Source organism: Streptomyces sp. NPDC107498 (genome assembly GCF_055582805.1).
Genome location: NZ_JBVJPE010000005.1, coordinates 167,374 through 387,794, shown reverse-complemented (window position 1 = coordinate 387,794; position 220,421 = coordinate 167,374). Strand labels below are relative to the sequence as shown.

Sequence of the window (220,421 nt, the reverse complement as noted above, 5' to 3'; positions counted from 1 at the left end):
CACGGCTCGAACCGGTCCGTACGCGGGTTTCCGCGGGCGGTTCGGAGCGGGCGGGTCGTCCGCGATGCGGGCCACTTGGAGCGGGCAGGTGGGCGGAGGCCCGCGAACGGGGTAGCGTGCGTAGCGCGTCACCGGCGGAAGCTCTCGGCCGCGCGCCTCTTCGGCATCCCGCAGAATGGATGACGTTAGGTGTGCCCGAGACGCGCGAGACAAGTCGGGTGCGGACGTCGATGCGGCCCTCTGGTCCGCTCCGCCCGCCGCCCGTGGCTTCGCTCCCGCCCCTCGGCCGGCGCACCCGTGACGGCGTAGGAGAGAAGCGAGACCTGTGAGTGCTGCGACGACGCGAAGCGGTACCCCGCGTACCCCGCGAGCCACGCGTACCCCCGACCGCCTGTGCGCGGAGGCCGTAGACCTCGCGCGGGAGGCCGCCGAGGAGGCGGCCGCGCCAGGGATCGTGGGCGCGCACGTCGAGGTCGTCGCGGAGGGCGACCGGGTCGTCACGCACTTCTTCGAGTCCAAGGAGCCCGGTTACCGGGGCTGGCGCTGGGCGGTGACCGTCACCCGCGCCTCCCGCGCCAAGAACGTCACGCTCGACGAAACCGTCCTGCTGCCCGGCGCCGACGCGCTCCTCGCCCCGGAGTGGGTGCCGTGGAGCGAGCGGCTGCGGCCCGGCGACATGGGCCCCGGCGACCTCCTGCCCACGGAGCAGGACGACCTGCGCCTGGAGCCCGGCTACTCCGGCGAGGACGCGCCGCCGCCGAACTCCGCCGTCTCGGAGGAGATGGAGGAGCACCTCGACGAGGAGGACGCGGAGCTGACGTCGCGGACCCCGTCGCGCGGGGCGATCGCCGCGGTCGCCGAGGAACTCGGGATGCGGCGGGCGCGGGTCCTCTCCCGCTACGGCCTGCACGTGGCGGCGGACCGCTGGGACGAGGCGTTCGGCGCGAAGACGCCGATGGCCCAGGCGGCGCCCGCCTCGTGCGAGTCCTGCGCGTTCCTGGTGCCGCTGGCCGGCTCCCTGAAGCAGGCCTTCGGCGTCTGCGCGAACGAGTTCTCCCCGGCGGACGGCCGGGTCGTGTCCCTCGCGTACGGCTGCGGGGGGCACTCGGAGGCCGCCGTCATGCCGAAGCCCCCGCGCCCGGCCCTGCCGGTCCTGGACTCCATGGCCGCGGACGAGTTCCCCCTCCGCCCGGCGAAGGACTCCGGCTCCACGACGGAACCGGACGCGGCGTCGGAAGACCTCGGCCACTCGTAGGCTCCCGCCCCGGGGCCCGCGCCCGCTGGACCGGCCCCCACCGCACGGACCCGCACCCGGCGGGGCGGCGCCTCCGCCCACCCGCCGTGTGGCCCGCGCCCCCCGCCCGTGTGGGCAATCGTCCCGCTGGGGCGAGGGGGTCCCCCCTGCTCGAGCAGAGCCGAGAGCTTGGGGGAGGGCGGGCACACGGGACGGCGCTCAGCGGCGCCTCCGCGTTCCGCGCCTGGACCCGCACCACGAAGTGCGGCACACAACGGGGGCCCGGCGGGCGCAGCCCGCGACGGGGTGGACGGGGGTGCCACCCTGGCGAGGGGCGCCGTCCCGCGGGCGCGTGGTCCGCGAACCGGCCACCGGGAGCGCGGCCCGTAACCCGGCGCGGGCGGCGCGCGGTACCTTCGGGCCCCGGACAATGGTCCGGGACCGACCGCCCCGCAGAACCGCAGAGTGGAGTCAGACGTGAGCGTCAGCGTCCGGACGACGACCGACGGAACCGACCCCTTCGGCACCGCACGGCTGCGGCGGGGCGTGCTCGACGCCTGGGGCGCCAGTCCCGCCCGGTTCCGGGAGGACGCCAACGCCGAGGAGGACCTCGCCCTCGGCGGCTACCGCGACCGCCTCGTCGTCGAGCTGGCCCAGAACGCCGCCGACGCCGCCCACCGCGCCGGCGTCACCGGCCGCCTCCGGCTGACCCTGCACCCCGCGGACCACGAGGGCCCCGCCGTCCTCGCCGCGGCGAACACCGGCGCCCCGCTGGACGCCACCGGCGTCGAGTCGCTGTCCACCCTCCGCGCCTCGGCGAAGCGCGAGCAGGGCCACGGCGCCGTCGGCCGCTTCGGCGTCGGCTTCGCCGCCGTCCTCGCCGTCACCGACGAGCCCGCCGTGCTCGGCCGGCACGGCGGCGTCCGCTGGTCCCTCGTCGAGGCGCGGGAACTGGCCGCCGATGCCGCCCGCCACAGCCCGGGCCTCGGCGACGAACTGCGCCGTCGCGACGGCCACGTACCGCTGCTGCGACTGCCGCTGCCCGCCGAGGGCTCCGCCCCCGAGGGCTACGACACCGTCGTCGTCCTCCCGATGCGCGACACCGCCGCCGAGGACCTGGCCGAGCGCCTCCTCGCCTCCGTCGACGACGCACTGCTCCTCACCCTTCCGGGTCTCGCGGAGATCGTCGTGGAGACGTCCGAAGGGGTACGGACCCTCCGCCGCTCCGAGGACGACGGCTACGTCCGCGTCGACGACTCCGCGACCGGCGGGCACCGCTGGCGGACCGTCACCCACGGCGGCCCGATCGAGCCCGAGCTCCTCAAGGACCGCCCGGTCGAGGAGCGCCTGCGCCCGCACTGGTCCGTCACCTGGGCCGTACCGGTGGACGCCGAGGGAGCCCCCCGCTATCCCCGTACGACCCCGGTCGTGCACGCCCCCACCCCCACCGACGAGCCGCTCGGCATCCCGGCCCTCCTCATCGCGTCCCTCCCGCTGGACACCGCCCGGCGACACCCGGCGCCGGGGCCGCTCACCGACTTCCTGGTGCAGCGCGCGGCCGACGCGTACGCCGAACTGCTCTCCGACTGGAGTCCGGTGACGACCGCGGCCCTCGACCTCGTGCCCGGGCCGCTCGGCAAGGGACCGCTCGACGGGGCGCTGCGCGAGGCGATCCTGGACCGGCTGCCGAGGGTGGCGTTCCTGGCGCCCGCCGTGCCGTCCGAGGAACTGCCCGCGCTCCGCCCGATCGAGGCGGAGGTCGTGGAGGGCGCGGGCGCGGAGACCGTCGAGGTCCTCGCCGAGGTGTTCCCGACGCTCCTCCCGGCCGGCCTGGAGCGCCGCCCCGAGCTCCGCACCCTCGGCATCGGCCGCGTACCGCTCACGGAGGCGATCGACCGCCTGGCGGGGGTGGACAGGGCGCCGACGTGGTGGTGGCGGCTGTACGACTCGCTCGCCGGCGTCGACCCGGACCGTCTGACGGGTCTCCCGGTGCCGCTGGCGGAGACCGCCGAGGGGGCCAGGATCCGTACGACGATCGGCCCCCGCCAGGTCCTCCTCCCGCAGGACCGCACCCCCGCCGAGCTGACCCGGCTCGGCCTGAAGGTGGCGCACCCGGAGGCGGCGCACCCGCTCCTGGAGAAGCTGGGCGCCCTGCCCGCCACGCCCCGCGCGGTCCTGACGACCCCGCAGGTGCGGGCGGCGGTCGCGGCCTCCCTGGACGCGGGGGAGATCTGGGACGAGGACGCGGACGCCCTGGACGCGGAGGAGCTGGCGGACACCGTCCTCGCCCTGGTCCGCGACGCGGAACTCGACCCGGGCGACGAACCCTGGCTCGGCGCGCTCGCCCTCCCCGACGAGGACGGCGAGCTGTCCCCGGCGGGCGAGCTCGTCCTGCCGGGCTCGCCCTTCGCGGCCGTGATGCGCGAGGACGAACTCGCCTTCGTCGACGGCGACCTGGCCGCCCGCTGGGGCGAGCAGCCACTCGCCGCGTGCGGGGTGCTCGCGAACTTCGCCCTGATCCGCGCGACCGACCTGGTCCTCGACCCGGACGAGGTCGAGCCGCGCGAGGGCGACTATCCGGAGCCGGACGACGCGGGTCTCCTCGACGCGGTCGACGTCTGGTGCGAGGACGTCCTGGACCGCCTCCCGATGACCCCCGTGCCCCCCGTGGCGACGGAGATCGTGGCCGTGCGGGACCTGGACCTGGTCGACGACGACTGCTGGCCCGCGGCGCTCGCGCTCCTCGCGCGGCCCCCGCTGCGGGACGCCCTCACCCAGCCCGTACGGGTCCTCCTCCCGGACGGCACGACCGAGACCGTCCGCTCGTACACCGCCTGGTGGCTGCGCGACCACCCGGTCCTGGACGGCCGCCACCCGGCGGGCCTCCGCGCGGCGGGCTCGGACCCCCTCCTCGCAGGCCTGTACGACTCCGCCGACGCGACCGGCTTCGAGGACGAGCAGGTCCTCCGCGCCCTGGGCGTCCGCACCTCGGTCGCGGCCCTCCTCGACGAACCGGGCGGCGCGGCGGAACTCCTGACCCGTCTGGCGGACCCGTCGCGGGAGGTGACGGCGGTCCAGCTGCACGCCCTCTACACGGCGCTGGCGGACCTGGACCCCGAGCAGGTGACGCTCCCCGACGACCTGCGGGCGGTCGTGGACGGCACCCTGGTCGTGGTCGACGCGTCGGAGGCCCTGGTGGCGGACGCCCCCGACCTCCTCCCGCTGACCGGCGGCCTCCCCCTCCTGCCGGTCTCCCCGTCCCGCGCGGCGGACCTGGCCGACCTCTTCCAGGTCCGGCGTCTGAGCGAGGCCGTCGAGGCCGAGGTGACGACGGTCGGCGAGGAGCACGAGGTCCCGCCCTCGGTCCACGCCCTCCTGGGCCCGGCCACCCCCGCCTCGTACATCGAGCACGAGGAACTCCACGCGGGCGGCACCGAACTCGACTGGCGCCGCACCCCCGACGGCGTCGTCCACGCCGCCACCCTGGAAGGCGTGGCCGCCGGCCTCGCCTGGGCCGCCGGCCAATGGCCCCGCCGCTTCGAGGTGGCGGCCCTCCTGGAGGACCCGTCGAGGACGACGGAACTGGCGCGGGACAGGTGGTTCGACTAGGACCGTGACCGGGCGGGGCCAGGCCCGTGGGGGCGCGCCGCGCCGACGGCCCGGACCGTGGGGGCGCGCCGCGCCGACGGCCCCGGCCGTCTCGGCCGCGGACTGCGTCGACGTGCGCTGACGCGGCCCTACGTCGGGAACCTCCGGTCCACCCACCGCCACGCCAGTTCCAGCAGGGCGCAGCCCGTCGCCGCGATCGCCACGGCCGTCCACGGCATCGTCACGCCCACCAGTTTCAGGGCGAAGAAGTCCTGGAGCCAGGGGACGGCGAGGACCAGGAGGAAGGCCGCGCCCATGGCGGCGACCAGGGCGAGGCGCCACCAGGTGTAGGGGCGGGCGATGATCGCGAGGACCCACAGGGAGACCAGGAAGAGCGTGAGGGTGGCCGCGCTGGTCTCGGCGCCCAGGGCGTCCGTGCCCGTGTAGTGGTGGCGGGCCAGGAGGTACGTGGTGAAGGTGGCCGCCGCCGCGATGACGCCGCCGGGGACCGCGTACCGCATGACCCGGCGTACGAAGTTCGGCTTCGCGCGTTCCTTGTTGGGGGCCAGCGCGAGGAAGAAGGCCGGCACGCCGATCGTGAGGGTGGAGAGCAGGGTCAGGTGGCGGGGGAGGAAGGGGTACTCCACCTGGGAGCAGACCACCAGGATCGCCAGGAGGACCGAGTAGACCGTCTTGGTCAGGAAGAGGGTCGCCACGCGCGTGATGTTGCCGATGACCCGGCGGCCCTCCGCCACCACCGACGGGAGCGTCGCGAAGCTGTTGTTCAGCAGGACGATCTGGGCCACCGCCCTCGTCGCCTCCGAGCCCGAGCCCATCGAGACGCCGATGTCCGCGTCCTTCAGCGCGAGGACGTCGTTGACGCCGTCCCCCGTCATGGCGACGGTGTGCCCGCGGGACTGGAGCGCCGCCACCATGTCCCGCTTCTGCCGCGGCGTGACCCGGCCGAAGACCGCGTTCTCGTCCAGGGCCTTCGCCATGTCCTCGCGCTCGGCGGGGAGCCGCCGGGCGTCCACCGTGTGCTCCGCGCCCGGCATGTCGAGCTTCGCGGCCACCGCGCCCACGGAGACCGCGTTGTCGCCGGAGATCACCTTGGTGGCGACCCGCTGGTCGGCGAAGTAGGCGAGGGTGTCGGCGGCGTCGGGCCGCAGCCGCTGTTCCAGGACGACGAGGGCGGCGGGGCGGGCGTCGGAGGTGAGCTCGGGGGAGTCGAGCCCGTGGGGCGTACGGGCGAGGAGGAGGACCCGCAGGCCCTGTTCGTCGAGGTGGTCGACCTCGGGGAGGACGGGGTCGTCCGGGGGCAGCAGGACGTCCGGGGCGCCCAGGAGCCAGGTCGAGTCCCGGCCGCCCCCCTCGCTGAACGACGCGCCGCTGTACTTGCGGGCCGAGGAGAACGGCAGGCTCTCCGTGCAGCGCCACTCCACGGCGTCCGGGTAGGCGTCGATGACGGCCCGGAGGGAGGCGTTCGGGCGCGGGTCGGACGCGCCGAGGGCGCCCAGCACCTTCCGTACGTGTCCCTCGTCGCTGCCGTTGAGGGGGCGCAGCTCCGTCACGTCCATGCCGCCCTCGGTGAGCGTGCCCGTCTTGTCCAGGCAGACGACGTCGACCCGGGCGAGGCCCTCGATGGCGGGCAGTTCCTGGACGAGGCACTGTCTGCGGCCGAGGCGGACCACCCCGACGGCGAAGGCGACCGAGGTGAGGAGGACGAGGCCCTCCGGGATCATCGGGACGATGCCGCCGACCGTGCGGGCGACCGCCTGCTTGAAGGCGTTGTCCTTGACGACGAGCTGGCTGATGACGAGCCCGATCGCGGTCGGGACCATCATCCACGTCACGTACTTGAGGATCGTGGAGATGCCCGTGCGCAGCTCCGAGTGGACGAGGGTGAAGCGGGACGCCTCCTCGGCGAGCTGGGCGGCGTACGCCTCGCGGCCGACCCTGGTGGCGGTGAAGGCGCCGCCACCGGCGACCACGAACGAGCCGGACATCATCCGGTCGCCGGGGCCCTTCACCACCGGGTCGGCCTCGCCCGTCAGCAGCGACTCGTCGATTTCGAGGTTGTCCGCCTCCGCCAGCTCGCCGTCCACGACCACCTTGTCGCCCGGCCCCAGTTCGATGAGGTCGCCGAGGACGATCTCGGAGGTGGAGATCTCGGCGGTGACGCCGTCGCGCCGGACGGTGGGCCTCGCCTCGCCGATGACCGCGAGCCCGTCGAGGGTCTTCTTGGCGCGGAGCTCCTGGACGATGCCGATGCCGGTGTTGGCGACGATCACGAAGCCGAAGAGGCTGTCCTGGATCGGCGCGACGATCAGCATGATCACCCACAGCACGCCGATGATCGCGTTGAAGCGGGTGAGGACGTTCGCGCGGACGATGTCGGCGGTCGAGCGGGAGCCGCGCAGGGGGACGTCGTTGACCTCCCCGCGCGCGACGCGTTCGGCGACCTCGGCGGAGGTGAGTCCGGCGGCGTGGTGCACGACGGGCGCTTCCGTCGGCCTGGTGCCGGCGCCGGTCCCGGCGCCGTCCGCGTCGATCTTCGCCCGCTGAGTCATGTTTTCGACGTTACGACCGGATCCGGTCGTTCACCTGCCGAGCGGGGCGAACCGGCGTCAGGCCCCGGGGCGGGCCTCCGGGGGCCCTGCCGCCTCCGCCGCCGCGTGCCGCTTGATCGCCGCGTCCCGCTTCCGCACGTACCAGATGCCGATCAGGCCGAGGCCCGCCCCGGCCAGGCAGGTCCACACCCACGAGGCGAGGCCCCGGTCGTCGAACCAGCCGTAGAAGGGGACCTGGACGACGAAGAGGACGAACCAGAGGATCGTTCCGCCGGTGATGGTGGCGACGACGGGCCCTTCGAGGGGCTCGGGTGCCTCGTGCTTCGGTGTCCACTTCGCCATGGGCTCAGTTTAGGGCGCCCGTTTTCGTGTCTACGCGCGGAGATAGACGCCCGCTCGTTCATGTGTTCATACTGAAACGGTTTGCCTCTGGCGGGTTCCACTCGTATGAACCGCCAAAAAAGGACTTTCTGAACCTCGAAGAGGAACCCCCATGAGCTCCACGGCCACCGCCAAGGCCACGCCCCCGGAGACCCCCGGCGCCCCCGTCTCCGGTCTCGACCGCTACTTCCGGATCTCCGAGCGCGGCTCCACCGTCGCCCGCGAGGTCCGCGGCGGCTTCGCCACCTTCTTCGCGATGGCCTACATCATCGTGCTGAACCCGATCATCCTCGGCAGCGCCAAGGACATGTACGGGCACCAGCTCGACGGCGGCCAGCTCGTCACCGCCACCGTCCTCACGGCGGCGTTCACGACCCTCCTGATGGGCGTCATCGGCAACGTCCCGATCGCCCTCGCCGCCGGCCTCGGCGTCAACACGGTCGTCGCGCTCCAGCTCGCGCCCAAGATGTCCTGGCCGGACGCCATGGGCATGGTCGTCCTCGCCGGCATCGTCGTGATGCTGCTCGTCGCGACCGGCCTGCGCGAGCGCGTCATGAACGCCGTCCCGGTCGGCCTGCGCAAGGGCATCGCGATCGGCATCGGCCTCTTCATCATGCTGATCGGCCTCGTCGACTCGGGCTTCGTCTCCCGCATCCCCGACGCCGCGCACACCACCGTCCCGCTCCAGCTCGGCGGCGGCGGTCACCTCACCGGCTGGCCGGTCCTCGTCTTCATCCTGGGCACGCTCCTCACCCTCGCCCTGATCATCCGCAAGGTGCCGGGCGCGATCCTGATCTCGATCGTCGTGATGACGCTCGTGGCCATGGTGGTCAACGCGGTCGCGAAGGTCCCCTCCTGGGGCCTCACCACCCCGGAGTGGCCGGGCAACCCGGTCGCCTCGCCCGACTTCGGCCTGGTCGGTGAGGTCAGCCTCTTCGGCGGTTTCGACAGGGTCGGCGTCCTGACCGGCGTCCTCTTCGTCTTCACCGTGCTGCTGTCCTGCTTCTTCGACGCGATGGGCACGATCCTCGGCGTCGGCGACGAGGCCAAGCTGATCGACCAGGACGGCAACTTCCCCGGCATCAACAAGGTCCTCCTCGTCGACGGCCTGGCCGTCGCCTCCGGCGGCGCGACCTCCTCCTCGGCCACCACCTGCTTCGTGGAGTCCACGGCGGGCGTCGGCGAGGGCGCCCGTACGGGTCTCGCCTCGGTCGTGACCGGCGCCCTGTTCTCGGTGGCGCTGTTCCTCACGCCGCTCGCCACGATGGTCCCGTCGCAGGCGGCCACGCCCGCCCTGCTCGCGGTCGGCTTCCTGATCCTGGCCGGTTCGGTCAAGGACATCGACTGGAGCGACTTCACCATCGCGGTGCCGGCGTTCCTGGCCATGGTGATGATGCCGTTCACGTACTCGATCACGAACGGCATCGGCATCGGCTTCATCGCGTTCAGCGTGCTGCGGCTCGCGGCCGGCCGGGGCCGTGAGGTCCCGGTGGCCATGTACGTCGTGTCGGCGGTCTTCGTCTTCTACTACGCGATGCCGGCGCTCGGCCTCACGTGATCGTGGCCGTCGGTCCCGGCTCCGGGTGAGCCGTAGAACTTCTCCGTCTCGTCGACCGCGGTCTTGAACCGCTCGTCGAAGTCCTCGCGAATGAGCGTCCGGGCCACATAGTCCTGGACGCTCATTCCTCTTTTCGCGGCGTGGCTCCTGAGCCGGTCGAGCAGCTCACCGTCGATGCGCAGGCTGAGCACTGTCGATCCCATGCCGTTCAGGGTCGGGGCAGCCGGGGCCTCTTTGCGTCACTTTCTGGATTCGGCTCACTCGTTTGGGTGATACATGGATGCCGAAGCGTGATCTGGCGTGTGCTGTGCTGCCGTCTCCGGGCCCCGCGAGTGTGACGCGTGCGACGCCGGAGCGTTTCCGTTGGTATTTAGACAGAGTAATGAGTTAGCCTAATGAACATGCCTGACCTGTCCCACGGCACCGCCGACGACGCCGCGGCCGTGAACGCGCTCCGCTCCTCCGTCATGCGACTGGGCCGACGCCTCAAGCACCAGCGCGTCGACGAGTCGCTGAGCCCCACCGAGATGTCGGTGCTCGGCACCCTGTCGCTCTGCGGCTCCGCCACCCCCGGCGAGCTGGCCCGCAAGGAGCACGTCCAGCCGCCGTCGATGACCCGCATCGTCGCGCTGCTCGAAGCCAAGGGACTGGTCAGGCTCGAGCCGCACCCCGACGACCGCCGGCAGAAGGTGGTCAGCCAGACCGAGCAGGCCGAGGCCATGCTCGAGGAGTCCCGCCGCAAGCGGAACGCCTGGCTGGCCTCCCTCGCCGAGGGTCTGGACGAGGACGAGTGGGCCAAGCTGCGCGCGGCCGCCCCGGTCCTGGAGAAGCTCGCCCACCTGTAACCGAGGCGCCAAGGAGGCGACGCACTTTGAGCACGGGACCCGGAGCAGACTCCGCACCCGTCCACGAACCCACCCTCGACACCCGTGGGCGAGGAGGCACCTTCTCCTCGCTCAGGATCCGGAACTACCGGCTGTTCTTCACCGGAGCGATCGTCTCCAACACCGGTACGTGGATGGCCCGGATCACCCAGGACTGGCTGGTCCTGAGCCTCACCGGCTCGGCCGCCGCCGTCGGCATCACGACGGCCCTCCAGTTCCTGCCGATGCTGCTCTTCGGGCTGTACGGCGGTGTCATCGCCGACCGCTACCCGAAACGGCGCCTGCTCCTCGTCAGCCAGGCCGCCCTCGGGCTGTGCGGGCTCGCGCTCGCCGTCCTCACCCTCTCCGGCTCCGTCCAGGTCTGGCACGTCTACCTGATCGCCTTCCTCCTCGGCATGGTGACCGTCGTCGACAACCCGGCCCGGCAGACCTTCGTCTCCGAGATGGTCGGCCCCGGCCAGCTCCGCAACGCCGTCTCCCTGAACTCGGCGAACTTCCAGTCCGCCCGGCTCGTCGGCCCCGCCGTCGCCGGTGTCCTCATCGCCGGGGTCGGCAGCGGCTGGGCCTTCCTGCTCAACGGCCTCTCCTTCCTCGCCCCCCTGGCCGGCCTCCTGCTCATGCGGACGAGCGAGCTCCACAAGGTGGAGCGCGCCCCGCGCGGCAAGGGCCAGCTGCGCGAGGGGCTGCGGTACGTGGCCGGCCGGCCGGATCTGATCTGGCCGATCGTGCTGGTGGGGTTCATCGGGACCTTCGGGTTCAACTTCCCGATCTGGCTCACCGCCTTCTCCGGCGACGTCTTCCACGTCGGCGCCGGCTCGTACGGCTTCCTCAACACCCTGATGGCGGCCGGCTCCCTCGTGGGCGCCCTCGCCGCGGCCCGTCGCGGCTCGACCCGGCTGCGGATGCTCGTCGTCGCGGCGGGCGTCTTCGGCGTCCTGGAGATCGCGGCCGCCCTGTCGCCCGCGTTCTGGCTGTTCGCGCTGCTGCTCGTGCCGATCGGCCTGCTCGGACTCACGGTGAACATCACCGCGAACTCGGCCGTCCAGATGGCCACCGACCCCGCCATGCGGGGACGGGTCATGAGCCTGTACATGATGGTCTTCGCCGGCGGCACGCCGATCGGGGCCCCGCTGCTCGGCTGGGTCACCGACACGTACGGCGCCCGCGTCGGCTTCGCCACGGGCGGCGCGATCTCGCTCGCCGCGGCGGTCCTCGTGGGCCTGGTCCTGGCCCGGGTCGGCGGCCTCAGGGTCGCGATGGGCTGGCACCGGGGCCACCCGCAGGTGCGGTTCGTGCCGCGGGAGCGACTGGTGACGGCGGCGTAACCCTCGGGCGGGCGGCTTCGGTCCGGGCGCGGCTGCGGTCCGGGTCGGTGCGGCGCCGTTGCCGGGCGCGGCTTCGGTCCGGTCGGGCGCGGCCTCGGTCCGGTCCGGGTGCGGTGCCGTGCCCGGGGCCGGGCCTCCGCGGGGGGAGGTGGCGTCCGGACTGCGCCTCACCGCGCTCCGCGCGAGTTCAGCACGCCTCTCCGTCCGGACACCACCTCCCCCGCCCCCGCCCCGCCCCCTCCCGCCGTCGTCGTCAGAACCGCCGTTCCAGGACCTGGCCCGGCCAGTCGCCGACCCGGAACGGTTCGGTGCGGGTGAAGCCCTGGCTCTCGTAGTACTCGACCAGCCGGCCCTCGCCGCCCGCGAAGCAGTCCACCCGGAGGAGGGACACGCCCCGGCGCCGGGTCTCGTCCGCCGCGTGGGCCAGGAGCGCCGCTCCCACCCCGTGGCCGTGGAAGCCCGCGTCCGTCGCCAGGAGGCGTACGTACACCTCCGGCTCGTCGGCGGGTTCGACGTGCCGTCCGGGGTGCGGCGTCAGCGTCATCGCGCCGGCCGGTACGCCGTCGATCTCCGCGATCCACGGGTCGCCCTCGGACATCGTCCGCTCGACCTGCTCCACCGCCTCCGGCCGCCCCGAGAAGGACTCCGTGCCCCACTGCGCGGTGACCCCCCTGCCGTTGAGCCACACCACGGCGCCGTCGAGTATCCCGAGGACCGCGGGGAGGTCCTCCGACCCGCCCTTCCTGATCTTGATGTCCATGCCGGAGAGGCTAGTCGGTGACAGACTTCCGGCATGAGGCTCTTCGCTGCCGTCGTGCCCTCCCGGGAGTGCCTGGACGAACTCGGGCACGCCGTCGACCGGCTGCGTCTGCTGCCCGGCGCGGACGGGCTCCGCTGGACCTCGCGGCCCGGCTGGCACCTGACGCTCGCCTTCATGGGAGAGGTCGACGAGGAGCTGCTGCCCGAGCTCCGGGCGCGGCTCGAACGGGCCGCGCACCGGACGCCGCCGTTCTCGCTGCGGCTGCACGGCGGCGGGCACTTCGGGCGGCGCGCGCTGTGGGTCGGGGTCGCCGGGGACCTGGACACGCTGCGGCTCCTCGCCGAGCGGTCCGACGCCGCCGCGCGCCGGGCCGGGATCCCGATGGAGGAGCACCGCCGCTATCAGGCGCATCTGACCGTCGGGCGCGTGAGGGGGGAGGGGACGCGGCCGGGGCCCTTCGTGGACGAGCTCGGATCCTTCGAGGGCCGACGGTGGCCCGTGAGCGAACTCGTGCTCGTCCGGTCGAACCTGCCGGTGAGCGGGGAGCCGGGCGAGCGACCCCGGTACGAGACGGTGGACCGCTGGCCCCTGGCCGGGCGCGGGGAGGGCGCGGGTTAACCTCGACGGGTGGACCCGAAGACTCGAAACATGATCATGGCAGGCGCTCTCGTCCTGATGTTCGCGATCATCGCGGTGGCGTCGCTGGTCGGGAAGTGAACGGAGTCGAGGAGCGTCGGAACGGAAACCGGCGTCACGCCTCCGCCGGCCCCGACGGACGGCAGACGAGCGACTGACGGGCGTCGACCGCGGGACCGGGCCGAGCCGTCCCGTGGACAACACCCCCGTGTCCGCGGGATCTCGATCCGTCACCCGGGGTGACGTCCTCCGGGCCGCGCGTGGAACGGTCCCGCGGCCGGGACCGCGTCCGGGCCCGCGAGGACTTCGTGCCGGAGACCGCACGGGCCGGGGCACGGGCGGCGTAGGGTGATCGGACTGCCGCCCGGTCGACCACCCCGCGCGGGCGCGGCGCCCCCACGGCCGCCTCCCCCGGCGGTACGGACACCGGTCACCGCGGCTCGGATCGTGTGACGGAGGCGAATGTGCTGATGACTGTCGCGGACGTGGAAGCCGCGGCCGAGCGGATCACCGGGCACGTCATACGGACCCCGACGGTGCCGAGCCCCGGGCTGTCCGCGTTCCTGGGCGCACCCGTCACCGCGAAGCTGGAACTCCTCCAGCGCACCGGCTCCTTCAAGGCGCGCGGCGCGACGGCGAAGCTGCTCGCGCTCGACGAGGCCGAACGCGCCGCCGGGGTGGTGGCGGTGAGCGGCGGCAACCACGGCATCGCGGTCGCGGTCATGGCCGGCGCGCTGGGCGTCGAGGCGACCGTCGTCATGCCCCGGTCCGCCCCCGGCCGCGCCGTGGACCTCGCCGAGGCCGCCGGGGCGAGCGTCGTCCTCGCCGACACCATGGACGGCGCCTTCGCCCTCGTGGACGAACTCCGGACCAAGGGGCTCTCCCTGGTCCACCCCTTCGACGACCCCGTCGTCCTCGCCGCCCAGGGCACGGTCGGCCTGGAGCTCGCGGAGGACGCCGGGGAGCTCACCGACGTGCTCGTCAGCATCGGCGGCGGGGGCCTGGTCTCCGGGGTCGCCACCGCGCTGCACGCGCGCCGTCCCGGTGTGCGGATCTGGGGCGTGGAGACCGAGGGCGCGCGAGCCATGTCGGCGGCCCTGGCCTCCGGCGGGCCGCTGCCGGTCGAACTGTCCTCGATCGTCTCGACGCTGAGCGCCCCCAGCGCCTCGCAGCTCACCTACGAGCACGTCTCGGCACTGGTCACCGACGTGCTCACGGTCACCGACGCCGAGGCCGTGCGGGGCACCCTCGACCTGGCCGAGCACGCGAAGGTCTGGGCCGAGCCCGCCGCCGGATGCCTGCTGCCCGCGGCGCGCCGGGTGCTGGAGCGTGTCGGCGAGGACGCCAGGCTCGGCCTGGTGGTCTGCGGCGGCAACGCGACGACCGCCGACGTCACCGCCTGGGCCGAGCGCTTCGGGCTGCGCTGATCCCGCACGGCCGTGGAGGACGCCCGGCACGGCCGACGAGCCGTCCGGGCCGCCGGCCGCCACCGTCTCCCGCAGGTCCCGCGGGAGGCGGTTCCGGGCCCCGGCCCCGGACGGCGAGGCCCTTGCTTCGAGTGCGCTCGAAGCAGTTGGCTTGGTGACCATGGAGTACACGCAGCTCGGACGCACCGGACTCAAGGTCAGCCGACTCGTCCTCGGGACGATGAACTTCGGACCGCAGACGGACGAAGCCACCAGTCACGCCATCATGGACACCGCCCTCGACGCGGGGCTCAATTTCTTCGACACCGCGAACGTCTACGGGTGGGCGGAGAACAAGGGGCGGACGGAGTCGATCATCGGCTCCTGGTTCGCCAAGGGCGGCGGTCGCCGTGACCGTACGGTCCTCGCCACCAAGGTGTACGGGAACATGGGCCCCGACGGCGAGGCCTGGCCCAACCACGACAAGCTCTCGGCGCTCAACATCCGCAGGGCCGTCGACGCCAGCCTCAAGCGGCTGGGGACGGACTACATCGACGTCTATCAGTTCCACCACGTCGACCGGTCGACCCCCTTCGAGGAGATCTGGCAGGCCGTCGACGTTCTCGTCCAGCAGGGCAAGGTGCTCTACGCCGGGTCCTCGAACTTCCCCGGGTACAAGATCGCCCAGGCCAACGAGGCCGCCGCCCGGCGGGGCTCGGTCGGCCTGGTCAGCGAGCAGTGCCTGTACAACCTCTACGAGCGGCGGGCCGAGATGGAGGTGATCCCGGCCGCGCAGGAGTACGGCCTCGGGGTCATCCCCTGGTCGCCGCTGCACGGCGGTCTGCTCGGCGGCGTCCTGAAGAAGGAGACCGAGGGCAAGCGGCGCACGGAGGGGCGCGCGGCGGCCACGCTGGCCGACCCGGCGGCGCGGGCGAAGTTCCAGGCGTACGAGGACCTGCTCGACAAGCACGGCCTGGAGCCGGGCGAGGTCGGGCTGGCGTGGCTGCTGACCCGGCCCGGCGTGACCGGTCCGATCGTCGGGCCCCGCACCCCGGAGCAGCTGGCGGGCGCGCTGGCCGCTCTGGAGCTGGAGCTGAGCGAGGAGGTGCTGGCCGGGCTCGACGAGATCTTCCCCGGGCCGGGGCCTTCTCCGGAGGCCTTCGCCTGGTGATCCCTTCCTAAGGGGTTCCCAGCCAGCTCGTGGCGTCCAGGCGGAACGCCGTCTCGGCGGGGACGACGTTCCGCAGGGCCGCCTCCATGTCCCGGACGCGGTCCGCCCCGAGGGCGGCGGCCCACTCCGCCCGCAGGTCGTCGAAGATCGCGGCGGAGCGGGCGAGGGCGTCGTACCCGCGCGGGGTGAGCCGGACGAGCTTGCGGCGCGCGTCGGCGGGGTCGTCGGCGCGTTCCGCGTAGCCGGCGGCGAGCAGGCGGTCGACGGTCTTGCCGGCGGCCTGCTTGGAGACGCCCAGGCGGCGTCCGATGTCGCTGGCGGTGGCGCCGTGGGTGCCGACGGCCTGCATGGCGAAGCCGTGGGCGGGGCGCAGGTCGGGGTGGCCCTCGTCGGCGAGACGGGCGTGCAGCCGGTCGATGAGGGTGCGGAAGCCGCCGAAGAGGAGCAGGGGCAGTTCGTACCCGGGGGTGTCGTGCAGGGGTGCCCCCTTGCCCTCATCGACAACCTGGTTTACGTTTTCTCCAGCGACATGGTCAACCATGTTGTCCATTCTAGTCCGTCCAGCCCGGGGAGACAGCCTTGTCCGCACCGCTCGACATGCCCGCCCGCACCGCCGCCGCCGTCGCCCTCCTCAAGGAGGCCTCCCCGGAGACCCTCGACGGCTTCCTCAAGCTCAGCGCGGTCTTCGAGTCCACCACCCTCGACCCGCACTCCCGCGAAACGGTGATCCTGACCGTCGCCGAGCGCAACCAGTGCCACCTCTGCGTCGACATGCACGAGGCGAAGACGGCCGCCCTCGGACCGGCCCCCGACGCCGAACGCCTCGCCGCCGTCCGGACGTTCACCCTCCGGGTCCTCGCCTCCTCCGGCGCGGTCGGCGACGAGGACCTCGCCGCCTTCGAGAAGGCCGGCTACACCCGCCGCAACGCCCTGGAGGTCGTCCTCGGCATCGGCACGTACACGGTGTCGACCTTCGCGAACCGCCTCACCCGCGCCGCCTGACCGTCAGGGGGCGTACGGGCCGCCCAGGCCCCACGCCTGGTGCATCGCGTCGGCGAAGGCGGCCGCCAGCTTGCGCTCGCCGCTCGGGCCGGGGTGGGTGCCGTCGTACGTGTCGGCCCCGAGGTCGTACGACTCCGGGACCGTCGCGAGCAGCAGCGGCGAGGCGGCCGTGTCCAGATCGGCGACCGCCTTCCCGAGGAGCTCGTTGAAGCGGGCGCACTCGGCGGCGAACGGGGCGTCGTACCCGGCGCGGACGTTCGGGATGACCGGCAGGAGGACGGCCCGGACGCGCGGATTCGCGGCCCGCGCCGCCGCCACGAACGCCCGTACGTTCTCCTCCGTCTGGTCGCTGTTCGTGTAGAAGCCCAGGTCGATCAGGCCCAGGGAGATCAGCAGCACGTCCGCCCCCGTCGCCGCGACCGTCCCGCCGATCACGGGCGCCATGTGCAGCCAGCCCTCGCCCCAGCCGGCCAGATGGCGCCGGGCGGCCGGGGGGAACGCGGGGTCGGGGTACGCCGCCGACGACGGGGCGTCGGCGGCGGGGTCGTACAGCCCGGAGCGCGGGCCGACGATCTCGTACCCGCCCGGGAGCGTCGCCTCCAGGTGCTCCCACATGCGGTAACGCCAGGTCCAGTCGCCGGCGCGTCCGATGGTCATGCTGTCGCCGACGAACAGAAAACGCATGGTCACATCATCGCGGACCGCGTCCTGGAGCCGCGACGTGATCCGGGACACGGGATCCGGGGACCTACCCCAGGAACCCGTCCACGGTCTCCACGACCCACCCCGCGTCGTCGTGCCACGGAAAGTGCCCCGCCCCCGCCAGGACCGCGAGCTCCGCCTTCGGGAACAGCTCCGCGTACGCGCCGGCCGTCGGCACCGGTGTGTTCGCGTCGCCCTCCCCGGCGACGACGAGCACCGGACGGTCGAACTCCGCGAACGCCGCGCGGGTGGCCTCCGGTTCGAAGGCGCCCTCGCCGGCGTAGGCCCCCGCGGCCTCACCGTTCCGCTGCCGCGCCGCGGCCGCGTTCCGTTCCCGCGCCGCCTCGTCCCAGGTCCCGTGGAAGAACGGCGCGACCGCCTGGAAGGCCTCCGCCGAACCGCGGCCCGCCGCCAGCTCCTCCAGGGCCGCGTACGCCGGACCGAACCACGGCTCCTCCTCGCGCCACGGCCGCCGCGCCGCCGCGAGCCGCTCCTCCCCGCTCGTGTCGAGCCCGACCGCCGCCGTGCCCGGGGCCAGGAGGACGAGCCGGGCCACCCGCTCCGGGTACCGGGCCGTGTACAGCGCGGCCAGGTTCGCGCCCGCCGAGTGCCCGAGGAGGTCGATCGCGTCGAGCCCGAGGTGCGCGCGCAGCGCCTCGACGTCCTCGACCTGCCGGTCGCAGCGGTACGAGGCCGGGTCCTCCGGCGCCGCGGAGGCGCCGGTGCCCCGCAGGTCGAGACGGATCAGCGCCCGACGGGCGTCGAGCCCGCCGAGGTCACCGAGGTAGGCGGAGTCCTGCATGGGGCCGCCGGGCAGACAGATCAGCGGGGCGCCGGAACCGGACGCGTGGTACGCGAGCAGGGTGCCGTCGGGAGCGGGGAAGGTAGGCATGGGCGCGACCATGACAGGGGCCCGGGACGCGGTCAATCCGGTTTCCGTCCCGTCGTGGCAGGCTTGATCCCATGCGATCTGCTCTGTGCGCCCTCGGCGCGGCCGCCGCCCTCGCGCTGCTCCCGGCCGGCCATGCCCGTGCCCAAGGGCAGGATCCCGACCGGGACTTCACGATCGAGGACGCCCGGATCACCGAGTCCAGCGGCCTCGCCGCGAGCCGGGCCCACCCCGGGATCTACTGGACGCACAACGACCAGGACGCGCCCCTGGTCTACGGCGTCGACTCCCGTACGGGAAAGACCGTCGCCACCCTCACCATGGCCGGCGTCGGCACCCCCCGCGACATGGAGGCGATCGCCGTCGGCCCGGACGGCGACATCTACGTCGGCGACATCGGCGACAACCTTGACGGCTCCTGGGACCACGTCTGGATCTACCGCTTCCCCGAGCCCAAGACCCTGGAGGACCAGACCGTCCGGGCGAAGCAGTACGTCGTGAAGTACGCCGACGGGCCGCGCAACGCCGAGGCCCTGATGGTCCATCCGAAGACCGGCCGGGTGTACATCGCGAGCAAGAACGAGGACGGCGGCGGCCTGTACGCGGGCCCCGAGCGGCTCTCCCCGTCCGGCACGAACGTCTTCCGGCGCGTCGACGAGGTCCCCTGGGTGACGGACGGCGCCTTCTCGCCGGACGGCGACCGGCTCGTCCTGCGCGGCTACTTCGCGGCCCAGGAGTACGCCTGGAAGGACGGCCGCCTCGGCGACGGGGGCACGGCGGTCGGCGCGCCCTTCCAGGGCCAGGCCGAGTCGGTGACCTACACCCCGGACGGCTCGGCCCTCATGTTCGGCTCCGAGGGCCGGGGCAGCCGGGTGGTGCGGGTCGAGCGGGACTCCGGGCGGCCCACGGGGAAGCCGACGGAGACGCCGGGCGGTGCGCCCGAGTCCCCGTCGGCCTCCGCCGCCGGGGGCGGGAAGGGCAACGTCACCGTCGGCTTCCTCGTCCTCGCCGGCGCCACCGTCCTCGTGGTCGGCGCCAAGCGCCTGCTGCGCCGGGGCTGAGCCCGGAGCGGCGGGACGGCAGGGGCTCACGTGCCCCGTCCGGCCCCCGTCCGCGCGTGCGGCACGGCGTTGGGCGACTTCCGGCGGAGGGCCGTCGATCCGGCGGGAACGCCGAAGGGCCCGGCGCCGGTGGTGTCCGGTGCCGGGCCCTTCGTACGGCCGGGGGGCAGGTCGTACGGCCGGGAGTCGGGTCGTACGACCAGGGGTCAGAGCTTCTCGATCACGTGGTCGACGCAGGCCGTCAGGGCCCGCACGTCCGCCGGGTCGACCGCCGGGAACATCGCGATCCGCAGCTGGTTGCGGCCCAGCTTGCGGTACGGCTCGGTGTCCACGATGCCGTTGGCGCGCAGCACCTTCGCGACCGCCGCCGCGTCGATCTCGTCCGCGAAGTCGATCGTGCCGATGACCTGCGAACGCTTCGCCGGGTCGGTGACGAACGGCGTCGCGTACTTCGACTCCTCGGCCCACGTGTAGAGCGCCTGCGAGGACTCCTTCGTGCGGGCCACCGCCCAGTCCAGACCGCCCTGGCCGTTGATCCACTTCAGCTGCTCGTTGAGCAGGAAGAGGGTCGAGAGGGCCGGGGTGTTGTACGTCTGGTTCTTCAGCGAGTTGTCGATCGCCGTCGGGAGGGAGAAGAACTCGGGGACGTGCCGGCCCGAGCCGTGGATCTTCCGCGCCCGCTCCAGGGCGGCCGGGGAGAAGGCCGCGAGCCACAGGCCGCCCTCGGCGGCGAAGGACTTCTGCGGGGCGAAGTAGTAGACGTCCGTCTCGGTGATGTCGACCGGGAGGCCGCCCGCGCCCGAGGTCGCGTCGACCAGGACGAGCGCGCCCTCGTCGGCGCCCGCGACCCGCTTCAGCGGGGCGGCGACACCGGTGGAGGTCTCGTTGTGGGTGTACGCGTAGACGTCGACGCCCGCCTCGGCCACCGGCTCCGGGTGGGTGCCCGGGTCGGAGGAGATCACGGTCGGCTCGGCAAGCCAGGGAGCCAGCTTGGCGGCCTTCGCGAACTTGGAGGAGAACTCGCCGAAGGTGAGGTGCTGCGACTTGTTCTCGATGAGGCCGTGGGTCGCGACGTCCCAGAAGGCGGTGGAGCCGCCGTTGCCCAGGATCACCTCGTAGCCCTCGGGCAGCGAGAAGAGGTCGGAGATGCCGGCACGTACCTCGCCGACCAGGTTCTTCACCGGAGCCTGGCGGTGGGACGTGCCGAGGAGGGAGGTGCCGGTGGCGGCCAGGGCGTCCAGCGCCTCCGTACGCACCTTGGAGGGGCCCGCGCCGAAACGGCCGTCGGCGGGCTTGATGTCAGCGGGAATCCGGATCTCAGCCACGAGGCGGAGAGTATCGGGTCGGGACGGGACCGGTCGCCGGATGTCCGCCCGATGAGACGAGGACTGAGACATCCTGGGCTTGTGGGAACACACCAGGAACACGCGTCCGAGCTGGCCTCCGACCTGCGCGCCGCCGTCGCCGGAGAGGTCGACTTCTCCGTCACCGCCAGGGCCCTGGCGACCATGGACGCCTCCAACTACCGCCGCGTTCCGGCCGGTACGGTCGCGCCGCGCGACGCGGCCGACGTCGCGGCCGTCCTGGAGGTGTGCCGGGCGCACGGCACCGTCCCGGTCGTCGCGCGGGGCGCCGGGACCTCGATCGGAGGCCAGGCGACCGGCACCGGCGTCGTGCTCGACCTCACACGGCACATGGGCGGGATCGTCTCGCTGGATCCCGAGGAGCGGACGGCCGTCGTCCGGCCCGGGCTCGTCCTCGACCGGCTGCGGGACGCGGCCCGCCCGTACGGGCTGACCTTCGGCCCCGACCCGTCCACGCACAGCCGCTGCACCCTCGGCGGCATGATCGGCAACAACGCCTGCGGGGCGCACTCGGTCGCCTGGGGGACCACGGCGGACAACGTGCGCTCGCTCGAAGTGGTGACCTACGGGGGAGCCGGGTTGACGCTGGGGCGGGACGGGCGGGGAGCGCCGCCCGGGCTCCTGGACCTCGTCGACCGTCACCTCGCCCTCCTCAGGACCGGCTACCCGACCGGTCTGCCGCGCCGGATCTCCGGCTACGCCCTCGACGCGCTGCTCCCCGAACGGGGCGTGGACGTGGCCCGCTCCTTCTGCGGCAGCGAGGGCACGCTCGGGGTGGTGACGGAGGCGACGGTGGCCCTCGTCCCGCTGCCCGCCGAGCCGGTCCTCGTCGTCCTCGGGTACGCGGACGAGAGCGCGGCGGCGGACGCGGCGGCCGGGCTGCTCCGGTACGGCCCCCTGACGGTGGAGGGCATGGCGGCCGATCTCGTACGGGGCGCCGCCGGGCTGCCGCAGGGCGGGGCGTGGCTGTTCTGCGAGGTCGACGGGGAGGCGGCGGCCCGGGCGCTGGTCCGGGCGGCGGACGCCGTCGACGCGGCCGTGGTGCGGGAGGCGGCCGGGCAGCGGGCGCTGTGGCGGATCCGGGAGGACGCGGCGGGGACGGCGACCCGGCTGCCGGGGGGCGGGGACGCCTGGCCGGGCTGGGAGGACTGCGCGGTGCCGCCGGCGCGGCTGGGTGCGTACCTCCGTGAGTTCCGTGCCCTGCTGGCGGATTTCGGCCTCCGGGGAGTTCCGTACGGGCACTTCGGGGACGGGTGCGTGCACGTGCGGATCGACTTCGACCTGTGGACGGGGAGGGGCGTACGGGACTTCCGCCGGTTCTCGGAGGCGGTCGCCGACCTCGTGGTCGCCCACGGCGGCTCGCTCTCCGGCGAGCACGGCGACGGGCAGGCGCGGGCCGAGCTGCTGCCGAGGATGTACGGCGAGGAGCTGGTCGGCCTCTTCGGCGCGGTCAAGGACGTGTGGGACCCGGACGGGGGCCTCAACCCGGGGATGCTGGTGCGGCCGAGGCCGCTGGATTCCGGACTCCGTTTCGAGGGGCTGCCGCTGGTGGGGACGGGCCGGTCCGCCGCCCGGTGCGTGGGGGTGGCCAAGTGCCGGGTGGCCGGGCCGAGCACGGGGCCGGGCGTGATGTGTCCCTCGTACCGGGCGACGGGGGAGGAGAGGCACTCCACCCGGGGCCGGGCGCGGCTCCTGCACGAGATGGCGCTCGGCGAGGTGATCACCGACGGCTGGCGCTCGGAGGAGGTCCGGGAGGCGCTCGACCTGTGCCTGTCCTGCAAGGGCTGTCGCAGCGACTGCCCGGTGGGCGTCGACATGGCGGCGTACAAGGCGGAGTTCCTCGACCGGCACTACGCGGGCCTCGGCGGCCTCCTGCGCCGGCCGCGCTCGCACTGGACGACGGGCCGTCTGCCGGGGTGGCTGGCGCACTTCGGGAGGGGGCTGAACGCGGTGCTGGGGCTGCCGTTCGCGGCGCAGCTCGCGGGGGTGACGCCGGAGCGGACGATGCCGAGGGTGGCGGAACGGTCCTTCGCCTACTGGTTCGCCCAACGCGCCTCCCACCGCCCGCCGTCGCTCACCCTGTGGCCGGACACCTTCACGAACCACCTGGCGCCGGAGGTCGGGGAGGCGGCCGTCCGCGTCCTGGAGGACGCGGGCCTGGGGGTGGAGCTGCCGCCGGGGCGGGTCTGCTGCGGGCTGACGTACGTGTCGACGGGGCAGCTGGGGGCGGCCCGCAGGGTGATGCGGCGGACGCTGGACGTGATGGGGGAGGTGGCGGGCCCGGTGGTCGTCCTCGAACCCTCCTGCGCCGCGACCCTCCGCACCGACCTGCCCGAGCTGATGGGGGACGACCCGCGTGCGGCGCGGCTCGCGGGGGCGGTCCGCACCTTCGCGGAGGCCCTGGAGCAGCTGTCCCCGGACTGGGTCCCGCCCCGTCTGGGCCGCCCGGTCACCGGCCAGACCCACTGCCACCAGCACGCCGTCCTGGGCGACGCGGCGGACCGTCGGCTCCGGGAGCGGGCGGGCCTGACGGGCGACCTCGCGGGCGGCTGCTGCGGCCTGGCGGGCAACTTCGGCTTCGAACCGGGCCACTACGAGGTCTCGGTCGCGTGCGCGGAGGACCAGCTCCTGCCGGCCCTCCGGGCCGCCGCGGGCGCGACGGTCCTGGCGGACGGCTTCTCGTGCAGGACCCAGATCGGCGACCTGACGGACCGACGGGGGCGGCACCTGGCGGAGGTGCTGGCGGAGGGGCTCGACGAGGGGCTGAACGAGGGAGCGGGGGAGGGGCCGGGGGACGGGAGGGGCGACGGGCCGGGGGACGGGGTTCCCTGACCGGGCGGGGGCGGCACGGTTGCGCGGGGCGCCGGCACGGTGCCGGTTCGCGCCCGGGCCCGTTCGCTCAGGTGAGGGCGGTGACCAGCAGGGTGAAGGCGGCGATGATGACGGCGACGCGGGCGTAGTGGAAGCGGTCCCAGCGGCCCATCTGCTCCCTCCAGTCGGCGGGCGCGTTCTCGGGGGTCCACGACTTGCTCCGGTTGTTGATCGGGACGAGCAGCAGGATCGACATGACCACGCTCAGGACCAGCAGCGAGGCGGCGACGACGACGAGGCCGGCGCCGGGGCGGTCCCATGCGGCGACGGCCCAGACCGCGCTCAGGACGAGCGAGCCGATGTACCAGAACGGCATCACGGCGCCGAGCATCCGGCCCCCGTGGGCGCGGCCGAGCAGGCCGTTGCCGCCGGGGAGCGCGTGGAGGATCCGGTTGATGACGAAGGCGACGGAGAACTCCACCCCCACCATCAGGCCGACGACCACGGTGGTGAAGACCTCGAGTGCGTTGAGCATGATGACCCCTCCTGGGATCTAGCGCCGCTAGCTGATGGGGCAACGCTAGTACTGCTGCCGCTCGATTGTCTAGCGATGCTAGGATCGAATCATGTCGGTACAGGAACGCAAGCAGCGCGAACGGGCGGACCGCGAGCGCCTCATCGTGACGGCGGCCCGCGAACTCGCCGAGGGACAGGGCTGGGACGCGGTCACCACCCGTCGGCTCGCCGAGCGCATCGAGTACAGCCAACCCGTCCTCTACAGCCACTTCCGCGGCAAGCGCGAGATCATCGGCGCCGTCGCCCTCGAAGGCGCCGCCGAGATGGCCGCGGCGCTGCGGGCCGCGGCCTCCGCCGCGGACGGCCCCCGCGCCCGGGTCGCCGCCCTCGCCCGCGCCTACCTCGACTTCGCGGAGCGCAGCCCGGCGGTCTACGACGCCATGTTCCAGCTCGACGGAGGCCTGGCGTTCGCGCACGAGGACACCCCGGAACCCCTGAAGGACGCCTTCGCCGCCCTGCTGGAAAGCCTCGGCGAGGTCGCCGGGGACGGCGTCCACCCGGGGCTGTTCACCGAGACGTTCTGGGCGGCCCTGCACGGGCTGGCCACCCTGACCCGGGCGCGACGGCTGCCGCCGGAGGACACCGGACGGAGGGTGGAGCTGCTGGTGGACCGGCTCGCCGTGGTCTGACGCGCCGACCCCGCGGGCGGGAAGGGGCGGGAGCGGGCAGGCGCGGGCAGGCGCGGGCGCGTGCCCGACCGCGGCGGCCCCCCCGCGGTCGGGGCGGTCAGCTCCCGCTGACGATCTCGCGGGCCATCGTCACCAGCGCCTCCGTCGCCGGGTGCGGGAAGGCGTCCCGCCAGGCGAGGAGCACCGGGAGCGGGGGCGCGTCGGGGAGCGGGCGGTAGGTGACGCCCGGGTGGGGGTGGAGGGCCGCCGTGGAGGCGGAGGAGACGCCGATGCCCCGGCCGGCGGCGATCGCCGTGAGCCAGTCGTCGGTGTTGGCGACGGTGAGGGCGTCCGTGGGGCGGGCGGCGGCGGGCCAGAGCGCGAGGGTGGTCGCGCCCGAGACGGTGTTGAGGACGACCGTCTCGCCCGCGAGGTCGTCGAGGGCGAGCCGGGAGCGGTCCGCGAGCGGGCTGTCGGCGGGCAGCGCGACCACCCGCTCCTCGGTCGTGAGCTCCGCCGTGACCAGGCCGGGCGCCTCCACGGCCCCGCGCAGCAGCGCCGCGTCGACCTCCCCGCGGGCGAGGCCGGCGGTGCGGTCGTCGATGCGGAGCAGTTCGAGCGGGGTCTCGGGGTGGCTGCGCTGCCAGCGCCGGAGCAGGGGAGTGGTGTACGGGCCGAAGGCCGACCAGGCGTGCCCGAGGCGCAGCGGGCGGTGGCGCAGCCGGGCCGGGTCGACGGCGGCCTCGAAGGCGGCGAGGGCGGCGGCCGCCCGGTCCTGGAACGCGCGGCCCTCGGCGGTGAGCGCGAGGTGGTGCGTGGAGCGGTCGACGAGCCGGGCGCCGAGGTGCTGCTCCAGGGCGGCGAGCGTGCGGGAGACGGCGGGCTGGGTGAGGTGGAGCCGGGCGGCCGCCCTGGTGAGGCTGGCTTCCTGGGCGATGGCGAGGAAGCAGCGGAGGTGGCGCAGCTCGATGCTCATGCGTCCGGAGCATAACCGCAGCGCAATCGGCATTTCCGGTGGGACGCGGGGGCTCGTAGCGTGGAAGGGGAATTCCGGGTGTGGCCCCGGGTGGGGGTGCATTATTCTGGACCGGGGGTCCAGTTCAATGAACTAACGCGTGTGGTGAGGAGCCGTCGGTGGACAGTCCGGTCAAGGAGGTGGCCCCGGTGGTGACGCCCGCGGCGCCCGTGGAGGGGGCGGGGACGACCCGTCCCGCGGCCGGGCGCCGGCTCGGGCCCGTCGCGCTCGTCGTCACCGGCGGGCTGTCCGTGCAGTTCGGGTCCGCCGTCGCCGTCCTGCTCATGCCCCGCGCGGGCGCGCTCGGGGTCGTCACCCTGCGGCTCGTGCTCGCCGCCGCCGTCCTGCTGATCGTCTGCCGGCCCAAGGTCCGGGGCTACGGCCGCGCCGACTGGGGGACGGTCGTCGCCTTCGGCACCGCCATGGCCGGCATGAACGTCCTCTTCTACCAGGCCGCCGACCGGATCCCCCTGGGCGCCGCCGTGACCCTGGAGGTCCTCGGCCCGCTGATCCTCTCCGTGGTCGCCTCGCGCCGGCTGGTGAACCTCCTGTGGGCGGGGCTCGCCCTCGGCGGCGTCGTCCTCCTCGGGGGCGGCGGCTTCGACCGCATCGATCCGCTCGGCGCGGCCTTCGCGCTCGCGGCGGGCGCCATGTGGGCCGCGTACATCGTCTTCAGCGCCCGCACGGGCCGCCGCTTCCCGCAGGCCGACGGGCTCGCGCTCGCCATGGCCTTCGGCGCCGTCCTCAGCCTGCCGCTCGGCGTCGCGGAAGCCGGCGACAAGCTCCTCGTGCCCTCGACGATCGGCCTGGGCCTCGCCGTCGCGCTGATGTCCTCGGTCCTCCCGTACACCCTCGAACTCCTCGCCCTGCGGCGCCTGCCCGCGCCCACCTTCGCGATCCTGATGAGCCTGGAACCGGCCATCGCGGCCACGGCGGGCTTCCTCGTCCTCCACCAGGCCCTGTCCGCCGTCGACGCCCTCGCGATCGCCCTCGTCATCGCGGCGAGCATGGGCGCGGTCCGTACGCAGTCCCGCCGGGCCCGGCGGGAGACCCGCTAGCGGGACCGCCTCCGGGCGGACGGGCCCCGGGAGGAGCGGGATCCGGGGTCTGGGTCCCGGGAGGGTCGGGTTCCGGGCGCGAGGCCGGGGCCTGTGATCCGCGCATGATCGCCGAGCTGCAGTGCGTCGTCCTGGACCGTTCCGCACCCCGGGAGCTCGCCGCTCCCTACCGGGCGTTGCTCGGCGGGGACGTCGACCGGCCCGACCCCCGCCGGTCCCTCGACGCGTCCTGGTCCATCCTGCACACCCCCGGCGGGCCCGTCCTCTGCTCCCAGGGCGTGCCCGCCCGCCGCCCGCCGACCTGGCCGGATCCGGAGCGCCCCCAGCAGTCCCACCTCGACTTCGGCGTCGCCGACCCGGGCGCGGCCCAGGAGCAGGTCCTCGCGGCCGGTGCGACGCTGCTCGACGACGGCGCGGGCACGCGCGGCCGGCGCGTCTGTGCGGACCCGGCGGGTCACCCGTTCTGCCTGGTCGGACACTGATCCGTCGGGGCCGTCCGGCTGACCCGATCCCATCGGTCTTCGGCCGGCCGCCTGTTGAGGGGGCCGGGGCGGCCGTCGATCATGGAGGGGTTCTCAGTCGTACGAGGAGGGGGAGCCGATCGTGGCCCTGGAGATGCGTGACCGGTGCGAGCGCTGTGAGACCGAGGCCCTGGCGCCGGACGGACCCGCGCGGATCTGTTCGTTCGAGTGCAGCTTCTGCGTCTCCTGCGCCGATGCCATGGACGGCGTCTGCCCCAACTGCGGCGGCGAGCTCGTCCCGCGCCCGCGGCGCGTCCGTGGTTAGGGGGCGGGGCGTGCGGAGGGGAAGCCGGGTGCTGGCCGCGGTGGTCGTCGCGGTCCTGCTGGGCGGCTGCTCGTCGTCCGATGACGACGACGAGGTGAGGGCGTACTGGCAGGACTACTGCACCAGGCTGGGCACCTGGCAGGAGGCGCGGAACTCCGTGGACGCCTTCCCGAAGAAGCCCGGTGCCGCGGACGGCGGCGCCGGGGCGCTCGCCCCGGGCGTGATCTCCGCCGCCGAGGTGCTCGACCGGAAGGGGCACGACGAGGACAGCGCCCGCGTCCTCGACGACACCGTCGCCGCCGTCACGGGCACGGACCCGGTGGCCGAGGGGCGCATCGTGTCCTCCTGCGACCGGGCGGGCTTCGAGGCCCTCGTGAAGTAGGCGGAGCCGGGGAGGGCGCCGGGATCCGCATCGGCGGGGTCCCGGCGCCTCCCTGCTGTCGGGGCGGGTCGGGGCGTGGCGGGTCGGAGCGCGGGCCCGTGAGGGGACACATCTAAAGCAAGCACGCTTGATTGTTTCTGGTCCCGCTGGCATGCTCCTCCGCGAAGGCCCGTGACCGCCCGTCCCCCGAGGGGAGCGCACCGTGTCCGACCCCGTCGTCGTCCTCGACGACCTGCGCGACGAGAGCGAAGAACTCGACCGTCTCGTCGGAGAGTTGAGCGAGGAGCGGTGGGGCACGCCGACCCCCGCCCCCGGCTGGACGATCGCCCACCAGATCGCCCACCTCGCCTGGACCGACCGGGCCGCCCTCCTCGCCGCCACCGACGCCGACGCCTTCGCCGCCGAGACCGGAAAGGCCCTCGCCGCCCCCGACCGCTTCGTCGACGAGGGCGCGGAGGAGGGCGCGAAGCTGCCGCCCGCCGAACTCCTCGCCCGCTGGCGCACCGGCCGCGAGCGGCTCCAGGAGGCCCTGCGCGCGGTCCCGCCCGGGGCCAGGTTCCCCTGGTACGGGCCGCCGATGAGCGCCCCCGCCATGGCCACCGCCCGGCTGATGGAGACCTGGGCGCACGGCCAGGACGTCGCCGACGCCCTCGGCGCGGTCCGGACGCCCACGGCCCGGCTCCGGCACGTCGCCTGGATCGGCCACCGGGCCCGCGACTACGCCTTCCTGGTACGGGGCGCCCCGGCGCCCGCCGAGCCGTTCCGGGTCGAACTGGAAGCGCCCGACGGCACGTCGTGGACGTACGGCCCCGAGGATGCCGCCCAGCGGGTCACCGGGCCCGCCCTCGACTTCTGCCTGCTCGTCACCCAGCGCCTCCACCGCGACGACACCGCCCTGGTCGCCGTCGGCGAGGACGCCGAGCGGTGGCTCGGCATCGCCCAGGCCTTCGCGGGCCCGGCGGGCGGCGGCCGCGCCGCCAAGGGGGACACGTGACGGACGCCCCCCGCACACCGGACGCCCCCCACGCACCGGACGCCCCCCGCACGAGGGACGTCCTTCGCGTCGGGAACGCCTCCGGTTTCTACGGCGACCGCTTCGACGCCGTCCGGGACATGCTCACGGGCGGCGAACTCGACGTCCTCACCGGCGACTACCTCGCCGAACTGACCATGCTCATCCTCGGCCGCGACCAGCTCAAGGACCCCTCCGCCGGCTACGCGAAGACCTTCCTGCGCCAGATGGAGGAGGGCCTCGGCCTCGCCCACGAGCGCGGGGTCCGGATCGTCGCCAACGCGGGCGGCCTCAACCCGGCCGGGCTCGCCGACGCCCTGCGCGCCCTCGCCGCGAAGCTCGGCCTGCCCACCCGGGTCGCCCACGTCGAGGGCGACCTGCTGCCGCCGCGACAGGGCGCGCTGACCGCCAACGCCTACCTCGGCGGCGCCGGCATCGCCGCCTGCCTGGCCGCCGGCGCCGACGTCGTCGTCACCGGCCGGGTCACCGACGCGGCCCTCGTCACCGGGCCCGCGCAGTGGCACTTCGGCTGGGGCCCGGAGGCGTACGACGAACTGGCGGGCGCGGTCGTCGCCGGGCACGTCCTGGAGTGCGGCACCCAGGCCACCGGCGGCAACTACGCCTTCTTCCGCGACCACGACCCGGCCGTCCTGCGCCGCCCCGGCTTCCCGGTCGCCGAACTCCACGCCGACGGCAGCGCGGTCGTCACCAAGCACCCCGGCACCGGCGGCCTCGTCGACGTCGGCACGGTCACCGCCCAGCTCCTCTACGAGACGGCCGGCGCCCGCTACCCCGGCCCCGACGTGACGGCCCGGCTCGACACCGCCCGGATCGCCCAGGAGGGCCCCGACCGGGTCCGGATCTCGGGCGTACGGGGCGAGGCCCCGCCCCCGACGCTCAAGGTGGGGCTCAGCAGGCTCGGCGGCTTCCGCAACGAGGTCGTCTTCGTCCTCACCGGCCTCGACGTCGAGGCCAAGGCCGCCCTCCTGCGGGAGCAGGTCCACGACGCCCTGGCGAAGGACCCGCCCGCCGAGGTCCGCTGGGAACTGGCCCGCACGGACCGCCCCGACGCCCCCACCGAGGAGACCGCGAGCGCCCTGCTCCGCCTCGTCGTCCGCGACCGGGACCCCGACAGGGTCGGCCGCACCGTCACCGGCGCCGCCGTCGAACTGGCCCTCGCGAGCTATCCCGGCTTCCACGTCACCGCCCCACCCGGCAAGGCCGCCCCCTACGGGGTCTTCGGGACCGCGTACGTGCCGGCCGCCGAGGTCCCGCACACGGCCGTGCTCCCCGACGGGACCCGCCGGGAGGTCCCCGTGCCCCCGAGGAACCGCGACCTGGAACCCGTACCCGACCCGGAGCTTCCGCCGCCCCTCCCCGAGGGGCCCGCCCGGAGGGCGCCCCTCGGCCTGATCGCGGGGGCCCGCAGCGGCGACAAGGGCGGCGACGCCAACGTCGGCGTCTGGGTCCGCACGGACGAGGAGTGGCGCTGGCTCGCCCACGCCCTGACCGTGGAGAAGGTCCGCGAACTCCTCCCGGAGACCGCCGGCCTGACCGTCACCCGGCACCTCCTCCCGAACCTCCGCGCCCTCAACTTCACCGTCGCCGGGATCCTCGGCGAGGGCGTCGCCTCCCGGGCCCGCTTCGACCCGCAGGCCAAGGCCCTCGGCGAATGGCTCCGTTCCCGCCACGTGGACATCCCGGCCGCGCTCCTGCCCGCCGCCTCGCCCGACATCCCGGCCGCGCTCCTGCCCGACGTCCCGGAGGAACTCCAATGACCGTCCTCGCCTCCGCCCTCGACACCGGCGGACCGGACTACGCGGCCCACCGCGCCGCCATGCTCGACAAGCTCGCCGCCCTCGACGCCGAGCACGCCAAGGCCCTCGCCGGGGGCGGCGAGAAGTACACCGCCCGCCACAAGAAGCGCGGCAAGCTCCTCGCCCGCGAGCGGATCGAGCTGCTCGTCGACCCCGACAGCCCCTTCCTGGAGCTGTCGCCGCTCGCCGCCTGGGGCAGCGACTACACCGTGGGGGCCTCCCTGGTGACCGGCATCGGGGTCGTCGAGGGCGTGGAGTGCCTGATCACCGCCAACGACCCGACCGTGCGCGGCGGCGCCTCCAACCCGTGGACGCTGAAGAAGGCCCTGCGGGCCAACGAGATCGCGTACGCCAACCGGCTGCCCGTCGTCTCGCTCGTCGAGTCCGGCGGCGCCGACCTGCCCTCCCAGAAGGAGATCTTCATCCCGGGCGGGGCGCTCTTCCGCGACCTCACCCGCCTCTCCGCCGCCGGCATCCCGACCGTCGCCGTCGTCTTCGGGAACTCGACGGCGGGCGGCGCGTACGTCCCCGGCATGTCCGACCACGCCGTGATGATCGGGGAGCGGTCGAAGGTGTTCCTCGGCGGGCCGCCGCTGGTGAAGATGGCGACGGGCGAGGAGAGCGACGACGAGTCCCTCGGCGGCGCCGAGATGCACGCGCGCACGAGCGGCCTGGCCGACCACTACGCCGTCGACGAGGCCGACGCGATCCGCCAGGCCCGCCGGATCGTCGCCCGCCTCAACCACCGCAAACACCACGAGGACCCCGGACCGGCCGAACCCCCGAAGTACGACCCGGAGGAGCTGCTCGGGATCGTCCCCGGAGACCTCAAGACGCCGTTCGACCCGCGCGAGGTGATCGCCAGGATCGTCGACGGCTCGGACTTCGACGAGTTCAAGCCGCTGTACGGGGCCAGCCTCGTCACCGGCTGGGCGCGGCTGCACGGCTACCCGGTGGGCCTGATCGCCAACGCGCAGGGCGTCCTCTTCTCCGCCGAGTCGCAGAAGGCCGCCCAGTTCATCCAGCTCGCCAACCAGCGCGACATCCCGCTCGTCTTCCTCCACAACACCACCGGCTACATGGTCGGCAAGGAGTACGAGCAGGGCGGCATCATCAAGCACGGCGCCATGATGATCAACGCGGTGTCGAACTCCCGCGTGCCCCATCTCTCCGTCCTCATGGGGGCGTCGTACGGCGCCGGGCACTACGGCATGTGCGGCCGGGCCTACGACCCGCGCTTCCTCTTCGCCTGGCCGAGCGCGAAGTCCGCCGTCATGGGCCCGCAGCAGCTCGCCGGCGTCCTCTCGATCGTGGCGCGGGCCTCCGCCGCCGCGAAGGGACGGCCGTACGACGACGAGGCCGACGCCGGACTGCGCGCCCTCGTCGAGGCGCAGATCGAGTCCGAGTCGCTGCCGATGTTCCTCTCCGGGCGGCTCTACGACGACGGGGTCATCGATCCCCGCGACACCCGCGCGGTCCTCGGGCTGTGTCTCTCCGCGATCCACACGGCACCGGTCGAGGGCGCGCGCGGCGGCTTCGGCGTCTTCCGAATGTGAGGCACTGATGATTCTGACCGTACTGGTCGCGAACCGGGGCGAGATTGCCTGCCGGGTCTTCCGCACCTGCCGTGACCTGGGCATCTCCACCGTCGCCGTGTACTCCGACGCGGACGCCGACGCCCTGCACGTCCGGGAGGCCGACGCGGCGGTACGGCTGCCGGGGGCCGCGCCCTCGGAGACGTACCTGCGCGGCGACCTGGTCGTGGCGGCGGCGCTCGCGGCGGGCGCCGACGCCGTCCACCCCGGCTACGGCTTCCTCTCCGAGAACGCCGACTTCGCACGAGCGGTCACCGACGCGGGCCTGGTGTGGATCGGGCCGCCGCCCGAGGCGATCGAGGCGATGGCGTCGAAGACCCGCGCGAAGGAACTCCTGGGGATCGCGCCCCTGGGCGAGGTGACGGAGGCCGACCTGCCCGTCCTGGTGAAGGCGGCGGCGGGCGGCGGCGGCCGGGGCATGCGGGTCGTACGCGAACTGGCGTCGCTGGAAGAGGAGTTGCGGGCGGCGTCGGCGGAGGCGGCGAGCGCCTTCGGGGACGGCGAGGTGTTCGTCGAGCCGTACGTGGAGAACGGCCGCCACGTCGAGGTGCAGCTCCTCTGCGACGCCCACGGCACGGTCTGGGCGCTCGGCACCCGCGACTGCTCCCTCCAGCGCCGGCACCAGAAGGTCGTCGAGGAGGCCCCGGCGCCCGGCCTGCCCGCCGCCCTGGAGGCCTCCCTCCTGGACACCGCCGTACGGGCCGCGAAGGCCGTCGGCTACGTCGGCGCGGGCACCGTCGAGTTCCTGGTCGCCGACGGCCGGGCGCACTTCCTGGAGATGAACACCCGCCTCCAGGTGGAGCACCCGGTCACCGAGGAGGTGTACGGCGTCGACCTCGTCGCCCTCCAGCTCGCCGTCGCCGAGGGCCGCGCCCTGCCCGCCGAGCCGCCGGCCCCGCGCGGCCACGCCGTCGAGGCCCGGCTCTACGCCGAGGACCCGGCGCGCGGCTGGGCCCCGCAGACCGGCGTCCTGCACCGCTTCGACGTGCCCGGGGACGGCGGCGTGCGCGTCGACACCGGCTATGTCTCCGGGGACGCGATCGGCGTCCACTACGACCCGATGCTCGCCAAGGTGATCGTCCATGCCCCGACCCGGGAGCAGGCGCTCCGGAAGCTCGCCCACGCCCTGGAACGGGCCCGCGTGCACGGCCCCGTCACCAACCGGGACCTGCTCGTGGCGTCCCTCCGCCACCCGGAGTACGCCGACCCGGCCGCCCTCGACACCGGCTTCTACGAGCGGAACCTCGACGCCCTGATCACGCCTCCGCCGGGCGAGGAGCACGCGGCCGTGGCCGCCGCCCTGGCTTCGGCGGCCTCCCGCGAGGGCCGTTTCGGCGGCGGCTGGCGCAACGTCCGCTCGCAGGACGAGACGAGGACGTACGGCGACCACGAGATCCGCTACCGGCCGGCCCGGGACGGTGGCTACGAGGTCGTGTCCCCGGAGGGCGTACGGGTGGTGTCGGCGAGCCCGGACACCGTACGGCTCGAAGTGGCGGGAGTGGCCAGGACCTTCGAGGTCACGGCCTACGAGGACGCCGTCCACGCCGGCCGCCACCGCCTCACCGCCCGCCCCCGCTTCACCGACCCGGCCGACCTGCGGGAGCCCGGCTCCCTGCTCGCCCCCATGCCCGGCACCGTCGTCCGGGTCGCGGACGGCCTCGCCGTCGGCGACCGGGTCGCCGCCGGGCAGCCCCTGCTCTGGCTGGAGGCCATGAAGATGGAGCACCGGGTCTTCGCCCCCGCCTCCGGCACGCTCACCGCGCTCCACGCCGCCCCCGGCCACCAGGTCGAGGTCGGTGCCCTGCTCGCCGTCGTACAGACCGATGCACAGGAGGAAGACCCCGTATGAGCACCGACATCGAGCCGCAGGAACACACCGCGCTCCGGGCCGCCGTCTCCGCGCTCGGACACCGCCACGGCCCCGGCTTCGACCGCGCCGCGCTCTGGGCCGAGGCGGGCAAGCTCGGCTATCTGGGCGTGAACCTGCCCGAGGAGTACGGCGGCGGGGGCGGCGGCATGGCCGAGCTGTCGATCGTCCTGGAGGAGGCGGGCGCCGCCGGCGCGCCGCTGCTGATGATGGTCGTGTCGCCCGCGATCTGCGGCACGGTCATCGCCCGCTTCGGGACGGAGGAGCAGAAGCGGGCGTGGCTGCCGGGCCTCGCGGACGGGTCGAGGACGATGGCCTTCGGCATCACCGAGCCCGACGCGGGCTCGAACTCGCACCGCATCACGACCACGGCGACGCGCACCGAGGACGGCTGGGTCCTCAACGGCCGGAAGGTCTTCGTGTCGGGCGTGGACATCGCCGACGCCACCCTGATCGTGGGCCGCACGTCCGACGCCCGCACGGGGAACCTGAAGCCCTGTCTGTTCATCGTCCCGCGCGACGCGCCCGGCTTCGGCCGCCGGCACATCGAGATGGAACTGGCTGCGGACGAGAAGCAGTTCGAGCTGAGCCTGGACGAGGTGCACCTGCCCTTCGAGGCGCTCGTCGGCGACGAGGACGCGGGTCTCCTCCAGCTCTTCGCGGGCCTCAACCCCGAGCGGATCATGACGGCGGCGTTCGCGATCGGCATGGGCCGGTACGCCCTCGCGCAGGCGGTGAAGTACGCGAAGGAGCGCCAGGTCTGGAAGGCCCCGATCGGCGCCCACCAGGCCATCGCGCACCCGCTCGCCCAGGCGCACATCGAGCTCGAACTGGCCCGGCTGATGATGCAGAAGGCGGCGCGGCTGTACGACGCGGGCGACGACATGGGCGCGGGAGAGGCCGCGAACATGGCGAAGTACGCGGCGGCCGAGGCCTGCGTGAAGGCCGTGGACACGTCCGTCCACACGCTCGGCGGCAACGGCCTCACCAAGGAGTTCGGCCTCGCCCGCCTGATCACGGCGGCCCGGGTGGCCAGGATCGCGCCGGTCAGCCGGGAGATGATCCTGAACTACGTCTCCCACCAGACGCTGGGCCTGCCCAAGTCGTACTGAGCGGGCCCCGGTCCTCGCGCTTCCGGGGCAGGAGGGGAGCGGGTGGCACCTGGGTATGACACGGAGGTTGGTTCCGGGGTGTGACGACGGGGCCGGCGAGGGGCCGCGAGGGTACGGGCATCCGCCGAACGAGCCGAGGAGCCCGTCGATGTCTGCGTCGATGACCCTGATCCGCCGAACCGTCCACACCACCGCCCGCGCGTTCCTGGCGCTGCCGGCCGGCCTCGCGGCGGTCGTGCTGACCCTGACCGGGCAGCCGGGCCGGGCCGCCCGCCTGCGGGCCCGGCTCGCCGGCGGGGACGGCTGGACCGGCGCCCGGGTGCTCGGCCGGGCCGTGCTCGGGCTGCCGTTGGACCTGGCGGCCTTCGCGCTGGTCGGGTACGCCCTGTTCAACTCGGTGCGGAACTTCGGCTATCCCCTCTGGTACCTGGACACCGACTACCACCAGGCCTGGGGCGGCCCGACGATGGCCGGTGTCTGGGCGGTGCACGGCCTCGGGTGGCTGCTCTGCCTGGCGGTGCTCCTCCACTGGCCGGTCCGCTGGCTCGCCGGGGGCCAGCGGGCCCTGGACCGGCGCCTGACGTCCCATCTCGGTTGATTCCGCCTCCGGTTGTGAAGGACGCGTGTACGATCCCTGCATTTCGCTCACGTCCGAGCGCCCTGAGCCCCGGGAGAGACGCGCGTGTACCAGAACACCCACCCGTACCAGCCCCCACCGCCGTGGACGCCTCCCCGCCGCTGGTGGCAGCATCCCGCCCTGGTCGTCACCCTGTTGGTGATCTTTCCGCCGGGCGGCATAGCCCTGGCCTGGCTGAGCCGCTGGAGCGGCCGGACCAAGATCGTGGCCACGGTCCTGTCGGCCCTGTGGTTCTTCATCGCCCTCGCCGTCGACGACCCGGAGCGCAACGGCACGGACGCCCCGAAGCCCGCCGCGACGGTGACGGCCTCCGCGACCCCGACGCCCACCGCGCCGAGCACCGCCCCGACCACCCCCGAGCCGAGCCCGACCACCGAGGCGCCCACCCCGGAGCCGACGCCCACCACCGTCGCGCCGACCCCGGAGCCGACCACCGCCCCGCCCCGGACCTCCGCCCCGAAGCCCGCCCGCACCCGCACCCGCACCCCGGCGCCGGAGCCCACCACCGAGGAGCCGGAGCCCGCCCAGAGCACGGAGGAGGCCCCCTCCGCCGTCTACTACGCCAACTGCACCGCCGTCCGCGCCGCCGGCGCCGCCCCCATCCACCGGGGAGAGCCCGGCTACGACAGCCACCTCGACCGCGACGGCGACGGAGTGGCCTGCGAACGCTGACCCACCGGCCACAAACCATGCAGGCATGCTTGATTGTTTTTCGGAGGGCTGACAAGGTCTCCCCGAGTCCCGCCCGCAGCAGCGATCCTGGCGACCACCTTTCACCTCTCCAGGGGGCCCACGCATGGTGTTCCACAGCGAGTACGAGGCCGTTCCCACCCTCTCCCTGCCCATCCACGACGCCGTCCTCGGAAACGCCGCCGCGTACGGGGACGCCCCGGCCCTCGTCGACGGGGCCGGGGAGCTGACGCTCACGTACGGGCAGGTCGACGCCTTCCACCGGCGGGTGGCCGCCGGGCTCGCGGAGGCCGGGGTGCGCAAGGGGGACGTCCTCGCCCTGCACAGCCCCAACACCGTCCTGTTCCCCCTCGCGTTCTACGCCGCCACGCGCGCGGGCGCGGCCGTCACCACCGTCCACCCGCTGGCCACGCCGGAGGAGTTCGCCAAGCAGCTGCGCGACTCCTCCGCGCGGTGGATCGTGACCGTCTCCCCGCTCCTCGCCCCCGCCCGCGCCGCCGCCGAACTCGCGGGCGGCATCGAGGAGATCCTCGTCTGCGACCGGGCGCCGGAGGGGGAGGGCGTCCGTTCGCTCCAGGAGTTCCTCGCCGCCACCGGGCCCGTCCCCGAGATCGACGTCGACCCCGACGAGGACGTCGCCGTCCTCCCGTACTCCTCGGGCACCACCGGCGTCCCCAAGGGCGTCATGCTCACCCACGCCTCCATCGCCACCAACCTGGCGCAGCTGGAGCCGCTGGTCCCCATGGGCCCCGGCGACCGCATCCTCGCCGTCCTGCCCTTCTTCCACATCTACGGGCTCACCGCCCTCATGAACGCCCCCCTCCGCCGGGGCGCCACCGTCGTCGTCCTGCCCCGCTTCGAACTCGACACCTTCCTCGGCGCCGTTCAGGAGCACCGCATCAACGGCCTGTACGTCGCCCCGCCGATCGTCCTCGCCCTCGCCAAGCACCCGGCCGTCGCCGACTACGACCTGTCCTCCCTGGAGTACGTCGTCAGCGCCGCCGCCCCCCTCGACGCCGCCCTCGCCGAGGCCTGCTCCACCCGCCTCGGCCTGCCGCCCGTCCGGCAGGCGTACGGCATGACCGAGCTGTCCCCCGGCACCCACGTCACCCCCCTCGACGCCGCCGCGCCCCCGCCCGGCACCGTCGGCCGCCTGCTGCCCTCCACCGAGATGCGGATCCTCTCCCTCGACGACCCGGCGAAGGACGCCGCACCCGGCGAGGAGGGCGAGATCGCCATCCGCGGCCCCCAGGTCATGAAGGGGTACCTCGGCCGCCCCGACGCCACCGCCGCCATGATCGACGCCGACGGCTGGGTGCACACCGGCGACGTCGGCCGCGTCGACGAGGACGGCTGGCTCTTCGTCGTCGACCGCGTCAAGGAACTCATCAAGTACAAGGGCTTCCAGGTCGCCCCCGCCGAACTCGAAGCGCTCCTCCTCACCCACGAGGGCGTCGCCGACGCCGCCGTCATCGGCGTCACCGACGCGGACGGCACCGAGATCCCCAAGGCCTTCGTCGTCCGCGGGCCCGCCGCGCCCGGCCTCACCGCCGACGAGGTCATCGCATACGTCGCCGCAAGGGTCTCCCCGTACAAGAAGGTCCGCGCCGTGGAGTTCGTCGACGCCGTCCCCCGGGCAGCGTCCGGGAAGATCCTCCGTCGAGAGCTAAGGGACCGCACGTGAACCAGATCCGCGTCACCGAGGAGCGGGGCATCACGACCCTCGCCCTGGACTCCCCGGCCACCCGCAACGCCCTCTCCGCCCCGCTCGTCACCGAGCTCGCCGACGCGCTCACCGCCTGCGGCAAGGACACGGCGGTCCGGGCGGTCGTCCTCACCCACACCGGCTCCACGTTCAGCGCGGGCGCCGACCTCAAGGCCCCGCCCAGCCCGTACGCCTTCGTGGACCTGCTCCGGCAGGTCGTCGAGCTGCCGAAACCGGTCGTCGCCCACGTCGCCCCCGGCAGCCACACCCGCGCCGGCGGACTCGGCCTGCTCGGCGCGGCCGACATCGTCCTCGCGGGGGAGGGCGCGGACTTCGCGCTCACCGAGGTGCGGATAGGGGTCGCGCCCGCCGTCGTCTCCCTCACCCTCCTGCCGAGGCTGCAACCGCGCGCGGCCGCCCGGCACTACCTGACCGGCGAGCGGTTCGGCGTCGCGGAGGCGATCGCCATGGGGCTCGTGACCGCCGGCGACCAGGAACTCCCCGGCATCCTCGACGCGCTGCGCACCGCCTCCCCGCAGGGCCTGCGGGAGTCGAAACGACTGGTCACCGCTAGAGTCCTGGAGACCTTCGAACGCGACGCGGAGGACCTGGTGCAGAGGTCGGCCACGCTCTTCGCCTCCGCCGAGGCGCGCGAGGGGATGACGGCCTTCCTCGAACGACGGGACCCCGCATGGCGGCTCTGACCGCACAGAATCAGCCCAAGCCGGACCGGAACCCCGAGCAGGACCGGCCGGAGCGGCCCGGCCGGAACCCCAAGCAGGACCGGAGCCGCGCCACCCGGCAGCGGCTCCTGGAGGCCGCCGTGTCCTGCCTGGCCGAGCACGGCTGGGCGGGCTCCACGGTCGCCGTCGTCGCCGAACGCGCCGGCGTCTCGCGGGGCGCCGCCCAGCACCACTTCCCCACCCGAGAGGACCTCTTCACGGCCGCCGTCGAGTACGTCGCCGAGGAGCGCTCGCAGGCCCTGCGCGCGGTCCGTACGGACGACCGCGAGCAGGCCGTCGCCGCCCTCGTCGGCCTCTACACCGGGCCCCTCTTCCGGGCCGCGCTCCACCTGTGGGTCGCCGCCTCCGGCGAGGAGCAGCTCCGCGAGCGGGTCACCGAGCTGGAGGCCCGCGTCGGCCGCGAGTCCCACCGCGTCGCCGTCGAGGTGCTGGGCGCCGACGAGACCCGGCCCGGCGTCCGCGAGACCGTCCAGGGCCTCCTGGACATGGCCCGCGGCCTGGGCCTCGCCACCCTCCTCACGGACGACCGCGCCCGCCGGGAACGGGTGGTGTCCCAGTGGGCGCGGCTGGTGAGCGAGGCGCTGAGCGACTAGACGCCCGGGATCGCGCGGGCGCGGAAGGCATCGCGAACCGCGGCCGCCGCCTGCGTGCCGTACATCTTCTGCGCGGTCGCGACCGTCGTCAGGGCCGCGGCCTCGAAGCTGGTGTCGGCGGCGAAGCCGAACTGCGCGTTCACGATGATCCGGTCGGCCGTGCGGGCGCCGAGCTCGTTCCGGATGTCGAAGAGCGCCCGCGACCAGATCTCGCCGTCCGCGTGGACCTCGCCCACGCGGTCCGCGTAGGTCTTGGTGCCGTCGATGCGGCGCAGGCAGTGCGGGGCCGCGCTGTAGCCGGTGGAGTCCCAGTCGGCGACGCAGGCCAGGTCGGTCCTCATCGGCCAGCCGTACTTCGCGTCCGCGTGCGAGCCGACCTCCACGGCCAGGTAGTCGCCGAAGGCCTCGCCGATCGCGCCGGCCTCCGGGGACGTGCCGAAGCCGGGCACCTGGGCGTTGTGCACGGCGTGGCCGTACTCGTGGACGATGACCTCGGCGTCCTCGGCGTCGTCCACGCCGCCCTTGCCGAAGCGGATCTCGGCCTTCTTGTCGGTGAAGAAGGAGTTGTCGGCGCCCCACTGGTTGAGGCGGACCGGCTGCACCCGGTCGTTCGCCCCGCGCAGCTCGGAGCCGAAGCCGAGGCCCTGGAGGTACTCCTGCGCCTCGTTGACCCAGAAGTACGCCATGACCTGCTCGAACTCGTCGTCGGAGCGGTCGTACGAGGCGGCGTCGGCGGCCTTCGCCGGGTTTCCGGTCTCCGAGCGGACGGCGGCCCACCTGCCGGACAGGGCGCCGCTCGCGTCGAGATTGCGGAGCGCGACGGTGGCGTACGCGGAGGCGGGGACGTCGCCCGCCGCGTCCTTGTGGTCGGTGAGGGTCTGGTCGCCCGAGGACTGGACCGGGTTCACCATGAAGACGCGGGCCTGCGGCGCGGCGGTGGCGGCGGCGGCTCCCGCCGACGGGAGCAGCGCCGCGGCGGCGGCCACGGCGACGGCGGCCGCGACGGCCGGGCCACGAGGGGTGCGGCGGGTCATGGACATCCTCCTGCGATGGGGCGCGACGACGGGAATCCTGGCGTGTACTCACCACGAATGGCGGCGATCTTCGCGCAAGCCCGCCACTTTGAACAGACTTTGAGCCGTCCCGGCACAGGACGTGACGGGGACCACAGTGGCCCGCGCGCCCCCGCAGTACGCTGACTCCATGCCTCTGCTCGTACGCCGTCGCCACGTGGACTACGTCCGCGTCACGAGCATGGCCTGTCGCCGCTCCGCCTGACCTTCCGGGGTACCACTCCACGCCCCCGCGGTCCTTCGTACAGAGCCCCAGCCGACCGGCACCCGTGGCCCCCGCCCCACCCTCGGCGGCCGCCCCGGGCACCCGTATACCCCGCGGACGCACACATGACGAACAGCTCGTACTCCTCGCAGCTCCCCATCGTGGACCTCTCGGCCGCAGACCGGGACCCACAGGCCAGGAAGCTGCTCCACGCCCAGCTCCACTCGGCCGCCCACGACGTGGGCTTCTTCCAGCTCATCGGGCACGGCGTCACCGAGGCCGAGACGCAGGCCCTCACCTCGGCCATGCACGCCTTCTTCGCCCTGCCCGAGGCCGACCGGCTCGCCCTCGACAACATCAACTCGCCGCACTTCCGCGGCTACACGCGCATCGGCGACGAGCGCACCGGCGGCGCCCGCGACTGGCGCGACCAGCTCGACATCGGCGCCGAGCGGCCCGCCCGCACCCCCGGCCCCTGGGAGGCCCCGTACTGGTGGCTCGAAGGCCCCAACCAGTGGCCCGCCGCCCTCCCCGAGCTCCGCACGGCCGCCCTGCACTGGATCGACCGCCTCAGCGGCGTCGCCGAGCGCCTCCTCCACGAGCTGCTCGCCTCCATCGGCGCGCCCGAGGACTTCTACGACGACATCTTCGGCCCGCGCGCCCACCCGCACCTCAAGCTGGTGCGCTACCCGGGCAGCAGCGGCGAGGGCGACGACCAGGGCGTCGGCGCGCACAAGGACTACGGCTTCCTCACCCTGCTGCTCCAGGACCACGTCGGCGGGCTCCAGGTGCAGCGCGAGGACGGGAGGTTCCACGACGTGCCGCCGCTGCCGGGCGCCTTCGTCGTCAACCTGGGCGAGCTCCTGGAGGTCGCCACGAACGGCTACCTGATCGCCACGAACCACCGGGTGGTCTCGCCGCCCGGGGCGACGGAACGATTCTCCGTGCCGTTCTTCTACAACCCGCGCCTCGACGCCCGGATCACGCCGCTCCGGTTCCCGTTCGCGGACCGCGCGCCCGGCGTCACGACCGACCCGGCGAACCCGCTGTTCGCCGAGTACGGACGCAACGAGCTGAAGGGCAAGCTCCGCGCCCACCCGCTGACCACGGCCCGCCACCACGCGGACCTGCTGCTCGCGCAGGAGCAGCAGGCCCAGCTGGTGTAGACGGGGTCCCGGCGGCCCGGGCGGGGTCCGGGCCGCCTGCGCGGGACCGGCCCGGACCGCCTGTGCGGGGTCGGTCCGGGCCGGTCGTGCGGGACCCGCCCGTACGGCGCCCGCTCGTGCGGGACCGCCCGTGCGGGGCCGGTGGCCCTAGCCGGCGATGTCGGCGTAGCCCTCGATCTCGCGCGGGTTCCGCTGGCCGGGGCCCGTGTAGCGGGCCGAGGGGCGCACGAGGCGGCCGGTGCGCTTCTGCTCCAGGATGTGCGCCGACCAGCCGGCCGTACGCGCGCACGTGAACATCGACGTGAACATGTGCGCCGGGACCTCGGCGAAGTCGAGCACGATCGCCGCCCAGAACTCCACGTTCGTCGCCAGGACCCGGTCGGGACGGCGGTTGTGCAGCTCCTCCAGGGCGGCCTTCTCCAGGGCCTCGGCGACCTCGAAGCGCGGCGCCGCCAGCTCCTTGGCCGTACGGCGGAGCACGCGCGCGCGGGGGTCCTCGGCGCGGTAGACGCGGTGACCGAAGCCCATGAGGCGCTCGCCCTTGTCGAGGGCCTGCTTCACGTACGCGGTGGCGTCGCCGGTCCGCTCGATCTCCTCGATCATGCCGAGGACGCGGGAGGGCGCGCCGCCGTGCAGCGGGCCGGACATGGCGCCCACGGCACCGGAGAGCGAGGCGGCCACGTCCGCGCCGGTGGAGGCGATGACGCGCGCGGTGAACGTGGAGGCGTTCATGCCGTGCTCGGCGGCGGAGGTCCAGTAGGCGTCGACGGCCTTGACGTGCTTCGGGTCGGGCTCGCCGCGCCAGCGGATCATGAAGCGCTCGACGATGGACTCCGCCTTGTCGATCTCGCTCTGCGGGACCATCGGGAGGCCCTGGCCGCGCGCGGACTGCGCGACGTACGAGAGGGCCATGACGGCCGCGCGGGCGAGGTCGTCGCGGGCCTGCTCGGCGGAGATGTCCAGGAGCGGTTTGAGGCCCCACACGGGCGCGAGCATCGCGAGCGCGGACTGCACGTCGACGCGGATGTCACCGGAGTGCACGGGGATCGGGAACGGCTCGGCGGCCGGCAGGCCCGGGTTGAACGCGCCGTCGACGAGCAGGCCCCAGACGTTCCCGAAGGAGACGTGACCGACGAGGTCCTCGATGTCGACCCCGCGGTAGCGAAGGGCGCCGCCCTCCTTGTCGGGTTCGGCGATCTCCGTCTCGAACGCGACGACTCCCTCGAGCCCGGGTACGAAGTCGGACATCAGGCGGCTCCTCTATCGATGATCGATCAACCGTGTCGGTCGATGGTGGGGAATCAACAGTCATCCAGCCGAAGAGTCTGTACGGTTCCGATGATGCGGGGAAGCGTGACATCCGGCACACTGCGCCGATCCGGCGAGAGAGGATTAACGCCCCGTCGTGCCGGGCAGACTGGGCCGCTGCGGCAGGATGGCCCTGTGACCGACGCCCTGGATCCCGCCGACATGCGCGAGCAGTACCGCACCACGGAGCTGTCCGCGGCCGACCTCGCCCCCGAACCGATCGGACAGTTCGCCCGCTGGTTCAAGGAGACCGTCGCGAATCCGGCCATCCACGAGCCGAACGCGATGATCGTCTCGACGGCGACCCCCGAAGGCCGCCCGTCGTCCCGCACGGTCCTCCTGAAGCACTACGACGAGGCCGGCTTCGTCTTCTTCACCAACTACGAGTCCCGCAAGGGCAGGGAGCTGACGGCCAACCCGTACGTCTCGCTGCTCTTCCCCTGGCACCCGCTGGCCCGCCAGGTCATCGTCACCGGCCGCGCGGCCCGCGTCGGCCGCGACGAGACGGTCGCCTACTTCCGCACCCGCCCCCACGGCTCCCAGCTCGGCGCCTGGGCCAGCCCCCAGTCCACGGTGATCCCGTCCCGCGCCGACCTCCTCGCCCGCTACGAGGAGCTGGCCGCCCGCTACCCCGAACCCGAGAAGGTCCCGGTCCCCCCGGAGTGGGGCGGCATCCGCGTCGTCCCCGAGACGGTCGAGTTCTGGCAGGGCCACGAGAACCGCCTCCACGACCGCCTGCGCTACGTCCAGGAGGCGGACGGAACCTGGCGGGTGGAGCGCCTGGCGCCCTGACGGGCCCCGGAAACGCAGACGACCCGTGAGTCTCGGCTCCGTCCGCCTAGGTTCGGACGGAAGCCGGCCGGCCGGACTTGCCGGCGACTCACGGGTCGGGTGACTGCGTTGGTGTTCGGCAGAAGGCCTGCCGAGGTGCACAGAGTGCGACTGTCAGGCCTCAGCCCGCAGCCACCTCACGAGTCCGAAAAGAAACCATTTTTTCGGATCACCTCCTTTCGCGTGTACTCACACACTACGAACGGTCCGCCCCCCGCTCAAGCGATTTATGCGGGTGATTCGAAACGAATGATTTGCACGAAGGTGATGTGCTCTGCATCACGTTCCAGTTGAATGGTCGCAGCATGGGGGGTGCCTGGATGAGCGCATTCACAGAGGCCACGAGCGACGCCGTGTCCGTCCCGGGGGCGGATCTGCTGGCCGCGCTGCTCGACGGGATGGACGCGGCGCTCTGCGCGTTCGACGCCGACGGGACGATCACGCACTGGAACCGGGAGGCCGAGCGGATCCTCGGCTGGACCGCCGCCGAGGCGGTCGGGCGGCGCGGGTTCGAGGGGTGGGCGGCGCGGAGCGCGGACGCCGAGGAGACCCTGGGCCGGCTGATGGGGGCCATGAAGGGCCCCGGGCGCCAGGTCCACGAGTTCGTGCTGCTGCGCAAGGACGGCGGGCGGGTGCTCGTGCGCAGCCAGGCCGCGGGCGTGCGCGGCGCGGACGGCAGTCCGGCGGGCGTGTACTGCGCGTTCAGCGAGGTCCACGTCCAGCTCGATCTGGAGCGGTCCGTGGCCCTCAGCGAGGCCCTGTTCGACGACGCCTCCTGGGGCGTCGTCCTCGTCGACGCCGACCTGCGCCCCGCCATGGTCAACGCCCACGCGGCCCGTGCCTTCGGGACCGGGCGCACGGCCCTGCTCGGGCGGCCCCTCGCCGACGTCGTCGCGCACGGCGCGGAGGAGCTGGAGGCCGCCCTCCAGCACGTCCTGGCCGAGGGCACGCCGCCCGCGCCCGCCGAGGTGTGGGTGACGCTGCGGACCGCCTCGGAGGAGCGGCGCCGGTGCTGGCGTAGCGGCTTCCTGCTGCTGTCCTCGCCGATGGCGGAGGAGCCGGTGCCGCTGGGGGTGGCCTGGCTGTTCCAGGACGTCACGGAGGAGCGGCTCGCGGCGCGCGAGGCCGACCGGCTGCGGTTCCGGTGGAGCCAGTTGCACCGGGCGGGCGCGGCGGCGGCGGAGTGCGAGGACCCGGCCGAGGCGGCGACGGTCCTGCTCGACTTCGCCCTGGCCGGGTTCGCCGACCACGCCCTCGTGGACCGTCCCGCGGGGGAGCGGCGCCTCACGCGGACCCTGGCCACCCCGGCGGGCGCCGCCCCCGGCCCGTCCTCGCCCGTCGTGGGCGGCGGCATCCCGCTGCGGTACGGGCCCAGGCACCCGGCGCTCCAGGCCTGGGACCGGGCGGGCACGGTGCGGGCGAGCGCGGGCCGGACCGCCGAGGTGTGGGCGGAGGCCCACCAGTGGCCCGGGGACGCGGCCCACGCCCTGTGCGTGGTCCTGCGCTCCCGGGGCCGGACCCTCGGCGTCCTGACGTTCCTGCGGGCCGCCTGCCGCGCGTCCTTCGAGCGCGAGGACGTGGTCTACGCGGAGGCGGTGGCGTCCCGGGTGGCGACCCACCTGGACCTCGGAGACGCGCCCTAGGGCCTGTCGCACACCCACTTTTTTGTGGGTACTTGTCGGGGCCGGGCGGCCGGGAGAACCTGGTGGCGGCCCGGAAGGAGAGGAAAGCGCGGGCCTCAGGAGGCGGCGGACGCCTCCTGCACCCGGTCCAGCCGGCGATGGCCCCAGTCCGACAACGGGCCGAGCAGTACGGACAGTTCGCGTCCGAACTCCGTCAGCGAGTAGACGGTCTTCGGCGGCAGCACGTCGTGCACCTCGCGGTGCACGAGACCGTCCGTCTCCATCTCCCGCAGCTGCTGGGTCAGCACCTTCTCGCTGATCGCCGGGAGCCTGCGGCGCAGTTCGCCGGGCCGGTGCGGTCCCGACTCCAGCAGCCACAGCAGCGACGTCTTCCACTTGCCGTCGATCACGGCGATCGCGGCCGTCACGCCGCAGACGTTCGTGTCCCGGGCCTTGAGCCGTGTCATCCGCGTCCTTCTCCTTCTTCGGTCGTCCTCGTGTGTCCCCGTACCTGCAAGGGAGTTCAGCCATGTCTTCTTCCCGTCAGTCCCCCTCCGTCACCGTCCTCGGCCTCGGGCCGATGGGCCGGGCCCTCGCCGGCGCGTTCCTGGACGCCGGGGTGCGGACCACCGTGTGGAACCGCACCCCGGGCAAGGAGGGCGATCTCGGTACGCGCGGCGCGGTCCCGGCGGCGAGCGCCGGGGAGGCGGTCGCCGCGAGCGCGCTCACGGTGGTCTGCCTGGTCAACTACGACGCCACGGACTCCGTCCTGCGGCAGCCCGCCGTCACGGACGCGCTCAAGGGCCGGACCGTCGTCAACCTGAGCGCCGACACCCCCGGGCGGGCCCGGGACACCGGCCGCTGGGCGGCGGAGCACGGCATCGGCTACCTGGACGGGGCGATCATGACCCCGACGCCGACCATCGGGACGCCCGCCGGGGTGTTCCTGCACAGCGGACCCGAGCCGCTGTACCGCGAGCACCGGGCGGTGCTCGACGCGCTGGGCGGTTCCCACACGCACCTCGGCGAGGACGTCGGCCGGGCCGCCGCCTACGACGTGGCGCTGCTCGACGTCTTCTGGACGGCGATGACGGGGTACGTGCACGCCCTCGCGGTGGCCCGCGCGGAGGGGATCACGGCGCGGGAGCTCGCGCCGTTCGCCCGGGGCATCGGGGCGATCCTGCCGCCGCTGTTCCAGGAGTGGGCCGAGGACGTGGACGGCGGCTCGTACTCGGGCGAGGGCAATCCGCTCACCTCGGCCGTGTCGACGATGGGCCACGTCGTGCACGTCGCCGAGGCGCACGGCATCGACGCGAGCGTCATGCGCGCGGCGGAGGCCCTGGCGCGCCGGGCGGTGGACCTGGGGCACGGCGCGGACGGCTTCACGCGCGTGACGCAGGTGATGGAGCGCGTCTGACCGGCAACGGGGCGGGCCGGACACTGCCGGGTTCCGGCATGGCGGGCAGCGGCGGAGCAGGACGACCATGGGGTTCTCCGGTCGGACCGGAAGAGGGGGGATCCCATGGTGTGGGTGGTGGGAGCGGGCATGCTCCTGGGAGTGCTGTCGGTCGTGCTGGGCGTGGTGACGTTCCGGACGGGGTGGGTGCCGCCCTGGTCGCGCCGGCACGTCATGCGGCCCCGGCTGATGGGTGCCGGGGCCGTCCTGACGGGCCTGGCCGTCTTCCTGCCGGGCCTGGTGTACTTCGGCGTCCTGCGGGAGCTCTCCTGGGAGGCCCGGTTCTTCGGGCAACTCGCGCTCATGCTCTCCGGCCTCGTCTGCATCGGCCTGAGCCAGCTGCTGGGTCCGCCGCGCGAGAGGGCCCCGCACCCGGCCGCCTAGCCCGTACGGGGCCCGGCGGCCCGGTCCGTACGGGGTTCAGCGCCGGTAGAAGATCCGGTCGCCGTACTCGCTCATCACGCGGCCGTTCCACTCGTGGCCGCCGTCGACGTTGCCGGAGCGCAGCAGCGGCGGCTCGATGCCGAGGCGTACGAGCTCCTCGGCGGCGGCGGCCATGGTGGCCTGCATGAGGGCGCAGGTGACGACGGTGGAGGCGGGGGCGAAGGGGGCCTCGATGCCCTCGTGGGCGAGCTCCGCGTCCCCGACGGCGATCCTCGAGTCGAGGACGACGTCGCAGTGGTCCTTGAGGTACGTCCCCGACACGTGGCGCGACTTCGTCTCCGTCGCGTACGCCACCGAGGTGACGCCGATGACGGTGAGGCCGAGCGCGCGGGCGTTCATGGCCATCTCCACGGGCAGTGCGTTGCGCCCGGAGAGGGAGATGACGATCAGGACGTCGCCGGCCCTGGCGGGGGACGAGTCGAGGACCGCTCCGGCGAGGCCGTCGACGCGCTCCAGGGCGGAGCCGAGGGTGGCGGGCACGACGTCGACGCCGACGGCGCCGGGGACGGCGAGCAGGTTCATCAGGGCGAGGCCGCCGGCCCGGTAGACGACGTCCTGCGCCGCGAGCGAGGAGTGTCCGGCGCCGAAGGCGAAGAGCCGGTTGCCGTTCGCGACGGCCGCGGCGATCGCGGCCCCGGCGGCGGCGACCTCGGCGGAGTCCCCGTCGCGGACCTCCTTGAGCAGGCCGATCGCGGCGTCGAAGAACTGTCCGGCCAGCTTGCTCTCGCCCATCGCGGCGGCTCCTTCTCGTCGTGGCTGCCCTCGGCCCTCGTCGCGCGCTCTCGCCGAGGTCGCGGATCACGGTGCGGTCTGGACCATTGCTCTGTCAATACCGCCTCACCCGGCGTGACCCGGTTGTCGGCCCGATGCGCAACAATTGCGGCAGGGCCAGCGCACGACTCATCGAGGGGCACGTATGTCCGGACTGATCGACACAACGGAGATGTATCTCCGCACCATCCTCGAGCTCGAGGAAGAAGGTGTGGTCCCGATGCGTGCCCGGATCGCGGAGCGGCTCGACCAGAGCGGCCCGACGGTGAGCCAGACGGTGGCCCGGATGGAGCGCGACGGCCTGGTGGCCGTGGCGAGCGATCGCCATCTGGAGCTCACGGACGAGGGCCGGCGCCTCGCCACCCGGGTGATGCGCAAGCACCGCCTGGCCGAGTGCCTGCTCGTCGACGTGATCGGCCTGGAGTGGGAGCAGGTCCACGCCGAGGCCTGCCGCTGGGAGCACGTGATGAGCGAGGCCGTGGAGCGGCGGGTCCTGGAGCTGCTGCGTCACCCGACGGAGTCGCCGTACGGGAACCCGATCCCGGGCCTGGAGGAGCTGGGCGAGAAGGCGGAGGCCGAGGCCTTCCTCGACGACTCGATGGTGTCGCTCGCCGACCTGGACGCGAGCGAGGGCAAGACGGTGATCGTCCGCCGGATCGGCGAGCCGATCCAGACGGACGCCCAGCTGATGTACACGCTGCGGCGGGCGGGCGTGCAGCCCGGCTCGGTGGTGTCGGTGTCGGAGTCGCCGGGCGGTGTCCTGGTGGGCAGCAGCGGCGAGGCCGCGGAGCTGGACGCGGAGGTCGCGGCGCACGTGTTCGTCGCGAAGCGCTGAGTCCTTCCCGTACGGAGTGAGGGGCGCCCCGCCGGCCACGGCGGGGCGCCCCTCGTCGTGCCGGTCCGGCCCCGGGGCCGAACGAACTGTCGTGCGCCCCGTTTTACGCCGGAATCGCCACGCCCGCGCCCTCGTCGTGCCACGCTGGTACGAGCGGGGCGACGAGCGGGCGCGGGGGTGGGGCCATGAGGGCGACGGACGACAGAGGGCCCCGGCGCCTTCCGGCGCCGGGGCCTGTCCTCCCCTGTGCTGACCTGGAGCCCCGAGCTCTCAAGGTCATTCCCCTCGGACCGTTTTTCCCCGAGCGGTCCGCCTCCCGTTCAAGATCTCCCCTCGGTGGTGCGCATCAACCCCTGAGCCCTGTCACTCGAACGAGGGGTGTTGTGTGGCAGGAGCGCATTTTCGAATGCGAGTTCGATAGTCTGGCGAGGTTCGACGGAAAAGAGGGGGTGCCGGATCCATGGCGCGACGACTCGACGTCACCGGGGCCGACGGCGTCCGACTGACGGCCTGGGACTACACGGCCCCGGCCCAGGCCGGTCCACCCCGTACGACCCCGGCCCATCCGGGCCCGGCCCACACGACCCCGGCCCCCACCGCCCCGGTCCACACGGCCGGGCCCGGCAGCCGCGGGATCGTCCCGCAGCCCGAACCGGACGCCACCCCCCGCCCCGGCGGCCGTCCCGTCCCCCGCCCCGCACGCGCCCCGCAGGCCCCGACGGCGCCGGAGCGGCAGGCACCGGGGGTTCCCGCGTCCGGGGTGTTACTCCTCCACGGGCTGATGGGCCACGCCGGCCACTGGGCCCCCGCCGTCCGTCGGCTCACCGGCGGCCATCGGGTCGTCGCCCTGGACCAGCGCGGCCACGGCGCGAGCGAGAAGCCCGCCGGCGGCCCCTTCACGCGTGAGGCGTACGTGGCGGACGCCGCCGCCGTCGTCGAGCGGCTCGGCCTCGGCCCGGTCACCCTCGTCGGCCACTCCATGGGCGCCCTGACCGCCTGGCAGCTGGCCGCCGAGCGCCCCGACCTCGTCCGCGCCCTCGTCATCTGCGACATGCGGGCCTCGGCCCTCGGCGCGGCCTCGCAGCGCGCCTGGCAGGACTGGTTCCGCGGCTGGCCCGCGCCCTTCCCGTCCCTGGAGGCCGTGCACCGCTGGTTCGGCGACGAGGACCCGTGGGTGGAGACCCCGAACCCGGCGCGGGGCGCCTTCTTCGCCGAGGTGATGGCCGAGCGTCCCGACGGCTGGCGCCCGGTCTTCGACCCGGAGCAGATGCTGACCTCCCGCGAGACCTGGGTCCACGACGCCCACTGGGACTCCCTCGCCCAGGTCCGCTGCCCCACCCTCGTCGTCCGCGGGCTGGACGGCGAGCTGGGCCGAGCGGAGGCCCAGGAGATGGTCCGGGTCCTGCCCCACGGGGCGTACGCGGAGATCCCCGACGCGGGCCACCTCCTCCACTACACCCACCCGGAGGCCTGGAGCGAGGCGGTGGAGCCGTTCCTGAACGGCGTGCTGACCCCCTGACGGCACCCGCCGGAACGGCGCACGGTACGGTCCTTCCCACGGCGCGTCGAGCAGCACGTCTCCGCGCCGGTGGGAGGGAACTCGATGCGCATTTCCATGCTGCGGCGCGTGGCCACGGTGGCCACGACGCTGGGGCTCACCTCGCTCGGCCTCTTCGGCGCGGGCGCGGCGCCGGCGCAGGCCGCGATCAGCGACTGTCCGTCCGGCTACTTCTGTGCCTGGAAGTCCGACAACGGCACCGGCACCATGTACAAGACGAACGTGAACCGGGCGACGCTCGGGACCTGGGACAACGCGTTCCGCTCGATCGTCAACCACACGAACAAGTACCTCTGCCTGTACGACGGGCCGAACTACGACGTCGACAGCGGCACCAACGTCTGGCGTCCGGATCCGGCGGGCACCGAATGGGGTTACCCGGGGAACACCGTCAGTTCGGTGAAGCTCGTGCCCACCGAGCGCGAGTGCGTCGGGACCGCCTATCCGAAGTGGAACGCGTACACCGCCCCCAAGGCGGCGGGCTTCGGCGACCTGAACGCCGACCGGAGGTCGGACGTCCTGGCCCGTGACGAGGCGGGCCGTCTGTGGTTCCTGCCCGGCGACGGCACGGGCAAGCTCGTGGGAGCGGGCGGCTGGGGCGCCATGAACGCCCTCTCCCGGCACGGCGACTTCACCGGCGACGGCCGCGAGGACGTCATCGCCCGCGAGGCGGCCACGGGCAGGCTGTGGCTCTACCCGGGCACCGGCACGGGAGCCCTCGGCAGCCGCAGGCTGATCGGCTCCGGCGGCTGGAACGGCATGAGCAGGATCACCGCGTACGGCGACCTGACCGGCGACGGCCGCTCCGATCTGCTCGCCGTCGAGCCGTCCACGGGCAAGCTCTGGGCCTACCCCGGCACGTCCGCCGGCACCCTGGGCGCGCGCAGGCTGATCGGCGCGGGCGGCTGGAACGCCATGAACGCGCTGGTCGCGCCGGGCGACATGAACGGCGACGGCAAGGCCGACCTGATCGCCCGCGAGGCGTCCACCGGCAAGCTCTGGTTCTACCCGGGCACGGGCACCGGCGCCTTCGGCTCCCGCGTGCTGATCGGTTCCGGCGGCTGGAACGTCATGGCCTCGTTCCTCGCGGTCGGCGACATCGGCGGGGACGGCCTCAACGACCTGGCCACCGTCACCACCAGCGCCTACGTCGGCGAGGGCTGCAGGGGCGTGGGCTGCCTGGTCCTCTACGGCGGCAAGGGCACGGGCGCGCTGAACCCGGGCCTCCCGGAGAGCTGGGAGATCGACTGGTCCCACCTGCGCGGCACGTTCTGATCCAGCCGGCAGCGAGCGAGGGCCCCCACCCGCCGGGTGGGGGCCCTCGCTCGTCACGTCGCCGGGCCGGACGCGCCCCGGGCCGCGGTCGCGGCGGGGGCCGTCGTCGCGGTGGCCGCCGCGCGTACGCTCCGAGCCGGTGGGCCATCGGAAGGGGAGGTCGTCATGAGGGACGCCGTGGACGTCGACGAGAGCCTGGTCCGGGCCCTGCTCCAGGACCAGCACCCGGACCTGGCGGAGCTGCCGATCAGCGGGGTCCCGGGCGGCTGGGACAACCGACTGTGGCGCGTAGGGGACGAGTTGGCCGTACGGATGCCCCGTACCGAACGGGCCCCCGACCTGCTGCGCAAGGAGCACCGCTGGCTGCCGGCCCTGGCGCCGCTGCTTCCGCTGCCCGTGCCCGTCCCCCTGCGCGCCGGGGAGCCGTCCGCGCGCTTCCCCCGGCTCTGGACGGTCGCCCGCTGGGTCCCGGGGGAGCCGGGCGACGCCGTGCCCGTCACGCGCGGCGACCACGCGGCCGAGGCCCTGGCGGGGTTCCTGCGGGCCCTCCACCGCGAGGCGCCCGGGGAGGCCCCCGCCAACCCGGACCGGGGCGTGCCCCTGGAGGACTTCGCGGGGCGGTTCGAGGAGGGGTTCCCGCTCCTCGCCGAACACGCCGACCCGGGGGCCGTGCGGCGGACGTGGGAGGACGCCCTCGCGGCCCCCGCCCGGCAGGGCCCTCCGCTGTGGCTGCACGGGGACCTGCACCCCGCGAACGTCGTCGTCGCGGACGGCACCCTCGCCGGGGTGCTGGACTTCGGCGAACTCTGCGCGGGGGACCCGGCGACGGACCTCTCGGCCGCGTGGCTGCTGCTGCCGGAGGGCGCGGGCCCGCGCTTCTTCGAGGCGTACGCGCGGGCGGACGGGGCCACCGTCCGCCGCGCCCGGGGCTGGGCCCTGCTCCGCGCCGCCGGCCTCATCTCCATCGGCCGCGCCGGCGATCGCGGCCTCCCGGGCGGGAAGCCGACCTGGGGCCCGGCGGGCCGCGCCGCCCTCGCCCGCGTACTGGCCTGAGCGAAGACCGGCGCCCGCCCGGGCCCGTCGGGCACCTACCCCTTGCTGACCGCCGCCAGGATCTCCGGCAGGCGCCCCGCCGTGCGCGGGGCCGCCAGTCTGAGGCCCGCGAAGACGAGGAGGGCGCCGTAGAGCGGGCCGGCCGGGAGGAGGAGCCACAGCAGGGACTGCCGGTCGGAGACGTGGAGGTAGATCGTCGCGGCGATGAGCGGGGAGCTCAGCAGCGCCGCCGTGAGCATGCCGCCGAAGATCGAGATCCAGGCGAGCCCGGCCTGCCCCGGCACCACGTTCTTGTAGCCGCTGTCCTGGGGGACCGAGTACGGGAAGCGCGCGGAGGTCACCGCGCCCGTCCCGACCATCGCGCCGAGCAGGCCGAACGCGAGGCCGAGGCCCTCGGGGAACTGCGTCCAGTCGCCGAGGACGGCGGCCGTCACCGCGGTCACGAACACCGTGTACGGCAGCGTCACCGACAGCAGGGCCAGGGCCCGCGCCTTGAGTTCGGCGTACGCGTCGGCCGGCGTCGCGATGGTCTGCGCGACCATCCAGAACGCCGAGGTGTCCTGCCCGAACTGGTTGTACATCAGCATGCCGAGCATGCCGGAGGCGAAGCAGGCGAAGTAGATCGAGCCCGCGCCCTGGAAGGCGTTGAAGATCGGCACGATCAGGCCGATGGCGAGCGAGGTCACCCATGCCGCCTTCGTCTTCGGGTCGCGCCAGACGTACCGCAGGCTGCGCTCCATGACGGTGCCGGTGCGCCCGGCCGGAAGGATACGGGCGAGCAGCCCCGAGCCGCCGGACCCGTCACGGGCGGCGGCGGTGGCCGCGCCGATCGTGGAGCCGTCCGGCTCGACCATCAGCCGCACCAGGCTCCGCCGCCACCAGTACAGGAGCGCCACCAGGGCCGCCGCCGTGAGCAGCAGTCGGGCCACCGCGACCGCGTGGTCGCCCTCGCTCGCGGAGTCGATCGCGCCGATCGCGGCGGCCGGCGGCAGCCAGCCGACGACGGCGGCCGCCGGCTCCAGGGAGTCCAGGCCCCCGGCCCGGCCGAGCCGCTGGGCGCCGAAGTTCACGAACTGCATGCCGACCGCGATGACCAGACCGCTCAGCAGGGCCAGGTCCCGGCCCCTGCGGGAGGTGAGGAGCCGGACGTTGGCGGCGGCCACGGACCGGGACAGCGCCACGCACGTCACGGTCGCGAGCGGCACCCCGAGGACGGCGACGGCGGCGCCGGCCGCTCCGTGCGCGAGGGACAGGGACGCGCCCAGGACCAGTACGAGGGTGAGGACGGGCCCGACGCCCACGAGGGAGGCCACGAGCAGCGCCCGCACCAGCGGCCGGGGCCGCAGCGGCAGCATCACGAGCCGCGAGGGGTCCAGGGTCTCGTCGCCGCTCGGGACGAACAGCGGCATGACCGTCCAGGACAGCGCGAGGACCCCGGTGACGAGGACCGCGACCGTGGCGGCGGCCTCGTGGCCCCGCAGCAGGACGAAGGCCAGCACCGTGCCGCCGGCGAAGACGGCGCCGAAGACGATCGACGTGACGTACGCGGCGGTCCGCCCGCCGGACTGCCGCAGCCCGTTCCGCAGCAGCGACAGCTTGAGCCGTACGAAGACGGACGTGAGGGACGGTGCGGAGGCGGCGGCGGTGTCGGCGCCCATCACAGGGCCCCGCCCGCGCCCGCCCCGCCACCCAGCCAGTCCAGCGAGTCCCCGGCCGCCTCGCGGCCGTTCGCGCCGACGAGCTCGAGGAAGGCCGCTTGGAGGGAGGGCGCGGAGCCCCGGACCTCGGCCAGCGGGCCCTGTGCCCGGATCTGGCCGGCCGCCATGACGGCGACCCAGTCGCAGAGGGACTCGACGAGCTCCATGACGTGGCTGGAGAAGACGACGGTCGCGCCGGAGGCGGTGTACCGCTCCAGGACGCCGCGGATGGTCTGCGCGGAGACCGGGTCGACGCCCTCGAAGGGCTCGTCGAGGAAGAGGACCTCGGGGTTGTGGAGGAGCGCGGCGGCGAGGCCGATCTTCTTCCGCATGCCGGTCGAGTAGTCGACGACCAGCTTGTTCTGCGAGCCCGTCAGGTCGAGCACGTCGAGGAGCTGGGCCGCCCGCTTGTCGACCTCGGCGCCGGGCAGGCCGCGCAGCCGGCCGCTGTAGGCGAGGAGCTCACGGCCCGAGAGGCGCTCGAAGAGCCGCAGGCCCTCCGGCAGGATCCCGATGCGGGCCTTGACCCGGGCGACCGACTCCGGGTCGGCCCACACGTCGTGCCCGGCGACGAGGATCCGCCCGTGGTCGGGCCGCAGCAGGCCGGTGATCATGGAGAGGGTGGTGGTCTTGCCGGCGCCGTTGGGCCCCACGAGCCCGATGAACCGGCCGGCGGGCAGCACGAGGTCGATCCCGTTCACCGCGATCTGCTGCCCGAAGCGCTTCCACAGCCCCTCGACGCGTACCGCGGGCACCGCACCTTCCCCCGGTGCGGTGCCCGCTTTGTCGGACGCTCCGTCAAATGCCTGGTCAGGCATGGTCTGTCAACCCTTCGGTGGTCCCCGTCATGCGTACGGGGACACCCTAAGGGCGGGGCCGACGGGGCTCCCGGGTCACTGCGCGCGGTTCCGGACCTCCGCCGCCTCCCGGCCGCACGCGTACGCGAGGGCGCTGATCAGCTCCTCCGCGTCCGGCAGCCAGCGGTTCGCCGGGGTGGGGCGCCGTGCCCACTGGACCGCGCCGAAGCCGCCGATCCGGGTGGGCGGGGCCGCCACGTAGTGGCCCTCCCCGCGGGTGGCGAGGTCGATGGAGGCCGGGGCCCAGCCGAGCTTGCGGACGAGGTCCGGGACCTTGGTGGCGGCGCCGGGGAGCACGAAGAAGTACATGCGGCGGTCCGGGGTGCAGGTCACCGGGCCAAGCGTCAGCTCCATGCGCTCCATGCGGGCGAGGGCCAGGAAGCCGGCCGACTCGGACACCTCGATCGCGTCGAAGGTGCGGCCGGTCGGCAGCAGGATCGACGCCTTCGGCGTCTTCGACCACATCCGCCGCGCCCCGACCCCGCTCCCGGTCGCCTGGGTCGACCAGTCGGGCCTGACCGCGTGGGCGCCGGGCACGGCACACGCGTCCGCGCCGCAGGAGCAGCGCTCCCCGCCCCCGACGGCTTCCAGCCAGGTCCCGGGAAACACGTCCCAGTGCCGCTCTTCCGCGTACCGCACGGCGCTGTCCAGCAGCTGCTCGCCCCGCTGCTTGGGGATCTGTGCGGCTTCCGTGACTCCCATGGTCTCTTCCACGGTGAGCACAACTTCCCACGTCACCCGGGGTTACGGGCGCGGCGGGCGGCGTGTTGACGCATCGATCCTGCACGCGGGGCGCACGGGTGCACGGGCGGGGGCGCGTGGCGACCGGGGGAGCGGGGGTGGGTACGGACAGAGGGGGGCGTCGGCGGCGGGGTGGCCTCATTCACGCGGCCGACGTGTCCGGTTTCGCGTGTTCACATCTGCATTGACCAGATATCAGCCGGGCAGTGATCCCTTCTCCGGTGATCACCGCACGGCCTCAGGGGGTTCTCATGGCAGCCAGGGCACTCGTTCCGCGTCAGCTCAACGAACGGCTCCAGGCGCTCATCCAGGAAGCCGGCTGCTCCAACGCCGGCCTCGCCCGCAGGGTCAACATGGTCGGCGCCGAACGCGGCCTCGACCTGCGCTACGACAAGACGTCGGTGGCGCGCTGGCTGCGCGGCCAGCAGCCGCGGGGCCGGGCGCCCGGGATCATCGCGGAGGCGCTGGGCCGCAAGCTGGGGCGCACGGTCACGATCGACGAGGTCGGCATGGCCAACGGCCGGAACCTCGCCGCCGGGGTGGGGCTGCAGTTCGCGCCGACCGTGCCCGGCGCGATCGAGCAGGTCTGCGAGCTGTGGCGCAGCGACGTGGGGCGCCGGGAGTTCCTGAACGGCTCGGCGGTCGCGGCCTCCGCCCTCGTCGAGCCCAGCAGGGACTGGCTGATCACGGGTCCCGACGCGCACGTGGCCCGGACGGCGGGGGCCCGCGTCGGGGTCGCGGACGTGGCGGCGGTGCGGGAGATGACGGCCGCGCTGGTCGACCTCGACCGACGCTTCGGCAGCGGCCACGTGCGGCCGGTGGTGGTGCACTACCTCAACAGCGTGGTGTCGGGGATGCTGTCGGGCTCGTACCGGGAGGCGGTCGGCCGGCAGCTCTTCGCGGCGGTCGCCCGACTGACCGAGCTCGCCGGGTACATGGCGGTGGACACCGGTGAACCGGGGCTCGCGCAGCGGTACTACATCCAGGCGCTGCGGCTCGCGCAGGCGGCGGGGGACCGGGGGTACGGCGGCTATGTGCTCGCCGCCTCGATGAGCCACCTCGCCGCGCAGCTCGGCAACCCGCGGGAGATCGCCCAGTTGGCACGGGCGGCGCAGGAGGGGGCGCGCGGGAAGGTGCCGCCGCGCGCGGAGGCGATGTTCCTGGCGGCGGAGGCGCGCGGGCACGCGCTGATGGGCGACGTGCGCGCCTTCGAGACGGCGGCGGGCCGTGCCGCGCGGGCGCTCGACCGGGCCGATCCGGAGGCGGGCGACGACCCGGCGTGGATCGCCCACTTCGACGCGGCCTACCTCGCGGACGAACTGGCGCACTGCCACCGGGACCTGGGGCAGGCGGAGGCGGCGGCGCGGGCGGCGGAGGAGTCGATCGCGGGACATCCGGAGACGCGGGCGCGGCGGCGCGCGATCGGCCTGGCGCTCCTGGCCTCGGTGCGGGTCCAGCAGCGGGAGGTGGAGCAGGCCTGCCGGACGGGCACGCAGGCGCTCGAACTGCTCGGCACGCTGCGGTCGTCGCGGGGCGCGGAGTACCTGGAGGACCTGAGGGAGCGCCTGGAGCCGTACGCGGGGGAGGCGGTGGTGCGGGAGTTCGACGCGCGGATGGAGCTGTACGCGGCGTAGCGGGTTCTCGACGTGTCCGGTTCTCGACCGTCCGGTTCTCGGTGCATCCGGTCCCCGCCGTACCCGGTCCTTGACGTACCCGGCCGTTTCGTCAACAGGTCGTGTAACCGGTCTCACACGTGTGTGCGGAGCCCTGTCGGCACCCGGTAGCGTGGGCCGACGATTCCGTAGGTTTATTGGTGGGAGTCCCGGTGACGCAGAACGGACAGAGTCCGGAGCATGGCGGCGGCCAGCCGTGGGGCGGCGCCTGGGGTCCCGCCGGCGGCCAGACGGCCGGGCAGCCGCTGCCGCCCGCCCAGCCGCTGCCCCCGGAGGCGCCGCAGGGCGCCTCCGACGTGCAGTCCACCCAGTACCTGCCGCCGATACCCCCGCAGCAGGACCCGCCGCAGCCCGGCTACGGCTACCCGGGCCCGGGCGCCCCGGCCGCCGCCGACATGCAGGCGACCCAGCACATCGCGCCGGTCCCGGGCGGGATGCCGCCGGTCCAGGCCGCGCCGCAGCCCGGCTACGGCTACCCGGGCCCCGGCGCCCCGGCCGCTCCTCCGCAGCCGGGGTACGGCTACCCGCCGCCGTCCGGCGCCTCGGACGCGACCCAGTACATCGCCCCGGTGCCGCCGCAGCAGGGCGGGGGCTCCGACACCCAGTTCCTCGGCACGGGCCCGCTCGCGCAGCAGGGGCCCGGACCGGCCGGCGCCTCGGACGCGACCCAGTACATCGCCCCCGTACCGGCGCAGACGCCCGGTGAGCGGCAGCCGCCCGCCGAGTTCGACAGCCTCTTCCGCACGGAGGCCCCGCGCCCGCCCCAGCAGCCGCACGCGCCGCAGGGCTACCAGCAGCCGGGCCCGGCCCCGTACCGGCAGCAGCCCCAGCACCACCACCAGCCGCCGCAGCCCCCGCAGCAGTACGCCCCCCAGGACGCCTACCAGGACGCCTACTACGACGACGAGCCCGAGCCGCGCCGCAGGTCGCCGCTCGCGCTGATCGCCGCCGTCGTCGTCGGCTGCGCGGTCGTCGGCCTCGGCGCCGGGATGCTGCTCAGCGGCGGGGACGAGGAGAAGGCCCCCAAGACCCCCGGCCAGAACGCGGCGGCGAGCTCCGCCGCGCCCTCCACCGGGGCGCCCGCGCCCGCGGAGAAGCCGGCCGACCCGGCGGAGCCGCAGGCGCAGGAGCTCAGCAAGCTGCTCGCGACCAGCAGCAGCAGCCGCGAGACGGTGATCAGCTCGGTCGCGTCCATCAACCAGTGCAAGAACCTCGACGAGGCCGCGAGCGACCTGCGGGACGCCGCCGAGCAGCGCCGCGGGCTGATCACCAAGCTCCAGTCGCTGTCGGTCGACAAGATCCCGGACAGCGCGGCGCTGACGGCGGCGCTCACCAAGGCCTGGCAGGCCTCGGCCGCCGCCGACGACCACTACGCGGCCTGGGCCGGCCAGATGAAGGCCAAGAAGGCCTGCAAGGGCGGCCACGCCCGGACGACCAGCCAGAGGACCGCGGGGGACGGGAAGAGCGGCGAGGCCACCGCCGCCAAGAAGACGGCGGCCGAGCTGTGGAACCCGACCGCCGCGAAGTACGGCCTGGAGAAGCGGAGCTGGACCCAGCTCTGAGCAGGCCTACGGGGCGCTGAGGACGGTCTCGCCGACGTCGACGAAACCGGGCTTCTGCGCCACGAGCCGCCCCTGGCGGACCACCTGGAAGGTCACCTCGCGGTTGACGATCCGGGTGAAGCCGGGGGCGCCGAGCATGTCCTCGTACTTCCAGCGCAGGCTCGGGGTGAGGCCGCCGGTGTCGATCCGCTCGCCCTGGTCGAGGGCGTGGCTGATCTGCTCGGCCGTGATCCTGTCCTGCCGGAGCGACTCGACGACCTCCCTGAGGACCGTGTAGGCGATCCAGGTGGTCTGGACGCCCGTGTCGGCAGGGTCGACCCGGTTGTCGACGAAGGCGTGCTCCTGGATGACCTTGCGCATCGGCGCCCAGCTCCTGTCGCCCGCGTCCGGGTACCAGCCGGTGACGAAGGCGCCCTCGAAGGGGCTGTGGGGACCGCCGGTGCGGTCGATGACGGGCTGGTCGACGCTGCCGAGGACCGAGGAGATCCGGACGGCGTCCTCGTCCCGCTCCCCCTCCTGCTGCCCGGGGAGGCGGCGGAAGGAGTCGAAGAAGGTCTGGGTGCGCTCGCCGAGGACGGCGGTCACGCAGCCCTTCTCGCCGCCCGCCCGGGCGCGGGCCCGGTCCGCCTGCTCGGTGTACTCGGCGGCGTCCTCCAGGGCCGGGATGTCGACGGCGCCCCGGTGGCTCGCCTTGTGCAGGCCGGAGTCGAGGAGCTCGGGGAGCCTGTCCCCGGCGGTGGTGTCGGGGCGGACGAGGGAGACCCGGTCGCAGGAGCCGGCGAGCTGCATGCCGTGCCCGGCGACGAGGGAGGCCACTCCGCCGTTGACGGGGTAGGAGAGCGGGCTGGTGAACTCGTCCTCCGCGATGCCGTAGCCGCCGATGTACGGGATGCCCGCGGCTTCCAGCGGGGCCATGAAGGCGCGGCCGTTCTGGCTGTACGAGCCGACGACGGCCACCGCCTTCTCGCGCACGGCCCGGCGGGCGCAGGCGGCGGCGCCCGCGGTGGTGTTCTGCTCGTTGCAGGTCAGGACGCGCAGTTCGTGTCCGTCGATGCCGCCCCGGGAGTTGACCCAGCGGGCGTAGGTCTGCGCCATGGCGGGCATTCCGGGCATGTTGGTCGCCCGGGTCTGGTCGGGAGCCCAGGTCATCACCGTGACGGGCTCCCTGGAGCCCCCCGTGGCCCCAGGGAGCACGCCACAACCGGTGAGCAGCGACGCTCCGGTCGCCGCGGTCGTGACGTACGCGAGGAGTGAGGTCAGTCGCCTACCGGTCATGGGCATGCACATTTCCGCCTCATGGGTAACGCGGGAGTGAGCGCGGTTCAACGGTGGGTGACGTGAAGGTGAATTGCGGGGGCGGGTGACCGGAGGGGGGAGGGGGCGAGTCCGCTTACCGGACAAGGGAACGTACGATCGAAACGTGTCCAGTCCAGTCCCCGGTCCGGTTCCCGGTTCGGTTAACTCTTCCCGTCGCGGCCGTCGCTCCTCCACCATGGGCGGCATGCCGCTCAACGACATGCCGTGGTGGCGCTGGCGCAGCAACGTGCGCTCGGCGCTGCACATGCTCTCCGACCCCGTGTTCCACGAGACGACCTGGCTGGCCGGCCAGGAGGGGTACGGCGACGTCACCGACGCCGTCTACCGCCTCGTCGAGGACACCTGGCTCGACAACTGGTCCGCCGAGAAGTACGTCGGCTCGATCTTCCGGGACTCCGGCGAGGCCGCCCTCGTCGACGTCGCCGTCCTCCGGGTGCTGCGGATCATGCACCAGGTCGGACCGGACGCCCCCGTCACCGCGTACGCCGCCCACCCCGGCTGGCCGGAAGCCGTGCGCGCCGCCCGCGAGGCACACGTACGGATGGCGACGGCCGACGGCGAGGACCCCGACGCGCCCCCGCGCTCCCTCGACGTGCTCCGTATCATGACCCGGTCCTGAGGCGTTCCGCCTGACGGACGGACGCCTCCCGGCGGGGCGTCGTGTGGCAGGCTGACGGGATGACCGACCAGTACGTCCTCACCCTCTCGTGCCCCGACAAGCAGGGCATCGTGCACGCCGTGTCGAGCTACCTCTTCATCACCGGGTGCAACATCGAGGACAGCCAGCAGTTCGGAGACCGTGACACGGGTCTCTTCTTCATGCGGGTCCACTTCTCCGCCGAGGCGCCGGTGACGGTCGACAAGCTCCGGGCGAGCTTCGCCGCCGTCGGCGACTCCTTCGCCATGGACTGGCAGATCAACCGCGCCGACCAGCCCATGCGGGTCGTGCTCATGGTCTCGAAGTTCGGCCACTGCCTGAACGACCTGCTCTTCCGGTCGCGGATCGGGGCGCTGCCGGTGGAGATCGTCGCGGTCGTCTCCAACCACACGGACTTCGAGGAGCTGGTGGGCTCGTACGGGATCCCGTTCCGGCACATCCCGGTGACGAAGGAGAACAAGCCGGAGGCCGAGGCGGAACTCCTGGAGCTCGTCCGCTCCGAGAACGTCGAGCTGGTCGTCCTCGCCCGCTACATGCAGGTCCTCTCCGACGACCTGTGCAAGCAGCTCTCCGGGCGGATCATCAACATCCACCACTCCTTCCTCCCCAGCTTCAAGGGCGCCAAGCCCTACCACCAGGCGCACGCCCGCGGCGTGAAGCTCATCGGCGCGACCGCCCACTACGTGACGGCCGACCTCGACGAGGGCCCGATCATCGAGCAGGAGGTCGAGCGCGTCGGCCACGAGGTGACGCCGGACCAGCTGGTGGCGATCGGGCGGGACGTGGAGTGCCAGGCGCTGGCGCGGGCGGTCAAGTGGCACGCGGAACGCCGGATCCTCCTGAACGGCCGCCGCACGGTCGTCTTCGGCTGATCCGGACCTCCGGGGCCGCGCGGCGCCCCCGCACGGGGCGCGGCGCGCCTACAGGCGACTCAGGGACGCCGTGGCCGAGAGGACGTCCCTGATGGCCTCGCGGTCGCCGTCCTGACCCGCCGCCGCCTCCTCCGGCGTGATGTGCCCCGCCACCAGCCGGCAGAACTCGACCCCGTCCATCGCCACCTGCGCCACCGCCCGCTCCGGCGAGCCGAGCGCCGCCGGGGAGTCCAGGGAGATGTACCAGTGGCCGCCGCCCGCGCCCTCCACCTCCAGGTGGAGCGAGCGGCCCGGCGCGCCCGCGGCGACGAGCTCCTTGGCGGGGCCGGCCAGGCCCGCGCGCCGGCGGTTGGCGAGGGCCCCGGGGAGCAGCCGGGCCGCGAGGTCGATCATGCCGTGGAGGTGCGGCCCGCTGGGCGGCGCGTACGGGTACGCCACCGCGGTCGCGATGTCGTCCGCGTGCAGCCAGCACTCGAAGGCCCGCTCCAGGAGCGAGTCCCGCAGCGGGAGGGCGAAGTCCTTGTAGGTGACGGTCAGGTCCGCCACCCCCTTCCCCGCGAACGCCACCGTCCGGATCAGCGTGTGCGACTGGTCCCGCCAAGGGCCCCGGAGCGACCGGTTCGGCGGCCGGTCCAGGGCCGACCAGAGCGCTTCCGTCCGCTCCGTCGGCGACAGCTCCGGCACGCCCGCGCCCAGCGGATCGTCCAGGCCCAGCGCCGCCGTCACCAGGCCGTCCACCGCCAGGAGGTGGCCGATGACCGCCGCGACGGTGGCCTTGCGGCGCACGACGCGGTCCTCCTCGTACCACTTGAGCCGCACCGGCGCGTGCCACTCGGACTCGCCGATGTCCCTCAGGAGCGCGTCGAGCCGGGCGGTCTCCGCGTCGTACGGGGTGACCCAGTCCGGGACGGGGATGCGGGCGGGGCGACGGCCCAGGCAGCCCTCCAGGACCCGGGAGCGGAGCAGCGGGTCGAGGTCCAGGTCGCGGTCCTCGTGGAGGAGCGAGACGGCGTCACGGAGCCGGAGGGCCTCGTCGGCGCAGGGGGCGCACGCGGTGAGGTGGTTCTCGACGGCCCTGGTCTCGCCGGCGGAGCACGCCGAAAGGGCCCAGGCCCCGAGGAGGGACTTGAGCACGTTGTGGCTGAGGTCCGGTACGTCCGGCTCCTCCGGTTCCCCCATGTCCGCTTCTTCCGCCCCCGCCCGCGTCTCCGCTCCTGCCCGCGTCTCCGCCTCCGCCTCCGTCTCCGGAACCTCCGGCAACCGCGCCGTCAGGTCCGCGTGGTCGTCGGCCGCACGGCGCGGTCCGGGTATCCAGGGGGCGCGTGCGCCGTCGTCCGCGCCGTCGTGCGCCGCGGTCACAGCGGGCGTCCGTAGCCGGGCGGCGAGGACCCTTCGAGGGAGCGGGCGTGCGCGGAGGAGAGCAGCTGGAGGCCCAGCCGGAGGCGCCGGCGGGCCTCGTCCTCGGTGACGCCGAGGTCGGCGGCGGTCTGGCGGTAGTCGCGGCGCTGGAAGTACGCCAGTTCGAGCGCCCTCCGGAGCGGCGCCGGCATGGAGGTCACGATGTAGTCGGCGCGGGCGGCGACCGTGGCCCGGCGGACCTTCTGCTCCAGCTCCTCGACGGAGCCGACCCCCGTCTCCGCGTACGCCAGGGCCTCGGCCTGCCGCAGCCGGTGCACGGCCTGTCGCTGGGTCAGCTTGGCGACCCACGAGCGCATGTTGCCCTGCTTCGGGTCGTAGGAGTCGGGGTTCTCCCAGACGTAGCCGAAGACCTCGCGGGTGACCTGGTCGGCCGCCGCGTCGTCGTCGAGGACCCGGTGGGCGAGGCTGTGCACCAGGGCGGCGAACCGGTCGTAGAACTCGCCGAGGGCAGCGGCCTCCCCGCGCGCCAGCCGCTGCTGCATCCTGCGGTCCCAGCGCGGTGGTGTGTCCATCGCCATGCGGCCCTCCGCCCTTCCCGGCCTCCCGGTTCTCCTCCAAAGTAGTGGGCCGCTCCGACGGCGCACGCCTGTTTGCCGCAAGTGCGCCCTTGACGCGGACGCGGATGGTAAGGAAAGCGTCATCCTCGGAATCGGGGGTTTCGGCACTCCCCGAGGGGGCAGGCGGCCTGCGTGACGACGATCGAGGTCGACGAGGACGAGCACGGTTCCTGGACGGTTTTCCACGTCCGGGGCGAACTGGACCTGGTCACCTCCCCCGGGATACGCCGCCGCGTCCACGACGCCGTGGCCGGCGGTCGGCACGACCTGGTGATCGACCTGTCCTCCGTGGAGTTCTGCGATTCCAGCGGGGTCGGCGTGCTGATCGCGTCCCGCCGTCTGCTCCGCTCGTGCGGCGGCCGGCTCCGCCTGATCCTGCCGGAGCAGCGGACGGCCGGGGAGAGCCACGTCGGCCGGGTGCTCTCCGCGCTGGGCGTGCACCGCCTCTTCGACGTGTACGAGGACGTGCCGGAGGCGACGGTCACCGAGCCGGGCCGAACCGCTCCCTGAGCTTGTACTTCAGCACCTTGCGCAGGGTCTCGTTGCGGGGGAGCGCGTCCACCACCTCCAGCTGTTCCGGCAGCTTGTGGACGGAGAGCCCGGCCTCCCGCAGGAAGGCCGCGACCCGGGGAAGGTCCAGCGGGGCGGCACCGGGGGGCTGTTCGACGACGGCGCAGACGCGTTCGCCGCGCTCGGCGTCCGGGAGGCCTATGACGGCGGCGTCGCCCACGTCCGGGTGCCGGTGGAGGAGGTCCTCGATCTCCTTCGCCGAGACGTTCTCCCCCTTGCGGATGATGATGTCCTTGACCCGGCCCGTGAGCACGAGGTGGCCGTCGGCCGTGAGGTGCCCGACGTCGCCGGTGACGAGGAAGCCGTCCTCGTCGAAGGCGGCGGCCGTCTGCGCCGGGTCGAGGTAGCCCCGGCAGACGGCCTCGCCGCGGAGCCGGACCTCGCCGTCGCCGGTGATCCGGATCTCCATGCCGGCGGGCGGACGGCCCTCGGTCGTGGCGAGGTTCTCGTCGGTGTCGTCGGGGTCGCCCATCGTGATCATGGGGACCTCGGTCATGCCGTACCCGTGGGTGAGCCGGCAGCCCAGCTCCTTGCGCACCGCGTGGTAGATCTCGGGCGGCTTGGGCGCGCCGCCGCCCGCGAGCAGGCGGAGGGTGGGGATGACGGGCTTCCCGGGCCTTCTGCGCTGCTCGGCGAGGAACATCGAGTAGAAGGCGGTGGAGCCGCCGGCGACGGTCACGCCGTGCCGGTTGTACGCGTCGAGGGCCTCCGGCAGCGCGAACTGTTCGAACATCACGGCCGGGAACCCGTACAGCAGGAGCATCACCGTGTAGTCGGGCCCGGCGATGTGGGCGTACGGGAAGGCCATCGAGCCGACGTCCTCGGCCGTCAGCCGGAGGGCGTGGGCGAGGCAGGAGCCGCCGGCGAGGAGCGAACGGTCGGTGTGCAGGACGCCCTTGGGGTCCGAGGTGGTGCCGGAGGTCCAGTAGATCCAGCGGACGTCGGTGCCGGAGGCGGGCGGTGGGGGCAGGACGGCGGGGTCGCCGTCCGGCAGGTCCTCGTAGGCCTCGAAGATCCCGCGCGCGCCGAGTCGCCTCGCCATCTCCGCATGGTCGAATTCGCGCCAGATTCCGGGGACCGCGAAGAACTCGGCCTTCGACTCGCGCAGCGCGAAGCCGACCTCCTTGTCCCGGTAGAAGGGGATCACCGGGGACTGCACGGCGCCGATGCGGGCGAGCGCGAAGGAGAGCACGGCGGTCTCGATGCGGGTGGGCAGCTGCCAGGCGACGACCGTGCCGGGGCGCACGCCCATCCCGTGGAGACCGGCGGCGCAGCGCTCGGCGCGCTCGCGGAGGCCGCCGAAGGTGAGGACGCGGTCGTCCTGGAGGAGGACGGGCCGGTCGGGGGTGAGGGCGGCGCGGCGTTCGACGAGCTCCCAGAGCGTGCGGGACTCGCCCAGGGCGTGCGCGGTCTGGTCCATGACCGTACTCCTCTTGGCTGACGTTCCGTCAGATGGTGCGGCGAGCGTAGGGGTCCGGCGCTTGTCGGTCCAGGGGTGCGGGGATAGCCTGACCCCATCAGATCTGACGGGTCATCAGAAACGGGCCGGGAACGGTCCGCCGAATCCGGGAGAGGCCCCATGACGGAACTGCCCCGCATCATCAGCGTCGACGACCACGTGATCGAACCCGCCCACCTCTTCGAGACCTGGCTCCCGAAGAGGTACCGCGACCGCGGGCCCCGTCCCCTCACGGCCGGCATCGGCGAGCTCGCCTACGTCGGCGGCAGGTACCGGATCACGATGGACCCCGAGGGCCCGCCCACCGACTGGTGGATCTACGAGGACCTCACGTTCCCGTACAAGCGCAACATCGCCGCCGTCGGCTTCGACCGCGACGACATGACCCTGGAGGGCATCACCCGCGAGGAGATGCGCCGCGGCTGCTGGGATCCGAAGGCCCGCCTCGCCGACATGGACCTCAACCACGTCGAGGCCTCCCTCTGCTTCCCCACCTTCCCCCGCTTCTGCGGCCAGACCTTCGCCGAGGCCCACGACAAGGAGGTCGCCCTCGCCTGCGTCCGCGCCTACAACGACTGGATGGTCGAGGAGTGGTGCGGCGACAGCGGCGGCCGGCTCATCCCGCTCTGCATCATCCCGCTCTGGGACGTCGGCCTCGCCGTCGCCGAGATCCGGCGCAACGCCGCCCGCGGCGTCAAGGCCGTCACCTTCTCGGAGATCCCCACCCACCTCGGGCTGCCGTCGATCCACTCGGGGTACTGGGACCCGTTCTTCGCCGTCTGCCAGGAGACCGGGACGGTGGTGAACATGCACATCGGCTCCAGCAGCCAGATGCCGGCCGCCTCGCCCGACGCCCCGCCCGCCGTCCAGGCCTCCCTCAGCTTCAACAACGCGATGGCCTCGATGATGGACTTCCTCTTCAGCGGGGTCCTCGTGAAGTTCCCCCGGCTCAAGCTCGCCTACAGCGAAGGCCAGATGGGCTGGATCCCGTACGCCCTCGAACGCGCCGACGACGTCTGGGAGGAGCACCGCGCCTGGGGCGGCGTCCGCGACATCGTCCCCGAGCCGCCGTCCACGTACTACTACCGGCAGATCTTCTGCTGCTTCTTCCGCGACAAGCACGGCATCGCCTCGCTGGACGTGGTCGGCCGGGACAACGCCACCTTCGAGACCGACTACCCGCACGTCGACTCGACCTTCCCGCACACCAAGGAGGTCGCCCTCGACCACGTCCGGGGCCTCGACGACGAGACCGTCTACAAGCTGATGCGGGGCAACGCCATCCGCATGCTGGACCTCGGGATCGTCTGATGGACCTCTCCTGCACCGAAGAGGAGGAGGAGTACCGCGCCCGCCTGCGGGAATGGCTCGCCGCCACCCTGCCCGGCCTCCCCGAACGCCCCGACCCGCTCGACTGGCCCGCCCGCCGCGCCTACGACTGCGGCTGGCAACGCCGCCTGTACGACGCCGGATACGCCGACACCCACTGGGACGCCTCCCCGACCCAGCGCCTCATCTTCCTGGAGGAGACCGAACTCGCCGGCGCCCCCTACGTCGGCGCCAACTTCGTCGGCCTCCTCCACGCCGGACCCACCGTCGCCGCCGAGGGCACGGCGGCGCAGCGCGAACGGTGGCTGCCGCCGATCCTGCGCGGCGACGAGGTCTGGTGCCAGGGCTTCAGCGAACCCGACGCCGGGTCGGACCTCGCCTCCCTCCGCACCCGGGCGGTACGGGACGGGGACGCGTACGTCGTCACCGGACAGAAGATCTGGACCTCGCACGCCGAGGTCGCCGACTGGTGCGAGCTGTTGGTGCGGACGGACCCGGACGCCCCGTCCCGGCACAAGGGCATCACCTGGCTCGCCCTGCCCATGGACGCCCCCGGCATCACCGTCCGGCCGCTGCGCACCCTCGCCGGGTCCACCGAGTTCGCCGAGGTCTTCCTCGACGAGGTGCGGGTGCCCGTCGCGAACCGGGTGGGGGAGGAGAACGACGGCTGGCGGGTCACCATGGTCACGCTCTCCTTCGAACGCGGCACCGCCTTCGTCGGCGAGGTCGTCGCCTGCCGCCGCCTCCTCGGCGAACTCGCCCGCACGGCCCGGAAGGACGGCACCTGGGACGACCCCGTCCTGCGGCGCCGGCTCGGCAGGCTCTCCGCCGAGTTCCAGGCGCTGTGGCGGCTCACCCAGGCCAACGTCAGCGAGGCCCGGGCGACCGGCGGGGTCCCCGGCACGGGCGGATCCGTCTTCAAACTGCACTACTCGCACGCCCGCCAGGAGCTGTACGACGCGGCCGCCGCCGTCCTCGGGCCCGACGCGCTCGACCTCGGCCGCGACTGGAACCTCGACCGGCTGTCCTCGCTCTCGTACACGATCGCCGCCGGCACCTCCCAGATCCAGCGCAACATCGTCGCCGAGCGCGTCCTCGGCCTGCCGAAGGGGCGGTGATCCGGTGGTGGACTTCCGGCTCACGGAGGATCAGCGGGCGCTGCGCCGGGGCGTACGGGAACTGCTCGCGCGGCGCTTCGACCGGGGCGCGCTGCGGGCCGCCGTGGACTCCCCGTCGCTCGACCGGGAGCTGTGGCGGGAGCTCGGCGACGCCGGGTTCTTCGCGTTGCGGCTCCCGGAGGCGGAGGGCGGTGTGGGGCTCGGGCTCCCGGAGGCGGTGCTCGTGTTCGAGGAGGCGGGGAGGGTGCTGCTGCCGGGACCGCTGGTTTCCACGCACCTGGCCGCCGGTTCCGTGCCGGGGGCGGCGGAGGGGGGCGTCGTGGTGACCGACGCCTCGGAGGGGCTCGTCCCGTGGCTGGACGAGGCCGACGTGGTGCGGGGGGACGCGGGCGGCGCCGTGCCGGTGCGGTCGGTCGATCCGCTGACTCCCTTGCACCGGGTGCCCGGCACCGGGCGCGGTGCCCACCCGTTCCGCCCCGTGGAACGACTGCCCGCCACGGAGCTGACGGGGGCCCTGCTCACCGCCGCCGAGCAGGTCGGCAGTGCGCGGGCCACCACCGATCTCGCCGTGGCCCACGCCCGTGCGCGGACGCAGTTCGGGCAGGTCATCGGGGGCTTCCAGGCGGTGAAGCACCTGTGTGCCGGGATGCTCGTGCGGACGGAGCTCGCGCGGGCGGCCGTGTGGGCCGCCGCCGTCACCGGCGATCCCGTCGAGATCGCCGGTGCCAAGCTCCTCGGGGACGACGCGGCGACCCGCAACGCGCGGGACTGCCTCCAGGTGCACGGCGGGATGGGCTTCACCTGGGAGGCGGACGTGCACCTGCACCTGAAGCGGGCCTGGGTGCGGGCCGAGCTGCGGATGCCCGCGGCGCGGGCGGAGGAGACGGTGGCGGCGGGGCTGTAGCGCTGGGCGTCCGTCAGGTCACGGAACGTCGATACCGGGTTGTGTCCTTCGACGGGGCCGTCACGGCCCGGAGTCGGCCTCCGGCTCCGGTACGCTCCGTGGGATGCGAGTGCTCGTTGGCCCGATTCGTCCCGGTGTCGCCCCTGCGGCGGCTCCGCGGCCGGGAATGCCCGCCGCTCGCGCCCGGCGTTCGACTACCCGCAGTGTGCGTCGCACAGTATGGACCACGCGTACTCCTTCGCGCTGGAATATGCCCGAAGCGCTTGTTGCGGTGACTGTACGTCAACCATGCTGTCCCACAAGGGAATCACGTTCCGTGAAGGTGTGTTGTCCACCGGTTCGGATGGTGTGAGCGGTGCAGGTGCTTCAGGTTCAGTTGGTGGTCGGGCCGGACCCGGCAGAGGTGGGGCGAGCCCGGAGGTGGGCCCGGTCGCGGCTCGCCGGATCGGGCATAGGGGACGACGAGCCGCTCGCCGAGACGCTGGTGCTGCTCATCTCCGAACTCGTGACCAACGCCGTGGTGCACACCGGCTGTCCGGCCGTGCTGCGGATGCTGTTCGCCACGGGGGGCGGGGTGCGGGTCGAGGTGGCCGACGCGAGCGACCGGCCGCCGCGGCCCCGGCGCGCGGAGGGCGGGGACACCAACGGGCGCGGCCTGGAGCTGGTCGACGGCCTCGCGGACCGGTGGGGCTGGCAGCCGGAGGGCGCCGGCAAGAGCATCTGGTGCGAGGTGGACCGGGTCCGGGCCGTCTCCGCCGTGGCTCCCCTGTCGCCCGACAGGGTGCGCTGTTGACGATTCGTTCCGTTTTGCCCACTCTGGGGTGAGCGATTCGCGGCGAGGGGAGCCGAGGGCCGTGGCCCTCGGCGTGTGCGGGTCGCGCTCGGGTGGCGGCGGGCCCGCGCCGTGCTCGGGGCGCGTGCGAGCGCGCCGCCACCCGCAGGGTCCTCGGGCCTTCGGGCCCTCGGGCCCTAGAGGATCGCGACCGGGGCCACCGGTGTGCCCGTGCCGCCGACGAAGGGCTCGGGCATCGCGGAGAGCAGGAAGGCGTACCGCCCCTCCCGTGCACAGGCTGTGGACAGCCCCTCCAGATTCCAGTTCTGACCCTGGAGCATCCCCATCTCGACCAGGTCGAGGGCGTGCACGGGCAGCCAGAGGTCCTCGATCTCGGGCGGGAAGATCTCGAAGGTGAGCGTGTCGTCGGCGACGGCCGCGACGTCGTGGGCGTGGAACCACTCCGGCGTGCGGACCGACAGGCCCGGTGACGGGAAGGCGTACCCGTGCCGGTCCCCGGCCAGGTACAGCCGGATCTGCCCGGTCCGTACGAGGACGACGTCCCCGGCCCGTACCGTCACCCGGCCGAACTCGGCGGCCTCGTCGAGGTCTTCGGGCGTCACGGCGTGGTCCCCCGGCAGTCGGTCCACCCCCTTCGCGGCGGCCACGTCCAGGAGGACGCCCCGGCTCACCAGGTGGCGGGCGGTGTGGATGCCGCTGAACGCGGAGCGGCCGTGCGGGGTGATCGAGGCGGCGGGGCGACCGTTGTAGATGCGGCCCGAGTGGGAGACGTGCGTCAGGGCGTCCCAGTGGGTGCCGGCCTGGAGGCCGAGGGTCACGGCGTCGTCGCTGGTCGCGACCGTGCCGGGGCCGAAGAGCTCCTGGTTGACCTGGACCATGACGTGGAGCGGGTTCACCCGGCCGGGGATCATGCCGGTCTGTATGCCGTCCTGTCTGAGGTCGACGGCGAGCGGGACGCGGAGGCCGGTGCGGACGGTGGCGACGGCCTCCCGCACGACCCCGTCGGTGACGAGGTTGAGCGTGCCGATCTCGTCGTCCTGGCCCCAGCGACCCCAGTTGTTGACGCGCTCGGCGATCTCGTGGAAGGCGGCGGGGAGGGACATCGGGGCCTCCGGGGTCTTGTTTTCCGGTATCTGACGGACCGTAGAATCCTGACGACGAACAAATCTAACGGGCCGTCAGAAAGTGCGGGAAGGGGCCGGGCGTGGGGAACTTCTTGGCTGGGAAGGTCGTCGCCGTGACGGGAGCGGGGCGCGGCATCGGCCGTGCCGTCGCCCTCGCCTGCGCGGCGGAGGGCGCGAAGGTCGTCGTCAACGACTACGGGGTGTCGATCGAGGGCGGCGAGCCGACCTCGGAGGTCGCGGCGGCGGTCGTGAAGGAGATCGAGGCGGCGGGCGGCACCGCCGTCGCCGTCGCGGACGACGTCTCCACGATGGCGGGCGGGGCGCGGGTCGTCGAGACCGCCCTCACCGCGTACGGGCGCGTCGACGGGGTCGTGTGCGTCGCGGGCATCCTGCGCGAGCGGATGCTCTTCAACATGTCCGAGGAGGAGTGGGACCCGGTCGTCGCCACCCATCTGAAGGGCACCTTCACCGTCTTCCGGGCGGCGTCGGCGGTCATGCGCAAGCAGGGCGCCGGGACCCTCATCGGCTTCACCAGCGGCAACCACCAGGGGTCCGTGGCGCAGGCCAACTACTCGGCGGCGAAGGGCGGGATCATCTCGCTCGTACGGAGCGCGGCCCTCGGCCTCCACAAGTACGGGGTCACCGCGAACGCGGTCGCGCCCGTGGCCCGCACCCGGATGTCCGCGAACGTCCCCATGGAGCTCAAGGAGATCGGCACACCGGAGGACGTGGCCGCGCTCGTCGTCTACCTGCTGAGCGAACGGGCCCGGGAGGAACGGATCACCGGCCAGGTGTACACCGTCGCCGGCCCCAAGATCGCGGTCTGGGCCCAGCCCCGGGAACTGCGCGCGGGCTACGCCGAGGGCGGCGCGTGGACCCCCGAGCGCATCGCGGACTTCCTGCCGGGGACGGTGGGGACGGACCCGATGCCGATGCTGGCGCGCCTGGAGGAGATGGCGAGGGCGGCGGCGGAGGGCGCGCGGCCCAACGCCGGGAAGGGCGCCGATGTCGGGGAGGGTGCCGTCGTCGGGGAGGGCGCCGATGTCGGGGAGGGTGCCGTCGTCGGGGAGGGCACCGATGCCGGAAAGGGTGCCGAAGCCGACGAGGGGGAGCGGTCATGAGAGGGGTCGTCTTCGACGGGAAGCAGGTCCGGGTCGTCGACGACCTGGAGGTGCGGGACCCCGGCCCCGGCGAGGTGCTCGTGGCGATCGCCGCCGCCGGGCTCTGCCACAGCGACCTGTCCGTCGTCGACGGGACCATCCCCTTCCCCCCGCCCGTCGTCCTCGGCCACGAGGGCGCGGGCGTCGTCGAGGCCGTCGGCCCGGGGGTCGTCCACGTCGTGCCCGGCGACCACGTCGCCCTGTCCACCCTCGCCAACTGCGGCGCCTGCGCCGACTGCGACCGGGGCCGGCCGACCATGTGCCGGAAGGCGATCGGGATGCCGGGGCGGCCGTTCTCGCGCGGCGGGCAGCCGCTCTTCCAGTTCGCCTCGAACTCGTCCTTCGCGGAGCGGACCGTCGTCAAGGCCGTCCAGGCCGTGAAGATCCCGGAGGACGTCCCGCTGACCTCCGCCGCCCTCATGGGCTGCGGCGTCCTCACCGGCGTCGGGGCCGTACTGAACCGCGCGAAGGTCGACCGGGGCGACACCGTCGTCGTCATCGGCACCGGCGGCATCGGCCTCAACGTCCTCCAGGGCGCGCGGATCGCGGGCGCGTCGACGATCGTCGCGGTCGACACGAACCCGGAGAAGGAGGCGGTGGCCCGGCGGTTCGGGGCGACGCACTTCCTCGCCTCCACCGACGGCGTACGGGGCGTCCTGCCCACCGGCGCCGACCACGTCTTCGAGTGCGTCGGCCACACCGGGCTCGTCCGGGCCGCGATCGACCTCCTGGACCGGCACGGCCAGGCGGTCCTGCTCGGCATGACCGCGCCGAAGGCGGAGGCGAGCTTCCCGCCGGCCGCGATGTTCCTGGACAAGGCGATCCTGGGCTGCCGGTACGGCTCCTCCCGCCCGCAGAAGGACATCGCCCTCTACGCGGAGCTGTACCGCTCCGGAACGCTCCTCCTCGACGAACTGGTCACCCGCACCTACCCCGTGGAGGACTTCGCCCGGGCCGTCGAGGACGCGGAACGGGGGAGGGTGGCGCGGGGCGTGCTCACGTTCTGAGGGGCGCGGGCGGGGGCGCGGGCACGGACCGGGGCGAGTGCGCGCGGGGACGAAACGCGCTGGGGCCCAGGGGCGTACGGCCGTTACGGCCCTGGACGTGTCCTACCGCGAGCTCGCCACCCGCCCCGTGCCGCGGGCGTCGCCCTCGTCGCCGTACTGCCGTGGACCGCCGCCCCCGCGGCGAGCGGCACGCTCGCCGGCGCGCTGCTCGCGTGGTCGGCGCGGCGGGGGAGCGGCGGCTGCCGCGGCCCACCCCCGACGTGCCGGAGGTTCAGACGGAGGCCGTCCCCGGGCGGAAGGTGCGGCGGTAGGACGTCGGGGTCACCCCGATCGCGCTCATCAGGTGCGTCCGCAGCGACTGGGCCGTGCCGAAGCCGGCGTCCCGGGCGACCCGGTCGACCGGCAGCCCGGTGGACTCCAGGAGGTGCCGGGCGCGTTCGACGCGCTGCTGGGTGAGCCACTGGCCGGGGCTGATGCCGACCTCGTCGCGGAAGCGGCGGGTGAACGTCCGGACGCTCATCGCCTCCTTCTCCGCCAGGTCCCGCAGCTGGATCGGCTCGTGCAGGTGGGCGAGCGCCCAGGCCCGCGCGGCGGTCGTGGTGTGGGTGCCGGCCTCCGGCAGGGGCCGCTCGATGTACTGGGCCTGGCCGCCGTCCCGGTGGGGCGGCACGACGGTCCTGCGGGCGACGTCGTTGGCGACGGCCGTGCCGTGGTCGCGGCGCACGATGTGCAGGCACAGGTCGATCCCGGCGGCCACCCCGGCCGAGGTGAGGACGTCGCCGTCGTCGATGAAGAGGACGTCCGCGTCGACCCGCACGCTCGGGAAGAGCCGCTGGAAGTGCTCGGCGGACGCCCAGTGGGTGGTGGCCGGGCGCCCGTCGAGGAAGCCGGCGGCGGCGAGCACGTACCCGCCGGTGCAGATGGAGACCAGCCGGGTGCCGGGCCGGATGCGGGCGAGCGCCGCGGCCAGCTCCTCGGGGAGCCTGCCCTCGTCGTGGACCGGCCCGAGCTCGTACGAGGCGGGCACGACGACCGTGTCGGCGGTCGCGAGGGCCTCCGGGCCGTGCTCGACGTGGATCGAGAAGTCGGCGTCGGTCTGCACCGGTCCGGCCTTCGGGGCGCAGGTCACGATCTCGTACAGCGGTCGGCCCCCGGGGTCCTTCGCACGGCCGAAGATGCGGTGCGGGATGCCCAGCTCGAAGGGGAGGAGGCCGGGCAGGGCGAGGACGGCGACGCGGTGCGGCTGCTGCACGGGCGGGCGCTCCCTCCGTAAATCGGTGGTGGTCCAGACCATAGGGCTGGTACGAGTACGTGTCCGTGACGGACAACACGTACAAGTCTGAGGCCACCGGGCGGATTCCCGCCCCGGTCGCGCCGCCCGCACTGTGGAACCGCAACTTCCGGCTCTTCTTCGTCGCCCGGGCCGTCGCCGTCTTCGGCGAGGGCACGGTCCCGGTCGCCTTCGCCGCGGGACTCCTCGGCGCCGGCCACCCCGGCTCCACCGTCGGCTACGCGCTGGGCGGCTGGACCGCCGCCTTCGCGCTCTTCGTGCTCTTCGGCGGCGTCCTCGCCGACCGCTTCACGGCCCGCCGCATGATGATCCTCGCCGACCTCCTGAGGCTGCCCGGCGCCGCCGTCCTCGCCGTCTCCTTCACGTTCGGCAGCCCGCCGCTCTGGGCCGTCTACGCCCTCTCCGTCCTGAGCGGCGTCGGCGCCGCCCTCTTCCAGCCGGGCGTCGCCTCCACCATCCCCCGCATCTCCCCCGACGTGCAGCGCGCCAACGCCGTCCTGCGGGTCGTCGAGGCCCTCATGACCATGGCGGGTCCGGCCGCCGCCGGCCTGCTCGTCGCCCTGTGGAACGCGGGCGCCGCCTTCGCGGTCAACGGCGTCACCTTCGCCGTCAGCGCCGTCTGCTTCACCCTGATGCGGCTCGCCCCGATCCCCTCCGACACCGCCCGGCGCGACTCCCTCGGGGTCGAACTCGTCGGCGGCTGGCGGGAGTTCCGGGCCCGCAGCTGGCTCTGGGGCGTCATCTCCATCTGGACGGTGTACGGGCTGACCGTCGCCGGGCCCATGGTCCCGCTCACCGCGAGCCTCGTCACCGAGGAGCACGGCTCGGCCGCGTACGGCGTGCTCATGGCCGTCAACGGCGCCGGCAGCGCCGTCGGCGGGCTCCTCGCGATCCGGCTGCGCCCCCGCCGCCCCCTCGCGGCGGGCGCGGTGGCGCTCCTCGGCCTCCCCGTGAACCTCGCCCTGCTCGGCCTCGGCGCGCCCGCGGCGCTGCTCGGCGCGGGCCAGTTCGTCGGCGGGGCGGCCTTCGCCTTCTGGCTGGTCATGTGGTCGACGTCGGTCCAGACGCACGTGCCGCAGGAGGCCCTGAACCGGATGCACGCGTACGACGTGGCCGGCTCGCTCCTGATGATGGGCGTCGGCCGCACCCTGTCGGGGCCGGTGGCGGCGGCGCTCGGCACGGAGGAGGTGCTGCTCACGGGGGCGGGGGTCGCGGTGCTCGTGGTGACGGCGCTGCTGGTGGTGCGCCCGATCAGAACGCTGCCGCGCGCATGAAGGCACGTGTCCCGATCCTTTGGAAAGCTGTCATTCGGGCCAATGGTGGGGGAGGCGCCGGCCCGGGATGCTCGATGGCATGGCTCAGACAACCGAGACCCTCGTCCGCACGCCCGGGAAGTCACCCCGTCCCCGCGTCCACCGCGCCTGGTTCGTCGCGGCGGTCACCTTCGTCACGATCATCGGCGCCGCGGCCTTCGCCTCCCTGCCGGGCCTGCTGATCGAGCCGCTGCACGGGGAGTTCCACTGGTCGCGGGGCACCATCGGCTTCGCCGTGTCGGTGAACCTCGCGCTGTACGGCCTGACGGCGCCGTTCGCCGCCGCCCTGATGGACCGCTTCGGCATCCGGAGGGTGGTGGCGGTGGCCCTCAGCGTGATCGCGCTGGGCTCCCTCCTCACCGTCTGGATGACGACGGCCTGGCAACTGATGCTCTACTGGGGCGTCCTGGTCGGCCTGGGCAGCGGCTCGATGGCGCTGGCCTTCGCGGCGACGGTCACGAACCGCTGGTTCGTGGCGCGGCGGGGGCTGGTGACGGGCATCCTCACGGCAGCGGGCGCCTCGGGCCAACTGATCTTCCTGCCGCTCCTCTCCTGGCTGGTCGAGCACCACGGCTGGCGTCCGGCCGCGGTGACGGTGGCCCTGGCCGCCCTCGCCGTCGTCCCCTTCGTCTGGCTGCTGCTCCGCGACCACCCGGCGGACGTCCGGCTCGCCCCGTACGGCGGGGAGTACGCCGACAAGCCCGCGCCCGTCCCCGGCGCTGCCCGCCGCGCGGTCGCCGTCCTCCTCGGGGCGGCCCGCACCGGCCCCTTCTGGCTCCTCGCCGGCTCCTTCGCGATCTGCGGCGCCTCGACGAACGGCCTCGTCAAGACCCACTTCGTGCCGGCGGCGCACGACCACGGCATGCCGGTGACGGCGGCGGCCGGCCTGCTGGCGGTGATCGGCGTCTTCGACGTGGCCGGCACGATCGCCTCGGGCTGGTTCACGGACCGCTTCTCGCCGCGCCGGCTCCTGGCGGTCTACTACGCGCTGAGGGGGGTCTCGCTGTTGTTCCTCCCCATGCTCCTGGCGCCCTCCGTGCACCCCCCGATGCTCTTCTTCATCGTCTTCTACGGCCTCGACTGGGTCGCCACCGTCCCGCCCACGATCGCCCTGTGCCGCGAGCACTACGGGGAGGACTCGGCGATCGTCTTCGGCTGGGTCCTCGCCTCCCACCAGGTGGGCGCGGCGGCCGTCGCCTTCGCGGGCGGCGTGGCGCGCGACGTCTTCGGCACGTACGACGTCGTCTGGTACGCCTCGGGCGCGCTGTGCGCGGCGGCGGCCCTGATGGCCCTGGTCATCGGCCGACCCCGGACGGAGCCGGTGATCCTGGCGGGAGCACGATGATCCCGGGGGTGATCGCCGATGAGCGGTCCTGACGACGGGCGGGGCTTCGCCCGGATGCTGAGGGTCTCGACGCTGGCGCTGTGCCTGGAGGCCGGGGTGGCCCTGGCAGCGCTGATGACGGTCGGGCCGAGCGGTGGACAGGGGGAGGGCGACGATTCCGGCGGCGGACTGTTCCTCCTGGCGCTGCCGTTCTTCGCGCTGTTCGGGTTCCTCGCCGCGGTCGCGGTCTCCGCGGCGCTCGTACTGCCCGTGGTGCTGCTCGGCGAGGGCCCGGGGCGCAGGTTCGGCGGCCCTCCGCCGGGGTGGCAGCCGGCCGGGGCGGCCCTCGCCGGCGCCCTCCTCGCACCGGTCGCCGGCGCCTGGGGGTGGCTCGCGGGCACGGTGGTCCTGGCCGTGGCGGCGCTGCTCACCCGCCCCGCGCGCCGGGGGTACTTCGTCGCGCTGCTGCTGTGGGGCACGTGCGCGGTGGTGGGCGCCTTCCTGCTCGGCGGGGTCGTCCTGTACGTGCAGGAGTGACGAACCGCCGGTCCGTACGGCCTCACGAGCCGTACGGGTCAGGAGCCGAACCGCCCGAACCGCCCCCGGTGGAAGAGCAGCGGTTCGCCCTCCTCCGCCGCGTCCAGGGCCTCCACCCGGCCCACCACGATCAGGTGGTCGCCGCCCGTGTGGACGGCGGTGATCGCGCAGTCGATCCAGGCGGGGGCCCCGGCGAGCCGGGGCGAGCCGGTCACCGGCGCGGGCTCCCACTCCACCCCGGCGAACTTGTCGGCGCCGCTCACCGCGAAGCCCCGGCACAGCGGGCCCTGGTCGGCGCCGAGGACGTTGACGCAGAAGCGTCCGGCGTCGGCGATCCGGGGCCAGGTGGTCGACGTCCGGGCGACCATGAAGGCCACGAGGGGCGGGTCGAGGGAGAGCGAGGCGAAGGACTGGCAGGCGAAGCCGGTCGGTCCGTCGGCGTCGAGGGCCGTCACGATCGTCACCCCGCTCGCGAAGTGGCCCAGGACGCGGCGGAACTCGGCCGGGTCGACGGGCGGGCGCTCGTCCTCGCGCACCGCGCGCAGGGCGGGCCGGGGCAGTGGTTCCACGGCCGTCGGCGAACCGGCCGCTCTCAGGTGTCGGACGACGGTGGCCGCCATCCCCGCGTGTCCCATCACACCGTCCATTGAAACTGACGGTTCGTCAGATGGGAAGCCTTCGAAGGGGACGACGGCCACCGGTTCCGGTCAGCCCGCGACGGCTCCCGTCGCCCGGGTCCACGCGACACCGGACAGGTGCCCGGTCCGCAGCGCCGTCACGCGGACGGTGATCCTCAGACCGCGCTGGGCCTTCGTCGGCGTGAACGTCGTCCGCGTCGCCCCGCTGATCGCCCGCCCGTTCGCACACCACTGGTACGCGTACGAGGTCGGCGCCGGCGTCCAGGTCCCGACCTTCGCCGACACCTTCCCGCCGACGACGGCGGTGCCGGTGACGGCGGGGGCGGCGGTGGTGTGGAGGGGGGCGACGACGGTGACGGTGCCACGGGAGTACCGCACGCCGTCGTGCGTGACCACGCTCAGGCCCAGCCCGGTGCGCGGGGCGCTCGCCAGATCCAGGGAGACGTCCATGCTCCGCCGGTCGGCCGCGACGGAGACCGTCGTCGACCGGGCGCGGTAGGTGCCGCCGGAGACTTCGACCACGTCCTTCTCGTGCAGCGCGGCTCCGGTCACCTTCACGGTGAGTGCATGGGTTCCGTTCCCCCCGGAGCGGTGCGTGGCATGGGCAGACACACCCTAGGGGTCCGGTACGACAGCTTCTGCTACCGCCCCTCGTACCGCGCCTCCCTCCGCTCCACGAAGCTCGTCACCCCCTCCTGGGCGTCCCTCGTCGTCATGTTGAGCTCCTGCGCCGTCGCCTCCGCCGCGAACGCGGCCGCGCGGTCCACGTCCAGGGACGCGTTGACCAGCTGCTTCGTGAGGGCGAGGGCGCGGGTCGGGCCCTGGGCCAGGCGTTCGGCCCATTCCCGCGCCGTCTTCTCCAGGTCGGCCGCGGGGACCACCCGGTTCACCAGGCCCATGGCGAGCGCCTCCGCCGCCGGCACCGCGTCGCCGAAGAACATCAACTCCTTCGCCCGCCGCGGCCCGATCAGGCGGGGCAGGAGGTACGCCCCGCCCCCGTCCGGGACCAGCCCCCGCCGCACGAACACCTCGACGAACCGCGCCGAGTCCGCCGCGAGCACCAGGTCGCAGGCGAACGCGAGGTGCGCCCCGATCCCCGCCGCCGTGCCGTTCACCGCCGCGATCACCGGCTTCTCGCAGTCCATGACCGCGGCGATGAACCGCTGGGCGCCCTGCCGGATCATCCGGGCCACGTCCCCCACGACCCGCTCGCCGGAGGCGGACGGCGCGCCCCGCAGGTCCGCGCCCGCGCAGAAGCCGCGCCCGGTGGCCGTCACCACCACGCAGCGCACGTCCGGGTCGGCGGAGGCCTCGGCCAGCAGGGCGATGATCCGCTCCCGCTGGTCCCGGGTGACCGCGTTCATCGCCTCCGGGCGGTTGAGCGTGATCCAGGAGACGCCGTTGCCGACCGTGTGCAGGACCTCTGACATGGGGCTCCTATCGGCAGACCGCGAGCGCGTCCAGGGCCACCGCCCCCTGCCCGCGCGGCAGCACCATCAGCGGGTTGATGTCCAGTTCGGCGAGGTCGCCGTCGAGTTCGAGGGCCATCCGCTGGACGCGGAGCACGACCTCGACGAGCGCGTCGACGTCGGCCGGCGGCGCGCCCCGCACGCCGTCGAGCAGGGCCCGGCCGCGCAGTTCGCCGAGCATCGAGCGGGCCTCGCGCTCCCCGAAGGGCGGGACGCGGACGGCGGTGTCGTCCAGGACCTCCACCAGGACCCCGCCGAGGCCCACCGTGACCGTCGGGCCGAAGAGCTCGTCGTGCGTCACGCCCACCACCATCTCGACCCCGCGCCCGACCATCTGGCAGACGAGGACGCCGTCGAGGTCGATCTCCTCGAAGCGGGCGATGTCGGTGAGCTCGCGGTACGCGTCCCGCACCTGGCTCGCCGACGTCAGCCCGACCTTCACGAGCCCCAGCTCCGTCTTGTGGGCGAGCTGCGCGCCCGAGGCCTTCATCACGACCGGGTAGCCGACGAGCCCGGCGGCCCGGACGGCCGCCGCCGCGCTGGTGACGAGCTGCTCGCGCGGCACCCGTATCCCGTACGCCCGCAGCAGTTGCTTCGCCGCGTGCTCGCTGAGCCGCCGGCCGGGCCGCACGAGGGCCCGGGCCTTGCGGAGGGATGGGGAGGGGGTGCGGGGGGCCTCGTCGAAGGGGGAGCGGTAGGCGGTGGTGAAGCGGTGGTGGTCGAGGTAGGCCTTCACGGCCCCGATGCAGTTCGAGAACGTGCGGAAGGTGGCGACCCGGGAGGAACCGAGGAGGGTCTCGCGGTAGGCCGCCTCCGTGCCGACCGGGGAGCCCCAGACCACGCACACCAGCTTGTCCGTGGCCTCGGCCGCGTCGACGAGGTCCTGGGCGAGCCTGTCGCTCATCGGGGGGAAGGGGCCGGTGATGGGACAGATCAGCACCCCGACCGACGGGTCGGCGAGGATCGCGTCGATGATCTTCCGGCCGCGCCAGTCGCCCACCGGGTGACCGCCGTTGTCGACGGGGTTGGCGACGTTCAGGTACTCCGGGATCCACTGGTGCAGTTCGTCCTGCTTGGCCTGGTGGAGCGTGGGGAGTTCGAGCCCCGCCGCCGTGGCCAGGTCGGCGAAGTGGGCTCCCGTGCCGCCGGAGATGGAGTAGACGACGACGCCCTCGGCGAGCGGCCGGCGCGCCCGCGCGAGGAGGGCGGAGGTGTCCTGGAGCTGGTCGAGGCCGTCGACGCGGATCACCCCGTACTGCCGCATGGCCGCGTCGACGACCCGGTCGGCGCCGGTGAGCTTGCCGGTGTGGGAGGCGGCGGTGCGGGCGCCGGTCTCGGTGCGACCGACCTTCACGGCGACGACGGGGACGCCCCGGCGCGCGGCCCGGTCGGCGGCGAGGAGGAAGGAGCGGCCGTCCTTGAGCCCTTCGACGTAGCAGGCGATGGCCCCGACCTCGGGGCGCCCGGCGAAGTACGCGAGGAAGTCGGCGGTCTCCAGGTCGGCCTCGTTGCCGGTGGGCGCCCAGTGGGAGAGGCGGACGCCGAGCTCCTGGAGGGTGAAGACGGGCCGCCCCTGGTGGCCGGACTGGGTGATGAGGGCGACGGCGGGGCCTTCGAGGTCGTCGCGGAAGCGCTCGAAGGCGTTGAGGTTGGTGTTGGGGCCGAGGAGGCGGAGCCCGGAGCGGCGCACGGCGGCGGCGAGGCGTTCCTGCGCGGCGGCCCCGGCCTCCCCGGTCTCGGCGAAGCCGGAGGCGAAGGCGACCGCGAACCTCGCCTTGGTGTCGGCGAGCTCCTCGATCACGGGCAGCGGGTCGGCGACGAGGAGGACGGCGAGGTCGACGGGTTCGGCGAGCGCGCGGACGGAGGGCACGCAGTCGATCCCGAACACGCTCGTACGGGTCGGGTGCACGGGCACGAGCCGGGCGCCGACCCGCTCGGCCCAGGCGAGCAGCTGCCGGGTGATGCCGGTGTTGGGCCGGCCCTCGGCGTCGGAGGCGCCGACGACCGCGACGGACTCGGGCCGGAAGAACCGGTCGAGGTCGGGGACGGGCGCGTGCAGCGGACGCCCGCTGACGTCCAGGTCGCCGGGGGCGACGGCGACGCCGTGCACGACGACCGGGGGCGCCTCGCCGCAGGCGACCACGCGGGCGCGGAGATCGGTGGTGAAGGTGCCGTGTGTCGATCCAAGCATGTGTGTCGCCCGCCCTTCACCCATCCGTATACACCTGACGCTCAGTCAGATTACAGAACTGACGCGTAGTCAGGAATGGGTGTGCGCAGGGCAGTCCGAGTCGTGCAGGTCAACCGACCTGATCGACTCCCCGCTTCGCCGCCGCCCGCGCGATCCGGCGCGCGATCCTCTCCGCGTCCCTCGCCAGCTCGCGGAGCATGCCGCTGAGGGGATTGGTGAAACCGGTGAAATAGAGACCCGGCGCCCGGTTCGGGCAGCGGGGGCCGGTTGTGACCGGCAGCCCGCGCCCGTCGAGCACGTCCAGGTGCCCGAGGAGCGGTTCCAGGGCGCGCCGGTAGCCGGTCGCCGCGATCACCGCGTCCGGGGCGATCCGGGTGCCGTCCGCGAGGAGCACCTCGCCGTCCTCGAAGCCCTCCACGGCGGCGACGACCTCGACCTTCCCGGCCCGCAGGGCGTCGATCAGGCCGACGTCCTGCACCGGGATCGCGCCCTCCCGCTGCCGGGTGGCGAGGCCCCTGGTCGGCCGGGGCAGTCCGTGCGCGGTGAGGTCCGGCGCGGCGAACCGGGCGAGCAGGGCGCCCATCCGGTCGACCAGGGCCACCGGCAGTCGCCGCACCAGGATGCCGGAGCGCTGGGCGGGCCAGCCGAGGGTCGTGCGGCGCACGAGGTGGGGAGCGGTCCGCACCGCGAGCCGCACCCGGGCCGCCCCGCCCCCGGCGAGGTCGGCGGCTATCTCGGCGCCGGTGTTGCCGGCGCCCACGACGAGGACGTCCTTCCCCTCGTACGGCCCCGGGGCGCGGTACGCGCGCGCGTGCACCAGCCGGTCGCCGTACGCGTCGCGGCCGGGCCACTCGGGCAGGTGCGGGGTGTGGTTGTAGCCGGTGGCCACCACGACCGCGCTCCCGGTGAGCAGCCGCCCGCCGGTGGCGTGCAGGACCCAGTCGGCGCCGGAGCGCTCGACGCGGTGGACCTCGACCCCGGTCACGACCTCCAGCTCGTGCTTCTCCGCGTACGCCTCCAGGTAGCGGACGACGTCGGCGCGGGCGACCCAGCGACCGAAGGAGCGGGGCATCTTCAGGCCGGGGAGGGCGGAGAGCCGCCGGGTGGTGTGCAGCCGCAGCCGGTCGTAGTGCGCGCGCCAGGAGGCACCGACGGCGTCGGACTTCTCCAGGACGACGGCCCGGACGCCCCGCGCGCGCAGGGCGGCGGCGACGGCGAGCCCGCCGGGGCCGCCGCCGATGACGTACACGGGGTGGAGGGGAGGTGCAGGGGGGGTGGTGACCATGAATGCTGAGCGTAATGACGTGTACACGCAGTGGGTCTCGGTCGAGAGGGGATTTCGATTGCGAATCGGTCACGCGCGCGACCCGGCGCGGCCGGAACCGACCTCGCACGGCCGGAACCGACCTCGCACGGCCGGAGTCGGCCCCGCGCGGCCGGAGTCGGCCCCGTGCGCCCGCCTCTTGCGGCAGGGCCCGGGTCTGCGCTGAACTGACGTACCGTCAGGTCGAGCTCGTGGGGAGAGACCGTATGCAGACCGTCTGGCTCACCGGCGCCGAATGGCTCGCCGTCCTCCGCATCGGCCTCGGCCTGTGGTGGCTGGAGAGCTGGCGCCACAAGGACAAGAAGGGCTGGTTCGAGCGCGGCACCGGCATCGCCTGGGCGGCCGACGTGGCCGGTGGACACAGGTGGGCGGTGGTGAGGAACGGCTTCGACGCCGTCGTCGCCCCGCGCCCCAAGCTCATGGCGTACGTCGTCGTCTACGCCGAACTCGCCCTCGGCCTCGGCCTCGTCACCGGCCTCCTCACCCCGGTCGCCCTCGTCGGCGGCCTCCTCCTCAACCTCCTCTACCTCGTCCTGATGATCCACGACTGGGCCGAGCAGGGGCAGAACGCGATGATGGCGCTGATCTCCCTCGTCGCCCTCCTCGCCGTGTCCTGGCAGACCTGGTCCCTCGACTCCGCGATCGGACTCTTCCGATGACCGCCACCCCGGCGAACCTCCCCGACGTCGACGCCTTCACCCGCCCCTACTGGGACGCCGCCGCCGAAGGGCACCTCCTGCTGCGCCGCTGCGCCGCCTGCGACCGCGTCCACCACTACCCGCGCGAGTTCTGCCCGTACTGCTGGAGCGAGGACGTCCGCTGGGAGCGGGCGAGCGGCCGCGCCGACCTCTACACCTGGTCGGTCGTCCACCGGAACGACCTCCCGCCCTTCGGCGACCGCGTCCCGTACGTCGCGGCCGTCGTCGACCTCGCCGAGGGCCCGCGCATGATGACGGAGGTCGTGGGCGTGGCGGAGGAGGACCTCCGGATCGGGATGGAGCTGGAGGTCGCGTTCCGCAGGGAAGGGGAGGTCACCGTCCCCGTCTTCGGCCCTCCCCGGTCAGAGGGCTGAGATGTTCCGCCAGAGGTAGGCGCGGTCTCCGGAGTTGCAGGTGTACGTCATCACGAACGGCGGACCGGTCAGCAGGCACATGCCGTTGTTCACGTTCTTGATCGTCCGCCCTGAGGACGTCGACGTGCCGACCTTCCAGGACTGGACGCCGGAGCCGTTGCAGGGGGCGAGCGCGACGGTGGAGCTGGAGGGCTGGAGGCAGTTCCCCGACTTCCTGCTGATGAGGCGGAAGGTGCCGTTCGCCCCGGGGGAGTACGTCCACGCGTACGAGAGGCTGCCGCCGTTGCGGGCCGAGGAGCCGCACTCGTAGGTGTTGACGAGGGTGGCCCAGCCCTCGTCGCTCTCGGCCAGGCACTGCCCGTTCGAGGCGTTCTCGATGGAGTACGTCCCCGAGGGCGCCGATCCGCCGGAGGACGGGGGCGCGGGCTGCCGGGTCGTCGGCTTCGGGGCGGGGTCGGTGGTCGCCCCGCCGGACGTGCCGCCGCCGGAGGAGGAGGTGGAGGAACCGGAACCGGACCCGGACCCGGAGGCGCTGGACCCGCCACCGGTCGTGGTGGGACCGCCGGAGGACGAACCGCCGGAGGACGAGCCCCCAGTGGACGAGGAGCCGGTGGACGAGGAGCCGCCGGGCGGCGTGCCCGCGCCTCCCGCCCCGCCGCCCGCACCGGGCGGCGGGACGGCTGTGGCGGGACCCGAGGGCTCGGCGCCCGGCTTCCCGGACGCCGACGGCTTGACGGACGGCTTGGCGGTCGCCGGACCGGCGGACCCGACCGGGGCGGGCTGCGAGGCCACCGCGGACGGCGAGGAGGACGCCTCCGGCGCCGCACCGAGACGGCCGACGTACGGGCTGAGGGCGACGGTCAGAGTGGTGCCGGTCGCGACGACGACGGGCACCACGAGCATGACGAGCCGGTTGCGCCGCCGCTTGCCGGGGTCGGCCGCACCCGTAAGGGCGACCGCGTCGGGCGAGGCGGCCCCCGGCTCCTGCGGGGCCTGCGGGGCCTGCGGGGTCAGCGAGGCCGTCGCCACGTCCTGGGCCGGGTCGATCCGCTCCAGCTCCGCGAGCTGCTCGGCGGTCGGGGCGCCGGAGGCGAAGGCGGCCCGCTCGGCGATCCGCTCCCCGACGGCCGCCGGCCACGCGGCTCCCGCCGCGCGCTCCTCGGTGAGCCCGACGAGCTCCTCGGCCGTCGGCCGGTCCGCCGGATCCTTGGCGAGACACTTCCGTACGAGCTCCGCCAGCTCGGGGTCGCCCTCCGGGAGCCGCCCGAACTCGGGCTCGCCGTGGACGACCCGGTAGAGCAGGCCGGGCCCGGAACCGTCACCGAACGGAGGTCGCCCGTTCGCCGCGTACAGCAGGAGGCTGCCGAGGCCGAACACATCCGCCGCCCCGGTCAGTTCGCGCTCGGCGACGGCCTGTTCGGGCGCCATGTAGGCGGGGGTTCCGATGACCATGCCGGTCTTGGTCAGCCGGCTCTGGTCGGCCGCCCGGGCCACGCCGAAGTCGATGAGCGAGAGGCCGCCGCCGGTCAGCATCACGTTGGACGGCTTGAGGTCGCGGTGCACCATGTCCGCGCCGTGCACCACCCGCAGCCCGGCCGCCGCCTCCCGGAGGAGCCGCCACAGGGCGCCGCCGGACAGCGGGCCGCCGTTGAGCCGGACGGCCTCGTTGAGGGTGATGCCGGGGATGAACTCGGTCGCGAACCACGGCGGCTTCGCCGTGCGGTCGCTCGCGAGGAGCTTGGTGTTGGCCCCGGCGGGCAGCCGGGCCAGGTTGTCGAGCTCGTGCCCGAAGTGGCTGAGGAAGTCGGCGTCCTCGGCGAGCACGGGAAGGACCCGCTTCACCGCCGCGAACTTCCCGGGCACGGCACCGAGATAGACCCGTCCCATCCCACCGGACCCGAGCACGCCGAGCAGCCTGAACGCCCCGATCTGCCGGGGATCACCCGGTGCGAGCGGCGTCGCCCCACTGCCGCGCAAACTGTCGAGACTGTCGAGACTGGAGTGGTCTTGCGGTTCCCCCTGCATGGGCCACACAGTAGCCGAGCGTTTTTGCGATCTGAATGGCAATCAAGTCGTTCTTGCGCGGCAGTGGTTGAGGGGATTCTGGGGGGCCGGGGGGCCGGGGGGCCGGGGGGCCGGAAGGGTTGGGACTCCGCGGGTCTGGGCTGCTCGGGGTGATCCGGCGGCGAGGGTGCGGGTGCGGCCGCCCTCTTTCCGAGTGTGGCGGCCTCCGCCACCGCGTCAAGGGCGCTCCTGCGTCGCGTCGGCTTCGCCGATTCCGCTTCGCTCCACCCTTGACCCGGCGGCGGAGGCCGCCTTTTCCCACTCGGAGGGCGGCCGGGTGCGGGGCCGCGCGGGGGCTTCGGGCAGCGTCCGGGGCCGGGGGGCGGCTTTCGGGCCGGTGGGGTGGGGCTGGGTTCACGGCGGAGGCGGGTGGGGCCGGTTCCGTGCGCCGGGGTGCGCGGTCGTTGCACGGGGTGGCCCGGGTCGGCTCGGCGGCCGAGGGCTGTGCGGGGGTCGGGCTTCAGGCCCCGCTGGTCGCCGTGGGTGTGGGTTTCCCGCAGTAACTCGGACTGGTCGGATGATGTGCCCCTTTTGGGCTCCGATCGAGGGCTGTTACCGGGAGTGGAGCGGACTTGTGTGCGCCTCTCCACCCACCGGGAGCGACCAGCGGGGCCTGAGGCCCGGCCGACGAGCGACCGGGACCCGCCGAGCGCAGCCGGGCCGCCCCGTGCAACGACCGCGCACCGAGAGCCGGGGCGAGCAGCCCCATCCGCCCCGGCCGTGAACCCAGCCCCACCCCACCGGCCCGAAAGCCGCTCTCCCGCCCCCCGCCGCTGCCCGGGCCTCGGCGGGGACCCCGGCCCCCGGACCGCCCTCCGAGAGGTCTTTCGCTCCTGGAGGCGGCGGGTCAAGGGTGGCCGCAGGCCATCGGCGAAGCCGACTCGCCCTTGACGCGCCGCCGGAAGGAGCGACTCTCGGAAAGAGGGCGGTCCCACCAGAAGCCCACGCAGCACGCCCACCCCGAGAACCCGGCGACGGTGCCCGTCAGGGGGCCCAGGGCGCGCCCAGCAGATCCGCGACGCTGCGCCGGTCGCGGCCCTCCGGCCGCTCCTCGCCCGCCTTCCCCAGCGCCATCATGGAGACGATCGACCATCCCGGACCCGGTCCCAGCTCCTTGGTGAGGCCCTCCATGTCGAAGGCCCGGAACTGGTGGGAGGCCAGCCCCAGCGCCTCCGCCTGGACGGTCATGTGCGCGATGGCCTGGCCGAGGTCGTAGTCCGCGAACTCGGAGTAGAGCAGCTCCGAATCCCCCACGTGCCGACGCGCCAGCGTGACGACGAGCAGCCCCGCGTTCGTCGCCCACCGGGCCGAGCTGGGCGCCAGGTGCCGGACCACCCGCTCGTGGTCCGGCTCGCCCGGCCGGCTCACGAAGAACCCCCACGGCTGGGAGTTCCCGGCGGACGGTGCCCACCGCGCGGCCTCCAGCAGCAGGCGCAGGGAGTGGTCGTCGACGGCTGCCGACGCGTCGAACTGGTAGGGGCTGAACCGTCCCGCGAGGAGAGGATGGATGCCACCGGACGGCCCGGGATCACGTTGCATGTCCCGCTCCAACCAGCCACCGCACAGGCGTATTCCGGCACCACGCCCCGGCCGGCCGGTCGCCTCCGACCGGTCGGGCCGTCCGCGCGGCGGCCGGCCCGACCCGTGTGCTGCGGAGGATCAGTCGGGCAGCCGTTCCAGCAACCACTCGCCGAGTTCCCGGGTGATGGCGGTGTGCGCCGTCGTGTCCGAGGAGCAGACGAAGTCGTCGACCTCGCTCTCCTCGGGATCCAGGTCGTCGATGTTCGTGAAGAGGTCCTTCTGCTGGTCGATGTCGCGGATCGCGACCGCGCTGACCGAGGGGACGAAGCAGACGTCCTCGTGCCGCAGGTCGATCTGGGCGCCGGCCTCCTTCAGCTTGTCGGCGAGGATGCCGTACGAGCGCAGGGTGCCGCCGGGGGCGCCGTCCAGCTCGGGGAAGTCGCTCGTCGTGATCGTCTTCTCGGCCGGGGGGAACCGTCGCTTCAGTTCGGCGACGATCACGTCCTTGCCCTGCGACTGGGCGTGGAAGGTCGTGCCCGGGTAGATCCGCTCGACCTTCAGCGCGGTCTCGCCGGGCGGAACCGCCAGGCCCTCGCCGTCGCCACGGCCGTTGGCGAGCGCCAGTTTGCGGGGGTGGTTCGGCCAGTTGCCGACGCGCGCCAGCTCCTCCAGGAACTGCTTGCGCTCGGGGGCGATCCCGACCTGCCCGGTCTTCGGGTCGTAGTGCCGCCAGAGCATCTGCCGGGCGGCCGGGCTGTTCATCTGCCGGGCGAAGGCGTTCGGGGCCGGGATGAAGTGGGAGAACGCCTGGAGGCCGATCGGCACGACGGCGCCGCGGTGCGGCGTGTCGTAGGAGAAGTACAGGCGGGTGCGGTGGTCGACCCGCGCCTCCTCCAGCTTGGCCAGGGCGTACCGGGTGACCAGACCGCCCATGCTGAAACCGCCCACGGTCAGCGGCGCGCTGCCCAGTTGCATGGCGGTGGTCTGCAGGATGGCGGCCACCACCGCTTCGGCGTTGTCCAGGACCGAGGCGGAGCGCTCGTTCAGGCCGATCAGGATGACGTCACGGCCGCGGCGGCGAAGTTCCGTCAGGAGGGGGAACTCGCGGTCCAGGCCGGCGTACAGCGCCTTCAGATCGCTCTTGCCGAGGTTGAAGCCGTCGCACATGATCACCGGCCGGGTGATCCCCTGGTTGCCCTCGCCGTGGAAGACGTGGGCGAAACCGTGCGGCAGTTCCCACTGCTCGTCCGGCTCCGGGACGGGATGCGACAGCGGAACCGGCGACTCGGCACCCACGGGGGTGGCGAGAGTGAACCCACCGGCGCTCTGCTCGGCCTGCTCCTGCTCGGACAAGGTCGTCTCCTTCCGTACGCGCGCATGGCACAGCGGCCCGCTCCGGAAGCGGGCCGAGGGACTGTGAGCGGCGCGAGGACGGACTCATCCTCGACGGCGTTCTCGCAGGTCGGCCGTGACGCGCCCGGTTCCTCATCCGTACGAAGGGATCGGAGGTGAACGGCGCATACGTCCGGTGCGCCCCCCGTTCGGCTGACGGGAGGGCCACCGGGTCGATCCCTGGGCGCAGGCGCCCAGGATGTGCGGCGCCGGCGTGTTGACCGCCTTGATCGAGGTCACGCCCCGGACGCCACGACCAGGAAAGCGGCCCAGGAGGCGGGGGAGACGGCGAGCTGGGGGCCGTGGGGGTTCTTGGAGTCGCGGACGTGGACGAGGGCGGGATGGGCGGCGACTTCGACGCAGTTGCCGCCTTCGCCGCTGCTGTAGCTGGACTTGCGCCAGTCGTAGGCGACTTCGATGCACTCGCCGCCTTCGCCGTCGCTGTAGCTGCTCTTGAACCAGGCCAGATCTGCGGTGCTCATAGCTCTCCCAGCATCTTTTCGATCAACTCCAGGGACTCATGGGGCGAGAGTGCCTGTGATCGCAGGATCCCATAACGCTCGGTGTATACGCGTACCTCTTCTGGGTCGGTGATCAGCCGAGGATGTCCATAGATCTCGGTGTACGCGACCTCCCGCCGCCCCTTGGGAGTCAGGAGCGTGAAGGCGCCGTCGAGGGAAGGGTGGTCATCCTTCGTCAGCGGCATCACCTGGAGGTGAACCGTACGGCGGCCCGCGACTTCAGCGATGTGCCGGAGCTGTTCGCGGTGGATCCGCAAACCCCCGGTGGGGCGACGCAGGACAGCCTCCTCAAGGACGAAGCTGACCGTCGTCGGCGGCCACTTGTCGAGGAGCGTCTGTCGAGCCATACGGTCGACTACCCACTTGTCGATCGTTTCCTCGTCCCAGACGGGTCGGCGGTGTCGCATGACGGCCCGTGCGTACGCGTGGGTCTGCAACAAGCCCGGCACCGCCTGCACCTCGTAATAGTGCAACGCCACGGCCTCCGCCTCCGCCTTCGCGAAGCTCCGGAACCAGTCCGGATGCCGCACCCGCGCCCGGGAGATGGCCTCCCGCACGTCGTCCGCTGCCGCCGCCAACACCCCGCCCGCCCCCAGCACCGGGTCGACCTGGAGCAGGAAGTCCGGCTGGGGGACCCGTACGCCCCGCTCGATCGAGGAGACGAGGTCCTCGCTGCAATGCGTGAGGGCGGCCAGCTCCGCCTGGCTCAGGCCCGCGTTCCGCCGCAGGGCCTTGATCTGTTTGCCCAGCGCCCGGAAAAGGTGCGCCGTACCGTCCACTTCGGAGGGCCGTTCCGGCCGCTCCTCCTCGTTCCCCGACATCCGTACCGCCCTCTTGGCGTACCCGTACAGTTACCCAGCGTCGTGGTGTCACTGCTGGTCAGCGTATGGCCGGGGGGCCAGGGTCGGGGGCATGAAATCCGAAACCGCCACTCCAACCGGTGAGTTCGCGCTCCGGCTCTCGGCAACGCGCCGGGGCGCGCGCCTGGCGCGGTTACTCGCCGTGCAACAGCTCCACGACTGGGGCCTGAGCGGAACCGATGCCATCGAACTGGTCGTCGCCGAGCTGGCCAACAACGCGGTCCAGCACGGCCGGGTGCCGGGGCGGGACTTCGAGGTGCGGATGGAGCGGGGCGACGGCCACGTACGGGTCGAGCTGTCCGACGCGCGGGGCGAGCGGCGGCCGGTGCCCGCCCGGGAGCCGGACGAGGGCGGCTACGGGCTGCTGCTCGTCGCCGCCCTCGCCACGGCGTGGGGCGTGAAGGACCGGTCGGTCGGCAAGACGGTCTGGGCGACCGTGCCGCTGACGCGCACCTGAGACGTCAGAACACGGCCGAGTCCCGCCGAACTCGTCCCAGCTGTAGACGCTGCCATGTCGTACAGCGTGTGGACGGTCCCGTCCATCTTGACGACCAGGTCGCTCCGGAGGCCCCCGTAGTAGGTCCCCTCGGGCAGGACGGTCGTGACGCCGTCCTCGGAGCGCGTCCAGCGGTAGACCCCCTCCGTCCCCTCGGTCGAGCGGGTCAGGAAACCGGACGGGCCGTTGCCGATGAGAAGCGAGCCGGGCGGCAGCTCCGACGCGGCCTGCGGGGCCTCCTCGGCGGCGGCCGTCACGGCATCCGTCGTCGCCAGGGCCGTCGGCGCGGCCGTAACCGTCGCGCCCGCAGTGACGGCGACGGCTGCGGCGAGACGGTGCCGGGGCGTGCGTACTCGGGACACGGTCGTGTTCCTCCCTTGGGGCATGGCGTGGCGATTCACGCCATGCCCCAAGGGCCTCCGGGAAGATCGAAGGGTTGTACGCCCAACCCCGTTTCAGGAGACCGAGGTGAACTTGGTGCCCTCGCCCGCGTACAGGTTCGTCGTCATGCGCGCGAACGGCGCCGTCGCCGATCCCGTCGAGCGGTAGACGTACGTGCCGCCCGATCCGTACGCGATCAGGTCCGGGCGGCCGTCGTTGTCGACGTCGCCGGCGCCGACGAGCTGGGAGAAGGCGCCCCAGCCGGCGCCGATCCTCACGCGCGGGGAGAAGCCGCCCGCGTCGTTGCCCTGGTAGAGCCACAGGACGCCGGAGGCGTCGCGCGCGACCAGGTCGCCGATGGAGGAGCCGGCGATGTCGCCGACGGCGGTGATCTGGTTGTAGACGCCCCAACCGCCGCCGACGCGGACGCGGTTGCCGAACGGGTGGAACTCGTCGGCGGTGCTCGGGTAGCGCCACAGGACGCCGGAGCCGTCGATGGCGAGGAGGTCGGGCCTGCCGCCTCCGGTCAGGTCCGAGCCGCCGGTCAGCTTGGTGTAGGCGCCCCAACCGCCGCCGACCCTGATGCGCGTGGACAGGGTGCCGTCGCCGTTGCCCTTGTAGAGCCAGAGGACGCCGCTGCCGTCGAGGGCGACGAGGTCGCCGGGCGTGCGGCCCACGATGTCGCCGACGGCCTCGATCTGCTTGTACGTGTTCCAGCCCGTGCCGATCTTCGTCCGCTTCGCCGTGATCACCTGGCCGCCCGTCGGCCAGTCGAAGAGGTCGTCGCGCCACAGGGCGCCGGAGGCGTCCCGGGCGAGGACGTCGGTGGAGCCGTTGTCGTTGGCGTCGTGCGGGTTGGCCTTCCGGACGACCCGGAAGGAGCCCCAGGCGGTCGCCGGGCCCCCCGCACCGTCGTCCGGCGTCGCGGTGACCGACCAGCTGTAGTCGCCGTTCGGGGCGCTGATGCCGTCCACGACGCCGTTCCACGCGTAGGCGAAGCGGGTGCCCGACGACGGCCGGGCCAGGCGCTCGGTGCGCTTCTTCCCGGTGCGCACGTGCGTCAGCGTGAGGTCCACGGTGGCGTCGGCCCGGGACAGGGTCCACTCCATGGGGACGGTCGTGCCCGGCTTCTCCAGGTCGACCGAGGAGGGGACCCGGGACTCGTTCACCTGGACGGCCAGGACCCGGCCGGTGTCCGCCGCGAGCGTCACCTCCGGGCGGGCGCCGCCGGCCCCGCCCCGGATGCGGAGGATCCCGTCGCCCGGGGCGCCGTAGCCGCGCACGAGCACGGAGCCGTCCGGGGCGTGGGCCGCACTGGAGAAGTTGTCCAGGACCCTGTACGGCTGGGCGGAGGCGTCCGTGATGCTCCGCGCGTACAGCGGGCTGGGCGGCTCGCCGGCGGCCGTGCCCGGCACGCCGTACAGCAGGACGTCCCCGACGATGCCGGCGACCACGACACCGCTCATGGAGCCGTCCATCGGGAACCGTACGACGCTGTTCGTGACGATCTCGGCGCCACCGGCCTCCGGGTGGTGGACCCACGCCCTGCGGGTGGGGGTGTACGCGCCGGTCGTGCCCTGCGTCCACCGGAGGGAGCCCGAGGAACCCTCCCAGTCGATGACCGAGTTGCTGAGCGTGCTGGTGGTCGCCGTCCACCACGAGGGCCTGTACTCGGTGTTCGGCGACGACCGCGTCATCTCGGCGCCCAGGACGACCAGGTTCCTGCCGTCGGAGGCGACGACCTTGTAGTCCGTGTTGCGGGTGCGGGACGAGAGCTTCGACTTCTGGGCGACGCCGTTGACGCGGGCGAGCTTCCACAGCTCGCGGTAGCCCTCGACGCCGGTCGCGACGCTCACGTAGAGGTTCTCGCCGACGGCGCCGACCAGCTGCGCCGGGGCCCTGAACTCGGAGTAGAGGTCGAAGTACGTGGAGAGGGTGCCGCCGGGCCTCATGTCCCGCAGCCAGACCGAACCGCCGCCGTTGCTCGTCACGGCGATGTCGGAGTTGCTGTCGTGGCCCACGGTGCCCGAGAGGGGCGTGACCGAGCCGTCGGCGTACGCGTGCCACTCCATGAGGGTGTTGCCCTGGTCGTCGCGGCGCGAGGCGAGGTAACCGGTGGTGCCGGCGCCGGCGACGTCGGCGTCGACGGGCAGGAGGGCCGCGTCCAGGGCGGCCGCGGGCGCGGGCGCAGCGGTGGGGGCCGCCGTCGCCGGGACGGTGACGAGCGTCCCCGCCACGGCGGTGACCGTGGAGAGGGTGAGGACCGCGGCGGCGAAGCGGCGGACGGACGAGCGGTGCTGCACGGTGGAATTCCCCCCGGGACGACCGAGCGTGGCGGTCGCCACGACCGGTTGGACTCGTGATCGTCCGCAGGGGTTGTACGAAGGGACCGAACTGGTGGTCCCGTCAGTCGGACGGGGCGGTCACGGACCCTCTCGCCGTTCCACCGCGCCCCGCGCGTACGCCGCCTGCCCCGCGTGCTGGAGGTCGTCCGTGATCACCGACACCAGGCGGACGCCGAGGGTGACCGGCGGGTCCCAGCGGGTGTCGACGATCCGGTCCAGGTCCGCGTTCGTGACGGCGCGGACCAGCTCCTCGGTGCGGGCGTGCACGGCGTCGTGGTAGCCGAGCAGCAGCTCCGCGGACGCGCGGACCTCGGCGACCTGCGCGCTCGTCTGACCGTAGCCGGTGGCGCGCTTCGGGAAGGGCAGCCCGAAGCGGTCCGCCCAGCCGTCCGAGGTCCACAGCTGGTCCGTCCCGAAGGCGTCCGCGAGATGGTCGTCCTGGACGCGGGTGAGGTGCCAGACGAGCCAGGCGACCGAGTTGGCGTCGGGATCGATCCGTACGGCGAGCTCCTCGTCCGTCAGCCCCTCCACGGCCTCGTGGACGACCTCGCGGATCCGGCCGAACGCGTCGACCAGCAGACCGGCACTGTTCATGGGGGCTCCTCCGGGTCGGGGCCCAGGCGGGTCGGGGCCCTAGGAACGATCCTGCCGCCACTGCTCGACCGCCGCATCCACGTCGATGGGCGTCAGGTTCAGCGGGGGGCCCGCCGGCGGGCGGAGGAGCGCCTCGGCGATCTTGGTGTTGATGTCCCCGAGGATGCGGCGGACCTGGCTCTCCGAGACGGCCGCGGCCGCCGCCGCCCGCGCGTCCTCGGCCTCCTTGCGCAGGGCGAGGGAGGGCGGCAGCACGGACGCGCCCTCGCGGTGCATCTTCCCCTTGATCCACCACAGCTCGTCGTACGGGGCCGAGTCGTCGGGGAGGGGCTTGCCGAAGCCGGGCAGGCTGCGGAACTCGCCGCGCTCCGACGCCTCGCGGATCTGTTTGTCGACGAACGACTCGAAGCTGACTCCTGGCGGTTTGCGTTCGGTCATGTGTCCAGACTACGTATCCGCGCCCGTACGGGTGTGGTCTTCGCGGTCTACTGCGGCACGCGGTCTTCCGGCACCCTGGGGCCGTTCCACGCGCGTCGACCCCTGCTCCGCCCCCGTTCGCCGATCCCCGACCCCCTACCGGAGGACGCATGCGTGCACGGATCACCCCCCTCGGCACCCTGCTCGCGCTCGTCGCGGGCCTGCTCACCGCGCTCGTCACCACCACCCCCGCCCAGGCCGCGCCGCTCTTCAAGGCGCCCTTCCCCTGCGGGCAGACCTGGACCTACAGCCACCACTCGGCCGAGGTCCGCCAGGCGCTCGACTTCGTCCGCTCCGACGGCGGCGGCACCGCCGGCACCCCGGTGCTCGCCTCGGCGTCCGGCAGGGCCTACCGCTACTCCCAGCCGACCGGAGCCGGGAACTACCTCGTGATCGACCACGGCGCCGGCTGGAAGACGTACTACTTCCACCTCAGCGCCTACGCGGTCGCCGACGGCGCCTCGGTCGCCCAGGGGCAGCAGATCGGCACCACCGGCTCCACCGGCAACAGCTCCGGAGCCCACATCCACTACGAGCAGCTCTACAACGGCGTCGGCCAGACCGTCGTGATCAACGGCGCCTCCCTCGCCCCCTACCCCGGCTCCTACGGCTCCAAGTTCCTGACCAGCGACAACGGCTGCTCGGGCGGAGGAGGCGGCAAGTACTGGGTCGACACCTTCGCCGACGCCACCGGCTACGCCCAGGCGAACACGAACGCCCCGCAGGGCGTCCTGAAGGCGGGCACCAACTACGTGTACTGCAAGGTCTGGGGCGCGGAGGTCCGCGACGGCTCCGGGAACTACAACCACTGGTGGCTGAGGACCGACCTCGACACCGTCCAGCCCGGGGGCAACGGCTACGGGGCGTACGTGTCCGCGTACTACCTGTCCCGCTGGGGCAACGACGAGGCCCGCGACAACAACGGGACCGTCATCCCGAACTGCTGAGAAAAGGGCAGGAGCCCCGCTCGTGCCGTGAGGCACGGAGCGGGGCTCCTTGGGTACTGCTCTAGTCGTGCGCGTTCGCCGACCCGGGCAACTTAGGCCGGGGAGACGTTCTCCGCCTGCGGGCCCTTCGGGCCCTGCGTGACGTCGAAGGTCACGAGCTGGTTCTCCTCGAGCGAGCGGAAGCCGTTCGCGTTGATCGCGGAGTAGTGGACGAAGACATCCGGGCCGCCGCCGTCCTGGGCGATGAAGCCGAAGCCCTTTTCAGCGTTGAACCACTTCACGGTTCCGGTAGCCATGAGCCCTCCTATGGGCCAAAGGGTCGCCCTGCTCCAGAACCTGCAAACAAGTCTGAAAACTACAAAAGCCTGCGGGTCACATGCTCCGCAGGCTCTGTACTGCAAGGGAAACCAAACTGCAACTTGCGTTGAGCGTAGCACGCAGGACGCTCGCGGCGGTAGAGGTAAAGATCACGTCACCCGCATGTTTGATTCGGTTCCGTGCGCTGACGCGTGTGCCCCGCCGATGCCCACACCGTGAGACGGGTCTAGCCTCGCGATGTGGACAAAACAACCGACGACCAGCAGCGCAGCCGGCCCCGCGTCGGACACATCCAGTTCCTGAACTGCCTCCCCCTCTACTGGGGCCTCGCCAGGACCGGGACGCTCCTCGACCTCGAGCTCACCAAGGACACGCCGGAGAAGCTCAGCGAGCGGCTCGTCCGGGGCGATCTCGACATCGGACCGATCACCCTCGTCGAGTACCTCCGGCACGCGGAGGACCTGGTCGCGCTCCCGGACATCGCCGTCGGCTGCGACGGGCCCGTCATGTCCTGCGTGATCGTCTCCCAGCGGCCCCTGGCGGAGCTCGACCGCGCGCGCGTGGCCCTGGGTTCCACCTCCCGCACCTCCGTGCGGCTCGCCCAGCTGCTCCTGGCCGAGCGGTACGGGGTCGAGCCCGACTACTACACCTGCCCGCCGGACCTCGGCCTGATGATGCAGGAGGCGGAGGCGGCCGTCCTCATCGGCGACGCCGCGCTCCGGGCCTCCCTGCACGACGCGCCCCGCCTCGGCCTCCAGGTCCACGACCTGGGGCTGATGTGGAAGGAGTGGACGGGCCTGCCGTTCGTCTTCGCCGTGTGGGCGGCGCGCAAGGACTTCCTGGCGCGCGAGCCGGAGACCGTCCACGAGGTGCACCAGGCGTTCCTGGCCTCGCGCGACCTCTCCCTCGAAGAGGTCGCCAAGGTCGCCGAGCAGGCCGCCCGCTGGGAGACCTTCGACGCCGAACTCCTGGAGCGGTACTTCCGCACGCTCGACTTCCGTTTCGGCCCCGAGCAGCTCGCGGGCGTGCGGGAGTTCGCCCGCCGCACCGGCCCCACGACCGGCTTCCCGGCGGACGTCGCGGTGGAACTCCTGCCGCCCCCGGTGCGATAAGCGGCGGAGCCGCCGGGAATGGCGCGGGACAAGGAATGCCGCCGGGCCTTTCCCGGCGCCGGGCGGCCCTTTCCGCGTGCCGGGCGGGCCTTTCCGGGCGCCACCGGGAATGCGGTCGCTCTCCCCGGCGGTCCGGCCCCGGACCCGCCGGTAATGGGGCGCGCCGGTGACGCGGCCGGAATTCACCGGATATTCGCCGGACTCCCGCGCGTCCCTCCCCGGCGCCTCACCCGCCGGCCACCCTTCCCGGGCTCCCGCGGCCGCCGACCCGTACCCTGCGGAAGTCGCCGGGAGCGCTGGCGTAGGCTGGTTCGGTCTGTCATAACCCCTCCGAAAGGGATGCACCCGGTGACCGAGAAGGCCGAACTCCAGTCCGTTCTCGACCGCGCCGCCGCGGGTGGCCGGATCACCCCCGAGGAGGCGCTCGACCTCTACCGCTCGGCGCCCCTGCACGCGCTGGGCGCCGCCGCCGACGCGGTGCGCCGCCGCCGGTACGCGGGGACCGAGCACATCGCGACGTACATCATCGAGCGGAACATCAACTACACGAACGTCTGCGTGACGGCGTGCAAGTTCTGCGCGTTCTACGCCGCCCCGAAGGACACCGCGAAGGGCTGGTCCCGGGACCTCGACGACATCCTGCGCCGCTGCGCGGAGACCGTGGAGCTCGGCGGCACGCAGATCATGTTCCAGGGCGGCCACCACCCGGACTACGGCGTCGAGTACTACGAGGAGCACTTCGCCGCCATCAAGAAGGACTTCCCGCAGCTGGTCATCCACTCCCTCGGCGCCTCCGAGGTCGAGCACATGGCCCGCATCTCCGGCGTCTCCGTCGAGGAGGCGATCAGCCGCATCCACGCGGCCGGCCTCGACTCCTTCGCGGGCGCCGGCGCCGAGCTGCTCCCCGAACGGCCGCGCAAGGCCATCGCCCCGCTCAAGGAGAGCGGCGAGCGCTGGCTGGAGATCATGGAGATCGCCCACGGGCTGGGCGTCGAGTCCACCTCCACCATGCTGATGGGCACCGGCGAGACCAACGCCGAGCGGATCGAGCACCTGCGGATGATCCGTGACGTGCAGGACCGGACGGGCGGCTTCCGGGCCTTCATCCCGTACACGTACCAGCCGGAGAACAACCACCTCAAGGGCCGGACGCAGGCCACGCTCTTCGAGTACCTGCGCATGATCGCGACCGCCCGGCTCTTCCTCGACAACGTCGCCCACATCCAGGGCTCGTGGCTCACCACGGGCAAGGAGATCGGCCAGCTGACCCTGCACTACGGCGCCGACGACCTGGGCTCGATCATGCTGGAGGAGAACGTCGTCTCCTCGGCCGGCGCCAAGCACCGCTCCAACCTGCGCGAGATGATCGACATGATCCGCACCGCGGACCGCGTCCCGGCGCAGCGCACCACGACGTACGAGCACATCGTGGTCCACGACGACCCGGCGAACGACCCGGTCGACGAGCGCGTCGCCTCGCACATCTCGTCCACCGCGATCGCGGGGGGCACGGCGCACCCCGAGCTGAAGCTCCTCGACGCCCGCTGACGCGCCCGTGCCGACCCTCCACGTCGCCGAGGCGACCCCCGAGGCCGCCGTCCTGGTGGACGGCGCCCTCGTCGCCGCCGTCGGTCCGTACGAGGAGCTGGCCGAGGCCCACCAGGACGCCCGGCTGCGCCGCTGGCCGGGCATCCTCACGCCCGGCCTGCTCAACCCGTACGCCCCCGAGCTCCTGGAGCGGACCTACCACCCGGACCCCCGGGAGGCCGCGGAGTTCGGCACCGAGCCGATCACCGGGGAGCGGGCGGCGGAGATCTTCCGTGCCGACCCCGCCCGGCGCGGCCCCAGCGCGCGGCGCGGGGTCCAGCGGATGCTGGCGCACGGCACGGTCGCCGTCGCCGGGGAACTGCGCGGCCGGGGCGCCGTCGACGCGGTCCGCCGCGCCGGCCTCGCGATCGGCCGGCGCCCCGAGGTCCTCCCGGGCCCCCCGGCGCTGTCGCCCGCGCCCCTGATCCTGCTCCCGCGCCCGGCCGTCGGCGGTCCGGCCCGCTTCGCCGTCTTCGACGTCCCCGACACGGCGACGCTGGTGCGCCGGGGAGCGTCGACGTGCGTGGCGACGGTCATCGACGGGCGGCTGGTCTACCGGATGCGCTGAATCCGCTCGCAGATCGCCCCCTGCCGCCGTTCCTCCGGGGTGAGGACGTGGGCCCCGCCGAGGTTCCTCTCCTCCGGCTCCACCGGGCGGGCGACGGCCTCCTTCGCCAGCGCCACGAAGCGCGGGTCCCCGCCGCCGTGGCGTGTGCTCGACCGTCCTTGAGCACTCCCGGTCCCGAAAGGTCGGGAGGAATCCTGGGAAATCGTGCCGCCCGGTGGGCGCGCCCGGCGGGCCCGCTCCGGGCGGTCCGGGCCCCGCCTGCCAGAATGGGTGGATCCGCCCGTCTCCGATTCTGCGAGGCCGAACGCCAGTGACCCGCGCAACCCTGGACAAGCAGCCGCACGAAGTCGCCTCCATGTTCGACGACGTGGCGGCGAACTACGACCTCACCAACGACGTCCTGTCCCTGGGCCAGGACCGGCGCTGGCGCAAGGAGGTCGCGAAGGCGGTCGACGCGCGCCCCGCGCAGAAGGTCCTCGACCTCGCCGCCGGCACGGCCACCTCCTCGCAGCCGTTCGCGCGCGCGGGGGCGTACGTCGTGCCGTGCGACTTCTCGCTGGGGATGCTCCAGGTCGGCAAGAAGCGGCACCCGTGGATGCCGTTCACGGCGGGCGACGGCACGAGGCTGCCCTTCCGCGACGACGTCTTCGACGCGGTCACCATCTCCTTCGGGCTGCGGAACATCCAGGACACCGACCAGGCGCTGCGCGAGCTGTACCGGGTGACGAAGCCCGGCGGCCGGGTCGTGATCTGCGAGTTCTCGCACGCCACCTGGGCGCCCTTCCGGACGGTGTACGAGGAGTACCTGATGCGCGCGCTGCCGCCGGTGGCCCGTGCCGTCTCCTCCAACCCCGACGCGTACGTGTACCTCGCCGAGTCCATCCAGTCCTGGCCGGACCAGCCGACCCTGGCGGGTCTGATGCAGAAGGCCGGCTGGTCGAAGGTGGCCTGGCGCAACCTGACCGGCGGGATCGTCGCCCTGCACCGGGGGTTCAAGGCCGAGTAGCGCGGCTCCGGGCTACTTCTTGTACATGCCGTAGCCGCTGATCCCGGCGTACACGGCGTCGGAGACGGCCCGGTGCACGTACACGCCGTTCACCCGGTCCGTCGGCGGGGTGCGCACGGTGGGGTTGCCGGCGGTGTCGGCGGTGATCAGGGTCGCCGAGCCGCCGCCGTCGAGGTTGAGCGCGTCGATCAGGCCGAGCTCCTCGGAGTCCAGGAGCTCCCCGAAGGAGTGCAGCCGGGCGCCGTCCTCGTGGGTGGTGGTGTTGCTCGCCTGGGGCTGTCCGGTCAGGGTGACGAGGACCGTGTGGCCGCGCACGTTCGTGCCGAGGGCCACCCGCGAGTCGGTGCAGATCTCGGTGCCTTCCGCGGCGCCGGGGCTCGTGTCGCCGCAGGTGTCGGGCAGTTCGGCCGGGATGTCGCCATGGCGCAGGAGCTGGTGGAAGGAGCTCACGACGTCGACCGACGGGTCCAGCGGGATCGTCCGGTTGAACCGGGTGTCGATCAGCTTCTGGGAGACCGTGAGCGTGGTGTTCGGCAGGGCGTGGTCGCGCAGCCACGTGGCGCCGGTGCCGACGCCCTGCAGGATGCGGCCGCCGGAAGGCACCTTCACCTGGACGGCGTTGCCCTTGCCGCCGCCGCGGCTCGCGCGGGCGGCCGTCACCTTGCCCGTGGAGTCGAGGACGACCTCGAAGCCCTCGTCGTCGTCCGTGGTGACGTACGGGTCGAGGCCCGGCTTGGGCACCGGGTACTTGTAGTCGGAGGTGAACAGGACGATCTCGTCGGCGTCGACGAAGACGCCCTTCTGACCGCCGACCTGATCCTCGGGGAGGAGCTTGTCGTCCTTGTCACGGCCGCAGCCGCGGGCGCGGCCGGGGTCCCGGTCGATGTCGTCGAGGACCATGGGGAGGGACCCGTCGGACGCGGTCAGGCTGAGCTCCGTGCGCAGCTTGGTGATGTACGGGACGCCGTACTGGATCACGGCGCCCGACGTGCCCAGGCCGCCGCCCCAGCAGCTGGAGCCGTGCAGGACGCCGTCGGTGACCGAGACCCCCATGTGCTGGAGGGTGACGGGCCCGGCGGCCGCCAGGTCCGGGTGCGGGGCCTCCGACTTGAACAGGCTGCCGTTGACGCCCGCCACGGGGTGCCGGGCGGGGGCCTTCGGACTGATCGCGGCGAGCTGTTCGGCGACCGTCTCGGCCAGGCCGTCGCCCGTGCCGACGGTGCCCGACAGGTCGAGCGGGGCGGCGGTGGGGTCGATCTCGACGACCTGGAGGAGGCGGGGTCTGGTCCGGTTCTCCAGGGGCGTCTTCTCGGTCCAGCCGGTGACCGTGACGCCGGCGGGAAGATCGGCGGCACCTGGCACCGGGGTCTGCGCCCAGTGGGCGGAGAGCGGGCTCGGCGCGGTCCCCACCGCGGTGGAGACGGGGGCGTTCGAGGTGGTCAGGGCGAGGGTGGCGGTGAGGGCGGCGACGACGGCGAGGGCCGGGCGCAGGGGCGTGGTCACTGGCACTCCGAGGTTCCGTCGACGAGTTCGTGGGAGCGGAACGTGCCCGTGAAGGGGGCGGGGACGGTGACGCTCTGGCCGCGCAGCACGACGTACGCGCCGTATGGGGTGCCGCTGCCGGACCAGCTGCCGGTGTAGTCGGCGTTCGGGTAGAAGCAGAGGTGCTTGGCCGTCCGGTTGAACACGGAGACGGGGGCGACCTCGGGGCCGTAGCCGTTGCCGTAGTTCTGGGTCGCGGCGTCGGGCTTCGGGACGTGGACGGTCATCGCGCCGCGCCCGTTGCGTTCGGCGAAGGTGCAGACCTGGCCGTCCTGGCAGCGCTCGTAGCCGGTGAAGCAGAGGGCACGGGTGGGCACCAGCTTGTACGAGCCGACGATCCAGCGGGTGCCGTCGGTGACGTACTCGTCGTCGTTGGCCGGCTTGACGGTCTGGAGGCCGCCGCCGTACTCGGGCTTGCCGTACATGCAGGCCCACATGCCGGTGTCGTTCTTGACGGACAGGACGGTTCCGGCGTCCCGTTCGGCCTTGGCGCCTTCGGCGACGTCCACCCGGGTGCCGGTTCCCCCGCTGCCGTCGTAGAGGCAGAACCGCCCGGCCGGGCAGTCGGCGAAGGCGGTGGGCTCGGCGTTGGCGGGCAGGACGAGGAACGCCGAGCAGAGCAGGGCGAGGAGGGCCGCGATCGGCGAACCCCGCCGTATGTGTGTACGAGTGATGGTCACGATCGGCGATCTTGCCCCGGGGGGCGACCCTCCGGCCAGCCGGGGACACGCCCCCATAGACTGCCCCGGTACGTCCGTACCGCCCCCACCGTCGAGTCTTCGGGAGTTCCGCCGTGACCGAGCAGCCCCTCTCCGAGCACACCGCAGACGTGATCGTCGTCGGGGCAGGCCCGGCCGGCTCCACCACCGCGTACTACCTGGCCAAGGCCGGACTCGACGTCCTGCTCCTGGAGAAGACCGCGTTCCCCCGCGAGAAGGTCTGCGGCGACGGCCTCACCCCGCGCGCCACCAAGCAGCTCGTCGCCATGGGCATCGACATCTCCGAAGAGGCCGGCTGGCTGCGGAACCGTGGCCTGCGGATCATCGGCGGCGGCGTCCGCCTGGAGCTCGACTGGCCGGAGCTCGCCTCGTACCCGGACTACGGACTCGTCCGCAAGCGGGACGACTTCGACGAGCAGCTCGCCCGCCAGGCGCAGAAGGCCGGCGCCCGGCTGTACGAGCGCTGCAACGTCGGCGCGCCGGTCGTCGACGACCGCACGGGCCGGATCACCGGCGTCCACGCGAAGCTGGGCGAGGAGAAGCGCGACGTCACCTTCCACGCCCCGCTCGTCGTCGCCGCCGACGGCAACTCCACCCGGCTCTCGCTCGCCATGGGCCTGCACCGGCGCGAGGACCGGCCGATGGGCGTGGCGGTCCGGACGTACTTCACCAGCCCCCGCCACGACGACGACTACCTGGAGTCCTGGCTGGAGCTGTGGGACCGGCGCGGCCCGCAGGACCGCCTCCTGCCCGGCTACGGCTGGATCTTCCCGATGGGCGACGGCACCTCCAACGTCGGCCTCGGCATCCTCAACTCCTCGAAGGCGTTCCGGGAGCTGGACTGGCGCGAGGTCCTCAAGGCCTGGTGCGCCTCCATGCCGGAGGACTGGGGCTACACCCCGGAGAACATGACGCAGCCGATCCGCGGCGCGGCCCTGCCGATGGCCTTCAACCGCCAGCCGCACTACACCAAGGGCCTGCTGCTGGTCGGCGACGCGGGCGGCCTGGTCAATCCGTTCAACGGCGAGGGCATCGCGTACGCCATGGAGTCCGGCCAGATCGCGGCCGACGTCATCGTCCAGGCGCACGCGCGTGCGACGCCCGCCCAGCGCGAGCTGGCCCTGCGGAACTACCCGCAGGTCCTCAAGGACACCTACGGCGGCTACTACACGCTGGGCCGCGCGTTCGTGAAGCTCATCGGCAACCCGAAGGTCATGAAGATCGCGACCCAGCGCGGTCTGACCCACCCGCTGCTGATGAAGTTCACGCTCAAGATGCTGGCGAACCTCACCGACCCGACGGGCGGCGACGCCATGGACCGCATCATCAACGGCCTCTCGAAGGTGGCCCCGAAGGCCTGAACCCCTCCCGGTCGCGGTCGGGGAGAGCCCGACCGCGCGGGTGAAGCGGCGGCGAAGGTCGGCGGCCGAGCCGAGCCCGCTCTCCTCGCCGATCCGCTCCACCGGCAGGTCCGTCGACTCGAGGAGCGTCTGCGCCCGCGCCACCCGCTGCCGGAGCAGCCATTGCAGCGGGGTGGTGCCGTGGGCCTCGCGCGCCCCGCGGTGGAGGGCGCGCGGGCTCATCCGGGCCCGGCGCGTCGGCTCGTCCACCGACAGGGGCTCGCGCAGGTGCTCCAGGGCCCGGTGGAGCACCGGCCCCAGGCTGTCCTCGTCGCTCGGCGGGACCGGTGCCTCGACGAGCTGCGGCTGTCCGCCCGGGCGGTGCGCCGGGAGGACCAGCCGCCGGGCCGGCCCGCCCGCCACCGCGGCGCCGCGACGAGCTCGGCGGGCACCTCCAGGCGGCCCTCGGCCAGGTCGGTGTGCGGCACCCCGAAGACCCCGAAGACCCCGAAGACCACGGAGACCGTGGACAGCTCGTACGGGTCCCACGGCGGGGACGGCTACGCCCGGGTCATCGGCTCGTACCGGAAGTGACGCCCGGACCGGAACGGGCGAAGGGCCGTCGCTCCCCCGAGGAGTGACGGCCCTTCGTCGTGAACCGGGTGGGATCAGAGGATCCGCACGGCGCCCGAGGGGGTGTCCCAGTCCATGGAGTGCTGGACCACGCCGGAGGACGGGTTCTGCGCGCCCACGTACTGGCCGCCGCCGACGTAGATGGCGACGTGGTACGAGCCGCTGCGGCTGCCCCAGTACAGGATGTCGCCGGGCTGCAGGTCGCTCAGGGAGACGGAGGTGCCCATGCTCGACTGCTCGTACGAGATGCGGGGCAGGTCGATGCCGGCCTCGCGGTAGGCGGCCTGGACGAGGCCGGAGCAGTCCCAGGAGTTGGGGCCGGTGCCGCCGGAGACGTACGCGTCGCCGATCTGGGCCTTGGCGAAGGCCACGATCGCGGCGGCGGAGCCGGAGGGGGCCTGCGTCCGGCTGTCGCTCTGGGAGGTGGTGGAGCCGCTGTCCGACGAGGAGCCGCTGTCGTTCGACGAGCTCTGGGAGGAGAGCTGGGTGCGGACGGCGTCGCGGGAGGCGCGCTCGGCGGCCTCCTTGCGCTCCTGCTCGGCCTTGAGGCGGGCCTCCTCGGCGCGCTCGGCCGCGGCCTTGCGCTCGGCCTCGGCCTTGGCCTTCTTGGCCTCCTTGGCCGCCTTCTGCAGCGCCGCGTCCTCCTGCGACCGGAGGCTCTGGTCGAGCGCCTCCTGCTGGGAGGCCTCGGCGGAGGCGGCGACGGCGCTGGCGAGGCCGGTGGCGGCGTCGAGCGAGCCCAGGGTGGGCATTTCGATGGTCTCGGTCACCGGCTCGGCATTCGCCGGCCCGGCAGCACCGGCCACCGCGATGGTGCCGAGGACGCCACCGGCAACTCCGGCGCGGAGCGCGAGCTTCGAGGCGCTGCGGCGGGGCTTCCGGTGGCTGGGTATGTGAGCGGTGTGGGACATGGGAACAACCGCTATCAGGGCTTGACGGTTCCCTTCAAGAAACGTGGGTTGCGCCACAGTTACGTTTGGAACCTGTGAATCCGCTTCCGTCACAACCTTATTGACGCCGTAACGGGCAAATCGGGCATGGGTCATCCAGCCCTTGATCACGGCTTTTCATTGAAACGCCCGAATTGCCCTACGCTTACCACCTCTTGACGCCGATGGCCAAGCCCTCTTCTTTTGAAGCTCTTGTGACGTGATGCAGGTCACACCGCGCTCGTGAAAACGCGCACGCGTCCACCTCCGTACGCGGCAACCCCCTACCGGGCGACGGCCGGTTGCCTTATCACCCGTACGCGTCCACCGCCAATTTGCCTGCACTGGCCATCACTTGATAGAGCGCCACCCGCTCCGATCAGCGATTTCCGGTCCGGATGTCACAGCTGGTGACCGACTGGGCGCTTCGCGCAACAAGATCACCGCTCATCCGACTTCATGATCCTTCGTCGGGTGGCGGAGATCACAAAGTCCTTGCTGCACCCCGTGTCGCAGATCACAGAGGGGCAGGCATAAGATGCGGGTCAGTCGGGCTTGTGAACTGCCTCACATGGGGCGATCTTCCACGACCCGGCGGTGCGGTCCAACGGTCAAGGACGACTGGAAGGAGCGAGGAGCGTGAATGCGTACGCGCCCGTCCTCGTGCTCGGTGCCCTGGGTGCGGGGTTTGCGATCTTCTCCGTGGTCATGGCCACGCTCATCGGGCCAAAGCGGTACAACAGGGCAAAGCTTGAGGCGTACGAGTGCGGCATCGAACCGACGCCCACTCCCGCCGGGGGCGGCCGCTTCCCGATCAAGTACTACCTGACGGCGATGCTCTTCATCGTCTTCGACATCGAGATCGTCTTCCTCTACCCCTGGGCCGTCACCTTCGACGCCCTGGGGCTTTTCGGGCTCGTGGAGATGCTGCTCTTCGTGCTCACCGTCTTCGTCGCCTACGCGTACGTGTGGCGGCGCGGCGGCCTGGAATGGGACTGAGGGGCTGAGGGGCACCTATGGGACTCGAAGAGAAACTCCCGAGCGGCTTTCTGCTGACGACGGTCGAACAGGCCGCGGGCTGGGTGCGCAAGGCGTCCGTGTTCCCCGCGACCTTCGGCCTCGCCTGCTGCGCCATCGAGATGATGACCACCGGAGCCGGCCGGTACGACCTGGCCCGCTTCGGCATGGAGGTCTTCCGCGGTTCGCCGCGCCAGGCCGACCTGATGATCGTGGCCGGCCGGGTCAGCCAGAAGATGGCGCCCGTCCTGAGGCAGGTCTACGACCAGATGCCCAACCCCAAGTGGGTGATCTCCATGGGCGTCTGCGCCTCCTCGGGCGGCATGTTCAACAACTACGCGATCGTGCAGGGCGTCGACCACATCGTGCCGGTCGACATCTACCTGCCCGGCTGCCCGCCGCGTCCGGAGATGCTCCTGGACGCGATCCTCAAGCTCCACCAGAAGATCCAGTCCTCCAAGCTCGGCGTGAACGCCGAGGAGGCGGCCCGCGAGGCGGAGGAGGCGGCGCTCAAGGCGCTGCCGACGATCGAGTTGAAGGGTCTGCTGAGGTGACCGACGCACGCGCGGCCGCCGGGCCGCAGACGACGATTCCCGCACCTCTGCGCCGCGCGGACGGAGAAGGGAACAGTGCAGCACAGTGAGTGACGAGACGCCCAACCCCGACAAGGACCTCAGCGCGCAGAACCTGCCGGGCCAGCGCGGCGACCACGGCGAGGAGGTCCGCGTCCAGCGCGGCATGTTCGGCGCCCAGAGCGGGGCCGACACCTCCGGCTACGGCGGCCTGGTCCGTTCCGTCCGGCTCCCCGGGCCGGCCGTCCGCCCGTACGGCGGCTGGTTCGACGAGGTCGCCGACGAGCTCGAGGGCGCCCTGGAGGAGCAGGGCCTCCTGCCCGAGAACGCCGTCGAGAAGACGGTCGTCGACCGCGGCGAGCTCACCTTCCACATCGAGCGCGAGCACCTCGTCCGCGTGGCCCGCACCCTGCGCGACGACCCCGCCCTGCGCTTCGAGCTGTGCACGGGCGTCTCCGGCGTCCACTACCCCGGGGACAAGGGCCGCGAGCTGCACGCCGTGTACCACCTGCGCTCGTTGACCCACGGCCGGCTGATCCGCCTGGAGGTCTCGGCCCCCGACGCCGACCCGCGCATCCCGTCGCTCGTCACCGTCTACCCGACGAACGACTGGCACGAGCGCGAGGCGTACGACTTCTTCGGCATCGTCTTCGACGGCCACCCCGCCCTCACCCGGATCATGATGCCGGACGACTGGCAGGGCCACCCGCAGCGCAAGGACTACCCCCTCGGCGGCATCGCCGTCGAGTACAAGGGCGCCCAGATCCCGGCTCCGGACCAGCGGAGGTCGTACTCGTGAACAGCCCCAACGCGTCGTCCGCACGCGAGACGACGGAAGGCGCCGTCTACACGGTGACCGGCGGCGACTGGGAGGAGGTCGTCCAGTCCGCCGCGAAGGCCGACGACGAGCGCATCATCGTCAACATGGGCCCCCAGCACCCGTCCACCCACGGCGTGCTCCGCCTCATCCTGGAGATCGACGGCGAGACCGTCACCGAGGCGCGCTGCGGCATCGGCTACCTCCACACCGGCATCGAGAAGAACCTCGAGTACCGGACCTGGACGCAGGGCACCACCTTCGTCACGCGCATGGACTACCTCACCTCGTTCTACAACGAGACGGCGTACTGCCTGGGCGTGGAGAAGCTCCTCGACGTCACCGACCAGATCCCGGACCGCGCCAGCGTCATCCGGGTGCTCCTGATGGAGCTCAACCGGCTCTCCTCGCACCTGGTCTGCATCGCCACCGGCGGCATGGAGCTCGGCGCCACCACGATCATGATCTACGGCTTCCGGGACCGCGAGATGATCCTGGACCTGTACGAGCTGATCACCGGCCTGCGCATGAACCACGCGTTCATCCGCCCCGGCGGCCTCGCCCAGGACCTCCCGCCCGGCGCCGTCGACGCTGTGCGCGAGTTCGTGAAGACCATGAAGAAGAACCTGCCGGAGTACGACAAGCTCGCCACCGGCAACCCCATCTTCAAGGCCCGCATGCAGGACGTCGGCTACCTCGACCTCACCGGCTGCATGGCCCTCGGCGCCACCGGACCGATCCTCCGGTCGGCGGGCCTCCCGCACGACCTGCGGAAGACCGACCCGTACTGCGGCTACGAGAACTACGACTTCGACGTCCCGACCGCCGACACCTGCGACTCCTACGGACGCTTCCTCGTCCGCCTGGAGGAGATGCGCCAGTCCCTGCGGATCATCGAGCAGTGCCTCGACCGGCTGGCCCCCGGACCGGTCATGGTCGGCGACAAGAAGATCGCCTGGCCCGCGCAGCTCGCCCTCGGCACGGACGGCCTCGGCAACTCCACCGACCACATCGCGAAGATCATGGGCACCTCCATGGAGGCCCTGATCCACCACTTCAAGCTGGTCACCGAGGGCTTCCGGGTCCCCGCCGGGCAGGCCTACGCGGCCGTCGAATCGCCCAAGGGCGAGCTCGGCGTCCACGTCGTCTCCGACGGCGGCACCCGCCCTTACCGGGTCCACTTCCGCGACCCGTCCTTCACCAACCTCCAGGCCATGGCCGCGATGTGCGAGGGCGGCCAGGTCGCCGACGTCATCGTCGCCGTCGCCTCCATCGACCCCGTGATGGGAGGCGTCGACCGATGACCGACCAGATCAGCCTGGGCATGCCCCAGCTCCCCGCCCCCGAGTACCCGGCGGACGTCCGCGCCCGCCTGGAGGAGGACGCCCGGGCGATCGTCGACCGCTACCCGGACTCCCGCTCCGCGCTCCTGCCGATGCTGCACCTCGTGCAGTCGGAGGAAGGGCACGTGACCCGCACCGGCATGGCGTTCTGCGCCGACGTCCTCGGCCTCACCACCGCCGAGGTCACCGCCGTCGCCACCTTCTACACCATGTACCGGCGCAAGCCCTCCGGCGACTACCAGGTCGGCGTCTGCACCAACACGCTCTGCGCGGTCATGGGCGGCGACGCCATCTTCGAGGAGCTCAAGGCCCACCTCGGCGTCGGGAACGACCAGACGACCGAGGACGGCAAGATCACCCTCGAGCACATCGAGTGCAACGCGGCCTGCGACTTCGCCCCCGTCGTGATGGTCAACTGGGAGTTCTTCGACAACCAGACGCCCGAGTCCGCCAAGAAGATGGTCGACGACCTCCGGGCCGGTCGCACCGTCGAGCCCACCCGCGGCGCCCCGCTCTGCACCTTCAAGGAGACCGCCCGCATCCTCGCCGGCTTCCCCGACGAGCGCCCCGGCGCCGTCGAGGCCACCGGCGGTGCCGGCCCGGCCTCCCTCGTGGGACTGCGCCTGGCGAAGGGCGAGAAGCCGCACCACCGAATCGTCCACCCGCGTGGTGAGACCTCCGGACAGGAGGGGGAGTGATGACCTTGGCCGCCGAGATCGACAACAGCAGCCCCGAGAAGCTCCTGGCGCCCGTCCTGTCGGCCTTCTGGGACCAGCCGAACTCCTGGACCCTGGAGACCTACGAGCGCCACGAGGGCTACCAGGGCCTCAAGCGGGCCCTCGCGATGAGCCCCGACGACCTCATCGCGTACGTCAAGGAATCCGGCCTCCGCGGACGCGGCGGCGCCGGCTTCCCCACCGGCATGAAGTGGCAGTTCATCCCGCAGGGCGACGGCAAGCCGCACTACCTCGTCGTCAACGCCGACGAGTCCGAGCCCGGCACCTGCAAGGACATCCCCCTCCTCTTCGCCAACCCGCACTCCCTCATCGAGGGCATCGTGATCGCCTGCTACGCGATCCGCTCCAGCCACGCCTTCATCTACCTGCGCGGCGAGGTCGTCCCCGTCCTGCGCCGCCTCCACGAGGCCGTCCGCGAGGCCTACGCCGCCGGCTACCTCGGCACGAACGTCCTCGGCAGCGGACTCGACCTCGAACTCACCGTCCACGCCGGCGCCGGCGCGTACATCTGCGGTGAGGAGACCGCGCTGCTCGACTCGCTCGAAGGGCGCCGCGGCCAGCCCCGGCTGCGCCCCCCCTTCCCCGCGGTCGCCGGTCTGTACGCCTGCCCCACCGTGGTGAACAACGTCGAATCCATCGCCTCGGTTCCCGCGATCCTGAACAGGGGCAAGGACTGGTTCACGTCGATGGGGACCGAGAAGTCCCCGGGCTTCACGCTGTACTCGCTCAGCGGGCACGTCGCCTCGCCCGGCCAGTACGAGGCCCCCCTCGGCATCACCCTGCGCCAGCTCCTCGACATGAGCGGCGGCATGCGCCCCGGCCACCGGCTCAAGTTCTGGACCCCCGGCGGCTCCTCCACCCCCATGTTCACCGACGAGCATCTCGACGTGCCCCTCGACTACGAGGGCGTCGGCGCCGCCGGATCCATGCTCGGCACCAAGGCGCTCCAGTGCTTCGACGAGACCACCTGCGTCGTCCGGGCCGTCACCCGCTGGACCGAGTTCTACGCCCACGAGTCCTGCGGCAAGTGCACGCCCTGCCGCGAGGGCACGTACTGGCTCGTCCAGCTGCTCCGCGACATCGAGAACGGGGCGGGCACCCTCGCCGACCTCGACAAGCTCAACGACATCGCCGACAACATCAACGGCAAGTCGTTCTGCGCCCTCGGCGACGGCGCCGCCTCGCCGATCTTCTCCTCGCTGAAGTACTTCCGCGAGGAGTACGAGCAGCACATCACCGGCCGGGGCTGCCCCTTCGACCCGGCCAAGTCGACCGCCTGGGCGGACAACCACAAGGAGGTGACCGCATGACCGTCACCACGTCCCACCCCGCGGGCGGCGGCAGCCCGGCCGTACCGCCCGAGGACCTCGTGACGCTGACCATCGACGGCGCCGAGATCTCCGTCCCCAAGGGGACGCTGGTCATCCGCGCCGCCGAACAGCTCGGCATCGAGATCCCGCGCTTCTGCGACCACCCGCTCCTCGACCCCGCCGGCGCCTGCCGCCAGTGCATCGTCGAGGTCGAGGGCCAGCGCAAGCCCATGGCCTCCTGCACCATCACCTGCACCGACGGCATGGTGGTGAAGTCCCAGCTCACCTCGCCCGTCGCCGAGAAGGCCCAGCACGGCGTGATGGAGCTGCTGCTCATCAACCACCCGCTGGACTGCCCGGTCTGCGACAAGGGCGGCGAGTGCCCCCTGCAGAACCAGGCCATGTCCCACGGACAGGCCGAGTCCCGCTTCGAGGGCGTCAAGCGGACCTACGAGAAGCCGGTCGCGATCTCCACCCAGGTGCTGCTCGACCGCGAGCGGTGCGTCCTGTGCGCCCGCTGCACCCGCTTCTCCAACCAGGTCGCCGGCGACCCGATGATCGAGCTCGTCGAGCGCGGCGCGCTCCAGCAGGTCGGCACCGGCGAGGGCGACCCCTTCGAGTCGTACTTCTCCGGCAACACCATCCAGATCTGCCCGGTCGGCGCCCTCACCTCGGCCGCCTACCGCTTCCGCTCCCGCCCCTTCGACCTGGTCTCCTCGCCGACCGTCTGCGAGCAGTGCGCCGGCGGCTGCGCCACCCGCACCGACCACCGGCGCGGCAAGGTCATGCGGCGGCTCGCCGCCGAGGACCCGGAGGTCAACGAGGAGTGGATCTGCGACAAGGGCCGCTTCGGCTTCCGGTACGCCCAGCAGCGCGACCGGCTGACCACGCCGCTCGTCCGGAACCCCGACACCGGTGAGCTGGAGGCCGCCTCCTGGCCCGAGGCCCTGGAGGCCGCCGCCCGCGGGCTCGTCCGCGGCCGGACCGGCGTCCTGACCGGCGGGCGGCTGACCGTCGAGGACTCCTACGCGTACGCCAAGTTCGCCCGGGTCGCCCTCGACACCAACGACATCGACTTCCGGGCCCGGATCCACTCCGGCGAGGAGGCCGACTTCCTGGCCTCCGCCGTCGCGGGCCGGGGACGCGACCTGGACGGTTCGGGCGTCACGTACGCCTCGCTGGAGGCCGCCCCGGCCGTGCTCCTCGTCGGCCTGGAGTCCGAGGAGGAGGCCCCCGGCGTCTTCCTGCGGCTCCGCAAGGCCTGGCGCAAGCGCGGCCAGAGGACCTACGCGGTCGCCCCGTTCGCCACCCGGGGCCTGACGAAGGCGGGCGGCACCCTGCTGCCGGCCGCCCCCGGCACCGAGACCGAGTGGCTCGACGCCCTCACCTCCCGGGTCGGCCTCTCCGAGGAGGGCGCCGCCGCGGCCGAGGCCCTCCGCCAGGAGGGCGCCGTCCTCGCCGTCGGCGAGCGGCTCGCGGGCGTGCCCGGCGCGCTCACCGCCGCCCTGCGCGCCTCGACCGCCACCGGCGCCCGCCTCGTGTGGATCCCGCGCCGCTCCGGCGAGCGCGGCGCCGTCGAGGCGGGGGCGATCCCGGCGCTGCTGCCCGGCGGCCGGCCCGCGACCGATCCCCGCGCGCGCGAGGAGGTCGCCGCCGCCTGGGGCGTCCGCGAACTCCCGCACCGCTACGGCCGCGACACCGGCCAGATCGTGGAGGCCGCGGCCGGCGGCGAGCTCGCCGCGCTGCTCGTCGCCGGTGTCGAGGTCGTCGACCTGCCGGACCCGGCACGCGCGCGTGAGGCCCTCGACGCGGCCTTCGTGGTCTCCCTGGAGCTGCGGCCGAGCGAGGTCACCGAGCGCGCCGACGTGGTCCTGCCGGTCGCGGCCGTCGCCGAGAAGCCCGGCACCTTCCTCAACTGGGAGGGCAGGGCCCGGCTCTTCGAGGCCGCGCTCAAGCCCGAGCAGATGACCCGGCCCCTCCCGCCGACCGACGCCCGCGTGCTCCACATGCTGGCCGACGCCCTCGACGCCCACCTCGGCCTGCCCGACCTGCGGTCCGTGCGGCGGGAGATGGACCGGCTCGGCGGCTGGACCGAGGAGCGGGCGACCGAGCCCGCCTCGCCCGGACAGTCGGCGCCCCGGCCCGGCGACGGCGAGGCCGTCCTCGCCGGTCACCGGCTCCTCCTCGACCTCGGCAGGCTCCAGGAGGGCGACGCCGCCCTGGCCGGCACCCGGCACGCGGCGGTCGCCCGGCTCTCCGCCACCACCGCCGCCGACACCGGCGTCGAGGACGGCGACGTCCTGGAGGTGGCCGGACCCGCCGGCTCCGTCGCCCTCCCGCTCCGGGTCACCGAGATGCCCGACCGGGTCGTCTGGCTCCCGCTGAACTCGGCGGGCCGGGGCGTCCTCTCCGACACCGGCGCCCGCCCCGGCGACCTGGTCCGCATCGGCCCGGCGACCCCGCAGGAGGTGCAGGCATGACCCCGAACGTCCTCGCCGCCGAAGACCTGTCCATGTTCGGCACGGACCCCTGGTGGCTCGTGCTGGTCAAGGCCGTCTTCTGCTTCGCCTTCCTGATGGTCACCGTGCTCTTCTCGATCGTGTGGGAGCGCAAGGTCGTCGCCTGGATGCAGCTGCGCATCGGCCCCAACCGGCACGGCCCCTGGGGCCTCCTCCAGTCCCTCGCGGACGGCATCAAGCTGATGCTCAAGGAGGACGTGATCGTCAAGAAGGCCGACAAGGTCGTCTACGTCCTCGCGCCGGTCATCGCCGCGATCCCCGCCTTCATGGCGATCGCCGTGATCCCCTTCGGTCCGGCCGGCAACGAGGTCTCGATCTTCGGGCACCGGACCGCGATGCAGCTCACCGACCTGCCGATCGCGATGCTGTACGTCCTCGCGGTCGCCTCCGTCGGCGTCTACGGCATCGTCCTCGCCGGCTGGTCCTCCGGCTCCACGTACCCGCTGCTCGGCGGTCTCCGGTCCTGCGCGCAGATGATCTCGTACGAGATCGCCATGGGCGCGGCCTTCGCCTCCGTCTTCCTCTACTCCGGGTCGATGTCGACCTCGAAGATCGTCGAGGCGCAGGCGGACCGCTGGTTCGTGATCCTGCTGCCGGTGTCGTTCATCATCTACATCGTCACGATGGTCGGCGAGACCAACCGCGCCCCGTTCGACATGCCGGAGTCCGAGGGCGACCTCGTCGGCGGCTTCAACACCGAGTACTCGTCCATCAAGTTCGCGATGTTCATGCTCGCCGAGTACGTGAACATGGTGACGGTCTCGGCCGTGTCGGTGACCCTCTTCCTGGGCGGCTGGCGGGCCCCGTACCCGATCTCCACCTTCTGGGAGGGCGCCAACCACGGCTGGTGGCCGATGCTCTGGTTCGTCGTGAAGGTGCAGCTGCTGCTGTTCTTCTTCATCTGGCTCCGCGGCACCCTGCCCCGCGTCCGCTACGACCAGCTGATGAAGCTCGGCTGGAAGGTCCTCATCCCGGTCGCCGTGGTCTGGCTGATGCTGGTCGCCACGGTCCGCGCGCTGCGGAACGAGAACATCGCCTTCTCCAACATCGTGCTGTACGTGGCCGGCGCCGTCCTCGCCCTGCTCCTCCTCTCCTTCCTGGTGGACGCGTTCCGCGACCGGAAGGCGAAGGGGGCCGCGGCCGGTCCCGCCGACGAGCGGTCCTTCGACCCGATGGCCGGCGGCTTCCCCGTACCGCCCAAGCCCGGGCAGTCCCTGCCGCCCGTCCCGCGGCGCAGGTCGCGGTACGACCGGGACCTCGTTGTCAGCGGCGCCCCCGATACTGCTACTGCGAGTGATGGAAAGGAGACGGACGGTGTCTGATTTCCAGAATCCGGTGGCCGGCTTCGGCGTGACCTTCAAGGCCATGTTCAAGAAGCGGCTGACCGAGCAGTATCCGGAGCAGCAGAAGACGACGGCGCCCCGCTTCCACGGCCGGCACCAGCTCAACCGTCACCCCGACGGGCTGGAGAAGTGCGTCGGCTGCGAGCTGTGCGCCTGGGCCTGTCCCGCCGACGCCATCTACGTCGAGGGCGCGGACAACACCGACGAGGAGCGCTACTCGCCGGGCGAGCGGTACGGCCGCGTCTACCAGATCAACTACGCCCGCTGCATCCTCTGCGGACTGTGCATCGAGGCGTGCCCCACGCGCGCGCTGACGATGACCAACGAGTTCGAGCTGGCCGACTCCTCCCGCGAGAACCTGATCTACACCAAGGAGCAGCTCCTCGCGGGCCTGGAGGAGACCATGGTCGACACCCCGCACGCGATCTTCCCGGGCATGACCGAGCAGGACTACTACCGGGGGCTCGTCACCGAGGCGGCGCCCGGCACGGTCCGTCAGGTCGCCGTGTCCAAGGGGGAGAAGGACGAGCCGGAGGGGGCGGACGCATGAGCGCGAACCTCGCCGCCGCAGTGACACTTTCCGCTGGGACGTCCACCGGTGAGGCCGTCCAGTTCTGGGTCCTCGGCACCGTCGCCGTCCTCGGCGCGCTGTCCACGATCCTGATGCGGAAGGCCGTGCACTCCGCGCTCTCCCTCGCCGGCACGATGATCGTCCTCGCGGTCTTCTACCTGGCGAACGGCGCGTACTTCCTCGGCATCGTCCAGATCGTCGTCTACACCGGCGCGATCATGATGCTCTTCCTCTTCGTCGTCATGCTGGTCGGAGTCACGGCCGCGGACTCGCTGAAGGAGACCCTCAAGGGCCAGCGGTGGCTGGCCGTCGCCTGCGGCCTCGGCTTCGGGATCCTGCTCGCCGCCGGCATCGGAAACGCCTCGCTGAAGGACTTCGCCGGGCTCGGCACGGCCAACAGCGCCCACGGCGGGAACGTCGAGGGCCTTGCCGCCCTCATCTTCACCAAGTACGTCTTCGCCTTCGAGATCACCGGCGCGCTGCTGATCACGGCGGCCGTCGGCGCGATGGTGCTCACCCACCGGGAGCGGACCGAGCGGGCCCGCACCCAGCGCGAGCTGTCCGAGCAGCGCGTGCGCGAGGGCAAGCACGTCCCGCCGCTGCCCGCGCCCGGGGTGTACGCCCGGCACAACGCCGTGGACGTCGCCGGTCTGCTGCCCGACGGCACCGCGGCGGACCTCACCGTCATGGGGACCCTGCGCAAGCGGGGCCAGATCCGGGACGTGTCCACCGAGGCGATGGCCGATCTCAAGGCCCTGGAGCAGCGCTCCGAGGAGCGGCTCGGCCGCGACCGGGACGAAGAGGAGGCCACCCGGTGAACCCCGTCAACTACCTGTACCTCGCGGCCCTGCTGTTCACCATCGGCGCGGCCGGGGTGCTGATCCGACGCAACGCGATCGTCGTCTTCATGTGCGTCGAGCTCATGCTCAACGCCTGCAACCTCGCGTTCGTCACGTTCTCCCGCATGCACGGCAACCTCGACGGCCAGATCATCGCCTTCTTCACGATGGTCGTGGCCGCCGCGGAGGTCGTCGTCGGGCTCGCGATCATCGTGTCCGTCTTCCGTGCCCGCCACTCGGCCTCGGTCGACGACGCCAGCCTGATGAAGCTGTGAGGGGCTGACCGTGGAAAATCTCATTGCGCTGCTCATCGGGGCGCCCCTGCTCGGAGCGGCCGTGCTGCTCCTCGGCGGGCGGCGGCTCGACAGGTCCGGGCACTGGATCGGCACGCTGTTCGCGGCCGTCTCCTTCGTGATCGGCCTGGCGCTCTTCGTCGACATGCTCGGCAAGGGCGCCGAGGACCGAGCCCTGTACCAGCGGCTCTTCACCTGGATCCCCGTCGAGGGCTTCCAGGCGGACATGGCCTTCCAGCTCGACCAGTTGTCGATGACCTTCGTCCTGCTGATCACCGGGGTCGGCACGCTCATCCACGTCTACTCCATCGGGTACATGGAGCACGACGAGCGCCGCCGCCGGTTCTTCGGCTACCTCAACCTGTTCGTCGCGGCGATGCTCCTGCTCGTCCTCGCCGACAACTACCTGCTGCTGTACTTCGGCTGGGAGGGCGTCGGCCTCGCCTCGTACCTCCTGATCGGCTTCTGGCAGCACAAGCCCACCGCGGCGACCGCCGCGAAGAAGGCCTTCCTGGTCAACCGGGTCGGCGACATGGGCCTCTCGATCGCCATCATGATCATGTTCACCACCTTCGGCACCTTCGCCTTCGGGCCGGTGTTCGAGGCGAGCGGGCAGGCGTCCGAGGGCAAGCTGACCGCGATCGGCCTGATGCTGCTCCTCGCCGCCTGCGGCAAGTCGGCCCAGGTGCCGCTGCAGTCCTGGCTCGGGGACGCGATGGAGGGCCCGACCCCGGTCTCGGCCCTCATCCACGCGGCCACGATGGTGACCGCCGGTGTCTATCTGATCGTCCGCTCCGCCGACATCTTCAACGCGGCGCCGGACGCACAGCTCGTCGTCACCGTGGTCGGCGCGGTCACGCTCCTCTTCGGTGCGATCGTCGGTTGCGCCAAGGACGACATCAAGAAGGCCCTCGCCGGTTCGACGATGTCGCAGATCGGATACATGATCCTGGCGGCCGGCCTCGGCCCCATCGGCTACGTCTTCGCGATCATGCACCTGGTGACGCACGGCTTCTTCAAGGCCGGGCTGTTCCTCGGCGCCGGTTCGGTCATGCACGGCATGAACGACGAGGTCGACATGCGGAAGTACGGCGGCCTGCGGAAGTACATGCCGGTCACGTTCGTCACCTTCGGCCTCGGCTACCTCGCGATCATCGGCTTCCCGGGCCTGTCCGGCTTCTTCTCCAAGGACAAGATCATCGAGGCGGCCTTCGCCAAGGGCGGCACCGAGGGCTGGATCCTCGGCGCGGTCACCCTGCTCGGCGCCGCCATCACCGCGTACTACATGACCCGCGTGATGCTGATGACCTTCTTCGGCGAGAAGCGCTGGCAGCCGGCGCCGGACGCCGACCAGGCGCCCAGCGCCGAGCCGGCCGCCGAGCACGCGGCGGGCGCCATGCCCCACCCGCACGAGTCGCCCAAGTCCATGGTCGTCCCGATGATCCTGCTGGCCGTCGGCTCGGTCGCGGCAGGCGCCGTCTTCGAGTTCGCCGGATTCGTCGAGTGGCTGGAGCCGGTCACCGGCTTCGAGCACGGCCACTCCCCGGTCAGCGCCGCCGCCGTCACCGCCGCCACCGTCGCCGTCATGGTGATCGGCGTCGGCCTCGCGTACCTCCAGTACGGCCGCCGGCCCGTCCCGGTGGTCGCCCCGCGCGGCTCGCTGCTCACCCGGGCCGCCCGCCGCGACCTGCTCCAGGACGACTTCAACCACGCCGTCTTCGTCACCGGCGGCACGCACCTGACCCGCTCGCTGGTCTACGTCGACCACAGCCTGGTCGACGGCGTCGTCAACGGCACCGCGGCCGCCGTCGGCGGACTCTCCGGCCGGCTGCGCAAGCTCCAGAACGGCTACGCCCGCACGTACGCGGTCTCCATGTTCGGAGGTACGGCGGTGCTGATCGCCGCGACCCTGCTGATGAGGGCGGTGTGACTCCCATGTCCCCAGTGGTCAACGCGGGCTTCCCGCTCCTCACGGCGACGGCGCTGCTGCCGGCGGCCGGCGCGGTCCTCACCGCCGCCGTCCCCGCCGCCCGCCGCACCGCCGCCAAGTGGCTGGCGCTGCTCGTCTCGCTCGCCACGCTCGTCCTCGCCGCCGTCGTCTTCGCGGGCTTCGAGCCGGGCGGCGACCGCTACCAGTTCGTCGAGTCGTACTCCTGGATCAAGGACTTCGGCGTCCGGTACGAACTCGGCGTCGACGGCATCGGGGTGGCGCTCATCGCGCTCACCGCGCTGCTGATCCCCTTCGTGATCCTGGCCGGCTGGCACGACGCCGACCCGCTGGAGACCTCCTCCAAGCGGTGGCGGCCGACGCAGGGCTTCTTCGCCCTGATTCTCATGGTCGAGGCGATGGTGATCCTCTCCTTCGAGGCCACCGACGTCTTCCTCTTCTACATCCTGTTCGAAGCCATGCTCATCCCGATGTACTTCCTCATCGGCGGCTTCGGCGACCGCGCCCACAGCGGCTCCGACGAGAACGCGGCGGCCCAGCGCTCCTACGCGGCGGTCAAGTTCCTCCTCTACAACCTCGTCGGCGGACTGATCATGCTGGCCGCGGTCATCGGCCTCTACGTGGTCGCGGGGAACTTCTCCCTGACGGAGATCACGGCGGCCCGGGCGAACGGCTCGCTGGAGATGGCGACCAGCACCGAGCGGTGGCTGTTCCTCGGCTTCTTCTTCGCCTTCGCCGTGAAGGCGCCGCTCTGGCCGCTGCACACCTGGCTGCCGAACGCGATGGGGGAGGCCACCGCCCCGGTCGCCGTCCTCATCACCGCCGTCGTCGACAAGGTCGGCACCTTCGCGATGCTCCGCTTCTGCCTCGGGCTCTTCCCCGAGGCGTCGAAGTGGGCCACCCCCGCGATCGTCGTCCTCGCCCTCGTCAGCATCGTCTACGGCGCGCTGGTCGCGGTCGGCCAGCGGGACATCAAGCGCCTGGTCGCCTACGCCTCGATCTCGCACTTCGGCTTCATCATCCTGGGCATCTTCGCGATGACCAGCCAGGGCCAGTCCGGCGCCACGCTCTACATGGTCAACCACGGCGTCTCCACGGCCGCGCTCATGCTCGTCGCCGGCTTCCTGATCTCCCGGCGCGGCTCGCGGCTCATCGCCGACTACGGCGGCGTGCAGAAGGTCGCCCCGGTGCTCGCCGGCACCTTCCTGATCGGCGGCCTCGCGACCCTGTCGCTGCCCGGACTCGCCCCGTTCGTCAGTGAGTTCCTGGTGCTCGTCGGCACCTTCGCCCGGTACCCGGTGGCCGGGATCATCGCCACCACCGGCATCGTCCTCGCCGCGCTCTACACCCTCGTCCTGTACCAGCGGACGATGACCGGGCCGGTGAAGGAGGAGGTGCGGGCGCTGCCCGACCTGCGGGCGCGCGAGCTGGCCGTGGTCGTCCCGCTGATCGCCGTCCTGATCTTCCTCGGGGTCTTCCCGAAGCCGCTGACGGACGTCGTCGACCCGGCCGTCCGGCACACCATGTCCGACGTCCAGCAGAAGGACCCCCGGCCCCAGATTCAGAACGTGGAGGCGGCCAAGTGAGTTCCATGGCTGTCCACAGCTTGTGGACGACAGCTGCCGAGCCGCTGGACAAGATCCCGGCGCCCCACATCGAGTACACGCAGCTCTCGCCCGTGCTCGTGGTGCTCGGCGCCGCGCTCGTCAGCGTCCTCGTCGAGGCCTTCGTGCCCCGCAAGGCCCGCTACCACAGTCAGGTCTTCCTGTCCGTCCTCGCGCTCGCCGCCGCCTTCGCCGCCGTCGTCGGTCTGGCGGCGGGCGGTTACGGCTCCACCAAGGCCCACATCGCGGCCATGGGGGCCATCGCCGTCGACGGACCCGCCCTCTTCCTCCAGGGCACCATCCTCCTCGCCTCCGTCGTGGCGGTCTTCACCTTCGCCGAGCGCAGGCTCGACCCGGCCGACCACGGCCACAGGGTCGACTCCTTCGCCGCCGAGGCCGCGGCCGTCCCCGGCAGCGACCAGGAGAAGGCCGCCGTCAAGGCCGGGTTCACCACCACCGAGGTCTTCCCGCTCGCGCTCTTCGCGATCTCCGGCATGCTGGTCTTCCCGGCCGCCAACGACCTCCTGACGCTCTTCGTCGCCCTGGAGGTCTTCTCCCTCCCGCTGTACCTGCTCTGCGCCGTCGCCCGCCGCAAGCGGCTGATGTCGCAGGAGGCGGCCGTCAAGTACTTCCTGCTCGGCGCCTTCTCCTCGGCCTTCCTGCTCTTCGGGATCGCCCTGCTCTACGGCTACGCGGGCTCCGTCTCGTACGCCACGATCGCCCGCGTCGTCGACGGCTCCATCGGCTCCGTCGACCCGGCGCTCGCCGACACCATGGGCAACGACGCGCTGCTGCTCATCGGCTTCGCCATGGTCCTGATGGGGCTCCTCTTCAAGGTCGGCGCCGTGCCGTTCCACATGTGGACCCCGGACGTCTACCAGGGCGCCCCGACGCCGGTCACCGGCTTCATGGCCGCCGCGACCAAGGTCGCCGCGTTCGGCGCGCTGCTCCGCCTGCTGTACGTGGTGCTCCCGGGGCTCACCTGGGACTGGCGCCCGGTCATGTGGGGCGTCGCCATCGTCACCATGCTGGGCGGTGCGATCGTCGCCATCACCCAGACCGACATCAAGCGGCTCCTCGCCTACTCGTCGATCGCGCACGCGGGCTTCCTGCTGGCGGGCGTCATCGCGGCGACCCCGAGCGGGATCTCGTCCGTCCTCTTCTACCTGGGGGCGTACTCCTTCGTGACGATCGGCGCGTTCGCCGTCGTCACCCTGGTCCGGGACGCCGGCGGCGAGGCCACCCACCTGTCCAAGTGGGCGGGTCTGGGCCGTCGTTCGCCCCTGGTCGCGGCCGTCTTCGCGGTCTTCCTCCTCGCCTTCGCCGGCATCCCGCTGACCTCGGGCTTCTCCGGGAAGTTCGCGGTCTTCAAGGCGGCGGCGGACGGCGGCGCGGGCGGCCTCGTGGTGGTCGGTGTGATCTCCTCGGCGATCGCCGCGTTCTTCTACATCCGGGTCATCGTGCTCATGTTCTTCAGCGAGCCGAAGGCGGACGGCCCCACGGTCGCCGTGCCCTCGTTCCTGACGAGCGTCACGATCACGGCGGGCGTCGCGGTCACCCTGGTCCTCGGCCTCGCCCCGCAGTACTTCCTGGACCTGGCGAACCAGGCGAGCGTGTTCGCCCGGTAGCCCGGACGGCACGCGTGAGGGCCCGGCTCGGGGGCGAGCCGGGCCCTTCGCGTTCCTGACACGGCACGCGCCGCGTGGCATCGTGGACGACCGAATGGTCTGTACCAGGCGAGGAGGCGGGCGATGCGCGGGACGACGGTCTTACCGGGGGCTCCCTGCCTCGCCCCCCGGGGTGGGGAGCCGCCCGTCCACCGGCTGGAGGTGCGGGCGCCGGGGGAGGTGCCCTTCGCGGCGGGCGGCTTCGACGCCATGGGGCCGATGTCGCGGGCCGCGTTCCCGCACCGGCACACCTTCTACGAGATCGTGCACGTCGTGGAGGGGAGCGGCGCGCACGTGCTCGATGCCGAGCGGTACGAGGTGCGGCCGCCGCACCTGGGGGTGATCCTGCCCGGGCAGGTGCACCACTGGGAGGGCGTGCGGGGCCTGGAGGGCTCGCTCGTGCTGTTCACGCCCGAGTTCCTGCTCGGCGGCGCCGGTGACGAGAGCCTGCTGCGGCGGCTCGGCGAGCGGCCCTGGGTGGGGCTCGACGACGCCTCCCACGAGCGGACCTCGCTGCTGATGGCGGAGCTCGCCGAGGAGTACCGGTGCGGGGCCGACGGATTCGCCGGGGTGCTGCGCTCCCTGCTCCACGTGCTCCTGGTGCGGGCCGCCCGGCTGCCCGGAGCCGCCGCCCGGCCCGCGCCCGCGCGGGGGGTCGCCGAGGAGTTCGTCCGGCTCGCCGGGCGGGCCGGGGCCGAGGGGCCGTCCGTACGGGAGTGCGCCGAGCGGCTCGGGGTCAGCCCCGGCCACCTCGCCGAGGCCGTCCGGGCCGCCACCGGCCGCACCCCCGCCGCACTCCTGCGGGAGGCCCGCACCCGCGAGGCCCAACGTCTCCTCGTCGGCACCGGGCTGTCGGTACGGCAGGTCGCGTCCCGGGTCGGCTTCGCGGATCCCGCGTACTTCTGCCGCTTCTTCCGCAGGGAGACCGGACGGACCCCGGGGGACTTCCGAAAACACCACGACCGCCGAGATCCGTCCATCGAAGCCGGCGGCCCGCACGCCTAGGTTCGTTGCCATCCCCCCAGGCCCCCCGCAGAGGAGCAGGCATGGACAACGAGACCGCCGCCGGACACCCCACCCGCAAGACCGTGCTGCGCGCCGCGCTCGCCGCCGGAATGGCGGCGCCCGCCGTCCTCATGGGCGTCCCGGCGCTCGCCCGTACCGTGACCGCGGGAGAGGCGGCGCCCGCGCTCACCCCGGAGTGCGACGACGGCGACGACCCCACCCCGGAGCAGACGGAGGGGCCGTACTTCAAGCCGAACTCCCCGCTGCGGACCAGCCTCCTGGAGGCCGGCACCACCGGTGTCCGGCTCACCGTCAGCGGCTACGTCTTCGGGCTCGCCTGCCGTCCGATACCGGGCGTCCTGCTGGACTTCTGGCAGGCGGACGTCAACGGCGCCTACGACAACACCGGCTTCCGCTTCCGCGGCCACCAGTTCACCGACGCCGCCGGCGCCTTCGCGCTGACCACGATCGTGCCCGGCCTCTACCCGGGCCGCACCCGTCACCTCCACGTGAAGCTCCAGGCGCCGGGGCGGCCGGTGCTCACCACGCAGCTGTACTTCCCGGGCGAGCCGCGGAACAACACCGACTCGATCTTCGACCCCCGGCTCCTCATGACCGTCCGGGACGCCGGCACCGCGAAGGAGGCCGCCTTCGACTTCGTCCTGAACGTCCCGCAGGGCCCCGGCCCGACGCCGACACCGACGCCCACCGGGGTCCCCGGCGGGACCTGGGCCGCCGGGACCGCCTACCGGGCGGGGGACGCCGTCACCTACGGCGGCCCGGGCTACGTGTGCCTCCAGGCGCACACGGCCCAGGCCGGCTGGGAGCCGCCGAACGTCCCCGCCCTGTGGCGGAGGGCCTGAGGCTCAGGCCGAGGGGACGATCCGGCCGCGGACCTCGCCGAGGGCGACCCGGGTGCCGTCCGGGCCCGGGGCCCAGGCCGTGAGGACGACCTCGTCGCCGTCCTCCAGGAACGTCCGCTTGCCGCCCGGCAGATCGAGGGCGTCGCGGCCGTTCCAGGTGAGCTCCAGGAGCGAGCCGCGCTGGTTCACCTCGGGCCCGGAGACCGTGCCGGAGCCGTACAGGTCGCCGGTGCGGAGCGAGGCGCCGTTCACCGTCATGTGGGCGAGCTGCTGGGCCGCCGTCCAGTACATGGAGGAGAACGGCGGCTCGGCCACCACCTCGCCGTTGATCTCCACGGAGATCCGCAGGTCGAAGCCGCCCGGCTCCTCCTCGGCCGCGTCGTCCAGGTACGGGAGGAGGGGGAAGTCCCGCGCGGGCGGCGCGGTCCTTGCCGCGTCCAGGGCCTCCAGGGGCGTCACCCACGCCGACACCGAGGTCTGGAACGACTTGCCGAGGAACGGGCCCAGTGGCACGTACTCCCAGGCCTGCACGTCCCGCGCCGACCAGTCGTTGAGCAGCGTCAGGCCGAAGACGTGCTCCCGGAAGTCGGAGAGCGGGACGGGCCGGCCGAGCTCCGACGGGGTGCCGACCAGGAAGCCGACCTCCGCCTCGATGTCCAGCTTCACGGAAGGGCCGAAGACCGGCGCCGGGTCCGACGGGGCCTTGCGCTGCCCGGAGGGGCGTACGACATCGGTGCCGGAGACCACGACCGTGCCCGCGCGACCGTGGTAACCGATCGGCAGGTGCTTCCAGTTGGGTGTGAGCGCGTCGCCGTCCGGACGGAAGATGCGGCCCACGTTCGTCGCGTGGTGCTCGCTCGCGTAGAAGTCGACGTAGTCCGCGACCTCGTACGGCAGGTGCAGCGTCACCGCGTCCAGCGGGTGCAGCAGCGGCTCGATGTCCGCCCGGTGCGCGGGCACCGTCACCCAGGCCGTCAGCGCCCGGCGCACGTCGCGCCAGACGGTCCGCCCGGCCGCGAGCAGCGGGTTGAGGCCGGGCTGCGCGAGCAGCGCCGCGTACGGGGAGCCGAGCGCGTGCGCCGCGGCGCCCGCGTCCAGGACGTGCCCGCCGATGCGGACGCCGAGCCGGCGGCGTCCGGGCTCGTCGGCGGTGGAGAAGACGCCGTACGGGAGGTTGTGCGGGCCGAAGGGATCGCCCTCGGCCAGATCGAGCGGGCTGTGCTCGGACATCGGTGCGTGCCTCGCTTTCCACGTGTGTGGGGGACACGTTACGGGGCGGGCCGCCGGGCGCTGATGACATGGATCACACAGAAAGCGCGGCCTCCGTGGGCAACTGCCCGCATTCGCGCCGTTTGTGTCCCGGGCGGTCCCGGAACGCCCGCGCGAGCTGCGGAAACAGGGCTCCCGGGGAGCCCCTGCCCGCCCTACGATCATGCCGGGTGCCGTGCCGCGTGAAGTAGCCGCTGGCGCGCGCCCGCCACCCTTCTTCGCAGTCTTTCTCTCTGACCAGGAAAAGGTCCACAACGTGAAGATCCGCCGCATCCTGGCGACCGCCGTGGCCGCCGCCGTGACCACCCCGGTCGTGTTCCTCTCGGCCGCGCCGGCGTTCGCCGACACCAAGCCGTCGACCGCGTCGCCGCAGAAGCCCGCCTCGGGCGAGGAGGACCCCGACGAGGACATGCCGTCGCTCGAGGAGCTCAAGGCCGCGGTCGCGCTCGCGCAGAAGGAGTACGACGAGGCCGTCGTCGAGCTGGCCGAGGCCGAGGGCGACGTCGAGGCCCTCACCAAGGCCGACCACCCGCTGGCGGTCGCCGCCGCCGAGGCGAAGAAGGCCGCCGGCGAAGCCGCTGCCAAGAAGACGGCCGCCGACGAGGCGCTCGCCAAGGCGAAGCAGGACGAGCAGGCCGTGAAGGACCGGCCCGACGCCACCGACCAGGAGAAGGCGGACGCCGCCGCCGCCGTCACCGCGGCGCAGACGGTGGCTGACGAGGCCGCCCTCGCGAAGACCGCCGCCGACACGAAGGCCAAGGCGGCTTCCACCGCTCTGGACGACGCGCGCGTGCAGGCGTTCCGGGTGCTGGAACTCGCCAAGAAGGTGAAGAAGGCCGCCGGGGAGAAGCTCGACGAGGCCAAGGAGGAGCTCGCCTTCTACGAGGAGATCGGGGGGGAGTGCAAGGAGGACCGTTCCGTCAAGGTCGCGCTGAGCGGTCCCGAGACGGTCACCGCCGGTGTGCCCACCGTCTTCACGCTGCGGGTCACGAACACCTCCGACCGCGCCCTGGAAGGCGTCAACGCCTTCGCGAACGCCACGCGGCTCCCCGAGCCCGGCACGGACATCGACGAGGAGACGGACTTCGCCAAGTACGCCATCCCCGTCGAGTGGTCCTCCCCCGACGTCCTGGAGTGGACGCCGATCACCGAGAAGTTCGATTACCTCGAGGTCGGCAAGCTCGCCAAGGGCGCCAGCTACGACGTGAAGCTGCGGCTCACGGTCGACGCCAAGGCCCCCGCCGGCAAGGGCGCGCTCTTCGCCTACGGCGAGTACACGAACGACGACGGCAGCTGCGGCATCGGAGAGCAGTACGACGACCTGAACTTCTCCGTCCTCGCCGCCGACAAGGGCGACAAGCCGAAGCCGAAGCCGACGGAGACCGCGACGCCGACCCCGGCGCCGACCGTCACCACCGGCAACGCGAACACCACCCAGCAGGGCGGCTCGTCCGCCACCCCCGTGACCGGCACCCTCGCCGCCACCGGTGCGAACGACACCCTGCCGCTCGGCCTCGCCGCCGCCGGGGCCGTCGCCCTGGGCGCCGGCGCGCTGGTCGTCGCCCGCCGCCGCAAGGCCGGCGCCGACGCGTAGCACCGCCTGGGATCCCCCGTACGGCCGCGCCGGGGCCGCCGTGCGGGGGATCCGTCGTACCGGGGCGCCGCTCGCCGTTCGCATCGGCGTCGATCACCGTTCGGGGCGAAACGCCCACTCCTGGTCGTATGAGCCGATCGCGAACATACCGGGGGTGACGGGAAGGCGCCCACAGTGATCGAAACGTGACCGGATACGCTGGCTTGAGTGAATGGACCGACACATCGACAATCCGAGTGATCGGTGTGCGGTCCGGACAGCGTCAGCAGGCGTCAGCAGACAGGAGACCCCCTCGTGACCGTCGTCGGGCCGTTCGGTCTTAGCGTGCGGGACCAGGCTCTTGAGGCCGATGTCCAGACCGGTTTGGCGGCTGTGGAGGCGGGCCTCCTGGACGCCACCAAGAGCGATGTCCCCTTCATCACGGAGGCCGCGCAGCACCTCGTCCTGGCCGGGGGGAAGCGGTTCCGCCCCCTGCTCGTGATGCTCGCCGCCCAGTTCGGCGACCCCTACGCACCGGGCGTCGTGCCCTCCGCCGTCGTCGTCGAGCTCACCCACCTGGCCACGCTCTACCACGACGACGTCATGGACGAGGCCGACGTCCGGCGCGGCGTCGACAGCGCCAACGCCCGCTGGGGCAACTCGATCGCCGTCCTCACGGGTGACTTCCTCTTCGCCCGCGCCTCGCACACGCTCGCGGACCTCGGCCCCGAGGCCGTACGCATCCAGTCCGAGGCGTTCGAGCGGCTCGTGACCGGCCAGATCCTGGAGACGGCCGGCCCGATGGACGGCCGCGACCCCGTCGAGCACTACCTCGACGTCCTCGGCGGCAAGACCGGCTCCCTCGTCGCCGTCTCCTGCCGCTTCGGCGCCATGATGTCCGGCGCCGACGACAGCGTCGTCGACACCCTCACCCAGTACGGCGAGCGGCTCGGCGTCGCCTTCCAGCTCGCCGACGACGTCCTCGACATCGCCTCCGACTCCCACGAGTCCGGCAAGACCCCCGGCACCGACCTCCGCGAGGGCATCCCGACCCTCCCCGTCCTCCACCTGCGGGCCGCCGCGGCCGCCCACGGGCGCCCGGAGGACCTGGAGCTCGTCGCCCTGATCGACGGCGACCTCGGCGACGACGAGCGGCACGCCGAGGCCCTGCGCCGGCTGCGCGCCCACCCCGCCCTGGAGCAGGCCCGCCGGGACACCGTGCGGTACGCCGAGGAGGCGCGCGCGATGCTCGCGCCGCTGCCCGACGGGTACGCGAAGGCGGCCCTGGCGGAGATGTGCGACGCCGTGGTCCACCGCGCGGGCTAGCTCTTCTCGGGGTCGGGTCATCCCGAAGCAGTACGTGAGGTTGATCCCGGGGGCTGACGATTCCGGGGCTCCGGGTTGATGGAATGGATCCATCGACAACGGAGGTAGCGGAGACCATGGCAGAGACCCGTAAGGCGAGCCGGTTCATCGTCCCGGTCGCGGTGGCAGGAGTGGCCGCGGCGACCATCGGACTCGTCCCGGCGCTGGCGGCGTCCGGAGACCCCGACCTGCCCGAGATCACGGCCCAGCAGCTCATCGAGAAGATCGCCGCCTCGGACACCCGGACGCTGTCCGGCACCTTCAAGATCTCCACCGACCTGGGGCTGCCGTCCCTCGACGGCCTGGCGTCCGGCCTCGGGGGCCTGGGCGGCGGCGCGGGCTCCGGTTCGGCCGACCCGTCCGAGAAGCTCACCGAGCTCGTCTCGGGCACCCACACCCTGCGCGTGGCGGCCGACGGCCCCGAGCGCCAGAAGCTCACCCTGCTCGACGGCTCCGACGAGTACAGCCTGATCCACAACGGCGACGACGTCTGGGCCTACGACAGCAAGTCGAACGAGGCCTTCCACGAGAAGGGCGCGTCCGGCGCCCCCGAGAAGGAGCAGGAGCTCCCCGGCACGCCCAAGGAGCTCGCCGACGAGGTCCTGAAGGCCGCGGGCGACACCACCTCGATCACGGTCGACGGGACGGCGAAGGTGGCCGGCCGGGACGCGTACCAGCTGGTGATCAGGCCGAAGCAGACCGGTTCGACGGTCGAGTCGGTGAAGATCGCGGTGGACGCGGCGAACGGCACCCCGCTGAAGTTCACCCTCGCCTCGGTCGAGGGCGGCAAGCCGGTCGTCGACGCGGGCTTCACGAAGGTCGACTTCGCGAAGCCGGCCGCCTCCGAGTTCGCCTTCACGGCGCCGAAGGGCGCGAAGGTGACGGAGGGAGCGGCGGAGGAGGCCGCGGAGCACGGCGAGCACGGCGAGCACGGCGACTTCGGGGGCGGGCTGCCCGAGGGCTTCGAGGGCGGTCTCCCCGGCCTCGGGAAGGCCTTCGGAGGCTCCGGCTCCGGGGAGGGCCCGGACGTCATCGGTGAGGGCTGGACGACGATCGCGAAGCTCGACACGGGCGCGCCGGCGCCCAAGACCGACGAGGCGCCGAAGGAGATCCAGGGATTCCTGGACTCCTTCGGCGACAAGGTGACCGGGAAGTTCGGCTCGGGCACCGTCTTCAAGACGAAGCTCGTGAACGCGCTCCTCACCGACGACGGCAAGGTCTACGTCGGCGCGGTGACGAAGGACGCGCTCGTGGAGGCGGCGAACGCCGGCAAGTGACCCGGCGGTTGGGACCCCGGGCGGGTCGGGGGCGATGTTCACCGACCCGCCCGGGAGTTCTGCGGCTTACGGGAAGGTCAGCTTGAAGCTGTTGATGTAGCCGGTGTCCGCGCCGGCCTTGTCCTGGACGCGGAGCTTCCAGACGCCGTTGGCGACCTCGGTGGAGGCGTTCACGGTGTACGTGGTGTTGATGTTGTCGGTGCTGCCGCCGGCACGGTTGCTCAGGCTGTAGACGGAGCCGTCGGGGGCGATCAGGTCGACGACCAGGTCACCGATGTAGGTGTGGACGATGTTCACGCCGACCTTGAGGGTCGAGGGCGCGTTGCCCGCGACGCCGCTGACGGTGACCGAGGAGGTCACCGCGGCGCCGTTGTCCGGGATGGAGACGTCCGCGGTGTTCTCGAAGACCGTGCCGGTCGGCGGGGTCGTCGTCCCCGTGGACAGGTTCCAGACCGCGTACGCGATGGCGTCCGCGTTCCGGTCCAGGGCGGTGTCGTTGATGTTCGCCGTGGTGTCGCAGGACGAGTGGTAGCAGCGGTCGAAGGCCTGCCCGGCCGTCCCGCCCCACTTCTGCGCCTGCGCCGACGTCTTGGTGTAGTCGGCCCCGGAGAAGAGGCCGCCGACCGGTATGCCCACGTTCTTGAAGGGCGCGTGGTCCGAGCGGCCGTCGCCCTCGGTCTCGATCTCGGTGGGGATGCCGAGTCCGGCGTAGTAGTCCTTGAAGGTCTGCTCGATCGTCGGGTCGTCGTCGTAGACGAAGTAGCCCGGGTTGGGCGAGCCGATCATGTCGAAGTTCAGATAGCCGCTGATCTTCGAACGCTCGGTGCTGGGCAGGTTGTTGACGTAGTACTTCGAGCCGACGAGCCCGAGCTCCTCGGCGCCCCACCAGCCGAAGCGCAGGTGCTTCGTCGGCTGGAGCTGGGCGCGGGAGACGGCGAGCGCGGTCTCCAGGATCGCGGCGGATCCGGAGCCGTTGTCGTTGATGCCGGGGCCCGCGGTGACCGAGTCGAGGTGCGAGCCGGACATGATCACCTGGTTCGGGTCGCCGCCCGGCCAGTCGGCTATCAGGTTGTAGCCGGTGGCGCCGTTGTAGCTGAACTGCTGGAGCGTGGTGGTGTAGCCGGCGGCGTCCAGCTTCGCCTTCACGAAGTCGATCGAGGCCTTGTAGCCGGTGCGGCCGTGGGCGCGGTTGCCGCCGTTGGCGGTGGCGATCGACTGGAGGTCCGTCAAGTGCTGCTTGACGTTGGCGAGGGAGATGTCGGGCGCGGCGACGGCCGCGGCAGGGCTGGCGGAGGCGCTGGTGCCGGTGAGGCCGGCGAGGGCGAGCGCCGCGAGTGCGGCGGCCGCGGTGGCGCGTCTGGGCACGGAGAGGTTCATGTGGGGGCTCCGGATTCCGAACGGGGATGGGACGGAACGTGCGAGACGCCCCGGGCGTGGGTGCCACGAGGCGGCTGGAGCTGTACGAGTGCATGTGCGGTGTTCGTTTGTTCTGTTGTGCGTGCTGAATGTTCAGTGAGAATTTGACTCCGCGTCAAGAGCGGAAACCGGTCAGGTGTGTTCGCTCACCGGACGGCGGCGCCGGAACGTGATGTGCCGCTTCCTCACAGGTCACGCCGGATCATGGCCGGACGGTCGATGATCCCGACGCAACAGATCCGGCCGTGGACGACGTCGAGGTCGGGCATCCCCGTCTCGGCGGCCGGCGGCAGACGGCGGTGGCCTTCGCCGCAGGGGGCGCCCGGCCGGTGGCCCGAGGTGCGCAGGCCCTGGCAGAAGTCGTCGGAGCAGCCGCACGCGCCGTACGCCGGGGCATCCGATTTTCGGCCGGTGGCGCGAATTGAGTGCGGACGGATCGGTGCGGGACGACCGGAGGGGCGCGTCCAGGCATTAGGGTCGGGCTCCCTCGACTCGCCGCCCCGAAGGAGCACGCGCACATGAAGATCGCCGTACTGGGAACCGGCGAGGTCGGGCGCCGGCTCGCCACCAAGCTGGTCTCCCTCGGGCACGAGGTGGCCATGGGGTCCCGTACGGCGGACAACGCCGAGGCCACCACGTGGGCGGGGGAGCACGGCGGGACGCACGGCACCTTCGCCGACGCCGCCGGCCCCGCCGAGCTGGTCGTCAACGCGACCGGCGGGCTGGTCTCCCTCGCCGTCCTGCAGGCCGCGGGCGCCGAGAACCTGCGCGGCAAGGTCCTGGTCGACGTGTCCAACGCCCTCGACTTCTCGGAGGGCTTCCCGCCCAAGGTCGGCCTGCCCGACGGCAGGAGCGTCGCCGAGCAGCTCCAGGGCGCCTTCCCGGAGGCCCGCGTCGTCAAGACGCTCAACACCATGACCAACACCGTCATGGTCGAGCCCGGCCGGGTCCCCGGCCACCACAACGTCTTCCTCAGCGGCGACGACGAGGACGCGAAGGCCGTGGTCGCCGAACTGCTCGCCTCCTTCGGCTGGGCCGCCGACCGGATCATCGACCTCGGCGACCTGACGAGTGCCCGCGCCACCGAGCAGCTCCTGCCCCTGTGGCTGCGGCTCTACGGGATGCTCGGCACCGGCGACTTCAACTTCGGCGTCGCGGGAGCCGGAGCCGGAGCCGGATCCGGGACCGGAGCCGCGGCCGGGGCCTGAACTCAGGACCGGGCCCGCGCCGGAGCCCTCAGGTGGTCCAGCAGGCCCTCCGGCTCCGGGTAGGGCTCCTCCCGGGGGAGCAGTCGGCCGACGGCCTCCAGGTCGCCGGTCCTGACCAGGGCGTGGACCTCGTGGGCCAGCGCGGTCACGTCGGTGACGGAGACGGTCCACTCGTCCGCGTACCGGCGGGTCGCCTCGTCCGCCAGGCCGAGCTGGAGCGAGCGGTACGGGAGGGGCCGCAGGTGCGGGTCGCGCTCGGGGTCCCACTGGACCCGGGCCGGCGACTGCCGCAGCTGCCGCTTCCAGGAGGCCTGGTCGGTGTGGAAGCCGCGCTCGTAGTGGGAGAGGCAGGCGTTGCGCAGGGCCCACTCGAAGCCCTCGCGGGTGATCTCCACGGCGAGGACGGTCTCCTGGCCCTCCTTCCTCCCCCAGCCGGAGCGGTACATCATCCACAGGAACGACGGCTTGATCCACGTCATCCGGTCCCGCTTCCAGACCGCCGGGAAACGGCCGTCGCGGGCGGCGGCCAGTCCGATCTCGGGCCGGTACGCCTGGTAGACGGTGACCGTGCGCCCGGTGTGGACCGCGCGGATCCGGTACTTCGGTTCTTCCATGCGCCTCAGGGTGCGGGGCGACCGCCGGGCGGGGCCACCGGATTTCCGACCGTCCCGGGGGTGCCGGGGCCGGAGGCTGCGAGGAACGTCACGGTCTGCGCCCTTCGGCACGCCCCTAATCTGGAGGGATGGACGCTTTGCCCGGCAGCCCGTTGATCGACGTCGCCGCCACGTACATGCCCCGGCTCTCGGAGTTCTCCTTCGAGCCGGGACTCGTGGCCGCCGTCGACCAGCACGCGGCGGCCGTGTGCGACGCGCTGATCCCGGCCCAGCGGGGGCCGGAGGGCCGGACCGTCCGTCGGGAGGAGCTGGCCGACTACGTCCTCGGGTTCACCGACCGGCTCTCCGAGGCCGACTGGACCGAGCCCGTCGGCCACGACTTCGCGACCCTCCGCCTGACGGCGGTCTGCTGGCTGATCCGGGAGCACGGCCTGCTGGGCGGGTGACCGCCGTCCCCCCATCGGGCCCACGGGCGGCTCGCGGGACCCGCCGCGCGCGTGGCCCCACCCCCCCGTCAGCGTCCGGGCCGGGCCGAGGGGGTGGAGACCGGCGCCGCCCCGGCCTCGCGACCGGCCTCCGCGAGAGCCGTCTCCGCACGGGCGGCGGAGGCCGCCGCCTCGACCGCGGCCCGGCTCTTCCGGGCCGTCCGGAGCGCGTCCCAGGTGAGGAGCGTCAGTGCCAGCCAGACGAGGGAGAAGCCGGCCCAGCGCTCCGGCGGCATCTCCTCGTGGAAGTAGACGACCCCGAGCAGGAACTGGAAGGTCGGCGCGAGGTACTGGAGCAGTCCGAGCGTGGACAGCGGTACGCGGATCGCCGCCGCCCCGAAGCAGACCAGGGGGACCGCCGTGACGAGGCCGGTGGCGGCGAGCAGCGCCGTGTGGCCGGCGCCGTGGGCGCCGAAGGCCAGGGTGCCCCGGGTCCCGAGCCAGACGAGGTAGCCGAGGGCGGGCAGGAACTGGACGGCGGTCTCGGCGGCGAGCGACTCCAGGCCGCCGAGGTTGACCTTCTTCTTCACCAGGCCGTAGGCGGCGAAGGAGAACGCGAGGGTGAGCGAGATCCACGGCGGCCGCCCGTACCCGACGGCCAGGACGAGCACGGCCGAGAGGCCGACGCCGACCGCCGCCCACTGCGCGGGGCGCAGCCGCTCCTTGAGGACGAGGACGCCGAGGGCGATGGTGACGAGCGGATTGATGAAGTAGCCGAGGGAGGCCTCGACGACGTGGCCCGTGTTCACGGACCAGATGTAGAGGCCCCAGTTCACGGTGATGACGGTGGCGGCGACGGTGATCAGGCCGAGCTTGCGCGGGCTGCGCACGAGCTCGGACACCCAGCCCCAGCGGCGCAGCGCGAGCAGGGCGACGCCGACGAAGACCAGGGACCACACCATCCGGTGGGCGAGGATCTCGACGGCCCCGGCGGGCTTGAGGAGGGGCCAGAAGAGCGGGACCAGCCCCCACATGCCGTAGGCACCGACCCCGTAGAGCAGTCCCGCTCGTCCCTCGTTCTCCGTCTTCACGCCGGACCTCCCGCCCTGTGCCGCGCTGTCCTGTCGAAGGTAGCGCCGCACGGGGTGGGTTGTCATGTCCGTACCGCTATACGGTCATGACGGCTTCAGGAGGCGGCGAGCGCTTCCCTGATCGACTCGGCGACGGGGGTGGTCGGACGGCCGATCAGCCGGGCCAGGTCGCCGTTCCGGCGGGCGAGCGCCCCGCGCTCCACGGCCCGGTCGACGTCGACGAGGATCTCGGCGAAGGCCTCCGGGACCCCGGCGCCGGTGAGGACCTCCAGGTGGGTCGCGGCGGGCACGTCGCTGTACGTGATCTCCCGGCCGGTCTGGGCGGCGACCTCGGCCGCGTACTCGGCGAGGGACCAGGCGGTGTCGCCGCTCAGCTCGTACGCCCTGTTGCGGTGCTCCTCGGCCGGACCGGTCAGGACGGCGGCCGCGGCGGCGGCGTAGTCGGCGCGGGAGGCGGAGGCGATCCGGCCCTCGCCGGCGTTGGCGACGACGGCGCCGTGGGCCAGGACCGGGGCGAGGTGGGCCGTGTAGTTCTCGGAGTACCAGCCGTTGCGGAGGAAGGTGTACGGCAGGCCGGACGCGAGGATCAGCTCCTCGGTCGCCCTGTGCTCGTCGGCGAGCGCGAAGTCGGCCTCCGGGCCGCCGAGGATGCCGGTGTACGCGAGCTGGGCCACGCCCGCCGCCTCGGCCGCGTCGATCACGGCGGCGTGCTGCGCGACGCGCCGCCCGACCTCGCTGCCCGAGATCAGGAGCACCCGGTCGCCGGACTCGAAGGCCTCCGCCAGGGTCTCCGGCCGGTCGTAGTCGGCGATCCGCAGCTCGACGCCGCGCTCCGCGAGGTCGGCGGCCTTCGCCTTGTCGCGGACGACGGCGACGACGGGCTCGGCGGGGGCCGCGGCGAGGAGGGCGTCGACGACGAGACGGCCGAGCTGTCCGGTGGCTCCGGTGACGACGATGCTCATGGTGCTTCCTTCTTCCCGTGGGGTGCGGTGGCCGGTGCGCTCACCGTGCTGCACTCACCGTACGGCGTGCGCTAACCATTCGAAAGTACCCACTTTGAAGTAAGGTACTGGCATGGGAGTAAGCAAGCCGCCGAACGTGAACGAGCCGATGTGCCCCTCGCGCCTCGTCCTGGAGCACGTCACCAGCCGCTGGGGCGTCCTCGTCCTCGCGGCCCTCCTGGAGCGCTCGTACCGCTTCAGCGAGCTGCGCCGCACGATCGGCGGCGTCAGCGAGAAGATGCTGGCCCAGACCCTCCGGACCCTGGAGCGCGACGGCTTCGTCCACCGCGACGCCAAGCCCGTCATCCCGCCCCGCGTCGACTACGGCCTCACCCCCCTCGGCGAGGAGGCCGCCCGCCAGGTCTGGGAGCTCGCCCGCTGGACCGAACGCCGGGTCCAGGCCGTCGAGGAGGCGCGCACGCGTTACGACACCGTGCGCGAAGCGTCCCAATGACGTTGTAGACCCGCCGAGTTGGGCCGCGGAGCCGTACGATCTCCTTCACCGGGCGGGGGATCGTGTGAGCGACCGTGGGGGGATCGTGAGGGACGCGTACGGAAGGACGCTGCGCACCGGTGCCGTGCTGGCGGCGGGCGTGGCACTCCTGGCGGGCTGTTCGTCGGGAGGCGGCGGGGACGACGGGAAACCACCCCGGAGAACACCGGGCGCGAGCGCGTCCGGGACCTCGTCCCCGGCCCCGACCGGGTCCGCCTTCACCCCGGACCCGAAGAAGGCCCCGCGCACCACGGCCGACGCGAAACGGATGGCGCTCGCCATCGTGGCGGGGCCGGACGACTGGGGCCCCGACTACGTCAAGCGCAGCCCGTTCCTCAGCGACCCCGGCTCCTGGCCGGTCCTCGACGCCGACTGCACCTGGGAGGCGGGCACCCTGCCGCACTCCGTCCTCTACAGCGTCACCTCCTACGGCGAGATCCCGGCCGCCGGCGGCAAGGGAGCCCTGCGCGTCGCCGCCACCGTCACTGTGCACCGCACCGAGACCGACGCCGACTGGGAGATGGCCGAAACCCTGGAGGAGGCACTGCGCTGCCCCGACCAGCGGCTGCGCGAGGGCGAACGCATCAGCGGCCTCATATCGCTCGCCCCCTACAGCGTCGGCGACAGCACCACCACGACCGACTTGATCACCGAGCGCGGCACGTACCTCAACGACGCCTTCAAGAAGCCGCAGTTCTACAGCTGGTTCCAGACCCGCACCGGACAGGTCAGCGTCGCCACCGTCGTCAAGGGAGCCCCCGGCTACACCGAGGCGGAGACCACCGACGCCCAGGTCCGGGCCAATGTCGCCATGCAGGACCGCGTCAAGAAGCAGTGGGGAGCCCAGTCGTGAGCCCGATGGCCCAGCCAGGCCCCCAGCCCGTCCCCGAGCCCGACCCCCGGCCCGGCGCACTCCACCCCCTCCTCCCCGCCGATCCGTCCACGATCGCCGGCTACCGCCTCCTCGGCCGGCTCGGCGCCGGCGGCATGGGCGTGGTCTACCTCGGCCGCACCGACGGCGGCGAGCTCGCCGCCGTGAAGGTCACCCACGGCGACCAGGCCGACCAGCCCGACTTCCGGGCCCGCTTCCGCCGCGAGGTCGAGGCCGCCCGCAGGGTCTCCAGCCCCTGGGCCGTGCCCGTCACCGGCGCAGACCCCGACGCCCCCGAGCCGTGGATGGCCACCGCCTTCGTGCCCGGCCCCTCCCTCGGTGAGGCCGTTCGCGCCCACGGGCCGCTGCCCGAGCGGAGCGCACGGATCCTCGGCGGCGCCGTCGCCCGCGCGCTCGCCGCCGTCCACGCGGCCGGGATCGTCCACCGGGACGTGAAGCCCGGGAACGTCCTGCTCGCCGTCGACGGCCCCCGGCTGATCGACTTCGGCATCGCCCGTGCGACCGGGGAGACCGGGCTGACCTCGGCCGACATGATCGTCGGCACCCCCGGCTTCCTCGCCCCCGAGCAGGCCGAGGCCCGCGCCGCCGAGATCGGCCCCGCCGTCGACGTCTTCGCCCTCGGTTGCCTGCTCGCGTTCGCGACGACCGGCCGCCCGCCGTTCGGTACGGGCGCCCTGGACGCGCTCCTCTACCGGACCGTGCACGACGAGCCCGACCTCGCCGGCGTGCCGGAGCCGCTGCTCGACCTCGTGCGGCAGTGCCTCGCCAAGGAACCGGCGGCACGGCCCACCGCCGACGAGATCGCCGTCCGGCTCACCGAGGACACCCCCGGCGCCCCCGCCGACTGGCTGCCCGCTCCCGTCGTCGCCATCATCGCCGCCCGCTCGGCGGCCATGCTGGCGCTTCCCGACATCGAACCGACCGCACCCGGCACGGACCCGGCCGCCTCGGCCAAGCCCAGCAGACGCGGCTTCCTGCTGCTCGGCGCCGGGGCCGCGGCGCTCGCGGCGGGCGGCGGCGCGTTCGCCCTGTGGAACTCGCGGCGCGACGACACCGCCGACGACGGGAAGCCTCCCGCGTCGAAGCCCCGGAACACCTGGTCGATCGGCGTCCTCGCCGACCTGACCGGGCCCGCCCAGGAAATCGGCAGGGCCCAGGAGCGCGGTGCCCGGCTCGCCGTCGAGCGGTTCAACGCCGTGCACCAGGGCAAGCCCTTCACCCTCGAACTCAAGGTCTCCGACGACCGCGGGGACCGCACCGGCGCCCTCGCCGCCGCCCGCCGGCTCACCTCCGACCCCTCCGTGATCGCCGTCCTCGGCCCCACCTCCGACGACACCGGCATCGCCGCGCTCCCCGCCTTCGAGGAGACCGACGTGCCGCTCCTCACCGTCTCGGCGGGCTATCACCTCTTCACCCTGCGCGGCGCGTCCGGAGCGCCGAACGCGACCGTGCTGCGCGCGATCCCGAACCACCTCATCGCGGGCACCTACCTCGCCTGGGCCGCCACGCTGCTGCCGCAGATCCGCCGCCCCGGGGTCCTCCAGGAACGCACCGACGACCAGTACAGCTGGCAGTACGTCAGGGGGGTCGGCTTCGGCTTCAAACAGGCCGGCATCACGCCGCACTTCCGGGTGGTCCCGGGCCGGGCCACCGACTACCGCCGGATCATCGGCGAGATGATGGACGCCGGCATCGACGCGTACGTCCACTGCGGTGACCGCTCCACGGCCGTGCTCGCCGCCCGCGCCCTGAACCGACTCGGCTTCACCGGGCCCCGGTTCACCGGCCAGCACGTCCTCGGGTCGGAATTCCTGAAGGAGGCCGGAAGCGACGCCGAGGGCTGGTACGTCTGCGCGCCCGTCGTCGACCCCGTCCAGCGGGCCGCCGACACCAAGCAGAAAGCGCCCGACCGCAAGGCGGCCCAGGAGTTCCTCGACGCCTACCGCAAGCGCTACGGCACCACCCCGGCCTTCTACACCGGCGAGTCCTTCGACGTGGTCAACCTGGTCACGTCCTGGCTCTCCTCGAACGCCGCCAAGGGCGTGCTCACCCGCAAGGGCTTGTGGGAAGCCCTGCGCAAGCAGAAGTACACCGGGGCCATGGGCGTCTACGCGTTCGCCGACAACGGCGAGCTCAGCGGTATGGGCACCTTCCTCTACGGCGTGCGGAACGGGGCCTACACGTTCCTCGGCCCCGCGCCCGCGGAGCCCCGCAAGCCCAAGAAGGCCTGAACGTGCAGCCGCTCAGGAAGGCCGACCCCTCCTCGATCGCCGGTCACCGGCTGCTCGGCCGGCTCGGCGCCGGCGGCATGGGCGTGGTCTACCTCGCCCGCACCGCGGGCGGGGCGCTCGCCGCGCTCAAGCTCATCCGCGCCGAGCACGCCGCCGACCCCGGCTTCCGGGAGCGGTTCCGGCGCGAGGCGCGGGCCGCCGAGCGGATCACCGGCCGCTGGGTCGTCCGCGTCCTCGGCGCCGACCCGGAGGCCCGGGAACCGTGGCTCGCCACCGAGTACGTGCCCGGGCCCTCGCTCGCCGAGGCCGTCGCCCTGCACGGTCCGCTGCCCGAGGCGACCGTACGGGCGCTCGGCGCGCGGCTCGCCGACGCGCTCGCCGACATGCACACGGCCGGACTCGTGCACCGCGACGTCAAGCCCGGCAACGTCCTCCTCGCCCTCGACGGCCCCCGGCTCATCGACTTCGGCATCGCCAGGACCGCCGGGGCGACCGCGCTCACGGCCACCGACGCGATGATCGGCACCCCCGGTTTCCTCGCCCCCGAGCAGGCCCGGGTCTCCGGGACGGGCGAGGTCGGCCCGCCGAGCGACGTCTTCTCGCTCGGCTGCGTCCTCGCGTACGCGCTGACCGGAGAACGACCCTTCGGCACGGGCGCGGTGGCCGCGGTCGTCTACCGCACCGTCCACGAGGAGCCCGACCTCGACGGCCTGCCCGGGCGGCTGCTGCCCCTGGTCACGGCCTGCCTCGCCAAGGACGCGACCGACCGGCCGAGCACCACCCAGGTGCGGGACGCCCTCGGCCCGTACGAGGGCCCGGCGGCGGGCGACTGGCTGCCGCCCGGCCTGCCCGCACTGATCGCCCAGCGCTCCTCGCGGGTCCTCGACCTACCGGTCGCCGATCCGACCGTCCTCAACCCCGAGGAGAAGAAGGGGACTTCGCGGCGCCGCTTCCTGTCCCTCGGCGCGGCCGGCGCCGTCGCGGGCACGGGAGCCCTCACCGCCTGGCTGCTCGGGCGTGACCCCGCGAGCGGCGCCGGCGGCGGCACGGGGGTGCCGAGAAGGGCCTACACGCTGGGTGTGCTCACCGACCTCAGCGGGCCGGGCAAGGCGGACGGACGCGCCCAGGAACGCGGGCTGCGTCTCGCCACGGAGACCTTCAACGCCCGCGCGGACCGGCCCTTCGACCTGGTCCTCAAGGTGGCGGACGACGGGGGAGAGCCCGAGCGGGCCACCGCCGGGGCCCGCGCCCTCCTCAAGGAGCCCGCCCTCGTCGCCGTCCTCGGCCCGACGACCACCGAGACGGCGGTCGCGGCGGCGAACGTGCTCGTCGACCCGGCGGTGCCGGTGCTGAGCGTGGTGGCGACGGTCCCTGAGGGGGTGATCCGGGGCCAGTCACCGGACATGCGCACGTACTTCGAGCTGCGGCCCTACCCCGAGATGATGATCGCGCCCTTCGGCCGCTACCTCACCGAGCACGGTCTCGGCCGCACCGCCGTCATCGAGGACCGGGCGGCCGGCACCTACAGCTGGCTCATCGCCCGGAACCTGAAGGGTTCGCCCCCCGCCGGCGGTACGGTCGCCGTGCACCGGGTCGCGGCGGACGACGAGGACTTCGGACCGGCGGTCCGGGACGCGCTCGCCGCCTCCCCGACGGGCGTGATGTACGTGGGGACCTCGCCGCGCCGGGCCGCCCTGTGCGCCGGGGCCCTGCGGCAGCAGGGATACCGGGGCCCGTGCGGAAGCGTCGAGTCCGCGCTCCGGCCGGAGTTCCTCGCCGCGGCGGGACCGGCCGCCGAGGGCTGGTACTTCGGGGCGGGCTACACCGACCCCGACACGGTCCCGGCCGCGAAGGAGTTCGCGGCCGCGTACCGCGAGCGCTGGGGGCTCGCGGCCACCGATTCGGTCGACCGGTTCGCGGTGGAGTCGTACGACGCCCTGTCCTGGACGGCGCGGGCGCTGCGTACCGCCGCGGAGAGGAACGTGAGGTCCCCGGCAGCGGCGTTGTCGTACGCGTTCATGAAGGACCACAAGGTGTACCGGGGGATGGTGAGGTCCTACAGTTCCAGGGCCAACGAGAACTCGGCGTCCGCCCTCGAAGGGCTGACCCTCTGGCGGATCCGCTCCGGAAGGCCCCGCTGCCTCGGTCCGTTCGCCGAGGCGGCGAAGCGCGACGACTGACCGCGAAGTCGGTCCGGGGCGGCGGGCCCGGACCGACTTCGCAGCCGTCAGCCGTCAGCCGTCAGCCGACGACCGTCCAGGTGTCGTTGCCCGTGAGGAGCTGGCCCAGGTCGCCCTTGCCGTACCGCTCGACGGCCGTCTCCAGCTGTTCCGCCATCAGCGTGTCGTACACCGGCCGGTCCACCGAGCGGAACACCCCGATCGGGGTCTGGTGGAGGGTGTCCGGGTCCGCGAGGCGCGAGAGCGCGAAGGCGGTGGTGGGGGTGGCCGCGTGGGCGTCGTGGACGAGGATCCGGGACTCGTTCTCCGAGGTGACCGCGACGACCTGGAGGTCGCCGGTGGCCGGGTCGCGGACGACGCCCTTCTCGTTCTCGGCGCCGAAGCGGATCGGCTGCCCGTGCTCCAGGCGGATCACCGCCTCCTTGGCCCGGTCCTTGTCCTTGAGGACCTCGAAGGCGCCGTCGTTGAAGATGTTGCAGTTCTGGTAGATCTCGACGAGCGCCGTGCCGTTGTGCTCGGAGGCCTGGCGGAGCACCTCGGTGAGGTGCTTGCGGTCGGAGTCGACCGTGCGGGCCACGAAGCTCGCCTCGGCGCCCAGCGCCAGCGACACCGGGTTGAAGGGGGAGTCGAGCGAGCCCATCGGGGTCGACTTGGTGATCTTGCCGACCTCGGAGGTGGGGCTGTACTGCCCCTTGGTGAGGCCGTAGATCCGGTTGTTGAAGAGCAGGATCTTCAGGTTGACGTTGCGGCGCAGGGCGTGGATGAGGTGGTTGCCGCCGATGGACAGCGCGTCGCCGTCGCCCGTGACCACCCACACCGACAGGTCGCGGCGCGAGGTGGCGAGACCGGTGGCGATGGCCGGGGCGCGGCCGTGGATGGAGTGCATCCCGTAGGTGTTCATGTAGTACGGGAAGCGGGAGGAGCAGCCGATGCCGGAGACGAAGACGATGTTCTCCTTCGCCAGTCCGAGCTCGGGCATGAAGCCCTGCACGGCGGCGAGGACCGCGTAGTCACCGCAGCCCGGGCACCAGCGGACCTCCTGGTCGGACTTGAAGTCCTTCATGGACTGCGCGGCCTCGGCCTTCGGCACCAGTTGCAGCAGGGACTCAGGCATCGATGACCTCCTTGAGGGCGGCGGCGAGCTGCTCGGCCTTGAACGGCATGCCGTTGACCTGGGTGTGGCTGCGGGCGTCGACGAGGTACTTCGCCCGGACGAGGGTGGCGAGCTGGCCGAGGTTCATCTCGGGGACGACGACCTTCTCGTACCGCTTCAGCACCTCGCCGAGGTTCTTCGGGAAGGGGTTGAGGTGGCGCAGATGGGCCTGGGCGATGCGGCCGTCCTCCCTGCGGATGCGGCGGACGGCGGCCGTGATCGGCCCGTAGGTGGAGCCCCAGCCGAGGACCAGGGTGCTCGCGCCGTCCGGGTCGTCGACCTCGACGTCCGGCACCTCGATGCCGTCGATCTTGGCCTGGCGGGTGCGGACCATGAACTCGTGGTTCGCGGGGTCGTACGAGATGTTGCCGGTGCCGTCCTGCTTCTCGATGCCGCCGATGCGGTGCTCCAGGCCGGGGGTGCCGGGCACGGCCCAGGGACGGGCGAGGGTCTCCGGGTCCCGCTTGTACGGCCAGAAGACCTCGGTGCCGTCGGCCAGCTCGTGGTTCGGCCCGGTCGCGAAGGGCGTCTTCAGGTCGGGGAGCTCGTCGACCTCGGGGACGCGCCAGGGCTCGGAGCCGTTGGCCAGGTAGCCGTCGGAGAGGAGGAAGACCGGCGTGCGGTACGTGAGCGCGATGCGGGCGGCGTCGAGGGCCGCGTCGAAGCAGTCGGCGGGCGTCCTCGGGGCCACGACCGGCACCGGCGCCTCGCCGTTGCGGCCGTACATGGCCTGGAGGAGGTCGGCCTGCTCGGTCTTGGTGGGCAGACCGGTGGACGGGCCGCCGCGCTGGATGTCGACGATCAGCAGCGGCAGCTCCAGGGAGACCGCGAGACCGATGGTCTCCGACTTCAGCGCCACGCCGGGGCCGCTCGTCGTGGTCACGGCGAGGGAGCCGCCGAAGGCGGCGCCCAGCGCGGCCCCGATGCCGGCGATCTCGTCCTCCGCCTGGAAGGTCCGCACGCCGAAGTTCTTGTGCTTCGACAGCTCGTGCAGGATGTCCGAGGCCGGGGTGATCGGGTACGAGCCGAGGTAGAGCGGCAGGTCCGCCTGGCGGCCGGCGGCGATCAGGCCGTACGAGAGGGCCAGGTTCCCCGAGATGTTCCGGTACGTGCCGGTGGGGAAGGCCCGGGTCGCGGGGGCGACCTCGTACGAGACGGCGAAGTCCTCGGTGGTCTCGCCGAAGTTCCAGCCGGCCCGGAAGGCGGCCACGTTGGCCTCGGCGATCTCCGGCTTCTTCGCGAACTTCTGGCGGAGGAAGGTCTCGGTGCCCTCGGTCGGGCGGTGGTACATCCAGGAGAGCAGCCCGAGCGCGAACATGTTCTTGCTCCGCTCGGCCTCCTTCCGGGACAGGCCGAAGTCCTTGAGGGCCTCCAGGGTCAGCGTCGTCAGCGGCACCGGGTGCACCCGGTAGCCGTCGAGCGAACCGTCCTCCAGGGGCGAGGTCGCGTACCCGACCTTGGCCATCGCCCGCTTCGCGAACTCGTCGGTGTTGACGATGATCTCTCCGCCGCGCGGCACGTCCCCGATGTTCGCCCTGAGGGCGGCGGGGTTCATCGCGACCAGCACGTTCGGGGCGTCGCCCGGGGTCAGGATGTCGTGGTCGGCGAAGTGCAGCTGGAAGGACGACACGCCCGGCAGGGTTCCGGCGGGTGCCCGGATCTCGGCCGGGAAGTTCGGCAGCGTGGAGAGGTCGTTCCCGAAGGACGCCGTCTCCGAGGTGAAGCGGTCACCCGTCAGCTGCATGCCGTCACCGGAGTCACCCGCGAAGCGGATGATCACCCGGTCGAGCCGGCGCACTTCCTTCTCGGTGCCGTGGTGGGGCTTCGCCGGGGCGCTGCGCTGCTCCCCGACCAGGGCCTCACCGGCCTCGCTACTGACCTGGCTGGTCACTGAACTGGACCTCCCTCGCGGCAAGGGGACTCTCCGCCGGAGGCGGGGAGAAGGCTCGGGTTGCGGCCGGTGACCACCGATCGATCGTCGATCCTTCGCCGATCCCGGAGATCACCTTCCGTCCCGAGGCCCACCCTACGACGGCAAGGGGGGCCTTCCCGGGACTTCTCTCATCGTGGACCTCTTTTTGAGACGCCCTCTTGTCTGGAATTGTCACGCTCTGTCGCCACCCGGAGTGTTCCGGAAGGTCGGATTCCGCCTCATCCTTCGGGTCGAGGGCCCGGCATCCGGGATCAGGTTATCTGACAGAGCGTCAGATACTCAGGACTTCAGGTACGTCAACACCGCGAGTACCCGGCGGTGATCACCGTCACTCGGGGAGAGGCCCAGCTTCAGGAAGATGTTGCTGATGTGCTTCTCCACCGCGCCGTCGCTCACGACCAGCGCCTTCGCGATCGCCGAGTTCGTCCGGCCCTCCGCCATCAGACCGAGGACCTCCCGCTCGCGCGGGGTCAGGTTCGCCAGCACGTCCTGCTGACGGCTCCGGCCCAGCAGCTGCTGCACGACCTCGGGATCGAGCGCCGTACCGCCCCCGGCCACCCGGACGACGGCGTCCACGAACTCGCGGACCTCCGCGACCCGGTCCTTCAGGAGATAGCCCACGCCCCGGCTGGAACCGGCCAGGAGCTCGGTGGCGTACTGCTCCTCCACGTACTGCGAGAGCACCAGGACCCCGAGCCCCGGGTACTCCTTGCGCAGCCGCACCGCCGCCCGCACGCCCTCGTCGGTGTGCGTCGGCGGCATCCGCACGTCCGCCACCACCACGTCCGGCAGCGCTCCCTCGTCCGCGAGCCCCGCCACCGTCTTCACCAACGCCTCGCCGTCCCCGACCCCGGCGACGACCTCGTGCCCCAGATCGGTCAGGAGCCGCGTCAGCCCCTCCCTGAGCAGGACGGAGTCCTCGGCGATGACCACCCGTACCCGTCCCGCCACGTCTTGCGTGCTCACGCCCTGCAGCCCCCATGCTCCGGTCGTCCGATGAGACCTTCAGCATGGCACCTGGTGCCGACGCCCGTACGCCCGGTCCACCGCGGCGACGCCTTCCCACCGCGCGGACCCGCCCGGCGGGGCGGTGCGCTTCGCCACCCGCCGTGTGGGCAATCGTCCCGCAGGGCGGGACGGGTGGGCACACGGGACGGCGCCCTTCAGCGGCGCCTCCGCGTTCCGCGCCTTGACCCGCACCCGTGCGCGCCGTACCTACCGGTGCGGGTTCGGGCGCGGGAGCCTCGGGCGCCGGCAGGGGCGCCGTTCCGTTGTGCCCACCCTCCCCCAAGCTCTCGGCTCCACTCGAGCAGGGGGGACCCCCTTCGCCCCGGCGGAACGATTGCCCACAACGGGGGCCCAGCGGGCGCAGCCCGCGACGGGGTGGCGCCGCCCCGGCGGAACAGTTGCCCACAACGGGGGCGCAGCCCGCGACGGGGTGGGCGCCGTCCCGCCGGGGCGACTGCCCATGACGGGGGTGCCGTTCCGGTGGTGCGGGTTCATGCCCGCCAGGGCAGTTCCACCGTCACCGTCGTCGGCCCGCCCACCGGCGAGTCCACCGCCAGCACCCCGTCCACCGCCCCCACTCGCTCGGAGAGCCCCCCGAGGCCCGTGCCGGGCTCCACGCGCGCCCCGCCCGCCCCGTCGTCCCGCACCTGGAGTATGAGCCGGTCCTCCGTGCGCCACACGTCCACCCACGCGCGCCGGGCGCCCGAGTGCCGGGAGACGTTCCGGAGGAGCTCCGAGACCGTGAAGTACGCGAGGCCCTCGATCGCCGGTGCCGGCCGGCCCGGCAGGTCCACGTCCACGGAGACGGGCACCGCGCACCGGGAGGCCACCGCCGACAGCGCCGCGTCGAGCCCCCGGTCGGTGAGGACGGCGGGGTGGATGCCCCGGGCGAGGTCCCGCAGCTCCTGGAGGGCGAGCTTCACCTCGCCGTGCGCCTCGTCGACGAGCACCGCCGCCGCCTGCGGGTCCCGTGCCAGCTTCTCCTTGGCGAGCCCCAGGTCCATGGCGAGCGCGGCGAGCCGGGCCTGCGCGCCGTCGTGCAGGTCGCGCTCGATGCGCCGCAGGTCGGCGGCGGCGGCGTCGACGACCACGCCCCGGTCCGACTCCAGCTCGGTGACGCGCGAGGCCAGCCGGGACGGGCCGAGGAGCCCGGAGACGAGGAGCCGGTCGACGGAGACGAGCCCGCGCAGCACCCACGGTCCGACGAGGACGAACACGAGCCCGATCAGGCTGGTCACGGCCAGCTCGAAGGGCGCGTCGAGGTAGAGGGCGTGGGTCCGGTCGCCGTACAGCTGGATCCCGTCCTGCCCCCACCACAGGGGGAAGACCCACTGCCACAGCGGGTACGTGAAGAGGCTCCAGCCCCAGCTCCACAGCGCCACGGTGACGGAGAAGGAGAACACCGCCCACGGCATGTGCAGGACCGCGTACAGCAGGTGCCGCCACGACGCACCGCTCTTCAGCATGGCCCCCATCCACGAGAACGCCCCGCCGGTCCGCCCGCGCACCGGCTCCGGCGCGGCCACGTCGAGGTCGAGCAGCCCGCGTGCCCGGGCCCGCTCGACCGCCCCGAAGCCCCGGCACATCGCGAGCGCCCCGGCCAGGATCGGCACGCCGAGGAAGGTGATGAGCAGCCCGGCGCCGGCCGAGACGAAGGCGACGGAGAGCGCGAACCAGCAGATGCTCAGCGGCAGACCGATCAGCACGTACCCGAAGGCACGCCAGGTGCGGGCCTCGAACGGCGCGCGGATCGCGGCGGGGAGTCGGTGGGAGGCCATCGCGGTGTTCCTTCTCTGCTCGGAGGCTCTGCTCGGAGGCCCTGCTCGGAGGCCCTGCTCGAAAGCTCTGCTCGGAGGGGCGGGCGGTACGTGTTCCAGGGTTCCGCCCCGCGCCCAGCCGGACCATGAGGCGGGTGGGCGTCCGGGAGCGGGGGTTTTCCCCACCTCCGCGTCACGCCGCCCGTCGGGAACGCCACGGCAACTCCGCCGTGACCGTCGTCGGCCCGCCCTCGGGGGAGTCGAGGACGAGCACCCCGTCGACCGCGCCGAGCCGCTCCGCGAGCCCGGCGAGCCCCGTACCGCCGTCGAAGCGCGCCCCGCCGGCCCCGTCGTCGCGCACCTGGAGCAGCAGCCGGTTCCCGGCCCGCCAGACCTCCACGGAGGCGGACCGGGCGCGCGCGTGCTTGGAGACGTTCTGGAGGAGCTCGGACACGGTGAAGTACGCGATGCCCTCGATCGCCTCGGCCGGCCGCTCGGCCAGGTCCACGTTCACCTTCACCGGCACCGTGCAGCGCGCCGAGACGGAGGAGAGGGCGGCGCCCAGCCCCCGGTCGGTGAGGACGGCGGGGTGGATGCCCCGGGCGAGGTCCCGCAGCTCCTGGAGGGCGAGCTTCACCTCGCCGTGCGCCTCGTCGACCATCGCCGCGGCGGCCTCCGGGTCGTCGAGCAGCTTCTCCTTGGCGAGGCCGAGGCCCATCGCGAGCGCCACGAGTCGGGCCTGCGCGCCGTCGTGCAGGTCGCGCTCGATGCGCCGCAGGTCGGCGGCGGCGGTGTCGACGACCACGCCCCGGTCCGACTCCAGCTCGGCGATCCGCCCCTCCAGCTCGTCGGAGGGCGAGAGCAGCCCCCGGACCATGCCCCGGTCTCCGTGGGCCAGGCCACGGGCCAGGAAGGGCAGGACGGGCCAGAGGACGACGAGGGAGACCAGCGCGACGGTGAACGTCAGGATCCCCCAGGGCAGCCGGATCAGCCCGTACAGCTGGGTCCGCCAGGCCACCGGGTCCTTCAGCGAGGTCCACAGCCAGCCGAAGAAGCCGCGGTGCCGCGGCAGCGGGGAGGGCTCGGCGACCTCCACCCCGAGCAGCGAGCGGGCCCGCGCCCGCTCCGACCGGCCGACGAGGCGGGCGCCGCCGAGGCCGAGGGCGAGCAGCGGCAGCCCGATCACGGTGACGGCGAGGCCCGCGCCGACCGAGACGGTCACGACCGCGTAGACGAAACCGGCCAGGGACGTGAAGAGGTTGGAGAGGAGGAAGGCGATCTCCTTCCAGGTCTCCTTCCCGTAGGCGAGCCGCAGCGGCGGACGGGGGGCCTCGGCGGCCCCGGAGGGTCGGGAGGGCCCGGCGGGATCAAGATCGGCGCTCATGGTCCCCAGACTGCCGGTCGGGGACGGCGCGGCGCCATGGGGGAGGTGGGTGAGCGGGAGGGGGGATATCCCCATCGACGGAGGCATCGGGAAAACGCTTCGGGAAGCGCTTCGACCAGGCCACTCGTGCGGCACCGGCGAAGCCGCTCGCGCGGCACCCGCGAAGCTACCGGCGGGACACTTGCGCGGCTGCCTGCGGGGCAGCCGCGAAGGCACCCGCGCCTGCTTACGGTCCCTTTAGCAGGGCCTAGACTCGCGTGCGTACAGAAGTGACTCACGAGACACCGAGACCGAGGGGCGGACGTGCGGGAACCGACCGTTGTCGCGGCCGACGCGGCGGACTACTTCCAGACGTACTCCGTCGTCGGCGTGCTCGCCGTCGTCGGCGTGCTCTTCGTCGCCGTGGCCTTCTCGGCCAACAGGCTGCTCAGGCCCGTCGTGCCGACGCCCGAGAAGCTCCTCACCTACGAGTGCGGTGTCGACCCCGTGGGGGAGGGCTGGGCCCACACCCAGGTCCGCTACTACGTGTACGCCTTCCTCTACGTCGTCTTCGCCGTCGACTCGATCTTCCTCTTCCCCTGGGCGACGGTCTTCGCCGCGCCCGGCTACGGCGCCACGACCCTGGTCGAGATGTTCGTCTTCCTCGGCTTCCTGGCCGTGGGGCTGCTCTACGCGTACAAGAAGGGCGTCCTGGCATGGACGTAACACCCGAACCCGTGTCCCTGCCCGCTCCGAAGCTGGGGCCGCTCGCCCGCCTGGCCCCCGAGCCGATGAAGGTGGTCCTGAACTGGGGCCGTCGCTACAGCCTGTGGGTCTTCAACTTCGGCCTCGCCTGCTGCGCGATCGAGTTCATCGCCGCGTCCATGGCCCGGCACGACTTCATCCGGCTCGGCGTGATCCCCTTCGCGCCGGGCCCGCGCCAGGCCGATCTGATGATCGTCTCGGGCACGGTGACGGACAAGATGGCGCCGGCGGTGAAGCGTCTGTACGAGCAGATGCCGGAGCCGAAGTACGTCATCTCCTTCGGCGCCTGCTCGAACTGCGGCGGCCCGTACTGGGACTCGTACTCCGTCACCAAGGGCGTCGACCAGATCATCCCGGTGGACGTCTACGTGCCCGGCTGCCCGCCGCGCCCCGAGGCGCTGCTCCAGGGCATCCTCAAGCTCCAGGAGAAGATCGCCCGGGAGAGCCTGGCCGAGCGGTACGCGACCGCCCCCACGGTCTCCCAGCTGACGAGCCCCCTGGTGCCCCCGCCGGGAGGCACGGCATGAGCGCGTACGACTCCCTCCCCTCCTCCGTGACGGAGCTCTTCGGCGAGGAGGCGACGGCGGAGCAGGCGTACGACCTGCTGACGGTCGACGTCCCGCCGTCGGCCTGGCTCACGGCCCTGGAGACCGCCAGGGACACCCTCGGCTGCACGTACTTCGACTGGCTGAGCGCCGTGGACGAGCCGGGCACGGGCTTCCGCGTCTGCGCGCACGTCGTGGCGCTCGGCGCCGGTCGCCCGCGCCGCCTGCTGCTGCGCACGACGGTCCCGCACGAGGCGCCCGTCCTCCCGACGGCGATCGGGGTGTACGCGGGCGCGGGCTGGCACGAGCGCGAGACGCACGAGATGTTCGGCGTGGCCTTCGAGGGCCACCCGCACCTCGTCCCCCTCCTGCTCCCCGAGAACTTCGAGGGCCACCCGCTCCGCAAGGACTTCGTCCTGGCTGCCCGGGTCGCCAAGGCGTGGCCGGGCGCGAAGGAGCCGGGCGAGTCGCACGACGGCGGCGGTCTCAAGCGCCGCCAGATGCTTCCGCCGGGCGTCCCGGACCCCAACGAGTGGGGCCCCCTGAAGGGCCAGCTCCCCCCGGCCCCCGCCCGCCCGGCCCGCGCGGCGGCGGGCGACCGCCCGGTCCGCCGTGCCCGCACGGCCACGGAGGGCTCGGCCAGCCAGGCGGAGCCGGCTGCTCCGGTACGCCGCGCCCGCTCGGCATCGGAAGGCTCGGCGAGCCAGGCGGAGCCCGGTGCTCCGGGGCGCCGGGCCCGCTCGGCTGCCGAAGGCTCCGCGAGCCAGGCGGCTGCGGCCGCGGCGCAGGACGCGACGCCCGGTGCGCCGGAGGCCCCGGCGGCCCGCCCGCCGCGCCGGTCCCGCTCCGCGTCCGACGGCTCGGTGAGCCAGGCGACCCCGGAGCCGAGCGCGACCCCGGAGCCGAGCGCGGCCACGGGAGAACCGGACTCCACGGCCCGCCCGCCGCGCCGCTCCCGTTCGGCCGCGGACGGTTCGGCGAGCCGACAGGCCCCGGAGACCGACGGCCGGGCGGCCCCGGACACGGCCGGCCCCGCGCCCCGCGGGGCGGCCGCCACTCCGCGTACCCGCAGCTCGGACGCCCCGTGGCACCACGCCCGCCCGGCCTTCGACGACGAGACGCCGCCCCCGGCCACGCCCTCCCCGACGGAAACCCCGGCCCCCGAGCCGGAGGCCCCGACCCCGACGGACACACGGGCTCCCGGGCCCGAGGCCCCGGCGACCACCCCGCCCCCCGAGCCGGAAGCGCCCGAGCCGGAAGCGCCCCAGCCGGAAGCCTCCGAGCCGAAGGCCCCCCAGCCGGAAGCCCCGGATCCGGCGGGCTCCCCGGTGCCCGAGACCGGGGTCGCCCCCGCCGGTGACGGCGAGGACCGCACCCACGAGCCGCCCGCCGGGCGGGACCGTGCCGACAACCCCCACGACCCCGCCGGAGGCGATCCCGCGTGAACGACGTACTCGACGTCGCCCTCCGGCTGCTCGTCGTCTTCGGGTGCTTCCTCGTGCTGCCGCTCGTCGTCGGGCAGGCCGAGCACAAGGTCATGGCCCACATGCAGGGCCGGGTCGGCCCCATGTACGCGGGCGGCTTCCACGGCTGGGCCCAGCTCGTCGCCGACGGCGTGAAGTTCGCGCAGAAGGAGGACGTGGTCCCGGAGAACGCGGACCGGCGGATCTTCCAGCTCGCGCCGGCCGTCGCCCTCCTCCCGTACCTCCTCGTCCTCCTCGCGATCCCGATCGGCCCGAGCGAGGGCGCGGTCGGCCAGGTCGTCGACGCGGGCGTCTTCTTCGTGCTCGCCGTCATGGGCGTCGGCGTCCTCGGCAGCCTCATGGCCGGCTGGGCCTCCGCGAACAAGTTCTCGCTGCTCGGCGGCCTCCGCACGGCCGCCCAGCTCCTCGCGTACGAGCTGCCGATGCTCCTCGCCGCCGCCTCCGTCGCGATGGCCGCCGGCACCGTCTCCCTCCCCGGCGTCCTGAACGCCTTCGAGTGGTGGTGGGTGCCCTGGCAGATCGTCGGCGCGCTCGTGTTCTTCGTCGCCGGTCTCGCCGAGCTCCAGCGGCCCCCGTTCGACATGCCCGTCGCCGACTCGGAGATCATCTTCGGCGCGTACACCGAGTACACCGGCCTCCGCTTCGCGCTCTTCCTGCTCGCCGAGTACGCGGGCATCGTCGTCCTCTGCGGCCTCACCACCGTCCTCTTCCTCGGCGGCTGGCACGGCCCCTTCGGCGGTGACGGCCTCGGCTGGGTCTGGACCCTCCTCAAGACGGCCGTGCTCGCGTTCGTCGTGATCTGGCTGCGGGTGTCCTACCCCCGGCTCCGCGAGGACCAGCTGCAGAAGCTGGCCTGGACGACGCTCGTCCCGCTCGCCCTGGCGCAGATCGCGCTCACCGGCATCGTGAAGGTGGCGATCCAGTAATGCCCGTCCCCGGCTCCGGCCTCGCCAAGGGGCTCGCCGTCACGCTCCGCACGATGACGCGCAAGAACGTCACCGCGCAGTACCCGGACGTGCAGCCCGAGCTGCCGCCCCGCACCCGCGGGGTCATCGGCCTGTTCGAGGAGAACTGCACGGTCTGCATGCTCTGCGCCCGTGAGTGCCCCGACTGGTGCATCTACATCGACTCCCACAAGGAGACGGTGCCGCCCGCCGCCCCCGGCGGCCGCGAGCGCAGCCGGAACGTCCTCGACCGCTTCGCCATCGACTTCTCGCTCTGCATGTACTGCGGCATCTGCATCGAGGTCTGCCCCTTCGACGCGCTGTTCTGGTCGCCCGAGTTCGAGTACGCGGAGACCGACATCCACGAGCTCACCCACGAGCGCGACAAGCTCCGCGAGTGGATGTGGACGGTTCCCGAGCCGCCCGCGCTCGACCCGTGCGCGGAGGAGCCGAAGGAGATCGCCGCGGCGCGCAAGGCGGCGGAGAAGGCGGCCGCCCAGGCGGCGGCCACGGAGGACCAGCAGTGACCCCCACGACAGCAGCAGCCGCCACGGCGGCCGAGGCCCACGGCTTCCTCTCGCCCACCGGCGTCGAGATCGCCTTCGTCCTCGTCGGCCTCGCCACCCTCGGCGCCGCCCTCGTCACCGTCACCACCCGCCAGCTGGTGCACGCCGCCCTCTGGCTGGTCGTGGCGCTCGGCGGACTGGCCGTCGAGTACCTGCTCCTGACCGCCGAGTTCATCGCCTGGGTCCAGGTCCTGATCTACGTCGGCTCCGTCGTCGTCCTCCTCCTCTTCGGTCTCATGCTCACCAAAGCCCCCATCGGCCGCTCCCCGGACGCCGACTCCGGCAACCGGCCGGTCGCGCTCGCCGTCGCCCTGGTCGCCGCGGCCGCCCTCGTCTGGGTCGTCGTCGACGCCTTCCGCACGACCTGGATCGATCTCGACGGACCCGCCCAGGGCTCCACGGACGTGACCGGCCAGATCCTCTTCCGGCACTGGGTGCTGCCCTTCGAGGCGCTGTCGGTGCTGCTCCTCGCCGCCCTCGTCGGCGCGATCGTCCTCTCCCGCAAGAAGAAGGAGGACGAGCGCTGATGCACCTCGCCTACCCGGCCGTCCTCGCCGCCCTCCTCTTCGCCGTCGGCCTCTACGGCGTCCTCGCCCGCCGCAACGCGATCCTGGTCCTGATGTCCGTCGAGCTCATGCTCAACGCCGTCAACCTCAACCTGGTCGCCTTCGACGTCTGGCTCCGTGACACCCTCCACGCCGGCCAGGCGCTCACCCTCTTCACCATCGCCGTCGCCGCCGCGGAGATCGGCATCGGTCTCGCCATCGTCCTGATGGTCCACCGCAACCGCGGCACCTCGGACGTCGACCGTCTGCGCGACACCGAGGAACAGCCGTCCGCCGAGGAGAAGGCCGAGGCCGCCGCGTGACCACGACCACCCTCGCCGTCCTCGTCCCCCTCCTCCCCTTCCTCGGCTCCGCCGCCGGACTCCTGCTCGGCGGCACCGCGCCCGGCCTCGTCCGCCCGCTGGCCGTGCTGCCGACGCTCGCCGCCGCCGTCCTGGCCGTCCTGGTGGCCGCCCGCCAGGGCGGGGGCCAGGCGATCGACGCGGCCACCCAGCTCACGCCAACGGGCTCCGTCCCCATCGACCTGAGCCTTCACATCGACGGCTTCGCCGCCCTCGTCGCCGTCCTCGTCGGCGTGATCGCCACCTGCGTGCAGGTCTACTCGACCGGCTACCTCCGCGACGACCCGCGCTACCCCTCGTACGCCGCGCTCGTCTCCCTCTTCACCTCCGCGATGCTGCTCGTCGTCTACTCAGGCGACCTGATGGTGCTCCTGGTCGGCTGGGAGATCATGGGCATCTGCTCGTACTTCCTCGTCGGCCACTACTGGGAGACCCCCGAGGCCCGGTCCGCCTCCCTGAAGGCCTTCCTCGTCACCAAGCTCGGTGACGTCCCCTTCCTCATCGGTCTCTTCGCGCTCGCCGCCGACGCGGGCACGTTCCGGATCACGGGCGTCCTCGGCGCCGTCGCGAGCGGCGGCCTCGACCACCCCACCCTGATCGCGCTGCTGTTGCTCGCCGGTGTCGCGGGCAAGTCCGCGCAGTTCCCGCTCCACACCTGGCTCCCGGACGCCATGGCCGGCCCCACCCCCGTCTCCGCGCTCATCCACGCGGCGACGATGGTCGCCGCCGGCATCTACTTCACGGCCCGTCTCCTCCCGGTCTTCGCCGCCTCCGCCGCCGCGATGACCGTCCTCGCCGTGATGGCCGCGATCACCATGGTCGGCTCGGCGCTCGCCGCGCTCGCCCAGGACGACATCAAGCGGGTCCTCGCCTACTCGACGATCGGACAGCTCGGCTACATGGCCGGGGCCCTCGCCGTCGGCGACCGCGGGGCCGCCGTCTTCCACCTCCTCTCGCACGCCGCGTTCAAGGCGCTGCTGTTCCTCGCCGCCGGCGCGGTCATCCACGCCGCCGGCACCAACTCGCTCACCGCCATGTCCCGCATGGGCGGCCTCGCCAAGCGGATCCCCGACGCGTACTGGACGATGACCGTCGCCCTCCTCGCGCTCGCCGCGATCCCGCCCTTCGCCGGCTTCTTCTCCAAGGAAGCCGTCCTCGTGGCCGCCGAGCACACCGCCCTCGGCGAGCGGGACGTCGCCCCCGCCGGGGCCGGCTGGACCGTCCTCGTCGCGGGCCTGCTGACCGCCCTGCTCACCGCCGCCTACGCGCTCCGCCTCTGGCTGCGGACCTTCCGCGGCCGAGGCCCCGAGGCCCCCGACCACGGCCGCCAGCCGATCGCGATGACGAGCGTCCTGTGGGTCCTCGCGATCCCCTCCCTGGGCTTCGGCCTGACCGCCGCGTACCTCGACGACTGGTTCGACGGGAACGCCCTCACCCCGACCCTGACCACGGCGGTCCTCGGCACCGGCCTCGCCGCCGCCGGAGCCGTGATCACCTACGCGGTCTGGCGCACCCTCGCGGCCCGGACCACCGTCCCGGTCCCCGTGCCGCACGTCGCCCACCCCGACGCCGAGGCCGGTCAGGTCGAGGCCGAGGCGCTGCACCTGCCGCAGCCCGCCGAGGACCCGGCCGACCCCGGCCGCACCCTCCTGGGGCCGCTGCACGCGTCCGCCGCCGACGGCTTCCACCTGGACGCCGTCTACCGGACCGCCTTCGTCCGCCCCGTACTCGCCGCCGCCTCCCTGGTCCGCTTCCTGGACCGCGAGGTCGTCGACACCTACGTACGAGCCGCGGGGAACGGTGCGAAGGGCCTCGGATGGCTCGTCCGCCGCGCCCAGACCGGCAACGTGCAGACCTACCTGAGCGCCCTGCTCGCCGGCTCCGTCGTCCTGGCGATCGTCGCCGTCGCCCTCGCCAACGCCGTCGCCGGAGCGTGAGCCGTGATCGATATCAGCGAATCCGTGATGCAGTTCCTCCTCGCGTCGATCGTCGTCGGCCCGCTGGCCGGCGCCGCCGCCGCCCTCCTGCCCGCCCCGCCCGGGCTGAAGGGGAAGTCACCCGACCAGGCCGTGCTCCGCCACGGCGTCACCGTCACCGGCGTCGTCCTGCTGGCCGCGCTCGTCCTCGCGCTCGGCTTCGACCACGACCACCCGTCGAAGATGCAGGCCACGACGGACATCAGCTGGATCAGGGCACTCGACGTGCGCATCCACCTCGGTGTCGACGGCATTTCCCTCCCCCTCCTGGTCCTGACCGCGCTGCTGACCTTCCTCTGCGCGCTGTACGGCTACTTCAAGATGCCCGCCGGGCCTTCCCCCAAGGCCTTCGTCGCGCTCCTGCTCGTCCTGGAGTCCGGCACCCTCGCCACCTTCGCCGTCCTCGACCTCGTCCTGTTCTTCCTGGCCTTCGAGATGGTCCTCGTCCCGATGTACTTCCTCATCGCCCGCTGGGGCGGTGAGGGCAGGCAGGCCGCCGCCTGGAAGTTCATCCTCTACACGCTGCTCGGCTCCGTCGTCATGCTGCTCGGCCTGCTCCTCATCGGCGTGAAGGCGGGCACGTTCGACATGGTGGCACTCGCCGCTGACAACGGCCGCGGACTGACCACGTCGGTGCAGGTCATCGCCGTCCTCGCGATCGGTCTCGGGCTCGCCGTCAAGACCCCGATGTGGCCGCTGCACAGCTGGCTCCCGGACGCCCACACCGCCGCCCCGACCGTCGGCTCCGTCCTCCTCGCCGGCGTCCTGCTCAAGATGGGCACGTACGGCTTCGTCCGGATCGTCCTGCCGATCGCCCCCGACGGCATGCGGACCTTCGCCCCGTACCTCGCCGCCTTCGCCGTCGCCGGGATCATCTACGGATCGCTCGCCTGCCTCGCCCTCGCGCAGCCCGGCGGCAAGGGCGACCTCAAGCGCCTCATCGCGTACTCCTCCGTCGGCCACATGGGCTTCGTGCTCCTCGGCATCGCCACCATGACCCCCACCGGCGTCAACGGCGCGCTCTTCGCCAACATCGCCCACGGCCTCATCACCGGCCTGCTCTTCTTCCTGGTCGGCGCCGTCAAGGACCGGTGCGGCACCGCCGACCTCGACACCCTCGCCGGAGCCACCGGCGCCGCCCTCTACGGCCGCGCCCCCCGCCTCGGCGCCCTCCTCGCCTTCGCCGCCGTCGCCTCCCTCGGACTGCCCGGCCTCGCCGGCTTCTGGGGCGAGATGCTCGCCCTCTTCGGCGCCTTCGACCCGGCCGCCGGGCTCAGCCGCCCCGCCTTCCTCACCTTCATGGCGATCGGCGCCTTCGGCACCCTCCTCACCGCCGCCTACCTCCTCGTCGTCGTCCGCCGCGTCTGCATGGGCGGCCCGCGACCCGCCGGGGAGACGGCCATCGCCGACGTCCAGGGGTACGAGTTCGCCGCCTGGACCCCGCTCGCCGCCCTCACCGTCCTCGCCGGACTCTGGCCCGCCGTCCTCCTCGGCCTCACCGACCCGGCCGTCCAGAAGCTCCTCGCGGGAGGCACCCAGTGACCCCAGTGACGCCGTCCGCCGGCGAGTCGCTCGTCCAGTCCGTCGACTGGCTCACGATCGCGCCGCCGACCCTCACCGCCGTGGTCGCGCTCGTCGTCCTCGTCGCCGACCTCTTCGTCCCCGAGGAGCGCAAGCAGCTCCTCGGCTGGACCGCGATCGGCGGCCTCACCGCCGCCCTCGCCCTCCTCCTGCCGCTGCGGTCCGGCGACCGCGAGACCTTCTGCCTCACCGTCGCCGACCGGACCGAGGCGTGCAGCTACACCGCCGACCGCTTCACCCTCGTCATCCAGCTGCTCGTCCTCGCCGGCGCGCTGCTCACCGCGCTCCTCTCCCTGGACGCGACCCGCGAGAGGCTCCCGGCCGGCGAGTACTGGTTCCTGCTGCTCTCCTCCGCCGCCGGCGCCGCCCTGCTGCCCGCCTCCCGCGACCTCGCCACCCTCGTCGTCGCCCTCGAGGTCGCCTCGCTGCCCGCGTTCGCGCTCGTCGGCCTCAAGCGCGGCGACCGCATGTCCGGCGAGGCCGCCCTCAAGTTCTTCCTCTCCTCCGTCACCGCGACCGCCGTCACCCTGCTCGGCGTCAGCTTCGTGTACGCGGCGACCGGCACCCTCCACCTCACGGAGGTCGCCCAGCGCCTCGACGACGTCCCCGGACAGCTCCAGACCCTCGCCGGGGCCGGCGTCGCCCTCACCCTCGTCGGCTTCGCCTTCAAGACGGCCGCCGTCCCCTTCCACTTCTGGGTGCCCGACACCTACGTCGGCGCCCCGCTGCCCGTCGCCGCCTACCTCTCCGTCGTCGGCAAGGCCGTCGGCTTCACCGGCCTGATCCTGGTGACCGTCGTCGCCTTCCCGTCGTACGCGGACGTGTGGGGCCCGGCGCTCGCCGTCCTCGCCGCGCTCACCATGACCGCCGGCAACGTCGCCGCCCTCCGCCAGGTCTCCACGCGCGCGCGGAGCGCGGTACGGCTCCTCGCCTGGTCCTCCGTCGCCCAGGCCGGCTACCTCCTGGTGCCGATCGCGGCCGCCGCGTACTCCGGTGACGACCAGATCGGCGCCACCGTCGCGTACGCCCTGATGTACGCCGTCGTGAACCTCGGGGCCTTCGCCGTCGTCGCGCTCGTCGCCCGCACCCGCCCCCGGAACCGGATCGCCGACCACCGGGGCCTGTACGCCGCCCGCCCCGCGGCGGCCCTCGCACTCGGGTTCTTCCTCCTGAATCTGGCCGGTTTGCCCCCGGGTATCATCGGCCTCTTCGCCAAGGTGACCGTCTTCTCGGCGGCTGTCGACGCGGGCCTCGGGTGGCTGGCCGTGGTCATGGGCGTCAACGTCGTGATCGCGCTCTACTACTACCTGCGCTGGACGGCCCTGCTCTTCCGCGCGCCGGAGGGAGGGCCGGAAGGAGCGCCGGAGGGCGCAGCGGAAGGAGCGCCGGAGGGCGCGTCCGTCACGCGCGGGGCCCCCGCGCCGGTCACCCTGGCGATCGTGCTGACCGCCGTCGCCGGAGCCGTACTGTCGGGCTACCCGCAGTTCGCCCTCCGCTTCGCCACGGGCGGCCTTTTCTGACCCTCCCACCAGGAAGAACCGAGGAGCAACACCCCGTGCTGAACGGATTCAAGGACTTCATACTCCGCGGGAACGTCGTCTCGATGGCCATCGGCCTGGCCGTAGGCTCCGCGTTCACGGCCGTCGTCACCGGCTTCAGCAAGGCGTTCATCACCCCGCTCATCGGACTGGCGACCGGCTCGGTCGGCGACTTCAGCGAGGCGAAGTTCACCCTCGGCAAGACCGACTTCCCCTATGGCCTGGCGATCGCCGCCGCCATAGCGTTCGTGATCACCGCCGCGGTCCTCTACTTCCTCATCGTCGTGCCCATGACGAAGATCCAGGCGAGGTTCGCCAAGGAGGAGGCGAAGGACCCCAAGGCGGAGAAGCGCGACTGCCCCCGCTGCTTCACCGAGATCCCGGCCATCGCCTCCCGCTGCGCCCACTGCACCAGCGAGGTCGAGCCCGTCGCCCTCGGCCTGGAGAAGATCCCCGCCGCCCGGTAGGGCCCGTCGTCACCCGTACGGCCCACACGGCGCCCCGTGCGCGCCGGGGAACCCGAACCTTCCGCCTGGCGTTGACCAGTACGGAAGGGTCCACTGGACGAGTGGACCACCACGAGGAAAAGGGTTCCCCTGCGGCACCACCTGGAGGGCGTACCGTGCACCGCCGGCACAACGGGCTGAGGACCGCCGTCCTCCTCGGAGGGCTCTCGGCCCTCATCATCGTCATCGGCAGCTTCTTCGGGCGTACGGGGCTGATCGTCGCGTTGCTCGTGGCGCTCGGCACCAACGCGTACGCGTACTGGAACAGCGACAAGCTGGCGCTGCGGGCCATGCGGGCCCGCCCGGTGAGCGAGTTCGAGGCCCCCGCCCTCTACCGGATGGTGCGCGAGCTCTCCACGCAGGCGCGCCAGCCCATGCCCCGGCTCTACATCTCGCCGACCCAGGCGCCCAACGCCTTCGCGACCGGCCGCAACCCGCGCAACGCCGCCGTCTGCTGCACCGAGGGCATCCTCGCGATCCTCGACGAGCGCGAGCTGCGCGGGGTCCTCGGACACGAGTTGAGCCACGTCTACAACCGGGACATCCTCATCTCCTCGGTCGCCGGAGCGCTCGCCTCCGTGATCATGTTCCTGGTCAACTTCGCCTGGCTGATCCCCGTCGGCCGCTCCGACGACGACGACGGCCCCGGCATCCTCGGCTACCTGCTGGTGCTCGTCCTCGGCCCGATCGCCGCCTCGGTCATCCAGCTCGCCATCTCCCGCTCCCGGGAGTACGAGGCCGATGCCTCCGGCGCCCAGCTCACCGGGGACCCGCTCGCGCTCGCCGACGCCCTGCGGAAGCTGGAGGCCGGCACCAAGCAGCTGCCGCTGCCGCCCGAGCCGAAGATCGAGACCGCGAGCCACATGATGATCGCGAACCCGTTCCGGCCCGGACAGGGGCTCTCCAAGATGTTCTCCACCCATCCACCGATGGCCGAGCGCATCGCCCGGCTCGAACAGATGGCAGGTCGACGCCCGTGAAGACGATCCTCAACGTCATATGGCTGGTCCTGTGCGGCTTCTGGATGTTCCTGGGCTACATCGCCGCGGGCGTCCTGCTCTGCATCACGATCATCGGCATCCCCTTCGGACTCGCCGCGTTCCGCATCGGCCTCTACGCGCTCTGGCCCTTCGGCCACACGGTCGTCGACCGGCGCGACGCGGGCGCGCCGTCCGTCGTCGGCAACGTGCTGTGGCTGATCCTCGCGGGGTGGTGGCTCGCGCTCGGCCACATCACCACCGGGATCGTGCTGTGCCTCACGATCATCGGCATCCCGCTGGGCGTCGCGAACTTCAAGCTGATCCCGGTGTCGCTGCTGCCGCTGGGCAAGGAGATCGTCCCGACGGACCAGCCGTACGGCTACGCAAGCCACTGACACGCCGCGCGCCGCGCCCGGCGGGGCGGTGCCCCGGCCCACCCCCCCCGTGTGGGCAATCGTCCCGCTGGGGCGAAGGGGGTCCCCCCTGCTCGAGCGGAGCCGAGAGCTTGGGGGAGGGTGGGCACACGGGACGGCGCCCCTGGCGGCGCCTCCGCCTTCCGCGCCTTGACCCGCACCCGCGTGCGCCGTACCTGCCGGTGCGGGTCAGGGCGCGGGAGCCTCGGGCGCCGGCAAGGGGCGCCGTTCCGTTGTGCCCACCCGTTCCGCCCCAGCGGAACAGTTGCCCACAACGGGGGTGGCGGAGGTAGGGGTGGGCACCGCCCAGCGGGACGATTGCCCACAACGGGGGTGGGCACCGCCCCGGCGGAACTATTGCCCACCACAGGGCCCGGCGGGCGCAGCCCCGGTGGAACCCGGCCGCTCGCGGCGGAGGGCGCGGCTCACGCGCGGGGTGGTGCCGTCCGGCCCCGGCTCATCGCCCACGTCACCATCCCCGCCGCCATCACTCCCGAGCCCGCCAGGACGGAGTCGAGGGGGAGGGCGAGGGCGAGGGCGGCGCAGCCGGTGAGGCCGAGGGCGGCCAGGAGGCGGGCGCGGCCGCCGAGGGTCCAGGCGGAGGCGTTCGCGATCCCGTAGTAGACGAGGACGCCGAACGACGAGAAGCCGATCGCGCCCCGTACGTCCACCGTCGCCGCCACCACGGCCACCACCGCGCCCACCGCGAGCTCCGCCCGGTGCGGGACGCGGAAGCGGGGGTGCACGGCCGCGAGCGCCGTCGGCAGGTACGCGTCCCGGGCCATCGCCAGGGTCGTACGGGACACCCCGAGGATCAGGGAGAGCAGCGAGCCCAGCGCGGCGACCGTCGCGCCCGCCGTGACCAGCGGCACCAGCCGACCGGCGTCCGCCGCGCGGGCCGCGTCGGTCAGGGGCGCGGGGGAGGCGGCGAGGGCGGCGGGGCCGAGGACGGTGAGCACGCTCACCGTGACGAGCCCGTAGACGGCGAGCACGATGCCGAGGGCGAGCGGCACCGCCCGGGGGATGGTGCGGGCCGGATCGCGGACCTCCTCGCCGAGCGTGGCGATCCGCGCGTACCCCGCGAATGCGAAGAAGAGCAAACCCGCGGCCTGGGTCACGCCGCTGGTGGTGGACGGCCCGCCGAGCGCCGCGAGCCCCTCCCCGCCGGATCCGAAGGACACCGCGACCACGCAGGCGAGCACCGCCAGGACGAACGCCACGATCACCCGCGTGAGGAGCGCCGACTTCTGAACTCCCCTGTAGTTGACGGCGGTCAGGGCCACGACGGCGGCGACGGCCACCGCGTGCGCCTGCTCCGGCCACGCGTACGCCCCGACCGTGAGCGCCATGGCCGCGCACGAGGCCGTCTTGCCGACGACGAACGCCCAGCCGGCCAGGTGTCCCCAGAACGAACCGAGACGTTCGCGACCGTACACGTACGTGCCGCCGGAGGCCGGGTGGCGGGCGGCGAGCCGCGCCGAGGCCATGGCGTTGCAGTAGGCGACGACGGCGGCGAGCCCGAGCGCCCGGAGCAGCCCGGCCCCGGAACCGGCCGCGTCCGCGGCGGGTCCGAGCGCGACGAAGATCCCCGCTCCGACCATCGAGCCGAGCCCGATCACGACCGCGTCGAGGAGGCCCAGGGAGCGGCGCAGTTCCGGTGTCATGCCCCGCACGTTAGACGCTGGGTCCGGTCTCCCTGAGCGTGATGTTCAGCCGCCCCGCCAGGCCCAGTGCCGGCTCGGCCGTCCCCGGGAAGACCTTGGGGACCCCGTGGTGGACCCAGCGCGAAGCCCCGCCGAAGACGAAGAGGTCCCCGGAGGCCAGGTCGACGTCCCGGTACGGCCGGCCGCGGTTCTCCTCGTTCCCGAAGCGGAACACGCACCGGTCCCCGAGGCTCAGCGACACCACCGGCGCGGAGGAGCGCTCCTCCCGGTCCTGGTGCATGCCCATCCGCGCGCCCGGCGCGTAGAAGTTCACGAGCGCGGTGTCGGGGGTGAAGCCGCCGTGCTCGCCGTACGCCTCCACGAGCGCCTCCCGGCCCAGCGCGACCAGCCAGTCCGGCAGTTCGGTGCCGACGGCGTCGAGGTAGCGGTACGGCACCCACTGCCGGCCCAGGCACAGCGACCGCACCGACATCACGCCGCCGCCGGGCAGCACGGTGTGCCGGTACGGGACGGGCCCGCGCCCCCACTCCCGGCAGGCGTCCACCAGCTCCCGCTGTCGTGCGAACGGCAGCCACGCGGGCACGTGCACCGCCCCGGGCGCCACCGTGACCCGCTCGCGGGGGAAGAGCCCCTCGCTCACACGAGGGCGCCTTCGAGCCCGAGGAGCCGTTCTTTCCGGTCGAGCCCGGCGGCGTACCCGCGCAGGCTTCCGTCGGCGCCGATCACCCGGTGGCAGGGCCGCACGACGAGCAGCGGATTGCGGCCGATCGCGGTGCCCACGGCCCGTACCCCGGCGCCGGGCGAACCGACCCGCCGGGCGATCTCCCCGTACGAGACGGTCGTCCCGTACGGGATCTCCTCCAGGGTCCGCCAGACGCGCCGCTGGAACGCGGTCCCGGCGTCGTCGGCGAACGGCAGGTCGAACCGGTCCCGGCGGCCCGCGAAGTACTCGTCCAGCTGCCCGGCGACCTCGGCGAACGCCTCGGGCGCGGGCGTCCAGCCGTCCTCCACCGCGACGGCGCCCTTCTGCCCCGGCAGGGACAGCGAGCGCAGCACGGCTCGGCCCCCTCCGGCGAGCTGCCCGACGAGCAGCATCTCGCCCAGGGGGCCGTCGACGTACGCGTACACGGTCATGACTGGTTCCTCTCCCCGCACGGGTCTTCCGGAGACCCAGTGTGCGGGGGCCGCCCGGCTCGCAACCGGCGGTATTCGGACACGACCTTCGCGACGGTCCGCCGCGTCAGCGGTAGTTCACGAACTGGATCGCGAAGTCGAAGTCCTTGCCCTTGAGCAGTGCCTGCACGGCCTGCAGGTCGTCCCGGCTCTTCGAGCTGACCCGCAGCTCGTCGCCCTGCACCTGCGCCTTGACGCCCTTGGGGCCCTCGTCGCGGATGGCCTTCGCGACCTTCTTGGCGTTCTCCTGGGAGATGCCCTCCTGGACGGAGGCGAAGAGCTTGTACTCCTTGCCGGACAGCTGCGGCTCGCCCTCGACGTCCAGCGACTTGAGCGAGATCCCGCGCTTGATCAGCTTGGACTGGAAGATGTCGAGGATCGCCATGACGCGCTCCTCGCCGTTCGCCTGCATCAGGATCTTCTCGCCCGACCAGGAGATCGAGGCGTTGGTTCCCTTGAAGTCGTAGCGCTGGGAGATCTCCTTCACGGCCTGGTTGAGGGCGTTGTCGACCTCCTGCCGCTCGACCTTGGAGACGATGTCGAAACTGGAGTCGGCCATGACTCGTGGCTCCTTGCTCGGATGCTGTGGGGTACGCCCCAAAGCCTAGGGGGTGAGCCGCCGGCCGAACCGCTGATCAACCGGGTGGCGAAGCACCCCCGGGGATCAGGTATTGTTTACGTCGTTGCCGGGGAACACCGCAGAAAAGCGGCCGACCGAGGCAGCGAACCCATGGCGATGTGCCCGAGTGGCCAATGGGAGCGGACTGTAAATCCGTCGGCTTAGCCTACCCAGGTTCGAATCCTGGCGTCGCCACGTGAAGAAGGTCCCCGGTGCTTGCACCGGGGACCTTCACTCGTTTCACGGCGAGGTCGCGGACGGGACCGTGGACGGGCCGCGGGTCAGTTGCCGGCCACGTCCTTCACCGCGACGGAGAGCGGGACCGAACCGGCGATCAGTTCCAGGGTCAGCCCGGCGGTCGCCGGGGTGTCGAGGAGCTCGGCGAGGACCGCGGCCACGTCGTCCCGGGGGACCGGTCCGCGGCCCGTGCGCGCCTCCAGGCGGACCATGCCCGTGCCCGCGTCGTCCGTCAGGGAGCCGGGGCGCAGGACCGTCCACTCCAGGGCCGTGCGGGAGCGGATGTCGTCGTCGGCCGCGCCCTTGGCGCGGAGGTAGGCGTCGAAGATCCCGTCGCCCGGGTGGGAGGCGTCCGCGCCCATCGAGGAGACGACGAGGTAGCGGCGCACGCCCGCGCGTTCCGCCGCGTCCGCGAACAGCACCGCCGCCGCCCGGTCCACCGTGTCCTTGCGGTCGGCGCCGCTGCCCGGGCCCGCGCCCGCCGCGAAGACGGCCGCGTCGGCGCCCTGCAGCACGGCGGCGACCATCTCGACCGACGCCGACTCCAGGTCCAGGACGACGGGCTCGGCGCCCGCCTCCCGCAGGTCGGCGCCCTGTTCCGGTGTGCGGATGATCCCCGCGACCTCGTGCCCGGCGTGCGAGAGCAGCCTCTCCAGGCGCAGGGCGATCTGTCCGTGTCCTCCAGCGATGACGATGCGCATACTCACGACCGTACGTCGGGTCCGGCCGGAGGGCCCCCCGGCTCGGGCGGCCGCTCCGGGCGTGTCTGACGCGGCAGGTCCAGGGCCGCCGCCGAGTCGCAGTACTCCCGCACCGCGCTCGTCCGGGCCACCACCCGTCCCCGGTGCACCACGATCCGGCTGTACGCGAGGGACAGCACGCCCGCCAGGTGCTCGCCGCGCACCGCGAGCAGCTCCGCCGGGAAGCCGGCCTCCACCCGCACCTCCGGCAGGCCCATCGCCGCCCGCGCCTCCGCGCTCACCGTCCCGTACGCCTCCTGGGGCGGCAGTCCGCCGAGCGAGGCCAGCAGGTAGGCCGCCTCCAGCGGGTCCCCGCGCCCCACCGGGTTGGCCACGTCCCGCAGCGCCCCGCCGCCCGCCGCGACCCGCACCCCGGCCGCCCGCAGCAGCCGCACCGGCGCCGCCCCGCGCAGCTCCGTGCCCCCGCAGCCGCCCTGGGGCAGGCAGACCACCGTCACCCCGGCCTCCGCCAGCCGGTCCGCCGCCCGGCCCGCCGCGTCGGAGGGGAGCCGGGCGAGCCCGGCGCACGGCCCGATCGTGACCCCGGGCCGCAGTCCGCCGGCCATCGCCGCGAGCCGGGCGAGCCGGGCCGGGTCGCCCCCGTCGGTGTGCAGGTCGACCGGGACGCCGTGCTCGGCCGCGACGGCGAGGACGGCCTCCACGTACCCGGCCGGGTCCGGATCGAGGTCGGGGCAGCCGCCGACCACCCCGGCGCCCATCTTCACCGCGTCCCGCAGCATCGCGAGCCCGTCCGCTCCCGCGACGCCCGTCAGCAGCCGGGGCACGGCGACGGCCGTCAGGTCGGCGAGGCCGCGCAGCGAACGCCGGGCCTGCAGCACCGCTTCGAGCGGGCCGAGCCCGTGGACGTCACCGGTGCGCACGTGCGCGCGGACCGCCGTCGCGCCGTGGCCGAGCTGGAGCAGCGCGGCCTCGGTGGCCCGCCGCCGCACCTCCTCTGGGGCGTACGAGACGGGGCCGGGGGTGTCGGCGGAGAGCGCGGTGTCGGCGTGGGCGTGGGGTTCGGCGGAGGCGGGCAGCAGGAGGTAGCCGCCGAGGTCGACGCGGGCGCCCGCGGCGGTGAGGCTGCCCGCGGTGCCGACGGCCTCGATGCGCCCGCCGACGAGCCGCACGTCCACGATCCGTCCGTCGGCGAGCCGCGCGTGGGAGAGCAGGAGCGAAGCCGAGTCGGCGGTGGTGGCGGCCCCGTCCTCGGGCGGCTGGGGCTGCTTGCTGTCGGCTGACATCGGGCTCCTCAAGGCTCCTCAAGATCAAGATCACGCAGCGTGGGGCCGAGCCTAGGGGGGCTCGGAGCGACCTTCGAGGAGGAGCGGAATAGTCGTACCGATGAGGCCACGAGTGGCGTACGGGACGCCTGGTGGGGGCCGCCGGGAGGCCCCGGGGAAACGGATTTGGGTGATGGGCCGGAGACCGTGTAATGTCTTCCTCGCTCGCCCCAATAGCTCAGTCGGTAGAGCGTCTCCATGGTAAGGAGAAGGTCTACGGTTCGATTCCGTATTGGGGCTCTGGTGAGAGGGATCCCGTCTTCGGACGGGGTCCGGATCATCAAAGCGGTGTAGCTCAGTCGGTAGAGCAAGCGGCTCATAATCGCTGTGTCACCGGTTCAAGTCCGGTCACCGCTACAGACAGTAGCCGATTGTGGGGTCGGTCCTTCGATCGGCTACTCTTCTATGCGTTCATCCGTCCATCCGTCCGTCAAGGAGCACTCACGTGGCTGCCACCGACGTCCGCCCGAAGATCACGCTGGCCTGCGTGGAGTGCAAGGAGCGGAACTACATCACCAAGAAGAACCGGCGTAACAACCCGGACCGTCTTGAGATGAAGAAGCACTGCCCTCGCTGCAACTCGCACACCGCGCACCGCGAGACGCGCTAATCAGGCTCGTACACGAGGCCGTCCCCACTCGGGGGCGGCCTCGTGTCGTTTGTCGGCAACAAATCCAGGAGGTATCGAGTCCATGGCGCTCGACCAGTCCTTCGTGGGCCGGACCTATCCGCCCACCGCGCCCTACGAGGTCGGCCGCGAGAAGATCCGCGAGTTCGCCGAGGCGATCGGTGACGCCAATCCCGCGTACACCGACACCGAGGCGGCCAAGGCGCTCGGACATTCCGATGTGATCGCCCCGCCCACTTTCGTGTTCGCCATCACCTTCAAGGCGGCCGGCGCCGTCATCGAGGACCCGCAGCTGGGCCTCGACTACAGCCGCGTCGTCCACGGCGACCAGAAGTTCGCCTACACCCGGCCCGTGCGCGCCGGGGACCGGCTCTCGGTCACCTCCACCATCGAGGCGATCAAGTCCCTCGCCGGCAACGACATCCTGGACATCCGCGGCGAGGTCCACGACGCCTCCGGCGAGCACGTCGTCACCGCCTGGACCAAGCTCGTCTCCCGCGCACCCGAGGGGGCCTGACCATGACCGCGAAGATCGCCTACGACGAGGTCGAGGTCGGCACCGAGCTGCCGGCGCAGAGCTTCCCCGTGACCCGCGCCACGCTCGTGCGGTACGCCGGCGCCTCCGGGGACTTCAACCCGATCCACTGGAACGAGAAGTTCGCGGTCGAGGTCGGCCTCCCGGACGTCATCGCCCACGGCATGTTCACCATGGCCGAGGCGATCCGCGTCGTCACCGACTGGGCCGGCGACCCCGCCGCCGTCGTCGAGTACGGCGTCCGCTTCACCAAGCCGGTCGTCGTCCCCAACGACGAGGCCGGTGCCCTGGTCGAGGTCTCCGCCAAGGTCGCCGCCAAGCTGGACGACCGGCAGGTACGGGTCGACGTCACGGCCGTGAGCGCCGGGCAGAAGGTGCTGGGCATGAGCCGGGCCGTCGTGCGACTGGCCTGACCCCGTGAGGTCCATGACCTGTTGCGAGCGCAATGGGTCATGGACCTTTCTCGTACTCTTGAGCCCGTGCAGCTCCTCAACGACGCCCCCCTCGCGCCCCTGACGACCTTCCGGCTCGGCGGTCCCGCCACCCGGCTCGTCACCGCCACCACCGACGACGAGGTCGTCGCCGCGATCCGCGAGGCCGAGGTCACCGGGACCCCGCTGCTGATCATCGGCGGCGGATCCAACCTGGTCATCGGGGACAAGGGCTTCGAGGGCACCGCGCTGCGCATCGCCACCACCGGCTTCGCCCTCGACGGGACCCGTCTGGAGGTCGCCGCCGGCGAGGTCTGGACCGACGTCGTCGCCCGGACCGTCGAGGCCGGGCTCGCCGGGATCGAGTGCCTGGCCGGCATCCCCGGCTCGGCCGGCGCGACCCCCGTCCAGAACGTCGGCGCGTACGGACAGGACGTCTCCGCCACGATCACCGAGGTCGTGGCGTACGACAGGGACGACCACCGGGTCGTCACGCTGACGAACGAGCAGTGCGACTTCTCGTACCGGCACAGCCTCTTCAAGAGGTTGCCGGACACCTACGTCGTGCTGCGCGTCCGCTTCGCGCTGGAGGACGCCGGCGGCCTGTCCGCCCCGATCGCCTACGAGCAGACCGCCCGCGCCCTCGGCGTCGAGATGGGCGACCGGGTGCCGCTCGCCCATGCCCGCGAGACCGTCCTGAAGCTGCGCGCGAGCAAGGGCATGGTCCTGGACCCCGAGGACCACGACACCTGGTCCGCCGGATCCTTCTTCACCAACCCGATCCTCACGAACGAGGAGTTCGACGCCTTCCGGGACCGCGTGGCCGAGCGACTCGGCCCCGGGGCCCAGGCGCCGGCGTTCCCCGTGGGCACCTCCTCCACCAAGACCTCGGCGGCCTGGCTGATCGACAAGGCGGGCTTCACCAAGGGGTACGGCTCCGGGCCCGCCCGGATCTCCACCAAGCACACCCTCGCCCTCACCAACCGCGGCGGGGCGACCACCGAGGACCTCCTCGCCCTCGCCCGCGAGGTCGTCGCCGGGGTGCGCGAGGCCTTCGGGATCACCCTCGTCAACGAGCCGGTGACGGTCGGGGTCGAGCTCTAGTACGCGACGCCGACGCCCTGCCCGACCGTCGCGGGGTCGTCGATCATCGCCAGCATCGCGTGCGCCACGTCCGCGCGGGCCAGGGAGCGGCCCCGGGGCGGGGTGCCGCCGACGACCTTGCGGTACCGCCCGGTGCCCTGCTTGTTCGTCAGCTTGGGCGGGCGGACGGACGTCCAGTCGGTGCCGCTCGCGGCGAGGTCGGACTCCATGACCCGCAGGTCGGCGTAGACGTCCTTCAGGACGTTGTTGACGACGGCCAGCATCGCCTTGTCGACGAGGGCCTGGCCGTCCGGGACCGGGCCCAGCGGGGCCGCGCTGACCACCAGGAGCCGGCGCGTCCTCTCGGCCTCCATCGCCGCGAGCACCGAGCGGGTCAGCCGGGCGGTCACGCCCGCGTCCGCCCGGGTGCGGGCCCCGAGGCCCGAGAGCACCGCGTCCCGGCCCGCGACCGCCCCGCGCAGGGCCTCGGGGTCGGACAGGTCGGCCCGCCGGACCGTCAGGCGGGGGCCCGTCGCCGTGAGCCGTGCGGGGTCCCGGACCACCGCCGTCACCTCGTGGCCCGAGGCCAGGGCCTGGCGGACGATCTCCCGGCCGATGCCGCCGGTCGCGCCGAAGACGGTGAGCTTCATGTCGCGCCTCCCAAAGTGGGTAAGTATTCACTCACCCCCAGGGTGAGTGGATACTCACTCGTACGTCAAGCGTGGCTGGAGGATGCATGGAACAGAGGCCGACCCGGACCCGGATCATCGACGCCGCCCGCGACCTCATGCGGACGGCGGGGCTCGCCCGCACCACCACCAAGGAGATCGCCAAGGCGGCCGGCTGCTCGGAAGCCGCGCTCTACAAGTACTTCAGCAGCAAGGAGGAACTCTTCCTCGCCGTCCTGAACGAGCGCCTGCCCCAGCTCGGCGGTCTCCTCGGCACGCTCGTCGCCGACCCCGGCGGCCGCACCGTGGAGGAGAACCTCGTCGAGGTCGCCCGGCAGGCCGCGCTCTTCTACGAGCAGACCTTCCCGGTCGTCGCCTCCCTCTACGCGGAGCCGCAGCTCAAGCGGCGCCACGAGGAGGTCATGCGCACCTACGGGACGGGCCCCCACAAGCCCATCGAAGGCCTCGCCGCCTATCTCCGCGCCGAGCAGCAGCACGGCCGCGTCGACGCCGACGCCGACCCGGTGGCCGCCGCCTCCCTGCTCCTCGGGGCCTGCGTGCAGCGCTCCTTCGCCTGGGAGATGAGCCCGGACCGCAGGCCGCCGGACTCCCTCGACGACTTCGCGCGCTCGCTCGCCCGCACCCTCCTGCGGGGGATCAGCTAGCGAGCCAGTCGTCGATCCCCGCGAGCAGCTTCGCCCGGACGTCCTCGGGCGCCGCCGAGCCCCGCACCGACTGCCGGGCCAGCTCCGCCAGTTCCGCGTCCGTGAACCCGTGGTGCCGGCGGGCGATCTCGTACTGCTCCGCGAGCCGCGCGCCGAAGAGCAGCGGGTCGTCCGCGCCGAGCGCCAGCGGCACCCCGGCCTCGAAGAGGGTCCGCAGCGGCACGTCCTCGTGCTTCTCGTACACCCCGAGCGCGACGTTCGACGCCGGGCAGACCTCGCAGGTCACGCCCTTCTCCGCGAGCCTCCGCAGCAGCCTCGGGTCCTCCGCCGCCCGCACCCCGTGGCCGACCCGGGCCGCCCGCAGGTCGTCCAGGCAGTCCCGTACGGAGGAGGGGCCCGTCAGCTCGCCGCCGTGCGGGGCCGCGAGGAGGCCGCCCTCCCGCGCGATCGCGAAGGCCCGGTCGAAGTCCCTGGCCATGCCCCGCCGCTCGTCGTTGGAGAGCCCGAAGCCGACCACGCCCCGGTCCGCGAACCGCACCGCGAGCCGGGCCAGGGTCCGCGCCTCCAGGGGGTGCTTCATCCGGTTCGCCGCGACGAGCACCCGCATCCCGAGCCCGGTCTCCCGGGAGGCCCCGTCGACCGCGTCCAGGATGACCTCCAGGGCCGGGATCAGACCGCCCAGGTGCGGGGCGTACGAGGTGGGGTCGACCTGGATCTCCAGCCAGCCGGAGCCGTCCCGCACGTCCTCCTGCGCCGCCTCGCGCACCAGACGGCGGATGTCCTCGGGCTCGCGCAGACAGGAGCGGGCGATGTCGTAGAGCCGCTGGAAGCGGAACCAGCCGCGCTCGTCGGTCGCCCGCAGTTTGGGAGGCGTGCCGCTGCTCAACGCCTCCGGAAGGCGCACGCCGTACTTGTCGGCCAGCTCGATGAGCGTCGTGGGCCGCATCGAACCGGTGAAGTGCAGGTGCAGATGGGCCTTGGGCAACAGGGTGAGATCGCGTACATGCTCCATCGGCCGATACTGCCGCACCCGAATGGACGAATACAGTCCGTTTCCCCGATCGGGACCTTGCTAGAACGCGAGAACGGGCCCCCGGTTCCGGAGAACCGGGGGCCCGCGCGCAAGAAGGTCAGTCCCTCGCCTCGGCGAGGAGCTTCTGGATCCGGGACACGCCCTCCACCAGGTCCTCGTCGCCCAGCGCGTACGACAGGCGCAGGTAGCCCGGGGTGCCGAAGGCCTCGCCCGGGACGACCGCGACCTCGGCCTCGTCCAGGATCAGGGCGGCCAGCTCGACCGAGCTCTGCGGGCGCTTGCCGCGGACCTCCTTGCCGAGCAGCCCCTTCACCGACGGGTACGCGTAGAACGCGCCCTCCGGCGTCGGGCAGTACACGCCCTCGATCTCGTTCAGCATCCGCACGATCGTCTGGCGGCGGCGGTCGAAGGCGGTGCGCATCTCGGCGACCGCGTCCAGGTCGCCGGAGACGGCGGCGAGCGCGGCCACCTGCGCGACGTTGCTCACGTTGGACGTGGCGTGCGACTGGAGGTTCGTCGCGGCCTTCACGACGTCCTTCGGGCCGACGATCCACCCCACGCGCCAGCCCGTCATCGCGTACGTCTTCGCCACGCCGTTCACCACGATGCACTTGTCGCGCAGCTCGGGCACGATCGCCGGCAGCGAGGTGAACTTCGCGTCGCCGTAGACCAGGTGCTCGTAGATCTCGTCCGTCAGGACCCACAGGCCGTGCTCGACGGCCCAGCGGCCGATCGCCTCGGCGTCCGCCTCGCTGTAGACCGCGCCGGTCGGGTTCGAGGGGGAGACGAAGAGGACGACCTTGGTCTTCTCCGTGCGCGCCGCCTCCAGCTGCTCCACCGAGACCCGGTAGCCGGTGGTCTCGTCGGCCACGACCTCCACCGGGACGCCGCCCGCCAGACGGATCGACTCGGGGTACGTCGTCCAGTACGGCGCCGGGACGATGACCTCGTCGCCCGGGTCGAGGATCGCGGCGAAGGCCTCGTAGATCGCCTGCTTGCCGCCGTTGGTCACCAGGACCTGGGAGGCGTCGACCTCGTAACCGGAGTCGCGCAGCGTCTTGGCGGCGATCGCGGCCTTCAGCTCGGGCAGACCGCCGGCCGGCGTGTAGCGGTGGTACTTGGGGTTCTTGCAGGCCTCGACGGCCGCCTCGACGATGTAGTCCGGGGTCGGGAAATCGGGCTCACCCGCGCCGAAACCGATCACCGGGCGACCGGCGGCCTTGAGGGCCTTGGCCTTGGCGTCGACGGCGAGGGTGGCGGACTCGGAGATCGCACCGATCCGGGCGGAGACCCGACGCTCGGTGGGAGGGGTAGCAGCGCTCATACGGGCCATCGTCCCAGACCGCGTCGAGGCCCGGCACACAGGTTTCACGGACCGGACAGGAACGGTCATTCCCGGTCGTACGCGCGTCCGTCGGCAGGTCGGCGGGCTTTCTGTTCGACGTAGGGGCCCATGACCACGTATGCTCACTGCTCGTTGGCCCGCAACGACCACGTCTCACGATGCGGTAGGTTGGGGGCACCGACAAAGGGTCGTAGCTCAATTGGTAGAGCACCGGTCTCCAAAACCGGCGGTTGGGGGTTCAAGTCCCTCCGGCCCTGCTACACACACCGCCAGGTGTTGTGCGCATGTACGTACTTCATTGCACCGCCGTGCGGCTCCACCCGGGCGCGGCACGGCCGACCCGGAATCAGGTGAGAGATCGTGACGGACGCCGTAGGCTCCATCGACATGCCTGATGCCGACGACGAGACCGCAGAGTCGAAGAAGAAGTCCCGCAAGGGCGGGAAGCGCGGAAAGAAGGGCCCCCTGGGCCGTCTCGCGCTCTTCTACCGCCAGATCATCGCCGAGCTCCGCAAGGTCGTCTGGCCCACGCGCAGCCAGCTGTCGACGTACACCACCGTGGTGATTGTCTTCGTCGTCATCATGATCGGCCTTGTCACCGTGATTGACTATGGCTTCCAGGAAGCAGTCAAGTACGTCTTCGGCTGACTTTTTGTTCCACCCATCTGTATCGCAGGAAGAAGCAGCCACCGTGTCTGACGCGAACCTGAACGACGCCTTCGAGTCCGAGTCCGCCGAGGACGAGCTGGACATCGTCGAGGCCGCCGACGAGGACGTCGAGGACGTCGAGGTCGACGCTGCTGAGGACGCTGCGGACGAGGACGTCGAGATCGACGAGGCCGTCGACGCCGACGAGGACGACGAGACCGACGAGGACGAGGCCGTCGAGGACGCCGAGGCCGAGGTCGAGGACGCCGAGGAAGAGACCGACGAGGAGGCCGAGCCGGCCGCCCCGGTCGACCCGGTCGCCGCGCTCCGCGAGGAGCTCCGCACGCTCCCCGGCGAGTGGTACGTCATCCACACCTACGCGGGCTACGAGAAGCGCGTGAAGGCCAACCTCGAGCAGCGTGCCGTCTCGCTCAACGTCGAGGACTTCATCTACCAGGCCGAGGTCCCCGAGGAAGAGATCGTCCAGATCAAGGGCGGCGAGCGGAAGAACGTCAAGCAGAACAAGCTTCCCGGCTACGTCCTCGTCCGCATGGACCTGACGAACGAGTCCTGGGGCGTCGTCCGCAACACCCCCGGCGTCACCGGCTTCGTGGGCAACGCCTACGACCCGTACCCGCTGACCCTGGACGAGATCGTCAAGATGCTCGCCCCGGAGGCCGAGGAGAAGGCCGCCCGCGAGGCCGCCGAGGCCGAGGGCAAGCCGGCTCCGGCCCGCAAGCTGGAGGTCCAGGTCCTGGACTTCGAGGTCGGCGACTCGGTCACCGTCACCGACGGCCCGTTCGCGACCCTCCAGGCCACGATCAACGAGATCAACCCGGACTCGAAGAAGGTCAAGGGCCTCGTCGAGATCTTCGGTCGCGAGACCCCGGTCGAGCTCAGCTTCGACCAGATCCAGAAGAACTGATCTCACCGTCTTCCGACCAGGTCAGAGTGGCTCTCGCAGCCGCTCTGACCTGCTCGGTTTTTAGCCGCACCTCTATACCCGTTATCGTTGTGCGGTATGCCTCCATCCGGATGACCGGGTGGCGGGCTGAACACTCTCACTAGGACCCGGAGAGAGCAATGCCTCCCAAGAAGAAGAAGGTCACGGGGCTTATCAAGCTCCAGATCAACGCCGGTGCGGCCAACCCGGCCCCGCCGGTCGGCCCCGCGCTGGGTCAGCACGGCGTCAACATCATGGAGTTCTGCAAGGCCTACAACGCCGCGACCGAGTCGCAGCGCGGCATGGTCGTGCCGGTGGAGATCACGGTCTACGAAGACCGCACCTTCACCTTCATCACCAAGACTCCGCCGGCCGCCAAGCTGATCCTCAAGGCCGCGGGTGTGGACAAGGGCTCCGGCGAGCCGCACAAGACCAAGGTCGCCAAGCTCACGGCCGCCCAGGTCCGCGAGATCGCCACGGTCAAGCTCCCCGACCTCAACGCCAACGACCTGGACGCCGCGTCCAAGATCATCGCCGGCACCGCCCGTTCCATGGGCATCACGGTCGAGGGCTGATCACCCCCGTTTGACCTCCAGTGGTAGGGCCGGCGCGGCCCGCACCACGACTCCATACCTGAACCAACAGGAGAAGCAGTGAAGCGCAGCAAGGCTCTCCGCAGCGCGGACGCCAAGGTCGACCGCGAGCGGAACTACGCGCCCCTCGAGGCCGTCCGTCTCGCCAAGGACACCGCCACCACGAAGTTCGACGGCACCGTCGAGGTCGCCTTCCGCCTGGGCGTCGACCCGCGCAAGGCCGACCAGATGGTCCGTGGCACCGTGAACCTTCCGCACGGCACCGGCAAGACCGCCCGGGTCCTGGTCTTCGCGACCGGTGACCGTGCCGAGGCCGCGATCGCCGCGGGCGCCGACATCGTCGGCTCCGACGAGCTCATCGACGAGATCTCCAAGGGCAACCGCCTGAACGAGTTCGACGCCGTGGTGGCCACCCCGGACCTCATGGGCAAGGTCGGCCGCCTCGGCCGCGTCCTCGGCCCGCGTGGTCTCATGCCGAACCCCAAGGTCGGCACCGTCACCCCCGATGTCGCGAAGGCCGTCAACGACATCAAGGGCGGCAAGATCGAGTTCCGCGTCGACAAGCACTCGAACCTGCACTTCATCATCGGCAAGGTCTCCTTCGACGAGACGAAGCTGGTCGAGAACTACGCCGCGGCCCTGGAGGAGATCCTCCGTCTGAAGCCGTCCGCCGCGAAGGGTCGCTACATCAAGAAGGCGACCATCACGACGACGATGGGCCCCGGCATCCCGCTGGACTCCAACCGCACCCGCAACCTCCTCGTCGAGGAGGACCCGGCCGCGGTCTGAACCCCACGGGTTCACTGAGTGGTCGAGCCGGCCCCGCACCTCTTCGGAGGAGCGGGGCCGGCTTCTTGTTACGGTGCGGGGGACCGCACAGTCATGAAACGAGGGGTGGGGACTCATGAACGCGTCCACATGGAAGCGCGCGGGCGTAGCCCTGACGGCCGTGGCCGTCGTCACGGGGGTCGCGGGATGCCAGGACGGTGACGCGAAGGCCGGGGGCGCCGAACCGAAGGCGCAGAGCCACGGGGACGTCACGAAGGTCATCCAGGCCGCGTACGAGAAGACCTCGGCGGCCAAGGCCGCCAAGGTCAGGATGACCATGAGCATGAAGGGCGTCGGCGCGGAGTCCGGCACCATCGAGATGACGGGGACCCAGGGCTGGGCCCCGGCAGTGATGGACATCACCATGAAGAGCTCCCTGCTGTCCGCCGGCGCCCCGGGCGGGCCCGAGCAGATGCGCGTGATCATGCTCGACCAGGCCATGTACATGGACATGGGTGCCGAGAAGGCCGCCGAGACGGACGGCAAGCGCTGGATGAAGCTGGACCTGAAGGCCGCCGCGGAGGCCTCCGGGGACGAGGCGCTGCAGAAGCAGATGACCGGCGGCCTGGACAACATGAACCAGGACCCGGCCCAGCAGCTCGCCCTGCTCCTGGACTCCCCGGACCTGAAGCACGTCGGTGCCGAGAAGGTCAACGGCATGGAGACCCAGCACTACAAGGGCACGCTCACCTTCGAGCAGATGCTCAAGGCCAACGAGTCGTCCAAGCTCCTCTCCAAGGAGGACCACGACAAGCTCATCGCCAACGTGAAGAAGGCGGGCCTCAAGGGCTACGACACCGAGCTCTGGGTCACCGAGGACGGTTACCCGGCCCGCATGGACGTCGGCATGACCATGGCCCAGGGCACGATGCAGATGCGGGCCGACTACAGCGACTACGGCACCAAGGCCGCCGTCCAGGCCCCGCCGGCCAAGGACACCGTGGACCTCTTCGAGATGCTGAAGGGCGTCGGCAAGGCCTGATTTGCCCCTGGCGCGGGCCATCGCGTACTCTTCCACAGAAGCCAAAGACCGCTGGTCGTTGCTGTGCCCCTACCGGGTGCGGTGGCCGAAGGATCCGCTGACAACGGACGACCCGCGCAGGTGACTGTGGAAAGTTCCCGGACTCTCGTCCGGTCGAGCTCAGCCCCGTGCGCCTGCGCCGGGGCGTTTTGTTTTGTTCAGCCTCCTTCTGAGCGGTCCTCATCACCCGGAAGGAGGCTGACGCACTATGCCGACGCCCAACAAGGCTGCATCGGTGGCCGAGCTCAAGGACGCGTTCCAGAGCTCCAACGCCGCCGTGCTGACCGAGTACCGGGGTCTCACCGTCGCGCAGCTCAAGACGCTGCGTCGTTCGCTCGGTGAGAACGCCCAGTACGCCGTGGTGAAGAACACGCTGACCAAGATTGCGGCCAACGAGGCCGGGATCACCGCACTGGACGAGCACTTCGCTGGTCCGACCGCGGTCGCCTTCGTCACCGGTGACCCGGTGGAGTCGGCGAAGGCCCTGCGTGACTTCGCCAAGGAGAACCCGAACCTCATCATCAAGGCCGGTGTCCTTGACGGTAAGGCTCTCTCCGCCGACGACATCAAGAAGCTTGCGGACCTCGAGTCCCGCGAGGTTCTGCTCAGCAAGCTGGCCGGTGCCTTCAAGGGCAAGCAGTCTCAGGCTGCCTCGCTCTTCCAGGCGCTGCCGTCGAAGTTCGTCCGCACCGCGGAGGCGCTTCGCGTCAAGCTCGCCGAGCAGGGCGGTGCCGAGTAATTCGGCTCGCGCATTGATCCGCGCCGCCTAGCGCACGGGTCGTAGCGGGCCGTTACGCCCGCCTCTATAGACACATCGGCACCTGCCGAATTAGTGGAAGGATCGCCCATCATGGCGAAGCTCTCTCAGGACGACCTCCTCGCCCAGTTCGAGGAGATGACCCTCATCGAGCTCTCCGAGTTCGTGAAGGCCTTCGAGGAGAAGTTCGACGTCACCGCCGCCGCGGCCGTCGCCGTTGCCGGTCCGGCCCAGGGTGGTGGCGACGCCGCCGCCGCCGCCGAGGAGCAGGACGAGTTCGACGTCATCCTCGAGGGTGCCGGCGACAAGAAGATCCAGGTCATCAAGGTCGTGCGCGAGCTCACCTCCCTGGGCCTCAAGGAGGCCAAGGACCTCGTCGACGGCACCCCGAAGCCGGTCCTCGAGAAGGTCGCGAAGGAGGCCGCCGAGAAGGCTGCCGAGTCCCTCAAGGCCGCCGGCGCCTCCGTCACGGTCAAGTAAGACCGTTTCGGCTCGCTGAGCTGACTCCTGCCCCCGTGTAACGCGGAGGCACCGAGAGGCGATCATCCATCTGGGTGGTCGCCTTTCGGCGTTCCCGGAAGGGCGTGGCGGGGGTCCCGAGGGCCGCCGCGAGCGGAGTATGGTGATCTTCGCCGTGCGCCCCGCACACCGGGGGGCCTTGACGAACCGCACGCAGCGCGCAATTCTCAGGACGCGTCGTCACAACGATCCGTTTCCGAGGCATGGATCGACGACCGAACGGGCAGTATCGAGGTGCGCCGCACGGCGCGAGGTACCGCGGAGTTGAGAGCAACGAGGGACGCGAAGAAGTCGCCCTGGACATCAGTGGGCCAAGTGGCTACACTGACCCTTTGCGCTGCCTGTTAGCTGCCCCCTGCCCGTCACCAGGGGCATACCTTCGCATCAACTTCGTGGACCGACCCCGTCTGACCTGGCCTTTCAGTCATTTCAGGAAACGTCTGCCGTGAAGTGTTGCTGGGGACCGGTACGCGCGTAGTGAGTCCGAGCCCTCGGAAGGACCCCCTCTTGGCCGCCTCGCGCAACGCCTCGACCAATACGAACAACGGCGCAAGCACCGCCCCGCTGCGCATCTCCTTTGCAAAGATCAAGGAGCCCCTCGAGGTTCCGAACCTCCTCGCGCTGCAGACCGAGAGCTTTGACTGGCTGCTCGGCAACGCCGCCTGGAAGGCTCGCGTCGAGGCTGCCCTTGAGTCGGGACAGGACGTCCCCACGAAGTCCGGTCTGGAGGAGATCTTCGAGGAGATCTCCCCGATCGAGGACTTCTCCGGGTCGATGTCGCTGACCTTCCGCGACCACCGCTTCGAGCCGCCGAAGAACTCGATCGACGAGTGCAAGGACCGTGACTTCACGTACGGCGCCCCGCTCTTCGTCACCGCCGAGTTCACCAACAACGAGACCGGCGAGATCAAGTCCCAGACGGTCTTCATGGGCGACTTCCCGCTCATGACCAACAAGGGCACCTTCGTCATCAACGGCACCGAGCGCGTCGTGGTGTCGCAGCTGGTCCGTTCGCCGGGTGTCTACTTCGACTCGTCGATCGACAAGACGTCCGACAAGGACATCTTCTCCGCCAAGATCATCCCGTCCCGGGGTGCCTGGCTGGAGATGGAGATCGACAAGCGCGACCTGGTCGGTGTCCGCATCGACCGCAAGCGCAAGCAGTCCGTCACCGTCCTCCTGAAGGCCCTCGGCTGGACCACCGAGCAGATCCTGCAGGAGTTCGGCGAGTACGAGTCCATGCGCGCCACCCTGGAGAAGGACCACACCCAGGGCCAGGACGACGCGCTGCTCGACATCTACCGCAAGCTCCGTCCGGGCGAGCCGCCGACCCGTGAGGCCGCTCAGACGCTGCTCGAGAACCTCTACTTCAACCCGAAGCGCTACGACCTCGCGAAGGTCGGCCGCTACAAGGTGAACAAGAAGCTCGGCGCCGACGAGCCGCTGGACGCCGGTGTCCTCACCACCGACGACATCATCGCCACGATCAAGTACCTGGTGAAGCTCCACGCGGGCGAGACCGAGACGACCGGCGAGAACGGCAACGAGATCGTCGTCGAGACCGACGACATCGACCACTTCGGCAACCGTCGTCTGCGCAACGTCGGCGAGCTCATCCAGAACCAGGTCCGCACGGGTCTGGCTCGTATGGAGCGCGTCGTCCGCGAGCGGATGACGACCCAGGACGTCGAGGCGATCACCCCGCAGACCCTGATCAACATCCGCCCGGTCGTGGCGTCGATCAAGGAGTTCTTCGGCACCTCGCAGCTGTCCCAGTTCATGGACCAGAACAACCCGCTGTCGGGTCTGACGCACAAGCGTCGTCTCTCGGCGCTGGGTCCCGGTGGTCTCTCCCGTGAGCGGGCCGGCTTCGAGGTCCGAGACGTGCACCCGTCCCACTACGGACGCATGTGCCCGATCGAGACCCCCGAAGGCCCGAACATCGGTCTGATCGGTTCGCTCGCCTCGTACGGCCGCGTCAACGCGTTCGGCTTCATCGAGACGCCGTACCGCAAGGTCGTCGACGGCCGCGTCACCGACGAGGTCGACTACGTCACCGCCGACGAGGAGGACCGCTTCGTCATCGCGCAGGCCAACGCCGCGCTCGACGACGAGCTCCGCTTCTCCGAGAACCGCGTCCTGGTCCGCAAGCGCGGCGGCGAGGTCGACTACGTCGAGCCGTCGGACGTGGACTACATGGACGTCTCGCCGCGCCAGATGGTGTCGGTCGCGACCGCCATGATCCCGTTCCTCGAGCACGACGACGCCAACCGCGCCCTCATGGGCGCGAACATGATGCGTCAGGCCGTCCCGCTGATTAAGTCGGAGGCCCCGCTCGTCGGCACCGGCATGGAGTACCGCTGCGCCACCGACGCCGGCGACGTGCTCAAGGCCGAGAAGGACGGTGTCGTCCAGGAGCTGTCGGCCGACTACATCACGGTCGCCAACGACGACGGCACGTACATCACGTACCGCCTGCACAAGTTCTCCCGCTCCAACCAGGGCACCTCTGTGAACCAGAAGGTCGTCGTGGACGAGGGCGACCGCGTCATCGAGGGCCAGGTCCTCGCCGACGGTCCCGCCACCGAAGACGGCGAGATGGCGCTCGGCAAGAACCTGCTCGTGGCGTTCATGCCGTGGGAGGGCCACAACTACGAGGACGCGATCATCCTGTCGCAGCGCCTCGTGCAGGACGACGTCCTCTCCTCGATCCACATCGAGGAGCACGAGGTCGACGCCCGTGACACCAAGCTCGGCCCCGAGGAGATCACCCGGGACATCCCGAACGTCTCCGAGGAGGTCCTCGCGGACCTCGACGAGCGCGGCATCATCCGCATCGGTGCCGAGGTCGTCGCCGGCGACATCCTGGTCGGCAAGGTCACGCCCAAGGGCGAGACCGAGCTGACCCCGGAGGAGCGCCTGCTCCGCGCGATCTTCGGCGAGAAGGCCCGTGAGGTCCGTGACACCTCCCTGAAGGTGCCGCACGGCGAGATCGGCAAGATCATCGGCGTCCGCGTCTTCGACCGCGAGGAGGGCGACGAGCTTCCCCCGGGCGTGAACCAGCTGGTCCGCGTCTACGTCGCCCAGAAGCGCAAGATCACCGACGGTGACAAGCTCGCCGGCCGTCACGGCAACAAGGGCGTCATCTCGAAGATCCTCCCGATCGAGGACATGCCGTTCCTCGAGGACGGCACCCCGGTCGACATCATCCTCAACCCGCTGGGCGTCCCGTCCCGAATGAACCCGGGACAGGTCCTGGAGATCCACCTCGGCTGGCTCGCCAGCCGCGGCTGGGACGTCTCCGGCCTCGCGGACGAGTGGGCGCAGCGCCTCCAGGTGATCGGCGCCGACCAGGTCGCCCCCGGCACCAACGTCGCGACCCCGGTCTTCGACGGTGCGCGCGAGGACGAGCTCGCGGGTCTGCTCCAGCACACCATCCCGAACCGCGACGGCGAGCGCATGGTGCTCCCGACCGGCAAGGCGAGGCTGTTCGACGGCCGCTCCGGCGAGCCGTTCCCGGACCCGATCTCGGTCGGGTACATGTACATCCTCAAGCTCCACCACCTGGTCGACGACAAGCTGCACGCCCGCTCGACCGGCCCGTACTCGATGATCACCCAGCAGCCGCTGGGTGGTAAGGCCCAGTTCGGTGGCCAGCGCTTCGGTGAGATGGAGGTGTGGGCGCTGGAGGCTTACGGCGCCGCGTACGCCCTCCAGGAGCTGCTGACGATCAAGTCCGACGACGTGACCGGCCGCGTGAAGGTCTACGAGGCCATCGTCAAGGGCGAGAACATCCCTGAGCCCGGCATCCCCGAGTCCTTCAAGGTCCTCATCAAGGAGATGCAGTCCCTGTGCCTCAACGTGGAGGTGCTGTCCTCGGACGGCATGTCCATCGAGATGCGCGACACCGACGAGGACGTCTTCCGCGCTGCGGAGGAGCTCGGCATCGACCTGTCCCGGCGCGAGCCGAGCAGCGTCGAAGAGGTCTGACGGGAGTCCGGCGGGGGGCTCAGCGATGAGCCCCCCGCCGGCCCCAGGACCCCCGTATCAGACCCACAGCCTTACAACCCTGAGAGGGATTGACGCATAGTGCTCGACGTCAACTTCTTCGACGAGCTCCGGATCGGTCTGGCCACCGCTGACGACATCCGTCAGTGGAGCCACGGCGAGGTCAAGAAGCCGGAGACCATCAACTACCGCACGCTCAAGCCCGAGAAGGACGGACTCTTCTGCGAGAAGATCTTCGGTCCGACCCGGGACTGGGAGTGCTACTGCGGCAAGTACAAGCGCGTCCGCTTCAAGGGCATCATCTGCGAGCGGTGTGGCGTCGAGGTCACCCGCGCCAAGGTGCGCCGCGAGCGGATGGGCCACATCGAGCTCGCCGCCCCCGTCACCCACATCTGGTACTTCAAGGGCGTTCCGTCGCGCCTCGGCTACCTGCTCGACCTCGCCCCGAAGGACCTGGAGAAGGTCATCTACTTCGCGGCGTACATGATCACGTACGTCGACGACGAGCGTCGTACGCGTGACCTGCCCTCGCTGGAGGCGCACGTCTCCGTCGAGCGCCAGCAGATCGAGAACCGTCGCGACTCCGACCTGGAGGCCCGCGCCAAGAAGCTCGAGAACGACCTCGCCGAGCTGGAGGCCGAGGGCGCCAAGGCCGACGTGCGCCGCAAGGTGCGCGAGGGTGCCGAGCGCGAGATGAAGCAGCTGCGCGACCGCGCGCAGCGCGAGATCGACCGTCTGGACGAGGTCTGGTCGCGCTTCAAGAACCTCAAGGTCCAGGACCTGGAGGGCGACGAGCTCCTCTACCGCGAGCTGCGTGACCGCTTCGGCACGTACTTCGACGGTTCGATGGGTGCCGCGGCGCTGCAGAAGCGCCTGGAGTCCTTCGACCTGGAGGAGGAGGCCGAGCGCCTCCGCGAGATCATCCGTACCGGCAAGGGCCAGAAGAAGACCCGCGCGCTCAAGCGCCTCAAGGTCGTCTCCGCGTTCCTGCAGACGGCGAACAGCCCCAAGGGCATGGTCCTGGACTGCGTCCCGGTCATCCCGCCGGACCTGCGTCCGATGGTGCAGCTGGACGGTGGCCGCTTCGCGACCTCCGACCTGAACGACCTGTACCGCCGTGTGATCAACCGCAACAACCGTCTGAAGCGTCTGCTCGACCTCGGTGCCCCCGAGATCATCGTGAACAACGAGAAGCGGATGCTCCAGGAGGCGGTCGACGCCCTCTTCGACAACGGCCGTCGCGGTCGCCCGGTGACGGGCCCCGGCAACCGTCCGCTGAAGTCCCTCAGCGACATGCTGAAGGGCAAGCAGGGTCGTTTCCGTCAGAACCTGCTCGGCAAGCGTGTCGACTACTCGGCGCGTTCCGTCATCGTCGTCGGTCCGCAGCTGAAGCTGCACCAGTGCGGTCTGCCCAAGGCCATGGCGCTGGAGCTCTTCAAGCCGTTCGTGATGAAGCGCCTGGTCGACCTGAACCACGCGCAGAACATCAAGTCGGCCAAGCGGATGGTCGAGCGCGGCCGCACGGTCGTGTACGACGTCCTCGAAGAGGTCATCGCCGAGCACCCGGTCCTGCTGAACCGTGCGCCCACGCTGCACCGCCTCGGCATCCAGGCCTTCGAGCCGCAGCTGGTCGAGGGCAAGGCCATCCAGATCCACCCGCTCGTCTGCACCGCGTTCAACGCGGACTTCGACGGTGACCAGATGGCCGTCCACCTGCCGCTCTCCGCGGAGGCGCAGGCCGAGGCCCGCATCCTGATGCTGTCCTCGAACAACATCCTCAAGCCCGCCGACGGCCGTCCGGTGACGATGCCGACCCAGGACATGGTCCTCGGTCTGTTCTTCCTCACCACCGACGGCGAGCTCCGTGACACCAAGGGCGAGGGCCGCGCGTTCGGCTCCACGGCCGAGGCGATCATGGCGTTCGACGCCGGCGAGCTCGCGCTGCAGTCGCAGATCGAGATCCGCTTCCCGGTCGGCACCGTCGCTCCCCGTGGTTGGGTCCCCCCGGTCACCGAGGAGGGCGAGCCGGAGTGGCAGCAGGGTGACTCGTTCCGTCTGAAGACCTCGCTGGGCCGCGCGCTCTTCAACGAGCTGCTGCCCGAGGACTACCCGTTCGTCGACTACTCCGTCGGCAAGAAGCAGCTCTCCGAGATCGTCAACGACCTCGCCGAGCGCTACCCCAAGGTCATCGTGGCGGCGACGCTCGACAACCTGAAGGCGGCGGGCTTCTACTGGGCGACCCGTTCCGGCGTCACCGTGGCCATCTCCGACGTCGTCGTTCCCGAGGCGAAGAAGGAGATCGTCAAGGGCTACGAGGCGCAGGACGAGAAGGTCCAGAAGCAGTACGAGCGCGGTCTGATCACCAAGGAAGAGCGCACGCAGGAGCTCATCGCGATCTGGACCAAGGCGACCAACGAGGTCGCCGAGGCGATGAACGCGAACTTCCCCAAGACGAACCCCATCTTCATGATGGTTGACTCGGGTGCCCGAGGAAACATGATGCAGATGCGGCAGATCGCCGGTATGCGTGGTCTGGTGTCGAACGCGAAGAACGAGACCATCCCGCGTCCCATCAAGGCGTCCTTCCGCGAGGGCCTCTCCGTCCTCGAGTACTTCATCTCGACGCACGGTGCCCGTAAGGGTCTCGCCGACACCGCCCTGCGCACCGCCGACTCGGGTTACCTGACCCGTCGTCTGGTGGACGTCTCGCAGGACGTGATCATCCGCGAGGAGGACTGTGGCACCGAGCGCGGTCTGAAGCTGCGGATCGCGGCCAAGGACGAGGCCGGTGTCCTGCGGAAGACGGACGACGTCGAGACCTCCGTGTACGCGCGGATGCTCGCCGAGGACGTCGTCGTCGACGGCAAGGTCATCGCGCCGGCCAACGTCGACCTGGGTGACGTGCTCATCGACGCCCTGGTCAACGCGGGCGTCGAGGAGGTCAAGACCCGTTCGGTCCTGACCTGTGAGTCCGCCGTCGGCACCTGTGCGTTCTGCTACGGCCGTTCGCTCGCCACCGGCAAGCTGGTCGACATCGGTGAGGCGGTCGGCATCATCGCCGCCCAGTCCATCGGTGAGCCCGGTACCCAGCTGACGATGCGTACCTTCCACACCGGTGGTGTGGCCGGTGACGACATCACCCAGGGTCTGCCCCGTGTCGTCGAGCTCTTCGAGGCGCGGCAGCCGAAGGGTGTCGCCCCGATCTCCGAGGCGGCCGGTCGCGTCCGCATCGAGGAGACCGAGAAGACCAAGAAGATCGTCGTCACCCCGGACGACGGCACCGACGAGACGGCGTTCCCGATCTCGAAGCGTGCCCGTCTGCTCGTGGGCGAGGGCGACCACGTCGAGGTGGGCCAGAAGCTCACCGTGGGTGCCACCAACCCGCACGACGTGCTCCGGATCCTCGGTCAGCGCGCGGTCCAGGTCCACCTGGTCGGCGAAGTCCAGAAGGTCTACAACTCGCAGGGCGTGTCGATCCACGACAAGCACATCGAGATCATCATCCGGCAGATGCTGCGCCGCGTGACGATCATCGAGTCCGGCGACGCGGAGCTCCTGCCGGGCGAGCTGGTCGAGCGCTCGAAGTTCGAGCAGGAGAACCGTCGTGTGGTCACCGAGGGCGGTCACCCCGCCTCCGGCCGTCCGCAGCTGATGGGTATCACCAAGGCCTCGCTGGCGACGGAGTCCTGGCTGTCGGCCGCCTCCTTCCAGGAGACGACCCGAGTTCTGACGGACGCGGCGATCAACGCCAAGTCCGACAGCCTCATCGGCCTCAAGGAGAACGTCATCATCGGTAAGCTCATCCCGGCCGGTACGGGTCTGTCCCGCTACCGCAACATCCGGGTCGAGCCGACCGAGGAGGCCAAGGCCGCGATGTACTCGGCCGTCGGCTACGACGACATCGACTACTCGCCGTTCGGCTCGGGCTCCGGCCAGGCCGTTCCGCTGGAGGACTACGACTACGGTCCGTACAACCAGTAGGCGAGTCGCTCGACCGAAGGGCGGCCATCCCGTTTCACCGGGGTGGCCGCCCTTCGGCGTTCGTCTCACCGGCAGGTCACCGGGCGGCCAGTTCCCAGACCGCGACGAGCACGCCGGCGCTCGCGGCCAGCGCGGCGATGCTGGTCAGCGGCCAGCGGGACCGCTCCAGTTCGTCGAGGCGGGCCTCGTGGTCGGCGAGCTGCCTGTCGGTCTGGTCGCTGCGCTGCACGAGCAGCGCGAGGGAGCCGTCGACGCGGGCGAAGCCGGCCTCCAGGGTGCCGCGGAGCCGCTCCAGTTCGAGGGCGACGGCGACGGGGTCGTTCGGATCAGGCTCGGTCATCGGCACCGCCCGGGGTGGGGCGCAGCCAGGACGGCAGCAGGTTCTGCACCAGGTCGAGGGCCATCACCCGGGCCAGCCCGCCGGCGACGGCCAGCGCCCCGGCGACCCAGGGGAGGGTCGCGGGGACGCCGGAGGCGTCGACGATGGCGGGGAGCACGACGGCGATGCCGACGGCGGACTGGAGGACGGTACGGGCCGTGCGCTTGGCGGCATCGGACATCACTGTGCTCCTTGCGTTACTTCGTGTACGGGACCTTCAGCGCGTTCCACGACGCGGCGCCCGGGACGCCGTCGGCGTCGGAGCCGCGGAAGCCGAGCTTGTGCTGCCACTTCGCGTAGCTGAGCCGGTCGGCCTCGCCCCAGCGGGGGCTCGGGCCGACGGTGTACGCGGAGCAGCCCTCGGCGACGAGGCGGCGGCCCATGGCCGTGATGACCGGGGAGCTCGTCTCCCTGCGGAAGAACGAGGTGCCCGGGAAGGGCTGGAGGCGGGGGGCGGCCGGCTTGCCGGCGCCGGGGGCGGGCTTGGCGGGGGCCTTGTTCAGCCGGGCCTGTACGCGCTCGCGCATCGTCGGCATGGCGAAGCCCCGGGGGTCGTCCTTCCAGTCCGACCACTCCTTGTGGCCGATGACGGAGCGGGCGCCCCACCCGTGGGCCCGGCACAGGGCGGCGGAGACCCGTTCGATGGCGTCGAGCTGGGCGGGCGGCCAGGGGTCGGTGCCGTCGCCGAGGTTGACGCACTCGAAGCCGTAGAAGCGGGAGTTGCCGTCGACGGCGCCGGCGCTGCCCTGGTGCTCGCGCGGGGCGGGCGGCCGGTCGCCGTACGTCTCGCTGGTCACGGCCCGGAGGACGGACGGGTCGCCGCCGCCGGCGTGGTTGGCGCGGCCGTTGCCGACGAGGTGGACGCTGCCGTCCTTGGCGATGACGCCGTGGCAGAGCGGGCCCGGCAGCCCTTCGTACCCGTCGAAGCACATCTCGACGGTGTTGGCGGTGCCGGCGGAGACGGTGTGGTGGATGATCACGCCGGTCACGGGGCCCCAGGCGCCGTGACCGTTGCGGTTGTGGGTGCGCCAGCCGGGGTGTTCGACGACGGTGACGCCTTCGGCGCGGAGCGCGGCGACGAGCCGGTCCGCGGTGAGGGGAGTGGCCATCTGGTGTCCTCCGGACATGAGAAAGGCCCGCGTCGGGCGGGCCTGCGGGGTGCGTTCTTCCGTACGGGCTCTACGGGACGGGTTCCGGGGTCGGCTGGACCGGCGGAACCGACGGGGCCGCCCAGGCGGCGCACAGGTCGGCGTACGCGGACCGGCGGGTCTCGAAGTCGGCGAGCGCGGCGTCCACCGCCCGCTGGACGGCGGTCTGGTCGGGGACGACCGGGACGCCGTCCAGCGCGTTCACGATGACCAGGCCGGAGCCGCGCAGGACGGTGTCGCCCGCGCCCTTCTCGGTGAGCTCGGCGGTGACGTACACCGACGGGTACTGGCCGGTGACCGGGTCGCGCTGGACGGTGTGGCCCAGGCTGTTGTCGTAGACGCGTACGTAGAGGACGTGGGCGTTCTCGGTGACGGTGGCGCGGCCCGCGTAGTCGATGGCCACGCCCCAGGGCTGGGAGGGGTCGATGTTCATGGGGTGCTCCTCGTGGTCGGCTTGGTCGGCGGGGCCCCGGTGCTCAGGTCTGGGCGCCGTGGATGAGGACGGGCTGGGCGTAGACCGTCCCGGAGGAGGCCAGGGCCTGGATCTCGATGTTCATCGTCTGGCCGAACCGGGCCTTCATGTCGCCGGGCAGCAGTCCGGTGTAGTCGTAGGTGGTGCCGGCGGTGACCGTGGGGCCGAACGGGACGTTGTCGACGAGGACCCGCACCTGGCCGGTGCCGCCGCTGGACGCGGCCGTGCTGATGGCGAGCCGCATCTTCGGCTGCCAGATGGGGTTGGAGCAGCGGGCGACGGTCGTGAAGGCGGGGGCGGTGGTGGAGGGCCACTTGGCCGGGTCGGTGGCCAGGGGCGGCATCAGCTGCAGCCAGGGCCGGGCGAGGCCGCCGGTCATGATGTCGTCCGCGAAGATCTCGTGGTTGTAGCCGTCGAAGATCCGGAACAGCGGCCGGGTGACGGTGACGCTTCCGGACGGTGTCGGCCGGAACTCGTTGACGGCGGGCCGGGTGTTCACGGCCGTGGACAGGGCCTTGATCCGGCGTTCCATCTGGTTGAGCCGGTCGATGATGTCCTCGGGCAGCTGGGGCATCAGGCCTCCTCGAGGTAGAGCTCGGCGGTGTCGGGGCGGCCGCGCTCCGGCGGGGTGATCTTGGTGCCGACGATGCGGTAGCGGGCGTCCAGGCCCTGGGAGTACCACTCGTCGGTGATGCGGATGCGGGCGACGCGGCCGAGGAGCGCCGGCGGGACGATCCCGCCGAGGTGGATGCTGATCGAGGGGATCACCACGGCGCCGCGCGCCTGCGCGAGTTCGGTGGCGGCCAGCGAGTCGAGCGCGAGCGGGTCGGTGACCTCGTTGTGGTCCGAGGACAGGTCGATCAGCGGCCAGCCGTCCACGAGCAGGTCGCTGGCGTACTGCTGGGTGGAGAAGATCGGCCGGGACTCGGCGGCGGCGTTGGAGTTGGTGGAGGCGCCGCGGGCCAGGGCGGTGGTGCCGCCGCGGGTCGCGTCGTACGGGAAGGAGTACGACAGGATGACGCCGGGCCGGTCGAAGACGAGGTCGGTCGCGCCGGTGACGATCTTGGGTTCGCCGATGCGGAGCTGCCGGATCCGCCGCCCGGTGACCGGGTCGCGGTAGACCATGACCTGGTACTCGAAGCCGTTCTCCGTGGCGGCGAGCTGGTCGAGCGCCTCCAGGTAGACGGTCTCGTCGCCCTTCCGCCACGAGGCCGTCTTCTGGAACTTGGGGACCTCGTCGCCGAACGTGATCCCGAGGCGGCGGGGTTCCCCGCCCTCGGGGGCACCGGGATAGGCCTGGACGTCGAGCTCGCGCCAGAGCCGGCGGGCGATCTCCGCCTGGTCGGTGGGGGTGTCGTACGTGATGTCCGTGCGGATGCGGCGGCGTCCGGCGTACGAGTCGAAGGTGGCGGCCTGGATGCCGAGGGTCAGCACGCCGCGGCCGCTGGACTGCAGGGTGCTGGTCCAGACGATGCCGCCCCACCACAGGTCGCCGCCGCGCTCCAGGTAGACCGCGGTGCGGCCCTCCCGGACCTTCTTGACGCGGTCGGCGATGTCCTTGTCGGGGATGGGGATCGTGCCGGAGAGCGAGCCCGCCTTGCCGATGTAGTCGTCGAACGAGACGTCCCGCAGGGGGAGGATGTCCAGCGTCTGGTCGGTGAGCAGGTCGCAGAAGATCGCCCGGTAGGGCGTGTCGATTGCCATCGAGGGGCCCCTTACAGGACGTAGGTGGCGCTGATGCGGATGTTCCGTCCCGGGACGAGGGCGCCGTTGGAGGACCAGGTCCGCAGGTTGATCTGGCCGTTGGTGTAGATGTTCGCGCCGCCGTCGCCGAAGCCGTCGCAGGCCGAGGCCTCGAAGTCCATGGACGGACGCCAGCCGGCCGGGAGGGTGCACAGCGGCTCGTCGGGCATGTTGCCGGCGCTGTCCACGTTGACCTGGGCGCCGCTGCGGGTGACGGTGGCGGTGACGGTGCACAGACCGCTCTTGGTCCTGCGGCCGCTGAACGAGACCATCGACCAGTTGGGCAGTGCCGTGGCCCCGGTGGTCGTGGTCTCGGTCTCGACGGGCGGCTGGTAGACCACCCAGGCGCTGCCGTTCCAGCGCTGGAGCTGGCCGCCGTTGGAGTCGCGGTACTGGCCGTTGTAGCTGCCGGTGGTGATCGTGCCGCTGGGCGCGATGCCGCCGATCTCCTTGGGGTAGGCGACCCAGGCGGTGCCGTCCCAGCGCTGGAGGAAGTGGGCGTTGTCGTTGTCCTGGTACTGGCCCGGGTAGGCGCCGGGCACGCCGGCGTTGTTGTACACGGGCAGGATGCCGCCGGCGGAGACGGTCGTGGTGCGCAGGTCGGTGGCGGCGCCGCCCGCCCAGTCGATGCCGCCGGTGCCGGCGGAGGCGCCCTTCTTCACCTTCACCGTGAACAGGACGAGGGAGCGGGCGGGGGCCGCGGGGGCGGCCGGGACGGCCGCCGGGGTGCCCTTGACGATCTCGATTCCGGCGGCGAACTTGCCGAGGGCGTCCACGTCGTTGTCGTAGACGCGGACCACGACCAGGTCGATGCGGTCGTTGAGCGGGTCGCCGTCGGCGAAGGTGATCGTGATGTCCTCGTCGAGGGCGACCGGGTAGGCGCCGTCGGTGGTGGCGCCCTGGACGACGGCCTTGCCCTGGTAGACGGTGGCCGTCATCGGGCCGGTGGAGCTCATCCACAGGCCGCCGACCCGGTACTTGCCGTCGTACGTGCCGGGCAGGATGCCGGACCGGACGCCGAGCGGGTTGACGGGGGTGGTGGCGCCGATGTTGGTGATGCGGGTGTTCTGGCGGGTCTGCCCGGTGGGCATCAGCCATCCGGAGCGTACGGGCATGTGCTTCTCCTGGAGCTGGGGGCGGTCGCGCCGCGGCGCGGTGGACTCAGTACTGGGGGGTGACCTGGATGAAGGAGTTGTCGAACCAGGCCCGCACGTTGGCGTTGGTGCTCCGGTAGTACGCGGTGACCGTGTAGGTCGCGCCGGGCGTCAGGCCGGACAGGCGCTGAGTCGTCGAGACGGAGACGGCATCGGTGGGGCTGGACGACTTGGAGGCGAAGGCGGAGAGTTCGTCGTCCAGCTCCCGGACGACGGTGGTGCCCTGCGTGACGCGGACGCACATCAGCGCGGAGCTGGCGACGCCCGTGGTGCCCGAGTTGAGGGAGAGCTCCATCTTCGAACCGAAGGAGAGGATCACCTGCCGGCTCTCCGGGGCGACGAAGGTCACCGCCAGCGGGTTCTCGGCCCGGTCGACCAGGGTGTTCACGAAGGTCGTCGAGAGGGTGTAGCCGCCGTCCAGCGAGTCGTCGAAGTACGGACCCGGGTAGGCCGGGGCCCACGCCGCGCCGTTCCACCGCTGGACCGGACCGGCCGAGGTGCCCCGGTACTGGCCGGTGTAGCTGCCCGGGGTCGTGGCGTTGACGGACGTCGGCACGATGCCGCCGATCGCCTCCGGGTAGGCGACCCACTGGCCGCCGTCCCAGCGCTGCAGCTGGTTGTTGGCGGTGTCCTGGTACTGGCCCGGGTGGGCGCCCGGCAGGACCGGGCCCTCGACCGGGAGGATGCCGCCGAGGGCGACGACCGGGGTGCGCAGGTCCTTCAGGGAGGTGCTCCACGGGATGCCGCCGTTGCCCGCGCTGGCGCCGGCCGGGACCGTCACCTCGTACAGCGCGAGGCTGCGCGCCGGGGCCACGGGAGCCTTGGGGGCCTGGCCCGGCACGCCCTGGATGATCTCGATCTTCGCCTCGTTGCGGGTGCTGCCGTCGTAGAGGTTGTCGTAGACCTTCAGGACGACCAGGTCGATCCGCCCGTACTGGGCGTCACCGGTGGCGAAGGTGACCTGCTCGGAGGCCGGCAGGGACACCGGGTAGACGCCCTGGGAGATGTCGCCCTGGATGACGGCCCGGCCCTCGGAGACCGTCGCCGTCATGGCGGAGGCCTTGTCCATCCAGAAGCCGGACAGCCGGTACTTGCCGTCGTAGGAGCCCGGCAGGATGCCGGAGCGGACCTGGACGGGGTTGATCATCGTCGTCGCGCCGACCTGGTTGAGGCGGGTGTCCTCGCGGGTCTGGCCGGTCTCGGCGACCCAGCTGCTGCGCAGGTTCATGGGGTTCTCCTAATCGGGGTTGCGAGGAGGGCGGTTCAGGACCGGATCCACTGGGCGGTGAGGGAGGTGTGGTAGCCGGAGCCTCCGAGGGTGCGGACCGAGGGCGCCTGGTTGTGGTAGCCGGAGAGCTGGAGCACGTTGCCCGCGTTGAGCTTCACCAGGCCCTCGCCGCCGACGCTCGTGGCGCCCATGGAGGCCGCGGTCATCCAGGTCATCCGGGGCACGCCGACGCCGCCGTTGACGATGCGGGCGCCGCGCACACCGTTGGTGGAGTCGCCGTTCCAGGTGATGTTGGCGGAGATCCGCCACCAGCCGGTGCGCGGGACGACGTAGCTGTCGGTGCCGTTCCAGCCGGTGAAGTCGTCGATGTCGACGTACTGGAGGGTGATCGGCGTCCAGGCGTTGGCCGGCACGCTCTGCATGGCGGTCTGCGAGACGCTGAAGAGGACGGTCGCCCTGCCCTCGGCGTACTGCCAGGCCGAGCCGTCCCAGCGCTGGAGGACGCCGGCGTTGTCGCGGTACTGGCCGGTGTAGCCGCCGGTCGTCATGGTGCCGTGCGGGGCGATGCCGCCGATGGGCTTCGCGTACGAGACCCAGGTCGTGCCGTCCCAGCGCTGGAGCAGGCCGGCGACGTCGCGGTACTGGCCGACGTAGGCGCCCTTGAAGCCGCTGGTCGGGATGATGCCGCCGAGCGCGGTCATCGGGTAGTGCAGGGTCGTGACGACGCCCGGGGCGGTCCACTGGACGCCGCCGGTGCCGGCCGAGGTGCCGGCCGGCACCGAGACGGTGTAGAGCGGGAAGGCGCTGCCGGGGCCCGAGGAGGGCACGACCGGGGTGGCCGCGGGGGTGCCCTTGACCAGCCGGATGACGGCCCCGGTGGCGCCGCTGCGGTCGTACGCGTCGTCGAGGACGGCCAGTTCGATCAGGTCGATCCGGCCGTACTGCGGGTCGCCGTCCGGGACGGTCAGCGTCTCGGGGGCGGTCACCGCGAGCATGTACGCGCCCTGGGCGGTGTCGACGCCCTGGACCACGGCCCGGCCGGTGCCGATCGAGCACTGCATCGCGGACGCGCCGGTCAGGACCAGGCCGCCGGGCACGATGCCGGGCCGCGAGCGCAGCGGGGTCTCCGCGGCGCTCTGCCCGTTGGGAGTGAGGAGCGCGGCCAGGGCGAGCCGGGTGTCCTCGCGGGTCTGGCCGGTGGGTTGGAGCCAGGCGGCCCGTACGGTCATGGGTGCACCTCTTCTGTGCGGGACGGGAAGGGAGTCGGCGCCTAGGGGGCGGTCACCACTCGGCGCTGCGCCAGCGGACCGTCATCAGGGCTTCGGGGGTGGCCGAGTCGGGCCGGAACGACAGCTCCGTGCGGCCCGGTTCGAGGAGGAACAGCTCCTCCGGGCTGGAGTCGGCCATGGCCGTGTGGCGGCGCGAGGCGGTGTTGTTGAGCATCACCGTGCCGTTGGCGGTGTCGACGACGAGCTCGTCGCCGGCGGCCAGGTCGATCGCGTACCGCAGCCGGCGCTTGCTGCCCCGCTCGGTGACGGTCGGCATGGAGCAGGGGCCGCGGAAGACGATCACCGGGTGCGTGGCGGCGGAGCCGGTGTTCTCGGCGACGGCGTCACCGGTGGACTTGGCCTGGCCCCAGTCGAGCGGCCAGACCAGCGGCCAGGTGAGGCCGGTCTCCGGCTGCGGGGGAGTGGTGGAGGCGCTCTGCTCGTTGACGGTGTAGCGGCGCGGGTCGGAGGCGAGCCACTGGATCGACATCTTCGAGCTGCCCTGGGTGGCGAAGCCCTGGTCCGCGGGGACCACCCGCTGGGCGATCCGGGCGCGCACGGCGAGGAGTTCGCCGTGCAGCCGGACGGTGAGCCAGCGCTCCTCGTCGAGCAGGGCGAGCGACTGGCGCAGGGCGCGGATGGCCTCCGTCGCGCCGTTGTACTCCGGCATCAGCACGATCGTGCCGCTGATCTTGCGCGGCTTGGCGTACCGGGAACCGGGCCAGGCGCCGTGCGAGGTGGGCCGGTCGGCGTCGGAGGAGTCGTACTCCGGCAGGTCCTCCCAGCCCTGGAGACCGGACCGGTCGACGTTGAACGGCGTACCGGGGCCGATGAGGAGCCCGGCCCACTGGATCTGCCCGTCCTGGGTGATCAGCGAGCCGGGCGCGAGGTCGGCGGTGAGGTCGTTTCCGGCGTATGTGGTTGTGGTCTCGGCCATGGGGCCGTCACCTCACTTCTGAGGGGCTGTCGGGCTTTCTGGGGTCGGGTGGGGCTTCAGCCGTGGGCGGCGACGAGGAAGAGCAGGTCCTCGGCGGTCGACCGCGGGCCGGCGCCCGGCTCCTCGTGGAACTCCGCGATGCGGTGGGGCCGCCGGGGGGCCTCGGTGAGGGCCGGGACGCGGCGGTGTTCCAGGACGGCGAGCGGGTCGATGCGCGGCGCGCTGTCGGCGCCGGGGAAGACGACACCGCCCTCGGCGAGCATCGGGATCTTGTCGATGTCGACGCCGAACTTCTTGCCGAGGAGGTTGAAGCTCAGCTTGTCGAGCCCGTCGATGATCCAGTTGGCGAAGGCGATCAGGCCGTTGATCGGCCCCTTGACGACCCCGAGCACGGCGCTGAGGGCGCCCTTGACCAGGTCGCCCATGCCGTGCAGGGCCTTGGCGACGGCGTCCTTCGCGTGCCGGAAGAAGCCGGGGATCTTGTCGGTGATGAAGGACAGGACCGGCTTGACGGCGTCCTTGACGGAGCCGATCGTGCGGGAGGCGATGCCCCGCAGGGCCTGGGAGGCGGAGGTGACGGTGGTGCGGACCCTGGAGATGCCGCTGATGCCGGAACCGATGAGCTTCAGCGCCGTCGTGAACAGGGTGAGGTAGGCCTTGAAGTAGGTCCCGACGGCCTGGCCCATGAGCTTGACGACCGGCTGCAGGAACTTCCAGACCGACTGGAAGCCCTTCAGGGCCTGCTGCATGACCTGCTTGATGATCTTCTGGCCGGTCTCGCTGTTCACCGCGTACTCGATGAGCCAGGAGACGACCGGCATGAGGATGCCGAGGACGAAGCCGAGCGGGTTGCTGCGCATGGCGAGGTTGACGCCGGTCATGGCGACGGAGGCGACGGTCATGACCGTGCCGTAGGTGTCCATCAGCTTGGTGATGGTGTCGGTGATGGGCAGCAGCGGGGCCAGGAGGGCCAGGATGCCGCCGACCGCGGGACCGAGCCTCCCGGCGGCGGTGCGGACCTTGCCGGCCGCCGTGCCGAGCTTCTGGAGGCCGGCGGCCGCCTTCGACCGCTGGATCCGGCCGACGGAGGTCGCCGTGCCGGACGCGGTGCTCCCGAGGGTGCGTACGGAGGTGCCGGAGGTCCGCAGGTCGGCGGCGAACCGGGCCGTGCCGTCGGCCGCCGCCTGGACGTCCCCCTTGAGGCGCTTGAGCGTGCCACCTGCCGTCTCGGCGCCCTGCCGCAGGGAGGTCAACACCGGCGTCACGCGCCCGAACGCCGGCATGCGGAGGGCCACGGCACTCATCCGCGTGCCTTCGCCAGGTACATCAGCGCGTCCGCGGTGGACTGCGGGTCGTTGTTGCGGGCCGCGTGGTAGTGCTCGATGTGCAGTCCGGCACCGCCGCCGCCCCGGCCCGACTGCAGCTGCGCCGTCATGCGGGCGCGCCGGGCGGTGAGGGCGAGCAGCCGGTCCAGCTTGGACAGCGGCAGGACGGCCTCGGCCTCGCCGGCTTCGGCGAGGATCGCCGGGACACCGCCGCTGCGGGGCATGACGACACCGCCGGTGGCGAGCATCGGGATGGTGGGGATGTTGACGCCGAAGGTCTTGCCGCCGACGACCGGCACCCAGCCGGGGACGCTGACCTTGACGCCGTTGACGGCCCTGATCATGCGGTTGATCAGGCCGATGACGGCGTTGATCGGGCCGGACACGCCGCTCTTGATGCCCTCGAACGCCCGGGACGCGATGCCCTTGAGGCCGCTCCAGATGGAGGACATCTTGTCCTTGACGGCGGTGAAGGCGTTCGGGATCGCGGACTTGATCCAGTTCACGACCGGGGTGATGACGGCCTTGATGCCGTTCCAGACGGAGCCGACGACCGTCTTGATCGCCTTCATGACGGTCGTGATGACCGTCTTCCAGATGGTGACGTAGGTCTTGATGACGGTGGCGACGGCCTTGACGACGGTGGAGACGGCCTTCTTGATGCCGTTCCAGACCGTCTTGATCAGGTCGCCGGCCTTCTTCATGATCGGGCCGACGGCCTTCATGACCGCGCTGATCACGGTCTTGATGCCGTCGAAGGCCTTCTTCAGGACCTTCTGCATCGTCTTCGACTGCATCGCCATCTCGACGATCTTCTCGATGAGAGGCATGAAGAGTTCGATCAGGCGGGCGAGGAAGTTGCCCTTCATGGACTTGTTGAGCTTGTCCTGGCCCTTGGCGGCCTTGCCGGCGCCGGACTCGTACTTGCCCATCTTCTTGCCGGCGGACTCGGCGGTCGTGCCGGCCTTCGACATGGACTTCTCGGCCTGGTCCGAGGCCGTCTTGAGGTTCTTGAGCTGGGTGTTGGAACCCTGGGCGTTGGTCTTGAGGGTCTTGAGCTGACCGGACGCGGACTTTCCGGCGTCGCCGACCTTCTTAACCGAGGTACCGGCGCCGGAGGCCTGGGTCTTGAGGTTGCGCAGGCCGTCGGACGCGTTCTTGAGGGACTTGACGAGAGACATGGGTTACCTCCTTTCGGGGTGAGGGGGGATCAGGTGGTCGCGGCGCCGATGGCCTGGTCGAGGGACTGGACCGACTGCCTGAGCTCGTTGAACTTCGTGCGCAGGGTCCCGCTCGCCGTGGCGAGGTGGGTCATTCCCGCGGCCGACGCCTCCAGCTTGGGCCCCTCGGGGATCTTGGTCGGGGTGAAGCCGAGCATGGAGGTCTTGAGCTTTCCGACGGCCTTGGCGACCTTCTCGACCTTGCGGGGGTCGGCGTTCCGCATCGAGTTGTTGATCTTGTTGACGCCCTCGGCGACCGGTTGCATCCGCGCGTGGTCGACGCCCGCGACGGCGTCGGCGATCTTCTGGATGGCGTTCGCGGCCTTGGTGGCCCTGCCCTCGGCCGGCAGCTTGCGGAACGACTGGATGAAGGCGGGGGCGCGGTTGTTGAACTTCAGCAGCTCCGGGTTCAGCTGCTGGAGCTGAGCGCGCAGGTTGTCGAAGTTCGCGTCGGCCGGGATCTGGTCGAGCAGATTGCCGCCGCCGTTCTGCTGGGCCTGGATGTCCGTGAGCCGCTGGCGCGTCCAGGTGCCTTCCTGGTTCGGACCGTAGGTGAAGCCGCCGTTCCTCCCGGCGTGCCACGTCTGCAGCTTCAGGACCAGCCACGCGCCCAGGGCGGCGGTGAGGATGGGGACGACGACGACCGCGATGGCGGTCGCGATGGCGCCGAGGGCGCCGAGGATGCCACCCTCGAGCCCCGCCTTGATGATCTCGGCCATGGTGCCGAGGCCCACCTTCTCCATCCACTCTTCCCATGGAGCCTTGGCGGCCTCTTCGGTGGCCTTGTCCTGCTGTGCCTTGAGGTCCTCGACCAGCTTGTTGATGGGCGCCAGCTGCTGCTTCATCCACTCGGTCGTGGGCAGCCAGCCCCCGTCCACCTTCCTCAGGTAGTGCCTGAGGCCGGCCACCTGGATCGAGAGTTCCTCGTTCGTTACTTCTGCCATGGTTGCTCCGCTTCCGGCCGGTGACGGCCAAGCGCCGAAAAGCCCCTGCCGGTGTGGAGCTTCGGCAGGGGCTCGTGCGGGGGGCGGGCGGTTCGGGCGGCTAGACGTCGTCCCGACGGGAGCCGTGGCGCACCGTCGCGAGGGCGTCGTTCCAGCCCGCCGCGTACGCGAGGGTCTCGTAGCGGCTGACCTCGGCGAACAGCGTGCCGAGCAACGCTCTCTTGTCGAGGGCGACGGGTCCGTCGAGGAGCTGGCGGAGGCGGTCCTGGAGCGGGATGTGCGGTCGGGATGCCTCAGCCTGCTGAGTCATGGACGCCTGCCTTCCGGTTACTTGCCCGTGCGTGCGTGGCGGCGCCGCGGAGTGAGGCGGGGGCACCACGTTATCGAACTACTGTGCGAACAGAGTCTGGGGCACCTGTTCGGGATTTGTCGAGCGGGAAACGTCTGACGGCGTGTCTTCTTGCCAACGCTCGGTGGGGGTTGGTCCTCGAACAGAGCTTCTGTTCGACCGGGGTACTCTGGAAGGCGCGTTCCCCGGACCTGACTCATTCGGGGAGCCGGGGGCGCGAGGGGCGCGTGGGGACCCCAGGGGGTTGGAAGGCAGTGCTGACGCATGGACACGGAGCCGGCAGGTAACCGGCGCGAGCAGGTCGTCGACTGGCTCGAATCCCACCCCGACCTGCCCCATCTCTTCGCGCGGCTCGCCGAGCTCGTCCACGTCGCCGGCCACGCTCCGGAGGACCTCGTCGTGCTGCCCCGCGCCGAGGTGGACCGCCGCGAGACCGCCGCGTTCACCGCCGGCTGGGCCGAGGCCGTCTCCGACGAACTCCCGCGCATCCGCAGGGAGTACGAGCGGCGCGTGGCCGACGCCTATGCGCAGGGCCAGGGTGACGCGCGTGGAATACGGCGCCCGCAGCGACGCGTGGACAACGTCCCGCAGGACGGGGCCCGCGTCATCCCGCTGCCCTTCGCCCGGCTCCTGGAACCCCCGGCCGCGGTGGTCAAGGCCGAGGAGCGCGTCCGCCGGGAGCGCGAGCTGTTCGAACAGCGCCCCGAGCCGGAGTACGGGCCGGAGCCCGCGCCCGCGCCGCCGCCCGCACCCGCGCCCGGGTACGAATCCGTGCCCCCGCCCGGATACGGACCCGAACCGGAGCACGCGCCCGCACGCGAACCGGACCCCGGACACGGCTCCGCGGCCGACCCGGAGTCCGAGTCCGACGCGGACGCGCGGCCGAGCGCCCAGGAGAGCCGCCCCCGCAGGAACGCCCAGTCGGTGCGGAAGGTCGTCCGGGGCAAGGGCGGCCGCCCGATCGTGCCGCCGATCGGCGGCGTGCCCGGCCAGACGGGAGGGACCCCCGACCGGCGCGGGCGCCGGCTCTCCGAGCGGGCCAGGACCCTGGAGGAGGACCTGGCCGCCGAACGAGCACAGGAAACGCCCCCGGACCCCGCCTCCTGACGGGAGCGGGATCCGGGGGCGAAGGCGGACATCAGCCGAAGAAGCGGGCGAGGGCCGAGGGGGAGACCGCCGGACCGGCACCCTCCTCCGCGGACTCCTCGCCCCGCTCCTCGCCGTCCTCGTCCCTGACGCCGGGACGGGGGACGGGCTTCGGCGGATCCGGGGTCTCGTCGTCCTCACCGGTGTTGACGCACTGGAACATCCAGTTGGCGGCGGCCAGGTGGTCCACCGCGGCGGCGAGCAGATGGTCGGTGAGCGACCACTCGGCCGCCTCCCCGTGGATCTCGCGCTGCACCGCGCTGTCCGCCGGCAGGTTCCTGACCAGGACCATCAGGCGTCGGCTGGAGAGGTCGCCCCGGTGCCAGTCGAGGAGATCGGTGGCGTAGTAGCGGAGCAGGTCCGCCTCGAGGGCCTCGGCGTGTTCGTCGACGAACTCGACGAGGCTCAGTCTTCCCCCAGGCCGAGCCCGGTCTCCTTGCCGTAGGCCTCCAGGATGGCGGCGACGTCCTGCATCGTGAGGTCGTGCTCCTCGAAGCGGACGTACTGCTCCTCACCCATCAGGAGTTCGAGCAGACCGTCCACGTCGTTGTCGTCGAGCTTCCGCAGCGCCTTCGCGGTCTTGCGGGAGAGCTCGGTGGGAAGCGTGTAGGACTCGCCGTCCAGCTCGAAGGACCAGGTGCGGCCGTGGGCCTCCAGGCGCTGGGCGCGGGCGGCGTTGACGTCGAAGCGGGCCATGGTGATGCGTACTCCTTGTTCGAGTGGGTGAAGAGGAGAGGGGCGGGGCGGGACGGCGGTGCGCCGTCCCGCCCCGGGTGGAGGGGGATCAGACGGTCGCGGAGTACTGGCTGTCCTTCATGAGGAAGGTCGCCAGCGGCTTGCCGTCGCCCTTCGACATGGCGGTGAAGGTGACGCCCAGCTGGGACGCCGCCTTGCGGGCCAGCTTGATGTCGTCGGTGGCGGTGACCTGACCGCGCGGGATGATGAAGCGGTACTTCACCGCGGTCGTGCCACCGGCCTTGACGTCGGTGAACTCCAGGCCGAGGGCGCGCACGTCGGCGAACGGACGCTCGGCGATCTCGTAGCGGTAGGTGTCGACCGCCGGGGTCGGCTCGGCCTTCACCGCGTCGCCGCCCATGAAGAACGGCAGCGTGTCCTCGTTGAACTGGAGCAGCGAGAACTTCAGGGACAGGTCACGGCTCGAGTAGACGTAGTGGACCGGGGAGACCGACTGCCACGAGTCGATGGCCTCCAGCTTGTCCTTCTTCGAGAACGTGACGCCGTCGCCCGAGGTGAAGCCGAGGTCCTTCCAGCCCGCGCCGGACCAGTCGGTGGCGGAGTCCGTGCCGAAGGTGGCGGGGAGGGAGGTGCCGGCGTCGGCGACGTAGAGCTTGCCGATGCCTGCGACGCGGATCTCGGCGGAGTTGTTTCCTGCCATGGTGGTGTCTCTCCTTGTTTCGTGAGGGCTGCCGGTGCCCGGACGCCGTGTCCGGGTACGACAAAGGCCCCGCCGGACGGCGGGGCCTGGTCTGTGGGTCGCTGGGCGTCTAGAAGACGTCCAGCGAGAGCTGGATGACGCAGAGGTAGCGGTTGGCGCCCCGGTAGAGGTAGTCGGGCATCCAGCGCGGCCCGTCCTGCTCCTCGACGTCGCTGACGAAGGTGGCGCCGACCTGCTTGCCGATGGTGGCGAGCAGCGCCTGCCGGGCGGCGTTGGCGAGGACGTGGGCCGCGGTCTTGGTCGGCCCGTACACCTCGAACTCGACCAGCGGCTTGTCGACGTGCAGGTCGCCGATCCAGGCGCCGCCGCGGCGGTTCACCAGGACGGCGCTCTGCGTGCCGTCGAAGCCGGCCGGCGCCTGGGCGGCGACCGTGACGCCGGCCAGCGCCGGGGCGGCCTTGAGGACGTCGACGACCAGCTTCTCGACGTCCGGGAACGCACTCGGGGGAGTGGTCATGACGGTTCTCCTCGGGAGAAGGGGAGGCGGGGCGGGCGGTGCGGGTGGCCGTCCGGGGCGCTCGACGCGGGGAGGGGCGGGGGCGCGGAGCGCTCCCGGACGGCGGACGGCGGAGACTGCGGCCCGTCTCGCGGGCACAGCTCCGCCGCTGCACCAACTGTGACAGAGAGCGTGCGCGCACGCAACTAGTCCGTGCTCCGATCCGGAACGGCCCCCGGACCCGCCCCGGGGCCGGCCCCCGGACCCGCGGGGTCCGGGCCGCACGGGACCCCGCTAGGTTGGGCGCCCCCGACCGTCCAGGAGCCGCCCCGTGTCCCCCCGCCCCCGTCTGCTCCACGTGACCGACCTCGCCTACCCCGCCCGCGGCCGCCGGTACGGCGACGAGGACGTCCACCTCACCGGCCGGCTGCGCGAGAGCTTCGACCTGGCGCTCTGTCACCCGCTCGACGCCGCCGCCCTCATGGACGGGTTCGACGCCGTCGTCGTCCGCAACACCGGCCCGGTCATCGGGTACCGCGAGGAGTACGAGGCCTTCCGCGAGCGGGCCCGCGCCCTCGGCACCCGCGTCTACAACCCCCTCCACGGCCGCGGCGACATGGCCGGCAAGCAGTACCTCCTCGACCTCACCGCCGCCGGGTACCCCGTCATCCCCACCGTCGACCGGGCCGAGGACCTCCACCTCCTGCCGGAGGCCGCCGCGTACGCGGTCAAGCCGAAGGACGGCGCCGACTCCCTGGGCCTGCGGTTCCTGCGGTCCGAGGACCTCGCGGCGCTCACGTACGGCGAGCTCCTCGTCCAGCCGCGCGTCGACTTCCGGTACGAGGTCTCCTTCTACTTCGTCGACGACCTCTTCCAGTACGCCCTGTACGCCCCCGACCCCGAGCGCCGCTGGGTCCTGGAGCCGTACGAGCCCACCGCCGACGACCTCGCCCTCGCGCGCCGCTTCATCGACTGGAACACCCTCGACCACGGTGTCCAGCGCGTCGACGCCTGCCGCGCACCCGGCGGCGAACTGCTCCTCGTCGAGCTGGAGGACCTCAACCCGTACCTCTCCCTCGACCGCGTCCCCGAGGAGACCCGCGACCGCTTCGTCACCGCCCTCGTCGACTCCCTCCACCGCTTCCTGGAGGCGTGAGGGCGCCGCGGCACGACGAAGCGCCCCGCGTCCGGGAGGGACGCGGGGCGCTTCTCGTAGGAGTCGTGCGGAGGGGGTCAGGCGGTGCGGGGCCGGCGGCGGGCCAGGCGCTCCGCCGCGAAGACGTCCTCCAGGCGGAAGAGCTGCGCCCGGCCGGCCCGGCCCGCGGCCCGCAGGTGCCCGAGCTGGACCCACTTGCGGATCGTCGCGGGCGCCACTCCCGCCTCCTCGGCGGCCAGTGGGCCGGGGACCAGCGTCGGCAGGGCGGGCGAACTCAGCACGAGGTCTCCTTCGGGTCGTCCATGGCGGCTTCGATCTCCTCGGTACGGGTCCCCGAGGCCTCCGACAGCTCCTCCCACCGGTCCTCCGGCCACAGGTGCCGGTAGGCGGGGTCGTCCTGGCAGCCGCACACCTCGTCGGCGCAGACGCAGGCCGGGTTCACGCACAGCACCGCGCGCCGGTCCGGGAACGCCCGCAGCGACACCGAGTCGCACCAGGGGCAGCGGCCCGAGACCCGCACGACCGTCTCGGCGTCGCCGAGCGTCCGGGCGCAGCGCCGGGCCATCCTGCGGATCTCGTCCCGCACGTGCCGGGCCAGGTCCGGGTGGGCCGCGATCGGGTCGAGCAGCGCCACGAGGCGCCGGAGGCGGTCGATCACCCCGGCGCGGGGCGGGCGGGGCAGCGCGAGCCGGGCGCGGACCGCCTCCTCCAGTTCCACCACCCCGTCGGTGATGTCACGGATGGCGTCGGAGACGTGCAACCGGATCGGGGCGGCCCCGTGGCCGGGGACGGCGAGCCCGTGCCGCTGTTCGAGCAGCAGGGCCTCCCGGCGCTCCTCGCGGATCAGCTCGTCGCGGCCGGTGGGGGAGGGGCCGGTGGGGGAGGGGGAGGGGCCGCGCCGGCCGGGCGCGAGCTCCTCGGCGAGCTCGGGGAACTGCCGTACCAGGGAGGCGGTCCAGAGCGCGATGTCCCGCAGGACGGACTCGGTGTCGGTGCGGTCAGTCACGGCGGCCGCCTCCCGCCGGGGCGAGCGCCTTCGCCACGCGGCGGGCGTCCGCCGGACGTCCGTTGCGCCAGAGGCGGCCCGCGCAGACGCCGTCGAAGTAGCTCTCGGCCGGGGCCACCGCGGTCTCGCACTCGCTCCGCACGGGGCAGGCGGCGCAGGCCCGCAGGGCGGGGGCGGCCTCCTTGGCGCGGCGGGCGAAGACGACGGACGGGGAGAGGCCGGCGCACGCGGCGGAGGCCTGCCAGGGGGACGGATCGGGACGGAACAAGGGGTTCTCCACGGGCCGGGGCCCACCGGGGCCGTCCATGGGGCCGGTGGGGCGCCTGGGGCTCAGGGGGCCGACGAGTGCGGCGGCGAGCCAGACTTACACGTTGCGTGCGAGCGCGCAACAAAAATCGAAAGCACCCCGACCCACCCTTCACCGATTCGACACGATTGCGTGCCCGAAAGCACGTAATTCCGTGCGCGCAAGCACGCTAAGGTATGGCATCCGGAGGGTGGGGAGCGAGGAGCGGTACACATGAGCACTCAAGGGCTCGACGAGTTCGCAGGCTGGGTCGAAGGCCTGATGAGACGGCGTGGCTACGACATCGACAGCCCGCGCGGGGGCGGCAAGTCCCGGATCGCGGACGAGGCCGGCGTCCACCGCGCCGCCGTCACGCGGCTGCTGCAGCGGCAGAGCATGCCGGACCTGGAGACCATGCGCCGGATCGCCCCGCTGCTCGGCGTCTCCGTCCGCGACATGCTCATCCGGTCCGGCCGCGTGACCCCCGAGGAGCTCCCGATGGCGGCGGACCTGCTGCCGCCGAGCGACTGGCAGCCCTCGATGGAGGACTTCGCCCGCTGGCTGGGGGTCCCCGACGAGCGCATGGGCGTCTTCGTCAAGGTCGTCAACCAGTTCCTGGAGCCCGACACCGACACGGCGGACGCCGGCGAGGCCCCCGAGCCCCGCCGCACCGCCCGGGACTGACCCGGGACCGACCCGGGACCGACCCCGGGACCGACCTCGGGATCGACCTCGGGTCGGCCCCTTCCCGGGACCGTTCCGGCGCGCGCTCCGGCCTGTGCGCCGGGGCGGTCCGGGACCCCGGCCCCGGCCCGCGGCCCGGAGTCTCCGGGGCCCGGCCGGCGTCACCGCGCAGGAACGATCCGGAGTCGCCCCCCGCCGGGGCCCGTGCGCGTGGGCATTTGTTTTGACCGGAGTCCGTGCGATAGGTACGCTCAAGCCTTGTGCCTGGGGTGTGCCTGGGCTCCCGTGCGTGTCCTCAACCGCACGGCGAGTCATATACCGGCCACCGTGATCCGCGCTTTTTCCGCCCTGTGCGGAGGTCCGCGAGATTCGACACACCCGACCGCGTGGGTCGGCGAATGTTCCAGGTTAGTTTTACCGACGGCACACAGAAACCGGAGAAGTAGTGCCTACGATCCAGCAGCTGGTCCGCAAGGGCCGGCAGGACAAGGTCGAGAAGAACAAGACGCCCGCACTCGAGGGCTCCCCTCAGCGTCGCGGCGTCTGCACGCGTGTGTTCACGACCACCCCGAAGAAGCCGAACTCGGCCCTCCGCAAGGTCGCGCGTGTGCGTCTGACCTCCGGCATCGAGGTCACGGCCTACATCCCGGGTGAGGGTCACAACCTGCAGGAGCACTCCATCGTGCTCGTGCGCGGTGGCCGTGTGAAGGACCTGCCGGGTGTTCGTTACAAGATCATCCGCGGTTCCCTCGACACGCAGGGCGTCAAGAACCGTAAGCAGGCTCGCAGCCGCTACGGCGCCAAGAAGGAGAAGTAAGAATGCCTCGTAAGGGCCCCGCCCCGAAGCGCCCGGTCATCATCGACCCGGTCTACAGCTCTCCTCTTGTCACCTCGCTGATCAACAAGATCCTGCTGGACGGCAAGCGTTCCACCGCCGAGCGCATCGTGTACGGCGCCATGGAGGGTCTTCGCGAGAAGACCGGCCAGGACCCGGTCATCACGCTGAAGCGCGCTCTCGAGAACGTCAAGCCGGCCCTCGAGGTCAAGTCCCGCCGTGTCGGTGGCGCCACCTACCAGGTGCCGATCGAGGTCAAGCCGGGCCGCGCGTCCACGCTGGCCCTCCGCTGGCTCGTCGGTTACTCCCGCGCCCGTCGCGAGAAGACCATGACCGAGCGCCTCATGAACGAGCTCCTCGACGCCTCGAACGGCCTCGGTGCGGCCGTCAAGAAGCGTGAGGACACGCACAAGATGGCCGAGTCCAACAAGGCCTTCGCGCACTACCGCTGGTAGTCGCAACCCACATCGAGACCGAGAGAAGACTGAAGCCTTATGGCTACCACTTCGCTTGACCTGGCCAAGGTGCGCAACATCGGCATCATGGCCCACATCGACGCGGGCAAGACGACCACCACCGAGCGGATCCTGTTCTACACCGGCGTTTCCTACAAGATCGGTGAAGTCCACGACGGCGCTGCCACGATGGACTGGATGGAGCAGGAGCAGGAGCGCGGCATCACGATCACGTCCGCCGCGACGACCTGCCACTGGCCGCTCGAGAATGTCGATCACACGATCAACATCATCGACACGCCGGGTCACGTCGACTTCACCGTCGAGGTGGAGCGTTCGCTGCGCGTGCTCGACGGTGCTGTCACCGTGTTCGACGGTGTGGCCGGCGTCGAGCCCCAGTCCGAGACCGTCTGGCGTCAGGCGGACCGCTACGGCGTTCCGCGCATCTGCTTCGTCAACAAGCTCGACCGGACCGGTGCCGACTTCCTCCGCTGCGTCGACATGATCGTGGACCGCCTCGGCGCGACCCCGATCGTCATGCAGCTCCCGATCGGTGCCGAGGCCGACTTCCAGGGCGTCATCGACCTGGTCCGCATGAAGGCCCTCGTCTGGTCCGCCGAGGCCTCCAAGGGCGAGATGTACGACGTCGTCGACATCCCGGCCGACAAGGTCGAGCTGGCCGACGAGTACCGCGCCAAGCTCGTCGAGGCCGTGGCCGAGAACGACGAGGAGCTCATGGAGCTCTTCCTCGAGGGCACCGAGCCCACCGAGGAGCAGCTCTACGCGGCGATCCGTCGGATCACCATCGCCTCCGGCAAGGGCGGCGAGACCACGGTCACCCCCGTGTTCTGTGGCACCGCGTTCAAGAACAAGGGCGTTCAGCCCCTGCTCGACGCCGTCGTCCGCTACCTGCCGTCCCCCCTGGACGTCGAGGCCATCGAGGGCCACGACGTCAAGGACGCCGAGGTCGTCGTCAAGCGCAAGCCGTCCGACGAGGAGCCGCTGGCCGCCCTCGCGTTCAAGATCGCGAGCGACCCGCACCTCGGCAAGCTCACCTTCGTCCGGATCTACTCCGGTCGCCTGGAGGCCGGCACCGCGGTGCTGAACTCCGTCAAGGGCAAGAAGGAGCGCATCGGCAAGATCTACCGCATGCACGCGAACAAGCGTGAGGAGATCGACTCGGTGGGCGCCGGCGACATCGTCGCCGTCATGGGCCTCAAGCAGACCACCACCGGTGAGACGCTGTGCGACGACAAGAACCCGGTCATCCTGGAGTCCATGGACTTCCCGGCGCCGGTCATCCAGGTCGCCATCGAGCCCAAGTCCAAGGGTGACCAGGAGAAGCTGGGTGTCGCCATCCAGCGTCTCGCGGAGGAGGACCCCTCCTTCCAGGTCCACTCGGACGAGGAGACCGGCCAGACCATCATCGGTGGCATGGGCGAGCTCCACCTCGACATCCTCGTCGACCGCATGCGTCGCGAGTTCAAGGTCGAGGCGAACGTCGGCAAGCCGCAGGTCGCGTACCGCGAGACGATCCGCAAGGCCGTCGAGCGCGTGGACTTCACCCACAAGAAGCAGACCGGTGGTACCGGTCAGTTCGCCAAGGTGCAGATCGCGATCGAGCCCATCGAGGGTGGCGACGCCTCCTACGAGTTCGTGAACAAGGTCACCGGTGGCCGCATCCCGAAGGAGTACATCCCTTCGGTCGACGCGGGTGCGCAGGAGGCCATGCAGTTCGGCATCCTGGCCGGCTACGAGATGACCGGCGTCCGCGTCATTCTTCTCGACGGTGCCTACCACGAGGTCGACTCCTCCGAGCTCGCGTTCAAGATCGCCGGTTCGCAGGCCTTCAAGGAGGCCGCGCGCAAGGCTTCTCCCGTCATCCTCGAACCGATGATGGCCGTCGAGGTCGTCACGCCCGAGGACTACATGGGCGAGGTCATCGGTGACATCAACTCCCGCCGTGGCCAGATCCAGGCCATGGAGGAGCGCAGCGGCGCCCGCGTCGTGAAGGGCCTCGTGCCGCTCTCGGAGATGTTCGGCTACGTCGGAGACCTCCGCAGCAAGACCTCGGGTCGCGCAAGCTACTCGATGCAGTTCGACTCCTACGCCGAGGTTCCGCGGAACGTCGCCGAGGAGATCATCGCGAAGGCCAAGGGCGAGTAACTCTCCCGAGTTCACGCTTTAGGCTTGACACCAGTCGCCGGGGCTCAGCCCCCCGAAACCCGAGGGATCGGGCCCCGGTTTACTGGCATCCCAGCAAAGATCACCTGGCGCCGATGAAGCAAGGCGTTCAGAACCACTCCAGGAGGACCCCAGTGGCGAAGGCGAAGTTCGAGCGGACTAAGCCGCACGTCAACATCGGCACCATCGGTCACATCGACCACGGTAAGACGACCCTCACGGCCGCCATTACCAAGGTGCTGCATGACGCGTACCCGGACCTGAACGAGGCCTCGGCCTTCGACCAGATCGACAAGGCTCCCGAGGAGCGCCAGCGCGGTATCACGATCTCGATCGCGCACGTCGAGTACCAGACGGAGTCGCGTCACTACGCGCACGTCGACTGCCCCGGTCACGCCGACTACATCAAGAACATGATCACGGGTGCGGCGCAGATGGACGGCGCCATCCTCGTGGTCGCCGCCACCGACGGCCCGATGCCGCAGACCAAGGAGCACGTCCTCCTTGCTCGCCAGGTCGGCGTTCCGTACATCGTCGTCGCCCTGAACAAGGCCGACATGGTGGACGACGAGGAGATCCTGGAGCTCGTCGAGCTCGAGGTCCGTGAGCTCCTCTCCGAGTACGAGTTCCCGGGCGACGACCTGCCGGTCGTCCGCGTCTCCGCGCTCAAGGCCCTCGAGGGCGACAAGGAGTGGGCGGACAAGCTCCTCGGTCTGATGAAGGCCGTCGACGAGTCCATCCCGCAGCCCGAGCGTGACGTCGACAAGCCGTTCCTGATGCCGATCGAGGACGTCTTCACGATCACCGGTCGTGGCACCGTCGTCACCGGTCGTATCGAGCGTGGTGTCCTCAAGGTCAACGAGACCGTCGACATCATCGGCATCAAGACCGAGAAGACCACCACCACGGTCACCGGCATCGAGATGTTCCGCAAGCTGCTCGACGAGGGCCAGGCCGGTGAGAACGTCGGTCTGCTCCTCCGTGGCATCAAGCGCGAGGACGTCGAGCGCGGCCAGGTCATCATCAAGCCGGGTTCGGTCACGCCGCACACCCAGTTCGAGGCCCAGGCCTACATCCTGTCGAAGGACGAGGGTGGCCGTCACACCCCGTTCTTCAACAACTACCGCCCGCAGTTCTACTTCCGTACCACGGACGTGACCGGCGTCGTGACCCTCCCCGAGGGCACCGAGATGGTCATGCCGGGCGACAACACCTCCATGTCCGTCGAGCTGATCCAGCCCGTCGCCATGGAGGAGGGCCTCAAGTTCGCCATCCGTGAGGGTGGCCGGACCGTCGGCGCCGGCCAGGTCGTCAAGATCACTGCCTGATCTTGAACTGACCTGGTAGCTCGTACGAGCTGCTGAGCAGTGAGGGAAGGCCCCGCACCGAGAGGTGCGGGGCCTTCTCGCGTGTCCGGGGCCCAGGGGGGTCCGGCCCGATCGGCGGGACGCGTCCTACGGCCGCCAGCTCCACGGGTGGCCGTTCGCGCCGAGGCCCACCACGGTCGCCCCGCGCGCGTCCAGGCGGAGCGCGGTCGAGACGGCCGCCTCCCTCCGCGTGCGGAGCCGGCCGCCGGTCCTCAGGGCCACCCGCCCCTTCTCGTCCGTGCCGAGCAGGACGGTCCCGAGCGCGGCCGACCGCGCGGCGACCACGTCCCCGTACCCGTCGAGACCGGCGTCGCCGTCCGGGCCGGCGAGCCGCGCGGACGCCGGCGCCCGGTGGTACAGCGCCCCGTCCGCGCTCGCCACCGTGGACCCGGAGGGCGGCAGCGCGGCCCGCTGGAGGACCCCGTCCACCCAGTGCCGCACGGCGTCCCGGCCCGCCGCGTACACGTGCACCCGGCCGGCCGCGTCCGCCGAGACGGCCAGGCCGTCCTGGACCTCCGCGCCGCCGGGGAGCGGCCGCCACGGGGACCAGGACCCGTCCGCCGCCCGGACCCGCGTCGACACGCCCTTGTCCGCGTTCCGTACGAAGAGGTGGACCCGGCCGTCGGGGGCCGCGAGCGCCACCGGGGCGCCGATCCTGCGACCCCGGTCGTCCGAGCGCTCCGGACTCCCCAGGCCCCGCCAGGCCAGGAAGCCGCCGCCGGGGGAGCGCTGCTCCAGGAGCACCACCTCGCGCCGGTCGGCCCCGCCGTGCCCGTCGAGCGCGGCGAACCGCACCCCGAGGAGCAGCACCCGGCCGTCGCCGAGCACCGCCGAACCGAGCGCGGGCGCGAGCGGGCCGCCGCCCAGGTCCACCGGCCCGCCCCAGACGCCGGGTGCGGACTCCCGCCAGCGGACCGCGCGCAGCCCCAGCACCCCGTACGCCGCGAGCCGGCCGTCCGGTTCCTCGGCGAGGGCCGGGCCCGCGCCCGGCCAGCGGTGGTGCGTGGAGCGCACCCAGCCCTTGCGGTTGGTCAGCGGTCGGTCGCCGCCGACGCCGTAGTCGCCGCAGCCGGAGGGGTTCCCGCACGGCCAGGACGGGTCGCCGCCGTACGGGACGAGCCGGGCGGCCTTCTCCGCCAGGACGGCGGGCGGGAGGTTCTTGGGCCAGTGGCGGTTGTAGTAGCCGCGGAAGGCGGTGGTGGTGAACGCCGGTATCGGCTCGCCGTCCCGGACCGCGTCCGTGACCCAGCGGCACAGCGCGGCCCAGGTGAAGGAGGCGACCGCCGTGTGGTCCCCGTGGTCGGCGTACCCCGGCTGCTCGGAGTCGCGGCTCCGGGTCGCCCCGTCGCTGTGCTGGATGTCGGGGTCCGGGTCGAGCGTGTGCACGACCGTGGGCCGGTGGCGGCGGAGCAGGCCGACGAGGGCGTCGACCAGCTGGTCGTAGTCGTAGGTGTCGGCGCGGGTGACGGGGGAGCCGGCCGACAGATGGGTGCGCAGCTCCAGGGCCCGGTCCCGCCAGAGCGCGGGCACGGCCATGAAGCGGCGGTTGGTGTGCATCGGCAGGTTGAGGAAGACCAGCTCGACCCGGCGGGAGCCGTGCGCCAGGGCGTCGACCTCGACCCGTCTTCCGCCGGGGAGCGTCAGCACCTCGCGGCGCCACGGCGTGAACGCCGGGAGGCCGAGCGCCACCGCGTACGACTGGCGCAGGCCCTGGTGGCGGGCGGAGGAGTAGGCGGCCCGGTCCGGGGGGGTCTCCGGCATCCCCGCGATCCGGTTCCGGCCGGTGTGCTCGCCGGCCGTCACGTACACGGAGACGAGCGGGACGCCCGCGTCGAGCAGCCGCTGCGTGTCCGGGTTCATGAAGTACAGGTCGTCGTCCGGGTGCGCGGAGAACTGCATGAGCAGCGCCCGCCGGGTCCGGGTGGAGGCGATCGGCCTGCCCGGCGCGGGATCGGCCGTCGGCGCGGTCCGGCGCGGCTCCGGTACGGAACACCCGGCGGCGGTCGCGGTGACCGCGAGGGCGGCGGCGAGAACCGTCCGCCGACGGGGTGGAGTGTGCAAGGCGGGGCCCCCTTCGCTCGTCAGTCCAGGGGAAGACGGATGTGCGAGCGGCGGGGTTGTGCCCCGGCGGCCCCCTCGGGAGGATCTTCGAAAAAAATCTTGGAGAGGGTGCGGACGGATGTCGAGGACGCGATCCTGGCAACGACCGAAGGGTGACAGCGCGCCACCGGGGCGGGCGGGACGGGGAGGACACCCGAGATGAAGTACGTCGCGATGATCTACGGCAACCAGGCCAAGTGGGACTCCTTCCCGGCCGAGGCCTGGCCCGAGGCGATCGCCCGGCAGGAGGCCTTCAACCGCAGGTACCGGGAGACCGGCGAGCTGATCGGCGCGTACGGCCTCGCCGACGCGGCCGCCGCCCAGCTCGTCCGGCGCGAGGGCGGGGCCCCCGCCGTCACCGACGGCCCGTACCTGGAGACCAAGGAGTACCTCGCCAGCTTCTACCTGCTGGACTGCGACAGCCTGGAGCGGGCCCAGGAGATCGCCGCCGACATGCCCTTCGCGGACGTCGACCCCGTCGAGCTGTGGCCGGTCCTGCACGAGTCCGCGGCGGACGTGTGACCGGCGCGCACGAGATCGAGGACCTGCTGCGCACGTGCGCGCCGCAGGTCCTCGGCGCCCTCGTCCGCCGCCACGGCGGCTTCGACCTCTGCGAGGACGCCGTCCAGGAGGCCCTGATCGCGGCCGCGCGGCAGTGGCCCGAGGAGGGGGTGCCCGAGCACCCGCGCGGCTGGCTGCTGACCGTCGCCACCCGCAGGTTCGTCGACCTGGTGCGCGCCGAGGCCGCCCGTCGCCGCCGGGAGGACGCCGTCGCCCTCGCGACCCCGGACTCCGAGCTCCTCGCCCGCGCCGCCGACGACGCGCCGGACGCCGACCGGGACGACTCCCTGTCCCTGCTCTTCCTCTGCTGCCACCCGGACCTGTCGCCGCCCAGCCGGATCGCGCTCACCCTGCGGGCCGTCGGCGGCCTCACCACCGCCCAGATCGCCGCCGCCTTCCTCGTGCCCGAGTCGACCATGGCGCAGCGGATCAGCCGGGCCAAGCAGACGATCAGGGCCGGCGGCTGGTCGCTCGCGCTGCCCGAGGGGGAGGAGCGCACCGCGCGCCTCGCCGAGGTGCGGCACGTGCTCTACCTCGTCTTCAACGAGGGCTACACGGCCAGCGGCGGCGACGCGCTCACCGCGCCCGAGCTGTCCACGGAGGCGATCCGGCTGGCCCGGATGCTGCACCGGCTCGTCCCCGACGACACCGAGACGGCGGGCCTGCTCGCGCTGATGCTGCTCACCGACGCCCGCCGCCCGGCCCGCACGGGCCCGCGCGGGGAACTCGTACCGCTCGCGGAGCAGGACCGGGGGAGCTGGGACGGCGGGCTGATCGCCGAGGGCGCGGCGCTGCTCGGCCGCACCCTGCCGAAGGGCCGGGTCGGCCCGTACCAGCTCCAGGCGGCGATCGCGGCCGTGCACGACGAGGCCCCGTCCGCCGGGGCCACGGACTGGCCGCAGATCCTCGCCCTGTACGAGCTCCTGGAGCGCACCGGGCCGAATCCGATGGTCACCCTCAACCGCGCGGTCGCCGTCGCCATGGTCCACGGCCCGAAGGCCGGTCTGGAGCTCCTCGACGGCCTCGCGGCGGACCGGATGCTCGCCCGGAACCACCGCCTCCTGGCGACCCGCGCGCATCTCCTCGAACTCCTCGGCGAGAAGGAGGACGCGGCCGCCGCCTACCGCGAGGCGGCCCGGCACACCACGAGCGCACCCGAGCGGCGGCATCTGACGGAGCGGGCCCGGCGCCTGGGATGACGGCGGGGACGGGGGCGTGCGCGTCAGGAGCGCGCGCCCGGCGCATGGTCGTACGTGACGTGGGGTACAGTCTTCGATCCCGATTGGCGGCCGGATGGCCCCGTATGGCAGACTGTCGGGGTTGCTCGGTTGAGTGCCGATGCTGCGCGCCTCCCGTCGGGAGGACCGGAAGCGAGTCCCACAGTACTCGTCGCCCCTTTTCAGGGGCGGACGTACGGGAATCTTCTGGGAAGCGTCAGCGGGGTGCCGGCCAGGCGCCCGGTGGGTGATTCGCCCCCGGCCTGCGGTCATGGCGACCGCGCCCCCTTGGTTGGGAAGTCCTCAGGGACTTCTGCGTAGAGGGAGCGCGACACGCCCGACCGCGTGGGTCGGAGGAAACCGGCGCTTCCTCAAGAAGCGCAGCGCATCGGGTTCCAGAGCGTTACGAGACAAAGGACTACTAGTAGCCATGGCGGGACAGAAGATCCGCATCCGGCTCAAGGCCTACGACCACGAGGTCATCGACTCCTCGGCGAAGAAGATCGTCGAGACGGTGACCCGTACTGGTGCGTCGGTCGCGGGCCCGGTGCCGCTGCCCACTGAGAAGAACGTGTACTGCGTCATCAAGTCGCCGCACAAGTACAAGGACTCGCGCGAGCACTTCGAGATGCGCACGCACAAGCGCCTCATCGACATCCTCGACCCCACGCCGAAGACGGTTGACTCGCTGATGCGCCTCGACCTGCCGGCGGGCGTCGACATCGAGATCAAGCTCTGAGGTGACGCGCGAGATGGCTAAGAACATCAAGGGCATCCTGGGCGAGAAGCTCGGCATGACGCAGGTCTGGGACGAGAACAACCGGGTCGTCCCGGTGACCGTCGTCAAGGCCGGCCCGAATGTCGTGACCCAGGTCCGTACGAACGACGTCGACGGCTACGAGTCGGTCCAGATCGCCTTCGGCGAGATCGACCCGCGCAAGGTGAACAAGCCCCTCAAGGGCCACTTCGCCAAGGCCGACGTCACCCCGCGCCGCCACCTGGTGGAGCTCCGCACCGCTGACGCCTCCGAGTACACGCTCGGCCAGGAGATCACCGCCGAGGTCTTCGAGGCCGGCGTGAAGGTCGACGTCACCGGCAAGAGCAAGGGCAAGGGCTTCGCCGGTGCGATGAAGCGCCACAACTTCCGTGGTGGCAAGGCCTCGCACGGTGCCCACCGCGTGCACCGCAAGCCCGGTTCGATCGGTGGCTGCGCCACCCCGGGCCGTGTCTTCAAGGGCATGCGCATGGCCGGTCGCATGGGCAACGAGCGTGTGACCACCCAGAACCTGACCGTCCACGCCGTTGACGCCGAGAAGGGTCTGCTGCTCATCAAGGGCGCCGTCCCCGGCCCCAACGGTGGCCTCGTCCTGGTCCGCACCGCGGCCAAGGGGGTTTGAGGAACCGATGAGCACCATTGACATCCTTTCGCCGTCTGGCGACAAGGCCGGGACCGTCGAGCTCCCCGAGGAGATCTTCGGCGCCAAGGTCAGCGTCCCGCTGATCCACCAGGTCGTCGTCGCGCAGCTGGCCGCGGCCCGTCAGGGCACGCACAAGACCAAGACCCGTGGCGAAGTCCGCGGTGGTGGCAAGAAGCCTTACCGCCAGAAGGGCACCGGCCGCGCCCGTCAGGGTTCGACCCGCGCCCCGCAGTTCGCCGGTGGTGGCGTCGTGCACGGTCCCGTGCCGCGTGACTACTCGCAGCGGACCCCGAAGAAGATGAAGGCCGCCGCCCTCCGCGGTGCCCTGTCGGACCGGGCGAACCACTCCCGCATCCACGTCGTCACCGGCGTGGTCGAGGGTGCGATCTCCACCAAGGCCGCCAAGACGCTGTTCGGCAAGATCTCGGAGCGCAAGAACCTGCTCCTGGTCGTCGAGCGCTCCGACGAGGCCGCGTGGCTGTCCGCCCGCAACCTGCCCCAGGTGCACATCCTGGAGCCGGGCCAGCTCAACACGTACGACGTGATCGTCTCCGACGACGTGGTCTTCACCCAGGCCGCCCTCGAGTCCTTCGTGTCTGGCCCCCAGACCGCTGAGACCGAAGGGAGCGACGCCTGATGACTGAGGCCGTCGTCACCAGCAAGACCTTCTCGGACCCGCGCGACATTCTCGTCAAGCCGGTCGTCTCGGAGAAGAGCTACGCCCTGCTGGACGAGAACAAGTACACGTTCATCGTCGCGCCTGGCTCCAACAAGACCCAGATCAAGCAGGCCGTCGAGGCGGTCTTCTCGGTCAAGGTCACCGGGGTCAACACGATCAACCGCCAGGGTAAGCGCAAGCGCACCAAGGCCGGTTTCGGCAAGCGCAAGGACACCAAGCGCGCCATCGTGACCCTTGCCGAGGGCAACCGTATCGACATCTTCGGCGGTCCGACCGCCTAACGGCGGTCTGGATCGTCCGGAATCGGACGAGGACTGAGAAATGGGAATCCGCAAGTACAAGCCGACTACGCCGGGCCGCCGTGGCTCCTCCGTAGCCGACTTCGTCGAGATCACGCGGTCCACGCCGGAGAAGTCGCTGGTCCGCCCCCTGCACAGCAAGGGCGGCCGTAACAACACCGGTCGTGTGACCGTCCGTCACCAGGGCGGTGGCCACAAGCGCGCCTACCGCGTGATCGACTTCCGTCGTCACGACAAGGACGGCGTGCCGGCCAAGGTCGCTCACATCGAGTACGACCCCAACCGCACCGCGCGCATCGCGCTCCTCCACTACGTGGACGGCGAGAAGCGTTACATCATCGCCCCCAAGGGTCTGACCCAGGGCGACCGCGTCGAGAACGGCCCGGGCGCGGACATCAAGCCCGGCAACAACCTGGCGCTCCGCAACATCCCGGTCGGTACCACGATCCACGCGATCGAGCTCCGTCCCGGTGGCGGCGCCAAGTTCGCCCGCTCGGCCGGTGCCTCCGTGCAGCTGCTGGCGAAGGAGGGCACGATGGCCCACCTCCGCATGCCGTCCGGTGAGATCCGTCTCGTCGACGCCCGCTGCCGCGCCACCATCGGCGAGGTCGGCAACGCCGAGCAGTCGAACATCAACTGGGGCAAGGCCGGCCGCAAGCGCTGGCTGGGCGTTCGCCCGACCGTCCGCGGTGTGGCGATGAACCCGGTCGACCACCCGCACGGTGGTGGTGAGGGCAAGACCTCCGGTGGTCGCCACCCGGTCTCCCCGTGGGGTCAGAAGGAGGGTCGTACTCGTTCGCCGAAGAAGGCTTCGAACAAGTACATCGTCCGCCGCCGCAAGACGAACAAGAAGCGCTAGGAGCGGGTTTAGATGCCGCGCAGTCTCAAGAAGGGACCCTTCGTCGACGGCCACCTCGTCAAGAAGGTGGACGCCCAGAACGAAGCCGGTACCAAGAACGTCATCAAGACCTGGTCCCGTCGCTCGATGATCATCCCGGCCATGCTCGGCCACACGATCGCGGTGCACAACGGCAAGACCCACATTCCGGTGTTTGTCACCGAGTCGATGGTCGGCCACAAGCTCGGCGAGTTCTCGCCGACGCGCACCTTCCGGGGTCACGTGAAGGACGACCGGAAGTCGAAGCGCCGCTAACAGCGGGGTGGAATGACCATGACAGACACTGGAAGGACAACCATGGAAGCCAGGGCCCAGGCGCGGTACATCCGCGTCACGCCCATGAAGGCCCGCCGCGTGGTGGACCTTATCCGTGGCATGGACGCCACGGAGGCTCAGGCGGTCCTGCGTTTCGCCCCGCAGGCCGCGAGCGTGCCGGTTGGCAAGGTGCTGGACAGCGCCATCGCCAACGCCGCGCACAACTACGACCACAGTGACGCCTCTTCGCTGTACATCAGCGAGGCGTACGTGGATGAGGGCCCGACCCTGAAGCGGTTCCGTCCGCGTGCCCAGGGCCGTGCCTACCGGATCCGTAAGCGGACCAGCCACATCACCGTGGTCGTCAGCAGCAAGGAAGGAACCCGGTAATGGGCCAGAAGGTTAACCCGCATGGGTTCCGGCTCGGCATCACCACGGACTTCAAGTCCCGCTGGTACGCCGACAAGCTGTACAAGGACTACGTCAAGGAAGACGTCGCCATCCGTCGGATGATGACGTCCGGCATGGAGCGCGCCGGCATCTCGAAGGTGGAGATCGAGCGCACCCGTGACCGCGTGCGTGTGGACATCCACACCGCTCGTCCGGGCATCGTCATCGGCCGCCGTGGCGCCGAGGCCGACCGCATCCGCGGCGACCTCGAGAAGCTCACGGGCAAGCAGGTCCAGCTGAACATCCTCGAGGTCAAGAACCCCGAGATGGACGCCCAGCTGGTCGCCCAGGCCGTTGCCGAGCAGCTCTCCTCCCGCGTCTCCTTCCGTCGTGCCATGCGCAAGAGCATGCAGGGCACGATGAAGGCCGGCGCCAAGGGCATCAAGATCCAGTGCGGCGGTCGTCTCGGCGGCGCCGAGATGTCCCGCTCGGAGTTCTACCGCGAGGGCCGCGTGCCCCTGCACACGCTCCGCGCGAACGTCGACTACGGCTTCTTCGAGGCCAAGACGACCTTCGGCCGCATCGGCGTGAAGGTCTGGATCTACAAGGGCGACGTCAAGAACATCGCCGAGGTCCGCGCCGAGAACGCCGCGGCCCGTGCGGGCAACCGCCCGGCCCGTGGCGCCGGCGCCGGCGACCGCCCCGCCGGCCGTGGTGGCCGTGGTGGCGAGCGTGGCGGCCGCGGCCGCAAGCCGCAGCAGCAGTCCGCGCCGGCTGCCGAGGCCCCCAAGGCCGAGGCTCCCGCCGCCGCTGCCGCTCCGGCTGAGAGCACCGGAACGGAGGCCTGACCGACATGCTGATCCCCCGTAGGGTCAAGCACCGCAAGCAGCACCACCCGAAGCGCTCCGGCGCGAGCAAGGGTGGTACGCAGGTTGCGTTCGGCGAGTACGGCATTCAGGCCCTCACGCCGGCGTACGTGACCAACCGCCAGATCGAGGCGGCCCGTATCGCGATGACCCGCCACATCAAGCGTGGCGGCAAGGTCTGGATCAACATCTACCCGGACCGCCCGCTGACGAAGAAGCCCGCCGAGACCCGCATGGGTTCCGGTAAGGGTTCTCCGGAGTGGTGGATCGCGAACGTCAAGCCGGGTCGGGTGATGTTCGAACTGTCCTACCCGAACGAGAAGATCGCGCGCGAGGCCCTGACCCGTGCGGCCCACAAGCTGCCGATGAAGTGCAAGATCGTGAAGCGCGAAGCAGGTGAGCTGTGATGTCGGCCGGTACCAAGGCGTCCGAGCTGCGCGAGCTGGGCAACGAGGAGCTTCTCAACAAGCTCCGCGAGGCCAAGGAAGAGCTGTTCAACCTCCGCTTCCAGGCGGCGACCGGTCAGCTCGAGAACCACGGTCGGCTCAAGTCCGTCCGTAAGGACATCGCCCGGATCTACACCCTGATGCGTGAGCGTGAGCTGGGCATCGAGACGGTGGAGAACGCCTGATGAGCGAGAGCAACGTGACTGAGAAGACCGAGCGCAACGCTCGCAAGGTCCGCGAGGGCCTGGTCGTCAGCGACAAGATGGACAAGACCGTCGTCGTCGCTGTCGAGGACCGCGTCAAGCACGCGCTGTACGGCAAGGTCATCCGCCGTACGAACAAGCTCAAGGCTCACGACGAGCAGAACGCTGCCGGCATCGGCGACCGCGTCCTCCTGATGGAGACCCGGAAGCTGTCCGCCACGAAGCACTGGCGCGTCGTCGAGATCCTCGAGAAGGCCAAGTAATTACTCGAGGGGTTTCCCTCGGGTCAGTTCCGCCAGGCTCGGCAGGGGCTTCCTGTGAAGCCCCTGCCGGGAACCGGCAGACAATCAGGAGATAGACGTGATCCAGCAGGAGTCGCGACTGCGTGTCGCCGACAACACTGGTGCCAAGGAGATCCTTTGCATCCGTGTTCTCGGTGGCTCGGGTCGCCGCTACGCGGGCATCGGTGACGTCATCGTCGCCACCGTCAAGGACGCGATCCCCGGTGGCAACGTGAAGAAGGGTGACGTCGTCAAGGCGGTCATCGTTCGCACCGTCAAGGAGCGCCGCCGCCAGGACGGCTCGTACATCCGCTTCGACGAGAACGCCGCCGTCATTCTCAAGAACGACGGCGACCCTCGTGGCACCCGTATCTTCGGCCCGGTCGGCCGTGAGCTGCGCGAGAAGAAGTTCATGAAGATCATCTCGCTCGCGCCGGAGGTGCTGTAAGCATGAAGATCAAGAAGGGCGACCTGGTCCAGGTCATCACCGGTAAGGACAAGGGCAAGCAGGGCAAGGTCATCACGGCCTTCCCGCGCGAGAACCGCGTCCTGGTCGAGGGTGTCAACCGGGTCAAGAAGCACACCAAGGCCGGTCCCTCGCAGGCCGGCGGCATCGTCACGACCGAGGCTCCGGTCCACGTCTCCAACGTCCAGCTGGTCGTGGAGAAGGACGGCAAGAAGGTCGTCACGCGTGTCGGTTACCGCTTCGACGACGAGGGCAACAAGATCCGCGTTGCCAAGCGGACGGGTGAGGACATCTGATGGCTACCACCACTCCGCGTCTCAAGACGAAGTACCGCGAGGAGATCGCGGGCAAGCTGCGTGACGAGTTCAAGTACGAGAACGTCATGCAGATCCCCGGC

At 72.2% G+C, this 220,421-nt stretch carries 217 protein-coding genes, 4 tRNA genes and 1 pseudogene (1 of these 222 running past the window's edge); 138 read left to right on the top strand and 84 right to left on the bottom strand.

The window, feature by feature from the left end; translation table 11 throughout:
- Positions 1 to 325: 325 nt before the first annotated feature.
- Together ACZ66Z_RS12275 and ACZ66Z_RS12270 are read left to right on the top strand one after the other, a co-directional pair.
- A complete protein-coding gene (locus tag ACZ66Z_RS12275) occupies positions 326 to 1,255 on the top strand; it encodes a DUF3027 domain-containing protein (protein WP_469933878.1) in 930 nt (309 codons plus the stop codon).
- Positions 1,256 to 1,699: 444 nt separating this feature from the next.
- Positions 1,700 to 4,843: a sacsin N-terminal ATP-binding-like domain-containing protein gene (locus ACZ66Z_RS12270; protein WP_469933877.1), complete on the top strand. Its 3,144-nt coding sequence runs from the start codon at positions 1,700 to 1,702 to the stop codon at positions 4,841 to 4,843.
- Positions 4,844 to 4,971: 128 nt separating this feature from the next.
- Here ACZ66Z_RS12270 and ACZ66Z_RS12265 read toward each other — a convergent pair whose 3' ends face one another.
- Both ACZ66Z_RS12265 and ACZ66Z_RS12260 read right to left on the bottom strand, forming a co-directional pair.
- Positions 4,972 to 7,392 (bottom strand): HAD-IC family P-type ATPase, encoded by a 2,421-nt coding sequence (locus ACZ66Z_RS12265; protein WP_469933876.1) that lies wholly within the window; start codon positions 7,390 to 7,392, stop codon positions 4,972 to 4,974.
- A 57-nt stretch (positions 7,393 to 7,449) separates the two neighbouring features.
- On the bottom strand, positions 7,450 to 7,734 hold the full coding sequence (locus tag ACZ66Z_RS12260; RefSeq protein WP_469933875.1) for a DUF2530 domain-containing protein: 285 nt from the start codon (positions 7,732 to 7,734) through the stop codon (positions 7,450 to 7,452).
- Positions 7,735 to 7,885: 151 nt separating this feature from the next.
- Here ACZ66Z_RS12260 and ACZ66Z_RS12255 point away from each other — a divergent pair, with 151 nt between their 5' ends.
- A complete protein-coding gene (locus tag ACZ66Z_RS12255; protein ID WP_469933874.1) occupies positions 7,886 to 9,331 on the top strand; it encodes an NCS2 family permease in 1,446 nt (481 codons plus the stop codon).
- Here ACZ66Z_RS12255 and ACZ66Z_RS12250 read toward each other — a convergent pair.
- Positions 9,301 to 9,534, bottom strand: a complete 234-nt coding sequence (locus ACZ66Z_RS12250) for a hypothetical protein (protein ID WP_469933873.1) — start codon at positions 9,532 to 9,534, stop codon at positions 9,301 to 9,303. The two genes, ACZ66Z_RS12255 and ACZ66Z_RS12250, sit on opposite strands and share 31 nt — an antisense overlap.
- 198 nt (positions 9,535 to 9,732) lie before the next feature.
- Here ACZ66Z_RS12250 and ACZ66Z_RS12245 point away from each other — a divergent pair, with 198 nt between their 5' ends.
- Positions 9,733 to 10,176, top strand: a complete 444-nt coding sequence (locus ACZ66Z_RS12245; protein ID WP_030693586.1) for a MarR family winged helix-turn-helix transcriptional regulator — start codon at positions 9,733 to 9,735, stop codon at positions 10,174 to 10,176.
- A 26-nt stretch (positions 10,177 to 10,202) separates the two neighbouring features.
- Complete coding sequence (locus tag ACZ66Z_RS12240) at positions 10,203 to 11,540, top strand: MFS transporter (RefSeq protein ID WP_469933872.1); 1,338 nt, start codon at positions 10,203 to 10,205, stop codon at positions 11,538 to 11,540.
- Positions 11,541 to 11,793: 253 nt separating this feature from the next.
- Here the strand turns inward: ACZ66Z_RS12240 and ACZ66Z_RS12235 are convergent, their stop codons facing one another.
- Positions 11,794 to 12,300, bottom strand: a complete 507-nt coding sequence (locus tag ACZ66Z_RS12235; protein ID WP_469933871.1) for a GNAT family N-acetyltransferase — start codon at positions 12,298 to 12,300, stop codon at positions 11,794 to 11,796.
- Positions 12,301 to 12,333: 33 nt separating this feature from the next.
- Here ACZ66Z_RS12235 and thpR point away from each other — a divergent pair, with 33 nt between their 5' ends.
- From thpR to ACZ66Z_RS12220, 3 genes are all read left to right on the top strand, one after another.
- The gene (thpR, locus tag ACZ66Z_RS12230) at positions 12,334 to 12,918 is read left to right on the top strand and encodes an RNA 2',3'-cyclic phosphodiesterase (RefSeq protein ID WP_469933870.1); all 585 of its coding nucleotides are present in this window, start codon (positions 12,334 to 12,336) and stop codon (positions 12,916 to 12,918) included.
- A gap of 488 nt (positions 12,919 to 13,406) precedes the next feature.
- A complete protein-coding gene (locus ACZ66Z_RS12225) occupies positions 13,407 to 14,363 on the top strand; it encodes a threonine/serine dehydratase (protein WP_469933869.1) in 957 nt (318 codons plus the stop codon).
- A 160-nt stretch (positions 14,364 to 14,523) separates the two neighbouring features.
- Positions 14,524 to 15,513 carry an aldo/keto reductase gene (locus ACZ66Z_RS12220; RefSeq protein ID WP_469933868.1) on the top strand — a complete coding sequence of 330 codons (990 nt, stop codon included), beginning with the start codon at positions 14,524 to 14,526 and terminating at the stop codon, positions 15,511 to 15,513.
- 7 nt (positions 15,514 to 15,520) lie between these two features.
- On the opposite strand, the gene ACZ66Z_RS12215 is transcribed toward ACZ66Z_RS12220, so the two are convergent.
- The gene (locus ACZ66Z_RS12215) at positions 15,521 to 16,054 is read right to left on the bottom strand and encodes a MarR family winged helix-turn-helix transcriptional regulator (protein WP_469933867.1); all 534 of its coding nucleotides are present in this window, start codon (positions 16,052 to 16,054) and stop codon (positions 15,521 to 15,523) included.
- A gap of 56 nt (positions 16,055 to 16,110) precedes the next feature.
- On the opposite strand from ACZ66Z_RS12215, the gene ACZ66Z_RS12210 reads away from it, so the two are divergent.
- Entirely contained in the window at positions 16,111 to 16,515 is a 405-nt protein-coding gene (locus ACZ66Z_RS12210; RefSeq protein WP_469933944.1) for a carboxymuconolactone decarboxylase family protein, read from the top strand.
- Between the two features lie 3 nt (positions 16,516 to 16,518).
- Here ACZ66Z_RS12210 and ACZ66Z_RS12205 read toward each other — a convergent pair whose 3' ends face one another.
- Both ACZ66Z_RS12205 and ACZ66Z_RS12200 read right to left on the bottom strand, forming a co-directional pair.
- Positions 16,519 to 17,199, bottom strand: a complete 681-nt coding sequence (locus ACZ66Z_RS12205; protein ID WP_469933866.1) for a GDSL-type esterase/lipase family protein — start codon at positions 17,197 to 17,199, stop codon at positions 16,519 to 16,521.
- 64 nt (positions 17,200 to 17,263) lie between these two features.
- A complete protein-coding gene (locus ACZ66Z_RS12200; RefSeq protein WP_469933865.1) occupies positions 17,264 to 18,109 on the bottom strand; it encodes an alpha/beta fold hydrolase in 846 nt (281 codons plus the stop codon).
- Positions 18,110 to 18,180: 71 nt separating this feature from the next.
- Here ACZ66Z_RS12200 and ACZ66Z_RS12195 point away from each other — a divergent pair, with 71 nt between their 5' ends.
- Complete coding sequence (locus tag ACZ66Z_RS12195) at positions 18,181 to 19,167, top strand: SdiA-regulated/phytase-like domain-containing protein (protein WP_469933864.1); 987 nt, start codon at positions 18,181 to 18,183, stop codon at positions 19,165 to 19,167.
- A gap of 206 nt (positions 19,168 to 19,373) precedes the next feature.
- Here ACZ66Z_RS12195 and serC read toward each other — a convergent pair whose 3' ends face one another.
- Positions 19,374 to 20,492, bottom strand: a complete 1,119-nt coding sequence (gene serC / locus ACZ66Z_RS12190; protein WP_469933863.1) for a phosphoserine transaminase — start codon at positions 20,490 to 20,492, stop codon at positions 19,374 to 19,376.
- A gap of 51 nt (positions 20,493 to 20,543) precedes the next feature.
- Here serC and ACZ66Z_RS12185 point away from each other — a divergent pair, with 51 nt between their 5' ends.
- Positions 20,544 to 23,363, top strand: coding sequence for an FAD-binding and (Fe-S)-binding domain-containing protein (locus ACZ66Z_RS12185; protein ID WP_469933862.1), 2,820 nt, complete (start codon positions 20,544 to 20,546; stop codon positions 23,361 to 23,363).
- Between the two features lie 67 nt (positions 23,364 to 23,430).
- Here the strand turns inward: ACZ66Z_RS12185 and ACZ66Z_RS12180 are convergent, their stop codons facing one another.
- Positions 23,431 to 23,877, bottom strand: a complete 447-nt coding sequence (locus tag ACZ66Z_RS12180; RefSeq protein ID WP_469933861.1) for an anthrone oxygenase family protein — start codon at positions 23,875 to 23,877, stop codon at positions 23,431 to 23,433.
- Between the two features lie 91 nt (positions 23,878 to 23,968).
- Here ACZ66Z_RS12180 and ACZ66Z_RS12175 point away from each other — a divergent pair, with 91 nt between their 5' ends.
- On the top strand, positions 23,969 to 24,547 hold the full coding sequence (locus ACZ66Z_RS12175; RefSeq protein WP_469933860.1) for a TetR/AcrR family transcriptional regulator: 579 nt from the start codon (positions 23,969 to 23,971) through the stop codon (positions 24,545 to 24,547).
- A gap of 97 nt (positions 24,548 to 24,644) precedes the next feature.
- Here the strand turns inward: ACZ66Z_RS12175 and ACZ66Z_RS12170 are convergent, their stop codons facing one another.
- Entirely contained in the window at positions 24,645 to 25,502 is an 858-nt protein-coding gene (locus ACZ66Z_RS12170) for a LysR family transcriptional regulator (protein WP_469933859.1), read from the bottom strand.
- A gap of 188 nt (positions 25,503 to 25,690) precedes the next feature.
- Here ACZ66Z_RS12170 and ACZ66Z_RS12165 point away from each other — a divergent pair, with 188 nt between their 5' ends.
- The 14 genes from ACZ66Z_RS12165 to ACZ66Z_RS12100 all read left to right on the top strand — a co-directional run bounded on the left by ACZ66Z_RS12165 (position 25,691) and on the right by ACZ66Z_RS12100 (position 39,538).
- Positions 25,691 to 26,599 (top strand): EamA family transporter, encoded by a 909-nt coding sequence (locus ACZ66Z_RS12165; RefSeq protein ID WP_469933943.1) that lies wholly within the window; start codon positions 25,691 to 25,693, stop codon positions 26,597 to 26,599.
- Between the two features lie 104 nt (positions 26,600 to 26,703).
- Positions 26,704 to 27,081, top strand: a complete 378-nt coding sequence (locus tag ACZ66Z_RS12160; RefSeq protein WP_469933858.1) for a VOC family protein — start codon at positions 26,704 to 26,706, stop codon at positions 27,079 to 27,081.
- 121 nt (positions 27,082 to 27,202) lie between these two features.
- Positions 27,203 to 27,385, top strand: a complete 183-nt coding sequence (locus tag ACZ66Z_RS12155) for a DUF1272 domain-containing protein (RefSeq protein ID WP_469933857.1) — start codon at positions 27,203 to 27,205, stop codon at positions 27,383 to 27,385.
- Between the two features lie 10 nt (positions 27,386 to 27,395).
- The gene (locus ACZ66Z_RS12150; RefSeq protein WP_469933856.1) at positions 27,396 to 27,767 is read left to right on the top strand and encodes a hypothetical protein; all 372 of its coding nucleotides are present in this window, start codon (positions 27,396 to 27,398) and stop codon (positions 27,765 to 27,767) included.
- A gap of 202 nt (positions 27,768 to 27,969) precedes the next feature.
- Positions 27,970 to 28,761: a TIGR03084 family metal-binding protein gene (locus tag ACZ66Z_RS12145; RefSeq protein ID WP_469933855.1), complete on the top strand. Its 792-nt coding sequence runs from the start codon at positions 27,970 to 27,972 to the stop codon at positions 28,759 to 28,761.
- Positions 28,758 to 30,557: an acyclic terpene utilization AtuA family protein gene (locus tag ACZ66Z_RS12140; protein WP_469933854.1), complete on the top strand. Its 1,800-nt coding sequence runs from the start codon at positions 28,758 to 28,760 to the stop codon at positions 30,555 to 30,557. The genes ACZ66Z_RS12145 and ACZ66Z_RS12140 overlap by 4 nt, the downstream gene beginning before the upstream one ends.
- Positions 30,554 to 32,152 (top strand): acyl-CoA carboxylase subunit beta, encoded by a 1,599-nt coding sequence (locus ACZ66Z_RS12135; RefSeq protein ID WP_469933853.1) that lies wholly within the window; start codon positions 30,554 to 30,556, stop codon positions 32,150 to 32,152. The genes ACZ66Z_RS12140 and ACZ66Z_RS12135 overlap by 4 nt, the downstream gene beginning before the upstream one ends.
- Positions 32,153 to 32,159: 7 nt before the next feature.
- The gene (locus tag ACZ66Z_RS12130) at positions 32,160 to 34,040 is read left to right on the top strand and encodes an acetyl/propionyl/methylcrotonyl-CoA carboxylase subunit alpha (RefSeq protein WP_469933852.1); all 1,881 of its coding nucleotides are present in this window, start codon (positions 32,160 to 32,162) and stop codon (positions 34,038 to 34,040) included.
- Positions 34,037 to 35,170 (top strand): acyl-CoA dehydrogenase family protein, encoded by a 1,134-nt coding sequence (locus ACZ66Z_RS12125; protein ID WP_469933851.1) that lies wholly within the window; start codon positions 34,037 to 34,039, stop codon positions 35,168 to 35,170. The genes ACZ66Z_RS12130 and ACZ66Z_RS12125 overlap by 4 nt, the downstream gene beginning before the upstream one ends.
- A 148-nt stretch (positions 35,171 to 35,318) precedes the next feature.
- Positions 35,319 to 35,768, top strand: coding sequence for a hypothetical protein (locus ACZ66Z_RS12120; protein ID WP_469933850.1), 450 nt, complete (start codon positions 35,319 to 35,321; stop codon positions 35,766 to 35,768).
- 84 nt (positions 35,769 to 35,852) lie between these two features.
- Positions 35,853 to 36,479: an excalibur calcium-binding domain-containing protein gene (locus ACZ66Z_RS12115; RefSeq protein ID WP_469933849.1), complete on the top strand. Its 627-nt coding sequence runs from the start codon at positions 35,853 to 35,855 to the stop codon at positions 36,477 to 36,479.
- Between the two features lie 124 nt (positions 36,480 to 36,603).
- Positions 36,604 to 38,181 (top strand): AMP-binding protein, encoded by a 1,578-nt coding sequence (locus ACZ66Z_RS12110; protein ID WP_469933848.1) that lies wholly within the window; start codon positions 36,604 to 36,606, stop codon positions 38,179 to 38,181.
- Positions 38,178 to 38,906: an enoyl-CoA hydratase family protein gene (locus ACZ66Z_RS12105; RefSeq protein ID WP_469933847.1), complete on the top strand. Its 729-nt coding sequence runs from the start codon at positions 38,178 to 38,180 to the stop codon at positions 38,904 to 38,906. Before ACZ66Z_RS12110 ends, ACZ66Z_RS12105 begins: the two co-directional genes overlap by 4 nt.
- Entirely contained in the window at positions 38,894 to 39,538 is a 645-nt protein-coding gene (locus ACZ66Z_RS12100) for a TetR/AcrR family transcriptional regulator (RefSeq protein ID WP_469933846.1), read from the top strand. Before ACZ66Z_RS12105 ends, ACZ66Z_RS12100 begins: the two co-directional genes overlap by 13 nt.
- Here the strand turns inward: ACZ66Z_RS12100 and ACZ66Z_RS12095 are convergent.
- Positions 39,535 to 40,572 (bottom strand): M4 family metallopeptidase, encoded by a 1,038-nt coding sequence (locus tag ACZ66Z_RS12095; protein WP_469933845.1) that lies wholly within the window; start codon positions 40,570 to 40,572, stop codon positions 39,535 to 39,537. The genes ACZ66Z_RS12100 and ACZ66Z_RS12095 overlap by 4 nt on opposite strands.
- 369 nt (positions 40,573 to 40,941) lie before the next feature.
- Here ACZ66Z_RS12095 and ACZ66Z_RS12090 point away from each other — a divergent pair, with 369 nt between their 5' ends.
- Positions 40,942 to 41,982 (top strand): isopenicillin N synthase family dioxygenase, encoded by a 1,041-nt coding sequence (locus ACZ66Z_RS12090; RefSeq protein ID WP_469933844.1) that lies wholly within the window; start codon positions 40,942 to 40,944, stop codon positions 41,980 to 41,982.
- A gap of 147 nt (positions 41,983 to 42,129) precedes the next feature.
- Here the strand turns inward: ACZ66Z_RS12090 and ACZ66Z_RS12085 are convergent, their stop codons facing one another.
- Positions 42,130 to 43,230, bottom strand: coding sequence for a citrate synthase 2 (locus ACZ66Z_RS12085; RefSeq protein ID WP_469933843.1), 1,101 nt, complete (start codon positions 43,228 to 43,230; stop codon positions 42,130 to 42,132).
- A gap of 195 nt (positions 43,231 to 43,425) precedes the next feature.
- Between ACZ66Z_RS12085 and pdxH the strand changes: the two genes are divergently transcribed.
- A complete protein-coding gene (gene pdxH / locus ACZ66Z_RS12080) occupies positions 43,426 to 44,082 on the top strand; it encodes a pyridoxamine 5'-phosphate oxidase (RefSeq protein WP_469933842.1) in 657 nt (218 codons plus the stop codon).
- 359 nt (positions 44,083 to 44,441) lie between these two features.
- Positions 44,442 to 45,764, top strand: a complete 1,323-nt coding sequence (locus ACZ66Z_RS12075; RefSeq protein WP_469933841.1) for a PAS domain-containing protein — start codon at positions 44,442 to 44,444, stop codon at positions 45,762 to 45,764.
- A gap of 95 nt (positions 45,765 to 45,859) precedes the next feature.
- On the opposite strand, the gene ACZ66Z_RS12070 is transcribed toward ACZ66Z_RS12075, so the two are convergent.
- Positions 45,860 to 46,210, bottom strand: coding sequence for a winged helix-turn-helix transcriptional regulator (locus tag ACZ66Z_RS12070; RefSeq protein WP_469933840.1), 351 nt, complete (start codon positions 46,208 to 46,210; stop codon positions 45,860 to 45,862).
- Positions 46,211 to 46,272: 62 nt separating this feature from the next.
- Between ACZ66Z_RS12070 and ACZ66Z_RS12065 the strand changes: the two genes are divergently transcribed.
- Both ACZ66Z_RS12065 and ACZ66Z_RS12060 read left to right on the top strand, forming a co-directional pair.
- Positions 46,273 to 47,160 carry an NAD(P)-dependent oxidoreductase gene (locus tag ACZ66Z_RS12065; protein WP_469933839.1) on the top strand — a complete coding sequence of 296 codons (888 nt, stop codon included), beginning with the start codon at positions 46,273 to 46,275 and terminating at the stop codon, positions 47,158 to 47,160.
- Positions 47,161 to 47,265: 105 nt separating this feature from the next.
- Complete coding sequence (locus tag ACZ66Z_RS12060; RefSeq protein ID WP_469933838.1) at positions 47,266 to 47,583, top strand: hypothetical protein; 318 nt, start codon at positions 47,266 to 47,268, stop codon at positions 47,581 to 47,583.
- 36 nt (positions 47,584 to 47,619) lie between these two features.
- On the opposite strand, the gene ACZ66Z_RS12055 is transcribed toward ACZ66Z_RS12060, so the two are convergent.
- Complete coding sequence (locus ACZ66Z_RS12055) at positions 47,620 to 48,375, bottom strand: SIS domain-containing protein (protein ID WP_469933837.1); 756 nt, start codon at positions 48,373 to 48,375, stop codon at positions 47,620 to 47,622.
- A 184-nt stretch (positions 48,376 to 48,559) separates the two neighbouring features.
- On the opposite strand from ACZ66Z_RS12055, the gene ACZ66Z_RS12050 reads away from it, so the two are divergent.
- The 4 genes from ACZ66Z_RS12050 (at position 48,560) to ACZ66Z_RS12035 (ending at position 53,135) form a co-directional block, all read left to right on the top strand.
- The gene (locus tag ACZ66Z_RS12050) at positions 48,560 to 49,249 is read left to right on the top strand and encodes a metal-dependent transcriptional regulator (protein ID WP_469933836.1); all 690 of its coding nucleotides are present in this window, start codon (positions 48,560 to 48,562) and stop codon (positions 49,247 to 49,249) included.
- Between the two features lie 460 nt (positions 49,250 to 49,709).
- On the top strand, positions 49,710 to 50,768 hold the full coding sequence (locus ACZ66Z_RS12045; protein WP_469933835.1) for an alpha/beta fold hydrolase: 1,059 nt from the start codon (positions 49,710 to 49,712) through the stop codon (positions 50,766 to 50,768).
- Positions 50,769 to 50,852: 84 nt separating this feature from the next.
- Positions 50,853 to 52,082 (top strand): FG-GAP-like repeat-containing protein, encoded by a 1,230-nt coding sequence (locus ACZ66Z_RS12040; RefSeq protein ID WP_469933834.1) that lies wholly within the window; start codon positions 50,853 to 50,855, stop codon positions 52,080 to 52,082.
- A 165-nt stretch (positions 52,083 to 52,247) separates the two neighbouring features.
- Positions 52,248 to 53,135 (top strand): aminoglycoside phosphotransferase family protein, encoded by an 888-nt coding sequence (locus ACZ66Z_RS12035; protein WP_469933833.1) that lies wholly within the window; start codon positions 52,248 to 52,250, stop codon positions 53,133 to 53,135.
- A 35-nt stretch (positions 53,136 to 53,170) separates the two neighbouring features.
- Here ACZ66Z_RS12035 and ACZ66Z_RS12030 read toward each other — a convergent pair whose 3' ends face one another.
- From ACZ66Z_RS12030 to ACZ66Z_RS12020, 3 genes are all read right to left on the bottom strand, one after another.
- Positions 53,171 to 54,793, bottom strand: a complete 1,623-nt coding sequence (locus ACZ66Z_RS12030) for a transporter (RefSeq protein WP_469933832.1) — start codon at positions 54,791 to 54,793, stop codon at positions 53,171 to 53,173.
- Positions 54,793 to 55,650 (bottom strand): ABC transporter ATP-binding protein, encoded by an 858-nt coding sequence (locus ACZ66Z_RS12025; RefSeq protein ID WP_469933831.1) that lies wholly within the window; start codon positions 55,648 to 55,650, stop codon positions 54,793 to 54,795. The genes ACZ66Z_RS12030 and ACZ66Z_RS12025 overlap by 1 nt, the downstream gene beginning before the upstream one ends.
- A 75-nt stretch (positions 55,651 to 55,725) precedes the next feature.
- Positions 55,726 to 56,391 (bottom strand): bifunctional DNA primase/polymerase, encoded by a 666-nt coding sequence (locus ACZ66Z_RS12020; protein WP_469933830.1) that lies wholly within the window; start codon positions 56,389 to 56,391, stop codon positions 55,726 to 55,728.
- 290 nt (positions 56,392 to 56,681) lie between these two features.
- Here ACZ66Z_RS12020 and ACZ66Z_RS12015 point away from each other — a divergent pair, with 290 nt between their 5' ends.
- Both ACZ66Z_RS12015 and ACZ66Z_RS12010 read left to right on the top strand, forming a co-directional pair.
- A complete protein-coding gene (locus ACZ66Z_RS12015; RefSeq protein ID WP_469933829.1) occupies positions 56,682 to 58,064 on the top strand; it encodes a transcriptional regulator in 1,383 nt (460 codons plus the stop codon).
- A 191-nt stretch (positions 58,065 to 58,255) separates the two neighbouring features.
- Positions 58,256 to 59,665, top strand: a complete 1,410-nt coding sequence (locus ACZ66Z_RS12010; protein WP_469933828.1) for a hypothetical protein — start codon at positions 58,256 to 58,258, stop codon at positions 59,663 to 59,665.
- 6 nt (positions 59,666 to 59,671) lie between these two features.
- Here ACZ66Z_RS12010 and ACZ66Z_RS12005 read toward each other — a convergent pair whose 3' ends face one another.
- Entirely contained in the window at positions 59,672 to 60,952 is a 1,281-nt protein-coding gene (locus ACZ66Z_RS12005) for an ABC transporter substrate-binding protein (protein WP_469933827.1), read from the bottom strand.
- A gap of 205 nt (positions 60,953 to 61,157) precedes the next feature.
- Here ACZ66Z_RS12005 and ACZ66Z_RS12000 point away from each other — a divergent pair, with 205 nt between their 5' ends.
- Both ACZ66Z_RS12000 and purU read left to right on the top strand, forming a co-directional pair.
- Positions 61,158 to 61,601: an SCO4402 family protein gene (locus tag ACZ66Z_RS12000; protein WP_469933826.1), complete on the top strand. Its 444-nt coding sequence runs from the start codon at positions 61,158 to 61,160 to the stop codon at positions 61,599 to 61,601.
- A 59-nt stretch (positions 61,602 to 61,660) separates the two neighbouring features.
- Entirely contained in the window at positions 61,661 to 62,512 is an 852-nt protein-coding gene (gene purU / locus ACZ66Z_RS11995; RefSeq protein ID WP_469933825.1) for a formyltetrahydrofolate deformylase, read from the top strand.
- Positions 62,513 to 62,560: 48 nt separating this feature from the next.
- Here purU and ACZ66Z_RS11990 read toward each other — a convergent pair whose 3' ends face one another.
- Both ACZ66Z_RS11990 and ACZ66Z_RS11985 read right to left on the bottom strand, forming a co-directional pair.
- Positions 62,561 to 63,871, bottom strand: coding sequence for a zf-HC2 domain-containing protein (locus tag ACZ66Z_RS11990; protein WP_469933824.1), 1,311 nt, complete (start codon positions 63,869 to 63,871; stop codon positions 62,561 to 62,563).
- Positions 63,868 to 64,449: a sigma-70 family RNA polymerase sigma factor gene (locus ACZ66Z_RS11985; RefSeq protein ID WP_469933823.1), complete on the bottom strand. Its 582-nt coding sequence runs from the start codon at positions 64,447 to 64,449 to the stop codon at positions 63,868 to 63,870. The genes ACZ66Z_RS11990 and ACZ66Z_RS11985 overlap by 4 nt, the downstream gene beginning before the upstream one ends.
- Positions 64,450 to 64,620: 171 nt before the next feature.
- On the opposite strand from ACZ66Z_RS11985, the gene ACZ66Z_RS11980 reads away from it, so the two are divergent.
- Positions 64,621 to 64,998, top strand: coding sequence for an STAS domain-containing protein (locus ACZ66Z_RS11980; protein WP_469933822.1), 378 nt, complete (start codon positions 64,621 to 64,623; stop codon positions 64,996 to 64,998).
- Here the strand turns inward: ACZ66Z_RS11980 and ACZ66Z_RS11975 are convergent.
- Positions 64,970 to 66,478, bottom strand: coding sequence for a class I adenylate-forming enzyme family protein (locus tag ACZ66Z_RS11975; RefSeq protein ID WP_469933821.1), 1,509 nt, complete (start codon positions 66,476 to 66,478; stop codon positions 64,970 to 64,972). The two genes, ACZ66Z_RS11980 and ACZ66Z_RS11975, sit on opposite strands and share 29 nt — an antisense overlap.
- Before the next feature lie 159 nt (positions 66,479 to 66,637).
- Between ACZ66Z_RS11975 and ACZ66Z_RS11970 the strand changes: the two genes are divergently transcribed.
- The 4 genes from ACZ66Z_RS11970 to ACZ66Z_RS11955 all read left to right on the top strand — a co-directional run bounded on the left by ACZ66Z_RS11970 (position 66,638) and on the right by ACZ66Z_RS11955 (position 70,661).
- Positions 66,638 to 67,828, top strand: coding sequence for an amidohydrolase family protein (locus tag ACZ66Z_RS11970; protein ID WP_469933820.1), 1,191 nt, complete (start codon positions 66,638 to 66,640; stop codon positions 67,826 to 67,828).
- On the top strand, positions 67,828 to 68,964 hold the full coding sequence (locus ACZ66Z_RS11965; RefSeq protein ID WP_469933819.1) for an acyl-CoA dehydrogenase family protein: 1,137 nt from the start codon (positions 67,828 to 67,830) through the stop codon (positions 68,962 to 68,964). Before ACZ66Z_RS11970 ends, ACZ66Z_RS11965 begins: the two co-directional genes overlap by 1 nt.
- 7 nt (positions 68,965 to 68,971) lie before the next feature.
- Positions 68,972 to 69,868: an acyl-CoA dehydrogenase family protein gene (locus ACZ66Z_RS11960; protein WP_469933942.1), complete on the top strand. Its 897-nt coding sequence runs from the start codon at positions 68,972 to 68,974 to the stop codon at positions 69,866 to 69,868.
- 355 nt (positions 69,869 to 70,223) lie between these two features.
- Positions 70,224 to 70,661 (top strand): ATP-binding protein, encoded by a 438-nt coding sequence (locus ACZ66Z_RS11955; RefSeq protein WP_469933818.1) that lies wholly within the window; start codon positions 70,224 to 70,226, stop codon positions 70,659 to 70,661.
- 176 nt (positions 70,662 to 70,837) lie between these two features.
- Here ACZ66Z_RS11955 and ACZ66Z_RS11950 read toward each other — a convergent pair whose 3' ends face one another.
- Positions 70,838 to 71,764: a cyclase family protein gene (locus ACZ66Z_RS11950; protein WP_469933817.1), complete on the bottom strand. Its 927-nt coding sequence runs from the start codon at positions 71,762 to 71,764 to the stop codon at positions 70,838 to 70,840.
- Between the two features lie 101 nt (positions 71,765 to 71,865).
- On the opposite strand from ACZ66Z_RS11950, the gene ACZ66Z_RS11945 reads away from it, so the two are divergent.
- Both ACZ66Z_RS11945 and ACZ66Z_RS11940 read left to right on the top strand, forming a co-directional pair.
- Positions 71,866 to 72,906, top strand: coding sequence for an SDR family NAD(P)-dependent oxidoreductase (locus tag ACZ66Z_RS11945; protein ID WP_469933816.1), 1,041 nt, complete (start codon positions 71,866 to 71,868; stop codon positions 72,904 to 72,906).
- Positions 72,903 to 73,952: a Zn-dependent alcohol dehydrogenase gene (locus ACZ66Z_RS11940; protein ID WP_469933815.1), complete on the top strand. Its 1,050-nt coding sequence runs from the start codon at positions 72,903 to 72,905 to the stop codon at positions 73,950 to 73,952. Before ACZ66Z_RS11945 ends, ACZ66Z_RS11940 begins: the two co-directional genes overlap by 4 nt.
- A 271-nt stretch (positions 73,953 to 74,223) precedes the next feature.
- Here the strand turns inward: ACZ66Z_RS11940 and ACZ66Z_RS11935 are convergent, their stop codons facing one another.
- Entirely contained in the window at positions 74,224 to 75,246 is a 1,023-nt protein-coding gene (locus ACZ66Z_RS11935) for a GlxA family transcriptional regulator (protein ID WP_469933814.1), read from the bottom strand.
- Between the two features lie 17 nt (positions 75,247 to 75,263).
- Here ACZ66Z_RS11935 and ACZ66Z_RS11930 point away from each other — a divergent pair, with 17 nt between their 5' ends.
- The 3 genes from ACZ66Z_RS11930 (at position 75,264) to ACZ66Z_RS11920 (ending at position 78,417) form a co-directional block, all read left to right on the top strand.
- Positions 75,264 to 76,517 (top strand): MFS transporter, encoded by a 1,254-nt coding sequence (locus ACZ66Z_RS11930; protein WP_469933813.1) that lies wholly within the window; start codon positions 75,264 to 75,266, stop codon positions 76,515 to 76,517.
- Positions 76,518 to 76,596: 79 nt separating this feature from the next.
- Positions 76,597 to 77,901, top strand: a complete 1,305-nt coding sequence (locus ACZ66Z_RS11925; protein WP_469933812.1) for an MFS transporter — start codon at positions 76,597 to 76,599, stop codon at positions 77,899 to 77,901.
- A gap of 18 nt (positions 77,902 to 77,919) precedes the next feature.
- Positions 77,920 to 78,417 carry a hypothetical protein gene (locus tag ACZ66Z_RS11920; protein ID WP_469933811.1) on the top strand — a complete coding sequence of 166 codons (498 nt, stop codon included), beginning with the start codon at positions 77,920 to 77,922 and terminating at the stop codon, positions 78,415 to 78,417.
- A 38-nt stretch (positions 78,418 to 78,455) separates the two neighbouring features.
- Here ACZ66Z_RS11920 and ACZ66Z_RS11915 read toward each other — a convergent pair whose 3' ends face one another.
- From ACZ66Z_RS11915 to ACZ66Z_RS11895, 5 genes are all read right to left on the bottom strand, one after another.
- The gene (locus ACZ66Z_RS11915; RefSeq protein ID WP_469933810.1) at positions 78,456 to 79,064 is read right to left on the bottom strand and encodes a flavin reductase family protein; all 609 of its coding nucleotides are present in this window, start codon (positions 79,062 to 79,064) and stop codon (positions 78,456 to 78,458) included.
- A gap of 60 nt (positions 79,065 to 79,124) precedes the next feature.
- Positions 79,125 to 79,613, bottom strand: a complete 489-nt coding sequence (locus ACZ66Z_RS11910; RefSeq protein ID WP_469933809.1) for a hypothetical protein — start codon at positions 79,611 to 79,613, stop codon at positions 79,125 to 79,127.
- Positions 79,614 to 79,696: 83 nt separating this feature from the next.
- Positions 79,697 to 80,485: an enoyl-CoA hydratase/isomerase family protein gene (locus tag ACZ66Z_RS11905; protein WP_469933808.1), complete on the bottom strand. Its 789-nt coding sequence runs from the start codon at positions 80,483 to 80,485 to the stop codon at positions 79,697 to 79,699.
- A gap of 7 nt (positions 80,486 to 80,492) precedes the next feature.
- Positions 80,493 to 82,715: an acetate--CoA ligase family protein gene (locus ACZ66Z_RS11900; RefSeq protein WP_469933807.1), complete on the bottom strand. Its 2,223-nt coding sequence runs from the start codon at positions 82,713 to 82,715 to the stop codon at positions 80,493 to 80,495.
- Between the two features lie 109 nt (positions 82,716 to 82,824).
- Positions 82,825 to 84,000: a flavin-containing monooxygenase gene (locus tag ACZ66Z_RS11895; protein ID WP_469933806.1), complete on the bottom strand. Its 1,176-nt coding sequence runs from the start codon at positions 83,998 to 84,000 to the stop codon at positions 82,825 to 82,827.
- 245 nt (positions 84,001 to 84,245) lie between these two features.
- Here ACZ66Z_RS11895 and ACZ66Z_RS11890 point away from each other — a divergent pair, with 245 nt between their 5' ends.
- Together ACZ66Z_RS11890 and ACZ66Z_RS11885 are read left to right on the top strand one after the other, a co-directional pair.
- Complete coding sequence (locus ACZ66Z_RS11890; RefSeq protein WP_469933805.1) at positions 84,246 to 84,698, top strand: DoxX family protein; 453 nt, start codon at positions 84,246 to 84,248, stop codon at positions 84,696 to 84,698.
- Positions 84,695 to 85,111, top strand: a complete 417-nt coding sequence (locus tag ACZ66Z_RS11885) for a Zn-ribbon domain-containing OB-fold protein (RefSeq protein WP_469933804.1) — start codon at positions 84,695 to 84,697, stop codon at positions 85,109 to 85,111. Before ACZ66Z_RS11890 ends, ACZ66Z_RS11885 begins: the two co-directional genes overlap by 4 nt.
- Here the strand turns inward: ACZ66Z_RS11885 and ACZ66Z_RS11880 are convergent.
- The 5 genes from ACZ66Z_RS11880 to ACZ66Z_RS11860 all read right to left on the bottom strand — a co-directional run bounded on the left by ACZ66Z_RS11880 (position 85,100) and on the right by ACZ66Z_RS11860 (position 91,430).
- Positions 85,100 to 86,974 (bottom strand): protein kinase domain-containing protein, encoded by a 1,875-nt coding sequence (locus ACZ66Z_RS11880; RefSeq protein ID WP_469933803.1) that lies wholly within the window; start codon positions 86,972 to 86,974, stop codon positions 85,100 to 85,102. The genes ACZ66Z_RS11885 and ACZ66Z_RS11880 overlap by 12 nt on opposite strands.
- Positions 86,975 to 88,159: 1,185 nt before the next feature.
- Complete coding sequence (locus tag ACZ66Z_RS11875) at positions 88,160 to 88,714, bottom strand: nitroreductase family protein (protein ID WP_469933802.1); 555 nt, start codon at positions 88,712 to 88,714, stop codon at positions 88,160 to 88,162.
- Positions 88,715 to 88,834: 120 nt separating this feature from the next.
- Positions 88,835 to 90,049: an esterase/lipase family protein gene (locus ACZ66Z_RS11870; RefSeq protein ID WP_469933801.1), complete on the bottom strand. Its 1,215-nt coding sequence runs from the start codon at positions 90,047 to 90,049 to the stop codon at positions 88,835 to 88,837.
- A gap of 275 nt (positions 90,050 to 90,324) precedes the next feature.
- The gene (locus ACZ66Z_RS11865) at positions 90,325 to 90,570 is read right to left on the bottom strand and encodes a DUF397 domain-containing protein (protein WP_469933800.1); all 246 of its coding nucleotides are present in this window, start codon (positions 90,568 to 90,570) and stop codon (positions 90,325 to 90,327) included.
- Complete coding sequence (locus ACZ66Z_RS11860; protein ID WP_469933799.1) at positions 90,567 to 91,430, bottom strand: helix-turn-helix domain-containing protein; 864 nt, start codon at positions 91,428 to 91,430, stop codon at positions 90,567 to 90,569. Before ACZ66Z_RS11860 ends, ACZ66Z_RS11865 begins: the two co-directional genes overlap by 4 nt.
- A 91-nt stretch (positions 91,431 to 91,521) precedes the next feature.
- On the opposite strand from ACZ66Z_RS11860, the gene ACZ66Z_RS11855 reads away from it, so the two are divergent.
- Positions 91,522 to 91,926 carry an ATP-binding protein gene (locus ACZ66Z_RS11855; protein ID WP_469933798.1) on the top strand — a complete coding sequence of 135 codons (405 nt, stop codon included), beginning with the start codon at positions 91,522 to 91,524 and terminating at the stop codon, positions 91,924 to 91,926.
- On the opposite strand, the gene ACZ66Z_RS11850 is transcribed toward ACZ66Z_RS11855, so the two are convergent.
- The 4 genes from ACZ66Z_RS11850 to ACZ66Z_RS11835 all read right to left on the bottom strand — a co-directional run bounded on the left by ACZ66Z_RS11850 (position 91,824) and on the right by ACZ66Z_RS11835 (position 95,723).
- Entirely contained in the window at positions 91,824 to 92,327 is a 504-nt protein-coding gene (locus ACZ66Z_RS11850; RefSeq protein WP_469933797.1) for a hypothetical protein, read from the bottom strand. The two genes, ACZ66Z_RS11855 and ACZ66Z_RS11850, sit on opposite strands and share 103 nt — an antisense overlap.
- A gap of 93 nt (positions 92,328 to 92,420) precedes the next feature.
- Positions 92,421 to 94,649, bottom strand: a complete 2,229-nt coding sequence (locus ACZ66Z_RS11845) for an FG-GAP repeat domain-containing protein (protein ID WP_469933796.1) — start codon at positions 94,647 to 94,649, stop codon at positions 92,421 to 92,423.
- A 120-nt stretch (positions 94,650 to 94,769) separates the two neighbouring features.
- The gene (locus ACZ66Z_RS11840) at positions 94,770 to 95,285 is read right to left on the bottom strand and encodes a mycothiol transferase (RefSeq protein WP_469933795.1); all 516 of its coding nucleotides are present in this window, start codon (positions 95,283 to 95,285) and stop codon (positions 94,770 to 94,772) included.
- Between the two features lie 39 nt (positions 95,286 to 95,324).
- Positions 95,325 to 95,723, bottom strand: a complete 399-nt coding sequence (locus ACZ66Z_RS11835) for a DnaJ family domain-containing protein (protein WP_469933794.1) — start codon at positions 95,721 to 95,723, stop codon at positions 95,325 to 95,327.
- Positions 95,724 to 95,872: 149 nt separating this feature from the next.
- On the opposite strand from ACZ66Z_RS11835, the gene ACZ66Z_RS11830 reads away from it, so the two are divergent.
- Positions 95,873 to 96,709, top strand: coding sequence for a M23 family metallopeptidase (locus ACZ66Z_RS11830; protein ID WP_469933793.1), 837 nt, complete (start codon positions 95,873 to 95,875; stop codon positions 96,707 to 96,709).
- Between the two features lie 92 nt (positions 96,710 to 96,801).
- Here ACZ66Z_RS11830 and ACZ66Z_RS11825 read toward each other — a convergent pair whose 3' ends face one another.
- Positions 96,802 to 97,005, bottom strand: a complete 204-nt coding sequence (locus ACZ66Z_RS11825; protein ID WP_015035453.1) for a cold-shock protein — start codon at positions 97,003 to 97,005, stop codon at positions 96,802 to 96,804.
- A gap of 261 nt (positions 97,006 to 97,266) precedes the next feature.
- Between ACZ66Z_RS11825 and ACZ66Z_RS11820 the strand changes: the two genes are divergently transcribed.
- The 3 genes from ACZ66Z_RS11820 to ACZ66Z_RS11810 all read left to right on the top strand — a co-directional run bounded on the left by ACZ66Z_RS11820 (position 97,267) and on the right by ACZ66Z_RS11810 (position 100,294).
- Positions 97,267 to 98,139, top strand: a complete 873-nt coding sequence (locus ACZ66Z_RS11820; protein ID WP_469933792.1) for a menaquinone biosynthetic enzyme MqnA/MqnD family protein — start codon at positions 97,267 to 97,269, stop codon at positions 98,137 to 98,139.
- Positions 98,140 to 98,487: 348 nt separating this feature from the next.
- Positions 98,488 to 99,687: a cyclic dehypoxanthinyl futalosine synthase gene (gene mqnC, locus ACZ66Z_RS11815; protein ID WP_469933791.1), complete on the top strand. Its 1,200-nt coding sequence runs from the start codon at positions 98,488 to 98,490 to the stop codon at positions 99,685 to 99,687.
- A 7-nt stretch (positions 99,688 to 99,694) separates the two neighbouring features.
- Positions 99,695 to 100,294, top strand: a complete 600-nt coding sequence (locus tag ACZ66Z_RS11810) for an imidazolonepropionase-like domain-containing protein (RefSeq protein WP_469933790.1) — start codon at positions 99,695 to 99,697, stop codon at positions 100,292 to 100,294.
- Here ACZ66Z_RS11810 and ACZ66Z_RS11805 read toward each other — a convergent pair.
- Positions 100,279 to 100,410: a hypothetical protein gene (locus tag ACZ66Z_RS11805; RefSeq protein ID WP_469933789.1), complete on the bottom strand. Its 132-nt coding sequence runs from the start codon at positions 100,408 to 100,410 to the stop codon at positions 100,279 to 100,281. The genes ACZ66Z_RS11810 and ACZ66Z_RS11805 overlap by 16 nt on opposite strands.
- A 194-nt stretch (positions 100,411 to 100,604) precedes the next feature.
- Here ACZ66Z_RS11805 and ACZ66Z_RS11800 point away from each other — a divergent pair, with 194 nt between their 5' ends.
- On the top strand, positions 100,605 to 101,300 hold the full coding sequence (locus ACZ66Z_RS11800) for a demethylmenaquinone methyltransferase (protein ID WP_469933788.1): 696 nt from the start codon (positions 100,605 to 100,607) through the stop codon (positions 101,298 to 101,300).
- Positions 101,301 to 101,312: 12 nt separating this feature from the next.
- Here ACZ66Z_RS11800 and ACZ66Z_RS11795 read toward each other — a convergent pair whose 3' ends face one another.
- Positions 101,313 to 102,803, bottom strand: a complete 1,491-nt coding sequence (locus tag ACZ66Z_RS11795; RefSeq protein ID WP_469933787.1) for a phosphodiester glycosidase family protein — start codon at positions 102,801 to 102,803, stop codon at positions 101,313 to 101,315.
- Positions 102,800 to 103,522: a peptidase inhibitor family I36 protein gene (locus ACZ66Z_RS11790; protein ID WP_469933786.1), complete on the bottom strand. Its 723-nt coding sequence runs from the start codon at positions 103,520 to 103,522 to the stop codon at positions 102,800 to 102,802. Before ACZ66Z_RS11790 ends, ACZ66Z_RS11795 begins: the two co-directional genes overlap by 4 nt.
- Positions 103,523 to 103,635: 113 nt before the next feature.
- On the opposite strand from ACZ66Z_RS11790, the gene ACZ66Z_RS11785 reads away from it, so the two are divergent.
- Positions 103,636 to 104,922 carry a geranylgeranyl reductase family protein gene (locus ACZ66Z_RS11785; protein WP_469933785.1) on the top strand — a complete coding sequence of 429 codons (1,287 nt, stop codon included), beginning with the start codon at positions 103,636 to 103,638 and terminating at the stop codon, positions 104,920 to 104,922.
- 69 nt (positions 104,923 to 104,991) lie between these two features.
- Here ACZ66Z_RS11785 and ACZ66Z_RS11780 read toward each other — a convergent pair.
- Positions 104,992 to 105,144, bottom strand: a pseudogene (locus ACZ66Z_RS11780) (helix-turn-helix domain-containing protein); the annotation flags it as partial.
- Between ACZ66Z_RS11780 and ACZ66Z_RS11775 the strand changes: the two are divergent.
- Positions 105,103 to 105,495: a hypothetical protein gene (locus ACZ66Z_RS11775; protein WP_469933784.1), complete on the top strand. Its 393-nt coding sequence runs from the start codon at positions 105,103 to 105,105 to the stop codon at positions 105,493 to 105,495. The pseudogene ACZ66Z_RS11780 and the gene ACZ66Z_RS11775 sit on opposite strands and share 42 nt — an antisense overlap.
- A 74-nt stretch (positions 105,496 to 105,569) precedes the next feature.
- Here ACZ66Z_RS11775 and ACZ66Z_RS11770 read toward each other — a convergent pair whose 3' ends face one another.
- Positions 105,570 to 106,445, bottom strand: coding sequence for a C40 family peptidase (locus ACZ66Z_RS11770; RefSeq protein WP_469933783.1), 876 nt, complete (start codon positions 106,443 to 106,445; stop codon positions 105,570 to 105,572).
- Between the two features lie 657 nt (positions 106,446 to 107,102).
- On the opposite strand from ACZ66Z_RS11770, the gene ACZ66Z_RS11765 reads away from it, so the two are divergent.
- From ACZ66Z_RS11765 to ACZ66Z_RS11690, 16 genes are all read left to right on the top strand, one after another.
- A complete protein-coding gene (locus tag ACZ66Z_RS11765) occupies positions 107,103 to 107,462 on the top strand; it encodes an NADH-quinone oxidoreductase subunit A (RefSeq protein WP_019888619.1) in 360 nt (119 codons plus the stop codon).
- 17 nt (positions 107,463 to 107,479) lie between these two features.
- Positions 107,480 to 108,034 (top strand): NuoB/complex I 20 kDa subunit family protein, encoded by a 555-nt coding sequence (locus ACZ66Z_RS11760; RefSeq protein WP_030318842.1) that lies wholly within the window; start codon positions 107,480 to 107,482, stop codon positions 108,032 to 108,034.
- 85 nt (positions 108,035 to 108,119) lie between these two features.
- Entirely contained in the window at positions 108,120 to 108,851 is a 732-nt protein-coding gene (locus ACZ66Z_RS11755; RefSeq protein ID WP_469933782.1) for an NADH-quinone oxidoreductase subunit C, read from the top strand.
- Positions 108,848 to 110,173 carry an NADH-quinone oxidoreductase subunit D gene (locus tag ACZ66Z_RS11750; protein WP_469933781.1) on the top strand — a complete coding sequence of 442 codons (1,326 nt, stop codon included), beginning with the start codon at positions 108,848 to 108,850 and terminating at the stop codon, positions 110,171 to 110,173. The genes ACZ66Z_RS11755 and ACZ66Z_RS11750 overlap by 4 nt, the downstream gene beginning before the upstream one ends.
- Entirely contained in the window at positions 110,170 to 110,910 is a 741-nt protein-coding gene (gene nuoE, locus ACZ66Z_RS11745; protein WP_469933780.1) for an NADH-quinone oxidoreductase subunit NuoE, read from the top strand. The genes ACZ66Z_RS11750 and nuoE overlap by 4 nt, the downstream gene beginning before the upstream one ends.
- Positions 110,910 to 112,259: an NADH-quinone oxidoreductase subunit NuoF gene (gene nuoF / locus ACZ66Z_RS11740; RefSeq protein WP_469933779.1), complete on the top strand. Its 1,350-nt coding sequence runs from the start codon at positions 110,910 to 110,912 to the stop codon at positions 112,257 to 112,259. The genes nuoE and nuoF overlap by 1 nt, the downstream gene beginning before the upstream one ends.
- Complete coding sequence (locus ACZ66Z_RS11735; RefSeq protein ID WP_469933778.1) at positions 112,256 to 114,739, top strand: NADH-quinone oxidoreductase subunit G; 2,484 nt, start codon at positions 112,256 to 112,258, stop codon at positions 114,737 to 114,739. The genes nuoF and ACZ66Z_RS11735 overlap by 4 nt, the downstream gene beginning before the upstream one ends.
- Positions 114,736 to 116,100 carry an NADH-quinone oxidoreductase subunit NuoH gene (gene nuoH / locus ACZ66Z_RS11730; protein ID WP_469933777.1) on the top strand — a complete coding sequence of 455 codons (1,365 nt, stop codon included), beginning with the start codon at positions 114,736 to 114,738 and terminating at the stop codon, positions 116,098 to 116,100. Before ACZ66Z_RS11735 ends, nuoH begins: the two co-directional genes overlap by 4 nt.
- Complete coding sequence (gene nuoI, locus ACZ66Z_RS11725; RefSeq protein WP_469933776.1) at positions 116,075 to 116,671, top strand: NADH-quinone oxidoreductase subunit NuoI; 597 nt, start codon at positions 116,075 to 116,077, stop codon at positions 116,669 to 116,671. Before nuoH ends, nuoI begins: the two co-directional genes overlap by 26 nt.
- A complete protein-coding gene (locus tag ACZ66Z_RS11720; protein ID WP_469933775.1) occupies positions 116,668 to 117,510 on the top strand; it encodes an NADH-quinone oxidoreductase subunit J in 843 nt (280 codons plus the stop codon). The genes nuoI and ACZ66Z_RS11720 overlap by 4 nt, the downstream gene beginning before the upstream one ends.
- On the top strand, positions 117,507 to 117,806 hold the full coding sequence (gene nuoK / locus ACZ66Z_RS11715) for an NADH-quinone oxidoreductase subunit NuoK (protein WP_017239464.1): 300 nt from the start codon (positions 117,507 to 117,509) through the stop codon (positions 117,804 to 117,806). The genes ACZ66Z_RS11720 and nuoK (ACZ66Z_RS11715) overlap by 4 nt, the downstream gene beginning before the upstream one ends.
- A 10-nt stretch (positions 117,807 to 117,816) precedes the next feature.
- Positions 117,817 to 119,754, top strand: a complete 1,938-nt coding sequence (gene nuoL, locus ACZ66Z_RS11710) for an NADH-quinone oxidoreductase subunit L (RefSeq protein ID WP_469933774.1) — start codon at positions 117,817 to 117,819, stop codon at positions 119,752 to 119,754.
- A gap of 5 nt (positions 119,755 to 119,759) precedes the next feature.
- Positions 119,760 to 121,358 (top strand): NADH-quinone oxidoreductase subunit M, encoded by a 1,599-nt coding sequence (locus tag ACZ66Z_RS11705; RefSeq protein WP_469933773.1) that lies wholly within the window; start codon positions 119,760 to 119,762, stop codon positions 121,356 to 121,358.
- Positions 121,355 to 123,004, top strand: coding sequence for an NADH-quinone oxidoreductase subunit NuoN (nuoN, locus tag ACZ66Z_RS11700; RefSeq protein ID WP_469933772.1), 1,650 nt, complete (start codon positions 121,355 to 121,357; stop codon positions 123,002 to 123,004). The genes ACZ66Z_RS11705 and nuoN overlap by 4 nt, the downstream gene beginning before the upstream one ends.
- Before the next feature lie 123 nt (positions 123,005 to 123,127).
- The gene (locus ACZ66Z_RS11695) at positions 123,128 to 124,048 is read left to right on the top strand and encodes a helix-turn-helix transcriptional regulator (protein WP_469933771.1); all 921 of its coding nucleotides are present in this window, start codon (positions 123,128 to 123,130) and stop codon (positions 124,046 to 124,048) included.
- 41 nt (positions 124,049 to 124,089) lie between these two features.
- On the top strand, positions 124,090 to 124,911 hold the full coding sequence (locus ACZ66Z_RS11690) for a dioxygenase family protein (RefSeq protein ID WP_469933770.1): 822 nt from the start codon (positions 124,090 to 124,092) through the stop codon (positions 124,909 to 124,911).
- 3 nt (positions 124,912 to 124,914) lie between these two features.
- On the opposite strand, the gene fahA is transcribed toward ACZ66Z_RS11690, so the two are convergent.
- Complete coding sequence (gene fahA / locus ACZ66Z_RS11685; protein WP_469933769.1) at positions 124,915 to 126,141, bottom strand: fumarylacetoacetase; 1,227 nt, start codon at positions 126,139 to 126,141, stop codon at positions 124,915 to 124,917.
- A gap of 295 nt (positions 126,142 to 126,436) precedes the next feature.
- Here fahA and ACZ66Z_RS11680 point away from each other — a divergent pair, with 295 nt between their 5' ends.
- From ACZ66Z_RS11680 to ACZ66Z_RS11670, 3 genes are all read left to right on the top strand, one after another.
- Positions 126,437 to 127,774 carry an LPXTG cell wall anchor domain-containing protein gene (locus ACZ66Z_RS11680; RefSeq protein WP_469933768.1) on the top strand — a complete coding sequence of 446 codons (1,338 nt, stop codon included), beginning with the start codon at positions 126,437 to 126,439 and terminating at the stop codon, positions 127,772 to 127,774.
- A 294-nt stretch (positions 127,775 to 128,068) separates the two neighbouring features.
- Positions 128,069 to 129,079 (top strand): polyprenyl synthetase family protein, encoded by a 1,011-nt coding sequence (locus tag ACZ66Z_RS11675; protein ID WP_469933767.1) that lies wholly within the window; start codon positions 128,069 to 128,071, stop codon positions 129,077 to 129,079.
- 116 nt (positions 129,080 to 129,195) lie between these two features.
- Complete coding sequence (locus tag ACZ66Z_RS11670; RefSeq protein WP_469933766.1) at positions 129,196 to 130,395, top strand: LolA family protein; 1,200 nt, start codon at positions 129,196 to 129,198, stop codon at positions 130,393 to 130,395.
- A gap of 66 nt (positions 130,396 to 130,461) precedes the next feature.
- On the opposite strand, the gene ACZ66Z_RS11665 is transcribed toward ACZ66Z_RS11670, so the two are convergent.
- On the bottom strand, positions 130,462 to 131,772 hold the full coding sequence (locus tag ACZ66Z_RS11665; RefSeq protein WP_469933765.1) for a M28 family metallopeptidase: 1,311 nt from the start codon (positions 131,770 to 131,772) through the stop codon (positions 130,462 to 130,464).
- Between the two features lie 557 nt (positions 131,773 to 132,329).
- Between ACZ66Z_RS11665 and ACZ66Z_RS11660 the strand changes: the two genes are divergently transcribed.
- Entirely contained in the window at positions 132,330 to 133,019 is a 690-nt protein-coding gene (locus tag ACZ66Z_RS11660) for an NADPH-dependent F420 reductase (protein WP_469933764.1), read from the top strand.
- A gap of 2 nt (positions 133,020 to 133,021) precedes the next feature.
- Here ACZ66Z_RS11660 and ACZ66Z_RS11655 read toward each other — a convergent pair whose 3' ends face one another.
- Positions 133,022 to 133,633, bottom strand: coding sequence for a DUF4291 domain-containing protein (locus ACZ66Z_RS11655; RefSeq protein WP_469933763.1), 612 nt, complete (start codon positions 133,631 to 133,633; stop codon positions 133,022 to 133,024).
- Between the two features lie 128 nt (positions 133,634 to 133,761).
- On the opposite strand from ACZ66Z_RS11655, the gene ACZ66Z_RS11650 reads away from it, so the two are divergent.
- Positions 133,762 to 134,079, top strand: coding sequence for a DUF6401 family natural product biosynthesis protein (locus tag ACZ66Z_RS11650; RefSeq protein ID WP_469933762.1), 318 nt, complete (start codon positions 133,762 to 133,764; stop codon positions 134,077 to 134,079).
- A gap of 68 nt (positions 134,080 to 134,147) precedes the next feature.
- Here ACZ66Z_RS11650 and rarD read toward each other — a convergent pair whose 3' ends face one another.
- Together rarD and ACZ66Z_RS11640 are read right to left on the bottom strand one after the other, a co-directional pair.
- On the bottom strand, positions 134,148 to 135,149 hold the full coding sequence (gene rarD, locus ACZ66Z_RS11645) for an EamA family transporter RarD (protein WP_469933761.1): 1,002 nt from the start codon (positions 135,147 to 135,149) through the stop codon (positions 134,148 to 134,150).
- Between the two features lie 95 nt (positions 135,150 to 135,244).
- Positions 135,245 to 136,111, bottom strand: a complete 867-nt coding sequence (locus tag ACZ66Z_RS11640; RefSeq protein ID WP_469933760.1) for an NAD(P)H-binding protein — start codon at positions 136,109 to 136,111, stop codon at positions 135,245 to 135,247.
- 112 nt (positions 136,112 to 136,223) lie between these two features.
- On the opposite strand from ACZ66Z_RS11640, the gene ACZ66Z_RS11635 reads away from it, so the two are divergent.
- The 4 genes from ACZ66Z_RS11635 to ACZ66Z_RS11620 all read left to right on the top strand — a co-directional run bounded on the left by ACZ66Z_RS11635 (position 136,224) and on the right by ACZ66Z_RS11620 (position 141,946).
- On the top strand, positions 136,224 to 136,604 hold the full coding sequence (locus ACZ66Z_RS11635) for a winged helix-turn-helix transcriptional regulator (protein ID WP_469933759.1): 381 nt from the start codon (positions 136,224 to 136,226) through the stop codon (positions 136,602 to 136,604).
- Between the two features lie 64 nt (positions 136,605 to 136,668).
- Positions 136,669 to 137,496 (top strand): hypothetical protein, encoded by an 828-nt coding sequence (locus tag ACZ66Z_RS11630; RefSeq protein WP_469933758.1) that lies wholly within the window; start codon positions 136,669 to 136,671, stop codon positions 137,494 to 137,496.
- Between the two features lie 5 nt (positions 137,497 to 137,501).
- On the top strand, positions 137,502 to 139,766 hold the full coding sequence (locus ACZ66Z_RS11625; protein WP_469933941.1) for a bifunctional serine/threonine-protein kinase/ABC transporter substrate-binding protein: 2,265 nt from the start codon (positions 137,502 to 137,504) through the stop codon (positions 139,764 to 139,766).
- Positions 139,767 to 139,768: 2 nt separating this feature from the next.
- Positions 139,769 to 141,946 (top strand): bifunctional serine/threonine-protein kinase/ABC transporter substrate-binding protein, encoded by a 2,178-nt coding sequence (locus ACZ66Z_RS11620; protein ID WP_469933757.1) that lies wholly within the window; start codon positions 139,769 to 139,771, stop codon positions 141,944 to 141,946.
- 61 nt (positions 141,947 to 142,007) lie between these two features.
- On the opposite strand, the gene ACZ66Z_RS11615 is transcribed toward ACZ66Z_RS11620, so the two are convergent.
- From ACZ66Z_RS11615 to ACZ66Z_RS11595, 5 genes are all read right to left on the bottom strand, one after another.
- Positions 142,008 to 143,060, bottom strand: a complete 1,053-nt coding sequence (locus ACZ66Z_RS11615) for a 2-oxoacid:ferredoxin oxidoreductase subunit beta (RefSeq protein WP_469933756.1) — start codon at positions 143,058 to 143,060, stop codon at positions 142,008 to 142,010.
- Positions 143,053 to 144,990 (bottom strand): 2-oxoacid:acceptor oxidoreductase subunit alpha, encoded by a 1,938-nt coding sequence (locus ACZ66Z_RS11610; RefSeq protein WP_469933755.1) that lies wholly within the window; start codon positions 144,988 to 144,990, stop codon positions 143,053 to 143,055. Before ACZ66Z_RS11610 ends, ACZ66Z_RS11615 begins: the two co-directional genes overlap by 8 nt.
- 321 nt (positions 144,991 to 145,311) lie before the next feature.
- Positions 145,312 to 145,983 carry a LuxR C-terminal-related transcriptional regulator gene (locus ACZ66Z_RS11605; RefSeq protein WP_037673176.1) on the bottom strand — a complete coding sequence of 224 codons (672 nt, stop codon included), beginning with the start codon at positions 145,981 to 145,983 and terminating at the stop codon, positions 145,312 to 145,314.
- Between the two features lie 548 nt (positions 145,984 to 146,531).
- Complete coding sequence (locus tag ACZ66Z_RS11600) at positions 146,532 to 147,818, bottom strand: sensor histidine kinase (protein ID WP_469933754.1); 1,287 nt, start codon at positions 147,816 to 147,818, stop codon at positions 146,532 to 146,534.
- Positions 147,819 to 147,990: 172 nt separating this feature from the next.
- Positions 147,991 to 149,181 (bottom strand): sensor histidine kinase, encoded by a 1,191-nt coding sequence (locus ACZ66Z_RS11595; RefSeq protein ID WP_469933753.1) that lies wholly within the window; start codon positions 149,179 to 149,181, stop codon positions 147,991 to 147,993.
- A gap of 303 nt (positions 149,182 to 149,484) precedes the next feature.
- Here ACZ66Z_RS11595 and ACZ66Z_RS11590 point away from each other — a divergent pair, with 303 nt between their 5' ends.
- From ACZ66Z_RS11590 to ACZ66Z_RS11530, 13 genes are all read left to right on the top strand, one after another.
- Positions 149,485 to 149,886, top strand: a complete 402-nt coding sequence (locus ACZ66Z_RS11590; RefSeq protein WP_469933752.1) for an NADH-quinone oxidoreductase subunit A — start codon at positions 149,485 to 149,487, stop codon at positions 149,884 to 149,886.
- On the top strand, positions 149,877 to 150,452 hold the full coding sequence (locus ACZ66Z_RS11585) for an NADH-quinone oxidoreductase subunit B (protein ID WP_469933751.1): 576 nt from the start codon (positions 149,877 to 149,879) through the stop codon (positions 150,450 to 150,452). Before ACZ66Z_RS11590 ends, ACZ66Z_RS11585 begins: the two co-directional genes overlap by 10 nt.
- Positions 150,449 to 151,915 (top strand): NADH-quinone oxidoreductase subunit C, encoded by a 1,467-nt coding sequence (locus ACZ66Z_RS11580; RefSeq protein ID WP_469933750.1) that lies wholly within the window; start codon positions 150,449 to 150,451, stop codon positions 151,913 to 151,915. The genes ACZ66Z_RS11585 and ACZ66Z_RS11580 overlap by 4 nt, the downstream gene beginning before the upstream one ends.
- Positions 151,912 to 152,880, top strand: coding sequence for a complex I subunit 1/NuoH family protein (locus ACZ66Z_RS11575; RefSeq protein ID WP_469933749.1), 969 nt, complete (start codon positions 151,912 to 151,914; stop codon positions 152,878 to 152,880). The genes ACZ66Z_RS11580 and ACZ66Z_RS11575 overlap by 4 nt, the downstream gene beginning before the upstream one ends.
- On the top strand, positions 152,880 to 153,425 hold the full coding sequence (locus ACZ66Z_RS11570; RefSeq protein ID WP_469933748.1) for a NuoI/complex I 23 kDa subunit family protein: 546 nt from the start codon (positions 152,880 to 152,882) through the stop codon (positions 153,423 to 153,425). Before ACZ66Z_RS11575 ends, ACZ66Z_RS11570 begins: the two co-directional genes overlap by 1 nt.
- Positions 153,422 to 153,991, top strand: coding sequence for an NADH-quinone oxidoreductase subunit J family protein (locus ACZ66Z_RS11565; protein WP_469933747.1), 570 nt, complete (start codon positions 153,422 to 153,424; stop codon positions 153,989 to 153,991). Before ACZ66Z_RS11570 ends, ACZ66Z_RS11565 begins: the two co-directional genes overlap by 4 nt.
- Complete coding sequence (gene nuoK, locus ACZ66Z_RS11560; RefSeq protein ID WP_469933746.1) at positions 153,991 to 154,332, top strand: NADH-quinone oxidoreductase subunit NuoK; 342 nt, start codon at positions 153,991 to 153,993, stop codon at positions 154,330 to 154,332. Before ACZ66Z_RS11565 ends, nuoK (ACZ66Z_RS11560) begins: the two co-directional genes overlap by 1 nt.
- The gene (locus tag ACZ66Z_RS11555; protein ID WP_469933745.1) at positions 154,329 to 156,308 is read left to right on the top strand and encodes an NADH-quinone oxidoreductase subunit 5 family protein; all 1,980 of its coding nucleotides are present in this window, start codon (positions 154,329 to 154,331) and stop codon (positions 156,306 to 156,308) included. The genes nuoK (ACZ66Z_RS11560) and ACZ66Z_RS11555 overlap by 4 nt, the downstream gene beginning before the upstream one ends.
- 27 nt (positions 156,309 to 156,335) lie before the next feature.
- Positions 156,336 to 157,889 (top strand): complex I subunit 4 family protein, encoded by a 1,554-nt coding sequence (locus ACZ66Z_RS11550; RefSeq protein ID WP_469933940.1) that lies wholly within the window; start codon positions 156,336 to 156,338, stop codon positions 157,887 to 157,889.
- A 5-nt stretch (positions 157,890 to 157,894) separates the two neighbouring features.
- Positions 157,895 to 159,448 carry an NADH-quinone oxidoreductase subunit N gene (locus tag ACZ66Z_RS11545; protein ID WP_469933939.1) on the top strand — a complete coding sequence of 518 codons (1,554 nt, stop codon included), beginning with the start codon at positions 157,895 to 157,897 and terminating at the stop codon, positions 159,446 to 159,448.
- 35 nt (positions 159,449 to 159,483) lie between these two features.
- Complete coding sequence (gene mscL, locus ACZ66Z_RS11540; RefSeq protein WP_469933744.1) at positions 159,484 to 159,933, top strand: large conductance mechanosensitive channel protein MscL; 450 nt, start codon at positions 159,484 to 159,486, stop codon at positions 159,931 to 159,933.
- A gap of 155 nt (positions 159,934 to 160,088) precedes the next feature.
- Complete coding sequence (gene htpX, locus ACZ66Z_RS11535) at positions 160,089 to 160,952, top strand: zinc metalloprotease HtpX (RefSeq protein WP_469933743.1); 864 nt, start codon at positions 160,089 to 160,091, stop codon at positions 160,950 to 160,952.
- Positions 160,949 to 161,347 (top strand): YccF domain-containing protein, encoded by a 399-nt coding sequence (locus ACZ66Z_RS11530; protein ID WP_469933742.1) that lies wholly within the window; start codon positions 160,949 to 160,951, stop codon positions 161,345 to 161,347. Before htpX ends, ACZ66Z_RS11530 begins: the two co-directional genes overlap by 4 nt.
- A gap of 443 nt (positions 161,348 to 161,790) precedes the next feature.
- On the opposite strand, the gene ACZ66Z_RS11525 is transcribed toward ACZ66Z_RS11530, so the two are convergent.
- From ACZ66Z_RS11525 to ACZ66Z_RS11510, 4 genes are all read right to left on the bottom strand, one after another.
- Positions 161,791 to 163,029 carry an APC family permease gene (locus ACZ66Z_RS11525; protein WP_469933741.1) on the bottom strand — a complete coding sequence of 413 codons (1,239 nt, stop codon included), beginning with the start codon at positions 163,027 to 163,029 and terminating at the stop codon, positions 161,791 to 161,793.
- 10 nt (positions 163,030 to 163,039) lie between these two features.
- Positions 163,040 to 163,669, bottom strand: coding sequence for an alpha-ketoglutarate-dependent dioxygenase AlkB family protein (locus ACZ66Z_RS11520; protein WP_469933740.1), 630 nt, complete (start codon positions 163,667 to 163,669; stop codon positions 163,040 to 163,042).
- On the bottom strand, positions 163,666 to 164,163 hold the full coding sequence (locus tag ACZ66Z_RS11515; protein WP_469933739.1) for a methylated-DNA--[protein]-cysteine S-methyltransferase: 498 nt from the start codon (positions 164,161 to 164,163) through the stop codon (positions 163,666 to 163,668). The genes ACZ66Z_RS11520 and ACZ66Z_RS11515 overlap by 4 nt, the downstream gene beginning before the upstream one ends.
- 106 nt (positions 164,164 to 164,269) lie before the next feature.
- On the bottom strand, positions 164,270 to 164,761 hold the full coding sequence (locus ACZ66Z_RS11510) for a YajQ family cyclic di-GMP-binding protein (protein WP_030687924.1): 492 nt from the start codon (positions 164,759 to 164,761) through the stop codon (positions 164,270 to 164,272).
- 173 nt (positions 164,762 to 164,934) lie between these two features.
- On the opposite strand from ACZ66Z_RS11510, the gene ACZ66Z_RS11505 reads away from it, so the two are divergent.
- A tRNA-Tyr gene (locus ACZ66Z_RS11505) sits at positions 164,935 to 165,016 on the top strand.
- A gap of 86 nt (positions 165,017 to 165,102) precedes the next feature.
- On the opposite strand, the gene ACZ66Z_RS11500 is transcribed toward ACZ66Z_RS11505, so the two are convergent.
- A complete protein-coding gene (locus tag ACZ66Z_RS11500; RefSeq protein ID WP_469933738.1) occupies positions 165,103 to 165,759 on the bottom strand; it encodes an NAD(P)H-binding protein in 657 nt (218 codons plus the stop codon).
- 2 nt (positions 165,760 to 165,761) lie between these two features.
- Complete coding sequence (locus ACZ66Z_RS11495; RefSeq protein WP_469933737.1) at positions 165,762 to 167,042, bottom strand: amidohydrolase family protein; 1,281 nt, start codon at positions 167,040 to 167,042, stop codon at positions 165,762 to 165,764.
- Positions 167,043 to 167,248: 206 nt separating this feature from the next.
- Here ACZ66Z_RS11495 and ACZ66Z_RS11490 point away from each other — a divergent pair.
- The 6 genes from ACZ66Z_RS11490 to ACZ66Z_RS11465 all read left to right on the top strand — a co-directional run bounded on the left by ACZ66Z_RS11490 (position 167,249) and on the right by ACZ66Z_RS11465 (position 169,779).
- Positions 167,249 to 167,321, top strand: a tRNA-Thr gene (locus ACZ66Z_RS11490).
- Between the two features lie 44 nt (positions 167,322 to 167,365).
- Positions 167,366 to 167,438, top strand: a tRNA-Met gene (locus ACZ66Z_RS11485).
- Positions 167,439 to 167,526: 88 nt separating this feature from the next.
- The gene (gene rpmG, locus ACZ66Z_RS11480) at positions 167,527 to 167,691 is read left to right on the top strand and encodes a 50S ribosomal protein L33 (RefSeq protein WP_003956487.1); all 165 of its coding nucleotides are present in this window, start codon (positions 167,527 to 167,529) and stop codon (positions 167,689 to 167,691) included.
- A gap of 82 nt (positions 167,692 to 167,773) precedes the next feature.
- A complete protein-coding gene (locus tag ACZ66Z_RS11475) occupies positions 167,774 to 168,226 on the top strand; it encodes a MaoC family dehydratase N-terminal domain-containing protein (protein WP_030687915.1) in 453 nt (150 codons plus the stop codon).
- Between the two features lie 2 nt (positions 168,227 to 168,228).
- Positions 168,229 to 168,657, top strand: a complete 429-nt coding sequence (locus ACZ66Z_RS11470; RefSeq protein ID WP_469933736.1) for a MaoC family dehydratase — start codon at positions 168,229 to 168,231, stop codon at positions 168,655 to 168,657.
- Positions 168,658 to 168,723: 66 nt separating this feature from the next.
- On the top strand, positions 168,724 to 169,779 hold the full coding sequence (locus ACZ66Z_RS11465; protein ID WP_469933735.1) for a UDP-N-acetylmuramate dehydrogenase: 1,056 nt from the start codon (positions 168,724 to 168,726) through the stop codon (positions 169,777 to 169,779).
- On the opposite strand, the gene ACZ66Z_RS11460 is transcribed toward ACZ66Z_RS11465, so the two are convergent.
- Complete coding sequence (locus ACZ66Z_RS11460; RefSeq protein WP_469933734.1) at positions 169,776 to 170,408, bottom strand: NAD(P)-dependent oxidoreductase; 633 nt, start codon at positions 170,406 to 170,408, stop codon at positions 169,776 to 169,778. The genes ACZ66Z_RS11465 and ACZ66Z_RS11460 overlap by 4 nt on opposite strands.
- 86 nt (positions 170,409 to 170,494) lie before the next feature.
- On the opposite strand from ACZ66Z_RS11460, the gene ACZ66Z_RS11455 reads away from it, so the two are divergent.
- A complete protein-coding gene (locus ACZ66Z_RS11455; protein ID WP_469933733.1) occupies positions 170,495 to 171,091 on the top strand; it encodes a TetR/AcrR family transcriptional regulator in 597 nt (198 codons plus the stop codon).
- On the opposite strand, the gene ACZ66Z_RS11450 is transcribed toward ACZ66Z_RS11455, so the two are convergent.
- Both ACZ66Z_RS11450 and ACZ66Z_RS11445 read right to left on the bottom strand, forming a co-directional pair.
- Entirely contained in the window at positions 171,084 to 172,103 is a 1,020-nt protein-coding gene (locus ACZ66Z_RS11450) for an adenosine deaminase (protein ID WP_469933732.1), read from the bottom strand. The two genes, ACZ66Z_RS11455 and ACZ66Z_RS11450, sit on opposite strands and share 8 nt — an antisense overlap.
- Before the next feature lie 118 nt (positions 172,104 to 172,221).
- Complete coding sequence (locus ACZ66Z_RS11445; RefSeq protein ID WP_469933731.1) at positions 172,222 to 173,448, bottom strand: pyridoxal phosphate-dependent aminotransferase; 1,227 nt, start codon at positions 173,446 to 173,448, stop codon at positions 172,222 to 172,224.
- Positions 173,449 to 173,653: 205 nt separating this feature from the next.
- On the opposite strand from ACZ66Z_RS11445, the gene ACZ66Z_RS11440 reads away from it, so the two are divergent.
- The 10 genes from ACZ66Z_RS11440 to ACZ66Z_RS11395 all read left to right on the top strand — a co-directional run bounded on the left by ACZ66Z_RS11440 (position 173,654) and on the right by ACZ66Z_RS11395 (position 186,767).
- A tRNA-Trp gene (locus ACZ66Z_RS11440) sits at positions 173,654 to 173,726 on the top strand.
- 103 nt (positions 173,727 to 173,829) lie between these two features.
- Positions 173,830 to 174,117, top strand: a complete 288-nt coding sequence (secE, locus tag ACZ66Z_RS11435; RefSeq protein ID WP_329854469.1) for a preprotein translocase subunit SecE — start codon at positions 173,830 to 173,832, stop codon at positions 174,115 to 174,117.
- A 43-nt stretch (positions 174,118 to 174,160) separates the two neighbouring features.
- Complete coding sequence (gene nusG, locus ACZ66Z_RS11430) at positions 174,161 to 175,042, top strand: transcription termination/antitermination protein NusG (protein ID WP_469933730.1); 882 nt, start codon at positions 174,161 to 174,163, stop codon at positions 175,040 to 175,042.
- Positions 175,043 to 175,200: 158 nt separating this feature from the next.
- Positions 175,201 to 175,635, top strand: coding sequence for a 50S ribosomal protein L11 (gene rplK, locus ACZ66Z_RS11425; RefSeq protein WP_015035536.1), 435 nt, complete (start codon positions 175,201 to 175,203; stop codon positions 175,633 to 175,635).
- Positions 175,636 to 175,713: 78 nt separating this feature from the next.
- The gene (gene rplA / locus ACZ66Z_RS11420; RefSeq protein ID WP_469933729.1) at positions 175,714 to 176,442 is read left to right on the top strand and encodes a 50S ribosomal protein L1; all 729 of its coding nucleotides are present in this window, start codon (positions 175,714 to 175,716) and stop codon (positions 176,440 to 176,442) included.
- 115 nt (positions 176,443 to 176,557) lie between these two features.
- Complete coding sequence (locus ACZ66Z_RS11415; RefSeq protein WP_469933728.1) at positions 176,558 to 177,463, top strand: SCO4651 family lipoprotein; 906 nt, start codon at positions 176,558 to 176,560, stop codon at positions 177,461 to 177,463.
- Positions 177,464 to 177,710: 247 nt separating this feature from the next.
- Positions 177,711 to 178,241: a 50S ribosomal protein L10 gene (rplJ, locus tag ACZ66Z_RS11410; RefSeq protein WP_030687887.1), complete on the top strand. Its 531-nt coding sequence runs from the start codon at positions 177,711 to 177,713 to the stop codon at positions 178,239 to 178,241.
- Positions 178,242 to 178,352: 111 nt separating this feature from the next.
- A complete protein-coding gene (rplL, locus tag ACZ66Z_RS11405; protein ID WP_468879131.1) occupies positions 178,353 to 178,739 on the top strand; it encodes a 50S ribosomal protein L7/L12 in 387 nt (128 codons plus the stop codon).
- 546 nt (positions 178,740 to 179,285) lie between these two features.
- Complete coding sequence (gene rpoB, locus ACZ66Z_RS11400; protein WP_469933727.1) at positions 179,286 to 182,768, top strand: DNA-directed RNA polymerase subunit beta; 3,483 nt, start codon at positions 179,286 to 179,288, stop codon at positions 182,766 to 182,768.
- A gap of 99 nt (positions 182,769 to 182,867) precedes the next feature.
- Positions 182,868 to 186,767, top strand: a complete 3,900-nt coding sequence (locus ACZ66Z_RS11395; protein WP_469933726.1) for a DNA-directed RNA polymerase subunit beta' — start codon at positions 182,868 to 182,870, stop codon at positions 186,765 to 186,767.
- A gap of 76 nt (positions 186,768 to 186,843) precedes the next feature.
- Here the strand turns inward: ACZ66Z_RS11395 and ACZ66Z_RS11390 are convergent, their stop codons facing one another.
- The 14 genes from ACZ66Z_RS11390 to ACZ66Z_RS11325 form a co-directional block, all read right to left on the bottom strand.
- Positions 186,844 to 187,107 (bottom strand): hypothetical protein, encoded by a 264-nt coding sequence (locus tag ACZ66Z_RS11390; RefSeq protein WP_469933725.1) that lies wholly within the window; start codon positions 187,105 to 187,107, stop codon positions 186,844 to 186,846.
- Positions 187,094 to 187,327 (bottom strand): hypothetical protein, encoded by a 234-nt coding sequence (locus ACZ66Z_RS11385; RefSeq protein ID WP_469933724.1) that lies wholly within the window; start codon positions 187,325 to 187,327, stop codon positions 187,094 to 187,096. The genes ACZ66Z_RS11390 and ACZ66Z_RS11385 overlap by 14 nt, the downstream gene beginning before the upstream one ends.
- A 16-nt stretch (positions 187,328 to 187,343) precedes the next feature.
- A complete protein-coding gene (locus ACZ66Z_RS11380) occupies positions 187,344 to 188,255 on the bottom strand; it encodes a peptidoglycan-binding protein (RefSeq protein WP_469933723.1) in 912 nt (303 codons plus the stop codon).
- A gap of 70 nt (positions 188,256 to 188,325) precedes the next feature.
- Positions 188,326 to 188,727, bottom strand: coding sequence for an ATP-binding protein (locus ACZ66Z_RS11375; RefSeq protein ID WP_469933722.1), 402 nt, complete (start codon positions 188,725 to 188,727; stop codon positions 188,326 to 188,328).
- A gap of 43 nt (positions 188,728 to 188,770) precedes the next feature.
- Positions 188,771 to 189,340 (bottom strand): hypothetical protein, encoded by a 570-nt coding sequence (locus ACZ66Z_RS11370; protein WP_469933721.1) that lies wholly within the window; start codon positions 189,338 to 189,340, stop codon positions 188,771 to 188,773.
- Positions 189,340 to 190,470 (bottom strand): hypothetical protein, encoded by a 1,131-nt coding sequence (locus ACZ66Z_RS11365; RefSeq protein WP_469933720.1) that lies wholly within the window; start codon positions 190,468 to 190,470, stop codon positions 189,340 to 189,342. Before ACZ66Z_RS11365 ends, ACZ66Z_RS11370 begins: the two co-directional genes overlap by 1 nt.
- An 11-nt stretch (positions 190,471 to 190,481) precedes the next feature.
- Positions 190,482 to 191,624, bottom strand: coding sequence for a hypothetical protein (locus tag ACZ66Z_RS11360; RefSeq protein WP_469933719.1), 1,143 nt, complete (start codon positions 191,622 to 191,624; stop codon positions 190,482 to 190,484).
- A gap of 46 nt (positions 191,625 to 191,670) precedes the next feature.
- Positions 191,671 to 192,891, bottom strand: a complete 1,221-nt coding sequence (locus tag ACZ66Z_RS11355; RefSeq protein WP_469933718.1) for a hypothetical protein — start codon at positions 192,889 to 192,891, stop codon at positions 191,671 to 191,673.
- Between the two features lie 35 nt (positions 192,892 to 192,926).
- Entirely contained in the window at positions 192,927 to 194,120 is a 1,194-nt protein-coding gene (locus ACZ66Z_RS11350; RefSeq protein WP_469933717.1) for a hypothetical protein, read from the bottom strand.
- A 52-nt stretch (positions 194,121 to 194,172) separates the two neighbouring features.
- Positions 194,173 to 195,096 (bottom strand): phage distal tail protein, encoded by a 924-nt coding sequence (locus ACZ66Z_RS11345; protein WP_469933716.1) that lies wholly within the window; start codon positions 195,094 to 195,096, stop codon positions 194,173 to 194,175.
- A gap of 56 nt (positions 195,097 to 195,152) precedes the next feature.
- Positions 195,153 to 196,400: a tape-measure protein gene (locus tag ACZ66Z_RS11340; RefSeq protein ID WP_469933715.1), complete on the bottom strand. Its 1,248-nt coding sequence runs from the start codon at positions 196,398 to 196,400 to the stop codon at positions 195,153 to 195,155.
- Positions 196,397 to 197,602, bottom strand: a complete 1,206-nt coding sequence (locus ACZ66Z_RS11335) for a phage tail protein (protein WP_469933714.1) — start codon at positions 197,600 to 197,602, stop codon at positions 196,397 to 196,399. The genes ACZ66Z_RS11340 and ACZ66Z_RS11335 overlap by 4 nt, the downstream gene beginning before the upstream one ends.
- A 29-nt stretch (positions 197,603 to 197,631) precedes the next feature.
- On the bottom strand, positions 197,632 to 198,585 hold the full coding sequence (locus tag ACZ66Z_RS11330) for a hypothetical protein (RefSeq protein ID WP_469933713.1): 954 nt from the start codon (positions 198,583 to 198,585) through the stop codon (positions 197,632 to 197,634).
- Between the two features lie 100 nt (positions 198,586 to 198,685).
- The gene (locus ACZ66Z_RS11325; protein ID WP_469933712.1) at positions 198,686 to 198,895 is read right to left on the bottom strand and encodes a hypothetical protein; all 210 of its coding nucleotides are present in this window, start codon (positions 198,893 to 198,895) and stop codon (positions 198,686 to 198,688) included.
- Between the two features lie 303 nt (positions 198,896 to 199,198).
- Between ACZ66Z_RS11325 and ACZ66Z_RS11320 the strand changes: the two genes are divergently transcribed.
- The gene (locus tag ACZ66Z_RS11320; protein WP_469933711.1) at positions 199,199 to 200,041 is read left to right on the top strand and encodes a hypothetical protein; all 843 of its coding nucleotides are present in this window, start codon (positions 199,199 to 199,201) and stop codon (positions 200,039 to 200,041) included.
- Positions 200,042 to 200,072: 31 nt separating this feature from the next.
- Here the strand turns inward: ACZ66Z_RS11320 and ACZ66Z_RS11315 are convergent, their stop codons facing one another.
- The 4 genes from ACZ66Z_RS11315 to ACZ66Z_RS11300 form a co-directional block, all read right to left on the bottom strand.
- A complete protein-coding gene (locus ACZ66Z_RS11315) occupies positions 200,073 to 200,372 on the bottom strand; it encodes a hypothetical protein (protein ID WP_469933710.1) in 300 nt (99 codons plus the stop codon).
- Between the two features lie 113 nt (positions 200,373 to 200,485).
- Entirely contained in the window at positions 200,486 to 200,776 is a 291-nt protein-coding gene (locus tag ACZ66Z_RS11310; RefSeq protein ID WP_469933709.1) for a hypothetical protein, read from the bottom strand.
- An 88-nt stretch (positions 200,777 to 200,864) separates the two neighbouring features.
- Positions 200,865 to 201,476 carry a phage tail tube protein gene (locus ACZ66Z_RS11305; protein ID WP_469933708.1) on the bottom strand — a complete coding sequence of 204 codons (612 nt, stop codon included), beginning with the start codon at positions 201,474 to 201,476 and terminating at the stop codon, positions 200,865 to 200,867.
- 109 nt (positions 201,477 to 201,585) lie between these two features.
- Entirely contained in the window at positions 201,586 to 201,993 is a 408-nt protein-coding gene (locus ACZ66Z_RS11300) for a hypothetical protein (protein WP_469933707.1), read from the bottom strand.
- A 310-nt stretch (positions 201,994 to 202,303) separates the two neighbouring features.
- Between ACZ66Z_RS11300 and ACZ66Z_RS11295 the strand changes: the two genes are divergently transcribed.
- Positions 202,304 to 203,128 (top strand): ATP-grasp domain-containing protein, encoded by an 825-nt coding sequence (locus tag ACZ66Z_RS11295; RefSeq protein ID WP_469933706.1) that lies wholly within the window; start codon positions 202,304 to 202,306, stop codon positions 203,126 to 203,128.
- Positions 203,129 to 203,205: 77 nt separating this feature from the next.
- Here the strand turns inward: ACZ66Z_RS11295 and ACZ66Z_RS11290 are convergent, their stop codons facing one another.
- From ACZ66Z_RS11290 to ACZ66Z_RS11280, 3 genes are read right to left on the bottom strand one after another with little or no spacing between them, the layout of a single operon-like run.
- Positions 203,206 to 203,409, bottom strand: coding sequence for a MerR family transcriptional regulator (locus tag ACZ66Z_RS11290; protein WP_030687838.1), 204 nt, complete (start codon positions 203,407 to 203,409; stop codon positions 203,206 to 203,208).
- The gene (locus ACZ66Z_RS11285; RefSeq protein WP_469933705.1) at positions 203,403 to 204,134 is read right to left on the bottom strand and encodes a hypothetical protein; all 732 of its coding nucleotides are present in this window, start codon (positions 204,132 to 204,134) and stop codon (positions 203,403 to 203,405) included. The genes ACZ66Z_RS11290 and ACZ66Z_RS11285 overlap by 7 nt, the downstream gene beginning before the upstream one ends.
- Complete coding sequence (locus tag ACZ66Z_RS11280) at positions 204,127 to 204,402, bottom strand: WhiB family transcriptional regulator (protein WP_469933704.1); 276 nt, start codon at positions 204,400 to 204,402, stop codon at positions 204,127 to 204,129. The genes ACZ66Z_RS11285 and ACZ66Z_RS11280 overlap by 8 nt, the downstream gene beginning before the upstream one ends.
- A gap of 252 nt (positions 204,403 to 204,654) precedes the next feature.
- Here ACZ66Z_RS11280 and ACZ66Z_RS11275 point away from each other — a divergent pair, with 252 nt between their 5' ends.
- The 5 genes from ACZ66Z_RS11275 to tuf all read left to right on the top strand — a co-directional run bounded on the left by ACZ66Z_RS11275 (position 204,655) and on the right by tuf (position 209,906).
- Positions 204,655 to 205,104: a helix-turn-helix domain-containing protein gene (locus ACZ66Z_RS11275; protein WP_093874540.1), complete on the top strand. Its 450-nt coding sequence runs from the start codon at positions 204,655 to 204,657 to the stop codon at positions 205,102 to 205,104.
- A 445-nt stretch (positions 205,105 to 205,549) separates the two neighbouring features.
- A complete protein-coding gene (gene rpsL / locus ACZ66Z_RS11270; RefSeq protein ID WP_003948652.1) occupies positions 205,550 to 205,921 on the top strand; it encodes a 30S ribosomal protein S12 in 372 nt (123 codons plus the stop codon).
- 2 nt (positions 205,922 to 205,923) lie between these two features.
- Positions 205,924 to 206,394 (top strand): 30S ribosomal protein S7, encoded by a 471-nt coding sequence (gene rpsG / locus ACZ66Z_RS11265; RefSeq protein WP_015035567.1) that lies wholly within the window; start codon positions 205,924 to 205,926, stop codon positions 206,392 to 206,394.
- A 39-nt stretch (positions 206,395 to 206,433) separates the two neighbouring features.
- Complete coding sequence (gene fusA / locus ACZ66Z_RS11260; protein ID WP_469933703.1) at positions 206,434 to 208,560, top strand: elongation factor G; 2,127 nt, start codon at positions 206,434 to 206,436, stop codon at positions 208,558 to 208,560.
- A 152-nt stretch (positions 208,561 to 208,712) separates the two neighbouring features.
- A complete protein-coding gene (tuf, locus tag ACZ66Z_RS11255) occupies positions 208,713 to 209,906 on the top strand; it encodes an elongation factor Tu (RefSeq protein WP_030687826.1) in 1,194 nt (397 codons plus the stop codon).
- 126 nt (positions 209,907 to 210,032) lie between these two features.
- Here tuf and ACZ66Z_RS11250 read toward each other — a convergent pair whose 3' ends face one another.
- A complete protein-coding gene (locus ACZ66Z_RS11250) occupies positions 210,033 to 212,006 on the bottom strand; it encodes a PIG-L family deacetylase (RefSeq protein ID WP_469933702.1) in 1,974 nt (657 codons plus the stop codon).
- Positions 212,007 to 212,204: 198 nt separating this feature from the next.
- Here ACZ66Z_RS11250 and ACZ66Z_RS11245 point away from each other — a divergent pair, with 198 nt between their 5' ends.
- The 16 genes from ACZ66Z_RS11245 to rplE all read left to right on the top strand — a co-directional run.
- Positions 212,205 to 212,567: a YciI family protein gene (locus tag ACZ66Z_RS11245; protein WP_469933701.1), complete on the top strand. Its 363-nt coding sequence runs from the start codon at positions 212,205 to 212,207 to the stop codon at positions 212,565 to 212,567.
- Positions 212,564 to 213,805 carry an RNA polymerase sigma factor gene (locus tag ACZ66Z_RS11240; protein ID WP_469933700.1) on the top strand — a complete coding sequence of 414 codons (1,242 nt, stop codon included), beginning with the start codon at positions 212,564 to 212,566 and terminating at the stop codon, positions 213,803 to 213,805. The genes ACZ66Z_RS11245 and ACZ66Z_RS11240 overlap by 4 nt, the downstream gene beginning before the upstream one ends.
- Positions 213,806 to 214,253: 448 nt before the next feature.
- Complete coding sequence (gene rpsJ, locus ACZ66Z_RS11235) at positions 214,254 to 214,562, top strand: 30S ribosomal protein S10 (RefSeq protein ID WP_003948644.1); 309 nt, start codon at positions 214,254 to 214,256, stop codon at positions 214,560 to 214,562.
- A gap of 13 nt (positions 214,563 to 214,575) precedes the next feature.
- Complete coding sequence (rplC, locus tag ACZ66Z_RS11230; RefSeq protein ID WP_030687820.1) at positions 214,576 to 215,220, top strand: 50S ribosomal protein L3; 645 nt, start codon at positions 214,576 to 214,578, stop codon at positions 215,218 to 215,220.
- Between the two features lie 7 nt (positions 215,221 to 215,227).
- Positions 215,228 to 215,878: a 50S ribosomal protein L4 gene (rplD, locus tag ACZ66Z_RS11225; RefSeq protein ID WP_469933699.1), complete on the top strand. Its 651-nt coding sequence runs from the start codon at positions 215,228 to 215,230 to the stop codon at positions 215,876 to 215,878.
- Entirely contained in the window at positions 215,878 to 216,201 is a 324-nt protein-coding gene (gene rplW / locus ACZ66Z_RS11220; protein WP_024755407.1) for a 50S ribosomal protein L23, read from the top strand. Before rplD ends, rplW begins: the two co-directional genes overlap by 1 nt.
- Positions 216,202 to 216,241: 40 nt before the next feature.
- Positions 216,242 to 217,078 carry a 50S ribosomal protein L2 gene (rplB, locus tag ACZ66Z_RS11215; protein ID WP_030208986.1) on the top strand — a complete coding sequence of 279 codons (837 nt, stop codon included), beginning with the start codon at positions 216,242 to 216,244 and terminating at the stop codon, positions 217,076 to 217,078.
- 12 nt (positions 217,079 to 217,090) lie between these two features.
- Positions 217,091 to 217,372, top strand: a complete 282-nt coding sequence (gene rpsS, locus ACZ66Z_RS11210) for a 30S ribosomal protein S19 (RefSeq protein ID WP_015035577.1) — start codon at positions 217,091 to 217,093, stop codon at positions 217,370 to 217,372.
- Positions 217,373 to 217,414: 42 nt separating this feature from the next.
- The gene (rplV, locus tag ACZ66Z_RS11205; protein WP_030208989.1) at positions 217,415 to 217,762 is read left to right on the top strand and encodes a 50S ribosomal protein L22; all 348 of its coding nucleotides are present in this window, start codon (positions 217,415 to 217,417) and stop codon (positions 217,760 to 217,762) included.
- The gene (gene rpsC / locus ACZ66Z_RS11200) at positions 217,762 to 218,610 is read left to right on the top strand and encodes a 30S ribosomal protein S3 (RefSeq protein WP_033201982.1); all 849 of its coding nucleotides are present in this window, start codon (positions 217,762 to 217,764) and stop codon (positions 218,608 to 218,610) included. The genes rplV and rpsC overlap by 1 nt, the downstream gene beginning before the upstream one ends.
- Before the next feature lie 5 nt (positions 218,611 to 218,615).
- On the top strand, positions 218,616 to 219,035 hold the full coding sequence (rplP, locus tag ACZ66Z_RS11195; RefSeq protein ID WP_017239579.1) for a 50S ribosomal protein L16: 420 nt from the start codon (positions 218,616 to 218,618) through the stop codon (positions 219,033 to 219,035).
- Positions 219,035 to 219,259 carry a 50S ribosomal protein L29 gene (rpmC, locus tag ACZ66Z_RS11190; RefSeq protein ID WP_017239580.1) on the top strand — a complete coding sequence of 75 codons (225 nt, stop codon included), beginning with the start codon at positions 219,035 to 219,037 and terminating at the stop codon, positions 219,257 to 219,259. Before rplP ends, rpmC begins: the two co-directional genes overlap by 1 nt.
- Positions 219,259 to 219,540 (top strand): 30S ribosomal protein S17, encoded by a 282-nt coding sequence (gene rpsQ / locus ACZ66Z_RS11185; RefSeq protein WP_030208995.1) that lies wholly within the window; start codon positions 219,259 to 219,261, stop codon positions 219,538 to 219,540. The genes rpmC and rpsQ overlap by 1 nt, the downstream gene beginning before the upstream one ends.
- Before the next feature lie 97 nt (positions 219,541 to 219,637).
- Positions 219,638 to 220,006: a 50S ribosomal protein L14 gene (gene rplN, locus ACZ66Z_RS11180; RefSeq protein ID WP_003956455.1), complete on the top strand. Its 369-nt coding sequence runs from the start codon at positions 219,638 to 219,640 to the stop codon at positions 220,004 to 220,006.
- 2 nt (positions 220,007 to 220,008) lie between these two features.
- Complete coding sequence (rplX, locus tag ACZ66Z_RS11175; protein ID WP_015035583.1) at positions 220,009 to 220,320, top strand: 50S ribosomal protein L24; 312 nt, start codon at positions 220,009 to 220,011, stop codon at positions 220,318 to 220,320.
- On the top strand, positions 220,317 to 220,421 hold the beginning of the coding sequence (rplE, locus tag ACZ66Z_RS11170) for a 50S ribosomal protein L5 (protein ID WP_093874534.1). 453 nt of this gene lie beyond the right edge of the window; 105 of the gene's 558 nt are visible here — the first part of the coding sequence; it begins with the start codon at positions 220,317 to 220,319; its stop codon lies off the right edge, out of view. Before rplX ends, rplE begins: the two co-directional genes overlap by 4 nt.

Excerpts from the sequence above, each read along its gene's own strand:
- ACZ66Z_RS12265 (WP_469933876.1), bottom strand. The coding sequence starts at position 7,392 with ATGACTCAGCGGGCGAAGATCGACGCGGACGGCGCCGGGACCGGCGCC.
- ACZ66Z_RS12260 (WP_469933875.1), bottom strand. The coding sequence starts at position 7,734 with ATGGCGAAGTGGACACCGAAGCACGAGGCACCCGAGCCCCTCGAAGGG.
- ACZ66Z_RS12255 (WP_469933874.1), top strand. The coding sequence starts at position 7,886 with ATGAGCTCCACGGCCACCGCCAAGGCCACGCCCCCGGAGACCCCCGGC.
- ACZ66Z_RS12250 (WP_469933873.1), bottom strand. The coding sequence starts at position 9,534 with ATGGGATCGACAGTGCTCAGCCTGCGCATCGACGGTGAGCTGCTCGAC.
- ACZ66Z_RS12245 (WP_030693586.1), top strand. The coding sequence starts at position 9,733 with ATGCCTGACCTGTCCCACGGCACCGCCGACGACGCCGCGGCCGTGAAC.
- ACZ66Z_RS12235 (WP_469933871.1), bottom strand. The coding sequence starts at position 12,300 with ATGGACATCAAGATCAGGAAGGGCGGGTCGGAGGACCTCCCCGCGGTC.
- thpR (WP_469933870.1), top strand. The coding sequence starts at position 12,334 with ATGAGGCTCTTCGCTGCCGTCGTGCCCTCCCGGGAGTGCCTGGACGAA.
- ACZ66Z_RS12225 (WP_469933869.1), top strand. The coding sequence starts at position 13,407 with ATGACTGTCGCGGACGTGGAAGCCGCGGCCGAGCGGATCACCGGGCAC.
- ACZ66Z_RS12220 (WP_469933868.1), top strand. The coding sequence starts at position 14,524 with ATGGAGTACACGCAGCTCGGACGCACCGGACTCAAGGTCAGCCGACTC.
- ACZ66Z_RS12215 (WP_469933867.1), bottom strand. The coding sequence starts at position 16,054 with ATGGTTGACCATGTCGCTGGAGAAAACGTAAACCAGGTTGTCGATGAG.
- ACZ66Z_RS12210 (WP_469933944.1), top strand. The coding sequence starts at position 16,111 with ATGCCCGCCCGCACCGCCGCCGCCGTCGCCCTCCTCAAGGAGGCCTCC.
- ACZ66Z_RS12205 (WP_469933866.1), bottom strand. The coding sequence starts at position 17,199 with ATGCGTTTTCTGTTCGTCGGCGACAGCATGACCATCGGACGCGCCGGC.
- ACZ66Z_RS12200 (WP_469933865.1), bottom strand. The coding sequence starts at position 18,109 with ATGCCTACCTTCCCCGCTCCCGACGGCACCCTGCTCGCGTACCACGCG.
- ACZ66Z_RS12195 (WP_469933864.1), top strand. The coding sequence starts at position 18,181 with ATGCGATCTGCTCTGTGCGCCCTCGGCGCGGCCGCCGCCCTCGCGCTG.
- ACZ66Z_RS12185 (WP_469933862.1), top strand. The coding sequence starts at position 20,544 with ATGAGACGAGGACTGAGACATCCTGGGCTTGTGGGAACACACCAGGAA.
- ACZ66Z_RS12180 (WP_469933861.1), bottom strand. The coding sequence starts at position 23,877 with ATGCTCAACGCACTCGAGGTCTTCACCACCGTGGTCGTCGGCCTGATG.
- ACZ66Z_RS12175 (WP_469933860.1), top strand. The coding sequence starts at position 23,969 with ATGTCGGTACAGGAACGCAAGCAGCGCGAACGGGCGGACCGCGAGCGC.
- ACZ66Z_RS12170 (WP_469933859.1), bottom strand. The coding sequence starts at position 25,502 with ATGAGCATCGAGCTGCGCCACCTCCGCTGCTTCCTCGCCATCGCCCAG.
- ACZ66Z_RS12160 (WP_469933858.1), top strand. The coding sequence starts at position 26,704 with ATGATCGCCGAGCTGCAGTGCGTCGTCCTGGACCGTTCCGCACCCCGG.
- ACZ66Z_RS12135 (WP_469933853.1), top strand. The coding sequence starts at position 30,554 with ATGACCGTCCTCGCCTCCGCCCTCGACACCGGCGGACCGGACTACGCG.
- ACZ66Z_RS12130 (WP_469933852.1), top strand. The coding sequence starts at position 32,160 with ATGATTCTGACCGTACTGGTCGCGAACCGGGGCGAGATTGCCTGCCGG.
- ACZ66Z_RS12125 (WP_469933851.1), top strand. The coding sequence starts at position 34,037 with ATGAGCACCGACATCGAGCCGCAGGAACACACCGCGCTCCGGGCCGCC.
- ACZ66Z_RS12120 (WP_469933850.1), top strand. The coding sequence starts at position 35,319 with ATGTCTGCGTCGATGACCCTGATCCGCCGAACCGTCCACACCACCGCC.
- ACZ66Z_RS12110 (WP_469933848.1), top strand. The coding sequence starts at position 36,604 with ATGGTGTTCCACAGCGAGTACGAGGCCGTTCCCACCCTCTCCCTGCCC.
- ACZ66Z_RS12100 (WP_469933846.1), top strand. The coding sequence starts at position 38,894 with ATGGCGGCTCTGACCGCACAGAATCAGCCCAAGCCGGACCGGAACCCC.
- ACZ66Z_RS12095 (WP_469933845.1), bottom strand. The coding sequence starts at position 40,572 with ATGACCCGCCGCACCCCTCGTGGCCCGGCCGTCGCGGCCGCCGTCGCC.
- ACZ66Z_RS12090 (WP_469933844.1), top strand. The coding sequence starts at position 40,942 with ATGACGAACAGCTCGTACTCCTCGCAGCTCCCCATCGTGGACCTCTCG.
- ACZ66Z_RS12085 (WP_469933843.1), bottom strand. The coding sequence starts at position 43,230 with ATGTCCGACTTCGTACCCGGGCTCGAGGGAGTCGTCGCGTTCGAGACG.
- ACZ66Z_RS12075 (WP_469933841.1), top strand. The coding sequence starts at position 44,442 with ATGAGCGCATTCACAGAGGCCACGAGCGACGCCGTGTCCGTCCCGGGG.
- ACZ66Z_RS12070 (WP_469933840.1), bottom strand. The coding sequence starts at position 46,210 with ATGACACGGCTCAAGGCCCGGGACACGAACGTCTGCGGCGTGACGGCC.
- ACZ66Z_RS12065 (WP_469933839.1), top strand. The coding sequence starts at position 46,273 with ATGTCTTCTTCCCGTCAGTCCCCCTCCGTCACCGTCCTCGGCCTCGGG.
- ACZ66Z_RS12060 (WP_469933838.1), top strand. The coding sequence starts at position 47,266 with ATGGTGTGGGTGGTGGGAGCGGGCATGCTCCTGGGAGTGCTGTCGGTC.
- ACZ66Z_RS12055 (WP_469933837.1), bottom strand. The coding sequence starts at position 48,375 with ATGGGCGAGAGCAAGCTGGCCGGACAGTTCTTCGACGCCGCGATCGGC.
- ACZ66Z_RS12050 (WP_469933836.1), top strand. The coding sequence starts at position 48,560 with ATGTCCGGACTGATCGACACAACGGAGATGTATCTCCGCACCATCCTC.
- ACZ66Z_RS12045 (WP_469933835.1), top strand. The coding sequence starts at position 49,710 with ATGGCGCGACGACTCGACGTCACCGGGGCCGACGGCGTCCGACTGACG.
- ACZ66Z_RS12040 (WP_469933834.1), top strand. The coding sequence starts at position 50,853 with ATGCGCATTTCCATGCTGCGGCGCGTGGCCACGGTGGCCACGACGCTG.
- ACZ66Z_RS12035 (WP_469933833.1), top strand. The coding sequence starts at position 52,248 with ATGAGGGACGCCGTGGACGTCGACGAGAGCCTGGTCCGGGCCCTGCTC.
- ACZ66Z_RS12030 (WP_469933832.1), bottom strand. The coding sequence starts at position 54,793 with ATGGGCGCCGACACCGCCGCCGCCTCCGCACCGTCCCTCACGTCCGTC.
- ACZ66Z_RS12025 (WP_469933831.1), bottom strand. The coding sequence starts at position 55,650 with ATGCCTGACCAGGCATTTGACGGAGCGTCCGACAAAGCGGGCACCGCA.
- ACZ66Z_RS12020 (WP_469933830.1), bottom strand. The coding sequence starts at position 56,391 with ATGGGAGTCACGGAAGCCGCACAGATCCCCAAGCAGCGGGGCGAGCAG.
- ACZ66Z_RS12015 (WP_469933829.1), top strand. The coding sequence starts at position 56,682 with ATGGCAGCCAGGGCACTCGTTCCGCGTCAGCTCAACGAACGGCTCCAG.
- ACZ66Z_RS12005 (WP_469933827.1), bottom strand. The coding sequence starts at position 60,952 with ATGTGCATGCCCATGACCGGTAGGCGACTGACCTCACTCCTCGCGTAC.
- ACZ66Z_RS12000 (WP_469933826.1), top strand. The coding sequence starts at position 61,158 with ATGGGCGGCATGCCGCTCAACGACATGCCGTGGTGGCGCTGGCGCAGC.
- purU (WP_469933825.1), top strand. The coding sequence starts at position 61,661 with ATGACCGACCAGTACGTCCTCACCCTCTCGTGCCCCGACAAGCAGGGC.
- ACZ66Z_RS11985 (WP_469933823.1), bottom strand. The coding sequence starts at position 64,449 with ATGGCGATGGACACACCACCGCGCTGGGACCGCAGGATGCAGCAGCGG.
- ACZ66Z_RS11975 (WP_469933821.1), bottom strand. The coding sequence starts at position 66,478 with ATGGACCAGACCGCGCACGCCCTGGGCGAGTCCCGCACGCTCTGGGAG.
- ACZ66Z_RS11970 (WP_469933820.1), top strand. The coding sequence starts at position 66,638 with ATGACGGAACTGCCCCGCATCATCAGCGTCGACGACCACGTGATCGAA.
- ACZ66Z_RS11965 (WP_469933819.1), top strand. The coding sequence starts at position 67,828 with ATGGACCTCTCCTGCACCGAAGAGGAGGAGGAGTACCGCGCCCGCCTG.
- ACZ66Z_RS11950 (WP_469933817.1), bottom strand. The coding sequence starts at position 71,764 with ATGTCCCTCCCCGCCGCCTTCCACGAGATCGCCGAGCGCGTCAACAAC.
- ACZ66Z_RS11940 (WP_469933815.1), top strand. The coding sequence starts at position 72,903 with ATGAGAGGGGTCGTCTTCGACGGGAAGCAGGTCCGGGTCGTCGACGAC.
- ACZ66Z_RS11935 (WP_469933814.1), bottom strand. The coding sequence starts at position 75,246 with ATGGTCTGGACCACCACCGATTTACGGAGGGAGCGCCCGCCCGTGCAG.
- ACZ66Z_RS11925 (WP_469933812.1), top strand. The coding sequence starts at position 76,597 with ATGGCTCAGACAACCGAGACCCTCGTCCGCACGCCCGGGAAGTCACCC.
- ACZ66Z_RS11920 (WP_469933811.1), top strand. The coding sequence starts at position 77,920 with ATGAGCGGTCCTGACGACGGGCGGGGCTTCGCCCGGATGCTGAGGGTC.
- ACZ66Z_RS11915 (WP_469933810.1), bottom strand. The coding sequence starts at position 79,064 with ATGGACGGTGTGATGGGACACGCGGGGATGGCGGCCACCGTCGTCCGA.
- ACZ66Z_RS11905 (WP_469933808.1), bottom strand. The coding sequence starts at position 80,485 with ATGTCAGAGGTCCTGCACACGGTCGGCAACGGCGTCTCCTGGATCACG.
- ACZ66Z_RS11900 (WP_469933807.1), bottom strand. The coding sequence starts at position 82,715 with ATGCTTGGATCGACACACGGCACCTTCACCACCGATCTCCGCGCCCGC.
- ACZ66Z_RS11895 (WP_469933806.1), bottom strand. The coding sequence starts at position 84,000 with ATGGTCACCACCCCCCCTGCACCTCCCCTCCACCCCGTGTACGTCATC.
- ACZ66Z_RS11890 (WP_469933805.1), top strand. The coding sequence starts at position 84,246 with ATGCAGACCGTCTGGCTCACCGGCGCCGAATGGCTCGCCGTCCTCCGC.
- ACZ66Z_RS11885 (WP_469933804.1), top strand. The coding sequence starts at position 84,695 with ATGACCGCCACCCCGGCGAACCTCCCCGACGTCGACGCCTTCACCCGC.
- ACZ66Z_RS11875 (WP_469933802.1), bottom strand. The coding sequence starts at position 88,714 with ATGCAACGTGATCCCGGGCCGTCCGGTGGCATCCATCCTCTCCTCGCG.
- ACZ66Z_RS11865 (WP_469933800.1), bottom strand. The coding sequence starts at position 90,570 with ATGAGCACCGCAGATCTGGCCTGGTTCAAGAGCAGCTACAGCGACGGC.
- ACZ66Z_RS11860 (WP_469933799.1), bottom strand. The coding sequence starts at position 91,430 with ATGTCGGGGAACGAGGAGGAGCGGCCGGAACGGCCCTCCGAAGTGGAC.
- ACZ66Z_RS11855 (WP_469933798.1), top strand. The coding sequence starts at position 91,522 with ATGAAATCCGAAACCGCCACTCCAACCGGTGAGTTCGCGCTCCGGCTC.
- ACZ66Z_RS11840 (WP_469933795.1), bottom strand. The coding sequence starts at position 95,285 with ATGAACAGTGCCGGTCTGCTGGTCGACGCGTTCGGCCGGATCCGCGAG.
- ACZ66Z_RS11835 (WP_469933794.1), bottom strand. The coding sequence starts at position 95,723 with ATGACCGAACGCAAACCGCCAGGAGTCAGCTTCGAGTCGTTCGTCGAC.
- ACZ66Z_RS11830 (WP_469933793.1), top strand. The coding sequence starts at position 95,873 with ATGCGTGCACGGATCACCCCCCTCGGCACCCTGCTCGCGCTCGTCGCG.
- ACZ66Z_RS11825 (WP_015035453.1), bottom strand. The coding sequence starts at position 97,005 with ATGGCTACCGGAACCGTGAAGTGGTTCAACGCTGAAAAGGGCTTCGGC.
- ACZ66Z_RS11770 (WP_469933783.1), bottom strand. The coding sequence starts at position 106,445 with ATGTCCCACACCGCTCACATACCCAGCCACCGGAAGCCCCGCCGCAGC.
- ACZ66Z_RS11760 (WP_030318842.1), top strand. The coding sequence starts at position 107,480 with ATGGGACTCGAAGAGAAACTCCCGAGCGGCTTTCTGCTGACGACGGTC.
- nuoE (WP_469933780.1), top strand. The coding sequence starts at position 110,170 with ATGACCGACCAGATCAGCCTGGGCATGCCCCAGCTCCCCGCCCCCGAG.
- nuoF (WP_469933779.1), top strand. The coding sequence starts at position 110,910 with ATGACCTTGGCCGCCGAGATCGACAACAGCAGCCCCGAGAAGCTCCTG.
- ACZ66Z_RS11735 (WP_469933778.1), top strand. The coding sequence starts at position 112,256 with ATGACCGTCACCACGTCCCACCCCGCGGGCGGCGGCAGCCCGGCCGTA.
- nuoH (WP_469933777.1), top strand. The coding sequence starts at position 114,736 with ATGACCCCGAACGTCCTCGCCGCCGAAGACCTGTCCATGTTCGGCACG.
- nuoI (WP_469933776.1), top strand. The coding sequence starts at position 116,075 with ATGGAAAGGAGACGGACGGTGTCTGATTTCCAGAATCCGGTGGCCGGC.
- ACZ66Z_RS11720 (WP_469933775.1), top strand. The coding sequence starts at position 116,668 with ATGAGCGCGAACCTCGCCGCCGCAGTGACACTTTCCGCTGGGACGTCC.
- ACZ66Z_RS11705 (WP_469933773.1), top strand. The coding sequence starts at position 119,760 with ATGTCCCCAGTGGTCAACGCGGGCTTCCCGCTCCTCACGGCGACGGCG.
- ACZ66Z_RS11695 (WP_469933771.1), top strand. The coding sequence starts at position 123,128 with ATGCGCGGGACGACGGTCTTACCGGGGGCTCCCTGCCTCGCCCCCCGG.
- ACZ66Z_RS11690 (WP_469933770.1), top strand. The coding sequence starts at position 124,090 with ATGGACAACGAGACCGCCGCCGGACACCCCACCCGCAAGACCGTGCTG.
- fahA (WP_469933769.1), bottom strand. The coding sequence starts at position 126,141 with ATGTCCGAGCACAGCCCGCTCGATCTGGCCGAGGGCGATCCCTTCGGC.
- ACZ66Z_RS11670 (WP_469933766.1), top strand. The coding sequence starts at position 129,196 with ATGGCAGAGACCCGTAAGGCGAGCCGGTTCATCGTCCCGGTCGCGGTG.
- ACZ66Z_RS11665 (WP_469933765.1), bottom strand. The coding sequence starts at position 131,772 with ATGAACCTCTCCGTGCCCAGACGCGCCACCGCGGCCGCCGCACTCGCG.
- ACZ66Z_RS11660 (WP_469933764.1), top strand. The coding sequence starts at position 132,330 with ATGAAGATCGCCGTACTGGGAACCGGCGAGGTCGGGCGCCGGCTCGCC.
- ACZ66Z_RS11655 (WP_469933763.1), bottom strand. The coding sequence starts at position 133,633 with ATGGAAGAACCGAAGTACCGGATCCGCGCGGTCCACACCGGGCGCACG.
- ACZ66Z_RS11650 (WP_469933762.1), top strand. The coding sequence starts at position 133,762 with ATGGACGCTTTGCCCGGCAGCCCGTTGATCGACGTCGCCGCCACGTAC.
- ACZ66Z_RS11640 (WP_469933760.1), bottom strand. The coding sequence starts at position 136,111 with ATGAGCATCGTCGTCACCGGAGCCACCGGACAGCTCGGCCGTCTCGTC.
- ACZ66Z_RS11635 (WP_469933759.1), top strand. The coding sequence starts at position 136,224 with ATGGGAGTAAGCAAGCCGCCGAACGTGAACGAGCCGATGTGCCCCTCG.
- ACZ66Z_RS11625 (WP_469933941.1), top strand. The coding sequence starts at position 137,502 with ATGGCCCAGCCAGGCCCCCAGCCCGTCCCCGAGCCCGACCCCCGGCCC.
- ACZ66Z_RS11615 (WP_469933756.1), bottom strand. The coding sequence starts at position 143,060 with ATGCCTGAGTCCCTGCTGCAACTGGTGCCGAAGGCCGAGGCCGCGCAG.
- ACZ66Z_RS11600 (WP_469933754.1), bottom strand. The coding sequence starts at position 147,818 with ATGGCCTCCCACCGACTCCCCGCCGCGATCCGCGCGCCGTTCGAGGCC.
- ACZ66Z_RS11595 (WP_469933753.1), bottom strand. The coding sequence starts at position 149,181 with ATGAGCGCCGATCTTGATCCCGCCGGGCCCTCCCGACCCTCCGGGGCC.
- ACZ66Z_RS11585 (WP_469933751.1), top strand. The coding sequence starts at position 149,877 with ATGGACGTAACACCCGAACCCGTGTCCCTGCCCGCTCCGAAGCTGGGG.
- ACZ66Z_RS11580 (WP_469933750.1), top strand. The coding sequence starts at position 150,449 with ATGAGCGCGTACGACTCCCTCCCCTCCTCCGTGACGGAGCTCTTCGGC.
- ACZ66Z_RS11570 (WP_469933748.1), top strand. The coding sequence starts at position 152,880 with ATGCCCGTCCCCGGCTCCGGCCTCGCCAAGGGGCTCGCCGTCACGCTC.
- nuoK (WP_469933746.1), top strand. The coding sequence starts at position 153,991 with ATGCACCTCGCCTACCCGGCCGTCCTCGCCGCCCTCCTCTTCGCCGTC.
- ACZ66Z_RS11550 (WP_469933940.1), top strand. The coding sequence starts at position 156,336 with ATGCAGTTCCTCCTCGCGTCGATCGTCGTCGGCCCGCTGGCCGGCGCC.
- ACZ66Z_RS11525 (WP_469933741.1), bottom strand. The coding sequence starts at position 163,029 with ATGACACCGGAACTGCGCCGCTCCCTGGGCCTCCTCGACGCGGTCGTG.
- ACZ66Z_RS11515 (WP_469933739.1), bottom strand. The coding sequence starts at position 164,163 with ATGACCGTGTACGCGTACGTCGACGGCCCCCTGGGCGAGATGCTGCTC.
- ACZ66Z_RS11510 (WP_030687924.1), bottom strand. The coding sequence starts at position 164,761 with ATGGCCGACTCCAGTTTCGACATCGTCTCCAAGGTCGAGCGGCAGGAG.
- ACZ66Z_RS11500 (WP_469933738.1), bottom strand. The coding sequence starts at position 165,759 with ATGCGCATCGTCATCGCTGGAGGACACGGACAGATCGCCCTGCGCCTG.
- ACZ66Z_RS11495 (WP_469933737.1), bottom strand. The coding sequence starts at position 167,042 with ATGTCAGCCGACAGCAAGCAGCCCCAGCCGCCCGAGGACGGGGCCGCC.
- ACZ66Z_RS11475 (WP_030687915.1), top strand. The coding sequence starts at position 167,774 with ATGGCGCTCGACCAGTCCTTCGTGGGCCGGACCTATCCGCCCACCGCG.
- ACZ66Z_RS11470 (WP_469933736.1), top strand. The coding sequence starts at position 168,229 with ATGACCGCGAAGATCGCCTACGACGAGGTCGAGGTCGGCACCGAGCTG.
- ACZ66Z_RS11460 (WP_469933734.1), bottom strand. The coding sequence starts at position 170,408 with ATGAAGCTCACCGTCTTCGGCGCGACCGGCGGCATCGGCCGGGAGATC.
- ACZ66Z_RS11455 (WP_469933733.1), top strand. The coding sequence starts at position 170,495 with ATGGAACAGAGGCCGACCCGGACCCGGATCATCGACGCCGCCCGCGAC.
- ACZ66Z_RS11450 (WP_469933732.1), bottom strand. The coding sequence starts at position 172,103 with ATGGAGCATGTACGCGATCTCACCCTGTTGCCCAAGGCCCATCTGCAC.
- ACZ66Z_RS11445 (WP_469933731.1), bottom strand. The coding sequence starts at position 173,448 with ATGAGCGCTGCTACCCCTCCCACCGAGCGTCGGGTCTCCGCCCGGATC.
- rplK (WP_015035536.1), top strand. The coding sequence starts at position 175,201 with ATGCCTCCCAAGAAGAAGAAGGTCACGGGGCTTATCAAGCTCCAGATC.
- ACZ66Z_RS11415 (WP_469933728.1), top strand. The coding sequence starts at position 176,558 with ATGAACGCGTCCACATGGAAGCGCGCGGGCGTAGCCCTGACGGCCGTG.
- rplJ (WP_030687887.1), top strand. The coding sequence starts at position 177,711 with ATGCCGACGCCCAACAAGGCTGCATCGGTGGCCGAGCTCAAGGACGCG.
- rplL (WP_468879131.1), top strand. The coding sequence starts at position 178,353 with ATGGCGAAGCTCTCTCAGGACGACCTCCTCGCCCAGTTCGAGGAGATG.
- ACZ66Z_RS11390 (WP_469933725.1), bottom strand. The coding sequence starts at position 187,107 with ATGACCGAGCCTGATCCGAACGACCCCGTCGCCGTCGCCCTCGAACTG.
- ACZ66Z_RS11385 (WP_469933724.1), bottom strand. The coding sequence starts at position 187,327 with ATGTCCGATGCCGCCAAGCGCACGGCCCGTACCGTCCTCCAGTCCGCC.
- ACZ66Z_RS11380 (WP_469933723.1), bottom strand. The coding sequence starts at position 188,255 with ATGGCCACTCCCCTCACCGCGGACCGGCTCGTCGCCGCGCTCCGCGCC.
- ACZ66Z_RS11375 (WP_469933722.1), bottom strand. The coding sequence starts at position 188,727 with ATGAACATCGACCCCTCCCAGCCCTGGGGCGTGGCCATCGACTACGCG.
- ACZ66Z_RS11370 (WP_469933721.1), bottom strand. The coding sequence starts at position 189,340 with ATGCCCCAGCTGCCCGAGGACATCATCGACCGGCTCAACCAGATGGAA.
- ACZ66Z_RS11365 (WP_469933720.1), bottom strand. The coding sequence starts at position 190,470 with ATGGCAATCGACACGCCCTACCGGGCGATCTTCTGCGACCTGCTCACC.
- ACZ66Z_RS11360 (WP_469933719.1), bottom strand. The coding sequence starts at position 191,624 with ATGCCCGTACGCTCCGGATGGCTGATGCCCACCGGGCAGACCCGCCAG.
- ACZ66Z_RS11355 (WP_469933718.1), bottom strand. The coding sequence starts at position 192,891 with ATGAACCTGCGCAGCAGCTGGGTCGCCGAGACCGGCCAGACCCGCGAG.
- ACZ66Z_RS11350 (WP_469933717.1), bottom strand. The coding sequence starts at position 194,120 with ATGACCGTACGGGCCGCCTGGCTCCAACCCACCGGCCAGACCCGCGAG.
- ACZ66Z_RS11345 (WP_469933716.1), bottom strand. The coding sequence starts at position 195,096 with ATGGCCGAGACCACAACCACATACGCCGGAAACGACCTCACCGCCGAC.
- ACZ66Z_RS11340 (WP_469933715.1), bottom strand. The coding sequence starts at position 196,400 with ATGAGTGCCGTGGCCCTCCGCATGCCGGCGTTCGGGCGCGTGACGCCG.
- ACZ66Z_RS11335 (WP_469933714.1), bottom strand. The coding sequence starts at position 197,602 with ATGTCTCTCGTCAAGTCCCTCAAGAACGCGTCCGACGGCCTGCGCAAC.
- ACZ66Z_RS11330 (WP_469933713.1), bottom strand. The coding sequence starts at position 198,585 with ATGGCAGAAGTAACGAACGAGGAACTCTCGATCCAGGTGGCCGGCCTC.
- ACZ66Z_RS11325 (WP_469933712.1), bottom strand. The coding sequence starts at position 198,895 with ATGACTCAGCAGGCTGAGGCATCCCGACCGCACATCCCGCTCCAGGAC.
- ACZ66Z_RS11320 (WP_469933711.1), top strand. The coding sequence starts at position 199,199 with ATGGACACGGAGCCGGCAGGTAACCGGCGCGAGCAGGTCGTCGACTGG.
- ACZ66Z_RS11315 (WP_469933710.1), bottom strand. The coding sequence starts at position 200,372 with ATGGTCCTGGTCAGGAACCTGCCGGCGGACAGCGCGGTGCAGCGCGAG.
- ACZ66Z_RS11310 (WP_469933709.1), bottom strand. The coding sequence starts at position 200,776 with ATGGCCCGCTTCGACGTCAACGCCGCCCGCGCCCAGCGCCTGGAGGCC.
- ACZ66Z_RS11305 (WP_469933708.1), bottom strand. The coding sequence starts at position 201,476 with ATGGCAGGAAACAACTCCGCCGAGATCCGCGTCGCAGGCATCGGCAAG.
- ACZ66Z_RS11300 (WP_469933707.1), bottom strand. The coding sequence starts at position 201,993 with ATGACCACTCCCCCGAGTGCGTTCCCGGACGTCGAGAAGCTGGTCGTC.
- ACZ66Z_RS11275 (WP_093874540.1), top strand. The coding sequence starts at position 204,655 with ATGAGCACTCAAGGGCTCGACGAGTTCGCAGGCTGGGTCGAAGGCCTG.
- rpsG (WP_015035567.1), top strand. The coding sequence starts at position 205,924 with ATGCCTCGTAAGGGCCCCGCCCCGAAGCGCCCGGTCATCATCGACCCG.
- fusA (WP_469933703.1), top strand. The coding sequence starts at position 206,434 with ATGGCTACCACTTCGCTTGACCTGGCCAAGGTGCGCAACATCGGCATC.
- ACZ66Z_RS11245 (WP_469933701.1), top strand. The coding sequence starts at position 212,205 with ATGAAGTACGTCGCGATGATCTACGGCAACCAGGCCAAGTGGGACTCC.
- rpsJ (WP_003948644.1), top strand. The coding sequence starts at position 214,254 with ATGGCGGGACAGAAGATCCGCATCCGGCTCAAGGCCTACGACCACGAG.
- rplC (WP_030687820.1), top strand. The coding sequence starts at position 214,576 with ATGGCTAAGAACATCAAGGGCATCCTGGGCGAGAAGCTCGGCATGACG.
- rplD (WP_469933699.1), top strand. The coding sequence starts at position 215,228 with ATGAGCACCATTGACATCCTTTCGCCGTCTGGCGACAAGGCCGGGACC.
- rplW (WP_024755407.1), top strand. The coding sequence starts at position 215,878 with ATGACTGAGGCCGTCGTCACCAGCAAGACCTTCTCGGACCCGCGCGAC.
- rplB (WP_030208986.1), top strand. The coding sequence starts at position 216,242 with ATGGGAATCCGCAAGTACAAGCCGACTACGCCGGGCCGCCGTGGCTCC.
- rpsS (WP_015035577.1), top strand. The coding sequence starts at position 217,091 with ATGCCGCGCAGTCTCAAGAAGGGACCCTTCGTCGACGGCCACCTCGTC.
- rplV (WP_030208989.1), top strand. The coding sequence starts at position 217,415 with ATGGAAGCCAGGGCCCAGGCGCGGTACATCCGCGTCACGCCCATGAAG.
- rpsC (WP_033201982.1), top strand. The coding sequence starts at position 217,762 with ATGGGCCAGAAGGTTAACCCGCATGGGTTCCGGCTCGGCATCACCACG.
- rplP (WP_017239579.1), top strand. The coding sequence starts at position 218,616 with ATGCTGATCCCCCGTAGGGTCAAGCACCGCAAGCAGCACCACCCGAAG.
- rpmC (WP_017239580.1), top strand. The coding sequence starts at position 219,035 with ATGTCGGCCGGTACCAAGGCGTCCGAGCTGCGCGAGCTGGGCAACGAG.
- rpsQ (WP_030208995.1), top strand. The coding sequence starts at position 219,259 with ATGAGCGAGAGCAACGTGACTGAGAAGACCGAGCGCAACGCTCGCAAG.
- rplX (WP_015035583.1), top strand. The coding sequence starts at position 220,009 with ATGAAGATCAAGAAGGGCGACCTGGTCCAGGTCATCACCGGTAAGGAC.